Here is a 224,923-nt window from a genome sequence, read left to right as displayed (position 1 = left end):
GAAAACATGGGTGCGCAACTGGTGAAGGAAGTCGCTTCCAAGACCAATGACAACGCCGGCGACGGCACCACTACCGCTACCGTACTGGCACAAGCCATTGTACGCGAAGGCTTCAAGTACGTAGCTGCCGGCTTCAACCCGACAGATCTCAAGCGCGGTATCGACAAGGCTGTTGCCGAGATCGTGAACGAGATCAAGGCAATCTCCAAGCCAACCACCACCAGCAAGGAAATTGCCCAGGTTGGTTCCATCTCCGCCAACTCCGATGCCGACATCGGCCAGATCATTGCTGACGCGATGGACAAGGTAGGCAAGGAAGGCGTGATCACCGTTGAAGACGGTTCCGGCCTCGAAAACGAGCTGGATGTCGTGGAAGGCATGCAATTCGACCGCGGCTACCTGTCTCCATACTTCATCAACAATCCAGAACGTCAAATCGCCCTGCTGGAAAACCCGTTCGTTCTGCTCTACGACAAGAAGATCAGCAACATCCGCGATCTGCTGCCGACCCTGGAACAAGTTGCCAAGGCTGGCCGTCCCCTGCTGATCATCGCGGAAGACGTTGAAGGCGAAGCGTTGGCGACCCTGGTGGTGAACAACATCCGCGGCATCCTGAAGACCGTGGCTGTCAAGGCGCCTGGTTTCGGCGACCGTCGCAAGGCCATGCTGGAAGATATCGCCATCCTGACCGGCGGCAACGTGATTGCTGAAGAAGTCGGCCTGAGCCTGGAAAAAGTGACCCTGGAAGACCTCGGCCAAGCCAAGCGCGTCGAGATCGGCAAGGAAAACACCACCATCATCGACGGCAACGGTACCGAGAGCAACATCAAGGTGCGTATCGACCAGATCAAGAAGCAGATCGAAGAAGCCACCAGCGACTATGATCGTGAAAAACTGCAAGAACGCGTAGCCAAGCTGGCTGGCGGCGTTGCCGTGATCAAGGTCGGTGCCGCCACCGAAACCGAAATGAAGGAAAAGAAGGCTCGCGTTGAAGATGCGTTGCACGCTACACGCGCTGCCGTTGAAGAAGGCATCGTGCCTGGCGGCGGCGTTGCTCTGCTGCGCGCCCGCGCTTCCATCAAGGAACTGAAGGGCGAGAACCCAGATCAGGACGCAGGTATCAAGATCGTGCTGCGCGCGATTGAAGAGCCGTTGCGCCAGATCGTGGCTAACGCCGGCGACGAACCATCCGTCGTGGTCAACAAGGTACTGGAAGGTACCGGCAACTACGGTTACAACGCTTCCAACGGCACTTACGGCGACTTGGTTGAGCTGGGCGTTCTCGACCCAGCCAAGGTGACACGTTCCGCCCTGCAGAACGCTGCTTCCGTCGCCTCCCTGATCCTGACTACCGATGCACTGGTAGCCGAGCTGCCTAAGGAAGAAGCGCCTATCGCTCCTCATGACGCAGGCGGCATGGGCGGCATGGGCTTCTAAGCCGTCCTCATCATTGGCTGCCGCAAGGCAGCCTCAAAGCAAAAAGCCCCGGTTCGCCGGGGCTTTTTTATTTGTTCGCGCCGTCAATAGGGATAGATGGTTCCGCTTGCCGTCAATTCGTCATACTTGCCGGTCAGAATATTTATTCCCACATGCGATCAATTAAGCATATACTCGCAAATGATTAGCATTGGTAATTAAAGAATCGCGGGGTTAAATACCCTCGCAAAGCAAGCCCGGAAACGACAGGCAAAAAAAACCCCGATTAAAGGGGAGTAAAATCGGGGTTAAGCATTTAAGCCTCATTGGGATAAGGCTTCCCGCTCAGGGAGGAAAGCGGGAGACGAGTGCGTCGTCTGGAAAATAAGACCGGGCCTTAATCGGATAGTTCATCCAAAGTGCGTTTTTTACATCTGCTTACAATTGCGCACTAAAAGTGCACGCCTGCTTCATTAGCAACACCTGCCTCGGCGGTTCTCTTCAATGCGCTCACCTGCGATAATGCAGGCTATGATGAATTCCACCTTCTCCACTTCTCTGCTCGACGGCCTCAATGAAAAACAACTGGAAGCCGTTACCCTTCCGCACCAGTCCGCGCTGATCCTGGCCGGGGCCGGCAGCGGCAAGACCCGCGTACTCACGACTCGCATCGCCTGGCTAATCCAGACCGGGCAAGTCTCCCCGCACGGCATTCTTTCCGTGACCTTCACCAACAAGGCCGCCAAGGAAATGCTCACCCGCTTGGGCGCCATGCTGCCGATCAACATTCGCGGCATGTGGGCCGGCACTTTCCACGGCTTGTGCAACCGCCTGTTGAGGGCGCACCATCGCGAGGCAGAATTGCCCGCCACATTCCAGATACTGGATACGGCTGACCAGCTTTCCGCCATCAAGCGCGTCATGAAGGTGATGAACGTCGATGACGAGAAATTCCCGCCCAAGCAAGTGCTGGGCTACATCAACAGCTGCAAGGAAGAAGGCCTGCGCGCCTACGCGGTTGAAGCCTACGACAGCCACTCGCAGCGCATGCGCGAAATCTTCGAGGAATACGACAAGCAGTGCCAGCGCGAAGGCGTGGTGGATTTTGCCGAGCTGCTGCTGCGCTGCTACGAGCTATTGAGCAGGAACAACAGTATCCGCGAACATTACCAGCACCGCTTCAAATACATCCTGGTGGACGAGTTCCAGGATACCAACCGCCTGCAATACCTGTGGCTGAAGCTCCTCGCAGGCGCGGACAACTGCATCTTCGCCGTGGGCGACGACGACCAGTCCATCTATGCCTTCCGTGGCGCGCGCGTCGGCAACATGCGCGACTTCGAGCACGACTTCAACGTGCAGAACGTCGTCAAGCTGGAGCAGAACTACCGCTCCCACAGCAATATCCTCGATGCGGCCAACGCCATCATCATGCATAACCGCAACCGCCTGGGCAAGAACCTCTGGACCTCTGCCGGCAAGGGCGAGCCCATCCGCGTATATGAAGGCTACAACGACAAGGACGAGGCCACATTCATCGTCGACGAGATCAAGGCCCTGCACAAGGAAGGCACCGAGCTTAGCCAGATCGCCCTGCTCTACCGCTCCAATGCCCAGTCGCGCATCCTTGAGCACGAACTGTTTTCCGCCGGCCTGCCTTACCGCGTCTACGGCGGCTTGCGCTTCTTCGAGCGCGCCGAGGTCAAGCATGCGCTCGCCTATCTGCGCCTGATCGCCAGCGGCGACGACGACACCGCCCTACTGCGCGTGATCAACTTCCCGACGCGCGGCATCGGCGCGCGCAGCCTGGAGCAATTACAGGAACTGGCGCGCCAGCAGGAAAGCAGCCTGTGGCAGGCGGCATACGCGAAAGCCGGCGACGGCAAACCTGGCCGCGGCCTGGACGGGTTCGTCGCCCTAGTCAAGCAAATGCAGGAAGAATCCATCGGCCTCACGCTTGCCGAGCAGGTCGAGCTTGCCACCCGGCTTTCCGGCCTGCGCGACCACTATGCGGCGGACAAGGAAGGCGAAGATCGCCTCGCCAACCTGGATGAACTGGTGAATGCGGCGATTGCCTTCATGAACCAGGACATCGGCATGCAGGTGGACGAGAACGGCGAGGTTGCCATGTCCATCCTCGCGCAATTCCTCGCCCATGCCAGCCTGGAGGCCGGCGAACACCAGGCCGATGTCGGCCGCGACGCGCTGCAGTTGATGACCGTGCATGCCGCCAAGGGCCTGGAATTCAATACCGTTTTCATCAGCGGCCTGGAAGAAGGGCTATTCCCGCACGAGCAGAGCAGTTACGAATCCAACGGCCTGGAGGAAGAACGCCGCCTGATGTACGTGGCCGTGACCCGCGCACGCCAGCGGCTTTATATCAGCTTTGCGCAAAACCGCATGCTGCACGGGCAGGTACGTTACGGCATTCCGTCACGCTTCCTGGATGAAATCCCGGAAGCGCTGGTCAAACGCCTGAACACCGTCTCGAACAAATCCTATGGCGGCGCCAACCAATATATGGCCGCTGCCGCCCCGGCTCCGCGCCCTCAAGCCAGCATGCCTTGGAAAATCGGCCAGGCCGTGGCCCACAGCAAGTTCGGCCAGGGCGTGGTGGTCAATTACGAAGGCAATGCCAACGACCTGCGCGTGCAGGTCAATTTCGGGCGGGAAGGCTTGAAGTGGCTGGCGCTGGAATACGCCAAGCTGGAAACGCTATAGCAGTTCGACGCGGTCAGGCCGCGGCATCTTGAAGATGTCACGGTTGCTGACGTACTGGAACGCCAGCATGAGGGCGCTGGCGAACAGCATGCAGGCAAACACCAGCACCAGCATCAAGAACCCGCCCATGGCCTTGGAGGCTGCAGACATCATCCCCACCAGCACGCCTGCCAGCGTCATGCTCAACATGATGATCAATGTCACGGACACCCACGTCAGCAATAATGGCAGCAGGTATTGAATGAACGCGGCCAGACTGGACTTGATGGCGCGCACCACTGAATATTGCTGGAACGCGACCAATGCCGGGGCGAACCAGATCACTAGCACCAGCGGCACCAGCAGCAACATCAACTTGACCAGGATGGGGAAGGACTGTTCCAGCACCTGCTCCGGGCTTTCTTCGCTCCTGGCCAGGGCTTCCAGCTTCATGGCGTCTTCTGCCGTCAGGATATTGATGAGCAGCACGTATGCGACGCAAATGGCGCCCAGGCCCAGCAGCTTCCTGAAACTGGGCTTGATTTCATTGAGCAGGTCGCCCAAGTCGCTGTCGCGGCCGGCATCGGCATCGCGGTAGAAACCTACCGCCAGCGCCAGGAAAGCCGGCAGCAAGAGGAAGGAAACGAATTTCAGGCCTATCAAGCCAGGCAGCATAGCGAAAAAAAACACATGCGCCAGGCCGAGCAGCATCCACTTGCCCGGTTTTTGGCGGAACAAGGCGATTATGTCGCGCACCCACGCGTTCACTTGGCCGAAAATGGTTGGTTTGGCTTGCATGTCGTCCCTTAAAGTAGCCGGCAATGCCGCGCCGGCATGATCATTTTATTGCCTTGAGCCACGAACAGGTTAATTTGCATCGACCCAGGCCGCCAGTATCTGCTCGCGTGCCGCGATAGCATTGCGCAGGATGCGCTCGAAGTAATCCGGATCCTTGGCGTGGGTAAGTTCGCCGGCCTGGGGAAAATGCAGGTCATTAAGGCGCGACAGCCAGAAGCGCATGGCGGCAACGCGCAACATCCCGGGCCAGGCGGCATGCTCCTCTTCAGTGAGGGGCCGCACTGCATGATAGGCATCGAGAAACGCCCGCACCCGGCCGGAATCCAGCGTGCCATCGGCGTTGACGCACCAGTCGTTGACCGCAATCGCAATGTCGTACAACAGCACATCGTTGCAGGCATAGTAGAAATCGATGACGCCGCCTACCTTGTCCCCGTCCATCAGCACATTGTCGCGGAACAAGTCGGCATGGATCACCCCGCGCGGCAATGCGCTGGTGTCGAACGCCTGCTCGAACTCGAGCTGCGCATCCAGCATGCGGCGGTTTTCCGCCTCCAGGAAAGGCGCCACCTTGGCAGCCGTGGCAATGCGCCAACGCTGGCAGCGCAGGTTGCTCATGCTGGCCTCGAACGATGCGCCGGCCAGATGCATGCGCGCCAGCACTTCGCCAATCGCGGCGCAATGCCGCGGCGAGGGGTTGTCCAGCGACTTTCCCGCCAGGCAGCTCACCAGCGCGGCAGGCTTGCCGTTCAGTTCGCCAAGCGCCTGGCCTGCAATGTTCTTGACCGGATGCGGGCACGGAATGCCGCGTTCGGCCAAGTGCGTCATCAGGTCGAGGAAATTGGGCAGCTCTTCCGCGCTATGCTCTTCAAACAACGTCAGCACATAACGCCCGCTGCCGGTGGTGACGAAATAATTAGTATTGGTGATGCCGGACGCGATCCCCTGCAGGTCAAGCAACTCCCCCAGGTCATAGCCTTTGAGCCATTGCTGCATCTGCTCGAATGAAACGGTGGTGAATACGGACATAGAAAACTTTTGGAAAAACCGGGGAAGGTTGAAGAGAGGGTCAAGCGCCACCCTCTCCGGGCATCAATGCTTGACGGTCAGAACCGGAACAATACCCACTTGGGGATGCTGACCGTAGGCGCGATATCGCCTTCGCTACGGGCCCAGCCAGCATTTGAATCATCTTTGGTCAGATAATAAGGGGCGCCCACTTTGGGAGTTACCTTCATCATGTAGAGATTGCCGTTGATGCGGTATTCCTCGACCGTATCTTCGCCTCGCTTGGTAATGGTGACTTCAGGCTCAGGATTCTCTCCCTCCATCCCTTCCGGCGGCGGTGGCGCCTCGGGCAAAGGCTCCAGGTTGTCGGGGATGTCCGCAGCAGAGGCCATCAGCGGCAGGAGAAGCGCCAACATCAGCAAAATTTTATGGGTACGCATGACAACCTCGGCTCAGAATAATGCAGCAATTCTATCAAATAGGCCCATCCGCCAAAAGGGCGTTGTTGCTTATTAACAACAAGATATTGGAATGGTCGGCAACCGCCGCCAAACTTTGATTCGCCTACAGATAAAACTGCATGATTTGCTGCTCCGCCGGCGATGGCTCGAAGCCCCTGGTCTCATAATGCTTGAAGATAGCTTCGACGATTTCATGGGGCTTGTCGATCACCTGCAGCAAATCGAGGTCTTCCGGCGAAATCATGCCCTCGGCGCCCAGGGTCTCGCGTATCCATGACAGCATGCCGCGCCAGAACGGCTCATGTACCAATATCAATGGAATCCTTCTCGTCTTGGCCGTCTGGATGAGAGTAAGCGCTTCCATCAGCTCATCCAGCGTACCGAAACCGCCCGGCATCACTACATAGGCCGAGGCGTATTTGACGAACATCACCTTGCGCATGAAAAAGTGCTGGAAGTTCTGGCTGATGTCCTGGTAGGGGTTGCCTTTCTGCTCGTGCGGCAATTCGATATTGAGGCCGATGCTGGGCGACCTGCCCTTGTATGCGCCCTTGTTGGCCGCCTCCATGATGCCGGGGCCTCCCCCTGAAATCACGCTGAAGCCGGCATCGGACAGGAGACGCGCAATCTCTTCCGTCAGCTTGTAATAGGGATGGTCGGGCGGCGTGCGCGCGCTGCCGAAGATGGAAACCGCGGGAGTGATTTCCTTCATGCGCTCGGTCGCCTCGACGAATTCTGCCATAATCTCGAACGCGCGCCACGATTCACGTGCCGAGTACTTCTTGTTGGGGAGCTCGGGGTCGAGGATCTTGGGAAGTTTTTTAGCAGCTGACATAAGGTTACACACCAGTTCAAGATGAAAACATTGTTATTAGTAGACGGTTCGTCCTACCTCTATCGCGCCTTTCATGCGCTGCCCGACCTGCGCAACAAGGCGGGCGAGCCCACGGGCGCGATGTATGGCGTACTGAACATGCTGCGCCGCCTGCACAAGGACTATCCGGCTGATTATAGCGCCTGTGTCTTCGATGCAAAGGGAAAAACCTTCCGCGACGATATTTACCCCGAATACAAGGCGCACCGCCCGCCGATGCCGGACGACCTCTCCCGGCAGATCGAGCCCCTGCATGAGGCGATCAAGGCCATGGGCTGGCCTCTGCTGATGATAGACGGCGTGGAAGCCGACGACGTGATCGGCTGCCTGGCGCGGCAGGCCGAGGAACAGGGCATGCAGGTGGTGATCTCGACCGGCGACAAGGACATGGCTCAGCTCGTCACGCCGCACGTCAAGCTGGTCAATACCATGACCAACGAAGTGCTGGACGAAGCAGGCGTGGAAGCCAAGTTCGGCATCCCCCCCGCCTTGATCATCGACTACCTCACCCTGATCGGCGACAGCGTGGACAACGTGCCCGGCGTGGAGAAGGTCGGCCCCAAGACTGCCGTGAAGTGGCTCAGCCAGCACGGCTCGCTAGAAAACCTCATCGCCAATGCGGCAGACATCGGCGGCGTGGTGGGCGACAACCTGCGCAAGGCGCTGGACTGGCTGCCCACCGGGCGCGAACTCATCACCATCCGCTGCAAGCTGGATCTGCCGCAAATGGTGACTGATCTTGTTACCCAGCCAAGCGACAATGCCAAGCTCGCCGAGCTCTACGAGCGCTTCGAGTTCAAGACCTGGCGGCGCGAGCTGGAAGCCGGAGGCAACGAGAGCGCTGCCGCAAAGCCCTTAGCGCCGCCCTTGACACCAATCAGCGACTTGTTTTCCGCCGCTGCCGTGCCTGACCACCAGTTCGAGACCATCCTCGACCAGGCCAGCCTGGACAAATGGCTGCTGCTGCTCAAGTCGGCGCCCTTGGTCGCCTTCGACACCGAAACCACCAGCCTGGATGCCATGCAGGCCAAGCTGGTCGGCATGTCGTTCTCGGTGGAAGCAGGCAAGGCCGCCTACGTGCCGCTCGCGCACGACTACACCGGCGCCCCGCAGCAGCTAGATTTCGCCGCGGTGTTGCAGCAGGTCAAGCCTCTGCTCGAGGACGCATCGCTGCCCAAGCTGGGCCAGAACCTCAAGTACGACAAGCATGTGCTCGCCAACCACGGCATTGCGTTGAACGGCATCGCGCACGATACCCTGTTGCAGTCCTACGTACTGGAAAGCCACCGCACCCACGGCATGGACGACCTCGCCATGCGCCACCTGGGCGTGCAGACCATCACTTACGAACAAATCGCCGGCAAAGGCGCCAAGCAAGTGCCGTTCAGCCAGATCAGCATCGATACCGCATCCGAATATGCCGCCGAGGATGCCGACATCACCCTGCAACTGCACCAGACGCTGTACCCGCAGATCGAAACGGACGACAAGCTGGAGTTCGTCTACCGCCAGATCGAGATGCCACTGCTCGACATCCTCTACATCATAGAGCGCAACGGCGTGCTGATCGATCAGGCCATGCTGCAGGCGCAAAGCCACGAGCTCGGGCAGAAACTCATCGAACTGGAACAGCAGGCCTACGACATCGCGGGGCAGCCGTTCAATCTCGGCTCGCCCAAGCAATTGCAGGAAATCCTGTTCGGCAAGCTCGGCATCAAGCCGCTCAAGAAAACCCCGAGCGGCGCGCCCTCCACCGATGAAGACGTGTTGCAGGAGCTGGCGCTGGATTACCCGTTGCCGAAAGTGCTATTGGAATACCGCGGCCTCGCCAAACTGAAATCGACCTACACCGACAAGCTGCCGCGCATGATCAACCCCGCCACCGGCCGCGTGCATACCAGCTACAGCCAGGCTGTGGCAATCACCGGACGCCTGGCCAGTTCCGACCCCAATTTGCAGAACATCCCCGTGCGCACCGCGGAAGGCCGGCGCATCCGCGAAGCCTTCATCGCCCCGCAAGGGTCGCGCATCATTTCCGCCGACTATTCGCAGATCGAGCTGCGCATCATGGCGCACTTGTCGCAGGATGAAGGGCTGCTATCCGCATTCGCCAAGGGCGAGGATATCCACCGCGCCACCGCCGCCGAGATTTTCGGCGTGCAACGCGACGAAGTGAGCAGCGAGCAGCGCCGCTACGCCAAGGTGATCAACTTCGGCCTGATCTACGGCATGAGCGCCTTCGGCCTCGCGCAGAATCTCAACATCGAGCGCAGCGCGGCGCAGAACTACATCGACCGCTATTTCGCGCGCTATCCCGGCGTACGCGAATACATGCAGAACACGCGCATGGTGGCCAAGGAGCAAGGCTATGTCGAAACCTTCTTCGGCCGCAGGCTGTGGGTGCCCGAGATCAACAGCCCCAACGGCATGCGCCGCGCGGGCGCGGAGCGCGCGGCCATCAATGCGCCGATGCAAGGCACCGCGGCCGACCTGATCAAGCTCGCCATGATCGCCGTGGACAGTTGGCTGCAGGAACATAAGCTCAGCAGCAAGATCATCATGCAGGTGCATGACGAACTGGTGCTGGAAGTGCCGGATGCTGAATTGGAATTGGTGCAGCAAACCCTGCCGCAACTGATGCAGGGCGTAGCCGAGCTGGATGTGCCGTTATTGGCGGAAGTGGGCGTGGGCTCAAATTGGGAAGCCGCGCATTAAGAGCGGCTAGCCAGGAGCGCTTCGCTGAGTTTTGCCGGCCGCTCCAAGGCGGCTTCAGCATTGCGGACAGGACGCCGCCATTGGATTACTTGCCTTGCTCCTTGTCCAGCTCCTTGAGGAAATAGTCGATCTCCCATTCGCAGCCGCCGCAGCCGGTCAACGCGCCGGTCATGTCGGCAATGCCCTGCAGATCGAACCCCTGCCGGTGCAAGGCGCGAATCTTGCCGCGCTTCACTCCGCTGCAAAAGCAGAGGATTTCGTCGTCGGGGGTTTCTTTCGGGTTGCTCATGGCATATATGATCTATCAATAACACAGGCCATTTTACCCATTCAACGGCAAAAACTTGCATAACATGACCTATCTGCGGCAAATTAGCTGCCTAGCAATTCCGCGCACCAGCTCATCCTCGACATCATGACCGACACCACATCAGCGCGCTTCGGCGTCATCATCATCGGCGACGAAATCCTCTCGGGAAAGCGCCAGGACGCGCACTTGGCCAAGGCGATCTCGCTGCTGGCCGCAAGAGGCCTCGCCTTGTCGTGGGCGGAATACCTCGGGGACGACCGGGCGCAGATCGCGGCGACATTGCAACGCACCATGGCGAGCAGCGACATCGTCCTCTGCTTTGGCGGCATAGGTGCCACCCCGGACGACCAGACCCGCCAAGCCGCGGCAGAAGCCGCCGGCCGGCCGATTGCGCGCCACCCGGGCGCGGTGGCCGAAATCGAGGCGCGCTACGGCGAGGCTGCCTATCCCAAGCGCGTGTTGATGGCGGATTTTCCCCGGGACGTCGCCTTGATCCCCAACCCGGTGAACCGCGTGCCCGGATTCTCGCTGGGGCGGCACTATTTCATGCCCGGCTTCCCGGAAATGGCCTGGCCGATGACGGAATGGATACTGGACACGCATTACGCCTACCTGTTCCACCTGCAACCGGCCACCGAATCCTCCATCCTGGTGTTCGACACGGGAGAAAGCCGGTTGCTGGACCTGATGGAAGAGATCACGCGGCAATACCCCAGCCTCAAACTGTTCAGCCTACCGCGCCTGGATGAACGGCGCACCATCGAACTCGGCGTCAAGGGCGAGGCTGCCGCAGTCGCCGACGCCATGCAGCGCATCCAGGAGGCGCTCGATGCGGCGAGCCACCCCTGGCAACCTTTCGAGAGAAGCTAAGCCAATGGATTGCCGTCCATCGTGCGGGGCATGCTGCATCGCCCCTTCGATCAGCAGCCCGATTCCCGGCATGCCGGAAGGCAAGAAAGCAGGACAGCGCTGCGTGCAGCTCGACGAGCTCAACCGCTGCCTGATCTTCGGCAAACCGGAACGGCCAGCGGTCTGCAGTTCCTTGCGGCCCGACATCGAAATGTGCGGCAGCAACAACCGGCATGCCTTCGCCTGGCTGGCACAATTGGAGCAACTGACCTCGCCATAAGAGCCTGTTCACGATCTGTAACGCGGAGCGGGCACATGTTGGGATCATGCCCTTCGGGTTGTCCCGGCAGCGCAGCCGCTGCATTGCCGGAGCAACGTGCCCTATGAAATGATCGTGAACAGGCTCTCGACGGTAGATTGACAGTCTATTGCTAGCCGGCCTCTAATAGAACGACCATTCTACTGGAGCGATACGATGACCCTCCCCGCCCGGGACAGGCTGCTGGAAGCAGCTTGCAGGCTGTTCTACCAGAACGGCGTACACGCCACGTCGGTGGAGGATATCCTGGATGAGGCATTGGTCGCCCGGCAAAGCCTGTACCTGCATTTCCAGTCCAAGGACGGGCTGGTCGCGGAATTCCTCAAGCTCCGGGACCAGCGCTGGCTCGGCAGCCTGCGGGCATTTGTGGACGCACATGCAGAAAGCCCGCGGCAATCCTTGCTCGCACTGTTCGATTTTCTGCAATCCTGGTTCGAGGAGCCCGGCTTCCACGGCTGCGCCTTCATCAACATCTCGGCCGAATTCTCCGACCCTGGCCACGGCTTCCGCCTGATCGCCGCGGAACACAAGCAGCGGATGGCCGACTACATCCTCACGCTCTGCATTGCCGCCGGATTGCCGCAGCCTGCCGTTCAGGCGCGCCACTTCGCCTTGTTGATGGAAGGCGCCATCGCCACCGAACTTGTCACGCCAGGCAGCCAGGCTGCCGCCCAAGCCCGCCAGCTGGCCGCCATGTTGCTGGAAACCGTTTCCCCCACCGACAGGAGAACCTAGCATGTCCCTACCACGCCAAACCGAGACAAAAACCGCCGGCTTCCGGCTCGGCATCTATGTATTCAAGGATGCGGAGATCATCGATTACGCCGCCCCGCACGGCGTGTTTTCCGTGGCGCGCCGCCTGGACCCGGAGCTCGACGCCTTCCTGGTCGGCGACAGCCTTCGCCCGGTGCAGACCCAGGCCGGGTTCACCGTACTGCCCAACTACAGCTTCGCGGACAATCCCGCCATGGATGCCTTCCTTATCCCGGGCGGCTTCGGCACACGGCAGGAAATCCACAACAAGCGCCTGCACGACTATATCCGCTCGCTGCCTGAACAGACGCTGCTGACCAGCGTCTGCACCGGCTCGTGGATTTACGGCAACATGGCGTTGCTGGACGGCATTCCCGCCACCAGCCGCAAGGAACCTGACCGTATCGAGCAGTCCAACGCCGGCATGGTCCCCATAGAGCGCCTGGCGAAACTTGCCCCGCAATGTCGAATCAGCAGCGCCCGCGTGGTGGACAGCGGCCGCATCGTGACCGGCGGCGGCATTGCCGCGGGCATGGAAGTCGGGCTGCACTTGCTGCGCCGGGCCGGCTATGACGAGGATTTCATCCTGGAAGTCGCCCGCATCATGGAATACCACCAGGCTTATGCGGGATATAGGGAAGATATCGAGTATGCTGGCTGAATGTTGAATAAGGACACGCGCCTCTCGACGATGCCTAAGCCATGCATGAAAAAAACATGATGCCCTTGCCTGCAGCCGGCGCGCCTGCGATCCGGGTAGGCTGTGCGGGCTGGGGAACCCCGCCGCAGCATGCCGCATTGTTCCCGCCCGGCGGCAGCCATCTCGAGCGCTATGCGCGGCTGTTCGACACCGTCGAGATCAACTCGTCCTTCTACCGCCCGCACCAACACAAGACCTATATGCGCTGGGCGGATACGGTGCCGGAAGGCTTCCGCTTCTGGGTCAAGATGCCCCGGGAAATCACCCATCAGCGCCGGCTGCTCGATTGCGAAGATAGCCTGCTGCGCTTTCTGGAGGAAATCTCCGGGCTAGGCTGCAAGCTGGGCGGCATCCTGGTCCAGCTGCCGCCCAGCCTGGCGCTGGACATGCCTTCCGCACTGACGTTTTTCACATTGCTGCGCCAGCATTACCCTGGCGCGGCGGCATGCGAACCGCGCCATGCGAGCTGGTTTTCAATGCAGGGCGAGCACCTGCTACAGGATTTCAGGCTGGCACGCGTGGCAGCGGACCCAGCCAAATTTCCCACCGCCGAAGCGCCAGGAGGCGACCCGGGTTTCAGTTATTATCGGCTGCACGGCTCGCCGGAAATCTATTACTCGTCCTACCCCGAAGCATATTTGAGGCAGCTTGCGAATACGCTGCAAGCAGCCAGCGGCCCGGCCTGGTGCATTTTCGACAACACGGCGCGCGGCGCCGCCACCGCCAATGCGCTGGACATCATGAATTTGACCGGCCTCGCAGCGCACCAAGGCTGAGCATCCCTTTCGAGATAAACGCCGCGCGGCCACGCCCTGGCGCTGTCTTGGTGCATGGCATCGGCACATGCACCAACCCGGGCTGCGCCGCCCTCATCCCTTGCCGCAACGGCCCGCATTGATTGGTGCCGCAGCTCGGCCAGTGCAGGGAATGCTATTTGCTTAAGGCTTACACCGTATTTTTTTAAGCCTTGAACCATGTTTTCTCTCCACCATCTCAGCTTGCGCAGCAAGGTCTTGTTGATCGTCATCGCAATGATCCTGGCGGGCTTCAGCCTCACCATCGCAGTACTGACTTACAAAGCATCGCATTTGCAGCAAGAATCGGCGCTCGAGTATGCCCGCGCCCTGTCGAGGCAACACGCCAACGAAGCCAAGGCCGAGATAGACAGCGCTTTCGATGCCGCCCGCACCCTGGCGCAATCCCTGGAGGGGCTTCGCGGCGACGGGCTGGCAAACCGCAGGCTTGCCGACAGCATGCTGAAGCGGGTACTGGAAGGCAATCCGGGATTTGTCGGCGTCTGGACCATATGGGAGCCCAATGCATTTGACGGGCGCGACAACGAGTTCGTCAACCAGCCGGGCACCGATGCCACGGGCCGCTACCTGCCTTACTGGAACCGCGGCGGCGGCCAGGTGGCGGTCGAGGCGCTGGCCGACTACGACGTCCCTGGCGCGGGCGACTACTACCTGCTGGCCCGGGACAGCGGCGAGGAGACATTGCTCGAGCCCTACGAATACGAGATCGGCGGCAAGAAGGTATTGATCACGAGCATGGTGGTGCCGATCCGCTACAAGGGCGCGGTGGTCGGCGTTGCGGGCGTGGACATGCTGCTGTCGGAGTTCCAGCAGCGCATCGCCGAGGTCAAGCCGTTCTCCACCGGCTATGCCAGCCTGGTTTCCAACCAGGGCAGCTACGTCGGCGACCGCGATGCGGGCAATGTGGGCAAACCCATGCCCACCGGCGGCGCCTGGGACAAGATCAGGCAGGCGGTCGCTTCCGGACAGCCCTACCAGGACAGCGCCCGGGACGGGACATTGAACACCACGGTATTGAGGATCTACCAGCCGATCGCGATCGCTCAGAGCAAGACGCCATGGTCTTTCGCCGTCACCGTACCGGAAGATAAGATACTCGAAGGCGTGCACAGCCTGCGCAACACGGCCATCGTCATCGGCTTGCTGAGCGTCGTCGTGGTTTCGCTGGCGCTGGGCTACCTGGTGGACCGCATGGTGATCCGCCCGATCGGCGGAGAACCCGGAGATGCCGCCGACCTGGCCAGCCATATCGCCAGCGGCGACCTCACCTCCCAGGTCGCGCTCAAGCCGGGCGACAATTCCAGCATGCTGCAGGCGATGAAGGTAATGCAGGACAAGCTGCGCGACATGGTGAGCGACATCCGCGCCAGCAGCGAGTACGTTTCCAACGCCTCTTCCGAAATCGCGCTCGGCAACAGCGACCTGTCGCAAAGGACGGAAAACCAGGCGGCATCGCTGGAGGAAACCGCCGCCAGCATAGAAGAGCTCACCTCGACCGTGGGCCAGAACGCCGACAACGCGAGAACGGCCAACGAGCTGGCCGCCAATGCCTCCAGCACCGCCGAGCGCGCCAGCAGCACCGTCACCGGGGCCGTCAGCACCATGCGGCAGATCACGCACGAGTCGCGCAAGATGTCGGACATCACCAATGCAATCGAAGGCATTGCGTTCCAGACCAATATCCTCGCGCTCAACGCCGCGGTCGAGGCCGCGCGCGCCGGCGAGCAGGGCCGCGGCTTTGCCGTGGTGGCGCAGGAAGTGCGCAACCTGGCGCAGCGCAGCGCCAGTGCCGCCAAGGAAATCAAGCAATTGATCGACGGCTCGGTCGCCAAGATCGGGCAAGGCTCGAAACAGGTCTCGGATGCCGGCAGCGCCATGGAAGAGGTGGTCGCCGCAGTACAGCGCGTCTCCGGCATCATGCGCGAGATCGCCCATGCCTCCGATGAACAGAACAGCGGCATCCAGCAGATCAATACCGCCATCACCGCGATGGACGAAGTGACGCAACAGAACGCCGCCCTGGTGGAGCAGGCGATGGCCGCCGCCCATTCGCTGGATGAGCAGGCCCAGCAGTTGAGCAGGACGGTTTCCTTGTTCCGGCTGAGCTGACGATGCAGATATGCGCTTACACTATACAAACCTGTATATAAAATTATCCATGGGGTTACGTCGGCAACTTAAAGTAAAACATCGCCTTACCCTGCCCGCAACCACTGTTTCCGCTCCTGTGCTCCAGCAATATGTGCTTTGTTACTCCGGCGTTTGCATATAAAATGAGCAGCTTTTCCACGTCATTGATACGGTTATAGTCAGGTGCAGATCGGTCCTTACAAGTTGAAGAACAATCTGGTGGTCGCCCCGATGGCGGGCGTGACCGACCGGCCCTTCCGCGTCCTGTGCAAGAAGATGGGCGCAGGCCTGGCCGTCAGCGAGATGGTAACGTCCAACTCCCTGCTCTACGGCAGCGCCAAGACCCTGCGTCGCGCCAACCACGAAGGCGAGGTCGACCCGATCTCAGTGCAGATCGCGGGCGCCGACCCCAAGATGATGGCGGAGGCCGCCAAGCACAACGTGGACAACGGCGCGCAGATCATCGACATCAACATGGGCTGTCCCGCCAAGAAGATCTGCAACGTCATGGCAGGCTCCGCGCTGCTCAAGGACGAGCCGCTGGTATCACAGATTCTCAAGGCAGTGGTCAATGCCGTGGATGTGCCGGTCACCCTCAAGATCCGCACCGGCTGGGACAAGAACAACCGCAACGCCGTCGCCGTCGCCAAGATGGCGGAAGACATCGGCGTGCAGGCGCTCGCCATGCACGGCCGCACCCGCGCCTGCCTCTACACCGGCGACGCAGAATACGACACCATCGCCGCGGTGAAGCAGGCGATCAAGATTCCATTGATCGCCAACGGCGACATCACCACGCCGGAAAAAGCCAGGTTCGTGCTCGACTACACCAAGGCCGACGCCGTGATGATCGGCCGTGCCGCCCAGGGCCGCCCGTGGATTTTCCGCGAAACGGAACATTTCCTAGCGACTGGCGAGCACCTGCCTGCGCCGGAAGTCGAGGAAATCCACCAGGTCATGCTCGAGCATATCCACGACCTTTACAATTTCTACGGCGAGCTCACCGGCATGCGCGTCGCGCGCAAGCATATCTCCTGGTATACCAAGGGCCTGGTCGGGTCGGCCAATTTCCGCCACCACATGAACCAATTGCAGAGCATTGAAGAGCAGCTGCAATCCATCAACGATTTCTTCGGCGAACTCAAGCAGCGTGATGCGCGCCTGCAATACGAAGCAGAGTCCGTCGCCACCGACGACGAGGCCATGGCTGCATAATGGCTAGCCAGCAGGATCTCGCCAGCTGCGTGCGCGCGGCCTTGGATGAATACTTCAAGGACCTCGACGGGCAGCCTCCCCATGCAGTGTACGACATGGTGCTGCAATGCATGGAAAAGCCCTTGCTGGAATATGTCTTGAACCGCGCAGGCGGCAACCAGAGCAAGGCGGCCGAGATTCTCGGCCTCAACCGCAACACCCTGCGCAAGAAACTCCAGCAACACAACCTTCAATAACCTCTTCTGTTAGAAGCTTTTCATTATGGCTGTTATCAAACGTGCGCTTATCAGTGTTTCTGATAAAACCGGCATTCTCGAATTTGCCCAGGCCCTTTCAGGCTTTGGCGTTGAAATCCTCTCCACTGGCGGCACAGCGAAGCTGTTCCGCGACAATGGCATCGCCGTGATCGAAGTCAGCGACTACACCGGTTTCCCGGAAATGCTCGACGGCCGGGTCAAGACCCTGCATCCCAAGGTGCATGGCGGCCTGCTGGGCCGCCGCGACCTGCCGGAACATGTGGCCGCGATGCAGGCTGCCGGCATCCCGAATATCGATCTGCTGGTGGTCAACCTCTATCCGTTCGAGGCCACCGTGGCGCGTCCTGACGCCACGCTGGAAGACGCGATCGAGAACATCGACATCGGCGGCCCGGCCATGGTGCGTTCCGCCGCCAAGAACTGGCAGGACGTCGCGGTGCTGACCGACGCCTCGCAATACGAGGAAGTGCTGGCGGAAATGCGCAGCACCAACGGCGCCACCAGCAAGGCGACGCGCTTTGCCTTGTCCGTCGCCGCGTTCAACCGCATCAGCAACTACGACGGCGCGATCAGCGACTACCTGTCCTCCTTCAACGCAGACGGCACGCGCAATGAATTCCCCGACCAGGCCAATGGCCGCCTGGTCAAGGTACAGGACCTGCGCTACGGCGAGAATCCGCACCAGAAGGCCGCGTTCTACCGCGACCTCTACCCTGCGCCCGGCTCGCTCGTGACCGCGCAGCAATTGCAGGGCAAGGAACTGTCCTATAACAACATCGCCGATGCCGATGCGGCCTGGGAATGCGTCAAGAGCTTCGACAGCACCGCCTGCGTCATCGTCAAGCATGCCAACCCTTGCGGCGTGGCTGTGGGCGCCAACCCGCTCGAAGCCTACCAGAAGGCGTTCCAGACCGATCCGACCTCCGCGTTCGGCGGCATTATCGCATTCAACCACACTCTGGACGGCGCAGCGGCAGAAGCCGTTTCCAAGCAGTTCGTCGAAGTATTGATCGCGCCGGACTATACCGAGGAAGCCCTGGAGATATTCAAAGCCAAGGCCAATGTGCGCGTGCTCAAGATTGCATTGCCAAGCGGTGGCGACAGCGCATGGAGCCGTGGCCGCAACTCGCACGACACCAAGCGCGTCGGTTCCGGGCTGTTGATCCAGACCGCGGACAACCATGAAATCAGCATTGATGACATCAAGGTGGTCACCAAGAAGCAACCGACGCCGGAACAACTGGAAGACCTGCTGTTCGCCTGGCGCGTCGCCAAGTACGTGAAATCCAACGCCATCGTCTTCTGCGGCAACGGCATGACCCTGGGCGTGGGCGCAGGGCAGATGAGCCGCGTCGACAGCACCAAGATCGCCGCGATCAAGGCGCAGAATGCCGGGCTGACCTTGCAAGGCTCCGCCGTGGCGTCCGATGCGTTCTTCCCGTTCCGCGACGGCGTGGACGTCCTGGCGGAAGCCGGCGCCACCTGCGTGATCCAGCCGGGCGGCAGCATCCGCGACGACGAGGTGATTGCGGCGGCGGATGAGCATGGGCTGGTGATGGTGTTCACCAACATCCGCCACTTCCGCCATTGATCGTCACTGGCAAAGCGCCGCTGGCTGCGTTGCACCTCCTTGCCGTACTCGTTTGTACTGTCTGCGTCGGTGCGCCTTGCCAGCAACGCTTTGCCAATGACTCTGCTGGTTGAAGCCACATAAAACCAGGAAACGTTAAAATATCAGCGTGTTTGGCTAATTGATAATCAAAGGGTAAAGATGAAAGTTCTAGTGATAGGCGGCGGCGGACGTGAGCACGCACTGGCATGGAAGCTCGCGCAGAGCGAGCGGATCAGCCGCGTATTTGTGGCGCCGGGCAATGCAGGCACCGCGCTTGACCCCGATATGGTCAACGTGCCCATCACCAAAGTTTCCGAGCTGGTCGAGTTTGCGCAGAAGGAGCAGATCGGACTCACCGTCGTCGGCCCAGAGGCTCCGTTGTCGCAGGGTGTGGTCGATGCGTTCCGCGCCGCCGGCCTGAAGATTTTCGGCCCGACACAGGCCGCCGCGCAGCTCGAGAGCTCCAAGGATTTCGCCAAGGCGTTCATGATCCGCCACAACATCCCGACCGCGGCCTACGCCACGTTCACCGATGCCACCGCCGCGCATGACTACGTCGAGCGGCAAGGTGCCCCTATCGTGATCAAGGCCGACGGCCTGGCCGCAGGCAAGGGCGTGGTGGTCGCGATGAATGAAGACGAGGCGCATGCCGCGATCGACGCCATGCTTGCCGACAACAAGCTCGGCGCTGCTGGCGCGCGCGTGGTGATCGAGGAATTCCTCACCGGCGAGGAAGCCAGCTTCATCGTCATGGTCGACGGCAAACATATTCTGCCGCTCGCCACCAGCCAGGACCACAAGCGCCTGTTGGACGGCGACCAAGGCCCGAACACCGGCGGCATGGGCGCGTATTCCCCCGCTCCCGTCGTCACGCCGGATATCCACGCCAAGGTTATGCGCGAGATCATCGACCCTACCGTGGCCGGCATGGCGAAAGACGGCATTCCCTATACCGGCTTCCTCTATGCCGGCCTCATGATCGGCGAGGACGGCAGCGTCAAGACCCTGGAATTCAACTGCCGCATGGGCGACCCGGAAACCCAGCCCATCATGCTGCGCCTCAAGAGCGATCTGGTCGGCCTGGTGGAGCATGCGGTCAACGGCACGTTGAATGAGGCCAAGACTGACTGGGACCGCCGTAGCGCGCTCGGCGTCGTGCTGGCATCCGCCAACTATCCCGACACCCCGCGCCTGGGCGATGAGATCACCGGACTGCCGAAAGAACTCACGGACGCCCATGTATTCCACGCCGGCAGCGTCATCAAGGACGGCAAGGTCGTCACCAGCGGCGGGCGCGTATTGTGCGTGGCGGCGCTGGGCGAAACCGTGAAGTATGCCCAGTCCCAGGCATACAAGATTGCCGACGGCATCAAGTTCGACGGCATGCAGTTCCGCACCGACATCGGCTATCGCGCCGTCAAATCCTAAGAGATAGCACAATGCAGGCACGCGCACTACAGCATTTCCTGCGTAGCGGCGGTGTCATCGCCTACCCGACCGAGTCCTGCTTCGGACTCGGTTGCGACCCCACCAACCATCATGCACTCAAGCGCCTATTGCGCATCAAGGGCCGCCCGCAGCGCAAGGGGCTGATCGTGATTGCACACCAATTTGCGCAATTGCGCAAACTGATCGCGCCGGTCACGAAAGAACAGAAACAGCACATGTTCACCCGCTGGCCCGGACCGCATACCTGGCTGGTGCCTGCGTCGCAACGCTGCCCTGCATTGCTCAGGGGCAAGCACACATCCCTGGCGGTGCGCGTCACCGCCAACCCATTCGCGGCGAATCTCTGCCGCAACGCTGGCATGGCGCTGGTTTCCACCAGCGCCAACCACAACGGCCGGGTTCCGGCCAAAACCACTCGCGAATGCCATCGCCTGTTCGGCAGCCGTGTCAGGGTACTGCCCGGCAGGACTGGAGGCGCGAGCAAACCTTCGACCATACAGGATCTCATCACTGGCAAGATTCTACGCCCGTGAAGCATTGAGACCCGGTGACACCTGGAGAGCTTCATGAACTCAAATGCAATCTTCGACTACCTTCAAGGCCTACAAGCCCGCATCGTGGAAGCCATCGAGCTGGTGGACGGCAAGCGCTTCCTGCACGATAGCTGGCAGCGAGCGGAAGGCGGCGGCGGGACGTCCTGCATGCTGGAAGAGGGCAATGTGTTCGAGCGCGCCGGCATCGGTTTCTCCCACGTCATCGGCAGCAAGCTGCCGCCGTCCGCGAGCGTCGCCCATCCCGAGGCGGCGGGCCGCAGCTGGCAGGCCATGGGCGTCTCGCTGGTGTTTCACCCCCGCAACCCCTATGTACCAACCGTGCACATGAACGTGCGCTTCTTCGTGGCGGAAAAACCCGGCGAGGAGCCGATCTGGTGGTTCGGCGGCGGCATGGACCTCACGCCTTACTACGGTTTCGAGGAGGACGCCGTGCATTTCCACCGCACCTGCCGCGACGCGGTGGCGCCGTTCGGCGAGCAGTACTACCCCCGCTTCAAGAAAGAATGCGACGACTATTTCTACCTCAAGCACCGCAAGGAAGCGCGCGGCATCGGCGGCATCTTCTTCGACGACTTCAGCGAACTGGGCTTCGAGCAAAGCTTCGCGTTCCAGCGCAGCGTCGGCGATGCCTTCATCAACGCCTACCTGCCCATCGTGCAGCGCCGCAAGGATATTCCATACGGCGAGCGCGAGCGCGACTTCCAGGCCTACCGCCGCGGCCGCTACGTCGAGTTCAACCTGATCTACGACCGCGGCACCATTTTCGGGCTGCAATCCAACGGCCGCACCGAGTCCATCCTGCTGTCCATGCCGCCCATCGTCAAATGGCGCTACGACTGGAAGCCGGAAACGGGCTCGCCCGAAGCCAGGCTCTACAGCGACTTCATCACCGGGCGCGACTGGCTCACGGAAAACAAATAAGCCAGGCACCCCAGCATGCCCGGGCCGGGGAAATTTAAAGCCCGGGCATAATTCGTGCATACTAGAAAAACAAAAAAACGGGAGTCCATATGCTTGCACAGCTATTCCGCACCAAACCGGTTGAAATAGGCCGCCACAGCGGCCTGAAGAAATGCCTGTCGGCATTCGACCTTGCCTTGCTCGGGATAGGCTGCGCCATCGGCACCGGCATCTTCGTGCTCACGGGTATTGCCGCCGCCGTGTACTCGGGCCCTGCCGTGGTGATTTCCTTCGTCATTGCCGGGCTGGCTGCCGCCTTTGCCGGCTTTGCCTATGCCGAGCTCGCCTCCTCGGTCGGCGGCTCCGGCAGCGCCTATGGTTACAGCTACGTGGCGTTCGGCGAATTTGCTGCCTGGACGATCGCCTGGATATTGCTGCTGGAATACGGCGTGGGCGCCGCCGCGGTGGCCAACGGCTGGTCGGGCTACTTCATCAACACCCTGGCCAATTTCGGCATCGTCATCCCTGAAGCCTGGACCAAGGCGCCAAGCCAGGGCGGCATCATCAACCTGCCTGCCTTCGGCATTATCTGGCTGCTGGTGTTCGTGCTCATCAGCGGCGTCAAGCAAAGCTCCACCGTCAACAACGTCATGGTGGCGATCAAGCTCAGCACCATCGCTATTTTCCTCGCCATCGCCGTCGGTCATATCAATAGCGACAACTGGCAACCCTTCATGCCGTTCGGCTGGTTCTCCAGCCAGGCGGACGGCAGCAATATCGGCATTCTGGCGGGCGCCTCCCTGGTCTTTTTCGCCTATTTCGGCTTCGATGCCGTCTCCACCGCCGCCGACGAAGCGCGCAACCCGCAGCGCGACCTGCCGATCGGCCTGATTGCCTCCGTCACCTTCTGCACCCTCGTCTATATCCTGGTCTCGGGCGTGCTGACCGGCGTGGTGCACTATTCCGATCTCAACGTATCCTCCCCTGTCGCCTATGCGCTGAGCAAGCTGGGGTACGGCTGGTCATCCACCCTGGTCGCCACCGGCGTATTGGCAGGCTTGATCACGGTATTGCTGGTACTGCTGTACGGTCTCACCCGCATCCTCTACGCCATGAGCCGCGACGGGCTGATTCCCGCCGCCTTCTCCAAGGTCAACCCGGACCGCCAGTCCCCGACCCGCGTGATCCTGTTCTGCGGCAGCATCATCTCCGTCGTCGCCGGCTTCTTCCCGCTTGGCACCCTGGCCGAGACCGTCAACATCGGCACCCTCGCAAGCTTTGTCATGGTATGCGTCGGCGTCATCGTCTTGCGCATCCGCCAGCCTGACCTGCATCGGCCATTCAAGAATCCAGGCGGCCCCATCATTCCTATCCTCGGCATCATCTCCTGCAGCGCGCTCATGGCGTTCCTGCCTGGCGAAACCTGGCACCGTTTCCTGGTCTGGGTAGGCATCGGCATTGTCATGTACTTCGCCTACTCCATACACCACAGCAAACTCCGGCAACGCACCAACTAATAACTCGCAAGGGCGAGCGCAGCGAAGCCAAGTCGCCGTTGCTTTTGACCTTGGGTTTGGATTCCCCGTCTGGCTGCGCCGAGTAGCGCAGCTTTTAATGGATTAAGGACTGGCGTCTGTCTGAGCGTTAGCGAGTTCAGCCAGTCCCCATTAAAAGCGAGCAACGCAGGTTGCCCGGAACAACGTTCCGGGTCGCAGACAATCGGGTCGCCTTTTGGCTCCGCCGAAACTTCGTTTTCTTTCGTATCTTTCTTTTGGCGAAACAAAAGAAAGATACTCGCCCGGCGGGGCGAAACCCTTCCTCTCGTCAATCGCAGTATTGATGAAGACGGAAAATCGTTGAGCTTGATGGGATTGGATTTGGGTTGTTGAAGGAACAATGGTCTTGACCACTGTTGCAGACCATTGACCCGTTGCCTTTCGCTTGTCAGCGAGTCCCTTTATTTTGCTTCGCCAAATAAAAGTAACCAAACAAAAGGCGACCCCGGAGTCTGCGCCGGGAGCAAGCTCCCGGTTCCCTGCGTTGCTCAATCTGTCTGGGCGCTTGCTGAACTCGCTTCGCTCAGACAGACGCAAGCTCTTTTTCCAGACAGATTTCCGCTACTCGGCGCAGCCAGACGGGGAACCCAAGGTCAATCCGCACTTGGCTTCGCTGCGCTCGCCCTTGGTTTTGTGGGCAAAAAAAAGCCAGTCCACAAGGGACTGGCAAGAAGGGACTACTAAAATGGAGATGAGCCCTGCCTTTCGGCAGGGGTACTGCCTAAAGATGGTTTAGAGGCTGAATACGTTGAGTGCGCCACCGCCTGGTGCCGCATTCCACTCCTTCAACTCCTTGTAACCACCTGCTGCGCCCAGACCTTCGTTGTCGTTGGTCAGGCCCAGGTTCATTGCCACACCTGCCCAGCCACCGATGCCGGAGAGGATTGCGACGTATTGCTTGCCCTTGTGGCCATAGGTGATCGGGTTACCGACTACACCGGAGCCCACGCGGAATTTCCAAAGCTCCTTGCCGCTCTTGGCGTCGACAGCCTTGAACCAGCGATCCAGAGTGCCGTAGAAGACGACATCAGACGCAGTCGCCAAGGCGCCGCTCCAGACCGAGAACTTCTCTTTCTTGTACCAGGCTTGCTTGCCCTTGAGACCGTCCCAGGCCATGAAGCCGCCCATGACGCCGTCAGGACCGGGGTACATGCTCAGGGTTGCGCCAACCCAAGGCTGGCCAGCCACGTACTTCACTTCTACAGGCTCGTAATCCATGCAGACGTGGTTGAGCGGCACGTAGAACAGCTTGGTCTTGGGAGAGTAGGCAGCAGGCTGCTGGTCCTTCACGCCCAACGCTGCGGGGCAGATGCCCGTGACATTCACGTCTTCGTGGGTGGAGAACTTGGGGTCCTTTTGCGGGATGCCGGTCACGAGGTCAATGCCAGTCGCCCAGTTGACGAACGGGTGCATCTTTTCCGCCACCAGCAGCTTGCCGGTCTGGCGGTCCAGGGTGTAGCCGAAACCATTGCGGTCAAAGTGGGTAGCGAGCTTCTTGCCGTCCGCATCCCAGAGGATGGTTTCGTTCACTGCATCGAAGTCCCACTCATCGTGAGGCGTCAATTGATAACCCCACTTGGCGACGCCAGTGTCCAGGTCGCGTGCGAAAATGGTCATGGACCACTTGTTGTCGCCGGGACGCACGTCCGGGTTCCAGACGGATGGGTTGCCTGTGGAGTAGTAAACCAGGTTCAATGCCGAATCGTAGGAATACCAGCCCCAAGTCGCGCCGCCGCCCTGTTCCCAGCCGTTCTTGGTCGCTTGCGGCTTGAGCCAGGTCTTCACGCCCAGGTCCTTTTCAGGGAACTTCAGCTTTTCCTTGGGCAGAGCCTTGTAGGAGCCGCCTTCCTTGTTACCGCCGTTTACGTCTTCATATACGGACAGTGAGCTGTAGTGAGGATTGTCCTTGTTGAAATCCTTACCGATCAGCACTTCGCTGTCAGGACCTGTGCTGTAGGCACGCCATGCAATTGAGCCATCCTTGATGTTGTAGGCTGTCAGGTAGCAGCGGACGCCGTATTCGCCGCCCGAGCATCCGGTGATGACCTTGTCCTTGAACACGTGAGGTGCATTGGTGGTGGTAGCGCCTTGCTTAACGTCGACAACGCCTACGTCCCAGATCTTGGCGCCGGTCTTGGCGTCCAGGGCGACCAGTTGGCCGTCGTTCTGCTGCAGGAATATCTTGCCGTCGCCGTAGGCGAGGCCGCGGGTTACGTTATCGCAGCAGAGCAATGCCTGCACGGAAGGATCCTGCTTGGGGAAATAGGACCATTTGATCTTTTCCTCGTTGTTCAGGTCGAGCGCATAGACATTGTTGGGGAATGCGGTGGTAAAGTACATCGTGTCGCCGATCACCAGCGGAGCGCCTTCATGGCCGCGGTTAACGCCGGTAGCGAATGTCCAGGCAGCCTTCAGGTTCTTGACGTTGGATTGGCTGATCTGGGACAGCTTGCTGTAGCCTGTGCTGGCATAGTCCTTGCGCTGCGTTACCCATTGGTTGTCGTCCTGGATCAGCTTTTCCAGCTCATCTGCTGCAAAAGCAGGGATGGATGTCAGGCCGATCAGGCTGGCACCCAGTGCTATTTTCAAATGCTTCGCTTTCAAGGGATATTCTCCATAGTATGTTTGTTGTTTTATTGCTGGCCGATGCTCTCCACCTCAGCCAGCACCATGACCATGCCTGGTCATCAACTTGCAGGCCCTATTCAGCAATCCCCATGCCAGCCAAAACAATCACCGGGAATAATTCCTGAAAACCATGAAAAAATAATACGTTGCCATATGAATTTATTCCTAACTATCGACTCGAACCCGTCGTAATCAGTTGTCACGAAATTGCACAAGTGCTACATTTGGGAACAGTTCCTAATATCAATCATGAAGTCCGCCATGCACCACCCCATGACAAAGTCCCTGCAGGAAATCGAGCATGCAAGGCTGCAGTTTCTTGAGCAAGGCAATATGGCGGAGGGCGTGGTCAACAAGACGATCGCACGATCCTGGCAACGCAGCCTGGATAACGGTATCAATGCTTCCCAGCCATTGAGCACTGCAACGCTGGACCGGGTGGAGCTGGAGAAGAAACGCAGCAAGCACCATTTGCTGCTGACGCAGGCCAAGCCCGAGATCACCGCGCTATACGAGCAGATTGCCCACTCATACAGCATGGTGGCGCTCACCGAGGCAGAAGGCGTCATCCTGCATAGCGAAGGCCAGCACTTACTGGTCGACCTTGCGCCTAGCGAAATCATGAGCCCGGGCTATTCATGGCGCGAGCAGGAACGCGGCACCAATGCCATCGGCACGGCGATCGTGGAACAGCGGCCGGTAGCGGTACAAGGCGCGGAACACTTTGTCGAGCAACTGCACGGTTTCAGCTGCTATGCCGTCCCCATTTTTGGCCCCAACCAGCAACTGCTTGGCACGCTCAACGTCACCAATGCGTTTGCCGCCCACCAGCAACACACACTGGCGCTGGTGAAGATGGCCGCCCAGCAGATTGAAAATCGCGTGTTCAGGGCCTGCCACCAAGGGCCGGTAACACTGCACTTCCATACCTCCGCCGATTTTATCGGCTCGGCATGGGAAGGAAATGCAGCATTGTCACGCGAGGGCGAGCTACTGGCCATCAACCGCAATGGGCTGGGCTTGCTGGGCTTGAAAAGCCCGCCCGCGCATTTCCAGTCCATGTTCCTGGAGTCGTTCTCCCACGCCTGCAATGAACACCGGCAAAGCGCTCCGCTGACGCTCACGCTCGCAAACGGCGAACCCGTCTACGCAAGGCTCAGCATTGAACCGGAAATAGCAGCCAGCAACAAGATCGCCGGCATACGCCATGCATCCAGGCCAGCCGGTCCCGCGATCGCCATGACCGGCGATGATCCGCGTATCGCCGAAATATTGAACCAGGCCAGGCTGGTCATGAACCAGGATATCTCCATCCTGATCCAGGGGGAAACCGGCGTCGGCAAGGAATTGCTTGCCAGCGCCATCCACCAGGGCAGCGCCCGCGCCGACGGCCCGCTGGTCGCCATCAATTGCGCCGCATTGCCGGAAGGGCTGATCGAGGCGGAACTGTTCGGCTACGAGGAAGGCGCCTTTACCGGCGCACGCCAGAAAGGCAGCCAAGGCAAGATCGAGCAAGCGCATGGCGGCACCTTGTTCCTCGATGAAATCGGCGACATGCCATTGCTCCTGCAGGCCCGGCTGTTGCGTGTGCTGCAGGAACGCAGCATCACTCCGCTGGGCGGCAGCAAGTCCAGAAAACTGGATTTTTCCGTGATCAGCGCCACCAATCAGAAATTGCAGGAAAAAGTAGCCGACGGCACATTCCGCAAGGATCTCTACTACCGCCTGAACGGCATCAGCCTGACATTGCCGCCATTGCGCGAACGTCAGGACCTGCTGTCCATCATCCGCAACATCATGGCCACGGAAAGCGGCGGCGATGTTGAAATCCACGACGAAGTGCTCCACCTGTTCCGCCAACATCCCTGGCCAGGCAATATCCGCCAGCTGCACAACGTGCTGAAAACCATGCTGGCCCTGGCTGCTGGCAAGCCATTGCAGCGGCAGCACCTGCCTCCCGGCTTCATGGACGAGCTGGACAGCATTGCCCCGGGGCAAAAAAGCACGCCCCTGGCCGCAGGCTCCATCGATGATATCACCAATGAAGCGGTCAAGCTGGCGCTGCAGCACCATGAAGGCAATATCTCCGCCGCGGCACGCGAGCTGGGCATGAGCCGCAACCGCTTCTACCGCAAGCTCAAGGCGCTGGGTCTAGCCTAAGGACGCCCTGATTCCATCCAACAAAAAAGCCAGTCAAAACATTTGACTGGCTTTGCTTGGAGCAACTGCAGCAACCGCTACAAGGTCAATATCCACTGCACGATGACCTTAATATCCTCATCCTTCACCTGCGGGCTGTTCGGGCCCATGGGCACCGGCCCCCAGACGCCGCTGGTGCCGTTCTTGACCCGGCCTATCAGCTTGGCTTCCACCCCGGGCTGGCCACGGTACTTGGCCGCGATATCCTGCAATGCCGGGCCGATGACCTTTTGCTTGATCGTGTGGCAAGCCAGACAACCGTTTTTCTGTGCCAGCGACTCCGCCACCTTTGCATCCACCGCTGCCGCCTGCCCAGCCATGAGCAAGCAGCTCGCGGCTACCAATATGCGCATGATTGTCTTCATTCATTCTCCTTGGGAGCCTGCACTCCCGCTGAATCGCGTTACAACGGCCGGCTATTGGCAATGCACCCATTGCCAATCCAATCACCCGGCTACAAACTTTCAGTGCTGTACTGCACGCTCAAAGTATGAGAGCTGCCAGGCTCGACAGTGACGACATTGCCCCTGACGTTGGAGGTCTCGACACATACCATCTGCCGCCAGCCATGGTGGCTGCCCAGGTCGCCGATCTCGGCCGCCTTGCGTTCCCATGGCGTCCAGACCACGGTAGATTGACTGCCGGTTTTCTCGATGACGATCTTGCGGCGCAAGCCCGGGTCTTCCAGCACGCAGGTCGACTCGGTATTCAGGTAAACCCGGTCCACCTCGTCATTGAAGCTAATGTCGCCGGACTGGCGCTTGCGAGCGTAGTCCTCGACCTTGTCCTCATACTCAGTATGATCCAGCCCAAGCACCTTGACTACCTCGATATCGCTGACCTGGAAATAGGTATGCAGGGCTTCGCCGATCACGAACGGCTCATTACCCTTATTAGTGGTAGTCAGCGCCATCTTGAGCGTCGGGCCAATGTTGACGGTCAAGGTCAATTCGCAATCGTAAGGCCACTGCTTTTCCACCTGACGGCTCTCCACCAGCCTCAAGACAAGGCTGGTGGTGTTGTCCGCCTCAGGCTTGGCATCGACCACCTCCCATGGCACCACGCGGGCAAAACCATGCGGACAGAGGGTCTCGTCCGTCGCATGCGGGCCGAACCACGGCCAGCAAACCGGCACGCCGCCACGGATAGAACGTCCGGCGACGAAGCGCGCCTGGTCGGACAACCACAACACCGGCGCCTCGGCATGGCGCGGGTTCCATTGCATGACGTGCCCGCCTTGCAAGGCGACCTTGGCGGTGGCATGCGGGTTTTCGATTTCCAGCGTCACCAACCCGTTCAGGTCTGCGGAAAAATGGATTTTATGCCCGACCCCGTACCGGGCATTCAATTCGTGTACTGATTGCATACGCTCTTTTAAAACTGATTGATGAATTCTTTTTATTATTATCGATGCTGCCTACTTCTCGATCTGGCTTACGTCGCGCACCGCACCTTTGGCCGCGGACGTGCTCATTGCAGCATACGCACGTAATGCAACGGATACATGACGCTGACGGTTGACCGGCTTCCATGCGTCTTTGCCGCGCGCCTCCATCGCGGCACGCCGGTGGGCCAGCACTTCATCCTTGACCGCCAGGTGGATGGTACGGTTGGGGATATCGATCTCGATGATGTCGTTTTCCTCCACCAGGCCGATCGCGCCGCCCTCGGCAGCCTCCGGCGAGGCATGGCCGATGCTCAGGCCGGAAGTGCCGCCTGAAAAGCGCCCGTCGGTCAGCAGCGCGCAAGCCTTGCCCAGTCCCTTGGATTTCAGGTAGCTGGTCGGGTAGAGCATTTCCTGCATGCCAGGGCCGCCGCGCGGGCCTTCGTAGCGGATGATGACAATGTCGCCCGCCTCGATCTTGTCGGCCAGGATGCCTGCGACGGCATCGTCCTGGCTTTCGAAGATACGCGCACGGCCCGTAAACTTGAGGATGCTGTCGTCCACGCCCGCGGTCTTCACGATGCAGCCGTCCAGCGCAATGTTGCCGTAGAGCACCGCCAGGCCGCCATCCTGCGAATAGGCATGCGCCTTGTCGCGGATGCATCCTTCCTTGCGATCTGTATCCAGATCAGGCCAGAGCATCGACTGGCTGAAGGCAATCGTCGTGGAAATGCCGCCTGGCGCGGCGCGATAGAATTTCTTCACCTCCTCGTCCGTGGTGGTCATGATGTCCCACTTGTCCAACGCCTCACCCAGGGTAGGGCTATGCACAGTCGGGGTATCGCGGTGGATCAGTCCGGCCCGGCTCAACTCCGCCAGGATACCCATCACGCCGCCCGCGCGGTGCACGTCCTCCATGTGGTATTTAGCCGTGGCGGGCGCCACCTTGCTAACGCAAGGCACGCCGCGGGAAATGCGGTCAATGTCGGCCATGGTGAAATCCACCTTAGCTTCGTGCGCCGCTGCCAGCAGGTGCAACACGGTGTTGGTCGAGCCGCCCATGGCGACATCCAGGCTCATGGCGTTCTCGAACGCCTTGAGATTGGCGATGCTGCGCGGCAACACGCTCTCGTCATCCTGCTCGTAATAGCGCTTGGTGATTTCCACGATCAGGCGGCCCGCCTTGAGGAACAGCTCCTTGCGCGCGGCATGCGTGGCCAATGTGGAACCGTTGCCCGGCAGGCTCAGGCCCAGCGCCTCGGTCAGGCAGTTCATCGAGTTGGCGGTGAACATGCCGGAACAAGAGCCGCAGGTCGGGCAGGCGGAACGCTCGATCGCGTCGGACTCTTCATCGGATACGTTGCTGTCCGCGGCCGCCACCATGGCATCCACCAGGTCGAGCTTGTGCACGTTGCCCTGCCAGTTGACCTTGCCGGCCTCCATCGGGCCGCCCGAGACGAACACCACCGGGATATTCAGGCGCAGGGCCGCCATCAGCATGCCCGGGGTGATCTTGTCGCAATTGGAAATGCATACCAGCGCATCGGCACAGTGAGCGCTCACCATATACTCCACGGCGTCCGCAATCAAGTCGCGGCTGGGCAGGCTATAGAGCATGCCGCTATGGCCCATGGCGATGCCGTCGTCCACGGCGATCGTATTGAACTCCTTGGCAACGCCGCCCGCACGCTCGATCTCGCGCGCCACCAGCTGCCCCAGGTCCTTGAGGTGCACGTGCCCTGGCACGAACTGGGTAAAGGAATTGGCGATCGCAATGATCGGTTTCTGGAAGTCGTCCTCCTTCATCCCGGTGGCGCGCCAAAGTGCGCGGGCGCCTGCCATATTGCGGCCATGGGTGGAGGTTCTGGAGCGGTATTGCGGCATAAAAACCCTAAACTAAACGTATAATTAGGAGATTTTACTCCAATCCAAGGGCCAATCCCAATGCTTGTTCATCCACAATTTGATCCAGTCGCCATCCACCTGGGCTCGTTCGGCATTCATTGGTATGGCCTGATGTACCTCATCGGCTTCCTGGCTTTTCTCTGGCTCGGGCGCTGGCGCATCGCCCACCAGCCGTGGTGGTCGCAGGCAGGCTGGACGCCCAAGACGCTGGATGACGCCTTGTTCTACGGCGCGCTCGGCGTCATCCTCGGCGGCAGGCTGGGCTATGCATTGTTCTACCAGCACGAGTACTACCTGGCCCACCCGCACGAGATTCTCTTCCTCTGGCAAGGCGGTATGTCCTTCCACGGCGGCTTCATCGGCGTCATGGCCGCCATGCTGCTGTTCGCGAGACAGCGCGACCTGACCTTCTTCGGCATCATGGATTTCGTCGCGCCGTTGGTGCCCGTCGGCCTGGGCGCGGGACGCATGGGCAACTTCATCAACGGCGAGCTATGGGGCCGCGCCAGCGATGCGCCCTGGGCCATGGTCTTTCCGCAAGTGGACAACATCGCACGCCATCCTTCGCAGCTTTACGAATTCCTGTTTGAAGGCGTCGTGCTGTTCATCCTGCTCTGGTGGTATTCCAGCAAGCCGCGCGCAAGGGGATCGGTGTCGGCGCTGTTCCTGATCGGCTACGGCAGCTTCCGCTTCCTGGTGGAATTCACGCGCGAGCCGGACAGCTTCCTCGGCCTGCTGTCGCTAGGCTTGAGTATGGGACAGTGGTTGAGTTTGCCGATGGTGATTGCAGGGATATGGCTGTGGATCGCGAGCTTGCGTCGCGCGCCACAATCTTAATCACATACCTGCCTATGAAATCCTGAATTCCTATAGGTGACATTAGGCACACACCAATATAGAATAACTTCATGAAACCATTTCGCTGGAGTCATGATAAAAATGAGGCTCTGAAAATTGAGCGCAGCATTTCTTTCGAGGAAATTGTGCTGGCAATCGAGGCTGATGGGGTATTGGATCAATTACGCCACCCAAACCTGGAAAAATATTCCAACCAGTCCATTCTGGTCGTAGCGCTTGATGGTTACGTTTACTTGGTGCCCTATGTCGAAGAAACCGATTATTTTTTTCTGAAAACCGTGATCCCCAGCAGGAAGGCGACCCGCGATTATTTACAAAGGAACGATCCCAGTGAAAAAACTTGATACATACGAGGAAGAACTTTTGGCGGCCTATGATAAGGGTGAACTCAAGTCAAACTCACCCTCACAGGCGGATCTGTCAAAATTCAAGGCAGCGGCCACCGCCACCTTCCTCAAGGATCGCCGAATCAACATCCGCCTCTCCACTCCCGACCTAATGGATATTCAGGCCCGCGCACTGGAGGAAGGTATCCCCTATCAGACATTTATTGCCAGCGTGCTGCATAAATACGCCTCTGGCCGCTTGGTTGAGAAAGCATCAAACCTGAGCCCTCGCTCAACCAAACGGCGGCCTAGTTAAGGCTCTAAATGGATATAAACTAAAGGGCCTCGAAAAGGAAAGCACCTATAAATGTGTGGAGCCCATTGCAATTACGGAGAATATTCTAAGTGGCCGCATTGAACGAAAAACCCGTCCGCCTATTGATGCATGACATGATTTCATCCATGGGAATCCTACCGGGACAATCCTTCACGCGTGAACAGGCCGTGCAGTGGTTCGCGGAGCACTATCCAAATGTAAAGCCTGGAACTGTAGCTGCCCATTTGATTCGCCTGTCCACAAATGCGCAAACCCGCCTGCAGTACAGTGCAAGAGCAGACGGATCGGATGATAAATTCTTCAAAATCGATAGCTCACACTTTAGGTTGTACGAACCTGGCCGCGACCCTACTCCGATTTCTGTGCTCAGCCCCATCATTGAAGAGCCCTTTCCAGAAACCTCTCATGGTTCTGACGAATTCGCCTATGAACACGACCTGCGGGACTACCTTGCCAAGAATCTACATATTATTGAACCATCGCTTAAGCTCTACAACGACGAAGGTATTACAGGAGTTGAGTTTCCTGTCGGCGGCCGCTTTATCGACATACTCGCCATTGATCAGACTGGAAATTATGTCGTCATTGAATTAAAAGTCTCGAAAGGTTATGACCGTGTAGTTGGGCAGATTCTGAGATACATCAGTTGGATCAAAAGGAACCATGCCGAACCTGGGCAAAACGTGAGAGGAATCATTATTGCAAAGCAGATTAGTGAAGACTTGCGCCTCGCATGCTCAGAGACTCCTTCTATAGACCTCTATGAGTACGCATTATCCGTCTCAGTCCAACCCGTTTTACGTTTAGACCAATAACACTCACCCCACTTACCAAGCCCACCTATCTATCCAAGACTCGCAAACACTTCCCCATCAGCAACTATGCGCTCTTCGCGCAAGTTAAGTCCCAAACTGTACCCTAAAAATTCCCCCGTTTCTGTATCTGGTTTCCTTCCGTTTGCTCCCTTACGATTGTTGCAATCGTCATTGTGTATTCATAGCGTCGGCCCGCCTTCGCGGATACCGGCCTGATTTTTGAACAAACGTAGGAAGATATGTCGCACCCTAAAGCCGCCATCAAGCCTTACCACCACCCCGCCGCAGGCTGGGGGGCACTGAAGCAAGTCGCCGCGCAGCTCGCGCTGCAGAAGATCCCCGTGAAGGGCGTCATGACCCTGCTTTCGCAGAACCAGCCTGACGGCTTCGACTGCCCTGGTTGCGCCTGGCCGGACAAGGAGCACACATCCACCTTCGAATTCTGCGAGAACGGCGTCAAGGCCGTGGCGGCTGAAGCAACCGCCAAGCGCGTGCCGCCGGAGTTCTTCGCCAAGCACACAGTCACCGAGCTGATGGAGTGGAGCGATTTCGACCTGGAAAACGAGGGCCGCCTCACCCACCCGATGCGCTACAACCCAGCCACCGACAAGTATGAGGAAGTATCCTGGGACGGCGCTTTCGAGCTGATGGCCGAACACCTAAATGCGCTTGCCGACCCGAACGAGGCGATTTTCTATACCTCGGGCCGCGCCAGCAACGAGGCAGCCTTCCTCTACCAATTGTTCGTGCGCGAGTTCGGCACCAACAATTTCCCTGACTGCTCCAACCTCTGCCACGAATCCACCAGCATGGCCTTGCCTCCCACCGTGGGCATCGGCAAGGGTTCGGTGACGCTGCATGACTTCGAGCATGCCGACACCTTGCTGATTTTCGGCCAAAATCCTGCCACCAACCACCCGCGCATGCTGGGCGAGCTGCGCGAGGCCGCCAAGCGCGGCGCGCGCATCGTGGCGATCAACCCATTGAAGGAACGCGGCCTGGAGCGCTTCGCCGACCCGCAAAGCCCGTTCGACATGTTGTCGTTCAAAGGCAGCAAGATCAGCGACATGTTCATCCAGCCCAAGCTGGGCGGCGACCTGGCGCTGATCAAGGGCATGATCAAGTTCGTGATCCAGTGGGACGACGAAGCGATCAAGAACGGCTCCGAGCGTGTGGTGGACGTGGAGTTCGTCCAGCAGCACACCAACGGTTTCGAGGCCATCGCCGAGGACGCACGCCAGGAAAGCTGGGACCTGATCGTGGAGGAGTCCGGCGTGCCATTGGAACAGATCGAGGAAGTGGCCCGCATCTATGCTACCGGCGACCGCGTGATCTCGACCTGGGGCATGGGCATCACCCAGCACAAGCATGGCGTCGCCACGATCCAGACCCTGGTCAACCTGATGCTGCTGCGCGGCAATATCGGCAAGGAAGGCGCAGGCCTGTGCCCGGTGCGCGGCCACAGCAACGTACAGGGCAACCGCACCGTGGGTATCTATGAAAAGATGCCGCTGGCCTTCCTGGAAAGCCTTGAGCGCGTATTTGACATCAAGGTGCCGAAAGAACCTGGCTACGATGCCGTATCCGCCATCCAGGCGATGATAGACGGCAAGGCCAAGTTCTTCTTTGCCCTCGGCGGCAACTTCTCGATCGCCACGCCCGATACCGACCGCACATGGGAAGGCCTGCGCAATTGCGACCTGACCGCCCACGTCACCACCAAGCTCAACCGCAGCCACCTGGTGCACGGCAAGGAAGCCTTGATATTGCCGTGCCTGGGCCGCACCGAGATCGACACCCAGGAAACCGGCCCGCAAGGCGTGACCGTGGAAGACTCCATGAGCATGGTGCATATCTCCTACGGCATGAACAAGCCGGCCTCGCCGCACCTGCTGTCCGAGCCCGCCATCGTCGCGCGCCTGGCCCATGCCACGCTCAAGCACAGCAAGACGCCGTGGCTGGAATACATCAAGGACTACAGCAAGATTCGCGACGCCATCGAACAGACCCTGCCAGCCGCGTTCAAAGACTACAACGAGCGCATCAAGCACCCGGGCGGCTTCCGCCTGCCGGTGCCATCCAGCGACCGCGTCTGGATCACACCTTCCGGCAAGGCCGAGTTCACTTTGCAGGAAATCCCGCGCAACTCGCCTATCCACCAGGCGCGCGAGCAATATGGCGACCGGATGTTCGTGCTCATGACCACGCGCTCCCATGACCAGTACAACACCACCATCTACGGCATGGACGATCGCTACCGCGGCGTATTCGGCCAGCGCCGCGTCGTGTTCATGAACCCGGAAGACATCAAGCGCATGGGCCTCAAGGCCGGCGACTGGGTCAACCTGATCAGCGTCTGGCAGGACGGCATCACCCGCCGCGCCGACAACTTCCTGGTGGTGTCCTACGACATCCCGCAAGGCTGCCTGGGCGGCTACTACCCGGAAACCAACAACCTGGTGCCCCTGGAAAGCGTGGCCGACTTCTCGCATACGCCTACCTCCAAGTCGATCCCGGTGATTATCGAGAAGACGGCAGAACAGAAGGTATCCAATGCTGCTTGACCGGGACTGCGCAGAGCAGGAAACAGGCGACTCTGCCTCAGACCATGCCCAGCTCGACCAAAGCGCGGTGCTGATGCTGGGCATCCTGGAGCTCCTGCATGCCGAGCATGAGGAAGGCCGCGCCCGCGTGCCGCTGGCCGCGATCTGCAAACGCCTGGGCATCCGCATGAGCACGTTGCAGCGCCTGATGACCGCCTTGGGCGAGCAAGAGCTTGTCGTCGTCTCCACCGAGAAAGAGCGCCTGGTCGCCGCGCTGACGGCAGGCGGAGAGGAAATCTCGCAGGCTCTGCAGGCCGCTTAATCCGGCCGATCTCCAGCCCACACCCGGCAAAAACTCCGGCCGCGCCAGCGCTTGGCTGGAGTACAATGGCAGGCATCAAGGACTCGACCCCTGCCCCGCCAACATGAAGCTTTATGTCTCGTTTGCTGCCCGCATACGCGCGATGATCGATGAAGGCGTATTGCGGCCCGGCGACAAGATTTTCTCGGTGCGGCAAGCGAGCCAGAAATACGGCCTGAGCATCAGTACCGTCCTGCGCGGCTATCTGCTGCTGGAACAGGAAGGCATCATCAGCAGCCATCCCCAATCCGGCTACTACGTCACGCCGCGCAAGCGCCTGCAGCAACGCAACCCGTCGCCGCTGTCCAAGGACATCGACCTGTCCGAGGTCGATGCGAGCAAGCTGGTGCTTACCACGCTCAAGTCCATCCGCGAGTTCGGCACCGTGCCGCTGGGCTCGCCCTTCCCGGACCCGCAACTATTCCCGCTCAAGAAGATCCACCAGTACGAAAAAGCCCTGACCGACGATGAAGGCGAATGGGGCGTACTGAGCGACCTGCCGCCCGGCAACGAAATGCTGCGCCAGCAGATTGCACGCCGCTACCTGGCTAACGGCATGGACGTTTCGCCCGACGACATCGTCATCACCCACGGCGCTACCGAGGCCATTACGCTGTGCCTGCAGGCCGTCGCCAAGGCCGGCGACGTCATTGCGCTGGAATCCCCGGGCTATTACGCCTTGGCCCATACCGTGGAGCGCCTGGGCATGCAGGTGGCCGAGCTGCGTACCGACCCGGATTCCGGCATCGACCTGGATGCATTGCGCGCCACCACCGACAATGTGCGCATTGCCGCCGTGGTGCTCACCGCCAACTTCCAGAACCCGCTGGGCTTCGTCATGCCGGACCAAAAGAAGCAGGCACTGGTGGAATTCCTCGAAGACCGGCAGATTCCGCTGATCGAGGATGACGTCTACGGCGAGCTGTACTTCAGCGAAACGGCGCCCAGGCCTGCCAAGGCGTTCGACCGCTCCGGGCTGGTGCTGCATTGCTCGTCGTTCTCGAAATCCCTGGCGCCGGGCTACCGCGTCGGCTGGACCGTGGCCGGGCGCTACCGGCAGGAAGTAGAGCGCCTGATGTTCCTCAACAGCCTGTCGCTACCCTCCGCGCCGCAGATCGCGATTGCGAAATTCATGCAGCGCGACAGCTTCGAACAGCACCTCAAGCAATTGCGGCATACCCTGCGCTCGCAGTATGTGCTGATCCGCAATGTGATAGAGGAAAGCTTCCCCGCCGGCACGCAGCTTTCGGAGCCCAAAGGGGGATATGTGATCTGGGTCAGGCTGCCCGCGCAACTGGATGCGCTCATGCTCTACCGCGCCGCCATCGACAACGGCATCACCGTCGCGCCGGGAACGATCTTCTCGCGCAAGAAAGACCTGACCCACTATATCCGGCTCAATTTCAGCCACTTATGGACATTGGCGATAGAACAGGCGGTCAGGGAGGTGGGCGCATTGGCCTGCGGGATGCTAGCAACCGGCAGGCATGATTAAGAGCAACTGACCAAACGCAATGCCGTACCACGTCACTACACCTTTGGCAGGTTTTGCTGCGCCTAGCGCTAGGTTGCCAGCCGTCAGCAACAGCGTTTGACGCCATCCCATTTCTGCTGCTGCCAAGCTTTGAAGAATTCTTCCCTGGTAAGGGGCGGCCCCTGGTGGCCGTGCCGTTCCTGGTTGGCGGCGTACAGCGACAAATAGCGTTCATAAGCATCATCTCCCGACACCTGGCGCAGGAAGCGCCAGGCCCGGTCAACCGCTTGCTGGCATGCCTGCCACATCAATCGCGCACCCAGGCAGTATCCAGCTTGGTCTGGATATAAGCCGACTCGACGGAAGGACGTACCGGCTTGCCGCTCAGGCTGCGGTAACTCACGCGCAGCATGTCGACGATCACGATCCATAGCACCGCCACGAAAAACAAGGTCAGCACCGCATCAAGCTGCTGGTTGAATATCAGCTGCGGCGCCACGGCAGCCTTCTCGGGAGGCAGTACTCCCGCTGCGAGCTTTGCCGACATATCGTTGGCCGCCGCTATGAAGCCGACGCGGACGTCCGTACTGGTGATCTTTTCCCAGGCGGCCGTGGTGGTGACCACCACCAGCCAGCCCAGCGGCAAGCCGGTCACCCAAGCATACTTGAGCTTGCCGGACTTGATGAGGATGCCCGTGCCTACCGACAACGCGATCGCCGCCAGCATCTGGTTGGAAATGCCGAACAACGGCCAGAGGATATTCACCCCGCCGTTCGGGTCGATCACGCCGATGTAGAGGAAATAGCCCCAGCCTGCCACGACAATGGCACTGGTGAGCAATACCGATGGATACCAAGAAGTCTGGCCGATCCTGGGCCAGAAATTACCCAGCATGTCCTGCAGCATGAACCGGCCCACGCGGGTGCCGGCATCCAGCGTCGTGAGGATGAAGATCGCCTCGAACATGATGGCGAAGTGGTACCAGAGCGCGAGCAAGTGCTCGCCGAACGCGCTGCCGAAGATGCTGGCCATGCCTACCGCGAGCGAAGGCGCGCCGCCGGTACGGGCGAACAAGGTCGATTCCCCCATCTGGCGCGCCAGGGTTTCCATCTGCTCCACCGTGACAGGAAAACCCCAGCTGGATATGACCGCCACGGCATCTGCCGCTTCCTTGCCCACCAGGCCGGCCGGACTGTTGATCGCGAAGAAAACGCCTGGGTCGAGCACCGTTGCCGCGATCATCGCCATGATCGCGACGAACGACTCCAGCAGCATGGCGCCATAGCCTATCATGCGGATATCCGACTCGTTGGCGATCAGCTTGGGCGTGGTGCCTGAAGCGATCAAGGCATGAAAGCCGGATACCGCGCCGCAGGCGATGGTGATGAAGACGAACGGGAACAAGGCCCCGCCGAAAATCGGCCCGCTGCCGTCGATGAACTGGGTCAATGCGGGCATCTTCACCTCGGGCTGCAGTAGGATGATGGCCACCGCCAGCAGGAAAATGGTGCCCAGCTTCATGAAAGTGGAAAGGTAATCGCGCGGCGCCAGCAACAGCCAGACCGGCAGAATGGCAGCGGCAAAGCCATAGGCGATCACCCACCAGGCCAGCGTGAGCCCGTCGTGGTTGAACAGGCTGCCCAGGTAGGGATGGTGGTCGATATAGCCGCCGCCGAACACCGAGAGCAGCAGCAACACTACACCGAGCACCGAGGCCTCCAGCACGCGCCCGGGCCTGATCAGTCGCATGTAGATGCCGACGATCATCGCGATCGGTATCGTGGCCGCCACAGTCGAGGTCGCCCAGGGGCTATGCTTCATGGCATTGACCACCACCAGCCCGAGCACCGCAATCAGGATCACCATGATGGTGAAAGTCCCCACCAGCGCGGCAAAACCGCCGATCGGCCCCAGCTCCTCACGCGCCATCTGGCCCAGGCTGCGGCCGTTGCGCCGCGTCGACAGGAACAGGGTCACCATGTCCTGCACCGCGCCGCCCAGCACCGCGCCCACCAATATCCATAGAGTGCCAGGCAGGTAACCAAACTGCGCCGCCAGCGTCGGCCCGACCAGCGGACCCGGGCCTGCGATCGCGGCGAAATGATGGCCGAACACCACCCACTTGTTGGTCGGCACATAATCGCGGCCGTTATCCAGGCGTTCCGCCGGCGTCGCCCGGCTGGCATCCACCATCAGGACACGGGCGGCAATCCAGGCCGCATAGAAGCGGTAGGCGATCGCGAACACACAGACCGCCGCCGCCACGAACCACAAGGCGTTGATGCTTTCGCCGCGATGCAGGGCGATCCCTCCCACCGCAGAGGCCCCGACGACGGCGACCAGAAGCCAGATCAAGTATTGCAAGGTTTTATTCATTTAGGTTTATGATGTATCCCAATAATGCCCGCCAGTATAAAACCAAATCCGCAGGCTGAGCGCATGAACAGATTCTGAAAAACCGGCCGGAACAGATATTGCTAGCATATATTCTGCGGTCTGCATCCAAACCAACAATATTGAGAGATAAGCATGAAATTCACCTGTATCAGCTTTCTGACCTTGCTGGCCTTGAGCCTGCCTGTAATAGCGGCACCGGACGACGCGCCGCCGATCGAAACCACGACCGCGAACGGCGACAAGATATTGCTGCATCCCAACGGCAAGTGGGAATATGTGGACAAGGTGAAAAAGGCCGAAGCGGATAAGGTCGCCAAGCAATACCCGGAAAACCAGGGCTGTCCTCCCGGCACCCAGGGCGGCTTGTTGGGCCTCGGCCGCTGCATCCCCCCTGGAGACAAGGATTTCAACCGCGGCTCCATGAGTGGCAAAGGCCGCTGAATCCGAACCCGGGTAGCCCATCTGTTGGCTGCCCACTCGCCCTAACCTTGCGCAGTATTGTATGCTAGACATTCAATGCCCCAGCCCAAGCGAGGTTCATCCTGCAAGCCCCAAGCCGTCCTTTACGATTGTTCAGCGAGCTTTGGCCGTTATTGCGGCCATACCGCTGGCAAATCCTGCTCGCATTCTGTTTGCTCAGCCTGGCTTCCGCCATCCTGCTGCTGGTGCCCTGGGCGTTTCGCGACCTGATCGACCAAGGGTTCAGCACGGATTCCGCCACCACGCAGAGCGTGCAGGACATCAACCGGCATTTCGTTTTTATCTGCGGCCTGGTGATTGCCTGGGCCTTGATCGTGGCGTGCCGCTATTTCATCGTTTCCTGGATAGGCGAGCGCGTCACCGCCGACCTGCGATCTCTAGTGTATGAGCGAGTGCTCACCCAGTCGCCGCAATTCTTCGAGACCTTGCAGACGGGCGAGGTGCTGTCCCGCCTGACCGCGGACACCACCTTGATCCAGACCGTCGTCGGCAGCTCAATCTCCCTGGGCCTGCGCAGCCTATTCCAGTTCATCGGCGGCATGGTCATGCTCGCGGTCACGAGTTGGTACCTATTCAGCCTCAATCTCGGACTCATGCTGTTGCTGACGCTGCCGATCATGCTGATTGGCAGATCGGTAAAGAAACTGTCGCGGGAATCCCAGGACCGCATTGCAGACAGCTCGGCCATGGCCGGGGAGATACTCAATGCCATGCCGACAGTGCAATCCTTCGCCCAGGAACCCCGCGAAAACCAGCGTTTCCGGCACAGCGTGGAAACCAGCTTCAAGGCAGCCGTCCGCCGCATCCGGGTGCGTGCCTTCCTGGCCGCGTTCGTCATTGCCGGCATCAGTGCCGCCATCATCTTCGTCTTATGGCTAGGGGCGCACCAGGTCACGCAAGGCGAGCTCTCAGGCGGCGAACTTGCCTCTTTCATTCTCTATGCGGCGCTGGTTGCAGGCAGCGTCAGCACCATCGCCGAGGTATGGGGGGACATCATGCGCGCAGCCGGGGCGACAGAGCGCCTGCTCGAACTGCTGAACAGCGAGCCCGCGATCCGCAACCCGGCAACGCCAATGGCGCTGGGCACCACCAGCACGGCGAGCGTCAAGTTCGAGAAAGTGAGTTTTTACTATCCGGCGAAACCTGCCCAGGCAGCGCTTGCCCAAATCTCGCTTGAGGTCGATGCAGGCGAAACCGTCGCCCTGGTAGGGCCGTCGGGCGCGGGCAAGACCACCCTATTCCAGCTCCTGCTGCGCTTTTACGATATCCACGACGGCGCCATCAGCATCAATGGCCAGGACATCCGCAGCCTATCGCTCAGCACATTGAGAAGCATGATTGCCATCGTGCCGCAGGACCCGGTGATCTTTTCAGCGAATGCGCTTGAGAACATTCGCTACGGCAGGCCTGACGCCAGCGATGACGAGATAAAGCGCGCCGCCCGGGCGGCGCAGGCCCATGAATTCATCGAGCGGTTGCCGGAGGGATACTCGACCTTCCTGGGGGAGCGCGGTACGCGGCTGTCCGGCGGACAGCGCCAACGCATCGCCATCGCCCGCGCCATTCTCAAGAACGCGCCTATCCTGTTGCTCGATGAAGCGACCAGCGCCCTGGACGCGGAATCGGAAACCCTGGTGCAGCAAGGCCTGGATTCGGCCATGCGCGGCAGGACCACCCTGGTGATCGCCCACCGCCTTGCCACCATCCAGAATGCCGACCGCGTCGCGGTGCTGGAGCACGGCCGCATCGTCGAAACCGGCACGCCGAATGAATTGCGGCAGCAATCCGGGCTCTATAGCCGTCTCGCCAAGCTTCAACTGGATATCAAGCCCTGACCATGCACCGCAATAAAGCACCCATTACGCAAATGCACTACAAGCGTGCAATTTCCCGCTATTAATTTGAAGACTCATCGCAAAACCATATGCTCCGCATGCGGATAGTAAAATTAGAAGCACAAAACAATATTCAGCCTCTATCGCAGGTCCTGGAAAACTTGTCCAAGCCATCATATGCACGGCATTCGACGCAACATGTGCACCACAGGCAGGCATAGACAATAAGCTGCTATCCTCGCACCGCATCCGCCCTATCATGTCAGCCCGGCATATTTTTTGCTGGCCTTATGTCTGGATACGCTATGGGGCTGCGCCATCGAAGGCGCGGTTCATTCCAGCGTAGCGCAATATCCGCAAATTGATATGAGGACAACGGCGTCCACTTCAGGTATCCCTGGCTCAGGGGTATCGGGAGTGGGCGCTTTTTTATTTTTCAAAGAGGTGCAATGCAATGGCTTATCTCCTACCTTCAGAGTTCGTGACCAAAATGGTCGATGCCGGCGAGTCGAAGATATTCATGTCGACCCGCGATACCGTGATCCGGGCCTATATGGCCGGCGCCATACTGGCGCTGGCCGCCGTGTTTGCCGTCACGGCCTCGGTCCAGACCGGCTATCCGCTGATCGGCGCCATCCTGTTTCCGGTAGGATTCGTCATGCTCTACCTGCTGGGCTTCGACCTGCTCACCGGCGTGTTCGTGCTCACGCCACTGGCCCTGATCGACAAACGCCCGGGCGTCACAATCAAAGGCATTTTGCGCAACTGGGGGCTGGTATTCGTCGGCAATTTCCTCGGCGCGTTCACGGTGGCGGTGTTCATGGCCATCGTCTTTACCTATGGTTTCGCAGCCGAGCCGGACAAGGTGGGCACCATCATCGCCGGCATAGGCGAGAAACGCACGTTGGGCTATGCCGAGTTTGGCGCAGCCGGCATGCTGACGGTATTCATTCGCGCCGTCATGTGCAACTGGATGGTATCCACCGGAGTGGTTGGCGCCATGATCTCCACCAGCGTTTCCGGCAAGGTGATTGCGATGTGGATGCCCATCATGGTGTTCTTCGCGATGGGCTTCGAGCACTCCATTGTCAACATGTTCCTCTTTCCTTCCGCCCTCATCATGGGCGGCAATTTCTCCATCATGGATTACCTGATCTGGAACGAACTGCCAGTCGTGCTCGGCAACCTGGTCGGGGGATTGGCGTTCACCGGGCTCACCCTGTATTCCACCCACGTCAGGACAGCGCCGAAACGCAGCATTGGTTGATATAGCGACGGGCTACGGCGCTCTTCATCGAGGCCGTAGTCCCAACACATCCGCATGAACAATACGCTCACTATTTCCCTCGGCCAGCATTCCGACCGGGGACGCAAGGACATCAACCAGGATTTCCATGGCGCCTGCATCCCGCAAGGCCACCAGCTCATTACCAAGGGCATCGTGGTCGCGTTGGCCGACGGCATCAGCAGCAGCGCCGTCAGCCAGGTCGCCAGCGAATCCGTGATCCGGAACCTGCTCAGCGACTATTACTGCACCTCCGATGCGTGGAGCGTCAAGCATGCCGTGCAGTGCGTATTGAGCGCGGTCAATTCCTGGCTGCATGCCCAGACCCGGCGCAGCCAATACCGCTATGACAGTGACAAGGGCTATGTCTGCACGCTCAGCGCCCTGGTGGTCAAATCCGGCCAGGCCCACCTCTTTCATATCGGCGACACGCGCATCTACAGGCTCAGCGGCCAAGCGCTCGAACAGCTCACCGAGGATCACAGGGTCGCCGTCAATGCAGAGCAGAGCTACCTGAGCCGGGCATTGGGCATAGGCCCGCAGGTCGAGATCGACTACCTGTGCATGCCGGTGGAGGAAGGGGACATCTTCGTGCTGGCCTCGGACGGCGTGTACGAACATACGGACGCGCAATGCGTCGCCACCGCCATCGCCAGCAACGCGAATGACCTAGACGCCGTTGCGAGGCGGATCGTGGAAGAGGCCCTTGAACGCGGCAGCCGGGACAACCTGACGATACAGATTGTCAGGATAGACCGCCTTGACCAGCATCGGCCCGGCCTGCTCTTGCAGTCCCCGAGCCTGCCAGCGCCCTTGCTGGAAGCACGGATGGATTTCGACGGTTACCATATCGTCAGGGAACTGCACCACAGCCACCGCAGCCACCTCTACCTGGCGATCGACAGCGATACCGGCCAGCAGGTTGCGCTCAAGACGCTATCTACCGACCTGAGTGCAAACGCGGCGCAGCTGAACCGCTTCGCGCTCGAAGAATGGGTGGCGCGGCGCATCAACAGCGCGCACGTGCTGAAACCGTGCCAGCGCGGACGCAAACCCCGTTATCTGTATGTCGCCATGGAGTTCATCGAAGGCATTACCCTCGCGCAATGGATGAGGGACAACCCCAGGCCGGGCCTGGAAACGGTGCGCGGTATCATTGAGCAGGTTGCCAAGGGCCTGCAGGCTTTTCATCGCGCCGAGATGCTGCACCGGGATTTGCGGCCGGAAAACATCATGATAGACCGGCATGGCGTCGTCAAAATCATCGACTTCGGCGCAGTCTGGGTCGCAGGCCTTGAGGAGTGCAATGCGCCGGAAACCCTTCCATTTCCGGGCGCCGTTCAGTACATGGCGCCCGAATACTTCCTCGGCGATGCCGGTTCGCCGCTTTCAGACCAGTTCTCCCTGGGCGTCATCGCCTACCAGATGCTCACAGGCAAGCTGCCCTACGGCGCCCAGGCCGCCAGAATCAAGACCCGCGCGCAACTGCAGCGCCTGTCCTATATTTCCGCGATCGACGGGCACAGCGGCATTCCCTCATGGATAGACGACGCGCTGGCGAGAGCAGTGCACCCGGAGGCGGAAAAACGCTACCCTGTCTTGTCGGAATTCACCCATGACCTGAGACATCCCAACCGACAATTCCTCGACAGGCACAATGGCGGGCTAGTGGAGAAGAATCCTCTCCTGTTCTGGAAGACGACCAGCCTGCTATTATTGCTGCTCGTCGTCGTCCTGCTCTACATCATCAAACTCTCCTGACCCTGCATGCATCCAGAGAAATCAAGGTTCCAGGAAGAAACTTGCTGCTCTGCAGTTGCCTTAGCCGATTGATCAACCATCGTTGAACCAGCAACCGCCATGCTGTCGCGCATGATTTTTGCTACCGGATTTAGATATGAAAGACATTTCTCCCGACCAAACCATCATCCTGGCCAAGATACGGCATGTCGAAGAGCTCGAGCGGCTGTCGATATGCACCGTGTTTGTCGAGACCATCGGCCTGATCATCCACCAGATCCAGGCCGAGCGCGGCGCAAGCTGCCTGTACCTGGCTTCGGCTGGCCAGCGTTTCGGCAAGGAGCGCAGCGAGATCATCGAGCAGAACCAGGGCCTGGAGGTGAAATTCCGCGAGGCGCTGCAGCGCCACCTGGACCATAACAGCATGGCCGACGCCAAGCAGCTCACCCTGATTTCGTGGATATTGCTGGGCTTCGACCAACTGAAATCGCTACGCCACCAGGTGACGCTGCACAAGATTTCATTTCCCGATTGCATACAATCGTTCAACCGCTTTATCGGCAGCCTGATTTCGCTGATCTTCGACATTACCGACAATGCCGTCAACAGCAAGATCTCCACTTATCTGCTCGCGCTCTACAACCTGGTGCAGGGCAAGGAGTTTGCCGGGCAGGAACGCGCCGTAGGCTCCTATATGTTCGGCTCCGGCCATGTGCAGCAGGAACACCAGCACAAGCTGCTGGAGCTGGTTGCCTTGCAGGACAGGCATTTCGAGCTGTTCTGCCAATTCGGCGGCAGCCCGTTGCAAAAGTCATGGGCGGCTTCGATGGATACCAGCATCCACCATCGGCACCGGCAATACCGCAACAAGCTCACCCATGCGCAGGATGGCCAAGCCGTGAAAACGTACGACGGGGACGAATGGTTCGAGCTCTGCAGCCAACGCCTCACCGATATCTGGCATATCCAGTGCCAGCTCATCAAGGGCATGCATGGCATGCTGGAGACATTGATCCACGAGGCGAAGAGCGACTTGGACAAGACCCGCCAGTACCTGCAGAAAGTGCGCAGCCAGCCGGCCCATGCCACCACGCTGGATAGCGCCTTCTTCAACCTCTCCATTCCGGTGGAAAACGCCTATACCTTCCTAGCGCACGACAACCAGCACTCCTATCCCATGGAGTCCATCGTCTCGCTGCTGCAGCAGCAATCGCAGCAGATTGCCGAGATTGAGAACGAGCTGTCGGAAACCAAGAAAGCGCTGGCGGAGAGGAAACAGATCGAGCGCGCCAAGGGCCTGCTCATGAGCAAGCGCGGCATCAGCGAGGTAGAGGCCTACAAAATCATGCGCAGCACCGCCATGGAGCAGAATCGCAAAATCATCGATGTGGCGGACAACATTCTCGCCAAGAAAAACTCCCTATCGTGATGGCAGTGAACCTCTGGTGCAACCGCACTCAGGTGGTGCAAACCGGCATCGCTGGCCGGATTCAACAAAACTCCCTCCCCAGGTAAATATCCTTACAAAACAATCGCGTTTTGAAATAAAGCTTCCCTGGCACAGCATTTGCTAATCCCTGATTAACAACGGCAGCCAATGGCGGTTGTCATTGTTTAAGCGGCATCCGCAGCAATACCTGGCGCCGCGATGCGCTACCCAGCAGCCCGCGGGGCTTTGAAGGCCAAGGACAAAGGCGTCCTGGTTGCAGACAACATACCGTCTGCAACCAGGACGCCTTTTTTGTTTTGGCGCTTACAGGCGATGGCAGCTTGATACCAGGAAAAAAGAAGGCCCGTCGGGCAGGACGGGCCGGTACTACCGTTACCCCATCTGAGAAAAGGAGCAACCCATGCAAAGTAATTCGAGATTCATGATCCGTCAAGCCTGTTATGGTGGCTTGCTGGGGCTGGCGCTCACTGCCGCAGCCCAGGCGGAAGAGGCCGCGCCGGAATATACCTTCATGGATGCCGTCAAGGCCGGCAAGAACCTGACCAGCTTCCGCCTGCGTTACGAACATGTGGAACAGGACGGCAACGCCCCCAGCGGCCGGCCGCTCAAGGATGCCAATGGCATAACGCTGCGCAGCCTGGTCGGCTGGCAGACCGTGCCATATCACGATTTCAGTTTTGCCGGACAGATCATCGACGTCAGCAAATTCAAGGACGATTTCAACGACAGCACCAACGGCACATTGATCAACAGCGTCTCCAACCAGCCCGGCAAGCTTGGCTACGCCAAGATCGTCGATCCTGACGATACCGACATCAACCAGTTGTATGTCGACTGGACCGGCATCAAGAACAACCGCGTGCGTATCGGCCGCCAGCAGATCAACCTGGACAACGTGCGCTTCATCGGCGATATCGCCTTCCGCCAGGTCATGCAGGTGTTCGACGGCGTCACTGTGCTGAACAAGTCGTTGCCCGATACTGAAATCTATGTCGGCCATATCGAGCGCGTGAAACAGATCACCACCAAGCTGCGCTCCGACGGCGCGCTGGAAATCGTCAACCTGAAATACCGGATTTCGCCAACCGAATCCGTGACGGGTTACGGCTATTTCTCCAGCTTCGACGACCTCGGTTTTGGCCGCGCGTGGTTTGGCAACGCCGCAGGGACGGGCGGCATTGCCGCCGGCAAGAACGGCAACATCAACCAGGAAGCCGACCAGGGCAACAAGACCCTGGGCATACGGCTGGACGGCGCGCATGCGTTCACGCCCCACTGGAAAGGCCTCTACACGGCGGAATACGCCAAGCAGACCGATCACAGCGGCGGCGACTCCCGTATCGATGCCCACTACTACAAGCTGGGCGGCGGCGCGGCCTATGGCAATTTCTCGCTGCGCGCCGACCAGGAGCTGCTGTCCAGCAACAACGGACGTTACGCCTTCCAGACCCCGTTCGGCACCAACCATCTGTTCCAGGGCTGGATTGACAAGTTCCTCACCACGCCGTTGGAAGGCATCAAGGATACGTTCGTCACCGCGACCTACAAGATCGGCGACTTCCTGTTCTTTGCCGATTATCACGTCATCAAGTCGGATGACCGCTTCAATACCATAGGCGGGGGTTTCGGCGACCAATACGGAACGGAATGGAATGCCGCCGTCACCTATAACGTCAACGCGCACCTGATGACCAAGCTCGAATACGGCAAGTATTCCGAGAGGGACCAATACACCGCCTTGCCAGGCAACAATGCCGCGGGCCGGGTGCGCGATACGGAAAAACTCTGGCTCACCATGATGTACACCTTCTGATAGAGGCGAAAAAATGTCAGGAAAAGTTTATTTGATAGGCGCAGGACCCGGCGACCCGGAGCTCGTAACGTTGAAGGCGGTCAAGGCCATGCAGCAGGCCGAAGTTATCCTCGTGGACGACCTGGTCAACCGTGAAATCCTCCAACATGCGCCGCAAGCACGCGTCATCGAGGTCGGCAAGCGCGGCGGCTGCAAATCCACGCCGCAACACTTCATCAACCGCATGATGATAGCGCTGGCGGAACAAGGCCAGACCGTCGCCAGGCTGAAAGGCGGCGACCCCTTCCTGTTCGGCCGCGGCGGCGAGGAAATGCTGGAGCTGCGGGCCGCAGGCATCGAGGTGGAAGTGATTCCCGGCGTCACCAGCGGCATCGCCGTGCCAGCTGCCCTGGGCATCCCGGTCACCCATCGCGCCTACACGCACGGCGTGAGCTTCGTCACCGGCCACCTGCAGGACGGCGGGAGCGGGCAGAACTGGAAAGCCCTGGCCGAAAGCGGCACCACCCTGGTGATCTATATGGGAATGAAACAGCTCGCCAGCATCACCAGCGAGCTGCTGGCAAGCGGCATGTCCCCCGATACGCCGGCGGCGGCGATCCAGAACGGTTCGCTCCCCCAGCAGCAGCATGTCACCAGCACATTGTCATTGCTGACGGCGGCAGTACAGCAGGCAGGCCTCGCCAGCCCCGCCATTATCGTGATTGGCGACGTGGTCAGGCTGGCCCACGGCAAGGAGTCGCTGCAATCCCTTTCAATCGCGGCATGAAGAGAGACGACATCATCGCGCGGCCAGGTGCTGTTCCGGTCAGCGCGCTCCCCAATCCACTACTCAAGGAAATATCATGAAAAAAAGTTTCTGGCAGGCAGGTCACAAACCGACATTGTTCTCTGCTTTTCTCTATTTCGACCTCAGTTTCATGGTCTGGGTGCTGCTTGGCCCCTTGGCCGTGCAGATTGCCGCCGACTTGGCCCTGACCCCGGCGCAAAAAGGCATGATGGTGGCCACGCCGGTATTGACGGGCGCCCTGCTGCGCCTGGTCATGGGCGTGCTGGTCGACCAGATCCAGCCGAAGATGGCAGGCCTGATTGGCCAGCTCATCGTGATCGCCGCATTGGCCTTCGCCTGGCTGAACGGCATTCACAGTTATCAGCAGACCCTGATCCTGGGCGTATTCCTCGGGGTTGCGGGCGCATCCTTTGCCGTGGCACTGCCGCTGGCTTCACGCTGGTACCCGCCCGAGCACCAGGGCACCGCGCTTGGAATCGCGGGCGCTGGCAACTCCGGCACCGCGCTGGCTGCGCTGTTCGCCCCCGGGCTGGCGCTGGCATTCGGCTGGAACAATGTGTTCGGCCTCGCCTTGATTCCCCTCGTGATCACGCTCGTGCTCTATACGATGCTCGCCAAGGACGCGCCCAACCCGCCTGAATCAAAGTCGCTCGCCGAATACCTCAGGGTACTGCAGGACAAGGATGCCTGGTGGTTCATGTTTTTCTATAGCGTGACCTTCGGCGGCTTTGTCGGCATGGCCTCTTCGCTCACCATCTACTTCAACGACCAGTACGGCCTCGACCCGGTGCATGCGGGCTATTTCACCGCGGCCTGCGTCTTCGCCGGCTCCTTGGTGCGCCCGATTGGCGGCAACCTGGCCGACCGGATCGGCGGTATCCGCACCCTGAGCGCCATGTACATCCTCGCTGCCGCCTTCCTGTTCATCCTCAGCTTTGGCTTGAGCCAGCAACTGGCAGGCCTGGCCGTCGTGGTGCTGGCGATGATCTCCCTGGGGATGGGCAATGGCGCGGTATTCCAACTCGTGCCGCAGCGCTTCCGCAAGGAGATCGGCGTGATGACCGGCCTGATCGGCATGGCAGGCGGCATCGGCGGCTTCTACCTGGCTTCCAGCCTGGGATACTCCAAGCAGATTACCGGCAACTACCAGCTCGGCCTGGCCATGTTCGCCAGCCTGGCGGTCGTCGCCCTGTTCGGCCTGACCATGGTCAAGGAGCGCTGGCGCACCACCTGGGGCTCCGCCGCCGTCACCAGCGCCAGGGTATAGTAGAACCGCATGGCGCTGGAATTCACCACGGGCTCGAGCTCGGTCACCGGGCAGCGCGAACGCAACGAGGATTTTGCGGGCATGGTGACGCCTACCGGCACCGTCCTCGATGTCAAAGGCGCCATCTTTGCCGTGGCCGACGGCGTCAGCGGCAATGCCGGCGGACGCGAAGCCGCCGAAATGACCGTGCGCAGCCTGCTGACGGACTACTACGCCACCCCCGACACCTGGGAAATCCCGGCAGCATTGGACAAGGTGATCACAGCGGCCAACCGCTGGCTGCTTGCGCAGGCCTCGCAGCACCGTGAAATGGCAGGCATGGCGACGACCCTGTCGCTCCTGGTATTGCGCGGCCAGCGCTATTATTCAGGACATGTGGGCGACAGCCGCCTGTACCGCCTGCGCGCGGGCAAACTGGAGCTGCTTACCGCCGATCATGTCTGGGACAGGCCGGATATGCGCCACGTGCTCAAGCGCGCCGTCGGCCTGGATCAGCAGCTCAACGTGGACTATGCGGAAGGCGGCATACAGGCCGGCGATGTCTACGCATTGATGACCGATGGCGTCTGGGCCGCCTTGGAGCAGCAAGTCATCCACCATATCGTGGGCCTGTACGACCATCCGCAACGCATCTGCGACGAACTCACGCGCCTGGCCCTGGCAGCGGGAGGCTACGATAACGCCACGGCAGTGGCGGTACGCGTTATCAAGCCAGGCAAGGAAACGCTCACCGACCACCTGGCCGAAGGCCGCCAGCTTGCATTGCCTCCCAAGCTCAAGGCTGGCGATCATCTCGACGACTTCGAGATCGTGGAGCTCTTGCACCAATCCCGCGCCAGCCTGGTATACAAAGTCAGGCACCGCCAGAGCGGCCAGCTATGGGTGCTGAAAACCCTGCAGCCCTTATTGGCTGAGGACCGCCAAAGCTGCCAGGCCCTGCTCAACGAAGAGTGGCTCGCCAAGCGCATCATGTCGCAATACCTGCCCCAGGTGCTGCCGCTCGATGCCGGCCAGCGCAGCAAGCTGTATTACGTAATGAGCTGGCACGAAGGTGCTACCCTGCAATACCGCCTGCAACACGGGCACCACTTCACCACGGCCGGCATCACGCGGATCGGGATAGAGATGCTGCGCGGGATCGGCGCCCTGCACCGGCTGCATATCCTGCACCGCGACATCAAGCCCGCCAACCTGCATATTGGCAAGGACGGCCGCTTGCGCATCCTTGATCTCGGCGTCGCCTCCAGCGGCAACCACCTGCAGTATGACTCCATGTCCAACCCCGGCACCCCCAGCTTCATGGCGCCGGAATTGTTCGAGACCCAGCAAGCAGCCTCCGTGCGCAGCGACCTCTTTGCGGCGGGTGTCACGCTCTACCACCTGCTGACGCGCAAATATCCTTACGGCGAGATCGAGCCGTTCCAGCATCCGCGCTTCGGCGAGCCCGTGCCGCCCACCCGCTACCGTCCCGACATCCCCGGCTGGCTGGAAAACATCATCCTCAAGGCCGTGGCACGCAACCCGGCCTCCCGCTTTGAAACCGCGGAGGAAATGCTGCTGGCGTTGGAAGTCGGTGAAATCCGCCCTATCCTGCCGGTACAGCGCACCCCGCTGTTCGCGCGGGCGCGCCTGCAGCAATGGCAGTGGCTGGCGGTATGCTCGCTGCTCGCCAATGTGATCCTGGTCTACCTGTTGTTCATTTCCTAGCAACACACTACCTTTGAGCGAATCCGCCCCGCTATCCAGATGAAAATACTTCCTATTATTGAAAGATCAATTCTGGTGCAATCGTTTTTAATCGGCGTCATTAACGTGCGCCGTCCTGATTCATCCTGCATATGCTGACGCCTCTCCAAAATGAATGGCTGCCCATATCAGATGACAAGAAAATCCATATGGAAAAATGGGTTACACGATTTTCTCGGGTTTGTGGCTACGGCATCAACCATGTTGGCATGCCCATTGCTTATCTGGTAGCAAATCTCGTTCATTGACGATGAGTATTTTTAGCAGGAGGGTTTCCGTAGTCAGGAAATCCTTTTGTGGACAACGGCGTCCATAGCTTGCTTACGCACTGCCCCTGGCAGTCGCTGCGCAAGCCATGGACGCCGTTTTTGTTTTTGGGCTTACGCAACAGCAACGCATGACCATGGAAAGACGAGTGCCATAGGCCGGCGTGCTTGCACCTGATGGGAAACACTACGATGAATGAATATACCCGCATAGTGGTCGTCGGCAACGGCATGGTCGGCCACTACTTTGTACAGGAGCTGGTCAAGCGCCATCCTGACCTCGCCGCAGCAAACCTGCAAGTGACAGTGCTGGGCGAAGAACCGCGCCCTGCTTATGACCGCGTGCATCTTTCCAGCTTCTTCTCGGGCAGCACGGCTGAAGACCTTTCATTGGTCGAGCCCGGTTTCTATGACCGCCCCGGCCTGCAATTGCGCCTGAACGCCCGCGTCAGCCACATCGACCGCCACCAGCATAGCGTCAGCCTGACCGACGGCACCGTGCTGCCATACGACAAGCTGGTATTGGCTACCGGCTCCGTGCCTTTCGTGCCTCCCGTGCCCGGGCGCGACCGCGAGAATTGCTTCGTCTACCGCACCATCGAAGACCTGGAAGCCATGACCGCGGCAGGCGCCACCGCCAGGAGCGGCGTCGTGGTCGGCGGTGGCCTGCTAGGCCTGGAATGTGCCAAGGCCCTGCGCGACATGGGCCTGGAGACCCACGTGGTGGAATTCGCCCCGCGCCTGATGGCGGTGCAGGTGGACGAGAGCGGCGGCCGAGTGCTGCTCACCAAGATCGAGGAACTCGGCGTGCATGTGCACACCAGCCGCAACACGGTCAACATCACCGACGGCGCCACTGCCCGCCACCGCATGGTGTTCTTCGACGAAACCTGGCTCGAGACCGACATGATTGTCTTTTCTGCCGGCATCCGTCCCCGCGACGAGCTAGCCCGCGAATCCGGCCTCGCGATCGGCGCGCGCGGCGGTATCGCGATTGACGAGTTCTGCCGCTCCAGCGACCACGACATCTATGCGATTGGCGAATGCGCAAGCTGGAACGGGCAGATGTACGGCCTGGTCGCCCCTGGCTACGACATGGCGCGCATCGCCTGCGCCCATCTTGCCGGCGATGCCGCCGCGGTTTTCCAGGGTGCCGACATGAGCACCAAGCTCAAGCTCATGGGCGTAGATGTCGCCAGCGTCGGCGATGCGCATGGCGAAACCCACGGCGCGCGCAGCTACCAATACCTGGATGAAGTCCGCAATATCTACAAGAAGATCGTCGTCAGCGAGGACGGCAAGAAACTGCTCGGCGCGGTGCTGATCGGCAATGCCGATGAGTACGGCACCCTGCAGCAAATGACGGTCAATGCAATGCCCTTGCCGGAAAACCCCGAATTCCTCATCCTGCCTGCCAGCGACGGCAAGGAAAAACCCGGCCTGGGCGTGGATGCCCTGCCCGACAGTGCCGTCATGTGCTCGTGCAACAACGTCACCAAGGGCCAGATCGGCGAGACGGTGGCCAATGGCGCCTGCTCCATCGGCGAGATCAAAGCCTGCACCCAGGCAGGGACTTCCTGCGGCGGCTGCGTGCCGCTGGTCACGCAAGTGATGAAGGCGCAAATGGTCAAGCTCGGCATGACAGTGAGCAACCACTTATGCGAACACTTCCCCTACTCGCGCCAGGAGCTTTACCACCTGGTGCGCGTGGGCCAGATCAGGACCTTCGACGAACTGCTGGAAAAACACGGCAAGGGCCTGGGCTGCGACATCTGCAAGCCCACCGCCGCCAGCATCCTCGCCTCCTGCTGGAACGACTTCATCCTCAAGAAGGACTTGGCCTCGCTACAGGACTCCAACGACTATTTCCTCGGCAATATCCAGAAGGACGGCAGCTACTCGGTCGTGCCGCGCATGCCCGGCGGCGAGGTCACGCCCGACGGGCTGATCGCCATCGGCAATATCGCCAAGAAATACGGCCTCTACACCAAGGTCACCGGCGGCGCGCGCGTGGACATGTTCGGCGCGCGCGTCGAGCAATTGCCCAATATCTGGGAAGAACTCATCGCCGCAGGCTTTGAATCCGGCCACGCCTACGGCAAGTCGCTGCGCACCGTGAAGAGTTGCGTCGGCTCCACCTGGTGCCGCTACGGCGTGGACGACAGCGTGGGCCTCGCCGTGCAGCTGGAGAACCGCTACAAGGGCCTGCGCGCGCCGCACAAGATCAAGTTCGGCGTCTCGGGCTGCACGCGCGAATGCGCCGAGGCGCAAGGCAAGGACGTTGGCGTGATCGCCACCGAGAACGGCTGGAACCTTTACGTCTGCGGCAACGGCGGCATGAAGCCGCGCCATGCCGAGCTGCTCGCGAGCGACCTCGGCAAGGAAGAGCTGGTGCGCATGATAGACCGCTTCCTGATGTTCTACATCCGCACCGCCGACCGCCTGCAACGCACCAGCACCTGGCGCGACAACCTCGAGGGCGGCCTGGACTACCTCAAGGACGTCATCATCAACGATTCGCTGGGCCTGGGCGCGGAACTGGAAGCGCAGATGCAGCATGTCGTGGACAACTACCAGGACGAATGGAAGACCGCCGTCACCGACCCCGAAGTGCGCAAGCGCTTCCGCAGCTTCGTTAACAGCACAGTTGCCGACGCCAACATCGTATTCGTGAAAGAGCGCGAGCAAATGCGCCCCGCCACACCACAGGAAAAACAGCAGGCGAAGGTCATTCCCATCCTCGCACTTGCCGAGTAACCAACGGAGCAAACCCATGAGCCAATTACAACAAACCGCTTCATCCAGGAACACAATCGAGCAAATGTCCATGTCCGCCGGTATGGAAGGGGCATGGCAGCCGGTCTGCGCGCTGGAGGACATCTGGCCCGACACGGGCGTATGCGCCTTGGTGGAAGGGCATCAGGTCGCGATTTTCCGCATGAAGGGCGACGTGCTGTACGCCATCGACAACCATGATCCGCACAGCGGCGCCAACGTGCTCTCGCGCGGCATCGTCGGCGACCTGGGCGGCGAGCCGGTCGTCGCGTCGCCCATCTACAAGCACCATTACCAGTTGCGCACCGGCATCTGCGCGGAAGACGCCGGAACTCGCTTGAACACTTACCCTGTAGAGCTGCGCGACGGCGCAGTCTGGGTGCAGGCCTAGGCCGGAACGGAACCAGCACGCGATGGCAACGCAAGTCAAATCGGTTTGCCCTTATTGCGGCGTCGGCTGCGGCATTGTCATGGAAGTCGAGGACGAGCGCATCGTCAAGGTCGCGGGGGACAAGCAGCACCCGGCCAATTACGGCCGCCTATGCACCAAGGGCAGCACCTGCGCGCAGGCGATCACGGCTTCGGGACGGCTGGAGCATGCCTACCTTCGCCGGCAGCGCAATGCCGAGCCCGCACGCATCGGCATGGACCAGGCCATCAAGGAATCCGCGCGCCGCCTGCGCGCCATCATAGACGAACACGGCCCCGATGCCGTTGCGCTCTATGTCTCGGGGCAGATGTCGATCGAGTCGCAATACCTCGCCAACAAACTAGTCAAGGGCTATATCGGCAGCAACAACATTGAGTCCAACTCCAGGCTATGCATGGCTAGTGCTGGAAGTGGGTACAAACTTTCACTGGGAGCCGACGGCCCGCCCGGCTCCTATCAGGATTTCGACCAGGCTGACCTGTTCTTCGTCACCGGCGCCAATATGGCGGACTGCCATCCCATCCTGTTCCTGCGCATGATGGACAGGGTCAAGGCCGGCGCCAGGTTGATCGTGGTCGATCCCCGTCGCAACGCCACGGCGGAAAAGGCCCACCTCTTCATGCAAATCAGGCCCGGCACCGATATGGCCTTGCTCAACGGCCTGCTGCACTTGCTGCACAAGCACGGCCATACCGACTCGGACTTCATCGCCAGCTTCACCGAAGGCTGGGAAGCCATGCCGGCATTCCTCGACGACTATCCGCCTGAAAAAGTGTCCGAGATTACCGGCATCCCGGAAGCCGACATCCGCCAGGCTGCCGGGTGGATAGGCCAGGCAAAAAACTGGATGAGCTGCTGGACCATGGGGCTCAACCAGAGCACGCACGGCACCTGGCACACCAACGCCATCTGCAACCTGCACCTCGCCACCGGAGCGATCTGCCGCCCCGGCAGCGGGCCCTTCTCGCTCACCGGCCAGCCCAATGCCATGGGCGGCCGCGAAATGGGCTACATGGGGCCAGGCCTGCCCGGACAACGCTCGGTGCTGGCGGAACAGGACCGCGCCTTCATCGAGAACCTCTGGGATATTCCCGCAGGCACCCTGCATACCCGTTCGGCGGGCGGCACCGTCGCCATGTTCGAGCAGATGGCCGCAGGCAAGATCAAGGCTTGCTGGATCATCTGCACCAATCCGGTCGCGAGCGTCGCCAACCGCAAGAACGTCATTGCCGCACTGGAGCGCGCGGAACTCGTCATCGCCCAGGACGCCTACCTCGATACGGAAACCAACCGCTATGCCGACATCCTGCTGCCCGGCGCGCTCTGGGCCGAAGCGGAAGGCGTCATGATCAACTCGGAACGCAACATGACGCTGATGCGGCAGGCCGTGCCGCCGCCGGGAGAAGCCATGCCCGACTGGCAGATCATCGCCAGCATCGCCTGCGAAATGGGCTACGCCGAAGGCTTCAGCTACTCCTCTGCCGCCGAGGTGTTCGATGAAATCCGCCGTGCCTCCAACCCCAAGACCGGCTACGACATCCGCGGCGTGAGCCACCAGCGCCTGCGCGCAACCCCCGTGCAATGGCCTTGCGCGCCGGATGATGCGCAAGACCGCCACCCTATCCGCTATCTCAATGACGGCATCAGCCAGCAGATTAAAATGCAGGAGGACGGCGAGCGTCCGCGCATCGCCTTCGCCACCGAAAGCGGCAAGGGCATGTTCTTTGCCCGGCCCTGGCTGCCGCCTGCGGAAATGCCGGACCAGGACTTTCCTGTTGTCCTCAACACCGGCCGCCTGCAGCACCAATGGCATACCCTGACCAAGACCGGCAAGATCCCCACCCTGAACAAGCTCAACCCGGGGCCGTTCGTCGAGTTGCATCCCGAAGACGCAGCCAGTCTCGGCATCCGGGACCAGGACCGGGTCGCAATCCGCTCGTGCCGAGGATCAGCGGTATTGCCGGCAGTAGTCACCACGCGCGTCCGTCCCGGCAATTGCTTCGCGCCATTCCACTGGAACGACGTCTTCGGCGACGACCTGGCGATCAATGCCGTCACCAGCGATGCCATAGACCCATTGTCGCAACAACCCGAATTCAAGTTCAGCGCCGTCGCCCTCGCCAGAGTAGAAAGTCCCGCCCAGAACGCGCTGGACGCAGCTGCCGAGACAAGCGGCAACACGCGGGCAAGCATAAGCAACACGAAGGAAATCGCCATGAGAGATATTGACGCACTGGCACAACTGCTCGGCCTTGACGACATCCCTGCCGTCAAGCTGGAACCGGTGGAACAGCTCTACCTGCAAGGGTACCTGACCGGATTGCGCAGCGACGCTTCGCGCCAGGCGGGCGGCGTGCCTACGCTGCCGCCAACCGCCCCATTGCCGCCGGAGAAAAAAACCCTGGTCGACGGCATGCTGGCCGGATTGTTCTCCCGCACCTGGATTGCGCCTGGCAGCCTGCCAGCCGAGCGCGATCATGATGCCCCTTCCCAGCCTGCCGTTCATATCCTCTGGGCATCGCAAACCGGCAACGCCGAAACCTTCGCCAGCCAGTGTGCCGCCAGGCTGCAGGCGGAGGGCTGGCAAACCGTGCTCAGCAGCATGGACGAGGTCAAGCCTGCCAGCCTGGCAGAGGCCGGCCATGCCATTCTGCTGGCCAGTACTTTCGGCGATGGCGACCCGCCCGACAACGGCAGCCAGTTCTGGGCCGCATTGCAAACGGAAAACACGGCATTATCCGGCCTGCAATACGCCGTGCTGGCCTTGGGCGACTCCAACTACGGCCAGTTCTGCGGCTTCGGCCGCAAGCTCGACGCCAGGCTGGCCGCGCTGGGCGCAACGCCTTTCACCGCACGCACCGATTGCGAACCGGACTATGAAGCCGCCGCGCAGGCCTGGCTCAACCACGTCACCAGCGCGCTCGCGAGCCGGAAATCCACCCGGCAATCCACGGCACGGCAGCTAGCGCTCGCAGGCGGCATGCCCGCCGGAGAGGAGGACGACAGCCCGGCAACAGCGCCAGCCTATACCCGACAGCATCCCCTGCACGCCAGGCTGGCGGTAAACCAACGCCTGAGCAGCGACAGATCGGAAAAAGAAGTGCGCCAATTCGTCTTTGACCTCACCGGTAGCGGGCTCAGCTATGAAGCGGGCGATGCGCTGGGCGTCTGGCCGAGTAACGACCCGGCGTTGGTGGGCGACATGCTCGCGGCGCTGCAACTCTCCCCGGCCACGGTGGTGCAAGTGCAGGACCGCGGCGAAATGACGCTAGTGGAAGCCTTGTCGCATCACTACGAAATCGCGCGCATCACCCCGGAAATATTGCAATTCATCAATGCCCGCGCCGGCAATGCCGAGCTCGCCGCCTTGCTCGGGACACAGGACGAACTCAAGCAATGGCTTTGGGGCAAGCAGCCCATAGACCTGCTGCATGCCTATCCCATCCAGGCGGAAGCCGCGGAGTGGCTGGCGGTATTGAAGCGCTTGCAGCCGCGCCTCTACTCGATCTCATCCAGCCCCCGGGCATTTGCCGACCAGGTGCACCTGACGGTGTCGATCGTGCGCTACGGCCAACATGGCACCGCACGCGGCGGCGTCTGCTCCACCTTTCTCGCCGACCGGGCGGCAGGGCAGGCTGTGCCCATCTTCCTAAAGAAATCGGCGCATTTCCGCGTGCCCAGGAACCCGGATACTCCCTTGGTCATGGTCGGCCCCGGCACCGGCATCGCGCCGTTCCGCGCCTTCCTGCAGGAGCGCCAGGCTACGGGCGCCACCGGGAAAAACTGGCTGTTCTTCGGCGAGCAGCACGCCGATACGGATTTCTATTACCGCGACGAACTCGCCGCGATGCAGCAGGCGGGCGTCCTGCATCGCCTGGACACGGCGTTCTCGCGCGATCAGCAGGAGAAAATCTACGTGCAGCACCGCATGTTGGAACATGGCGCGGAGCTGTGGCAATGGCTGGAGCAAGGCGCGCATTTCTGCGTCTGCGGCGATGCCAGCCGCATGGCGCGCGACGTGGATGTGGCACTCAAGCAGGTCGTGCAGGCCCATGGCAGCATGAGCGCAGAAGCCGCCGCGCAATACATCGCCAAGATGGCGCAGGACAAGCGCTATGTGCGGGATGTGTATTAGATTGCAACATTGAATGAGATGTTTGGCTAGCGTCTGTACCCGGATCGCCAGCTCAGGCTTATTGGCCGCCTCATCCTGTCATGCTGAACATGAATCTCGCTGCCCTGAATCTCACCAGCCCCGGAACCAACCCTCCAGGTGCATGTCAGTCCTGACAATGGCACAATTGCGCATTACAAATAATTACAAATCCGGAGATCATGACATGAAACACTTTCTGCTTGCCGCAGCGCTTGGCAGCATATTGGCGGTGCCTGCCTGGGCGGAAGAGCCAACCACCCCGCAGCATGCGACCACTGCCGAGGGTGAGCGCATCATTCTCAACGAAGACGGCAGCTGGCGTTATGCCGACCAGGAGAAAACCCAGCCGAGGAAATCCGCCAAGGACTGCCCGCCCGGATCGCAAGGCGGCTGGTTCGGCACCCGCTGCATCCCGCCAGGCGACAAGGACTTCAACCGTGGCTCCCTCAGCGGCAAGGGGCGCTAGGAGAGGCTAACCCGGACCGTTGCGCCAAGTTTTGCAGGCGCTTTTAATAGCGATACTCACGGCTCCTAAAGCAACCCGCGTTCAGAAAATGACACGATCTGGTTGCCGGCCACGACAAAATGGTCAAGCACGCGGATATCGATCAGGTTGAGTGCGGCCTTCAATGCCTGGGTCAAATCACGGTCGGCCTGACTGGGCTCGGCGACGCCGGAAGGGTGGTTATGCGCGAATATCATGGCCGCGGCGTTGTGGCGCAAGGCGCACTTGACGACTTCGCGCGGGTATACGCTGGTCTGGGCCAGCGTGCCGCTGAACAGCTCCTCGATCGCCAGCACCCTGTGTTGCGAATCAAGAAAAATCCCCATGAACACCTCGCGCGGCAGAGCGCCGATCCTCAAACTCAAATACTGCCGCACCGCCTGGGGCGAAGTCAGCACATCGCGCCCCTGCATCTGCTCCAGCAGCGCCCGGCGGCTCATTTCGAAAATCGCCTGCAACTGCACGAATTTGCTCACGCCCATGCCATGCACCTGGCAAATCTCATCGACACTGGCCGCGAAAATGCCATTGAGGCTGGAAAACCGCGTAAGCAGATCGCGCGCCAAGTCTACCGCGCTCTTGCCGGCCACGCCCGTGCGCAGGAAAATCGCCAGCAGCTCGGCATCTGAAAGCGCCATCGCCCCCGCCGCCAACACCTTCTCCCGGGGCCGCTCCCCCTCGGGCCAATCAGTAATCGCCACGCTTCAGCCTTTCATATAAAATCAAGCAACTCTATATCGCAGTTTTGCTGCACCCGCACATTTCCTGATGAGCCATTATTCCATAAAAAAACTCTTGCTCGGCGTTACGGGCGGCATTGCTGCCTATAAGGCGGCAGAGTTGGTCAGGCTGCTGGTCAAGCAGGACATAGAAGTGCGGGTGGTCATGACGTCGGCAGCGACGCAATTCGTCACCCCGATGACCTTCCAGGCACTCTCTGGCAAACCGGTCTATACCGATCTATGGCAGCCGGACAATGGCAATGGCATGGCGCATATCGACCTGTCCCGCCAGATGGATGCCGTCCTGGTGGCGCCCGCCAGCGCGGATTTTCTCGCCAAGCTGGTGCATGGCGCCGCGGACGACCTGCTCTCCACGCTTTGCCTGGCCCGCGACTGCAAACTGCTCGTCGCTCCCGCGATGAACCAGCAAATGTGGAACAATCCGGCCACCCAGCGCAATATCCGCCAATTGCAGCACGACGGTATCAGCATCCTGGGGCCCGCCAGCGGCTCCCAAGCCTGTGGCGAGACCGGCCCCGGCCGCATGCTTGAGCCAGAAGAACTGGTGGAGCGCTTACTCTCCAGCTCCCAGCCCAAACTCTTTGCCGGCAGGCGCATCCTCATCACCGCCGGGCCAACGCAGGAAAGCATAGACCCGGTTCGCGTCATTACCAATCACAGCTCGGGCAAGATGGGCTACAGCATTGCCCGCGCAGCTATCGAGATGGGGGCGGAAGTGACTTTGGTGAGCGGCCCGGTCGCATTACAGGCCCCCTCTGGCGCCAACACCATTCCTGTCACCAGCGCCCAGGAAATGCTCGCTGCCGTCGAGGCCAACATGAAGAGCCAGGACATCTTCATCTCGGTCGCGGCCGTCGCGGATTACCGTCCCGTCAAGGCAAGCCAGCATAAGATCAAGAAAAGCGCAGCGCCACTCACCATCACGCTGGAAGCCAACCCGGATATCCTCGCCACCGTGGCCTCACGCCCCGATGCGCCATTCTGCGTCGGCTTTGCCGCCGAAAGCGAGAACCTGCTGCAATATGCCGACGAAAAACGCCGCAGGAAGCGTCTGCCATTGATCGCAGCCAATATCGCCAGCGAAGCATTGGGACAAGACCAGAGCAGCTTGGTATTGCTTGATGACGAGGGAGCGCATCCCCTGCCGCAGGCGCCCAAGCTCATGCTGGCGCGTAGCCTGTTGCAACATATCGCGGCTATGATGGATAAAAACCGCGTTGGATAAGCCGACCCCAGACAAACCAACCAAGAAAGCACATTCATGAGCCTCAAGATAGACGTCAAGATACTGGATAACCGCTTGCAGCACATGTTACCCAGCTATGCGACGCCAGGTTCCGCAGGCCTGGACCTGCGTGCGTGCATAGAGCATACGCAAACGCTAGCCCCGGGCGAAACCATCATGATCCCCACCGGCATGGCGATCCACCTGGCCGACCCGCACTATGCCGCCCTGATCCTGCCGCGTTCGGGCCTAGGCCACAAGCACGGCATCGTCCTCGGCAACCTGGTCGGCCTGATCGACTCCGACTACCAAGGCCAACTCCTGGTTTCCTGCTGGAACCGCGGCAAGGAAAGTTTCATCCTCAACCCGCTGGAGCGCATCGCCCAATTGGTGATTGTCCCCGTCGTGCAGGCAAGCTTTAATATTGTCGACGACTTTCAGGCCAGCGAACGCGGCGCAGGCGGCTTCGGCAGCACTGGCAGACAATAAGTCCCTGATAAAAATCTTTGAATTCACTTGAAAAGATATCGTTTTTCATGGTATAAATGCGGTCTTTTCGAATTTCGGAGTCCGCCATGGCACGCGTATGTCAGGTAACCGGCAAAAAGCCGATGGTTGGGAATAATGTTTCCCACGCAAACAACAAGACCAAGCGTCGTTTCCTTCCCAACCTGCAAAACCGCAAGTTCTGGGTCGAAAGCGAAAACCGCTGGGTAAGCCTACGTATCACCAATGCTGCTCTGCGCACTATCGACAAGAATGGTATCGATGCTGTTCTGGCTGATCTGCGCGCCAGCGGCGAAAAGATCTAAGGACTGAATCATGCGTGAAAAAATCAAACTGGAATCCAGCGCAGGTACTGGTCATTTCTACACCACTACCAAGAACAAGCGCACCATGCCAGAGAAGATGGAGATCAAGAAGTTTGATCCCGTTGCCCGTAAGCATGTCCTGTACAAGGAAACCAAGCTGAAGTAATTGAGCCATTGGTGAAATTGGAAAAGCCCGCAATTGCGGGCTTTTTATTTGTTATTTGACGTAGATAACCGTTTAGCGCCTGGCGCCCCCCCCTCAAAAACCGGTCAGCTTGCCGCGCCATTGGGCGTATTATCCACATCTGCGGGATTGGCCAAGCCGTGACCAAAAACATGCACCTCGCGTTGCGGGAATGGAATCGAAATGCCGCGCGCCTTGAATTCATCCCAAAGCTTCAAATAAACAGTGGACGGAATATCGCCCGCCCCATTCTCAGGGTCAGGCACCCACACTGTCAGGTTGAGATCTATACCGCTTTCGCCGAAACCGACCAGCTTAGCATCCGGCGCGGGGTCCTTCATCACACGCGGGTGCCGGCTTGCCACTTCCTTCATCAACTCCAGCGCCGCCCTCAGGTCGGTGTCGTAACCCACCTGGATGGGCAAGGCGATCTTGACGCGCCTGCGGGTGGCCGTATGGTTGACCACCGCGCTGGTAATCAGGGTTTCATTAGGAATGATCACATCTGTCCCATCCAGCTGCCGCAATACCATATACCGCGAGCGCAACTCTTGCACGCTGCCGTAATAGGAACCAATGGTGACAAAATCTCCCAGACTCATGGATTCGTCTAGCAGAATGATGAACCCGCTGACATAATTGCTCGCAATCTTCTGCAGGCCAAAACCCAGCCCTACCCCCAATGCCCCGCCGAACACCGAGAGCAGGGTGATATCGAGGCCAACCGCAGACAAGGCAATCAGTACGGCAATAAACACGAAGGCGATGCGGATCACCTTGTTGATCACCACCCGCATATTGATGGTGATATTGGTGGCCAGCATCAATTTGTTTTCGATCAGGCGGCTCAACCACAAGGCGATGAACACGGTGATCAATACCGTGAACACACCCTGGATCACCAGCCACAAGCTGACGGCGCTCTTGCCGATATTGAAACGTACGCCATCAAGCGCATCGATAATATCGGGCAGCAGGCCTGTCACGTGCAGTACCAGGATCAGCCAGACAACGGTCGAGAATACATTTTCGGTCGTCCTCAGCCACCCGCTGGGTGAAAACACATATCGCAGCACATACACGGCCAAACGGATGACCGCCATCGCAATCAGCAAGCGCGAGGCCAGTTCCAGCAAACTGTTGCTATACCAGTGGCTAATGGCCAATTGTCCCAGCAACACCATGAACAGAGAGGAAATCGGGAACAGGACGCGCGTCAGGCCTTCGATTGCCGCATGGTGGGCATTGCTGTTGGCAAGCCGTGCACGTTGCAAGCTATTGATGGACCAAGCGATCACCAAGCTGGCGACAATAATGCCTACTTGCCACAGCACAGCCGCCGAGGAGAAATCGGTAGCTAGGTCTTGCCAGACCGAAAAAATCGTATTGTTCATAGCAAGAAGATCGTTGCAAGTCCGAGGAAAATAAAGAACCCGCCGCTATCCGTCACTGCAGTGATCAGGACGCTGGAGCCGACCGCAGGATCACGGTTGAACTTTGTCGACATCACCAAGGGGATCATCACACCCATCACGGCAGCCAGCAGCAGGTTCAAGGTCATCGCGGCCGTCATCACGGCACCCAGGGCGATATTATTGTAAAGCAGGTAGGCGATCACCCCGAGCACGCTGCCCCAGATCAGGCCATTGAGCAGCCCCACGCCGGTTTCCTTGATCAGCAGCGACTTGGTGTTGTGGCTGGAGATCTGGCCCAGCGCCAGGCCGCGCACAATCATGGTCGTCGTCTGGTTGCCTGAGTTGCCGCCTATTCCCGCCACGATCGGCATCAGCGCGGCTAGGGCCACCACTTTCTCGATAGACCCTTCAAACAAGCCGATGACGCGGGAGGCCACAAATGCCGTCACCAAATTGATGGCGAGCCACATCCACCGATTCTGCACCGATTTCCATACCGATGCGAAGATATCCTCCTCTTCGCGCAGACCTGCCATGGACAACATGTCGCTTTCCGCTTCCTCACGGATGTAGTCCATTACCGTATCCACGGTGAGACGGCCTACCAGGCGGTTGTTTTCATCCACCACAGGAGCAGTCACCAGATCGTACCGTTCGAACGCTTTGGCCGCTTCGTCGGCCTTGTCTTCAGGGTGGAACACCACGGCGTCATCCGCCATGATCTCGGCGACGCCGGAATCCAGGTCGTTCACCACCAGGCGCTTCAGGGGCAGCACGCCGCGCAGCACATCATTGCGGTCGACCACGAATAATTTGTCCGTGTGGTCCGGCAAACTGCCGATACGCCGCAGATAACGCAAGGCCACTTCCAGGGTAATGTCTTCACGGATCGTAATGATATCGAAGTCCATCAGGCCACCGACTGCATCGTCGGAATAAGCCAATGCGGACTGCAAGCGTTCGCGGTTGCGGCTATCTAGGCTCTCGAGCAGTTCTTGCAGCACATCCTTGGGCAAGTCGGGCGCCAGGTCCGCCAGCTCGTCCGTATCGAGCTGTTCGGCGGCGGCAAGCAACTCGTCGCTGTCCATGTCCGCGATCAGCGTCTGGCGCACCGCGTCCGACACTTCCAACAGAATCTCGCCGTCGCGCTCGGCCTTGACCAGGTCCCAGACATCCAAACGCTGTTCCAACGGCAGGGCTTCGAGAATATACGCTACGTCGGCAGGATGAAGGCTATCCAGCTTCTTTTGCAGCTCGGCAAGATTTTGCCTGTGCACCAGGGTCTGCACGAGCTCCTGTTTGGGCATATCCTGCTTGTGCACCAACTCCTCAACCAGGCGGTGCTTGTTCAGCAGGGTGATAACCTGTTGCAGGCTTTCCTGCAAACTTTCCTTCGATTCCTGAATATCCGCCATATGCTCTTGAAACCTGTGCCAATATGTTGAGGGAAATGCCTGGCAGGCATTGGTCGCAGTGAGAAATTATATATTCAGCATTGATGCCGCTTCAGCAAATACTAAACTATTTCTTTAAGTATCTTGGGATAAGCCAAAGATTTTTCTATCAATCCCGCACAACGCAATTAAGGTAATCATGAGTTATAGACTTCAATAATGACTTCCCTTTGACAAATCGCGCGATTCAATCCATACCTTTGTCACATCAATATTTTGATAATAAAAAAGCCGGTTCTTGAACCGGCTTTTCTAAACTAAGGCTGTTGCGTTTATTCAGCTGCTACAACCTCACCGTCTGTAGCCAGTTCTGGACGGTCAACCAATTCGACCAGCGCCATAGGGGCATTGTCGCCTACGCGGAAACCGCACTTCAGGATACGCAGGTAACCGCCATTGCGAGTTTGGTAACGAGGACCCAACTCGTTGAAAAGCTTACCGACGATATCGCGGTCGCGAAGACGGCTGAACGCCAGGCGGCGGTTAGCCAGAGTCGCTTCCTTGCCAAGGGTGATCAAAGGCTCTGCTACACGACGCAGTTCCTTTGCCTTTGGCAGGGTCGTCTTGATGATTTCATGGCGAAGCAAAGAGTTAGCCATGTTACGCAGCATAGCTTGACGATGGCTACTGGTGCGGTTTAATTTACGATTGCTGTTGCGATGACGCATAGTGATTCCCTCACACCTTTTCCAGGCCCGCAGGTGGCCAGTTTTCTAGTTTCATGCCCAATGTCAGGCCCTTGGAGGCCAGTACATCCTTAATCTCATTCAAAGATTTACGGCCTAGATTTGGCGCTTTCAACAGCTCATTTTCAGTACGCTGAATCAGGTCACCAATGTAATAAATATTTTCCGCCTTCAAGCAGTTGGCAGAACGCACTGTCAATTCCAGATCATCCACTGGACGCAGCAGGATAGGGTCTACCTGAGGCGCTTGCTTCACTTCAATTTCAGAAGGAGCGCCTTCAAGATCAGCAAATACGGAAAGCTGACCCATCAGGATGCGTGCGGCGTCACGGATAGCTTGCTCAGGCTCAACCACGCCATTCGTTTCAACATCCATGATCAGCTTGTCCAAGTCAGTGCGCTGCTCAACGCGCGCGCTTTCGACTTGGTAGCTTACCTTGCTGATCGGGCTGAAAGAAGCATCCACCTGGATGAAGCCCAATATACGATCTTCATCTTCGCTCTTCTGACGCTGCGGCACAGGCTGATAACCACGGCCCATCTCGACCTTGACTTCAAGATTGAGCTTGCCGCCCTTGGTCAGATGCGCGATCACATGGTCAGGATTGGCGATTTCAGCGTCATGGCCAGTTTCGAAATCACCGGCAGTCACTACCCCTTCGACACTCTTGTTTAATGTCAAAGTGGTTTCGCTCTTGCTATTCAGCTTGAGTGCAACACCTTTGAGGTTCAGCAGGATATCTACCACGTCTTCCTGCACACCATCCAGTGTAGAGTATTCATGCACCACACCATCAATCTTGACTTCGGTAATGGCGAAGCCAGGAATGGAAGACAGCAATACTCGACGCAAGGCGTTACCCAGCGTATAACCAAAACCGCGCTCCATTGGCTCCAGTGTCACCCGTGCACGCACAGGCGAAATCACGTCAACGTCAACAACGCGTGGCTTTAAATATTCAGTCGGACTGTTTTGCATAGCTATCCTTACGGTCCTCGATTTCTTTAAATAAATCAACCACGACAACCCAGTTATCGTGGCTGCAACCTTATATCCAGCTTAGATACGACGCTTCTTCGGTGGACGACAACCGTTGTGTGGCACGGGGGTCACGTCGGAAATGCTGGTGATCTTGAAACCAACGGCATTCAATGCGCGCACAGCGGATTCACGACCTGGACCTGGGCCCTTGATGCGCACTTCAAGATTCTTGACACCGCACTCTTGCGCAGCCTTGCCAGCAGCCTCTGCAGCCACCTGGGCGGCAAACGGCGTACTCTTACGGGAGCCCTTGAAGCCTGCGCCACCGGAAGTTGCCCAAGACAAAGCGTTACCTTGGCGGTCAGTGATCGTGATGATGGTGTTGTTGAAAGAAGCATGCACGTGAGCAATACCCTCGGCAATATTCTTTTTGACTTTCTTGCGTACGCGTACGTTAGCTTTAGCCATTATTTGCTATTCCTTACTTGGATGCCTTGATAGGCTTGATTGGACCCTTGCGAGTGCGCGCATTGGTCTTAGTGCGTTGACCACGAACCGGCAAACCGCGACGGTGACGGATGCCGCGATAGCAGCCAAGATCCATCAGACGCTTGATGTTCATCGTCACTTCGCGGCGCAAATCGCCTTCCACCTGCAGCTTGGCGACTTCATCACGCAGCTTTTCAACTTCAGCGTCGTTCAAATCCTTGATCTTCGCTGTCGCGGATACGCCTGCAGCCAGACAAATTTGTTTTGCCGTAGTACGGCCCACACCGTAAATCGAAGTCAATGCGATTTCAGTATGTTTATGATTTGGGATGTTTACCCCTGCTATACGAGCCATGTAGCTACTCCAAAATAATGGCGCATCGTTTAATCAAATCGCCAAAAAAGCCCAAAATTTTAACAGCTTGACCGGGTTTTAACAAATAGATTAAAAACCAGCCCCATTTAAAACCACGTTACCGGATTAACCTTGGCGTTGCTTGTGACGTGGGTCAGTGCAAATAATACGCACAACACCACGGCGGCGAACCACCTTGCAATTACGGCACAATGTCTTCACTGATGCACGAACTCTCATCTCTCACCTCTTCGCAAAAATCTTACTTGGCGCGGAAAATAATCCGCGCACGCGATAAATCATAAGGAGTCATTTCCACAGTGACCTTGTCACCGGGCAGGATACGAATATAGTGCATGCGCATCTTGCCTGAAATATAGCCCAGCACGACATGGCCATTTTCCAGTTTGACCCTAAACGTTGCATTCGGGAGGTTCTCGAGAACCTCGCCTTGCATTTCAATACGATCTTCTTTTGCCATACCGCCAATTAACGCGGGAGACCCGCCCCACCCTTAAAGTTAGCTTTTTTCAGCAAGCCTTCATATTGATGCGACATCAAGTGGGATTGCACTTGTGCCATAAAATCCATGGTGACCACCACGATAATCAACAAAGAAGTACCACCGAAATAGAACGGCACATTGAACTTCAGGATCAAGAACTCAGGCAGCAAACATACCGCGGTGATATAGAGGGCACCAGCCAGGGTCAGACGACCCATGATGCGATCGATATACCGCGCAGTCTGCTCACCAGGACGGATCCCTGGAACAAATGCACCACTCTTCTTCAAGTTGTCCGCTGTTTCTTTTGGGTTGAATACCAACGCGGTATAAAAGAAACAGAAGAATATAATTGCCGTAGCAAAGAAAATAATATACAGCGGCTGGCCTGGGGAAAGGGTTGAACCAATATCCTTCAGCCAAGACATGTTTTCGTGGCTACCGAACCACCCAGCCATCGTGGCCGGGAACAAGATAATGCTTGAAGCAAAAATCGGCGGAATCACACCAGCCATGTTGAGCTTCAATGGCAAGTGGCTAGTTTGGCCACCGAACACCTTGCGACCAACCTGGCGCTTCGCGTAGTTCACTGTAATCTTGCGCTGGCCGCGTTCGACAAACACCACGAACGCGGTCACAAGTACGGCAGCGACAAACAGGAACAGTACCAACGGAATCGAGAACGCACCTGTGCGTGCCAACTCCAGAGTGCCGCCAATCGCATGTGGCAAGCCTGCGACGATACCGGCGAAAATGATGATGGAAATACCATTACCAATACCGCGTTCGGTAATCTGCTCACCCAGCCACATCAGGAACATGGTACCGCCGACCAAGGTAATCACCGTGGTGAAGCGGAACATGAAACCTGGATCCAGCACCAGGCCGGCCTGTCCTTCCAATGCGATGGCAATGCCCAATGCCTGGAATGTAGCCAAGAATACCGTGCCATAGCGCGTATACTTGGTGATAGTGCGGCGACCGCTCTCGCCTTCCTTCTTCAACTGCTCCATGCGCGGGGAAACCACGGTCAGGAGCTGCATGATGATGGAGGCCGAGATATACGGCATGATACCCAAGGCAAAAATCGTAAAACGCTCCAGGGCACCGCCCGAGAACATATTGAACATGCCGAGGATACCGCCGCTCTGCGACTCGAACAGTCGGGCCAGCACATCCGGGTCGATACCGGGAACCGGAATGTGCGCACCAAGACGGAAAACGATCAGGGCACCCAATACGAAAAGCAAGCGGTTTTTCAACTCGCTTACTTTTCCTACCGCGCCGAAAATACTATCGTTAGCCACGAATTGATTACTCTACAATCTTGCCGCCAGCTGCTTCAACCGCAGCACGGGCACCCTTGCTCAGCGCCAGGCCTTGAACTGTCACAGCACGGGTCACATCGCCAGAGAGATATACCTTCACAGCGCGAGCGCTTCCAGGGATCACATTGGCTTGCTTCAATGCCAACAGGTCAATCACGTCAGCTTCGATGCGGACCAGATCTGCGGTGCGTACATTGGCAGTATCAGCCTTGGTCAAGGAATTGAAACCACGTTTAGGCAGACGACGTTGCAAAGGCATTTGACCACCCTCGAAACCCACCTTGTGGAAACCACCGGAGCGGGACTTTTGACCCTTGTGGCCGCGGCCACCAGTCTTGCCCAGGCCGGAACCAATACCACGACCAACACGACGCTTGGCGTGCTTAGCGCCTTCAGCAGGCTTGATAGTATTCAGCTTCATTATGCTTCTACCTTTAACAGATAGCTCACCGCATTGATCATACCGCGATTGGCAGGAGTATCCTGCACTTCAACGGTCTGGTTCAGGCGACGCAGGCCCAGGCCGGCGACGCTTGCGCGATGAGACTTGATTCTACCGATGGTGCTCTTGACCAAAGTAACCTTGATCAAATCATTTGCTTTCTTTGCCTTAGCCATGATGATTAACCTCTGATTTCTTCTACGCTCTTGCCGCGCTTTGCAGCAATCTCAGCAGGAGTATTCATGGACTTCAAGCCGTTCAGGGTGGCGCGTACGACGTTGTATGGATTGGTTGAACCAATACATTTCGCCAATACGTTGGTCACGCCCATGACTTCGAAGATGGCGCGCATTGCACCGCCGGCAATAATACCGGTACCTTCGGAAGCAGGCTGGATGAACACCTTGGCAGCACCATGAACACCGGTAACAGCGTGATACAGGGTGCCATTGTTCAGGCTTACCTTGATCATGCTGCGACGAGCTTCGTCCATCGCCTTTTGCACGGCAACCGGCACTTCACGCGCCTTGCCCTTGCCCATACCTACGCCACCATCACCGTCACCTACTACGGACAGTGCGGCGAAACTCATGATCCGGCCACCCTTCACCACTTTGGTGACGCGGTTGACGCCGATCATTTTCTCGCGCAAACCATCGGTTTGCTGCTGTTCAATTTCAACTTTTGCCATCATCAACCTCAGTCTTTAGAAGGACAAGCCGTTTTCACGCGCGGCATCAGCCAGCGCCTTGATACGGCCATGGTACTTGTAGCCGGAACGGTCAAATGCAACAGTGGTGATCCCTGCAGCCTTGGCCTTTTCCGCGATACGCTTACCGACCACTGCGGCAGCGGCGACATTGCCACCGTTCTTGATGTCGTTGCGAACTTCGACCTCAAGGGTGGAAGCACTAGCAAGCACCTTGTCACCAGTTTCGGCAATAATCTGAGCATAGATGTGGCTGTTGCTACGATGCACACTCAGGCGGATAGCTTTCAACTCGGCGATCTTGGCACGGGTTTTACGTGCACGACGCTGACGTGAATTCACATTACTCATAGCTACACCTTACTTCTTCTTGGTTTCTTTGATAATCACCACTTCATCGGCATAGCGAACACCCTTGCCCTTATAAGGCTCTGGAGCGCGGTACGCACGAATCTGCGCGGCAACCTGACCAACCACCTGCTTGTCGGCACCGGTCAGCACGATCTCGGTAGGAGACGGTGTTTGCACGGTGACGCCTTCAGGCATCTTGTGGTTCACTGGATGGGAAAAACCCAGGTCCAGGTTCAGGCTAGTGCCCTGCGCCTGCGCCTTGTAACCCACACCAACAAGAGTGAGCTTGCGGGTAAAACCCTGAGAAACACCTGTTACCATATTGAACACCAAGGCACGCAAAGTACCGGACATGGCACGTGCATGTTGCGACTCACGGGCAACAGCAAATGTCAGATTGTCGCCGTCACGCTCGATCGCAACATCGCCACTCAACGGGAGGGACAACTTGCCGAGCGGGCCGCTGACTGCAATATTGCCAGCGCTCAATACCACTTCAACCTTGGCGGGGATAGCGACTGGATTTTTAGCTACACGAGACATTGCTTTTTCCTTAAGCCACTACGCACAGCACTTCGCCACCGATACCGGCGTCACGTGCTTTACGATCAGTCATTACACCCTTGGATGTGGAAACAATCGTCACACCCAACCCATTCATTACCACTGGAATCTCTTGATTGCCGCGATAGATGCGCAGGCCTGGACGGCTTACGCGCTCAATCTTCTCAATCACTGGACGGCCAGCATAGTACTTCAAGCTGATGTTGAGCTGCGGCTTGCCATCGGCATCCTGCACAGCGAAATCATCAATGTAGCCTTCATCCTTCAGCACAGCTGCAATAGCACGCTTGAGCTTGGATGACGGCATGGAAACAGAGACCTTGTTGGTGCTTTGCGCATTACGGATACGCGTCAGCATATCGGCAATCGGATCACTCATACTCATACTAAATTCCTCCGTTACCAGCTAGCCTTGGTGACGCCTGGCACTTCGCCACGCATCATCAATTCGCGCAACTTACCACGCGCAATGCCGAATTTACTGAATACACCACGTGGACGGCCAGTCAACGCGCAGCGGTTACGCTGGCGGACAGGGCTGGAATTACGCGGCAGACTTTGCAACTTGTTGCGTGCGGCACGACGGTCTTCGGCAGATGCATTGGCATCATTGATGACCGCAACCAATTCAGCACGCTTGGCTGCATATTTCTTCACTGTGTCGCGACGCTTTTGCTCGCGCTCGATCATGCAGGTTTTTGCCATGATTAGTTCCTAAATGGGAAGCTGAATGCGGAGAGGAGCGCACGCGCCTCTTCATCAGTCTTTGCAGTGGTAGTGATGGTGATATTCAACCCGCGCAATGCATCGATCTTGTCGTATTCGATTTCCGGGAAAATGATTTGCTCACGCACACCCAGATTGTAATTGCCACGACCATCGAAGGACTTAGGGGAAATACCGCGGAAGTCACGAATACGAGGAATAGCCACTGTGATCAGACGATCCAGGAATTCGTACATATGCTCACGACGCAGCGTCACCTTGCAACCAACAGGGTAGCCATCGCGGATTTTGAAGCCGGCGATGGACTTCTTGGCTTTGGTCACGACAACCTTTTGACCTGCGATCTTTTCCAGGTCAGCCACGGCGTTTTCCATGACCTTCTTGTCAGCAACAGCCTCGCCCACACCCATATTCAAGGTGATCTTTTCAATGCGAGGCACTTCCATCACAGACTTGTAGTTAAACTGCTCAACCAGCTGCTTAACCACGGTGTCCTTATAAAAATCTTTTAAACGAGCCATGATCTACCCTTATGCGTCCACAACTTCGCCACTGGACTTAAATACGCGAACCTTGCGGCCATCGTCCAACGTCTTGAAGCCAACGCGATCACCCTTCTGGGTGGCACGATTGAATAAAGCAACATTAGAGACGTCGACTGGCATCTCCTTACTGATGATACCGCCAGCCACACCACGCATTGGGTTGGGCTTGGCATGCTTCTTGACGACATTGATACCTTCGACCAGAACCTGGCCTGTCGCCAACACGCGCAGCACGGTACCGCGCTTGCCTTTATCTTTACCTGTATTCAGGATGACTTCATCACCCTTGCGAATCTTACTCATCCAGCAACTCCTTATAGAACTTCGGGTGCCAGAGAAACGATCTTCATGAAACGCTCGCCACGCAGCTCACGTGTCACCGGCCCGAAAATACGGGTGCCAATCGGTTCCAGCTTGTTGTTCAACAATACTGCAGCGTTGCTATCGAACTTGACCAGGGAACCGTCTGGACGACGAACACCCTTGGCGGTACGAACAACAACCGCGCTATAGACCTCGCCTTTTTTGACGCGACCACGTGGGGCAGCATCCTTCACACTGACTTTGATGATGTCACCAATGCCTGCATAACGACGCTTAGAACCACCCAACACCTTGATGCACATAACAGAGCGTGCACCGGTGTTATCGGCAACATCCAGCCGAGACTGCATTTGAATCATGAGAATAATCTCCAACTTAATCCGTTAAACCAACACCAGCCGCTTGTCAAAAACGGCTGACAGCACCACGGTCAGTATTGGGGCGCCAGCTTGTTGGGCGCCAAAAGGTCCGACATTATATATTGCCCTTCCAAGCGATTGCAAGTGGAAGGGCAATTTTTATTACACAATACGTGCTTTTTCTACAATCTTGCTAACGCGCCAAGTCTTGGTCTTGGAAAGCGGACGGCTTTCCTCGATCACGACCAGGTCGCCTTCCTTGCACTCATTGTTTTCATCGTGAGCATGGAACTTGTTGGAACGACGCACGACCTTGCCGATCAAAGGATGTTTCACCTTACGCTCGACTAGAACGGTCACAGTCTTGTCCATCTTGTCGCTTACTACACGGCCACTCAAAGTGCGAACTAGTTTTTCAGTTTGATTTTCGCTCATAATGACTCCGCTTAAGCTTGACTTGCATTAGCCGCTTTGGCTTTTTCAGCAAGCACAGAACGAACGCGAGCGATATCACGGCGCACTTTGCCTACTTGGTCAACTTTGTTCAACTGCTGAGTGGCAAGCTGCATGCGCAAGGAGAATTGCGCACGGCGCAATTCGATCAGCTCATTGTTCAACTCTTCAACAGTCTTGTTTCTCAATTCGGACGCTTTCATGACTAGCTCCCAATATGACGTGTAATGAAGGTAGTCTCGATTGGCAGCTTCGCAGCAGCCAGACGGAACGCTTCACGTGCCAGCTCTTCACTGACACCGTCCATTTCATACAACATCTTGCCAGGCTGGATCTGGGCAATGTAGTACTCAGTACTACCCTTACCGTTACCCATACGCACTTCAGCAGGCTTCTTGGAAATCGGCTGATCTGGGAAGACGCGGATCCATACACGACCGCCACGCTTGATATGACGGGTCATCACACGACGAGCCGCTTCAATCTGGCGTGCGGTCAGACGACCACGACCAATTGCCTTCAGACCGAACTCGCCAAAGCTTACCTTGTTACCGGTAGTTGCGATGCCCTTGTTGCGGCCTTTCTGCATCTTACGGAATTTCTGTCTAGCTGGTTGCAGCATTTTTTGCCCCCGACTTTCTTACTTTCTTTTCTGGCTCAGCAGGTTGAGCGGCTTGTTCGAGCTTGTTGCCGAACACTTCGCCCTTGAACACCCATACCTTGATACCGATGATACCGTAGGTAGTCTTTGCTTCTGCCACACCGTAATCGATATCGGCACGCAATGTATGCAAAGGCACACGGCCTTCGCGATACCATTCAGTACGCGCGATTTCGATACCATTCAAACGACCCGAACTCATGATCTTGATGCCTTGGGCACCCAGGCGCATCGCGTTCTGCATCGCACGCTTCATGGCACGGCGGAACATCACGCGCTTTTCAAGCTGCTGGGCAATGCTTTCGGCGATCAGTGTCGCATCGATCTCAGGCTTGCGGACTTCTTCAATGTTCAAGTGAACAGGAACACCCATCAAGCCTTGCAAGCCGGAACGCAAGGACTCGATGTCCTCGCCCTTCTTGCCGATCACGATGCCAGGGCGTGCGCTGTAGATGGTGATCTTGGCGTTCTTGGCAGGACGCTCGATCACGATCTTGCTTACAGCAGCATGAGCGAGCTTCTTCTTCAGAAATTCGCGCACCTTGATGTCACTGCTCAGCATCGCAGGGAAATTATTACTATTGGAATACCAACGAGAAGACCAGTTCTTCTGGACGCTCAGACGGAAACCAAACGGATGAATTTTCTGACCCATAACGATTCCTTTAGTTACCAACGGTCACAGTAATGTGACAAGTTGGCTTGATAATCCGTCCAGCGCGACCCTTGGCACGAGCGCGAATACGCTTCAATACCAGACCCTTGTCGACATAAATCGAAGTCACCCTCAACTCATCGATATCTGCGCCTTCATTGTGCTCTGCATTGGCAATGGCAGACTCAACCACCTTCTTGATGATTTCAGCACCTTTCTTAGGCGTGAAATTCAGGATATTGAGTGCATTGTCAACTTTCTTGCCGCGGACCAAGTCAGCAACCAAGCGAGCCTTTTGTGGGGACAGATGAACACCTCTTAATACTGCAGATACTTCCATCGTCTTCTCCTACCTCTTGGCCTTCTTGTCGGCAGCATGACCCTTAAACGTACGGGTCAGCGCAAATTCGCCGAGCTTGTGACCTACCATGTTTTCAGAAATCAACACCGGCACATGCTGCCTGCCGTTGTGAACCGCAATGGTCAAACCAATGAAATCAGGCAGGATGGTAGAACGACGGGACCAAGTCTTGATTGGCTTCCTGTCGCGTGTGGCTGCAGCAGCCTCTACTTTCTTAGCCAGATGGCCATCAACGAATGGCCCTTTCTTAATTGAACGTGCCATATTGATTACCTCTTATTCGCAGGACGACGGCTGACGCGCATGTTATCCGTACGCTTATTGCTACGTGTACGATAACCCTTTGTTGGCAGACCCCATGGGCTGACAGGGTTCATACCAGCAGCAGTCTTACCTTCACCACCACCGTGCGGGTGATCGACAGGGTTCATGACCACACCGCGGACGGTAGGACGAACACCACGCCAGCGCACAGCACCAGCCTTACCGATGGAGCGCAGGGAATGCTCTTCATTACCCACTTCACCAATGGTTGCCTTGCAGTCGACGTGCACGCGGCGAACTTCGCCGGAACGCAGACGCAGCTGAGCATAACTGCCTTCGCGCGCCAACAACTGCACGGAAGTACCAGCGGAACGCGCAATTTGCGCACCCTTGCCAGGCTGCAACTCGATGCAATGGATGGTGCTACCGACAGGAATGTTGCGCAAAGGCAATGTATTACCTGCACGGATAGGCGCATCGGAACCGCTCACCAATTGCGCACCAGCGGAAACACCGCGCGGTGCAATGATGTAGCGACGCTCGCCGTCTGCATACACCAGCAATGCCAGGTGCGCGCTGCGGTTTGGATCGTACTCCAGACGCTCGACCTTGGCAGGAATGCCATCCTTGTTACGACGGAAGTCAACAACACGGTAATGCTGCTTGTGACCACCACCTTGATGGCGAGTCGTGATATGACCGTTATTATTACGACCAGCTTTCTTGCTCTGCTTCTCCAGCAGCGGCGCATAAGGCTTACCCTTGTGCAGCTCAGGTGTCACCACCTTGACTACGGCGCGCCGGCCTGGGGAAGTAGGCTTGACTTTAATCAGTGCCATGATTTCTCCTATTCGCCCGCTGCGAAGTTAATTTCTTGACCTGGCTTCAGGCTCACATAAGCCTTCTTCCAGTCCTTGCGGCGGCCGAATGTACGACCAGCGCGCTTTACCTTGCCACCCACGTTGACAACCGTCACGGCATCAACTTCCACCTTGAACACCAATTCAACCGCAGCCTTGATTTCAGGCTTGGTTGCATCAGTACGCACGCGGAAAGCGATTTGCTGATGCTTGTCAGCAACACGGGTAGCCTTTTCTGTAATTTGTGGCGCAAGAATGACTTGCAACAAACGTTCCTGAGTACTCAATGCGCTCATGCCAGGATCTCCTCAAGCTTCTTAACAGCACCTGCAGTAGCCAGAACTTGCGGGAAGCGCACCAAGCTTACAGGATCAACATATTGCGCTTCGAGAACCAGAACGTGTGGCAGGTTGCGAGCGGACAAATACAAGTTTTCATCAAACTTATCCACCAACACCAGCAAGCCTTCGTTGTAGCCAAGACCCTTGATTTTCTCAACCAATTGCTTGGTCTTTGGCGTATCGACCGCAAATTCCTCAACCGCACTCAGGCGATCTTGACGCACCAGCTCGGACAAGATGGAACGCACACCGGCACGATAGGCCTTGCGGTTGATCTTGTGGCTGAAGTTTTCGTCAGGAGTGTTAGGGAATGCACGACCACCTCCGCGCCAGATGGTGCTGGAGCTCATACCGGAACGAGCACGACCGGTACCCTTCTGATTCCACGGCTTCTTGGTAGTGTGACTGACTTCCGCACGAGTCAATTGAGCGCGAGTTGCAGTGCGTGCGTTTGCCTGATAGGCGACCACAACTTGATGCACCAACGCTTCATTGAATTCACGACCGAAAGTCGTTTCAGAAACAGCCAAACCAGCCTTAGCGGGCTTGCCATTCTTATCGATTAACTTGATTTCCATTATGCCTTCACCTTCACACTAGGGCGCACGACAACATCGCCGCCTTTAGAGCCAGGAATCGCACCCTTGATCAACAACAGGTTACGCTCAGCATCCACACGCACGATCTCAAGATTCTGTACGGTGGTCTTCACAGCACCCAGGTGACCAGGCATGCGCTTACCAGGGAAAACGCGGCCAGGATCCTGCGCCATACCGATGGAGCCGGGCACATTGTGGGACCTGGAGTTACCGTGGGAAGCACGATTGGAAGCAAAATTGTGACGCTTGATAGCACCTGCAAAACCCTTACCCAGGGAAGTGCCGGTGACATCAACCAACTGGCCAGCCTGAAACAGCTCGACAGTGATCTGGCCGCCTACATTGTAGTTAGCCAATACGTCATCAGAAACAGGGAATTCCTTGATACCAGCACCAGCAGCAACGCCGGCTTTGGCATAATGACCGGTCAATGCCTTACCAATGCGGCTGGCACGACGCTCACCGTAAGCAACTTGAAGGCTGGTATAGCCGTCGCTTGCAGCAGTCTTGATCTGTGTCACACGGTTAGGTACGACCTCCAGCACTGTTACCGGAACGCTTTCGCCTTCATCGGTAAAAATGCGGGTCATGCCCACCTTGCGACCAATAAGCCCTAAGCTCATGATCGATTCCTTATAATAATTAAAAAGGCCGATTACAATTGACCGACCCGGGTACGCGAAAGGGTCGGATTATATCCGACCCACTTCAAAAACACAAGTTACAGCTTGATTTCTACATCAACGCCAGCTGGCAGGTCCAGCTTCATCAATGCATCAACCGTCTTGTCAGTAGGATCAACAATGTCCATCAAGCGCTGATGAGTACGGATTTCGAACTGATCGCGAGATGTCTTATTGACGTGGGGAGAACGCAGAATATCAAAGCGCTCAATACGAGTTGGCAAAGGTACGGGACCTTTGACCACTGCACCAGTACGCTTGGCCGTTTCAACGATCTCAAGTGCGGACTGATCAATCAGACGATAATCAAACGCCTTGAGGCGGATACGGATTTTTTGAGCTGCCATGTTATTTCCTTAAAGAGCGATATTTCTAAAGAGCGAAAAGGCCGCAGGCATCAAATGCTTGCGGCCCAACCAGAATGACTTACTCTACGATCTTAGCCACAACACCGGCACCGACGGTACGGCCGCCTTCACGAATCGCGAAGCGCAGACCTTCTTCCATCGCGATCGGCGCGATCAGGGAGACGGTGATGGAGACGTTGTCGCCCGGCATGACCATTTCGGTACCCGCTGGCAGTTCTACTGCGCCGGTCACGTCGGTGGTGCGGAAGTAGAATTGTGGACGGTAGCCGTTGAAGAATGGGGTATGGCGGCCGCCTTCGTCCTTGCCCAGCACGTAGATTTCGGCAGTGAATTTGGTGTGCGGCTTGATGGAGCCTACCTTGGAGAGCACTTGGCCGCGCTCGACTTCTTCACGCTTGGTACCACGCAGCAGTACGCCGACGTTGTCGCCCGCTTGACCTTGGTCGAGCAGTTTGCGGAACATTTCGACACCGGTACAGGTGGTCTTGAGGGTTGGCTTGAGGCCGACGATTTCGATTTCGTCGCCAACTTTGACGATGCCACGTTCTACACGGCCGGTCACGACGGTACCACGACCGGAGATGGAGAATACGTCTTCTACTGGCATGAGGAAGGTGCCGTCAACTGCACGCTCCGGTGTCGGGATGTAGCTGTCCAGGGCTTCTGCCAGACGGAAGATGGCAGGTTCGCCGATGTCGGATTGGTCGCCTTCGAGGGCGAGCTTGGCGGAGCCCTTGACGATGGGGGTGTCGTCTCCAGGGAATTCGTACTTGGAGAGGAGTTCGCGCACTTCCATTTCAACGAGTTCGAGCAGTTCTGCGTCGTCGACCATGTCGGCCTTGTTCAGGAAGACGATGATGTAGGGTACGCCAACTTGACGGGCGAGCAGGATGTGTTCGCGGGTTTGTGGCATGGGGCCGTCAGCAGCCGAGACGACAAGGATAGCGCCGTCCATTTGGGCTGCGCCGGTAATCATGTTCTTGACGTAGTCGGCGTGGCCTGGGCAGTCAACGTGAGCGTAGTGACGAGTCTCTGTTTCGTATTCTACGTGGGAGGTGTTGATGGTGATGCCGCGAGCCTTTTCTTCCGGCGCGTTGTCGATCTGGGAGTAGTCCTTGGCTTCGCCACCAAATTTCTTGGTCAATACGGTGGTGATCGCAGCTGTCAGTGTGGTCTTGCCGTGGTCAACGTGTCCAATCGTCCCTACGTTTACGTGCGGCTTCGTCCGCTCAAATTTACCTTTTGCCATTTCCGTTTCCTTTAATTATCTATTCTATTTTGCTTAGATATTATTCAATTACTTCTTGTTAATAATGGCTTCTGCCACGTTTCTCGGAGCTTCAGAGTAGTGCTTGAACTCCATGCTGTAGGTCGCACGACCTTGCGTCAAGGAACGCACTGTTGTGGCATAACCAAACATTTCAGACAAAGGCACTTCTGCACGGATAGCCTTGCCACCGCCAGCCAGATCATCCATACCCTGGATCACACCGCGACGGGAAGACAAGTCACCCATGACGTCGCCCATATAATCTTCAGGCGTTTCCACCTCAACCGCCATGATAGGCTCCAGCAGGATCGGATCGGCCTTGCGCATACCATCCTTGAACGCCATGGAAGCCGCCATCTTAAAGGCGTTTTCGTTGGAGTCAACATCGTGGTACGAGCCGTCAAACAGGGTAACCTTGACATCCACAACCGGGAAGCCGGCCAGCACGCCGCTAGGAATAGTTTCGCGCAGACCCTTATCCACCGCAGGAATGAATTCGCGCGGCACGGTACCACCCTTGATTTGGTCGACGAACTCATAGCCCTTGCCAGCTTCGTTCGGCTCCATCTTGATCCATACGTGACCGTACTGACCCTTACCACCGGACTGTTTGACGAACTTGCCTTCGACTTCGACAGATTTCTTGATCGCTTCACGATAAGCCACTTGCGGAGCGCCAACATTGGCTTCCACGTTGAACTCACGCTTCATGCGGTCAACCAGAATTTCCAAGTGCAATTCGCCCATACCGGAAATAATGGTCTGATTGGTCTCTTCATCAGTACGCACGCGGAAAGAAGGATCTTCCTGCGCGAGACGGCTAAGGGCCAAGCCCATTTTTTCCTGGTCACTCTTGGTCTTTGGTTCAACAGCCACGTGAATAACTGGCTCAGGGAACACCATACGCTCAAGAATGATAGGATGATCCAGCGAGCACAGAGTCTCACCAGTAGTGACATCTTTCAAGCCGATACAGGCAGCAATGTCGCCAGCGCGGATTTCTTCAATCTCATTCCGATCATTCGCGCTCATCTGCACGATACGGCCGATACGCTCCTTACGACCACTGGTGGAGTTGTAAACCGTCTCACCCTTGGTCAGAACGCCGGAATACACACGCACGAATGTCAACTGACCGACGAATGGATCGCTCATGAGCTTGAACGCCAACGCAGAGAAGTGCTCCTTATCATCTGCCTTACGGGTCAATGGCTCGCCAGTTTCGCTCTCGCCAGCCACATCAGGAATATCCACGGGCGAAGGCAAGAAGTCCAGAACGGCGTCCAACATACGTTGCACACCTTTGTTCTTGAACGCGGAACCGCACAGCATAGGCTGAATTTCGGTAGCGATAGTGCGTTGACGCAAGCCGGCAATGATGTCCGCCTCGGACAATTCACCACTTTCCAGATACCTATTCATCAGCTCTTCAGAAGCTTCGGCAGCGGATTCGATCATCTTCTCGCGCCACTCATTGGCAGTATCGACGAGATCGGCAGGAATATCCTTGTACTCGAACTTCATGCCCTGGGAAGCATCATCCCAGAAGATCGCCTTCATCTTGATGAGGTCAACCACGCCAGCGAAAGTATCTTCAGCACCGATAGGGATCACCACAGGCACAGGATTACCCTTGAGGCGAAGCTTCATCTGCTCGACAACCTTGAAGAAGTTGGCACCAGTACGGTCCATCTTGTTCACAAAGGCCAAACGAGGCACCTTGTGCTTGTTGGCCTGACGCCACACAGTCTCGGACTGAGGCTGCACACCACCCACCGCACAGTACACCATGCAGGCACCATCCAACACACGCATGGAACGCTCAACTTCAATCGTAAAGTCTACGTGCCCAGGGGTGTCAATAATGTTGATGCGATGCTCAGGACGGGACAAATCCATGCCTTTCCAGAAACAGGTCACAGCGGAAGAGGTGATCGTGATGCCACGCTCCTGCTCCTGCTCCATCCAGTCAGTCGTCGCAGCGCCATCATGCACTTCACCCAGCTTATGAGTAACCCCGGTATAAAACAGGATACGCTCAGAAGTCGTAGTTTTACCAGCATCAATATGCGCACTGATACCGATATTGCGATAGCGTTCAATAGGGGTTTTGCGAGCCACAGTAATTACCTAACTTAAAATTTGTCTGAGTTTAGAAACGGAAATGCGAGAATGCCTTATTGGCTTCTGCCATACGGTGAACTTCTTCACGCTTCTTGATAGCAGCACCGCGGCCTTCAGAGGCTTCGATCAACTCAGCAGCCAAACGCAGACCCATGGACTTTTCGCCACGCTTGCGGGCAGCATCACGCAACCAGCGCATGGCCAGCGCATTGCGGCGTGCGGGACGCACTTCAACAGGCACCTGGTAGTTTGCACCACCAACGCGACGGCTCTTCACTTCCACGACAGGGCGCAGATTACCGATTGCCAGGGTAAATACTTCCAGCGCTTCCTTGCCGCTCTTTTGTGTGATTTGGTCAAATGCGCCGTACAGGATACGCTCTGCAACCGACTTCTTGCCGCCGGTCATCAGCACATTAACGAACTTTGAAACCTCCTGGCTACCGAACTTAGGGTCAGGCAGGATGTTACGCTTGGGAACTTCTCTACGTCTTGGCATGGCTTTCTCGATTCCTTAAACTTTGGGCCGCTGTGATTAAGCAGCCTTAGGGCGCTTAGCACCGTACTTGGAGCGGGCCTGCTTACGGTCTTTAACACCAGCAGTATCCAGGCTACCGCGCACCATGTGGTAACGCACACCTGGCAAGTCCTTTACACGACCGCCGCGCAACAGAACAACAGAGTGCTCTTGCAGGTTGTGGCCTTCACCGCCGATATAGCTAATCACTTCATAGCCATTGGTCAGGCGCACCTTGGCAACCTTACGCAAAGCGGAGTTAGGTTTCTTAGGGGTTGTGGTGTAAACACGAGTACATACACCACGCTTTTGTGGGCAGCTCTCAAGCGCTGGCACCTTGCTCTTAGCAACTACTTTTTGGCGCGGCTTGCGCACTAATTGATTGATGGTTGGCATAACCTTTAGCCTTTATATTTTAACCGCTAAAAATTACGGGATGGCGAAACGCCATCCCGGAAAACTTAGCATTTTATTTAGCGTTCAATGTGTTGTCAAGCAACCTCAGGATTTCCAGAGGTTTCTTCCACCTGCACATCTCCAGCATCTTCAATGATGGCAGGTGCTGAATCTACACCTGCAACATTACGTTTGCGTGTTTCATGATAGGCAAGACCGGTTCCGGCAGGAATCAATCGACCCACGATGACGTTCTCCTTCAGGCCACGCAACTCGTCGCGCTTGCCCAGGATCGCGGCTTCAGTCAGGACGCGAGTGGTTTCCTGGAACGACGCTGCGGAGATGAAGGAATCCGTAGACAGCGACGCCTTGGTAATACCCAGCAATACATACTCGAAGCTGGCTGGACGTCCGTCTTCCGCCAATACACGCTCGTTCTCTGTCAGCACATCGGCACGCTCGACCTGCTCGCCCAAGATGAAGCTGGTATCGCCCGCATCGGTGATGCGTACGCGACGCAGCATCTGGCGCACGATCACTTCAATGTGCTTGTCGTTGATCTTCACGCCTTGCAGACGGTAAACGTCCTGCACTTCGTCAATGATGTAGCGCGCCAGGGCTTCGCGGCCTTGCAGTCTCAAGATGTCTTGAGGATCAGCGGGGCCGTCGACGATGCTTTCGCCCTTGGTCACCACTTGGCCGTCATGCGCCGTTACGTGCTTGTCCTTAGGAATCAGGAACTCATTGGAAACACCGTCGAGGTCGGTAATGACCAGACGCTGTTTGCCCTTGGTGTCCTTACCGAAGGAAATCGTACCAGTCACCTCGGCCAACAAACCGGCATCCTTTGGCGAACGTGCCTCGAATAGCTCAGCCACGCGCGGCAGACCGCCGGTAATGTCACGGGTCTTGGAAGATTCCTGCGGAATACGCGCCAGCACTTCACCGACACCGACTTCCTGGCCGTCCTTCACGGTAATGATGCAACCGAGCTGGAAGGTCACGCTCACAGGCGCTTCACCACCTGCCACCTTGACTTCGGCGCCATTGGCATCGAGCAGCTTCACTTGCGGGCGCAGGCCCTTGGATTGACCGGCACGCTGCTTCGGATCAATCACCACCAAGGAAGACAAGCCGGTCACTTCATCGACTTGCTTCGCAACGGTCACGCCTTCTTCGACGTTCTCGAACTTCACGCGACCAGCGTACTCGGTAATGATCGGACGGGTATGCGGATCCCAGGTCGCCAATGCCTGGCCGGCCTTGACCTGCTTGCCATCGGTGATCTGCAAGGTCGCACCGTAAGGCACCTTGTGACGCTCTCGCTCGCGGCCGTTTTCATCCTGGATGATGGCTTCGCCGTTACGCGAAATCACTACCTGCTCGTTACGGGCATTAGTCACATAACGCATGGTCGATGTGAAATGCACGATACCGTTGGACTTGCTCTCGACCTGGCTGACGGAAGCTGCACGCGATACCGCACCACCGATGTGGAAGGTACGCATGGTCAGCTGGGTGCCAGGCTCACCGATGGATTGCGCCGCGATCACGCCGACAGCCTCGCCCATGTTGATGAGCTTGCCACGGCCCAAGTCGCGGCCATAGCATTTGGCGCAAATGCCGTAGCGAGTATCACAAGTCAGCGCGGTACGCACCTTGACTTCATCAATGCCCAAGGCATCGATATGCTCGACCTCATCTTCGGTGAGCAATGTGCCTGCCGGATAAACCACTTCCTGGGTTTCAGGATTCAGCACATCCAGCGCTGCGACACGGCCGAGGATACGGTCATGCAACGGCTCGACCACTTCACCACCCTTGACTAACGCCTTGGTGTACAGGCCTTCTGTCGTACCGCAATCATGCTCGGTCACTACCAGGTCTTGGGTCACGTCGACCAGACGGCGGGTCAGGTAGCCCGAATTCGCAGTCTTCAACGCCGTATCGGCCAGACCCTTACGCGCACCGTGTGTTGAGATGAAGTATTGCAACACGTTCAGACCATCGCGGAAGTTCGCGGTAATCGGCGTTTCAATAATGGAACCGTCCGGCTTCGCCATCAGGCCGCGCATGCCGGCCAACTGACGCACCTGGGCTGCGGAGCCGCGAGCACCTGAGTCGGCCATCATGTAAATCGCGTTGAAGGACTCCTGCTTGATCGCCTTGCCGTCTGCATCCTTGGCCACTTTGCCGTCGGCGTCGTAAACAGTTTCTTCGCGCAACTGCTTCATCATGGCGTCGGCAACCTTGTCACCGGCGCGGCCCCAGATATCGACCACTTTGTTGTAACGCTCGCCCTGGGTCACCAAACCAGAAACATACTGGTCTTCGATTTCCTTGACTTCGGCTTCGGCAGAAGCAATCAGTTGCTCCTTCTCAGGCGGTACCAGCATATCGTTGATGCTGATGGAGATACCGGCGCGGGTTGCGTAGGTATAACCTGTGTACATGAGCTTGTCGGCGAAAATCACGGTCTCGCGGATGCCAACACGGCGGAAGCTCGCGTTGATCAGCCTGGAAATTTCCTTTTTCTTCAATGCCTTGTCAATCACGCTGAATGGCAGGCCTGCAGGCAGGATTTCTGACAGCAATGCACGGCCAACAGTAGTTTCATAGCGAGTAATCTTCTCGCGCTTCTGACCATCAAGCTCCACATCGTATTCACGCAACCGAACTGTGATACGGGCATGCAAATCGACGAGGCCGCTGTCGTATGCGCGCTGCACTTCTGCAATATTGGCAAAACGCATGCCCTCACCGCGCGCGGCCTTCTTCTCGCGCGTCATGTAGTACAGACCCAAGACGATATCCTGCGAAGGCACGATGATCGGCTCGCCGTTGGCGGGAGACAATACGTTGTTGGATGCCAGCATCAGGGTGCGGGCTTCCATCTGGGCTTCCAGGCTCAATGGCACGTGCACCGCCATCTGGTCGCCGTCGAAGTCGGCGTTGAACGCAGCACACACCAATGGATGCAACTGGATCGCCTTGCCTTCGACCAAGGTCGGCTCGAACGCCTGGATACCCAGACGGTGCAATGTAGGCGCACGGTTCAGCAATACCGGATGCTCGCGGATCACGTCTTCGAGGATATCCCAGACTTCTGGTCCTTCCTCTTCCACCTTCTTCTTGGCAGCCTTGATGGTCGTGGCTAGGCCAAGCACTTCCAGCTTGTGGAAAATGAACGGCTTGAACAGTTCCAGCGCCATCTTCTTCGGCAGGCCGCACTGGTGCAGCTTGAGCTGGGGACCGACCACGATCACGGAACGGCCGGAGTAGTCGACGCGCTTACCCAGCAGGTTCTGGCGGAAGCGGCCGCCCTTGCCCTTGATCATGTCAGCCAAGGACTTCAATGGACGCTTGTTGGCGCCGGTCATGACCTTGCCGCGGCGACCATTGTCCAGCAGCGAGTCTACCGCTTCCTGCAGCATACGCTTTTCGTTGCGCACGATGATTTCAGGCGCCTTCAGTTCCAGCAGTCGCTTCAGGCGGTTGTTGCGGTTGATGACGCGGCGATAGAGGTCGTTCAGGTCGGAAGTCGCGAAGCGGCCACCGTCCAACGGCACTAATGGGCGCAGTTCAGGGGGCAACACAGGCAGCACTTCCAGGATCATCCATTCCGGCTTGATGCCGGACTTCTGGAATGCTTCCAGCACCTTCAGGCGCTTGGCGATCTTCTTGATCTTGGCTTCGGAACCGGTTTCGCCGAGTTCGCGGCGCAGCTTCTCGATTTCGGTATGGATATCCATGGTGCGCAACAGCTCACGGACGGCCTCCGCGCCCATCACGGCGTTGAATTCGTCGCCGTGCTCCTCCACCTTGGCCAAGTAGTCGTCTTCAGTCAGCAACTGGCCACGGGTGAGCGGCGTCATGCCTGGATCGATGACGATGTATGCCTCGAAATAGAGCACGCGCTCGATATCGCGCAAGGCGATGTCCAGCACCATGCCCAGACGGCTGGGCAGGGACTTCAGGAACCAGATGTGGGCGACCGGACTGGCCAGCTCGATGTGCGCCATGCGTTCGCGACGCACCTTGGAAAGCGTCACTTCAACGCCGCACTTCTCGCAGATGACGCCGCGGTGCTTGAGGCGCTTGTACTTGCCGCACAAGCACTCGTAGTCCTTGATCGGGCCAAAGATCTTGGCGCAGAACAGGCCATCCCGCTCCGGTTTGAAGGTGCGGTAGTTGATGGTCTCGGGCTTCTTGACCTCGCCGTAGGACCAGGAGCGAATCTTTTCAGGAGAAGCCAGCGCGATCTTGATCGCGTCAAACTCTTCTTCCTGAGTGACCTGCTTGAATAAATCTAATAGAGCTTTCACGCGCGTTTCTCCTTAGTTGCGGTCAAGATCAATATCGATTGCGAGCGAGCGGATTTCCTTCACCAACACATTGAAGGACTCTGGCATGCCAGCGTCAATCTTGTGCTCACCCTTGACAATGTTTTCGTACACCTTGGTACGGCCGGACACATCGTCAGACTTCACAGTCAGCATTTCCTGCAAGGTATAGGATGCACCGTAGGCTTCCAACGCCCAGACTTCCATCTCACCGAAACGCTGGCCGCCGAACTGCGCCTTACCGCCCAATGGCTGCTGGGTAACCAGCGAGTAAGGACCGGTAGAACGAGCGTGCATCTTGTCATCGACCAAGTGGTGCAGCTTGAGCACGTGCATGTAGCCCACAGTGACCGGACGCTCGAAAGCATCGCCAGTACGGCCGTCGAACAAGGTCACCTGGGTCTTGCCGGAAGCGAACTGCAATTGCTGCGTACGCGGATCTTCATCGGGGAACGCCAGATCCAGCATAGCCTTGATATCAGCCTCGGTCGCGCCATCGAACACAGGGGTTGCAAACGGCACACCGTTCTTGAGGTTTCTTGCCAGATCGATGATTTCGTCATCGCTCAGGGCAGCGATATCCTCAGGCTTACCGTTGCTCTTGTTGTATATCTGCTCGAAGAAGCTGCGTAGCTCGGCAGTCTTGGCTTGCGCCTGCAACATGTTGCCGATACGGATACCAAGCCCCTTGGCGGCCCAGCCCAAATGCACTTCGAGAATCTGGCCGATGTTCATCCGCGATGGAACGCCCAACGGATTCAGCACGATGTCCATCGGCGTACCGTCGGCCATGTGCGGCATATCCTCGATCGGCACGATCTTGGAAACCACACCCTTGTTACCGTGGCGGCCCGCCATCTTGTCGCCGGGCTGGATACGGCGCTTGACGGCCAGGTAGACCTTGACCATCTTCTGCACGCCTGGAGGCAGTTCATCGCCCTGGGTCAGCTTGCGCTTCTTCTCTTCGAACTTGCTGTCGAACTCGATACGCGCCTGGGACAGGCTGTCACGCAGCTGTTCAAGCTGGCGTGCGGCATCTTCATCGCTCAGGCGGATGTCGAACCAGTCATAGCGCGCCAACCCTTCCAGGTATTCTGCAGTGACGGCTTCGCCCTTCTTGAGCTTTTGCGGACCGCCGGTCGCGACCTTGCCTTCGATCAGGCGGCGGATACGGCCGAACGCATCGTCTTCCACGATACGCATCTGGTCGGCCAGGTCCTGCTTGTAGTCGGCCAACTGATCGTCAATGATCTGCTGTGCCCGCGCATCGCGCTCGATGCCTTCGCGCGTGAACACTTGCACGTCGATCACGGTGCCGGACATGCCGGACGGCACGCGCAGCGAAGTATCCTTCACGTCGGACGCCTTCTCGCCGAAGATCGCACGCAGCAGTTTTTCTTCCGGGGTCAGCTGGGTTTCGCCCTTGGGCGTTACCTTGCCCACCAGCACGTCGCCCGCTTCGACTTCAGCGCCGATATAAATGATACCGGACTCATCCAGGCGGCCCAGCATGCGCTCGGACAGGTTGGAGATGTCGCGCGTAATTTCTTCCGCGCCCAGCTTGGTGTCGCGAGCGACAACGGACAACTCCTCGATATGGATGGAGGTATAGCGGTCATCAGCCACTACACGCTCGGAAATCAAGATTGAGTCTTCGAAGTTGTAACCGTTCCAAGGCATGAAGGCGACCAGCATGTTCTGGCCCAGTGCCAATTCGCCCATATCGGTGGAAGCGCCGTCGGCAATCACGTCACCGCGTGCCAGCACGTCGCCGACATTGACCAGCGGACGCTGGTTGATGTTGGTGTTCTGGTTGGAGCGGGTGTACTTGATCAGGTTGTAGATATCCACACCGACTTCGCCAGCGGCCGCTTCTTCGTCGTGCACGCGCACCACGATACGGCTGGAATCGACATAGTCGACCACGCCGCCACGGCGAGCCGTTACCACGGTGCCGGAGTCGACGGCCACGGTACGCTCGATACCGGTACCGACCACGGCCTTCTCGGCGCGCAGGCACGGCACGGCCTGACGCTGCATGTTGGCGCCCATCAAGGCGCGGTTCGCATCGTCATGCTCCAGGAACGGGATCAGGGATGCCGCAACGGATACGATCTGGCCCGGGGCTACGTCCATGTATTGCACGCGGTCCGGCTGCGCCATGGTGAATTCGTTATGGTAACGCGCAGAGACCAGGTCTTCCTTGAACTTGCCGGCCTTGTCCAGTTCGGAGTTGGCCTGTGCGATCATGTACTGGCTTTCCTCGATCGCGGACAAATAATCGATCTGGTCTGACACCTTGTTGTCCGCTACGCGGCGGTATGGCGTTTCCAGGAAACCGTACTGGTTGGTGCGGGAATACAGCGCCAAGGAGTTGATCAGACCAATGTTCGGACCTTCAGGCGTTTCAATCGGACAGACGCGGCCATAGTGCGTGGAATGCACGTCACGCACTTCGAAGCCCGCGCGTTCGCGAGTCAAGCCGCCTGGGCCCAAGGCGGAGACACGGCGCTTGTGCGTGATCTCGGACAACGGGTTGGTCTGGTCCATGAACTGCGACAGCTGCGAGGAGCCGAAGAATTCACGGATTGCGCTCGACACCGGCTTCGCATTGATCAAGTCGTGCGGCATCAGGTTGTCGGACTCAGCTTGCGACAAACGCTCCTTCACGGCGCGCTCGACACGCACAAGGCCTGCGCGGAACTGGTTCTCGGCCAGCTCGCCCACGGAACGGATACGACGATTGCCCAAATGGTCAATATCGTCGATTTCGCCACGGCCATTACGCAATTCAATCAATACCGCAATCACAGCCAGGATATCGTCGTTAGACAGCGTGCCAGCGCCTTCGGCGCCTTGCGGGCCAACCTTCTCATAGAAGCGGCGCAACCATGCTGCGGTACGCTCTTCAATCTTCTCAGGGAAAGCACGGCGATTGAACTTCATGCGGCCTACGGAAGACAAGTCATAACGGTCTTCGTTGAAGAACAAGCCTTCAAACAACGCCTGTACTGCTTCCTCGGTCGGCGGCTCGCCAGGACGCATCATGCGGTAGATGGCAACACGCGCGCTGTATTCATCCGGGATTTCATCAATACGCAATGTTTGCGAGATATAGTCGCCATGATCGAGATCATTTGCGTACAAAGTGCTGATCTTGCTAACTTCCGCTTCGCGCAGCTTGTCCAGCAAGGATTCCGTCACTTCGTCATTGGCATTGGCAACCACTTCGCCAGTGGACTTGTCCACGATGCCGGCAGCCAAGGAACGGCCCAGCAGGAACTCTTCAGGTACAGTGATCTTGCTGATTCCAGCCTTTTCCATGTCGCGGATGTGCTTGACGGTGATGCGCTTGTCCTTGGCAACGATGACCTTGCCATCCTTGTCCAGGATGTCGAACTTGGCTACTTCGCCGCGCAGGCGCTCCGGCACCAGCTCGAACTGCACGCCCTTCTTGGCGATATGGAAGGTGTCAAAATCGTAGAATGTTTCCAGAATTTGCTCTGGCGTGAAGCCGAGCGCTTTCAGGAGAATGGTCACCGGCATCTTGCGACGGCGGTCGACACGGAAATACAAATAATCCTTGGGGTCGAACTCGAAGTCGAGCCATGAGCCACGGTAAGGAATGATACGTGCGGAGAACAACAGCTTGCCCGAGCTGTGGGTCTTGCCGCGGTCATGCTCGAAGAACACGCCGGGGCTGCGGTGCAATTGCGAAACGATGACACGCTCGGTGCCATTGATCACAAAAGACCCGTTTTCTGTCATGAGTGGCAATTCACCCATGTAGACTTCCTGCTCCTTCACCTCCTTGACGGTAGGTTTGGAAGCCTCTTTATCCATAATGGTCAAGCGGACCTTGACGCGCAAAGGAGCGGCGTAAGTCAAACCACGCTGCTGACATTCCTTGACATCGAACGGCTCCTGGCCGAGGTTATAACTGACAAAGTCCAGTCGCGCATTGCCGGAATGGCTGACAATAGGAAAAACCGAACTGAATGCTGCTTGAAGGCCTGTGTCTGTACGCTTGTCGGCATGGACTTCAGCTTGCAAAAATGCAGCGTAAGACTCCAATTGCATGGCGAGCAGGTAAGGAACCTCCTGCACGCTTTCACGCTTGGCGAAACTTTTACGCAGACGTTTCTTTTCGGTAAAGGAATAGCTCATAGCATCTCCTGAGGATAGAGGGCAGAAGACAGCAGCCCGACGGGACTGCTGTCTTCTAACTTCTTAAAATGGTGAAGGCTGACAGTTTCCTGTCAGCCCATACACCATAATTTACAGCGGTATTACTTGATTTCAGCCTTAGCGCCAGCTTCTTCCAGTTTCTTAGCAGCAGCTTCAGCATCAGCCTTGGAAACGCCTTCCTTGATTGCCTTAGGAGCAGCGTCAACCAGGTCCTTGGCTTCCTTCAGACCCAGGGAAGTCAGTTCGCGAACAGCCTTGATCACGTTCACCTTGTTGTCGCCAGCAGAAGCCAGGATAACATCGAACTCAGTCTTTTCTGCAGCGGCCGCGCCAGCATCGCCACCAGCTGCAGGAGCAGCTACTGCAACAGCAGCTGCAGCTGCGGATACGCCAAACTTTTCTTCCAGATCCTTGATCAGCTCGGACAGTTCGAGAACTGTCAGGGAAGCGATAGCGTCAAGAATTTCTGCTTTAGATAATGCCATTTTGTTAATACTCCTGATAAATATTGATATTGATTAGGCTGCTTGCTTTTGGTCGCGCACTGCAGCAAGACCGCGTGCAAATTTCGTAGGCACTTCATTGAGCGTGCGTACGAACTGTGCAACAGGCGCCTGCATCGTGCCAAGCAACTTGGCCAGCAACTCTTCGCGGCTTGGCAGGGTAGCCAGGGCTTGCACACCCTTGGCATCCAGGACCTTGCCTGGCAAAGCGCCAGCCTTGATGACGAACTTGTCGTTGGCTTTGGCAAAATTGTTCAGAACCTTTGCCGCGGCAACTGGATCGGTGGAAATACCGAATACCAGCGGGCCTACCATGTCGTTCGCCAACCCAGAAAACTGTGTGCCGTCAACAGCGCGACGTACCAGGGTGTTCTTGAGAACACGCAGGTATACACCGGATTTTCTGGCTTCAGCACGCAACTTGGTCATGTCGCCCACTTCAATGCCACGATACTCAGCAAGAACAATTGCCTGGGCCTGCGCGACTTGCTCGCTAACCTCAGCAACTACTGCCTTTTTCTGCTCAAGATTAAGACTCAAGGTCTTCTCCTTCCGTTAATTAAGCATTTGCAGTCTCCTGCAAACACCTTCCCACGGCGACCTTTCATCAGGAATAAAAATCCTGTTCCGGGTAACGCCATCTGCGTAGGACTTGGCTAGAGTTCTGCCACCATTAAGCCCGCCTGGGCTCCTACGGTCTTTGACAACCCCATGGCTTGCGCCACGGGCCCAAAGTTCTTTGCGGCGCCGACTTACTTCAAGACGGCGCCTGATTCATTAAGCCAGGTTGGACTGGTCTACGCGCACACCGGCACCCATGGTGCTGGAAACGGAAACCTTCTTCAGGTAAACACCCTTAGACGAAGCCGGCTTGGCTTTGTTCAACGCATCCACAAGCGCAGCCAGGTTTTCCTTCAGCGCATCAACGCCAAAAGAAGCACGGCCGATGGTGCAATGTACGATGCCGCCCTTGTCGGTACGGTATTGCACTTGGCCAGCCTTGGCGTTCTTCACTGCAGTGGTCACGTCAGGAGTCACGGTGCCGACCTTGGGGTTAGGCATCAGGCCGCGAGGACCAAGCACTTGACCCAGGGTACCGACGATACGCATTGCATCCGGCGTTGCAATCGCAACGTCAAAGTCCAGCATGCCGCCCTTGACTTGCTCAGCCAGGTCTTCGAAACCAACGATGTCGGCACCAGCAGCCTTGGCTGCCTCGGCAGCAGCGCCCTGTGCGAATACGGCGATACGCTTGGTCTTGCCTGTACCATGCGGCAACACCAATGCGCCGCGCACCAACTGGTCTGACTTACGCGCGTCGATACCGAGATTGATCACGGCATCCACGGACTCATCAAACTTGGCAGTTGCAGTTTCCTTGACCAGAGCCAGGGCCTCAACAACGGGATATACCTTGTTACGATCAACCTTGGCGCGCAAGGCCTCGATACGCTTAGAAACGTTAGCCATTTACACACCCTCCACTTCGATACCCATACTGCGTGCGCTACCTGCGATAGTACGCACTGCCGCATCCAGATCGGCCGCCGTCAAATCAGGGGCCTTGGTCTTGGCGATCTCTTCCGCTTGTGCGCGGGTGATCTTGCCGACCTTGTCTGTGTGAGGACGCGGGGAACCCTTGTCGATCTTGGCCGCCTTCTTGATCAGGATGGTTGCAGGAGGCGTCTTCATCACAAAGGTGAAGCTCTTGTCTGCAAACGCAGTGATCACGACCGGAATCGGCAGGCCTGGTTCCAGGCTTTGAGTTGCTGCATTGAACGCCTTGCAGAACTCCATGATATTCAGGCCACGTTGACCCAATGCAGGACCAACAGGGGGACTTGGGTTGGCTTTACCTGCAGGAATCTGCAACTTGATATAGCCGATAACTTTCTTTGCCATCTTAAACTCCTAATTTGGGTCATAACGCTTGTTTGAACAAGCTCCCCAGTCATTAGATATGTGATGCACCAGCATCACGCTGAGCACTCCAAAACGTCGGAGTGCAAAAAGCCGCGCCTTGCCACCGGGCAAGACACAGCTCAATACCATTAAACCTCTTTTTCCACCTGGCTGAAATCCAACTCCACAGGTGTAGCACGACCGAAGATCACCACCGACACGCGCAGCTTGCTCTTTTCATAGTTGATATCTTCAACACTGCCAGAGAAGTCCTTGAACGGACCGTCAATCACGCGCACAGACTCACCCTTATCAAAAGTAAGCTTCCGCGTCGGATTGCTCTTGCTTTCATCCATGCGCTGCAGGATGATTTCAACTTCCTTGTCCTTGATCGGGGTCGGCTTCTGCGCAGTACCGCCGATAAATGCCGTCACACGGGGCGTACTCTTCACCAAATGCCAGCTCTCATCGCTCATCTGCATCTGAACCAGAACATAGCCCGGATACAATTTCCGCTCGGTAATGCTCTTGACGCCGTTCTTCATCTCGACGACTTCTTCGACCGGCACCAAGATATCGCCAAACAAATCACCGATATCAGAACGCGCAATGCGCTCTTCCAGCCCTTTCTTGACCGACTTCTCGAACCCGGAGAAGGCTTGTACGGCATACCACCGCATATTACTCATTACGCGCCCCTCCCCATCAACTGCTTCACAGCCCACATGAAGCCAATATCAACTATCCAGAGGAAAATGGCCATTACAATCACCAGCCCGAACACTGCAGCGGTGGTTTGTATCGTTTCCTTGCGGGTAGGCCAGACAACCTTGCGGGTTTCAACTACCGCTTCGCGCGCAAATGCAAACGCATTCTGCCCGGTAGGCGTCGTTTTCAGCACGAGCAGTGCAACAATAATCCCTGCCAAAAAGGCCAGAATACGCACTACCAGCGCCTGATCAGCCAGCAAATAAAAGCCGGCAACCCCAGCAGCAACCAGCAGCAGGGATATCACCAGCTTAATCTTTTCGGTCATATTTTGCACTTAATTAATGGCAGGCCAGGAGGGCCTCGAACCCCCAACCCTCGGTTTTGGAGACCGATACTCTGCCAATTGAGCTACTGGCCTGTAAAGCTTCACCAACACAATGGCCGCACATCTGTTTAAGGATGCACGGCCTAACGGGATATTACTCTACGATCTTAGCCACAACACCGGCACCGACGGTACGGCCGCCTTCACGAATCGCGAAGCGCAGACCTTCTTCCATCGCGATCGGCGCGATCAGGGAGACGGTGATGGAGACGTTGTCGCCCGGCATGACCATTTCGGTACCCGCTGGCAGTTCTACTGCGCCGGTCACGTCGGTGGTGCGGAAGTAGAATTGTGGACGGTAGCCGTTGAAGAATGGGGTATGGCGGCCGCCTTCGTCCTTGCCCAGCACGTAGATTTCGGCAGTGAATTTGGTGTGCGGCTTGATGGAGCCTACCTTGGAGAGCACTTGGCCGCGCTCGACTTCTTCACGCTTGGTACCACGCAGCAGTACGCCGACGTTGTCGCCCGCTTGACCTTGGTCGAGCAGTTTGCGGAACATTTCGACACCGGTACAGGTGGTCTTGAGGGTTGGCTTGAGGCCGACGATTTCGATTTCGTCGCCAACTTTGACGATGCCACGTTCTACACGGCCGGTCACGACGGTACCACGACCGGAGATGGAGAATACGTCTTCTACTGGCATGAGGAAGGTGCCGTCAACTGCACGCTCCGGTGTCGGGATGTAGCTGTCCAGGGCTTCTGCCAGACGGAAGATGGCAGGTTCGCCGATGTCGGATTGGTCGCCTTCGAGGGCGAGCTTGGCGGAGCCCTTGACGATGGGGGTGTCGTCTCCAGGGAATTCGTACTTGGAGAGGAGTTCGCGCACTTCCATTTCAACGAGTTCGAGCAGTTCTGCGTCGTCGACCATGTCGGCCTTGTTCAGGAAGACGATGATGTAGGGTACGCCAACTTGACGGGCGAGCAGGATGTGTTCGCGGGTTTGTGGCATGGGGCCGTCAGCAGCCGAGACGACAAGGATAGCGCCGTCCATTTGGGCTGCGCCGGTAATCATGTTCTTGACGTAGTCGGCGTGGCCTGGGCAGTCAACGTGAGCGTAGTGACGAGTCTCTGTTTCGTATTCTACGTGGGAGGTGTTGATGGTGATGCCGCGAGCCTTTTCTTCCGGCGCGTTGTCGATCTGGGAGTAGTCCTTGGCTTCGCCACCAAATTTCTTGGTCAATACGGTGGTGATCGCAGCTGTCAGTGTGGTCTTGCCGTGGTCAACGTGTCCAATCGTCCCTACGTTTACGTGCGGCTTCGTCCGCTCAAATTTACCTTTTGCCATTTCCGTTTCCTTTAACCGACTTTATCAAGTTAATGAGTGCGTTTAATATCCAAGCACCAAATGGTGCCCATGGCGGGAATCGGACCCGCGACCTCTCCCTTACCAAGGGAGTGCTCTACCACTGAGCCACATGGGCATTTTTCTTAAATTCTGAATTTTAAATGGAGCGGGCGACGAGGTTCGAACTCGCGACATCTTGCTTGGAAGGCAAGTGCTCTACCAACTGAGCTACACCCGCACATCTAACCAGAAATCTATGCCCTGGCCCCAAATTCTATGCTGGTGGAGGGGGAAGGATTCGAACCTTCGTACTCTGAGAGAACGGATTTACAGTCCGTCGCCTTTAACCACTCGGCCACCCCTCCAAACAGAACCCGGGATTATGCGTATATTTTGACTTAGTGTCAAACGCATTTTCAAAAAGAAATGGTGCCGGATGTCGGAATCGAACTGACGACCTTCGCATTACAAGTGCGCTGCTCTACCAACTGAGCTAATCCGGCACAACTGAAACTTTTATTACTACTTCACCACCCTTAATGATGGCTTTTTTACCACCGGCGCATCAGGCGAACTCCCAATACTCGCCTCACCGCCTTGAGCACCTTTTTCATCGGGATCCATATCTGGAGAATCCTCTTCGAAAAACATGCCTTGTCCATTCTCGCGAGCAAAAATTCCTCGCACCGCACTCATCGGCACATACAGCTCATTCGATGCACCATTGAAACGGGCTGAGAATGTAACAGCATCTGTTCCAATATGCAAACTTTTTGTAGCGCTGTAATTAATATTCAGCACTATCTGCCCGTCCTTCACATAGGCCATGGGCACTATCGTTTGCGCATTAACGACAACCAGCAAATGCGGCGTCAATCCGTTATCCGTGCACCACTCGTGAATAGCGCGCACCATATATGGCTTGGTCGAGGTAATTGCGCTCATTGGACCACCTATTTCCGCATCGCTTTTTCGGAGGGCGTCATCGCTTCGATGTAAGCCGGGCGAGAGAATATACGTTCCGCATACTTAAGTAAAGGGGCGGCTTGCTTCGGCAGCTCGATACCGTAATGGCCCAAGCGCCAGAGCAGCGGGGCGATGGCGACATCCAGCATGGAAAACTCGTCGCCCAGGATGTATTCCTGGCGGCTGAACAAGGGAACGATCTGGGTCAGGTTGTCGCGTATCGTCGCGCGCGCCTTGTCCGCAGCCTTGGCATTTCCAGACTCGATATCGTCTATATGGCTGAACAGCTGCTCTTCGAAGTTATGCAGGAATAAGCGGGCGCGGGCGCGCATCACGGGGTCGGCCGGCATCAATTGCGGATGCGGGAAGCGCTCATCGATATATTCGTTGATGATATTGGCCTGCTCGAGCACCAAGTCACGCTCAACCAGCACAGGCACCGTGTTATGCGGATTGATCACGGCCAAGTCTTCCGGCTTGTTTGCCATATCCACATCTATCACCTGGAAATCCATGCCCTTTTCGAACAGCACAATACGGCAACGATGGCTATAAGGACAGGTAGTACCGGAATACAAGGTCATCATAATTCATTATCTCACTTGAAGAATGCCCAGCAGGATGGATAGAACTCTGCCAGGGAATAAAGAAAGCTTTCAGCCGGATCATGCACACAACCGGTCAAAGTAAGGGCAAGATTGTACAGAAAGTGCGGACAAAATGAAAGATAATGTTTATTTTTAACTTAATAATCATCAAGTTATATTGGATTTTCAATATCGATAAACTCATGCTCCAATGCAAACTTTTCTGCCAGATGCATCCCCAGCGCCTCTATCCCATAACGTTCCGTCGCATGGTGTCCCGCGGCGATGTAGGCCACTCCCGTTTCGTGTGCCAGATGAAATATCTGCTCGGACACCTCTCCGCTGATGTAAAGGTCTACGCCAAGACTGATTGCCGTCTCGAAATAGCCTTGTGCACCGCCGCTACACCAAGCGACGCGGCGCACTTTTCTTTCTAAGTCGCCGAACACCTGCGGGGTACGGCGCAACTGGTTTGCCAGCGCACAAGAAAATGCTCCCAATGTAGCTTCAGCCGGCAGGGCGCCATACGCGATCAATCCTTGGTCGCCAGCCCACCCTTCCAGCGTTATGCCCATGATTTGGCCTAGCCGCGCGTTGTTACCAAGTTCCTTGTGGGCATCGAGCGGCAAGTGGTATGCAAGCAGGCTGATGTCATGCTGCAACAAGAACTTCAAGCGCGCATGCTTGACGCCTGTGACGACTGGAGATTCATTGCGCCAGAAATAACCATGGTGTACCAATATGGCATCGGCGCCAGCTTCCTGTGCCGCATCGAGCAAGGCCAGACTGGCTGTTACGCCCGTTACCAGCTTATTGACTTCACCACACCCCTGCACTTGCAGGCCATTCGGACAATAATCTTTGAAGCGCTCAACCTCAAGGAATTGTCCGGTATAATCAACCAGTTCTTTCAGCTTCATTTACACTCTCCAACATTTAGACTCGCACCACGTCGAAACCAACATGCGCAAACTCTGGCTTATTTTTGCACAGACAGTCACCATCAGTCTTGCTGCTCTTTTTGTGGTGCAGTTGTTTTACCCGCAATTGCTTCCCTTGAACGACAAGCCCGTTGCCGCCGTTAAGGAAGCGCCCACTTACAGCGACGCCGGCCAGGCCCAGCCAGGGTCCTACCGCCAGGCAGCCCAGGCGGCCATGCCCAGCGTCGTCAACATCTTCACCTCGAAAAAATCCAATCAGCCCATGGGCAATCCTTTTATGGATGACCCCTTGTTCCGCCACTTTTTCGGCGACCAGTTGGACGAGCAGCAAAGCCAGCGCGAGAACAGCCTGGGATCGGGCGTCATCGTCAACAGCCAGGGCCTGATCCTGACCAATCACCATGTCATTGAATCCGCTGACGAGATCGAGGTCGCGTTGCCGGACGGCAGGACCTTCCCTGCCCGTATCGTGGGCACCGATCCCGAAACCGATCTTGCCGTGCTCAAGATCAATGTCCGCAACCTGCCGGCCATCACGTTTGCACAACCCGGCAATATCAGCGTGGGCGATGTCGTACTCGCCATCGGCAATCCCTTCGGCGTCGGGCAAACCGTCACGCAAGGCATTATCAGCGCGCTTGGCCGCAGCCATCTTGGCATCAATACCTTTGAAAACTTCATCCAGACAGATGCGCCGATCAACCCCGGCAATTCCGGAGGCGCCCTGATCGATACCGAAGGCAACCTGGTAGGCATCAATAGCGCGATTTATTCCCGCAGCGGCGGATCCATGGGGATAGGCTTCGCTATTCCTGTGAGCCTGGTCAAGCAAGTCATGGAACAGATTATCCGCCAAGGCAGCGTGACCCGCGGCTGGATCGGCATAGAAGCACAGGACATTACGCCCGAACTGGCGGAATCATTCCGCCTGAAGCAAGTGCGCGGATCACTGGTAGCAGGCGTAGTGCGCGGAAGCCCCGCAGACAAGGCCGGGCTGCGCCCTGGCGATATCCTGCTGGAGATCGATGGCCGGGAGGTTATCGACAGCTCCACGATGCTGAACGTGATCTCCAACCTGAAGCCTGAAAAGAAAGTGCTGATCAAGGTTGCGCGCAACCAGAACGAACTGGTATTGCCCATCGTCATCGGCAAGCGCCCCACCCCTCAGCTTGCCAACAGCCGCGAATGAGGGATAGCCAGCTTCCCACCGGGCCGGCAGCCGCATCAATGTAGCTGTTGCTGGCTTTTTCTCTGGATCATGCTCGCCACCAGGATGCCAGCCTCATACAGCACCCATAACGGCACGGCCAGCATCACCTGGGAAATCACGTCGGGCGGCGTGAAGATCGCGCCAATGACGAACGCCCCGACAATCACATATGAGCGGGCCTCGCGCAAGGATGCGACACTGACGATACCAGCGCTCACCAGCAATACAACCGCGACCGGCACTTCAAATGCCAATCCGAAGGCAATAAAGAGGGTAATGGCAAAATCCAGGTATTTGCCGATGTCCGTCATGACCGCCACCCCTGCGGGTGCGGTGTGCGTAATGAAGCCGAATACGACGGGGAATACCAGAAAATAAGCGAACGCCATTCCAACCAGGAACAACATGGTGCTAGCAAACACAAGCGGCCCGATTAGGCGCCTTTCATGCGTATACAACCCTGGGGCGACAAATGCCCATATCTGGTAAAGGGTATGAGGCAGGGACAGCATGAATGCCGCCAGCAACACCACTTTCATGGGTACGAAGAATGGCGTCGTGACATCGGTCGCAATCATCTGCCCGCCGACAGGCAGGCTCTGCAACAAAGGCCGGGCCAGGAAGTGGTAGATGTCGTTGGCGAACGGAAACAGGACCAGCGTAATCAGCACGATGCCGATAATGATGCGCAACAAACGGTCCCGCAGCTCGATCAGGTGCGAGACGAAGGTATCTGAAGGGGTATTCAATCTGGCCTGCCGCGATCTTGTAAGCCGTCGTCCGTATTCTGGCCAGAGATCCGAGGTTCCGAATCTGGACTTTCCTGACCAGGAGAAGCTATTTTCTGCATTTCCTGCTCTATATCGGTACCAGCCTGCTTAAAAGCCGACTCGGCATCCCGGATGTCTGCCTGCAATCGCTGCAGCTCCTCGAAACGCAATTCGCGGCTGATGTCCGACTTGACGTTATTGACATAGCGCTGCGCCCTGCCCAACAACAGGCCCACCGTGCGGGCAACCTTGGGCAGCTTTTCTGGCCCGATGACCACAAGTGCCACGATCCCAATGACGACCAGCTCAGAAAAGGCAATATCAAACACAGGCAGGCCCGTTCAGTCTACTGCTTTTCCTTTTGCCTGACGTCGTTCTCTACAGTCTGCCCCTTGACATCGTCATCAAGCGCGGCCGTGCCAGACTTGCCTTCATTGACTGCTTCCTTGAAACCTTTGACGGCTCCGCCGACATCGCTGCCAAGATTACGCAAGCGCTTGGTACCGAAAATCAGCACCACGATTGCAAGTACGATCAACCAATGCCAAATGCTGAATGAACCCATCACCAGCTCTCCTAATTTTAAATCTTTGGTAAGGTGTCGCCACCACCAAATACATGGATGTGTAAATGAAATACTTCCTGCCCGCCTTCACGCCCGGTATTGATCATGGTGCGGAATCCTTTCAGGCCTAACTGGGCAGCGAGCTTGGGCGCCAATAACAATATCTTCCCCAGCAGCGCCTGGTGCGAAGCATCGCAGCCCGCCAAGCTTTCCACATGGCCCTTGGGCACTATCAGGAAGTGTACCGGGGCAATCGGACGAATGTCGTGAAACGCAATAACCTCTTCATCCTCATAGAACTTGCTTGAAGGAATATCATTCGCCACTATCTTACAGAAAATACAATCAGCACTCATCGATATTCCATTCAATTCAAAAACGCTTATTCGTTACTCTACCGGACGGGAGGCTTTTTCCTCAAGCCCCGACAAGCCCTCGCGCCTTGCGAGCTCCCGCAGCACGTCTTGAGGGCCCAGGCCGGCATGCGCCAGCATGACCAAGCTATGGAACCAGAGATCGGCGGTTTCATACACTATCTTTTCCGCATCCCCGTCCTTGGCGGCGATGATGGTTTCAGCCGCCTCTTCGCCAATTTTCTTCAAAATGGCATCCGTGCCCTTGGCATACAGCCTGGCAACGTAAGATGACTGCGGATCTGCGCCCTTGCGCTGTTCCAACAGTTCAGCAAGCCTGTCCAGCACATCACTCATGGTGATAAATATCCTCGGGATTCTTGATGACAGCCTGGTCAGTGACCCAATCATCCTGCTCCAACTTTTGGAAGAAGCAATTGTGGCGGCCAGTATGGCATGCAATACCGCCTACCTGCTCAACCAAGATAAGGATGACATCCTCGTCGCAATCCAGCCTGATTTCGTGCACCTTCTGCACATGGCCGGATTCTTCGCCCTTGTGCCAAAGGCGGCCGCGAGAACGCGACCAGTACACCGCCTGACCCGTTTCCGCCGTGAGGCGCAACGCTTCGCGGTTCATCCAAGCGAACATCAATACTTTGTTCGTACCGGCTTCCTGTGCGATCACGGGCACCAGGCCATCTGGCGTCCAGCTTACCTTATCTAGCCACGACTCGCTCATAAGCGCACCTCTATTCCTTGCTCGCGCATGTATTCCTTGGCTTGGCGCACCGTATATTCGCCATAATGGAAGATGCTGGCGGCCAGTACCGCATCAGCGCCCCCTTCCCTGACGCCTTCGACCAGGTGCACCAGATTGCCAACACCGCCGGACGCGATGATGGGCACATCCACTGCTTCGCTGATTGCACGGTTAAGCGGGAGATTGAAGCCCATCTTGGTACCATCGCGATCCATGCTGGTCACCAACAATTCCCCGGCGCCGAGCTCGACCATTTTACGCGCCCAGTCAACGGCATTCAGGCCAGTAGGGGTGCGCCCGCCATGGGTAAAGATTTCCCAGTGATCACCCACCTGCTTGGCATCAATCGCCACCACGATGCACTGCGACCCGAAACGAGCCGCGGCATCCGCCACCAGCTGCGGGTTGGTTACGGCCGCCGTATTGATGCTGACTTTGTCAGCGCCGGCATTGAGCAGGCGGCGTACATCTTCCACCTCGCGCACCCCGCCGCCCACCGTCAGCGGGATAAACACCTGCGAGGCCACTTGCTCGATGATGCCAAGGATGAGGCCACGGTTATCCGAACTGGCAGTAATATCAAGGAAGGTCAGCTCATCGGCGCCCTGCTCGTCATACCGGCGCGCAATTTCCACCGGATCGCCCGCATCACGCAACTCCAGGAAATTGACACCCTTGACCACGCGGCCGTTAGTGACATCCAGGCAGGGAATAATGCGCTTGGCTAAGCTCATATCCGGCTCAGCTCGTCCGCAAGCGTCTGGGCTTCGGTAAAATTCAACGTACCTTCGTAAATTGCACGGCCTGTAATGGCGCCAATCACGCCTTCGCTTTCGACCTCGGCAAGACGGCGCACGTCATCCAGGTTGGTCACGCCGCCACTGGCAATCACCGGAATGGTCAGCGCCTGCGCCAAGGCCACGGTCGCTTCAATATTGACGCCTGTCAGCATGCCGTCTCGGCCGATATCGGTATACACCACAGCTTCGACGCCATAATCCTCGAATTTCTTGGCAAGGTCGATCACGTCATGACCGGTCAGCTTGGACCAACCATCCACAGCGACCTTGCCATCCTTGGCATCCAGGCCCACCATGATCTGCCCCGGGAACGCATAACAAGCCTCGTGCAGGAAACCCGGGCTCTTGACCGCGGCAGTCCCCACAATCACGTAGCTGATCCCATCATCCAGGTAGCGCTCTATCGTATCCAGGTCGCGGATACCGCCACCGAGTTGGATGGGAATGTCATTGCCCACCGCCTTCACAATCGCCTTGATAGCGCCCTCATTGACTGGCTTGCCTGCGAAAGCGCCATTCAAATCCACCAGATGCAAGCGCTTGCCGCCCTGGTCAACCCAGTGCCGGGCCATGGCGCCGGGGTCTTCGGAAAATACGGTAGCATCTTCCATCAAGCCTTGTTTCAAACGAACACAATGACCGTCTTTCAGGTCGATAGCAGGAATAATCAGCATGATATTGACAAATTAAACGATTAAAACACCCCGTCCCATCGGACGAAGTTTGAAAGAAGCTTAAGGCCCGCGTCGTGGCTTTTTTCCGGGTGAAACTGGACGGCAAACAGGTTGCCGCGAGCGATAGAACTGGTGAAACGCTTGGGGTATTCACTATAGCCCGCATCCAGACCAGCATCATCTGGCGAGACATAATAACTATGTACGTAATAGAAACGTTCGCCATCGGCAACGTCATGCCATAGCGGGTGCTCCAGGCTCTGGTAGACCTGGTTCCAGCCCATGTGCGGCACCTTGAGCTTTGCTCCGTGCTCGTCGTGCATGTCTGCCGCTGCAAAACGCTTGACTCTGCCCTTCAGTATGCCCAGGCCGGCGGCATCGCCTTCTTCGCTATGCTCGAACAACAATTGCAGGCCGATGCAGATACCCAGGAACGGCTTTTCTGCAGCAGCGGCAATAACAGCCGCGCGCAAGCCGCGGGCATCGAGCTCGCGCATGCAGTCCGGCATGGCGCCCTGGCCGGGAAATACGACGCGTTTGGCCGCGGCAATCTGTGCCGGGTCGCTGGTCACAATCACGGTCTGGTTGGGGGCGACATGCTCCAGCGCCTTGGACACGGAGCGTAAATTGCCCATGCCATAATCAACAACGGCTATATCTGTCATGGTAGGTCGGTAGAAAACCGGAAAATATCTATAAACTGCCTTTAGTTGAAGGCATTATACCCACCATACGGGGGTCGAGTTCAACTGCGGCGCGCAAAGCACGGCCAAACGCCTTGAAAATGGTTTCTGCCTGGTGGTGGGCATTCTTGCCGCGCAGGTTATCTATATGCAGCGTAATGGCGGCATGGTTGACAAACCCCTGGAAGAATTCACGTACCAGATCGACATCGAACTCGCCGATGCGCGCGCGGGTAAACTCCACGTTGAACTCCAACCCAGGACGTCCTGAAATATCCAGCACGACTCGTGACAACGCCTCGTCCAGCGGCACATAGGCGTGCGCGTAACGGCGTAGGCCTTTTTTATCGCCCAACGCCTTGCTGAAAGCCTGGCCCAAGGCAATGCCCACATCCTCAACGGTGTGGTGTGCGTCGATGTGCAGGTCCCCCTGGCACTCAACGCTAATATCCATCATTCCATGCCGTGCGATCTGGTCCAGCATATGATCGAAAAAACCAACCCCGCTATTCAACTTGGATATCCCGGTACCATCCAGGTTGATGGCAACGGCAATCTTGGTTTCCAGGGTATTGCGGCTCACTTCAGCGTTACGCATGGCAGTCATTCAAAATCATGAGTCATAAAATCAAAACCGTTGCAAAACAGTCCACACAGTCTTGCAACGGTTTCCAGACAAGCTCGGCCGGCACGCCGGAAGGCATGCCGCAACAAGCTTCAATTAGCTGAACAGCTTCTTCAGCCAGCCGAACAGGCCACCACTGCTTTGTGTACCCTTGGCAGCAGCGCTGATTTCAGCAGCAGCAGCGGCAGGATCAGCAGCACCGTAGATAGCCGCACCGGCAACAACGATAGTCGCGCCCGCATCAACCACTTGCTTGGCAGTAGTCGCCTTTACGCCGCCAGCCACGGAAATATCCACGCCCAGGTTCAGGCCGGAAACCAAGCCCAGGTCGGCAAACGGAGTTTGACCGGCAGCTTGTTGGTCCAGGCCAGTATGAACGCCGATGATGTGCGCGCCCAGCTTGGCTACTTCCTTGGTACGTGCAGCCTTGTCAGCCACGTTGATCAGGTCGATCTGTGCCTTCTTGCCGTACTTGTTGGCAACGTCGATCACGCCCTTGATGGTGCCGATGTCGGCAGTACCGAGTACGGTCACGATGTCGGCGCCAGCCTTGTAGAATGGCTCAGCTTCGTAGAAGCCAGCATCCATGGTCTTCAGGTCGACCAGGATCTTGTTGTTAGGGAACTTTGCGCGCAGAGTTTCCAGCAGTTTGATACCGTTGTACTTGATGCAGGGTGTGCCGATTTCAAGAATATCAACGTGTGGTGCAACAGTCGTAGCAAGCGCTACAGTCTGATCGAAATCTAGTGAATCTAATGCCATTTGAACTAATGGTTTTGCCACGATGCTTCCTCCGCTTTAATTACAGAATTATGATGTACTGACCGCGCTATGATACATTTTTTCCAATGATTAAGGGAAGTAATGGTGCAGTATTCTCTTAATTGATCGGCAAATCAATGCCATAGCACGTCAAATGCATCAGTTTTAAGGGGTTAAAATCTCTTTCAATGCATGCACCAACACTTGCGACTGTGCGTCCGTGCCGATGGTAATCCGCAAGAAATCACTGATGCGGGCCGGCTTGCTGAAATGGCGCACGATGATGCTGCGCTCGCGCAAACCGGCGGCCAGTTCAGCGCCGCTGCGTTCGCCATGCCGGGCAAAAATGAAATTGGCTGCCGAAGGCAGGACGACAAAACCCAACGCCTGCAATTCCTTGACCAGAGCTTCCCTGGTCGCGACCACCTTGCGGCAGGTTTCCTCGAAATACGCCCGGTCCTCAATCGCAGCGGCAGCGCCGCTGATCGCAAAACGATCCAGCGGATAGGAGTTGAAGCTGTCCTTGACCCTGACCAAGGCCTCAATCAGATGCGGCTGGCCGATGGCATAACCGACGCGCAGGCCTGCGAGCGAACGCGCCTTGGACAAGGTATGCGTCACCAGCAAGTTGGGATATTGCTCGACCAGCCCTACCGCGGACTCGGCGCCGAAGTCGACATAGGCCTCGTCGATCACCACGACCGATTCGGTATTCGCCTTGAGGAGCCGTTCAATCTCGGCAAGCGGCAAGCCGCGCCCGGTCGGCGCATTCGGGTTGGGAAAGATGATGCCGCCGTTGGGGCGCTTGTAATCATCCACATTGATCTCGAATTCGCCGTCCAGAGCGACCGTCTGGTACTCGATACTATACAGCCCGCAATATACCGGGTAGAAGCTGTAGGTGATGTCGGGAAACAAGATCGGCGCATCATGCTTGAGCAGCGCGTGGAAAGTATGCGCCAGCACCTCATCGGAGCCGTTGCCGACAAACACATGCGTATCTGGCACATCGTAGAATTTCGCTACCGCCTGCACTACCCTGTCCGAGGTCGGGTCAGGGTAAAGGCGCAGGCTGTCGGCGGCCTCCGCTTCAAGCGCAGCCAGCACCTTGGGACTGGGGCCGTAGGGGTTTTCGTTGGTGTTGAGCTTGACCAGGTTGGTCAGCTTGGGCTGCTCCCCGGGAACATAGGGCGTCAGCTCATGCACGATGGCACTCCAGTACTTGCTCAAGGTCAGCCTTTCAAGCGGAATTCGGCGGAACGGGCATGCGCCTGCAAGCCTTCGCCGTAGGCCAGGGTGGCCGCCACACGGCCAAGCTTCTGCGCACCGGCGCTGGACACCATGATCAGGCTGGAACGCTTCTGGAAATCGTAGACACCGAGCGGCGACGAGAAACGTGCCGTGCGGGACGTCGGCAGGACGTGGTTCGGGCCAGCGCAGTAATCCCCCAGGGCCTCGCAGGTATCACGCCCCATGAAGATGGCGCCTGCATGGCGGATTTTCTTGCTGTATGCCAGCGGATCGTCCACCGACAGCTCCAAGTGTTCGGGCGCAATATAGTTGGCGATCTCCGCCGCCTGCTCTAGGTCATTCACCTTGATCAAGGCGCCGCGGTTCTGCAGGGAAGTACGGATGATCTCCTTGCGCGGCATTTCCTCGACCAGTTTCTCGATACTGGCTTGTACGGCATCGAGGAACGCCGCATCGGGCGACAGCAGGATGGCTTGCGCCAATTCATCATGCTCGGCCTGGGAGAACAAATCCATCGCCACCCAGTCTGGATTGGTCTTGCCGTCGCAGATCACGAGGATTTCAGACGGGCCAGCCACCATATCGATGCCGACCACGCCGAACACGCGGCGCTTGGCTGCCGCCACATAGGCATTGCCGGGGCCGACGATCTTGTCGACCTGCGGCACGGTTTCCGTACCATAGGCCAGCGCGCCAACTGCCTGGGCACCGCCAATACAGAAGACGCGGTCGACGCCGCATACTGCCGCCGCGGCAAGAACCAGCTGGTTCTTTTCACCGCCAGGCGTAGGCACGACCATGATGAGCTCCTGCACTCCCGCCACCTTGGCAGGAATCGCATTCATGAGCACGGACGACGGATAGGCCGCCTTGCCGCCGGGCACATAAAGGCCGACGCGGTCCAGCGCCGTGACCTGCTGTCCGAGCAAAGTGCCGTCTTCCTCGGTATAGGTCCAGGAGGACATCAGTTGCTTCTCGTGGTAGTCACGCACGCGCTGCGCCGCCTGCTGCAAGGCTTCGCGCTGCTCGGCAGGCAGGCCGTCCAGGGCAGCGTGCAGTTCGGCCTTGCCGATTTCGAGCTGGGACATGGATTGCGCGGACTGCGCATCCAACCGGTCGAAGCGCTGGGTATATTCCAGCACGGCCGCATCGCCGCGCGTTTTGACATTGCGCAGGATATCCGCCACTACGTTGTCTATCGTGTCATCTTGCGCGGTCTCGAATGCAAGCAAGGCCTTCAGGTCCTGATCAAAACTTGCATCGCTTGTAGAAAAACGTCTGATATTCATGATTTCAACCTGGTTATTGATTGGCCGCGACGGCCTGGGCAAACGCATCCATGATGGGCTGCAATTGGTCGCGCTTGAGCTTGAGCGACGCCTGGTTCACGACGAGGCGAGAACTGATGTCGGTAATTTCTTCCACCGCCTTGAGGTTGTTGGCACGCAGGGTGCCGCCCGTACTGACTAAGTCCACGATGGCATCGGCCAAACCAACCAGCGGCCCGAGCTCCATCGAACCATACAGCTTGATCAGGTCGACATGCATGCCCTTGGCAGCGAAGTGCTCGCGCGCGGTCTTGACGTACTTGGTCACGACCTTGAGGCGTGCGCCGCGGCGAATGGAGCCGAAATAATCGAAATCCTCTCGCACCGCGACCATCATGCGGCAACGCGCAATGTTCAGGTCCAGCGGCTGGTACAAACCCTCGCCGCCGTGCTCGTCCAGCACATCTTTGCCTGCGATCCCGAGATCGGCCGCGCCATACTGCACGTAAGTCGGCACATCGGTCGCCCGCACGATGATCAGGCGCACATCGGGGCGGTTGGTCGGCAAGATCAGCTTGCGCGAAGCTTCCGGGTCTTCCAGCGCAGCAATCCCTGCTGCTGCCAGCAGCGGCACGGTTTCTTCAAAAATACGTCCCTTGGAAAGGGCGATAGTAATCATTGCTGTCTTTCTTGTTTATTGGACTGCCGGGGCTTTATTTTATCCGCTGGATGCGTGCGCCCAGCTGTCCCAGTTTTTCTTCCAGCCGCTCGTAGCCGCGGTCCAGATGGTAAATACGCTCGATGACCGTTTCGCCACGCGCGACCAACGCTGCCAGCACCAGGCTGGCCGAAGCGCGCAAATCGGTCGCCATCACGGTCGCCCCCTCGAGAAACTCGCGGCCGCGCACGATGGCCGTATTGCCCTCCACCTCGATACTAGCGCCCAGGCGCTGCATTTCCTGTACATGCATGAAACGGTTCTCGAAAATGGTTTCCGTCACAGTGGCCACTGCGTCCGCCACGGTATTCAGCGCCATGAATTGGGCCTGCATGTCGGTGGGGAACGCCGGATGCGGCGCTGTGCGGATGCTGACCGATTTCAGCGCGCCTTTGCGCTTGAGCACGCCCTCGCTCCGTATGGTAATGCTGTTGCCGGCATATCCGACTTCGGCGCCGCTTTCACGCAATTTGTCGATCACGGCATCCAAGAGGTCGGCGCGAGCATTGTTGAGCTTGACTTCTCCCCCGGTCATGGCAGTCGCCACCATGTAAGTGCCCGCTTCAATCCGGTCGCAGACCACATCATGGCTGGCCGCATGCAGGCTGGCAACACCCGTCACCGTAATCACGTCGGTGCCTGCGCCTTCAATCCTGGCGCCCATCTTGGTCAGGCATTCCGCCAGGTCCACAACCTCGGGCTCACAGGCCGCGTTTTCCAACACCGTCACGCCATCTGCCAGGACGGCCGCCATCATGAGGTTTTCCGTGCCCGTTACCGTGACAATATCCATGAAGACGCGCGCGCCCTTGAGCTTGTCGGCCTTGGCCTCGATATAGCCATGCTCGATATGGATTTCCGCCCCCATCGCCTGCAAGCCCTTGATATGCAGGTCGACCGGACGCGAACCGATGGCACAGCCGCCAGGCAACGACACCCGCGCACGGCCGAACCGTGTAAGCAACGGCCCCAGCACGAGGATGGAAGCGCGCATGGTTTTCACCATCTCGTACGGCGCCTCGCAGGTATGGATATCACTGGCATCCAGGCTCAGGCGATGATCGCCCAGTTCAGCAATCTTCACCCCCATGTGAGCAAGCAGTTTGCGCATGGTGGCGATATCGTGCAACTGCGGCACATTGCCCAGCGTCAACGGCTCGGCAGTCAGCAAACTCGCACAGAGAATGGGCAAAGCGGCATTCTTAGCGCCGGAAACCGATATTTCACCGTTTAAAGGGACGCCGCCCTGAATGACTAGCTTATCCACGTGTTATGCCTGGGCTTCCTGCAACAGTTTCTGCAATTCACCCTGCTGGTAAAGGTCGCGCATGATGTCCGCACCGCCGATGAACTCGCCCTTGATATAAAGCTGCGGGATGGTCGGCCAATTGGCATAGACCTTGATGCCCTCGCGGATGGCAGGGTCGGCCAGCACATCGATCGCGACGAAATCCTTCAGGCCGCTGGCTTGCAGGATTTGCACCGCCAGCCCGGAAAAACCGCATTGCGGAAATTTGGGGCTGCCCTTCATGTAGAGCACCACCGGGTTGCTTGTCACCTGGTTCTTGATCAACGCTTGTGTATCCATTGTTCTGTCCTTAATTTAAGTCGGTTCGCCATCAAAGCGTGGCATTGAGTTTGGCCCAGGCTTCCGGGGTGAATGTCCGCATGGACAAGGCATGAATCTCCTCGCGCATGCGATCGCCCAAAGCCTGATATACCAATTGATGCTGTTGCACCATGTTCTTGCCTGCGAACAGCGGGCTGACGATGATGGCCTCGAAATGCTGCCCGTCGTCGCCCAGCACCTGCACGTGGTCGCAGGCCAGTCCATGGGCAATATAGTTTTTCAACGCTTCTGCACTTAACACGGTTCAGCCTCGCAATTTGTAGCCGGATTTCAGCATCTGTAAAGTAATGAATGATAGGGCAAAAAAGCATCCTGCAACAACGCCCAGACTGATATAGGGCGAAATATCCCCCGCCCCGAAGAAGCCGTAGCGGAAACCGTCTATCATGTAGAAAAACGGGTTGAGATGCGATACCTGCTGCCAGAACGGGGGCAACGAGTGTATCGAATAAAATACGCCGGACAGGAACGAAAGCGGCATGATGACGAAGTTCTGGAAAGCTGCCATTTGGTCGAACTTCTCCGCCCAAATGCCGGCAATGATGCCAAAAGTCCCCAGCAACGCGCTGCCCAGCAACGCAAACGTCAATATCCAGCCAGGATGCGCCAGCGGCAAATCGATGAAGAGAATGGCAACCAAGTAAATCCCCAAACCTACTACCAGACCGCGAATGATGGAGGCTGCAAGAAACGCCAGATAAAATCCAAAATAGGAAATCGGCGTCAACAGGATGAAGATCAGGTTGCCCATCACCTTGGATTGGATCAGGCTGGACGAGCTGTTGGCAAAAGCATTCTGCAACAGCGACATCATGATCAGGCCCGGGATCAGGAATGCAGTGTAGCCCACGCCGGGATACACCTGCACGCGGCCTTCCAGCACATGGGAGAAGATCAGCAGATAAAGCAGCGCGGTCATCACCGGCGCGGCGACCGTCTGAAAACTCACGCGCCAGAAGCGCAGCAGTTCCTTCTTGAACAAGGTCCACGGACCGCGCAGATTTTGGCTAAGCAAATTCGCCATCAACTTACGATCTCCACGAACACATCTTCGAGATCGGCTTCGATCAATTGCATATCCTCGACCGTCACGCCCGCAACCCGCAATTCGGCCAGGATGGATTCCAGTTGCGCCACATCGGCAATTGCCAGGACATAGGCATCCCCTTGCTCTTCCCGAACCAGGGGGCTCAACGGCGCGGGCAAGGCAGCGGAAAGCTTGAGGCACAGGCGCTTTCCGGGCACGCGGTTCAACAGGTTGCGCGTACTGTCCAACGCCACGATCTCGCCCTGCTTCATCATGGCAATGCGGCTACAGAGCGTTTCCGCCTCTTCCAGATAATGCGTGGTCAAAATAATAGTATGGCCTTCGCAGTTGAGCCTGCGGATGAATTCCCACATGGTCTGGCGCAATTCGACATCGACTCCCGCAGTCGGCTCGTCCAATACGATCACGGGCGGCTTGTGCGCAAGCGCCTGGCCGATAAGCGCACGCCGCTTCATGCCGCCCGACAGGCGGCGCATATTGGTATGCGCCTTGTCCGCCAAGCCCAGGGATTCGATGATCTCATCCACCCAGGCGTCATTGCTGCGCCCGCGCCCGAAATACCCGGCCTGGAACCGCAACATCTCGCGCACATTGAAGAATGGGTCGAACACCAACTCCTGCGGCACCACGCCCAAGGCGCGACGCGCCTCGGCATATTGAACATTGACGTCGAAACCCATCACCTGCAGGCTGCCGCTGCTGGGCCGCGACAACCCTGCCAGCAGGTTGATCAATGTGGACTTGCCCGCGCCGTTCGGCCCGAGCAAGGCAAAAAACTCGCCCTGCTCAATGGACAAGTCTATGCCTTTCAGCGCGTGTAAATCGCCAAAACGCTTGTGCACCTGCTGGATATTGATCGCGGGAATCATCGATGAAAACTGGGGCCTAGGCCCCAATGCTCAATGGCTGGGGCTGGATTGCGGAATCAGCTCAAGCACGCCGTACAGCGTGGCCAGGCTGGCCAGGTTAGCCGGCAAGTTCGCCAGGCTGACAGCAGACTTGCTTGCAGCGGCATGGCGCAACCACTCGAAAATCAGGCTGAGCGCCACAGTATCGACCTCCGCCACCTGGGAGAGATCGATCTCCAATGTGCCAGGCATCTGCAAGGCCTTGCTTTCAGCCAGCAGCACATCGACCTGATTGACGGTCATGTCGCCGCTGACCAGCCAGCGGTTTCCTTGTTGTTGAATCTGTGCCAAGTTCTACTCTTTGCTTACTTGTTGGATTCCTGGTTCTTGGCAGCCAGCTTCTTGATCAGGCTGTCCAAGCCGCCTTGGCGGATCTCGTTGCTGAACTGGCCGCGATAGTTGGTCACCAGGCTCACGCCTTCTATGGTGATGTCGTATACCTTCCAGTCCTCGCCATTCTTTTCCAGGCTGTAATCGACAGCGACCGGCTGGCCGCCCGGTTGCAGGATCTGCGTCTTCACCTTAACGTCGGTGTCGCCCGGCTGCGCGCGGAACGGCTTGTATTCGATGGTCTGGTTGCGGTACTTGGACAATGCGGTGGCATAGGTACGCAACAACAGGCTGCGGAACTCGTCCTGGAAAGCCTGTTTCTGTTCGGGAGAGGCCTTGGTCCAGGCCTTGCCCAGCACCAGGCGCGACACGCGGTCGAAATTGAAGTTGGGCAGGATCTTTTCTTCTGCCAACGCAAAAATCTTGCTCTGGTTGCCGGCCTGGATATCTTTGTCCTGCTTCACGACTGCCAGCACATCCTCGGCAGTCTTCTTCACCAGCGCGTCAGGCGCGACTTCCGCCATGGCCAGGTTTGCACAGCCGACAAACGCCATCGCGGCCATCCACTTCATCATTGTTTGCATGCTTATTCCGCCTCTTTACTATCGTTAGACTTATCGTCGTCAGACTCGGACGCCTTGCTGTAAAGGAACTGGCTGATCATCTTTTCCAGCACCACGGCATCCTGCGTCTTAACAAACTTGTCGCCGTCCTGCAGCATCTTGTCGTCGCCGCCGGCTTCAAGGCCAATATATTGCTCGCCCAATAGGCCGGCAGTGTAGATATTGGCAAACGTATCCTTGGGGAAAGGATACCGTTTGTCCACCTTGACTGTCACCTGCGCCTCATAGGTTTCAGGGTCGAACTTGATGCTGTCCACCCGACCCACGACCACGCCGGCGCTTTTCACGGGCGCCCGTGGCTTGAGACTGCCGATATTCTCAAAAGCTCCCGTCACGCTATAGGTTTCGCCAAGGGTGGCGCTGTTGAAATTGCCGACCTTCAAGGCCAAACCAAACAGCGCCGCAGCCCCTGCAGCGACAAAAACACCGACCCAAAGATCAATTGTTGTACGTTCCATCTTTTCTCCAGTGTGTTGCGCTTACGCAACAATCATGAACGAAGTCATTACAAAATCGAGACCCAGCACCGCCAGTGAGGAATTCACCACCGTGCGCGTCGTCGCGCGGCTCACGCCTTCGGCAGTCGGCGGCGCATCAAACCCTTCAAACAAGGCAATCATGGTGCAGGCAATGCCGAACACCACGCTCTTGATCACCCCATTCACAATATCCTCCCGGAAATCCACGCTGGCCTGCATCTGCGACCAGAACGCGCCGGCATCCACGCCGATCAAGGGCACCGCCACCAGGTAGCCGCCCAGCACCCCGACCATGGAGAACAAGGCTGCCAGCAACGGCATGGAGAACACGCCGGCCCAGAATCTTGGCGCCACCACGCGGGCGATAGGGCTTACAGCCATCATCTCCATCGCGGACAACTGCTCGGTCGCCCTCATCAGGCCGATTTCCGCCGTGATGGCGGTACCGGCGCGCCCAGCAAACAGCAGGGCGGTTACCACCGGCCCCAGCTCGCGCACCAGCGACAAGGCCACAAGCACGCCGATCGCCTCGGAAGAGCCGTAGCGCTGCAAAGTGTTGTAACCCTGCAAGGCCAGCACCATGCCGACGAAGAACGCCGACACCAGGATGATGATCAATGACAACACGCCAGTGAAATAAATCTCGCGTATGGTCAGGTGTAGCCTGCGGAAGCTCTCACCCGAGTAGATCAACACGTAAAAGAAAAAACGGACGCTGGCGCCGAACCGCCACAAGTTATCAATCACGCGATGGCCGATTCCGCGCAGCACATTCGCCACAGCACTAAACATTCGCGCTCCTCAAGATATCCTGTCTATAGTCAGGCGCTCTATAGTGGAACGGCACCGGACCATCCACCTCACCATGCACAAACTGATGGACAAATGGCAGCTCGGACTTGCGCAGGTCCTCCGGCGCGCCTTCGGCAGCGACGACGCCATCCGCCACGAAATAGACGTAGTCGGCAAAGGCGAATACTTCCTGCACGTCATGCGTCACGATGATGGAAGTCGCACCCAGCGCATCATTGAGCCTGCGGATCAGGTTGCAGATCACCGCCATCGAGATCGGGTCCAGCCCGGCAAACGGCTCGTCGTACATGATGATGGAAGGATCAAGGGCGACTGCCCGCGCCAATGCCACGCGCCGCGCCATGCCGCCAGAAAGCTCGGTCGCCTTGAGGTCGCGCGCGCCGCGCAGGCCTACCGCATTGAGTTTCATCATCACCAGGTCGCGGATCATGGATTCCGGCAGGTCGGTATGCTCGCGGATCGGGAATGCCACGTTTTCGTAAACGGAAAGATCGGTGAACAAGGCGCCCTGCTGGAACAGCATGCCCATCTTGCGTCGCAGCTTCTGCAAACCCTTGCGGTCCTGCTTGTGCACCACCTCGCCCGCCACGCGCACCTCGCCGCCCGACGGCTTCAACTGCCCGCCGATCAGGCGCAACAACGTGGTCTTGCCGCTACCGCTGCCGCCCATGATGGCCACCACCTTGCCGCGCGGGAACTTCATGTTGATGCCCTTGTGCAGCAAGCGCGTCTTGTAGCCAAAGGATAGATTGTCGATTTCGACGATGTTGTCGCTCATGATCGCTACTTTTCTGATTAGCCGGCTATTTTAATGCAAAAGCGGTTTACTTCATAACGCTGGAAAAGTAAAAGCCCGCAAATGCGGGCTTTTACTTCAAACATCCATATTAGAAAGACATACAAACAGTGAAAGTACCACCATCAGGAACATCTCCATTCTCCAGCGAGTTGCCAGCTGTACCAACAGCGGCAGGAGTAGTAGCAACACGCACAGCTCCGTTATTTGTCAACCCATCATCCAGCAACACATCAATCTGCTTTGCTAGCCGCCCAGTAATTCCCTCAGAACACACAACAAAGGTACCCACCATAGGATTGGCTTCATCCTGAATCGTATTGAACCCATTCAGGCTTTGCACTCCAATACGTCCGCCGTCTGCATTCCTTGGAATATAAGCATCAGTTCCAACTTGCGTCGAACCTGTCGCCAAACCCGCCAGCCGGACATGCTGCCAGAATAAGTAAGACTCATCTGTCTGCGTAACAGAATTCCAATGTCCATCAATTCGCCCATTACCACGACTAGCGGCCGCCGCTGGTGTCCCATTGGTTATATGCATAGCAACAGCCGCATCATCCCCAGGCAATGCTCTATACTTATCCTGATACCCATAAAGCAATATCTGTACGTTTTTTAAATCATTGGCAATATTTTTCGCTTTGGCACTATTAATCAACTCCTGGCCCTTGAGCACGCCGCCCAGCAGCAGACCGATAATCACCAGGACTATCGCCAGCTCGATCAGCGTGAAGCCGGATGTTTTTTTCATATGCTATCCTTGCGCGAGGTTGCCGGCATGGCAGCCCCAAAATAAATTAAGTTGGTATGAGATATGCAACTCTCATGCCAATTAACACCCAGCCCAAATTAAAGATAAACCCAATAAGGGCGCAGGTTTCAACCAGATTTGGCCGAATTCCATGCTTGCCAAAACATCGCCAAAGTGTTGAGATTTCGTCCATAGTGACAAAATTACGACACATGCTACTAGAGATCACATCATTCCATGGCCACCCTGAGCAGCCGCACTAATCCCTACCGGCCAAGCGCATCGACCTTGCAGCAATGGATGCTAGGGCTGATGCTGTTGAGCTTCCATGGAGTATTGCTATGGGGTTTCGAGGACCCGTTGCAAAAAGGTCTGCTGCTCTGCCATTACGGTTTGTTCCTGATCTGGCAGCCGATCTGGCAAACCAAGGAAAAACTTTCTCCCCAAGCCATCCTGCTATTCGCCGCGGGCGGCATCCTGCTTACCGTGTTCGTCAGCTGGTGGCTGTTGGCCATTTGGCTCTCGGCTTTATTTGGCCTGTTGGGCGGGCGCATTTTTTCCGCAACGGCGCGCGCCTCCCGCCAAAGCTACCTGTTTGCCGCCACCTACCTGCTTTCCGTCCTGCTGCTCTGGGTAATTCCACACCTGCTGGATGCGGACACGGCGCTGCAGGTCACAGAATTCCTCATGCTCTACCTGCTGCCCATCCTGCCGCTGGTCATCCTGTTCCTGCGCGTCAAGCAGGAAACCCACCAGCATGCGCCTATCCTCGATTTTTTCTACACTCTGCTGCTGTTCCTGCTCTCGGTCACGCTGATCCTCAGCATTTTCACGATTTCGCGCACTACCGAGGCCGATTATGCCGAGGTGGTGGTATGGGTGGTGTTCGGCCTGGCTGCGGCGTTGTTGCTGGCAAGCTGGCTATGGAACCCGCGTGCGGGCTTCAGCGGCATCGGGCAGTTGCTGTCGCGCTATCTCCTGAGCGTAGGCTTGCCGTTCGAGCGCTGGATCAAGAATATCGCCGAGCTTGCCGAGCGCGAAACCAGCGCCAAGGAATTCATGCATGCAGCGATGAGCGAGGTTGAAACCCTGCCGTGGGTGGCGGGCGGCAAGTGGGAGACCGAGGACGACCAGGGCGAGTTCGGCACCCAGGCGCCCTACTATGCCGACCTCGACTTCCATGATTTCCACCTGACCCTGTACAGCCGCTGGCCGCTCACGCCTGCCCTCACGATCCACCTCAAACTACTGACGCAGATACTGGGCGAGTTCCACGAAGCCAAGCGCCGCGAGGAAGCCTTGCTGCAGAATACTTATATGCAGGCCATCTACGAAACCGGCGCGCGACTTACCCACGACATGAAGAACATCGTGCAATCCATGAGCGCGCTTTGCAGCGCGGCCGAGCAGGCGACCGAGGCAGACAATGAACGGCTGGTCGCGCTGATCCGCAAGCAGCTGCCCCTGCTCAACCAGCGCCTGGCGCTGACGCTGGACAAGCTGGGCGCCCCGCGCGACGAGAACACGCGCATGCTGCCGCTGCTGGAATGGTGGGACAACCTGCAACAACGTTATACGGGCACCCGCATCGGCTTCAGCGAAATCATCACGACGGAAGCCGACCCCAGGATAGACAGCGAAGTATGGGATAGCGTGGTGGACAACTTATTGCAGAATGCCCTGGCAAAAGCCCGGCACGAGCCTGGCATCAATATCTCGGCCGCCCTGGTAATCGGCAGTCAAATCTTTGTCGAAGTCACCGACAGCGGCAATCCGATGCCGGAAGAGGTGGCCGCAAGCCTGTTCCGCAAACGCATCCGCTCGGAAGGCGGGCTGGGCATCGGGCTTTATCAGGCAGGACGCCAGGCGCAACAGGCTGGCTACCAGCTTGCCTTGGTGGAGAACCAGCCTGGCACGGTACGCTTCAGGCTGGAGATGAATAGCCGGCAATCCAGGCTCGCCAAATAAAAAGGCCGCGACTGCATTGCAGCGCGGCCTTTTTTAGTTACTCAGCGTTCTACAGCTCGCCGTAGGAATGCAATCCGGACAGGAACATGTTCACTCCCAGGAAGGCAAAGGTGGTCACCAGCAAGCCGACCAATGCCCACCAGGCCAGGATGGGGCCGCGCAACCCCTTGACCAGCCGCAGGTGCAGCCAGGCGGCATAGTTGAGCCAGACGATCAACGCCCAGGTCTCCTTGGGATCCCACGACCAGTAGCCGCCCCACGCCTCCGCCGCCCACATGGCGCCGAGGATGGTGGCAATGGTGAAGAAGGCGAACCCGACGGAAATGGCCTTGTACATCACGTCATCCAGCACTTCCAGGCTCGGCAGGCGGGATGCAAGAATGCCCTTGTCCACCAGCAAATAGGCCAACCCGACCATGGCCGCCAGGGCGAATGTGCCGTAGCCGATAAAGTTGGCCGGCACATGGATTTTCATCCAGTAGGATTGCAGGGCAGGCACCAAAGGCTGAATTTCATAGGCCTGGCGATCGAAGGTATACCAGAGGATGAAACCGACGGCGGCGTTGATGACGACCAGCACGAAACCGCCCAGCTGGCGGGTGGCATAGCGGCCTTCGTAGTAGAGATACGCCAGCGCGGTGATCAGGCAGAACAGGATGAAGACTTCATACAGGTTGCTGATCGGGATATGCCCGACATCCGGGGCGATCAGGTAGGATTCGTACCAGCGTACCATGAGGCCGACAAACCCCATGACCACGGCAGACCAGACCAGGCCCGAACCGACCTTGGCCGCAAAGGCAGAGCGGGCAATCAGGCCCAGCCAGTAAGCCAGCATCGCCAGGACAAACAGCACGTTCATCCACATGATGGCGGACTGGCTGGAAAACAGGTACTTGAGCAGGAACACCTGCTCCACATTCGCCTGGCTGCCATCGTAGAGCTGGATGGATGCCAGGCTGATGCCCGCCACAACCAGCAACAAAGCACGCATGGGCTTCCACTGCCATCCCAGCCAACTGAACAAGGCTATCGAACCGAACAGGATGCCCACTTCGTACGCATCCATGAATTCGGCATATTGCCGGAATGCGAACAGCCCGCCCAGCAGCAGCAGCAGGGCATATCCCCAATCCGCCAAGCTCAGGCGCTTGAACAACGGTTCCGGCACATCTTCCATATAGGCAGTCTTCATCATCAACCCCAATACATGTTGGTTACGTGACCGATGTCACACTTGCTGGTTTTCCAGCAGGCGCGCGAGCTTGTCGCGCATGTTGTCGAATTCGATATCGAAATCGCGGTTCTTGCGGTTGGCCGACATGGCAAACAACACGCGGTTGTTTTCCGGCTTCACCAGCAGCCAGATACGGCGCTCGCGGATATAAATCATGGAGAAAATCCCAAGCACCAGCAGCACCGAACCCGAATAGACCAGCACCTTGCCCGGCGAGCGCGTCAATTGCAGCCCGCTGGACTGGCGATGCTCGAACCCCGTCAACTGCAAGTATAGCGGGGCGCCGTAATGGAAACTGTCGCTGATGGCATGCAGGCTGTCCTCGATGAAGGCCTGCAACTCGTCGCTATTGCCGGTTGGCGGCAGCCCCGCACGCTCGCGGCTGATCGCATAGGCGCTGAAGGCGGCCGTCGTCACCACCTTGACGTATGCCTGCGCCGCGCCGGCGCGCTGCGCCTCCGGCACTGCCTCGTCTATCATCTCGGCCACCTTGCCGAAACCGCCCTGGCCGAACGCCTGCAACAGCTGCCTGACGCTGTCTTCAAACCTGGTACGCGTCTCCGTATTGAGGTCGCCGTGATTGGACAAGGCCAACTGCGAGACGCGACGCACGATCTCTGGATACAACGATTGGTCAAACATCGCCGCCCGGAAGTTCATATAGCCCTCGATACCGCCCTCTTCGTCTGCCGGAATCCGCAGGTAGCGATAGCTGTCCTGCTGCATGGAGCGCATGCCGGAGAGGAAATACTGCCGCCCGTCCAGCAGCAGCGGGTTCATGTAGTTCACATATTCGCGCGCCTGCCCTTCCGCATCGCGCACCTTGAAGGTGACGTTGGGGCCCACGTTGCGCGGCTTGCCCTTGCCGTCCACCGAAAGGTTCAGGATATTGAACAGGCGGAAATCGGATAGCTCCACGCTCAAGGGGCTATTGCCGCCGCTGACTTCATATTTGTTGAATACGTTGCCGCTGAATGGAATATTGTCCGCATGGCTCCCCAGCAGGTTCCATACCTTGAAGTCCAGCTTGGAGCCGCCATCGCCAAAATCGGACTGGTAGATGGCAATGCCCTTGTAGATCAGGGGATGGTTCACCTTGATCGTCGCCGTGACTGGCTCTTCGCGATCGGGATCGATGATCATGACATCGCTCTCGAAAGACTTGGGCTGCCCGGTATCGTAATGCTCGATACGGAAAGCCTTCAGCACGATGCTGAACGGCAAGTCCTGCACAAGGTATCCGTCCCGCACGCGCAGGAAGGCCGCATTGGCGCCGGCGCCTTCAGGCAGCGTCATATTGGCGCGGAAGGAAATGTTGGCCGGGGACATGCGGCTTTGCGGCGGCACCTTGCGCTCGGGAATGTCGCGCGTCTCCACCACCTTGTATCCGAGCAGCTCCTGCGCCTTGAACACCAAGTTGCCGTCCATGAGGCCGCCAATGCAGATGATGACGATCGCCGCATGCGTGAGGATATAGCCCAGCCTCTGGTAGCTGCCCGCCTTGGCGGCGAACAGGTTGCCGCCATCCTCCTGCGTCACGGTCTTATAGCGGAAGCCGTGTGCCGAAAGGAACTGCGCCAGGCGGGATGCGGTCTCCCCGGTCGAGTAAGGGGTGTGGTATTCGTGATGGTGGCTGAAGCTGCGCAAGGAAGTTTCTTTAGCGTTCTCGCGGAATGCGCGCAGCTCCCGCAGCATGAGCGGGGAATTGCGGTAAATACAGAGCGAAGTGGAAAGCACCAGGAAGACTAGGATGACCAGGAACCAGCCAGCATGGTAAACGTCGAAAAGCCCGAGGAACTCGAAGAACTCGAACCAGAACTGGCCGAACTGCACGATGTAGTTGGTATACGGCTCATTCTGCTTGAGCACGGTGCCGATAACGGAGGCGATGCCCAGCACGACCAGCACGCTGACTGCAAAACGCATGGAGCTCAGCAGCTCATATAGCCTGTGCCTGGTGGACTGTACGGAATTCAAAACAAGACCATTTAAAAAATTTGAGGTGAGACCATCATGCCTATGGTTGGTTGCAAGCCTGGCAATATAAAAAGTTAAGGGCGGCTAATGCCACCCTTAACGCTTATATGAGGCTTTCGGTTGTCAGGCGAAGCAAAAACAACTCGGTTTACTTATAATTCCCGGCCTGACTCAACGTAGCGCGCTGGCAAACTCTCAACTTTCTGGATACCAACACTGCGAATAGGGCCGCATTTTATATAAAAAACCCTACTTCGTGCTAATATTTTTCCCTTTCCGTCGACGACCCTCTCCTTTTCATGCCCTTGTTTCAAAACGCCACTTTTTATATTTCCGCCCACAAGCTGAGCGAACTGCCTCCCCCTGCCGGCGTGGAGGTCGCATTTGCAGGACGATCCAATGCCGGGAAATCCAGCGCCTTGAATACATTGGCCAACCACAACCGTCTTGCTTTTGTGAGCAAGCAGCCCGGGCGTACCCAGCTCATCAATTTTTTCAGCCTGGGCAACGACCGCTTCCTGGTGGATCTGCCCGGATACGGTTACGCCAAGGTGCCGGAAGCCATGCGCAAGCATTGGCAGCTCACGCTGGCCAGCTACCTGAGCCAACGCCCCTGCATTGGCGGCCTGGTGCTGGTCATGGACTGCCGCCATCCCCTCACCCCGCTGGACCGCCAAATGCTGGACTGGTACAGCCCGAGCGGCAAGCCCATCCATGCCCTGCTCACCAAGTCGGACAAGCTGTCGCGCCAGGCCGCCAACCAGACATTGCAGCAGGTCAGGAAAGAGCTCGAGGCCAACTGGGGCAACTGCAGCGTGCAATTGTTCTCCAGCTTGAAGAAGCAAGGTGTGGAGGAAGCCGAGGCTGTGATCGGGCGCTGGCTATTTGCGCCGGAAGATGATGTCCCACACGCCGTGGCCTAGCTTGATGCCGCGGCTCTCGAACTTGGTCAACGGACGGTAGTCCGGCTTGGGCGCATAACCCTGCGCCGTATTCTCGAGCAGCGGTTCCTGTTGCAGGATGTCCAGCACCCATTCCGCATACTCCTGCCAATCAGTCGCCACATGCAAGTAAGCGCCCGCTTTCAGCTTGCTGCATAGCAGCTTGACGAATTCGGCCTGGATCAGCCGGCGCTTGTGGTGCCGCTTCTTGTGCCAGGGGTCGGGGAAGAAGATATGCACGCCGTCCAGGCTGGCGTCTGCAATCATGTGCTTCAACACTTCCACCGCATCGTGCTGCACGATGCGCAGGTTCTTGAGCTCCAGCTCGCCGATCTGCTTGAGCAGGCTGCCGACCCCCGGGGTGTGCACCTCGACCCCGAGAAAATCCCGTTCCGGCTGGTTCTGCGCAATCTTGGCCGTGCTATCCCCCATGCCGAACCCGATTTCCAGGATTTTAAGGCTGTCACCACGACCGAATAGCGCGTCCATATCCAAGATAGCAGGCGCATAGGGCACGCCGAACACCGGCATGAGTTCGTCCAGCGCACGCTGCTGGCCATGGGTCAACCGGCCCTGGCGCAACACGAAGCTGCGGATCGGACGCTTTGCCAACTCCTCCTTGCTGATGTCTTCCTTGCCTGCCGTTTCTTGATCCATGCTTGACTCAACCACTAAAAAAACCGCGATTATAGGGTATGCGAGCGGTCGCCGCGAACAAAACCCGAGAGCGGCCCCATGCCTCGGCCCAGCGCAATCACCTTGAATAGCTCGCCCATTTCCGCAGGCGACAGCAGTTTTTGCGCCTGGCTTGCCATCGGTACGTACCGCCTGAGATCGTCCGCCGGCACACGCGACATCAGTTCGGTAATCCCGCAATTGATGAGGAACTGCGCCTGTCCGCAATAACCCAGCAACTGCAGGCCCTGCCCTAAGCCTGCCTCTGCCATGGCGGAAAAATCCACATGGGCAGTGACATCCTGCAAGCCTGGGTACAGCAAGGGGTCCTGGTGCGCATGATGGCGGTAATGGCACATCAATGTGCCCTGATGGCGCTGCGGGTGGTAATACTCCGCTCGCGAAAACCCATAATCGATGAACAGCAATACGCCTTCCCGCAGGCACTGTGCCAAGCTTGCCACCAGCGCCTGGGCGGCTGGGCTGACTTCAGTCTGGTAGTTTTCCGGCAATGCAAGCTCATCAATGCCGCTTACCAGGGAAGCATCAATCAAGGGCCGGGAATCCAGCATCAAAGCCTCTGCCTCATCCACGGCTACGCCTATTTCCTGCCAATGATCGCTCTCCCTGCGCACGAGATGCACAGGCACTGCATCCAGCACCTCGTTGGCGAGCACGACGCCTGTGAACTCAGCAGGCAAGGCATCCAGCCAAGACACGCGCTCGTACAACGCTGGCGCGAGTGTCGATTGCAGGTATTGCCGCTGCACCTCCCTCAAGTCCGCGCTGACCTCCATGATCAGGTATTGCGCTGGCAACGCATCCGCACGCTGCATTTCTTCCAGCATGGCAGCCGCCAGCCTGCCACGTCCCGCGCCAAGCTCGAGAACGCTGCCGCCAGTTTGCGCCAGCACCTCGATCACTTGCCGTGCCAGGGTCTGGCCGAACAGCGGCGTCATTTCCGGCGCCGTCACGAAATCCCCGGCCTCGCCGAACTTCTGCGCGCCCGCGCTGTAATAGCCCAGGCCGGGCGCATACAACGCCAGTTCCATATAACGGGCAAAGCTGATCCAGCCTCCCGCATCCAGCGCCTCCTTGCGGATCAGTGCAAGCAATCGGACGCTATGGGCAATGGCGTCGGCATCGGGAATAGGCAAGGCGGAGATATTCATGGTATTGGATTATAATGTCACGTTATTCCTGAATTTTGACGCGGTCTGGAACATTTGGTGGATTCCTCTCTGGAAAACAAGGTCATTTTAATCACTGGCGGTGCGAAACGTGTGGGTGCGGCCATCTGCCGCCTGCTACATGCAGAAGGCGCCAGGCTGATGATCCATTATCGCAGCTCGGATGACGAAGCGCGCACCCTGCAATCCGAACTCAACCTACAGCGCCCCAATTCCGTCGCCATCATCCAGGGGGACTTGTTGAGGCTGAGCGTACTGCCCAAGCTGGTGCAGGAAACCGTGCAGCACTTCGGACGCCTGGACGCGCTCATCAACAACGCATCTAGCTATTATCCCAGCGAGCTGGGCAGCATCAACGAGCACCAATGGGAAGACTTGATCGGGCCCAACCTCAAGGCGCCTTTGTTCCTGTCGCAAGCCGCCGCGCCCGAACTCAGGAAAACCCACGGTAGCATCATCAACATCACCGACATGCACGTGGAGCGCCCGAAAAAGGGATATATCGTTTACAGCGTCGCCAAGGCGGGCCTGGTGACGCTTACCAAATCCCTTGCGCACGAACTGGCGCCGGAAGTGAGGGTCAACGCCGTCGCGCCTGGGCCAGTATTATGGCCTGAGAACAACCCGCAGTTCGACGAAGTGTACCGCCAGCGCGTGATCTCGCAAACATTGCTCAAACGCATCGGAGAAGGCGACGACGTCGCCAAGGCCGTACGCTTCCTGCTGCAGGACGCTCCATTCATTACCGGACACGTGATCGCCGTCGATGGCGGCCGCTCGCTCAATCTTTAAAGTATTGCTTAATCATGACCAAACACTATCCCGACGACGCCTCCAACAGCTTCCTCAAGCTGCGCAACAGCCTGATCAGCGCCACCGGCAAGGCCATTGGCGACTACAACATGGTGGAGGACGGCGATACCATCCTCGTCTGCATGAGCGGCGGCAAGGATTCCTATACCATGCTCATGATGCTGCTGGCCTTGCAGGAGCGCGCGCCAGTCGACTTCAAGCTGATCGCCATGAACCTGGACCAGAAGCAGCCCGGTTTTCCCGCACATATCCTGCCCGCCTACCTGGAACAACTGGGCGTCGAGCACCGCATTGTCGAGGCCGATACCTACTCCATCGTCAAGGAAAAGATTCCAGAGGGCAAGACCACCTGCTCCCTATGCTCCCGGCTGCGCCGCGGCATCATTTACCGTACCGCCCAGGAACTGGGCGCCAATAAAATCGCATTGGGCCACCACCGCGACGATATCGTGGAAACCCTATTCCTCAATATGTTCTTCGGCGCCAAGATGAAGGCCATGCCGCCCAAGCTCGCCACCAACAAAGGCGAATTCCACGTCATCCGCCCGCTGGCCTATTGCGCGGAGAAGGACATCGCCAGCTATGCGCGCGGCATGAACTTCCCCATCATCCCTTGCGACCTCTGCGGCTCGCAGGAAAACCTGCAACGGCAGAAGGTCAAGGATATGCTGCATGCCTGGGAGCGCGAGCAGCCTGGCCGCGTCAACAATATCTTCCGCGCCATCTGCAATGTCGAACCCTCCCACCTCGGCGATACCGACCTCTACGACTTCAAGCATATGTCGCAGACCAAGGCCGAGGATGAAGATCCGCTGTTCGGCGACATCGACAAGGAAAACAACCCGGCCCTGAGCCTGGTTTCCAGCGAAGGCTCCCGCATCGAGTTCAAGCGCAATATCGCCTGACATCCGGCACGACCTCCAGGAAAAATTGCCGGCAAGCGCCTAAATTTACAGTGCTTTCTTGTGCGGCAAGCGATTTACTCTTATTATCTGCCGCTCTGCATCCCACAAATCGTGCGTCCATGTCAAAACTGCTGATCGTTGAATCACCTTCCAAGGCCAAGACCCTGAAAAAATACCTGGGCAAGGATTTTGAGGTTCTGGCCTCATATGGGCACGTGCGCGACCTGGTTCCCAAGACGGGAGCCGTCGATCCCGAACATGACTTCGCCATGAAGTACGAAGTGATCGACCGCAACTCGCGCCATGTGGATGCGATTGCCAAGGCGGTCAAGACGGCAGACGCCATCTACCTCGCCACCGACCCGGACCGCGAAGGCGAAGCCATTTCCTGGCACATCGCCGAAATCCTCAAGAGCAAGAAACTGCTCAAGGACAAGCTGCTGAAACGTGTGGTGTTCCATGAAATCACCAAGAATGCCGTGCAGAACGCGATCGACGAACCGCGCGATATCTCCATGCCGCTTGTGAATGCGCAGCAGGCGCGCCGGGCTTTGGATTACCTCGTCGGCTTCAACCTTTCTCCCTTGCTGTGGAAGAAAATCCGCCGCGGCTTGTCCGCCGGCCGCGTGCAAAGTCCCGCATTGCGCCTGATCGTCGAGCGCGAACTTGAGATCGAGGCGTTCACAAGCCAGGAATACTGGACCATCCACCTGGAATCCGCCAAGCACCAGCATGTGTTCGATGCCAAGCTGGTGCAGCTCGACGGCAAGAAGGTGGAGCAATTCACCGTCACCAGCCAGGCGCAGCAGCAGGAAATCGTCGGCAAGCTGCTTGCAGTCAGCGCCGGCAAGACCACAGTCACCCGCGTAGAGAAAAAGCAGCGCAGCCGCAGCCCCGCCGCCCCGTTCACGACCTCCACGCTGCAGCAGGAAGCCGTGCGCAAGCTCGGGTTCACCACCAGCCGCACCATGCGCGTCGCCCAACAGCTGTATGAAGGCATCGATGTCGGCAGCGGCACGGTGGGTCTGATCACCTATATGCGTACCGACAGCTTCAGCCTCGCCGCCGAGGCCGTCATGCAGATCCGCGACTATATCAAGCAGAATTTCGCCAGCGAATACCTGCCCAGGTCGCCGATCATGTACAAGACCAAGGCCAAGAACGCGCAGGAAGCCCACGAGGCGATCCGACCGACCGACATCACGCGTACGCCGTCCAGCTTGCGCGCGTTCCTCACCGACGAGCAGTTCAAGCTGTATGAAATGATCTGGAAGCGCGCTCTGGCGTGCCAGATGACTCAGGCCAAGTTCGACGCCGTCAGCATCGAGCTTGCCGTCGGCAGCGAAGCCAACCTGTTCCGCGCCACCGGCCAGACGCTGGTGTTCCCCGGCTTTATCGCCGTCTATATGGAAGGCGTGGACGACGAGGAGGAGGAAGGCGAGAGCAAGCTGCCTCACCTCGAAACCGGCGAAGTGCTCGCCGTACAGAAAATATTCGGCGACCAGCATTTCACCGAGCCGCCGCCGCGCTATTCGGAAGCCAGCTTGGTCAAGGCCTTGGAAGAGTTCGGCATCGGCCGTCCCTCCACCTACGCCAGCATCATTTCCACCCTGCAGGACCGCGAATACGTGCTGCTGGACAAGAAGCGCTTCACACCTACCGATGTCGGCCGCGTGGTGAACAAATTCCTCACCGAGCATTTCACGCGCTACGTCGACTACGGCTTTACCGCCAACCTGGAAAACGAGCTGGATGATATTGCCGAAGGCGAGCGCGAGTGGATTCCAGTGCTCAACGAATTCTGGCAGGGTTTCAACAACCAGATCCATGAAAAGAGCAACGTGGAGCGTCCCGGCGTCGAGGTGCTCGACGAAGCCTGCCCGAAATGCGGCAAGCCTCTGCAATCCCGCTTAGGACGCTTCGGCAAGTTCATCGGCTGTTCGGGCTATCCGGAGTGCGACTACATCCGCAATCCGAGCGCCAATACCAACAGCAACGAGCCGACCGTGATCGGCCAAGAACCGGAAAGCGGCAAGGATATCCTGCTGCTGAACGGCCCGTACGGCCCTTACCTGCAGATCGGCCTGCCCGAGGCGGACAGCAAGAAGAAGCCCAAGCGCGTCAGCATTCCCAAGGAAATTTCCGTTGCCAGCCTGGACATGGAGACAGCGCTCAAACTGATCGCCTTGCCGCGCGACCTGGGCCAGCACCCGGAAACCGGCAAGAAGGTGGTGGCCAACATCGGGCGCTTCGGACCTTACGTCAACCACGACGGCAAGTTCAAGTCCATCCCCAAAAGCGACAGCGTCTTCGACATCGACATGGCGCGTGCGGTCGAGCTATTGGCGCAAGCCAATTCCGGCCCGGCCCCGATCAAGGAGCTGGGTGCGCACCCCGACGGCACGGGCAATATCGCCATCTACTCCGGCCGCTTCGGGCCTTACGTGCAGCATGGCAAACTGCGCGCCACCCTGCCCAAAAGCCAGGAGCCGGAAAGCCTGACCATGGAGCAGGCCCTGGAGCTGCTGTCAGCCAAGGCAGCAAAGGATGCACCGGCCAAGAAAGCCAAGGCGCCTGCGAAAAAAGCCGTCGGCACCAAGAAAGCGGCCTCCACGACACGCAAGAAAAAAACCGCTGCCAGCGAGAGTGAATAAATCTGGAAGCCTCTGACAGCTCCAATCTAAACTAAATCGAGATAATGGATAATAAAAAAGCGGCTCCAAGCCGCTTTTTTATTTATTGAAGACTGGACTGCTTCACTTAGCTCGCATTGCGATGGCTATTGCTGCTTTCTATCCACTTGCGGATTTTCTGCGCATCGCCCACCCGGGCGTTTTTGCTGAATGAATCCAGCAAGACAATAATCAAGGGCTGCCCTCCAACCTGCGCCTGCATCACCAGGCAGCGCCCTGCTTCGTTGATGTAGCCGGTCTTGGACAGGCCAATCACCCAGTCGCTGTTGCGTACCAGCACATTGCTGTTCACATACTGCAATGGCGCACGCGTGCCGTTGACCGGCACTGAATAGGAGCTGCTGGTCGAGACATGGCGGATCTCGGGATATTGGTATGCTGCGCGCACCATTTTCACCAGATCCTCCGCAGTGGAGACATTGGCGCTGTTCAAGCCGGTAGGATCGGCAAAACGCGAATGCAGCATGCCCAATTGCAGCGCCTTGGCATTCATCGCCGCGACGAACGCATCCACGCCGCCCGGGTAGTGGCGACCCAATGCCGAAGCCGCGCGGTTTTCCGAGGCCATCAAGGCAAGCTGCAGCATTTCCGCACGCGTCAGCGAGGCGCCGATCGGCATGCGCGAACCGGTTCCCTTGAGCGTGTCGATGTCATCCCGCGTGACACGCAGCTTTTCTTCCATATCCAGTTGGGCGTCCAGTACCACCATCGCCGTCATCAGCTTGGTCAGGGAAGCGATCGGCGCGGCAATATCCGTGCCCTTGGCAAACAATATCTCGCCAGAATCCTGATTCACGATCATCGCCTTGCTGGAAGCCAATTTCAAGCCGGTGCCGTCATCCTTGAACACGCTGGGGCTGGCTGTGGCGACGGCGCTGTTGGAGCGTATCGTGCTGATAATGCGGCCGCTGGCCTCATTTTTCTTGGCTACCGTCGTCTTGGTCTTCTTCTTGGCGACTACCTTCTTGCTTGCCTTGGTCTTGCTTGAAGCAGTTTTCTGCGGCTTTTTTTCCGCTGCATAGGCCAATGCCGGCGGCATGCACAATGCCAGCATGGTCAGCAATAATGTGATTTTACGTGTCATGTCGCGCCCACCCCGTTCAATGGTCGAGAAGAATAATATCCAAAAAAGTTTGATTTGTCATTTACATAGCAACGGAAGTTTATAAACTTTCTTAATAGGGAAAGATAAAAAAAATCACCTTATACGCCGGCTTGAACGCTTTGTGCGAAAATATGACGATATTATTTCTCCTGAGCTTTTTTCATGAAAATTCCCGAGAACCTGCAATATACCGCCGAACACCTGTGGGTACGGCAGCATGAAGACGGCCATTGGCTGGCCGGCATTACCGACTATGCCCAGGACTTGCTGGGCGATATCGTCTACGTCGAAGCCCCCAAGCCCGGCAGCAGCATTTCCGCAGGCCAGCCTTGCGGACTGGTGGAATCGGTCAAGACCGGTTCGGACCTGCATGCGCCCCTCAACGGCACGGTCGTCGCCATCAATGAAGCGCTGCAAAGCACGCCGGAAGACATCAACGACAAGCCCTACGACGCCTGGATTTTTTCATTCCAGCCGGCGAACGAACCTGCAGGCCTGCTGAGCGCGGCTGAATACAAGGCCTTGCTGGGTTAGGGCCCGTTTACACTAATCCTTTTTAAGCGCCTCGATCACACGCTCCCGCAAGGTGACGGCCAATGCGCCCTCGACCTCGGCGCCGAGTTTGGGGACCAATGCCTGCATTTCCCTCGCCAAGACATCCTGAATGACTTGGGCGATCATGGGCTGCATGTCCGCAAGCACTGCCTCGGCAAGCTCCTGGCGCGCCAGGAGCAATTGCGGGTGATCGAACTCTTGCGGAGTAAATAGCTCTCCTTCTTCAGGTAGATCCACTTCTTCATCCACATCCGCTGGCAAGAACTTGATGCCCGATGCCTGGGGCGTAACTGCCTCTGGCGGCGCTGGTGATAGCGACTCAGGCGTTTCCTGAGTTGCCGGTTCGGCATGATCATCATCGGCATAATATGGGGCCAGCAGTTGCTCGATCTCGACCATGCTGAAGGCGCCTGCCCCTTCGTAGACGTCCGTCAACACAGGAGCATCATCCGCGACTGACTGGTCGGATGACTGAACAGCCGGACTGCTCAGCGAGTTGATGCGGCGCAGTACCAGCGCCAGTTCATCTTGAGGTTGGTCGCTCATGAGCCCCTCTTTTCATCATAAAGCTGCGCCGCTGGCATCGAATGTCCTGATTTCATATCCACGATCCCGGTAGAAGCGGTAACGTTCGCGCGCCGCGGCACGGTCATCCTCCTCCAGTCCCACGATCTCGATCAAGCGCCTGAACCTGCTGAAGAACGGCGGATACTGGCTATCCAGGTTGATGAGGATATCGTCATGCGGCAATGGCTCGTGGCGCCAGTCTATGATGACCGGCGTTTCGGCCGCGCGGGGATGGGTTGCATGGCAGTGCGGAAGGAAGCCGATCGGCGGGTTGCTCCATAAAAACGTGCCCAATTGCTCCGCCGCCTGCTGGGTAGAAGTCAACACCATCAGCCGCCGCCCGCGTTGCGCGGCACGGCTGCTGAGATTGGCCACATGGAAGGCCTTGTTCGGCACGTTGAAAAAGAAATCCACCCTGGTCATGCGTCTTTACTGCCCGGCACGCTGCTTGAGGAACTCGGTCAGCAACGGCACTGGGCGTCCGGTCGCGCCTTTTTCCTTGCCGGACTTCCAGGCAGTCCCCGCGATATCGAGGTGGGCCCAGTCATATTTCTTGGCAAAACGCGAGAGGAAGCATGCCGCGGTGATGCTGCCGCCTGCCCTGCCGCCGATATTTGCCATATCGGCAAAGTTGCTGTCGAGCTGCGGCTGGTAGTCATCCCAGAGCGGCAGACGCCATGCCCGGTCTTGCGCTTCATTGCCCGCTTCCAGCAGCTCTTCGGCCAGGCTGTCCTTGTTGCTGAACAAGCCGCTGGCGTGATGCCCAAGCGCGATCACGCAGGCCCCTGTCAGGGTCGCCACATCCACGACGGCCTGCGGCTCGAAACGTTCCGCATAAGTCAGCGCATCGCAGAGGATCAGGCGGCCTTCTGCATCCGTATTCAATACCTCTATGGTCTGGCCGGACATGCTGGTCAGCACGTCGCCCGGCCGGGTCGCATTGCCGTCCGGCATATTTTCGCACGTCGGGATGATGCCCACCACGTTCAGCGGCAAATCCAGCTCGGCAATGGCCTTGAATGTGCCCAGCACGCTGGCCGCGCCGCACATGTCGTACTTCATCTCGTCCATGTCGGCACCGGGCTTGAGCGAGATGCCGCCCGTATCGAAGGTGATGCCCTTGCCCACCAGCACTACCGGCTTTTGGCTCTTCTTGCCTTTCTTATGCTGCAGCACGATCAGCTTGGGCGGCTGCACGCTGCCCTGGGTCACGCCCAGGAACGACCCCATGCCCAGTTTTTCAATATCCGCCTTCTCCAGCACTTCCACTTGCAATCCATGGCTCTTGCTCAATGCCTTGGCCTGCTCGGCCAGGTAAGTCGGGGTGCAATAGTTCGGCGCCAGATTGCCGAGATCCTTGGCGAAACTCACGCCGGCAGCGAGCGCCTTGCCCTGCCTGAGGCCTGCTTCGCCCGCTGCCACATCGCTGCGCTGGGCAACATGCACTTGCAGCTTGGCTATGCCTTTCTTGCCATTGGCTGTTTTGGTCTTGAAACGGTCGAAACGGTAAGTACTGTCTGCAGCCACTTCCGCCACTTGGGCGACGCGCCAGGCGACATCACGTTTCTTCACGGGCACTTCGGCCAGGAATGTTGCCGCATCCGCGGCATCCAGACTGCCTAGTGCCTTGACGGAGGCGCGCAGGGCCTGGCGGTAGCTGCGCTCGTTGAGCTCGCGGTCCTTGCCCAGGCCAACCAGCAACACGCGTCCGGCAGCAACGCCAGGAACGGAATGCAAAAGCAGGGTGGATCCGGGCTTGCCATCGATGTCGCCCGTGCGCAGGATATTGCCGAGATAGCCGTCGGATGCGCGGTCGAGCGCCGCGGCCGCGTCGGAAAACTTACGCGCTTCAAACACGCCGACCACAACGCAATCTTTACGCTGTTTTTCCGGAGTCCCACTTTTTATGCTAAATTCCATTCCTTGATCCTTAAGATTAAAGCCTTCTGAATTATCCCGCGTTTTCGCGGTAAATCAACCTCAATTGCGGAATTTGAACTACCTGCTTTTCTAACATGCTCTTCAAACGCTCACTACTGCAAGAGCTAGTCACCACTGCCATCGGCGGCTTCCTGGTGCTGTTCGGCATTGTCATCGCCCAGCGCGTAGCATACTACATCGGCATTGCCGCCAAGGGCAGCCTTGCCAGCGACGCCATCAACACGCTGCTGGGATTCAGCATGCTGAAGTTTTTGCCCATGATGCTCTCGCTCACCTTGTTCCTCGCCGTATTGCTGACGCTTTCGCGCTGGCACCGCGACAGTGAGATGGTGGTCTGGTTCAGTGCCGGCCAAGGGCTCTCCAGCTGGATACGCCCAGTGCTGACGTTCGGCTTGCCGATCATCATCGTCATCGCCTTCCTCAGCCTGTTCGTCACGCCCTGGGCCACCAACAAGGGCACTGAATTCCGCGACCAGCTGAAAAGCCGCGACGAGCTTTCATCCATCAGCCCTGGCGTTTTCAAGGAATCCCGCCAGGCTGACCGAGTGTTCTTCGTGGAAAGCTTTGATGAGCTGGGCAATATCGTCAAGAACATCTTCGTGCAATCCATGCAGCACCAGAAGCTCGGCATCATCGTGGCCGCACGCGGCCACCGTGAAACGGCCGAGAACGACGACAACTTCCTGGTCATGCAGAATGGCCGCCGCTATGAAGGCACGCCCAATACCGCGGAATACTCGATCACCGAGTTCGAGCGCTATGCCATCCGCATAGAACCGGCAGAGGTGCAGCAGCAACCGCCCAACACGCAAGCACGGAACAGCCTGGAACTTTTCAACGAACACAGCCCGGATAGCAATGCGGAGCTGCAGTGGCGCCTTGCCATCCCGATCTCGGCATTCGTGCTGATCCTGCTGGCAATCCCGCTGAGCTTTGTCGATCCGCGCTCCGGCCGCTCCGCCAACCTGATGATGGCGCTGCTGATCTATATCGTGTACAACAACCTGCTCAGCATCATGCAGGCTTGGCTTGCGCAAGGCAAGATTTCCCCGCTGGTCGGCTTGTGGCCAGTGCATGCGGTCTTCCTGCTGCTGGCATTCTGGATGTTCTACCGTCGTTTGTTCCAGTTACCCTTCCTGCCGCGCTTGTGGCGTAAATAGCCTGCGATGAAATTACTCAACCGCTACCTGTCCCAGGAAATCATTTCCAGCATCATGCTCATCATGCTGGCGTTGCTGGCGATGTTTTCCTTCTTCGACCTGATCCAAGAATTGGAAAGCCTGGGCAAGGGCAGTTACGGCATCAGCAAGGTAATGCTATATGTATTGCTCAGCGCGCCTGGACATGTCTACGAGGTGGTGCCGGTTGCGGTGCTGGTCGGCACCATGTACGCGCTGGGCCAGTTCTCGCGCTACTCGGAGCTCATCATCCTGCGCGTGAGCGGCATTTCCATACGCAAGATCGCATTCTCGCTGCTGCGCGTGGGATTGGTGTTTGCCGTGATTACCTTCCTGGTGGGCGAACTGATTGCGCCATTGAGCGAAAAGGCCGCCCAACGCATCCGCATCCAGGCCACGGATTCCGTGGTCGCCCAGGATTTCCGCTCAGGGCTGTGGGTCAAGGATGGCAACAGTTTCGTCAATGTGCAGAACGTCATGCCGGACGCCTCATTGATGAACATCCACATTTACGAGTTCGACAACGAATTCCGCCTGCGCACCATCAGCAATGCGCAGGACGGCAGTTTTGACGGCAAGAGCTGGAACCTGCACCAGGTGACGCAAACCCATTTTGAAGAACAGAAAATCCGCACCAACGTGTTCCAGGAAGCCACCTGGCAATCCCTGATCCGCCCGGAACTGCTGAACGTGCTGCTGGTCGTACCGGAAAAAATGTCGGCCTGGAATCTGTACTTCTATATCAACCACCTGGCAAGCAACAAACAGAAGACTTCGCGCCACCAGATCGCACTCTGGTCCAAGATGATCTATCCGCTTGCCTGCCTGGTCATGGTGATCCTCGCGCTGCCTTTCGGCTTCCTGCAGCAGCGCTCGAGCTCAGCCAGCACCAAGATATTTGCCGGCATCATGCTGGGGATTGTCTACCAGGTATTGAACCGGGTGTTTGTGCACCTGGGCTTGCTCAACGACTGGTCGCCGCTGTTCAGCGCAGTGATGCCCACATTGCTTTTCATGGCGGCAGGCATTTTCATGTTGTATTGGGTGGAGCGCAGGTAGTTTAAGCTCCTGCAAGCATAGCGCGACCAGGAAAGGCCCCGAATCAGTCCAGGTCTTCCAGGCCAGTATCGATGTCGGGGTTCTCGCGCCGCAATGCCTCGCGTTTGGCCTCGGGCAAGCGCTGGTACTCTTCCCACTTCTTGCGCAATGCCGCCTTTTTCTCGGGCGACAGGTTCTGGTATGCCTGGTATTTCTTGCGCGCATTCTCACGTTCGTAGGGCGTCATGCGGCTCCAGTGCGTCAAGCGCCTTTGCACGCGCTGCTGTTGCTCGGGCGTCATCTTGGGGTAGTCGCGCGCAATATCCAGCATTCTCTCGCGCTGCCACGGCCTGAGAATATCCCACTCCTGCGCCAGGGGCGCCAGCACTTTACGCTGACTTTCGTTCAGTTGCGCCCAGCTGGGCTCCTGTGATTCCGTTTCAGCGACTGCTGTCATCGCAAGCAATAACAGGCCGGCTGCTATTGCTGTTTTAACCATGAATAAAAGCCTGGATCAAGATATGCCTCGGGGGGAAGTTCAGAAGCCAGCAGGAAGGCGTCGCCATGTTCGCCATGGCCGTGCCCAGTCAATTGCTGGGTGACAACGAATGTAAACAACACGGCCGCGATCAGGGCCGCCAGAGACAAGCTGCGTTGATGCTGGAGGAAGTAGCTGCCGAGCAGCGCCATGAGCCCGCCGCCCTGCGGCTGCTGGCTATGGGCCGCCGCCATGCGCAGGACTGCCTGTCGCCGCACCTCCACGAGGCGTTCCACCACCTCTGGCGCGAGATTTTCCGTGGTTTCGTCCAGTCGCCGGACGATTTCTTTTGCAAACTGTCGTTCGTGATTCATCGCTCGCCCCCAGCCCTGTCGAGCACTTCCTTAGCAAAACCGTATTTTTCAAGCGTGGCGGCCAACGCATGGACCGCCCGGGAACAATGTGTCTTGACGCTCCCTTCCGAGCATCCCATGGCTGCGGCCGTTTCAGCAACATCCATATCTTCCCAGTAACGCATGATAAATGCTTCTCGTTGACGCGTTGGGAGATTTTTTATCGCGGCTTCGATGATCGCGATCGTTTCCTGTTGCTCGTACTGCAGCTCGGGGTTGTCGTGATCATGATCGGAGGTCATGGTTTCCAGCGGGTCATGCTCTTCGTCGTCATGCTGGCTGACGCCAAGCGAAGAAAGCAAGGTCGTCCAGATGCCCCGCACCTTCTGCCGGCGCCAGTAATCCTTCATGGTGTTCTGCAGGATGCGCTGGAACAGCATGGGGTATTCTTCCACAGGCCTGGCAGCGTACTTTTCCGCCAGCTTGAGCATGGCGTCCTGCACAATGTCCATCGCGGCATGATCGTCACGCACGGCATATGCCGTCTGCTTGAAAGCCCGACGCTCAATTTGCGCTAGAAAATTTGAAAGTTCCTGTGTGCTCGCCATTGAAGTGCTTGGATGCTTTTTATTGCATTTAGTGCCGCGGCACGCGGGCCAGATAAGCCATCTGCATTGAGTATAACAGGTTTGATTTTGTTACCCGGGCTGCTTTTCGCTACAATCACTCCATCCTTCACCCACCTACCGGGCACCATGCTGAAACTGCTGCTTCTCGCTGTTATATTCTGGCTGATCTACGCCATCCTCAAGCACTACCGCAACAGCGTGGACCAGCCGCCGCCTTCGCGCAACAGCCCGGAAGACATGGTGCAATGCGCCCACTGCCAGGTGCACCTGCCGAGGAGTGAAAGCGTCAAGAGCGGAGAGCTGCACTACTGCTCGGATGCGCATCGCCAGCAACACCAGCCATGACCGCGCAACCTGCCAAAGCTGGCGGCATCCATGCCACGGACTTCTGGCAGCCGCTCGCCCTGTTCGGGGTTTACCGCATTCTGCTTGGCATCGTCTTCCTTGCCTCGTATTTCCTGCTGCAGGACGCACGCATCTGGCTTAACTACAATCCGACCGCCTACCTCAGTTTCTCCCTGGCATACCTGGGCTTCGGCTGCCTGGCGCTATGCCTGAACGTCCTGCGCAAACCCAATTTCAGCGTCCAGCTTTCGCTGCTAACGCTGATGGATATCGGTTTCATCATCCTGCTCATGTATGCCAGCGGCGGCATCAAAAGCGGGCTGGGACTGCTGCTCATCATTACCATTGCCGCCGCCAGCCTGATCAGCCAAGGGCGGCTCGCGCTATTCTATGCCGCGATTGCCAGCATAGGCCTGCTGCTCGAGCAGTCCTACCAGATGCTGATCTGGAACGAGGATTTCGGCGACTATTCGCATGCCGCCATGCTGAGCGTTAGCTGCTTTGCGACTGCCTGGCTCGCGCATAGCTTCAGCAAGCGGGCCAACCTGCACGCGCAGCTGGCGTCACAGCGCGGGATCGATCTGGAAAATCTGGCCCAGGTCAACCAGCTGGTCACGCAGGAAATGGATGATGGCGTCATTGTGGTGCACCAGGCCCTCACGCTGCGTCACCGCAACCGGCAAGCCGATTTCCTGGTGGGAATCCAGGCCAATGCGCGCAACAACCAGCCACTGGCAGAGTACGCCCCCGAGCTGACAACCTTATTGCAGCGCTGGCACCAGCAGGGCCATGGCAGGCAGCAAGGCCTGATCAAACTCAGCCTGAGCAAACGCGACCTGCGCCTCAAGCTCATGCCGGTGGGGGAAAGCTATGCGCAGGGCACCGTCATCTTCATACAAGACTGGAGCCAATTGCAGACCCAGGCGCAGCAACTCAAGCTTGCCGCGCTAGGCCGCCTCACCGCCAACATCGCCCACGAGATCCGCAACCCCTTGAGCGCCATCAGCCATGCGACGCAATTATTGCAGGAAGACGAATCCCACGACCCCGCCAGCCAGCGCATGCTGCAAATAATCAGCGACAATGTGCAGCGCATGGAGCAGATGATCAAGGACGTGCTGGAACTGAACCGCCGCGACCGCACCAAGCAGCAGGAAATCCGGCTGACCGATTTCCTGCGCGAATTCCACGACCAGTTCTACCAGGTGGAGAAAATTCCTTCCCAGGGCTTCGTACTGGACACGGATGTCTGGGAGCCCACGATCACGTTCGACCATCGCCACCTGCACCAGATATTGTGGAACCTGTGCCGCAACGGCTGGCGCCATAGCCGGCAACATGATGGCAGCCTGACGCTGTCATTACGCAGCGAAGCACAGCAATGGCTGATCGAGGTGCATGACGATGGCAAGGGGATCCCCGAAAGCGCCCAGGCACACCTGTTCGAGCCCTTCTTCACCACAGAGAGCACGGGCACCGGCCTCGGGCTTTATATCGCCCGCGAACTATGCGAAGCTAATGGCGCCACCATTGAACATGCCGCCGCTGAGCAAGGCTGTTCGTTTGTTATCCACATTGAGAAAACTGAACCTGCATGAGCGCGTTTCCCGCCTGCCTAGTCGTCGATGACGAAACCGATATCCGCGAACTCCTGGTATTGACCCTGGAGCGCATGGATATCCGGGCGGATAGCGCCAGCACACTTGCCGAGGCCCGGCACCTGCTGGAACAGGGGCAATACGGCCTCTGCCTCACCGATATGCGCCTGCCGGATGGCAGCGGGCTGGACCTGGTCAAACACATTGCACAGGATTATCCCGGCCTGCCGGTCGCAGTGATTACCGCCTACGGCAGCGCGGAGAATGCCGTTTCCGCGCTCAAGGCCGGGGCCTTCGACTACCTGACCAAGCCCATCTCTCTCAAGCAGCTGCGCCCCTTGGTGCAATCCGCGCTCAAGCTGTCATCCGCAGAGCAGGCGGAAGCCTCCCACGACACCCTGGCCTTGATAGGCAACAGCGCGGCCATCAAGCAGGTGCGCAGCATGATAGAAAAACTGTCGCGCAGCCAGGCGCCCGTCTATATCAGCGGCGAGTCCGGCAGCGGCAAGGAACTGGCAGCCCGGCTGATACACCAGAACGGCTCGCGCCGCGACGGCCCTTTCATTGCCGTGAACTGTGGCGCCATCCCGGAAAACCTAATGGAAAGCGAGTTTTTCGGCCATAAGAAAGGCGCTTTCACAGGCGCGACCCAGGACAAGGAAGGCATGTTCCATGCCGCCAAGGGCGGCACGCTGTTCCTGGACGAAGTCGCCGACTTGCCGCTTGCCATGCAGGTCAAGCTGTTGCGCGCCATCCAGGAAAAAAAGGTGCGCATGGTCGGGGGCACCCAGGAGGAAAGCGTCGATGTACGCATCATCAGCGCCACGCATAAAAACCTGTCCGTGCTTATGGAGCGCGGCGAGTTCCGCCAAGACCTCTACTACCGCCTGAACGTGATCGAACTCAAACTGCCCGCCCTGCGCGACATGCAGGAAGACATTCCGCTGCTCGTCGACGCCCTGCTGGCCAAGCAATGCCGTGAAGAAGGCCGGGACATGCCGGCACTATCCCCCGAGGCCAGCCAGATGCTGGCAAGGCACAGCTTCCCGGGCAATGTGCGCGAACTGGAGAACGTGCTGGAGCGCGCGCTGGCCTTGTGTGACGGCAGCGCCATCACGGCCGAGGACCTGTTGCTCGACCAGGATGCCGGTACTCCCGCATCCCCTGCCGGGGCAACCTTGGAGGATGAAGGCCTGCCGCTGCCTGACTACCTGGAGCACATAGAAAAGACGGCCATCCTCAACGCCCTGGAAAAAACCCAGCACAACAAGACCGCTGCCGCCAAACTGCTGGGCGTCAGCTTCCGCACCTTCCGCTACCGCCTCAGCAAGCTTGGCCTGAGCAAGGATAGCGATTGATCCGCGATGGAAACAAGCCTATCCATTGACCGGCACGGCCTGGTGGCAGAAGCCGAGTTCGTTGCCTCGCCGAATTTCGATGCGCGTCCCGCCGATGCCGACATCTGCCTGGTCGTCATCCACAATATCAGCCTGCCGCCTGGGGAATATGGCGGCCCAGGCATTGCGCAATTGTTCACCAACCGGCTCGACCCCGATGAGCACCCCTATTACGCCGGCATACACCAGCTGAAGGTGTCAGCCCACTTCGTGATCGGGCGCGACGGCAGGCTGCAACAGTTTGTACCTTGCGAAGCAAGGGCCTGGCACGCAGGAGCATCAAGCTGGCAGGGCCGGGAACGCTGCAATGACTTTTCCATCGGCATCGAATTGGAAGGCAGTGATGCGGAGGCTTTCACGGCGGCACAATATGCGACGCTGCACGCCTTGCTCAGGCTATTGATCTCCCACTATCCCATTCGCGATATCGTCGGCCACTCCGATATCGCCCCCGGCCGCAAGACCGACCCCGGCCCTCATTTCGACTGGGAATCCGTGGCAAACCTCTTCCCGAATCTGGCAACAACGGGCCAAACCGGTATAAACTGCTGAATTTTAAGCACAGAAAGCAACAGAGCTGCATCAGTTTGAACAGCGCCCTGGCTGGATAGAGCAACCAGCATATGCTTAGCATTCAATCAGGAAAACTAGAATAAATGTCAGTCTATCGTTCAGGGGTCTTTGCATTGCTGGCCCTGTTATCCGTATTGAACAGCGCTTGCAGCAAGCATGAAGAGGCGGCAAAACCGGCCTCTCTGCCGTTGGTCAGCGTCACCGCTGTGGAAACTGCCCGGCTGGAGATCCGCGAACAATCCATCGGCACGCTGGAAGGCATCATGGACCCTACCGTCGCGGCGGAAGTGCCTGCACGCGTCTTGAAAATACTGGCCCGCCCCGGCCAGGTGGTCAAGAAGGGCGAAGTCATCGCCCTGCTGGACCCGCAGGACTACAACCTGCAGCAGCGCGAGGCGGAAAGCGAGGTCGCGCGGCTGGAAGCATTGCTGCTCAACCAGCAGCGCAATGTGGAGCGCAACCAGAAACTGGTAGAGAAGAACTTCATTTCGCAAAACGCCCTGGACGAGCTGGAAACGCAGAAAATCGCCTTGAAGCGCCAGCTCGAGGGCGCAAAGTCCCGTCTGGACACGATCACGCACAACAGCAGCAAGACCCGGCTGCTTTCCCCCATCGATGGCAAGGTGGAGAAACAAATCGTATCGCCCGGCGATTACGTCAAGGTTGGCGACCCCCTCCTGCAGATCATCAGCAACCAGCGCCTGCGCGCCCACCTGCCGTTCCCGGAAAGCCTGGGTACCAAGCTCAAGCCCGGGCTGAAAGTCAGGCTGAAGACACCGACCGCCGATGAAGAGGCGGAAGGTGTATTGCGCGAGTTCAAACCCGTCATTGGCAGCAATAACCGCGCAATCGACGTGCTCGTGGACATTGTCGACCAACCCGGGTGGCAATCGGGCGCCAGCGTCACGGGCGACATCATTCTCGGCGAGTACCCTGCTGCGCTCGTGGTGCCGGAACAAAGCATCGTGCTGCGCCCGGCCGGCGAAGTGGTCTATGTGATCAAGGACGATGTGGCACACCAGCGCATCGTCAAGACCGGCATCTACCAGGACGGCCGCATCCAGATCGTCGAGGGTCTCGAGGCCGGTGAAACCATCGCCGTCGATGGCGCGGCCTTCCTCACGGACCAGACCCGCGTACAAATCCAAGCCCATTCGCAACAGGACCAGCCATGACCTTGCCGGAAATATCGATCAAGCGCCATGTGCTGGCGTGGATGGTGTCCGGCTTGCTGGTGCTGCTGGGCATCATCAGCTACCAGCGCATCGGGGTGGACCGCCTGCCCTACATCGAATTCCCGGTCATCTCGATCACCACCACCTTGACCGGGGCCAACCCGGACATCGTCGATGCCAGCATCACCAGCATCATCGAATCCTCGGTCAACACCACGCCTGGCATCGAACATATCCAGTCCTCCTCCTCGCCTGGCGTTTCCGTCATTACCATTACCTTCGGCCTCGAGAAAAACATCGACGTGGCCTACAACGAGGTGCAGGCCAAGGTCAACCAGGTATTGCGCCGCCTGCCGGACGATGCCGACCCGCCGCAAGTGCAGAAAGTGGAAACCAACGCCCAGCCCATCATGTGGCTGGCATTGCGCGGCGACCGTACGACCCAGCAAATCAACCTGTACGGGTTCAACATCCTCAAGAAAAAGCTAGAGACGATCAACGGCGTCGGCGAAGTGCGCCTGGGCGGGCGGCGTGACCGCACCATCCGCGTCAACGTGCTGCCCGAGCGCATGGCGGCCTACAGCATCACCGCCACCGACTTGATCGATGCGTTCAAGCGCGAACATGTGCAACTGCCCGGCGGCTTCCTGGTGGGCAGCAATGCGGAATACCTCATGAAGCTGGACATGGAATACCACAACCTGCGCGACATGGCGGAGATGATCGTGGCCTATCGCGACGGCGCCGTCATCAAGCTCAAGCAGATTGCGGAACTGGAAGACGGCATCGCCGACTACCGGCAATTGGCGCGCTATATGGGAAAACCCGCGGTGGGCCTGGGCATCGTCAAGGTCTCCAACGCCAACACCGTGGCGATCATCGATGAAGTGCTGCGCAAGCTGGACGAGGAAATCCGTCCCAGCCTGCCGCCCGGCATGACGCTGGACATCTCGACCAATGACGCGCTGTTCATCGAGGAAATCGTCGGCGCGTTGCAGGAACACTTGGTCGAGGGTACCCTGCTGGCGGCATTGATCGTCTGGCTGTTCCTGCGCTCCGTCCGCTCCACCCTGATCATCGCCACGGCGATCCCGGTGTCGCTGCTGGGCTCGGTCGCGGTCATGTATTTCTCCGGCTTCACCTTCAACACCATGACGCTGCTGGCCTTGCTGTTGCTCATCGGCGTGGTCGTGGATGACGCCATTGTCGTGCTCGAGAACATATACCGCCACCTGAGCCTGCGTGCGCAGCAGGAGCCAGCTGCCGATTCCGGTGTCATTGCCCGCGCGGCAGCCATCACGGGCAGCCGAGAGGTGGCTTTTGCCGTGATTGCCGCCACCTTCTCGCTGGTCTGTATTTTCGCCCCGGTGATTTTCATGGAAGGCATCATCGGCAAGTTTTTCAAATCGTTTGCCGTGGTGGTCACCTTCGGCGTGCTGGTCTCCCTGCTGGTCTCGCTCACGCTTACCCCCATGCTGTGCTCGCGCTACCTCAAGGCGCACGAGCCCGAAGGGCGGTTCTATGGCTGGCTGGACCGCCTTTTCCAGCGCATGGATCATATCTACGCCGGCATGCTGGCATGGACGCTGCGGCACCGCTGGAAAGTCATGCTATTGACCCTGCTGGTCGTCGTCGGCAGCGGGTTCTTCTTTGGCAAGGTGCAGAAGGAATTCATCCCGGATTCGGACGAAGGCCGCTTCCTGATCTCCTTCCGCACGCCCCTAGGCTCGAGCATTGAATACACCAACAGCCGCCTGGAGAAAATGGAAGCGGTATTGCAGCGCTACGACGCCCAGATTGCCAGCTATTTCGGCACCATAGGCGTGGGCGCGCAGGGCCAGGTCAATAAAGGCACGGTCAGCATCCGCCTCAAGGACCGGCGGGAACGCGACATGAGCCAGCAGGCATTGATACGCGCCATCCGTGCCGATTTGGACCTGATTCCGGGCGTACGCGCGTTCCCCGTGCCCGTTGCCATCGTCGGCGGGCAGCGCTCGGAGAAGCTGCAGTTCAACATCACCGGCGCAAACCTCGAGCAGGTCAGCCAGCTTGGCAAGACTATGCAGCGCAAATTGGGAGATATTCCAGGCATCGGCAAGGTAGACTTGGACTTGGACCTCGACCTGCCCCAGCTCACCCTGCAAGTGGATCGGATACGCGCTGCCAGCCTCGGGCTTTCCGCTGTCGACGTGGCCACGGCGCTCAATCTGTACACTGGCGGCATCGACATCGCCGACTTCAATGACGAGCCCGGCGACGGCCAGCGTTACGAAATCCGCTTGAAGGCCAAGGAAGGCAGCCTGCAAACCCCTGACGACCTGAAGAAGATCTACCTGCGCAGCGGCACGGGCGAGCTCGTGCGCCTGGACAGCGTGGCGAGCTTCAAGCAGACATTGGGCGCGGCCGTGATCGGGCGCTTCGATCTGCAATATGCGGCCAGCCTCTACTCCAACCCCATCATGCCGTTGGGCGACGCTGTCGAGCATGTGCGCAGGCTGGGGGCGGAAACGCTGCCGCCCGGATACCAATTCAACCTGGTGGGCCAGGCGGAAGAACTGCAGAAAACCGTGAGCAGCATGATATTCGCGTTTGGCCTGGCGCTGGTGCTGCTCTACATGGTGCTCGCGAGCCAGTTCAACTCGTTCCTGCAGCCGTTGATCATCATGCTGGCGCAGCCACTGGCGATTATCGGGGGCGTGTTTGCATTATGGGTCACTAACAACTCGCTCAATATCTTCTCGATGATCGGGCTGGTATTGCTGATCGGACTGGTGGCGAAGAACTCCATCCTGCTCATCGACCTCACCAACCAGCTGCATGAAGAAGGAAAATCGGTGGACAACGCATTGCGCGAGGCTTGCCCCATCCGTCTGCGCCCGGTGCTCATGACCTCGCTGACCATCATCCTGGCCCTGCTGCCTGCCGCCTTCGGCCTGGGAGCTGGCGCGGAAACCAACGGTCCGCTTTCCATCGCCGTGATCGGCGGCATGATCTCTTCCACGCTGCTGACGTTGGTGGTGGTGCCGGCAGCTTACTCACTGATCATGAACAAGATGTCCCATCGCCGCTAACACACCATCATCACCAGCCAAAGCGACAGCATATGTTGTCGCTTTTTTATTGTCCGCAGACAGACAGTTAGCAACGGAAAATTCTCTATGATGAATTTTTCGTTATTGTAAGTCATTGTAAAAATAACTCTTTTCTAGTCTTTTCCCCGCCTTGTGACACCGAATTGTCATATTCGGTACCAATAATGCCGCCTCATTGCTCCGCCATATCAACCACAAGCAAAGAGGAAAGCATGAAACTATTTCGTATGTTGCCCATCGCGGCAATGATGACCACCAGCCTGACTGCCATGGCAGACTCCACGATCGACCTCGTCAACGCGCTGGTCGCCAAAGGCGTGTTGACCGAAGAAGAAGGCAAGCTACTGAGCAAAGGCCGCGAAGGTGAAAAAGCCAGCGAGGACAAGGCAATGGAAAAAGCCGGCAAGCCGGGAGGAAAGATCACGATTTCCGATGCCGTCGATAATGCCGCTTTCTACGGCGATATCCGCGCCCGCTATGAATTCCGCGATGGTGAGGACACTGCCCACAATACTGAGGATCGTGAACGGGGCCGCTATAAACTGGTGCTGGGCCTTAAAACCAGCGCGGGCGATTTTTATTCCGATATCGCATTGTCCATGGGCGCCAATGGCCGCTCCGACAACTCCACTTTCGGTAACGGCTCCAACGGGTCAAATACCAAAGAAGCGGCTTACATCAAGCGCGCCCTGTTGGGGTGGAAAGTTACGGACTGGCTGAAAGTTGAAGCCGGCCGCGTTGCCAATCCGCTGTATACCACTTCCATGGTATGGGATGGCGACCTGACCTTCGAAGGATTGGTTGAAAAAATCGAATACCAATGGGGCAATGTAAGCCTGTTTGGTAATTTCGCCCAATCCCAGTATCTGGGTGACCGCCAGGACTTCAATACCAGCACGAGCGACAGGGACACGAACGACATCCTGGCCTTTCAAGGCGGCGCCAAGTTTGATATCACCGACACGGTTTCAGCCAAGGCAGCCGTCACTTTCAGCAAGTTCACGAACGATCATGCCGCGGGCGCCTCGACATTCCTGCCTGGTTTGGGGTCGAATGCCGGCAAGGGTGCCAGCTTAGGCAGCGGCCTGAACGCAACCAATGATATCCGCACCATCGAAATCCCGGCAGAATTCGTCTTCAAAATGGCTGACGGCATGAGGTTGGCCGCCTTCGGCGATTATGTGTGCAACCTGGACGGCGAGGACCGGTTCCAGGCGGCAATCGCAGCGGCTTCTGCAGTTTCCGCAAGCTACGGCTCAGCCATTCGCACGGCCGGCAACGACGACAAGGCCTGGCTGCTTGGCCTCGGACTGTCCAGACAAGTCGGCAAGCAATCGAAAGAAGGCGACTGGTCCGCCAGGCTCTGGTATCAGGACGTCGGTATCTATGCGTTGGATCCGAATACCGTGGATTCCGATTTCATGGACTCCCGCGTCAACATGAAAGGCATCGTCCTCAAGGGCGAATACCTGTTGCGCGACAATGTCGTCCTGAACCTGTCTGCCGGCCATGCCACCCGCAAGAACGACAAGCTGGCATCTGTCACCCCGGCAGGCGACATAGCGCTCAACGTGGACCATTTCAATTTGTACCAGATGGACATTACCTATAAATTCTAATTCCAGATTGCGATCACAGACCGAAGCAGTCCACCGGTTGCTTTTCACGTCCGCTGACGTCCGCCCGCTTTCAGCAACAAAAAAAGGCAGCTTTTCAGCTGCCTTTTTTATTAGCCGATAATCTGCCGATTATTGCCGGATAGAGAGTTACTTAACAGTAACAGTACCGCGCATCATGGTGGCATGGCCAGGGAAGGAGCAGAAGAATGTGTACTTTTCGCCTGCAGTCAGCTTGCTGACGTCAACCTTGACGCTGTCCTTCTCGCCGCCGCCAACCAGCTTGGTATGGGCAATCACGCGAGCATCGCCAGCCTTGACGAAGTTACCAGCTTCGCCAGCACCAACGCCATCGTTCATCACGCCCTTGAAGTCGACAGTCTTGGTGATCACCAGGTTGTGGCCCATGACGTTCTTAGGCAGGGAGCCAGTGTGCTTCAGGTTGATGGTGAAGTCTTTACAGCTCTTTTCGATATCGATGTTCTTGGTGTTGAATTGCATAGCGTCGTTAGCTTCGACATCCACCGAGCAGCCAGCTGCCAGTACGGAACCAGAGAACAGTGAAGCGAACAACAGAGCGACGATTTTGCTGGATTTCATAGTTACTTTCCTCATCTAAAATAAGCCATACGGCTTGTGTTATAGAACTTCTCTTTTGTTACTACTCAACAACCTACAGCTTTTGGCTTTTTATTATGCTCATTATGATGTTGCTGCATCAGAGCATGTTGCCTGTTTCCCATTATTTTCAATTGAGAAACATTATCAATTAAATCGGCCACTTTTTCCAGTATCAGTGACATGTTTTATATAACGTCTCAGTTCCGATTTGGATGACAGCGCGGGCAATTCTATACAAAATCATCCACCTGCAACAGGCTTATGGTCAGAAGTTGAGACAATTTCCTGCACAATCAAGCTGCCTATCATGTCGCCCTCGACATTGACGGTGGTGCGTATGGTGTCCAGCAAGCGGTCTATCGGCAGCAGGATCGCGATCGCTTCCGCCGGCAGGCCGACCGATTGCAGCACCATCACCATGGTCACCATCCCCGCGCTGGGGATGCCCGGCGCGCCAAGCGACGCCAGCATCGCCATGAAAAACACTATGAGCTGCTGGACCAGATTAAGTTCAACCCCGGCCAGGTTGGCGATGAACAAGGCGGCAGATGCCTCATACAGCGCCGTCCCGTCCATATTGATGGTGGCCCCCAACGGCACCACAAAGCCGGCGATGTCGCGCTTCACCCCCAGCTGCTGCTCGGTGCAGCGTATCGTCACCGGCATGGTGGCGGAGCTTGAGCTGGTGGCAAATGCCGTCACCAGGGCGTCCCGCGCGCCTTTCCAGAAGGTCCATGGCGTCACCCGCGTCACCAGATATAGGATGCCGGGCAGGATGATCACGCCGTGCACCAGGGTAATGCCGACGACCAGCAGCATGAACTCGCCCATGCTCGCGAACAGGCTGGCATCCTGCGTTGCCACCAACTTGGTGAGCAACGCCATGATGCCAATGGGCGCCAGGCGCATCACCCAGCCGACCACCATCATCACGAGGTCGAAGGCTTCCTGCATGATATTGAGGAAATTACGGTAGCGCTCGCCGCCGATCACGATGGCGATGCCGACGATCAAGGCAAAAATCACCACCGCGAGCACATTGCTCTGGGCCAGCGCCGCAAACGGGTTCTGGAACAGGCCGAGCAGGAATTTGCTGAAAAACTCTCCTACCGTCAGCTTTTCACTGTGGAAATTCTGCATGGTATCGGCAAACATGCCGAGGTGCATGCCAGCGCCAGGCTTGAAGATATTGGTCGCCACCAACCCCAGCAGCACGGCAATCGCCATGGATATGCTGAAGAACACGAGGGTGGAAATCCACACGCGGTGCATCTGCTGATGCGCCTGCAGGCTGGCGACGCCCACGACAATCGAGGTGAACAGCAAGGGCACCAGCACCATCTTGAGCAGCCCGATGAAAACGCCGCCGGCCATGGTGCTGACATACAACCCGGCTTCCTGTGCCGTCGAGCCCGGGTCCAGGCTGCCCAGCAATAATCCCAACCCTACGCCCAATACTGCGCCTAGCAATATCTGCGTGTTGAGGCTGGGTAACTTCATGCTGGCTCCTTAAGCAGTGAATTCGAACACCGCAGCAAAGAAACCGTCGGTCTCATGTTGGTGCGGCAGCAATTTCAGATAGGCCCCAGTATCCAGTTCAACCTGTTGCTGCGCAAGGATTTCTGCCGCATTGACCAATGTGAACTGCGGATGCGCGGCCAGGAACGCTTCCGCTACCTGCTCGTTTTCTTCCGCCAGCAGGCTGCAGGTGGCATAAATCAGCCTGCCTCCCGCCTTCACGAGCTTGGCCGCTCTGGCCAGGATCGCCGTTTGCTTCGCGGTCAGTTCCGTGACGTCGTCGGGGGTCTGCTTCCATTTGAGGTCGGGGTTGCGGCGCAAGGTGCCCAGCCCGCTGCAAGGCGCATCCACCAGCACGCGGTTGAACTTGCCGTTGAGGCGCTTGAGCTTGGGATCGCTCTCGCTGCTGATAAGCTGGCTGTGCAGGTTGGACAGGCCCGAGCGCTTGAGGCGCTGGCCAAGGTTGTGCAAGCGCTTTTCCGATACGTCGAAAGCGTACAGCCTGCCGGTATTGCGCATCAATGCGCCCAACGCCAGGGACTTGCCGCCGGCGCCGGCGCAGAAGTCCGCGATCATCTCGCCGCGGCGCGGCGCCACCAGCAAAGCCAGGAGCTGGCTGCCTTCGTCCTGCACCTCGATCTTGCCGTCGGTGAAGAACGGGTGGCGGTTGATGGACATACGCTGCGGCAGGCGGATGCCGGTCGGGGAAAATGGCGTAGGTTCCGCACCGGCCTTTTCGCTGTTGAATCGTGCCAGTACTTCATCACGATTGCTCTTGACCAGGTTGACGCGCAAATCGAGGCTGGCGGACTTGTGCATGCTGCGCGCGATCGCCAATGCCTCTTCCGCGCCATATTGCGACTCCAGCCGCTGCCACAGCCATTCGGGCAAATCGGCCTGGATCGCAGGGCTCAGGCCCTCCGTCGACTTGGCCTTGATCTCGTGCGCCCATTCCTTCTGCTGCTGGTTCAGCAGCTCGTCCAGTTCGCGCAGGCTGTTGCCCTGCACGCGCACCAGCCACGCCACCAGCAGGCGGCGCGGGTCTTCATTGCCGGCCAGATAGGCCAGAAACGACCTACGGCGCAGGACGCCGTAGACCGCCTCGGCAATCCAGGCGCGCTCCTTGTTGCCAAGCTCGCGGTGATCGCGGAAAAACTTGCCCAGCTTGGCGTCCGCCGGGCCGGGGTTGCCCAATACATCCGCCAGGGCGATGGCGGCAAGCCTCAATATGTTCTGGTTCATACACTCACTTCAATAAATCTGTCGATATCCGGGTGGCAAGCTGTTCGATCACGCTGCCATCCTCTTCCGTCTTGCGCATTTTAACCGGCAAGTAGTGATAATCCACCGCCAACCACAATTCGGTCTTTTCGCTGCCATCCTCTCCGGTCCTGGCAATATGCCAGGCACGCACCGCGCCAAACTCGGTTTCCAGGGTTTCCTCGCCCTCGAAACCGTAACTGTACTCGCTGAGCTTCTTGCCGTTGCTGATATGCAAGGTCATCTGCTCCAGCGGCGGCAGGAAAATGAACTGGTACATAAAGCTGAGTAGGTCCTGCGACCCTTCCGGCAGATCAACGGTTTTTACGCCTTTGACCGTTTCCAGGGTGACTTTGCGTTGCTCCCAATCAAACCGCGACTGCTGTTTCTTGTTGTCCCCCTTGCCGTACTGGTAAGAGAAATAGTCCGGTTGTAGGCCGTCCGCAGTGACCCGGCCCTCGCTCCGCTGCAGCAGCTTACCCGACACCACCAAGGCTGCCAGGCCCTTGGCTTCGATCGTGCTGGTCAGCTCATAGCGCCCGTCCTCGTGCATGCGGTAGCTGACCTTGGTCGCGCCGATCTTGTTGCCATTCTCGCCGCGCAACACGACGAACTCGGTATCGACATAGGTGAACGCTGGCAATTCGTGCGCCTCCGCCTCCACTGCATCGGCCATGCCGGCCTCTTCAACCGGCGGCTCCAATGCCTCAGGCCCGGCCGCATCTATCGCAGCGCCATCCTCCTGGGCGCCTTCCTCTGCCATGCCGACCGCTGGCAGCTCAGCCGGCGGCTCCTGCGACGATACCGGCTCTTCAGCGCTCGCTGCCGGTGTCACCTGCTCAGGTTGAGCCTTTTTTCTCTCACGCCTTGCCTGGGGCTTGGGTGCCGGCGGCAACTCGGCAACCGGGGCGGCTTGCAGGTGCACCTGCTGCACCCGGTCGGTTGATTCGGCGTTATCCGGCTTGGCAAAATCCAGGCTGGGAAGCTTCCAGTATTCGCTTCCCAGGATCATCAAGTGGAAAAACAGTGAAAGCAGCAATGCCAGCGCCAGCCCGGCAGGCAGGCGCTTGATGAAAGTTTTACGGAAAACGCTACTCCACATCAATGCCCGTAAGCACCTGCTCTATTTTGTTGCCTTTGTCGTCCACCATCATGAGCTTGACTGGCAGGTAATGTTGCTCGACCGCGAGCCACAACTCCTTGCCGTCTTCGTCAGATACCGCTTCGCTCAAGTGCATGACCTTGAATTTGCCCGCGCCGACCTCCAGCGATTCATCCTTGGCGTCGATATGGTAATGGTAGGTGCGCAGCTTCTTGCCTGTCGTCACGGGCAGCTTAACCTCGCTGCCGGAGGGAAGCGCGAACATGAACTGGTAGATAAAGCTGCTGATATCCTGCGCCCCTGCTTCGAGGGGCACGGTATTGAGCTTGCCCTTGACCTTCATCTTGAGCTGGTTGCCCGCCCAGTCGAAATCGGTATACAAGGAGCGCTTTTCGTTATCGCCCTGGTGCAGCTCGAAATGCTCCGGCTTCAACCCCTGCGCCGTCACTTCGCCCTCGCTGGTCAATTTGCGCTCGCCGAACAATGCATAGACGCCTATCCCCTTGGTCACGCTTTCGATACGGTAACGGCTGCCTTCCTGGCGGTAGGTTTCGCTCACCGTCGCAAATGGCTGGCCGTTGCGCGTGGCTTCATAGGTGAGCTTCACCTGCTTGGGCGCGGCCACTGCCAGGTTGCTCACGCAAAGCAGCAATAGGCTCAGGGTACGGATGCGGGATATGGACATAAGGCCTCCTGGAACATGAAGGGCGATGCATTGCACCGCCCTGGATCAGCACTTTGACCTGAAGGATCGTTCAAGTGCAGGCAAACATTCTGTTGGCAACAGAATATTGCTTTAGTTCTTTACACGACCACGGTCGGCGCTTCGCCCGGTGCCTGCGCACGAATGCGCCCGATCTCCCACACCTGCTCGCCCTCGGCGGACAACAGCGCCTGTGCGGCGGCAGCGTCCTGCGCCGATACGATCACCACCATGCCGATGCCGCAGTTGAAGGTCCGGTACATTTCCTGGTCCGTGACATTGCCTTGCTCCTGCAACCAGGAAAACAGCGGGGGAATCTCCCAGCTGCCCTGGCGCACCTCGGCGGTCAGGCCTTCAGGCAATACGCGCGGCACGTTTTCGGTAATGCCGCCGCCGGTGATATGCGCCATGCCCTTGACCTTGATTGCCTGCAGCAGCTTGAGGATAGGCTTCACATAGATGCGTGTGGGCGCCATGACCACGTCGCGGAAAGGACGGCCGTAGAAATCGCTATCCAGGTCGACGCCGGAAAGATCGAGCAGCTTGCGTACCAGCGAGTAGCCGTTGGAGTGCGCGCCGTTGGACGCTAGCCCGAGCACCACGTCCCCCTCGGCGATAGTGGAGCCGTCGATCAGAGCATCCTTGTCTGCCGCCCCGACGACGAACCCCGCAAGGTCATACTCGCCAGCCGGGTACATGCCGGGCATTTCCGCGGTTTCGCCGCCGACCAATGCACAGCCGGATTGCTCGCAACCCGCGGCAATGCCTTGCACCACTTGCGCCGCCGTATCGACATCCAGCTTGCCGCAGGCGAAATAGTCGAGGAAGAACAAGGGCTCGGCCCCCTGCACCAGGATGTCGTTGACGCTCATGGCGACCAGGTCTACCCCTACCGTATCGTGCTTGTTGAGCTGGAAAGCCAGCTTGAGCTTGGTGCCGACGCCGTCGGTGCCTGACACCAATACCGGGTTCTTGAATTTCTTCGGCACTTCGAACAGTGAGCCGAAACCGCCGATGCCGCCGAGCACCTCGGGACGCATGGTACGTTTTGCGAATGGCTTGATTCTCTCAACCAGGGCGTCCCCGGCCTCAATGTCCACACCGGCATCGCGATAGCTAATCGAGGTTTTTTCAGAATTCAAGTTGAGTTCTCGCTTTCCACAGGATAAATTTAGATAATCAACGCATAATTTTACCTGATAATAGTGCGCAAACGATAATAAAGACCTCGGCAGAAACATGATGCGGCGATGCCGCCCTGCCCACATTAGCCCGCAAGTGAACCATATTGAAACAACTACTGCTCGATATCCAGCCGCCCGCAGCGCCCAGCCTGGACAACTTCGTGACTGGCCGCAATGCCGAAGCCCTGTTCCAGCTCAGGCGCACGGTGCTTGAAAACGATGATGCACATTTCATCTACCTCTGGGGGGAGACCGGCTGCGGCAAGACCCACCTGATCCAGGCCTGCAACGCGCTCGCCAGCGCCTCCGGCCTCGACATGATCTGCGTCGACGACGTGCATTTGCTCGCCGATGACGACCAGGTGGCCTTGTTCGACCTCTACAACCAGTTGCGCGAGTCCGGCGGCAGGCTGGTGGTGAGCGGGATTGCGGCGCCGGGTCAGATGGGGTTGCGCGACGACCTCGCGACCCGGCTGGCCTGGGGGCTGAGCTACCAGCTGCACCCCCTCAGCGACGAGGAAAAAACCCAGGCATTGAAGAACCACGCCGAAGCGCGCGGCATGAAGCTGCCCGACGAAGTGCTGGACTACTGCCTGCGCCACCTGCGCCGCGATATGCCCAGCCTGATCGCGACCATAGACGCCCTGGACGAGTGGTCGCTCACCGACAAGCGGGCCGTGACCCTGCCCCTGCTGAAGCAATTGCTGCAAGTCTCCACCAACCAATAGCAAGCTCCTCATGGCCATCTTCCGCTGCAGTCGCTGCAACTTTATCGAAGAGCTCGACGCCAGCCTGGTCGGACATGATGCTACCTGCCCCAAGTGCCAGCACCGCAACAAGATATGGGATACAGCCTTTTTCGTCGGCAAGCTCCTGGACAAATATTTCGCCCTGCACCAAACCTTAAAACGCTTGCAGGACGGGCAAACCGCAGAGGCTGATGCGACAGAGGCTGGCGCACAAACGCCCCGCGGCTTCTCCAACACGGAAATGTTGTCCAGCCCCAGCCAGTCGCAACCCATCCTGGCATGGTTCGAGCGCAAGAAAATCTTGGTCGACATCAACCCCAAGGCCGTGGACACCACCGGCTTCTTTGATGAGGTCGCCAACGCCATTGCCGGGGACTACGCCACCTTGCGTCCTCTGATTGCGCAGATATGCCGTGCCTACAAGGAAAACTACAACGGCACCACCATCAAGCTGGAAAACCGCAAGCCCGACGAGATCAGCCGCATCACGCGGTTTTGCAAGCAGCTGCATGACTATTCCTTCCTCAGCCGCCTGGTACAGCAGAAAAGCGAGAAAAGCCTGCGCCTGATCCTGCAGCCGTCCCCCGTCATCCGCCAATTCTTCAACGGCATCTGGCTGGAATGGTATGCCCTGATGCAGGCGCTGGAGTTTGCCGACAAGCGCGACCTGCCGTTCTCCTGCGCGCGCAACGCCAAGATCGCCCTGCCCAATGCCGATGTGCACGAGCTGGACGTATTTTTGCTGCTGGAACAGAAAACGCCGATCTGCATCGAATGTAAGACCGGGGACTACAAGCCCTATATCGAGAAATACCGCCTGCTCAAGAAGAGCCTGGGACTGCAGAAATCGCAGTTCCTGCTCTGTATCGCCGACCTGCCGGACGAGCATGCGCAAGGCCTCACCAGCATGTACGACATCACATTCACCAACCAGAAGAACCTGCTGACCCACTTGATGCGGCTATAAGACGGGCTGGAAGTTTGCTACCATCGCAATAACCCTTATTGGAAAAGGAGTATTACCATGGCGACCATGAAAGCTGCTGTTTTCGTCTCCCCCGGCAAAATAGAATTACGCGACAAGCCCGTCCCTGAAATCGGCCCGCTGGACGCCTTGATCCGCATCACCACCACGACCATCTGCGGCACGGACGTGCACATCCTCAAGGGCGAATACCCGGTTGCGGCAGGCCTGACCGTCGGCCACGAGCCTGTCGGCATCATTGAAAAGCTGGGCTCGGAAGTACACGGCTTCAAGGCGGGCCAGCGCGTCATCGCAGGCGCGATCACGCCCAGCGGCTACTCCAATGCCTGCCTGTGCGGCATCGGCGCCCAGGATGGCCCGGACACCCCGCACGGCTTCAAGGTGGCGGGCGGATGGAAATTCGGCAACACCATAGACGGCAGCCAGGCGGAATACCTGCGCGTGCCGGACGCCATGGCCAACCTGAGCCCGATTCCCGACCATCTCAGCGACGAGCAAGTACTGATGTGCCCCGACATCATGTCGACCGGCTTCTCTGGCGCGGAGCGCGGCAATATCAAGATTGGGGATACGGTGGTCGTGTTCGCGCTGGGCCCGATAGGCCTCTCCGCCGTCGCAGGCGCCAAACTGCTGGGCGCCACCAAGATCATCGGCGTGGACTCCATTCCCGAGCGCCTCAACATCGCCCGCGCGCTGGGCGCGGACCATGTCGTCAACTTCAAGACCCACGACCCGGTTCAGGAAGTCCTCAAGCTGACTGAGGGACGCGGCGTGGACGTCGCGATCGAGGCGCTGGGCGTGCAACAGACGTTTGAATCCTGCCTGCGCGTGCTGCGTCCGGGCGGCACCTTGTCCAGCCTGGGGGTCTACTCCTCCGACCTCAAGCTGCCGCTGGACGCGTTCGGTGCCGGCCTCGGTGACTTCACGATCGTGTCCACCCTCTGCCCCGGCGGCAAGGAGCGCATGCGCAGGCTGATGGATGCGGTCGGCTCCGGCCGCGCAGACTTGAGCAAGCTGGTGACCCACCACTTCAAGCTCAGCGAGATCGAGGACGCTTATGACCTGTTTGCCAACCAGCGTGACGGCGTGATGAAGGTGGCGATCACGCCCTAGCCTCGCTAGTTCTCAGGCTCGCGCTAGGCAAGCGTAATGGCATGGCGGCCGCTGTGGCCCTTGTTGTCATGCCATTCCACGCTCACGGTATCTCCCGCCTTCGCATCCGCCACGTAAAAAACCAATTGCGGGTCGCTGGCAATGCCTGTACCCCATTGCGCTTCCAGCACCTGCCGTCCGTTGTGGCTGACCTGTACCAGTTGGATGAAATGCGCGGAAACCGCCTGGCCCGATCCATCCAGCCTATGCCCGTTCTCCATGGGATGGAGCAGCGAAAGCGTGACTTCGGCCACACCATGCCTGAGCCGTGCCCGCATGCCGGTGCTGTTAGCCGCGGACGTCACTCATCGCTCCCGCATTCGCCACGGCAATATAGCGGCTGGCCTTGTAATACCTGCCATTGGCCTTGACCACCGCCTCGACGGACTGGCTCTGCGCAAGCCGGATGCGCGTGACGACATAGGGCTGCGCCCCACGGCTGAAGGTGAAATTGGCAAGCAAGGGCACCGGGCTCTTCTCGGCAAACAGTGCGATGGCTTCCGTGCCCGGCAACCGGCTCATGATTTCCACTTGTATGCTGGTGCCGTCTTCGGCCGCAGCCGGCGCCACGATCTCGATCTCATCCTGCCGGCTGCTGACCAACTGATCCGACACTTGCGAGCCGGTCTCGGAATGCCCAGCTTCCATGGCTGAACGGCCCCAGCTGGCGGCCACTGCCTGCCACGGCATCAGCATACATGCCGCCAGCCACTGCAACAGCGGACGCCGCCCGGCTTTAGTTAATGATTTCATCAATTCGGCCTCTTGTCGTCGAGCTGCAGCCGTAGCTGGTTGAGGCGCGCCTCGACAATGGATTTTTCGTAAAAGTCACCGTCCGTCGCTTTCGCCGCCAAGTCCATCTGTTCCACGGCGCCGCGCAGGTTATAGCGCCGCGCGTAAGCCTCGCCCTGCGCCTGGTGCATGAGCAGCGATTTGCCCTGCATGCTGTAGACGCGCGCCTTCAATTCATAGAAATAAGGGTCGTCGGGAAACCGGCCCTGCTTGTCGGAAATCAACTGCAGCAGTTTTTCCGATTGCCTGGAGCCCAGCAAGTGCTCGGCATAGCCATAAATCAACGCACGGTGATCGGGGTAGCTGCCCAATGCCTCAAGATATCGCTGCTCCGTCACCACAGGTGTTTGCCCTGCCACGGCGACCTTGGTTGCCACGGTCTCTATCATGGCGTTCGGGACGGCATTCTTGCGCAGCCAGGCAACTTCCTCGCGCGCGCCGGCAAGGTCGTTCTTGCGCAGCATCGCCAGCGCGATGCCGTAATGTTCCGCAGCGTCGCTGGCATAGCGCTTTTCCTGCAGATTGATGCGGAAAATATTGATGGCGCTGTCCGCAGTGCCGATGTTCGCAAGCAGCTTGGCCTTGACGAAATAGAACTCCGGGGTTTCCTGCACCGCACGGAAACTGCCTTGCTCCACGCGGTTGCGCACATCGGCAATCCGCTCCACCGTCAGCGGGTGGGTGCGCAAAAATGCCGGGGCGCTGCCTTCCGAGAACCGCGTGCCTTTTTGCAGCGTTTCAAAGAAAGACGGCATCGCGCGGGTATCGAAGCCCGCATCCGCCATGATCTGCAAGCCGACGCGATCCGCCTCGCGCTCGTGTTCGCGCGTATAGTCGATCTGCTTCTGGATCGACCCCGCAGTTGCGGCAGTCAGCGCGCCCCCCGTCAATTGCGGGTTGCTGCGCGCAGCGAGCAGCGCCAACGCCATGGTCGCCATGCTGATGACGGAATCGTTCTTTTGCTTGGCCAGCATGCGCGCAAGGTGGCGCTGCACCACGTGCCCGATCTCGTGGCCGAGCACCCCGGCGACTTCCGATTCGTTCCTGGCGGCAAGCAGCAATCCGGTATGCACGCCGATCACGCCGCCGGGCATGGCGAACGCGTTGATGCTGTTGTCCTTGACCACGAAGAAATTGAAGCGCTGGTATTTGTCCGGGCCGCTGGCCGCGAGGCGGTGGCCGAGGGCATCGATGTAGTCGTTGACTTCCGGATCTTCCAGCACCTGGCTGCTGGCATAGACGTCGCGCATGATCTCATCGGCAATGCGCTGCTCGTCGAGCGGCGACATGACGGTGGCGGAATAGTCGCCAAGCTCGGGCAAGCCGTCTGCAAGCGCGATTGGCGCGAAGCCGGCAAGTAATATGATTGGATAAAGCGCTTTCATCATTGCTATGATAGCAACCTCAAGCACCAAGTTCACTAGCGCCGGACCATGAATCCGCCGGCCACAACGCAGGAAACCGCATGAGCAAGCTCACCCATTTTGATGCCAGCGGCCAGGCCCATATGGTCGACGTTGGAGAGAAAGCCGAAACCAGGCGTGTTGCCATTGCGCATGGCAGCATCCGCATGCAGGCCGAGACCCTTTCCGCCATTACAGCAGGCGATGCCAAGAAGGGAGACGTGCTGGGCATTGCCCGCATCGCCGCGATACAGGGCTCAAAGCGCACGGCTGAATTGATCCCGCTCTGCCACCCGATCCCGCTCACCCGTGTAGGCGTGGAGTTCAGCGTTGACAGCATCGAAAATGCCGTGCATTGCCAGGTGACGGCGGAAACCGTTGGTCGCACCGGCGTGGAAATGGAAACGCTCACCGCCACCAGCATCGCCTTGCTGACGATTTACGACATGTGCAAGGCCATGGACAGGGGCATGGTCATCAGCGAAATACGCCTGCTGGAAAAACAGGGCGGCAAGTCGGGGCACTGGCAGGCTAGCAAACCAGCTAGCCTCCTTTAATCCTTTTTGCGCGCACGCGGGTGCGCCGCATCATATACCTTGGCAAGATGCTGGAAATCCAGGTGCGTATACACCTGCGTGGTGCTGATATTGGCATGCCCCAGCATTTCCTGCACCGCGCGCAGGTCGCCGCTGGACTGCAGCACATGGCTCGCAAAACTGTGGCGCAGCATGTGTGGATGCACGTTGCTGCTGATGCCGCGCTTGATTGCCCATTGCTTGATGCGGTACTGAATGGCCCGGCCGCTGATGCGTTGCCCGTTGCGGTTGAGAAAAACCGCCTGTTCGTTACTTGATATTGCAGGCTGGCGTACCGCCAGCCAATCTTGCATGGCCTGGATGGCATGGCGACCCATGGGCACGATGCGCGACTTGCTCCCCTTGCCCAGCACCTTCACCGTTCCTTCACGCAGGTTCAGGTCCTCGATATTCAATCCGGTCACTTCGGAAAGCCGCAAACCGGAGGAATAGAATAGCTCCAGGATGGCCTTGTCCCGTACCGAGAGTATGTCCTCACCTTCCATATCCACCAATTGCACTGCCTGGTCGATCGCCAATGCCTTGGGCAGGGACTTGGGGGATTTGGGCGCACGCATGTCATGGCAGGGATTGCATGTTGCGCCATGGCGCTTGACCAGAAAATCGAAGAAGCCGCGCCAGCCCGAAAGGTGGCGCGCAATCGTTTTTCCGCTCAGGCCCCGTCCGTGCAGGGCGGCGATGAAGCGGCGGATATGCGATGGCTGCAGCGCATCCAGCGCCAGCCCGGACTTGAGGTCGAACAACAGCTCCAGGTCGCGCTGGTAATGCTTTACGGTGAGCGGGCTCAAGCCCCGCTCGAATTGCAGATACTCCAGATAACGCTGCAGCTCGTCCATGCTTTGCACGGCACCGGCTTTACACAATGATATGCCGCAACAGGGCGGCACTGACCAGTTCGCCGATGCGCTTGAGGTAGAGCGTGCCCATATCGGGATAGAAGCGTTTTTCGTCATCGCTTGCCAGGGCCAGCACGCCAAACACCTGCTCAGCCTTGAGCGCCATGACGGCAAAGGAAGCCGGCCTCGCCTCTACGCCGAACCATCCCTGCAACGGCATGCCGGGCCGGCTGCCGCAGTAAGGCGTCGCCAGTCCCTGCGCCCAGCGCTGCAGCTCCTGGTCGACGCTGGCGAAAGCAGGCAGGCTGCCGTTGCCGCCGTCGCGCGGCTGCGCCCACAGCCGCAAGCTCACGTACGGCACCTGGAAATCCTCGCGCAAGCTGTGCTCCAGCAGGCTGACCAGCACCTCCAAGCGCTCCGTCGCCAGCAGGCCCAAGCTTAGCCTGTGCACCTTTTCGCCGATCGCGTCGTTTTCCTCGCCGTATTTCACCAGTTGCGCAAGCTTGGCGTCCAGCACGCGGATGCGGTCGCGCTGCGCCAATTGCTGGCGCTCGGCGAGAGAAATCGTCCCCTGGCCGTGCGGGCTCGGCAGGTAGAGCTCGGCAAGCAAGCTGGTATGGTGCTCGAAGAACTGCGGATGGGCGCGCAGGTAGCTCGTTACCTGGTATTCCGTTGCCTGATGTTCGTTGTTCTGGTCTTGTGCTTCCATGCTGACTCCTTGAATCGCCATTACTGGCGGGTAAACGCGGCCAAACCGGTTCCGACTCACGGCATTGTCCGGCATTACTCAATTGTAATGCCTGCAACAGGACGCCTGGCCAGGATTGCTTAGGCTTTGCCAGCCGCTCTAAATATCGATGCTGCCCTCGAATACGGTTTCGGCAGGGCCGGTCATCCAGACCGGCTGACGGCCTCCGTCCCAGGCGATGTTCAACTCGCCGCCCCGAGTGACGACCCTGACCGGAGACTGCAGCAAGCCGCGCCTGATCCCGCTCACCACGGCTGCACATGCCCCGGTCCCGCACGCAAGGGTCTCGCCGCTGCCGCGCTCGAATACGCGCAGGCGGATATGATGGCTGTCCACGATCTGCATGAATCCTGCGTTGACCCGCTGCGGAAAGCGTTCATGACGCTCAACCAACGGTCCCAGGCTTTCCACCGGCGCCACATCGACATCGCCGACCACGGTCACGGCGTGCGGGTTGCCCATGGAAACCGTGGAAATTTCCAAGGTCTGGCTTGCGACTTGCAGCGGGTAAGTCACCGCTTCCCGGTCGGCGATAAACGGCACTTCTTCCGGCTCGAAACGTGGTTCGCCCATGTTCACCGTGACCAGGCCGTTGTCTTCCAGCCTGGGCAGGATGATGCCGCGTGCCGTCTGCACCCGGATTTCACGCTTGCTGGTAAGGGCCTTGTCGTGCACAAAGCGCACGAAGCAACGCGCACCGTTGCCGCATTGCTCCACCTCGCCGCCATCGGCATTGAATATGCGGTAGCGGAAATCGACCCCCTCTATAGTAGGGCGCTCCACCAGCAGCAGCTGATCGAAACCCACGCCGAAATGACGGTCGGCCAGGCGGCGGATGGCGGCGGCATCCAGGCTGACCGGCTCGCTATAGCCGTCGATGACGATGAAATCGTTGCCTATGCCCTGCATCTTGGTAAAACTAAGTTTCATATCCTGCCTTGAATAACGGCGACTCACCTATTCTAGACAATCGCCGGCGTACGTGAAATCCGGTTATCTTGTCTCTGTATACTCACGCGCCTTATGCTTCGCGCGGCTTGCCGTGCGGCTTGGGCCGCTTGAACCTGCGATAGCTCCAGAGATACTGCTCGGGGCATAGCCTGACCAACTGCTCTATGCCCTGGTTGATATTGTCTGGCGTAGGCTCCAGTTCGAGCGGACGGATATGGATGACATAGCCTTTCCCCCACGGCAAGCGCTCTCCGAACGCAAGCAGCACGCGAGCACCCGCGGTTTCTGCCAGCTTGCCCACCAAAGTCATGGTATATGCCGGCGTACCGAAGAAATCCGCCCAGACGCCCTCGCCGAACTCAGGCACCTGGTCGGGCAATATGCCGATGGCCTCGCCCTTCTTCAAGGCCCTGAGCAAGCTGCGCACCCCGCTCAGGCTGGTCGGTGCCTGCTTGATCTGGCTGCGGTTGCGTCCCTCGTCGATCAGAGGGGCCAACCACTGCTGGCGCGCCGGCCGGTATAGCACGGTGATCGGGTGGCGCGCCGCATAATAGAGCGCGGTAATTTCATAACAACCCAGGTGGGGAGTGAGGAAAATGATGCCTTGCCCTTGCTCGCGCGCGGCTTCCACGTGCTCCCAGCCGCGGCACTCCCTGACCCAGGGCAACACCTTTTCCTGCGGGCGGAACCAGATGGCAAACGTCTCGACCAGGCCCTTGCCGGTTTCCAGGACGCTGCGCCTCACCAGCCTGCGATACTCCGCTGACGATGGCGCGATGCCGGCTACGTTAAGATTTTTGCGCGTGCGGCGCAGCACCTTCTGGGAAAAGAAATAGAGCCCCCATCCAGTCAGCACGCCGACCCCATTGATGATGGGCAACGGCAGCATTGCCAGAACGCGTAATAATGCTTTAAGCATGTACTTCTTTTTGAAACACCATGATTTTGCTATTCTAACAACCTTTTGCATAATTGATTTGGCAAGAGCTCATGAGCGAATACCTATTTACATCCGAATCCGTTTCCGAAGGCCATCCCGACAAGGTCGCCGATCAGATTTCGGACAGCATTCTGGATGCGATTCTCGAGCAGGACCCTACTGCGCGCGTGGCAGCGGAAACTTTGACCAATACCGGCTTGGTCGTGCTGGCAGGCGAAATCACCACGACTGCCAACGTCGATTACATCAAGATCGCACGCGACACCATCAAGCGCATCGGTTACGACAACGCGGACTACGGCATCGACCACAAGAGCTGCGCCGTGCTGGTCGCCTATGACAAGCAGTCCCCAGACATTGCCCAGGGTGTCGATAACGCCAACGACGACCCGCTGGACCAGGGCGCCGGCGACCAGGGCCTGATGTTCGGCTATGCCTGCGACGAAACCCCGCAATTGATGCCATTGCCTATCTGGCTCTCGCACCGCCTGGTGGAACGCCAGTCCCAATTGCGCAAGGACGGCCGCCTGCCCTGGCTGCGCCCTGACGCCAAGAGCCAGGTCACCATCCAGTATGTCGACGGCAAGCCGCACAAGATCGATACCGTGCTGATTTCCACCCAGCACGCGCCCGACATCGGCCTGGATCAAGTCCGCGAGAGCGTGATCGAGGAAATCATCAAGCCTACCCTGCCGCAGGAACTGATTAAGGGCGACATCAAGTTCTTGGTCAACCCGACCGGGCGCTTTGTGATCGGCGGCCCTCAAGGCGATTGCGGACTGACCGGACGCAAGATCATTGTGGATACCTACGGCGGCGCCGCACCCCACGGCGGCGGCGCATTCTCGGGCAAGGACCCATCCAAGGTTGACCGTTCTGCCGCCTATGCCGGCCGCTACGTCGCCAAGAACATCGTCGCTGCAGGCCTGGCTTCGCGCTGCCTGGTGCAGGTTTCCTATGCCATCGGCGTCGCCAAGCCCACTAGCGTCATGGTGGAGACCTACGGCACGGGCAAGGTATCGAACGAGGTACTGACCCAGCTGGTGCTGGACCACTTCGACCTGCGCCCCAAGGGCATCGTCAAAGCGCTGGACTTGCTGCGTCCCATCTACTCCAAGACTGCAGCCTACGGCCACTTCGGACGCGACGAGCCCGAGTTCAGCTGGGAGGCAGCTGACAAGGCTGCAGAACTGCGTGCGGCAGCAGGCCTCTAATCAAGAGGCTGCTCAATAGCCAATGGAAGCTGGCCCAGGAATGCTGAAAAAAGCCCCTGTCAGCCAGCTTCGCATTGGCATGTTTATCCACAAGCTCGATATATCTGGATCAACCATCCCTGCTGGCGTGGCGCCTTTCATATCACCGAACAATCGGAGATAGGCAAACTCATCAGTAGTGGCGCCCAGCCCGAGATCACCACCCTGATCTGGACAAACGACATCTGCTATTCCTGACTCTCGGCAGTGACATAAGCCCGATAAAGCCACTATAATGGCGCCTCTACCGAGGAACGTTGCAAGGATATCCATCCCCAGGCTCGGTACCGCAGCGCAAGCTGCGCAAACGGCGTTCACCAGATTGACACGTACCGGTCATGAGATGGTGAAACGCGCGAACTCCTGCCTCGCCTCTCCCACTGGTCACACATTCCATACGGACACGACAGTGTCGCGTTGTTTAACGTTTTGAAGGATGAATACTGTGGCTAATACCCAAGATTACGTTATTGCCGATATCAAGCTGGCTGAATGGGGTCGCAAGGAAATTGCGATTGCCGAGACCGAAATGCCAGGCCTGATGGCGATCCGCGAAGAATACGCGGCGACCAAGCCCTTGCGCGGCGCGCGCATCACCGGCTCCCTGCACATGACCATCCAGACCGCCGTGCTGATCGAGACCCTGCGCGACCTCGGCGCGGAAGTGCGCTGGGCTTCTTGCAACATCTACTCCACGCAGGATCACGCCGCCGCCGCCATTGCAGCACAGGATATCCCGGTGTTTGCGGTCAAGGGTGAAACCCTGGACGAATACTGGGACTATACCCACCGTATTTTCGAATGGGCAGATGGCGGCTACAGCAACATGATTCTGGACGACGGCGGCGATGCGACGTTGCTGCTGCATCTCGGCACTCGCGCAGAAGCGGATGCGACCATCCTCAACCACCCAGCCAGTGAGGAAGAAACCAGCCTGTTCAACGCCATCAAGGCCAAACTCAAGCAGGACAAGACATGGTATTCCACACGCTTGTCCAAGATTCTCGGTGTCACAGAGGAAACCACCACCGGCGTGCACCGCCTCTACCAGATGCACAAGGAAGGCAAGCTGGCCTTCCCCGCCATCAACGTCAATGACTCCGTCACCAAGTCCAAGTTCGACAACCTGTACGGCTGCCGCGAATCCCTGGTCGACGGCATCAAACGCGCAACCGACGTGATGGTGGCCGGCAAGATTGCCGTGGTCGCGGGCTATGGCGATGTAGGCAAGGGCTCCGCCCAGGCATTACGCGCCTTGTCCGCCCAGGTATGGGTAACCGAGATCGACCCGATCTGCGCCCTGCAGGCAGCCATGGAAGGCTACCGCGTCGTCACCATGGATTATGCCGCCGAACACGGCGATATTTTCGTGACCGCCACCGGCAACTACCATGTCATCACGCATGACCACATGCTCAGGATGAAAGACCAGGCGATCGTCTGCAACATCGGCCACTTCGACAACGAAATCGACGTTGCCTCGATCGAGAAATACCAGTGGGAGGAAATCAAGCCTCAGGTCGACCACGTCATCTTCCCTGACGGCAAGCGCATCATCCTGCTGGCACAGGGCCGGCTGGTCAACCTGGGTTGCGCCACCGGCCACCCCAGCTATGTGATGAGCTCCTCGTTCGCCAACCAGACGATTGCCCAGATCGAGCTGTTCACCAATACTGCCAAGTATCCGGTAGGCGTTTATACTCTGCCCAAGCATCTGGACGAAAAGGTAGCGTTACTGCAATTGAGGAAACTGAATGCCCAATTGACCACCCTGACCGATGAGCAGGCTGCCTATATCGGCGTGGCCAAGCATGGCCCGTTCAAGCCAGACCACTACCGCTACTAAGTACGACGCCCGGCTCCATGCCGGGCACTGCACGTTTTTCGCTCAACTAGCCCAGCAGCACCGGGCATACTCAAGGAGAATAGCAATATGAAACTCTTGATCGTGTGGTTGCTCAACGCCCTGGCCCTGCTTGCAGTGGCTTACCTTATTCCGTCCATCCACGTATCAGGCCTGGGCAGCGCCTTGATCGCCGCCGCAGTGATCGGCTTGGTCAATTTGCTGATCCGGCCCATCTTGGTCGTCCTGACACTGCCTGTCACCGTGCTGACGCTGGGCTTGTTCCTGCTTGTCATCAACGGCCTGCTGTTCCTTTTCGTCGGCAACATACTGAGCGGTTTCGAAGTGCAGACGTTGCTGGGCGGCATCGTGGGAGCTGTTCTCTACAGCCTTATTTCATGGGCGCTCATCTCCCTGATACTGGGCACCAAGGATTAAGAACGGCCAACCAAACTCTCCTGGCGTTGCCCTGCCTTGCCGTACTACTTGTACTGCCTGCGGCAGGGCGCCTAGCCAGGATTGCTTCGCTGAGTTTTGTTCGCCATTCCAAGTCCCACTATTAACAACGCATTCGCATGGTTTTTAAATGAAAACTGCCCCTACCATCAGTTTCGAGTTCTTCCCGCCTAAAACGGCAGAAGGCATGGCCAAGCTGCGCGCAGCACGCGACCAGCTTGCCGCCTTCAACCCCAAGTTCTTCTCCGTCACCTTCGGCGCCGGCGGCTCCACGCGCGACCGCACCCTGGAAACCGTGATCGATATCCAGCAGGCTGGATACGAAGGCGCGCCGCACCTTTCCTGCATTTCAGCCGACAAGGCGGAAATCCGCGCCTTGCTCGAGCAATACAAGCAGCAAGGCATCAAGCGCTTGGTGGCATTGCGCGGAGATATTCCCTCGGGCGAAGTCAGCGCCGGCGATTTCCGCTACGCCAGCGAACTGGTGGCCTTCATCCGAGCCGAAACCGGCGACTGGTTCCAGATCGAGGTGGCGGCCTATCCGGAATTTCACCCGGAATCCTCATCGCCCAGCGCGGACCTCAGGCATTTCAAGCAAAAAGTGGATGCAGGCGCCGATACCGCCATCACGCAATATTTCTACAATGCGGATGCCTATTTCCGCTTCGTCGACCAGTGCGAGAAATCGGGCGTCGCCATCCCGATCGTGCCGGGCATCATGCCGATCTACAACTTCACCCAGCTCGCGCGCTTTTCCAGCGTGTGCGGCGCGGAAATCCCGCGCTGGCTGAGGTTGAGGTTGCAGGACTACGGCGACGATCTCGCCTCACTGCGCGCTTTCGGCACCGAAGTGGTCGAGGACCTATGCGAACAGCTGCTTGCCGGTGGCGCGCCTGGGCTGCATTTTTATACCCTGAACCAAGCCGGCACCATCAGTTCAATTCTTGAACAGCTGGGCGCAGGGGAGAAATAAAAAGATTTGCCGGAGGCCGGACAGCCTCCGGATTGCAAGATAGATACTGCCTTAGTGCAAGGTAGGACGGTTGTCGTTGAACATGGCGTCCTCGACAAACAGGTAATCGCTTGCCTTGTCCTGGTTCCACAACGCCATCAATACGATCCAGCGCGTCTCCTCCAGGCCGATTTCGGGCTGCGACAATGCCATCGCCCGGTCGATCACCAATTCGCGCTGGGCTGGCGTCAATACCTTGGCCTGCTCGAGAAACATCATGAAGCTCAGGCTGTCGGCGCTTAGCTTCTTGGTCTCGGCTTCGCTATAGATACGGAGTCCGGCGGTGCCAAGCTGCGCCTCATCACCTTCGGACATCGACTCCAAGGCGCTGTACCAATCAAAAGCGCCATTGATGTCTTCCTGGTCAAAACCTGCTGCGAATAATTCTTTAGAAAGTGTTTCGTGGTCGGGATGGATATCTGACTCAAAGTAGTTTTCAAACATATACACCAGGACTTCGAACATACATTCCCCAATCAAAATGACCCGGGTGACCCTGTGATATATCCACTCACTTGGCAGATCTTGGGAATCGCCATGACGTTGTGTTGATATTGTTCACAGAATTAGGCGATGCGCTGGAAACGCCCTCCCGGTAGAGAGGTTACCTTACCTTCCAACTCCAGCACCAACAGCATGGCCGAAAGGCGCTCGGTCGTCAAGCCGCTTCTTGCGGCCAGCGTATCCAGGCTGGCCGGGTCGTATCCCAGCGCCTCAAGCAACGGGTCATGACCATTCTCTACGGGCGGCTCAATGACTGAGGAGACAGGGAGTAAAGATGGAGAAATTTTCATCTCGTCGAGAATATCCTGCATGCTTTCCACCAGTTTGGCGCCCTGCTTGATGAGCTGGTGGCACCCCTTGGCCTGCGGAGAATGGATGGAGCCGGGAATCGCGAACACTTCCCTCCCCTGTTCCGCCGCAAGCCGCGCCGTGATCAGCGAGCCGCTCTGCAAGCTGGCTTCCACCACCAGGCAGCCCTGGCTCAGGCCGCTGATGATGCGGTTGCGGCGCGGGAAATTCTGCGCGCGGGAAGGCGTTCCCAATGCGAACTCGGAAATGATCAGGCCTTGCTCGGCAATCTGGTGCGCCAGCGCGCGATGCCTTGCGGGATAGACGATATCCAGGCCGGTGCCCACGACTGCGACCGTAGCGCCGCCGGCCTGCAAGGCGCCTTTGTGCGCGGCGCCATCGATGCCCAAGGCCATGCCGCTGACAATGCACAAGCCCTGCCTGCTCAAGGCAGCCGCAAATTCCTCGGCGTTCTTTTCCCCTTGCGGGCTGGCGTTGCGGCTGCCCACTACCGCGATTGACGGCATATTGAGCAGCTCCGGCCTGCCTTTTGCATAAAGCAGCGGCGGCGGATTGGGAATATCGAGCAGGGATTGCGGATAACATGCGTCCGCGAGAGTCACCAGGTGGTTTCCCGGCTGCTGCAGCCAGGCAGAGATGACAGCCTGCTGCTCTGGATCGGGGCCGCTCGCGATAGTGTTCGCCACGGCGTCTGGCACAATGTCGCGCAGGCGTTGTCTGCTGGCGCTGTAGATTTGTTCGGGGGAGCCGAAGGCCGCCAGCAATTGGCACAACGCCTGGCTGCCGAGGCCAGGCACCAGGCTCAGGCTGACCCATAGCCCGGCTTCTTCATGGCTGGTGCCGCCTATGGCTTCTCCACCACATCCAGCACATTGACTGGTTCGGTGGCCTGCATGATGAGGGCGTAGGAAATCTTGTCGAAAGTGCGGAATACCATGGCCAGCCCGATACGCTCGTTGGGCAGCTTGATGTTCTCAGGCTCTTTCGACTCCTTGTTCTTCTTGTCGTATTTCGGGTTCTTGATCACCCGGCCGTTGCGGTTGATGGCGAGCACATGCCCTTGCTCCAGCCCGTCGTCGCTCCCCTTGCTGATGGCGATGATGGTGTTCCGCCCGGCTTCGGCCACCCCGCCGTAGATGGAAAGGATGCGCCCCTTGACATCGGCTTCCGGCGCCTGCGGCACGAAATTGGTTTGCAGGCTCTCAGGCGCGGCCACCAATTTGTCGTTGGCAAAAATTTCTTCCTTGGCGCTGATGATGTCGCCGCTGGCAGGCTCGCCATACTTGGTGATCCTGGCGTCGCCCAGATAGATCGCCTCGGTGCCGAGCACGGCCTTGGTTTCGGGGTCGATGTAGGTCTTGCCTGCGCGGTAGATATTCCACAGCGTGCCTTCACCTTCCGCAATCTTGTCGACATAGACGCGCGAACCGGGGCTCAGCACCACGCGATTCTCCGGCCCCGCGACTATGCTCGGCGCATCCTTGAGCCCGTCATTCTCGATAATCAGCGGCTGGCTGAGGAAAGGCGCGATGACGCTGGGCGAAATGGCCGGAATCGCCTCGGCTTCGAGCTTTTCGCTGCGGATGCCCGGCGACAGGCTGACCTCGGGATTGGCCACCGTCTCGCGCAACAGGCGCAATTCCGGCGAACCGCTGCTCACATCCAGCACCACCACATCGCCGGGATAGATCAAATGCGGGTTCTTAATCTGCTCGCGGTTCATTTTCCATACCTGCGGCCACTGCCACGGGTCCTTGAGGAAACGCCCTGAAATGCCCCACAAGGTATCGCCTTTGACGACAACATAGCGATCAGGATGATTGGCTTGCAGCTTTACCTCGTCCGCCATGACAGGCAAAATCGGGCAACAAAGCATGAGCAGCGTTATAATGTGTTTATACATAATGTATATCTTAACGGCAGGCGTAAGGATTCATTTAATATTCTGTAACTTGCACTGGATTCTGCATTCAATCTATTAATCAAGCAAGCGTTCTATGGCAATTCTAGACATCCTGACCTACCCCGATCCGCGCCTGCACAAAGTGGCAGCGCCAGTGGAAGAAGTCAATGACGACATCAGGCGATTGGTGCGCGACATGGCCGAAACCATGTACGATGCGCCTGGCATCGGCCTGGCTGCAACCCAGGTCGACGTGCACAAGCAGGTGATCGTCATGGACCTGTCCGAGGATAAGTCCGCGCTGCAGGTGTTCATCAACCCCAAGATCCTCACCAAGTGCGGCAGCCAGGATTACGAGGAGGGCTGCCTTTCCGTGCCTGGCTTCTACGAAACCGTGACCCGCGCGGCAGAAATCACGGTGGAAGCCCTGGACGAACATGGCAAACCGTTCACGCTGCAAGCGGACGGCTTGCTGGCAGTCTGCATCCAGCACGAGATAGACCACCTGCTGGGCAAGGTGTTTGTCGAATACCTGTCCGGACTCAAGCAGAACCGCATCAAGAACAAACTCAAGAAACGCCAGCGCGAGCGCGCCTGATCGACTTTCCATGAAAATCATCTATGCCGGGACTCCGGAATTCGCAGTGCCAGCACTGGCAGCCCTGATTCAGTCATCCCATGAAGTCAGCCTGGTGCTGACCCAGCCCGACCGTCCCGCAGGCCGGGGCATGAAACTGAAGCCTAGCCCGGTCAAAAGCCTCGCGCTGGAGCACGGCATTCCGGTATTCCAACCGGAAACGCTCAAGGATGAAACCGTCCAGGCCAGGATCGCGCAAGAGAACGCCGACGCCCTCGTAGTGGCAGCCTACGGGCTCATCATCCCGACCGCCGTGCTTAATATGCCGCGCCACGGCTGCTACAACATCCACGCATCGTTATTGCCGCGCTGGCGCGGCGCAGCCCCCATCCAGCGCTCCCTGCTCGCCGGGGACAAGGAAACCGGCGTCACCATCATGGAGGTCGTGCCGGCGCTGGATGCAGGCGCGATGATCTTGCGCGGTTCGCTGCCCATCACCGAGAAAGATACTGCCCAAACCCTGCATGACGGACTCGCGCGCATAGGCGCCGAACTCATGCTGCAGGCCATGGACAGGCTCGAACAGGAAGGCAAGCTGGAAGCCAAGCCTCAGGACGAATCGCTCGTCACTTATGCGGAAAAGCTGCAGAAGACGGAGGCTGCCATCGACTGGCGCAAGAGCGCAGAGGAGTTGTCACGGCAAGTGCGCGCCTTCAACCCGTTTCCCGTCGCGCAAAGCACATTGAAGGGCGAAACCTGCCGCATCTGGATGGCGCAGGCGGTGGCCGGCGCTGCGGAGCCGGGCGCCATCGTGTCGCTGGATGACGGCATCCTCGTGGGATGCGGCCAGGGCCTGCTAAGGATCGAGGAACTGCAACTGCCCGGCGGCAAGCGCCTGAAGGCAAGGGATTTCCTCGCAGGCAACCCGCTCAATCCGGGCGACAAGTTCGGCGGCTGACGCCATCAATCCTGCGCACTGCCTCATCGGCAAAAAAGCTGTCCGTCCGCTTGAATTTTTCCTAGTGACCACTATCTAAGTGGGGGAACAAGAGCGACAGATTGCGGCCGTATGCCGCACGTAATGAATTCAGAATGGAGTGTTAAACAATGGTAGGAAACTGGCTAAAGACTTCCATCCTCATGGCGGGGATCGTCGTCCTGTTCGGCTCGGTGGGCGCAGCGCTGGGCGGCGCGAGCGGCATGATGATCGCCCTGCTGCTGGCAGGCGCCATGAATATCTATGCCTACTGGTTCTCCGACAAGGCCGTGCTCAAGATGTACAACGCGCGCGAGGTGGATGCCAATACGGCTCCCGAGTTCTACAACATGGTGCGCGAGCTGGCGCAAAATGCCGACCTGCCCATGCCCAAGGTCTACATCATCGACGAGAACCAGCCCAACGCCTTCGCGACTGGGCGTAATCCCGAAAACGCCGCGGTAGCGGCGACCACCGGCATCATGCGCATCCTCACCCAGCGCGAGCTGCGCGGCGTCATGGCGCACGAGCTTGCCCACGTCAAGCACCGCGATACGCTCATATCGACCATTTCCGCCACCATTGCCGGCGCCATTTCCTCGATTGCGCAATTCGGCATGCTGTTCGCACACGGCCGTGACCGCAATGTGCATCCGGCTGTCGCGCTGCTGATCATGATCGTGGCGCCGATCGCGGCCATGCTGATCCAGATGGCGATCTCGCGTGCGCGCGAGTTCGAGGCAGACCGTGCCGGCGCGGACATCTGCAACGACCCTACCGCGCTCGCCGCCGCATTGCAGAAGATACACAACTACGCGCACAAAATTCCGCTGGAAACTGCCGAGCAGCATCCCGAGACTGCGCAAATGATGATCATCAACCCGCTTTCGGCAGACGGCATCAAGGGCTTGTTCAGCACCCATCCGCAAACCGAGGAACGCATCAAGCGCCTCATGGCGATGGCTGCCTGACCCGTGCAGGTCTCGCAGCAGCTTGCCGCGCAAGCCGTCGGGCAAGTGCTTGATGGACGCAATCTATCCGTAGTGCTGGAAACGCTGTTCCAGCATCATCGCGACATCACCCCGCAACAACGTGCCGCCAGCCAAGACTTGGCCTACGGCACGTTGCGCTTCTACGCGCGGCTCGAGGCCTTGCTGCAGCAATTGCTGCAGCACCCGTTGAGCGAGGCCTTCATCCATCATTTGCTATTGGTCAGCCTGTACCAGCTTGCCTATGACAAGGCCGGCGCGCATACCGTGGTCAACCAGGCCGTGCTGGCCGCCGCAAAAACCAGGAAAACCTGGGCCAAGGGGCTGGTCAATGCCGTCCTGCGCAACTTCCTGCGCCAACGCGATACTCTGGAACAGCGGCTCGCCAACAACGAAGCCGCGCAATACTCCTATCCGCAATGGTGGATAAACAAGCTCCGGCAACAATACCCTGAACATTGGCAGTCCATGCTGGAAGCAGGCAACCAGCATCCGCCCATGACCTTGCGCGTGAACCGCCGCCATGGCGATGCGGCAGGCTACCTGGAAAGTTTGCAGGCAGCGGGTCTGGATGCCCGCGCGCTGGATGAACAGGCCATCATGCTGGAGCACGCCGTGCCAGTCGGCCGCCTGCCGGGTTTCGACGCAGGCCGGGCGTCGGTACAGGACTGGGGCGCCCAGTTTGCCGCGCTGGAACTGGATGTAGCCGACGGCATGCGGGTACTGGACGCCTGCTGCGCGCCTGGCGGCAAGACCGGCCATGTGCTTGAACTGGCGGATGTGCAGATGACTGCCATGGACAATGACGCCCAGCGCCTGCAGCGCGTCCGGCAGAACCTGGACCGCCTGGATCTGCCGGCCAACTTGGTGCAAGGCGATGCCGGCAATCCGGAGGCCTGGTGGGACGGCGTGCCGTACGACCGCATCCTGGCCGATGTGCCCTGTACCGCCTCGGGCATCGTGCGCAGACACGTGGATATCAAATGGCTGCGGCGGGAGCAGGACATTGCGGCATTCGCCGAACAGCAGCGCGTGATATTGCAGGGCTTGTGGCGGCTGCTGGCAAAGGGTGGTAAATTGCTTTACGCCACGTGCTCGGTATTCCACGAGGAGAACCAACAACAGATCTCGCGGTTTCTGCAAGTTCAGCCCGATGCGCGCCTGGTGCCCTGCAAGCACAGCACATTACAATTAAACCAAGGACAATTACTCCCCGGTACAGAACATGACGGCTTCTTTTACGCTTTACTGCAGAAAGTTTAGGCTGTTCCTTTTACTGCTGGCTTTTTTCAGCTATCAGGCCGTTGCCACCCAAAGCAGCCTGTCAATCGACTCCGCAGAGCTGGTCGCTTCCGAAGACGGCGCTTACCTTCTGGATGCGGATTTTGGCCTCGTCCTCAGCCCGGCGCTGGAAGAAGCCGTCAGCAAGGGCATGCCGTTGAACTTCCTTGTAGAGTTCCAGCTTGTTTCGCCCCGCCGCTACTGGTTCGACGATGAGATCGTCAGCCTGACCAGCAAGGTTTCCTTGAGTTACCATGCCTTGTCCCGCCAATATCTGGTCAACCGCGACGGCCACCAGCTCTCGTTCGCCAGCATCCAGGAAGCCAAGGAGGAAATTTCCCACCTGCGCAACTGGCAGGTGATTGACGGCGGCCTGCTGAAAAAGGGCGAGAATTACCAGGCCGGCCTGCGCATGCGCCTGGATCAATCCAAATTGCCGAAGGCGTTGCAGGTGGACACCCTTAGCTCGGAGGACTGGAACATGGCATCCGAGCGTTTCCGCTGGACGCCAGCGCTCAGCCAGTAAACCGACATGAAGTACATCGTCTTTATCAGCGCAGTCTTGGGGGCGGTACTGCTGTACCTGCTTTCCCACGCCAGTACCCGCAGCGCCTCCGCTGGCAATTACTACAACCTGCTGCTGGCCTTGAACCTGGCCCTGGCTGTCGCGTTGATTGTACTGATCGGCATCCAGCTCTGGCGGCTGTACCGCCAGATGCGCAGCAGCATCATGGGTAGCCGGCTGACCCTGCGCCTGATTGGCAGCTTTGCCCTGATGGCGATCATTCCCGGCGTCATCGTGTATGCCGTATCGGTCAATTTCCTCACGCGCTCGATCGAGTCATGGTTCAACGTCAAGGTGGAAGCGGCGCTCGAAGGCGGCCTTCGCCTGGGCCAGAGCGCGCTGGACATCATGCTCTCCGATCTCGAGGACAAGGCTGAAACCATGGCCTTGTCGCTGGCATTCCAGCCCAGCAACCTGCACCTAAGCGTGCTCAACGACCTGCGCGAGAAAAGCGGCGTCCGCGACGCCGTGCTCTTGACCGTGCAAGGCCGCATCCTGGCCTTCTCCAGCGGCGACCCGTCCAGCTTCCTGCCCGATCTGCCCAGCGTCCCGCAACTGCGGCAAGGACGGCAGCATGTCTACGGCGTCATTGAACCCATTCTCGGCAAGGGACTGTACCTGAGGGTCCTGGCTCCAGTGACCATGAACGACATGGCGGGCGAGACCCGCATACTGCAGTTGCTGCAACCGGTGCCCAAATCTCTGTCGGAAACGGCTGAGGCCGTGCAGGATGTCTATGAGGACTACCAGGAGCTTTCCTTCAGCCGCGAGTCGCTCAAGGAAGTGTTCGCGCTGACGCTGACCCTGGTATTGATGCTCGCCATGTTGTCCTCTATCGCATTTGCATTCTTGCTGAGCCGCCGGCTTTCCGCCCCGCTGGGCATCCTCGCCGAAGGCACGCGCGCCATTGCCCGCGGCGATTACGGTACGGTATTGCCCGCGCACGGCAAGGACGAACTCGGCATCCTCGTGCAATCCTTCAACAGCATGACCCGCCAGCTCAACGACGCCACCCAGGCCGCCGACCGCAACCGTGCCCGCCTGGAGGCCGCGCGCGGTTATCTCGAAACCATTCTCGCCCACCTTTCCTCCGGCGTGCTGGTGCTCGGCGAGCATGGGCAGCTACGCACGTTCAATTATGCCGCTTCCCACATTCTCGGCGTCCGGCTGACTGAGGAAACCCTCAACCAGCCGCTGGACCTGCTCGCCCACCAGCAAGAAACCCTGGCGAGTTTCGTCAACCGCATCCAGGTCTACTTCAAGGCCGACTCCGCCTCGGAATGGCAGGAGCAAATGGATATCAGCACCAGCCAGGGCAAGCAAGTATTGCTGGTCCGCGGCACACGGCTGCCCGATGGCCCGGATGGAGGCTTTGTCGTCGTATTCGACGACATCACGCAGATGGCGCAGGCCCAGCGCGACGCCGCCTGGGCGGAAGTGGCGCGCCGGCTGGCGCATGAAATCAAGAACCCGCTCACGCCGATCCAGCTTTCCGCCGAGCGTATCGAGCACAAGCTGGCGGCCAAGCTGAGCGAGACGGATGCGGAAATGCTGAGCCGGGCGACTGCCACCATCGTCAGCCAGGTCAACGCCATGAAGACCATGGTCAACGAATTCAGCGAATACGCTCGCCTGCCGGCCCTCAGCCTTGACACGGTAGACCTCAGGCAATTGATCCAAGACGTGCTGGCATTGTACGAGGCCGGCTCCATCCAGATCAAAGTGGATATCCCGCCGGAACTGCCCAAGGTGCACGGCGACGCGACCATGCTGCGCCAGGTCCTGCACAACTTGCTGCAGAACGCGCAGGACGCGTTGGAATACCATCCGCAGCCCGCAATCGTCATTTCATGCAGCCTGGCGGATGAGCGCGTCAAACTGTGCGTCAAGGACAACGGCGCAGGCTTCCCGCTGGAGATACTCTCCCATGCGTTCGAACCCTACATGACCACCAAGCGGCATGGAACCGGCCTCGGGCTCGCCATCGTCAAGAAGATCATCGAAGAACACAAAGGCAGTATCAAGGTGGAAAACCTGGAACCTGACGGTGCGATCGTCACCGTCGCCATACCAATAGCGGAGCGCAAGCAATGACGGCAAGGCAAGTGCTAGTCGTGGATGACGAAATCGGCATCCGCGAATTGTTAAGGGATATTTTGCAGGACGAAGGCTATCAGGTGCGCCTGGCCGAGAACGCGGCGGAAGCCCGCACCTGGCGCCAGCAGGCCCGGCCGGACCTGGTGCTTCTGGATATCTGGATGCCGGACTGCGACGGCATCACCCTGCTCAAGGAATGGGGCAACGGCGGCCTGCTGACCATGCCCGTCGTCATGATGTCCGGGCACGGCACCATCGACACTGCCGTCGAAGCCACCCGCATCGGCGCATTCGACTTCCTGGAAAAGCCCATCGCGCTGCAGAAGCTGCTCAAAACCGTCAATGCCGCGCTCAAGCATGGCGAGCAGCTGCCGCGCTCCGACATGAACCTGCTCAACCTCGGCAAAAGCCCGGTCATCTCGGAGTTGCGCCAGCGCCTGGAGCAAGTCGCCAACCTGCGATCCGCCTTGCTGCTGATCGGCGCCAAAGGCAGCGGCCTGGAACTCTGTGCCCGCTTCCTGCACCAGCCGGGCTCGCCGTGGCTGGAGCTCAACGAAACCGAACGCCTGGCCTCGGCGCCGCTGGAACTATTGGAACATGTCAGCGATGGCCTGATATTCATCCCGGAAGTCGCCGAGCTGAACAAGACCGAGCAGAAGGGCCTGCTGCTCCTGCTCTCCAAGGCGGAAAAATATGACGTGCGCGTGGTCTGCGGCACGGCGCGCGCCTTGCCGCAACTGGTACAGGAAGGCGCGTTCGACAGCACCCTGCTGCAAGCGCTTTCCATCGCCACGGTCAGCGTACCGGCGTTGGAGGACCATCGCGAGGACATCCCCGACCTGGCGCGCTCCATGGTCGCCCTGATGGTGGAAACCGGCGAGGCCGCCTACCGCGAGTTCGATATTGCGGCGCTCAACGCGCTGCGCAACGCGGACTGGCCGGGCAACCTCGCCCAACTGGACAGCGTGATCCGCAACCTGGTGCAAACCTCGCTGGGAGAGAAAATCACCCTGGCGGACGTCAACCGGGTGGTCGGGCAGTTTGCGCAAATGCACCAGGAGAACTCCGGCAACGCCGCTGCCACATCATTGGCCATCGACCTGGATCAACCGCTAAGGGAAGCACGCGACGCTTTCGAGCGCCTGTACTTCGAGCACCATATCGCCAAGGCAGGCGGCAACATGAGCAAGGTCGCGGAGAACGTGCAACTGGAACGCACCCACCTCTACCGCAAACTCAAGCAACTCGGGGTCAAAACCAAGTAGCTTACTGGCGTTGCGCTCGCGCATCGTAAAGACAGATGCCGAACGCCACAACCAGCATGAGTACCGGCAGCGTCAAGGCCAGGTTGTCCATGCTCAACGTGCAGATCCCGCCCAGCACGGCACCCAGCAGGAAGCAAAGGCACACCAGGCCAAATACGCGCGCCTCATGCAATGCAACCTGGTCCATCTTGTGCGTGATGCCCTTGAACAGGCTTTCTATGCTGCGCCGCAGGTTGCCCGTCGTCATTACCGAGTTATAAGGCGAACTGCCGATATGGGTAAAGCTGGAATTCTGCATGGCCGCCACCAGGGCGATCCCCGGCACCAGCCAGGCGTCAGGGAAGTCTGCAGGCAACTGGCTGCCTATTCCAAGCATCACGATCTCCAGGGCCAGGCATACCAAGGCCGGACTGACGATTATTTCCCTCACCTTGGGCAAGCGCAGGCAATTCACCAGAAACACCCCGGCGATGAATGCCAGCAACGGCGGCACATGGCGCAAAGCCTGAGCCCAGTCCTGGGCGGCCACCGCGATTCCCATGAGAACGATATTGCCGGTCATGGCATTGGCGAACACCTGGCCGTGGCCGACAAAGGTGAAGGCGTCGAGGAAACCGCCGGACAGCGTGAGCAAGGCGGCAACGCGCAGGGAATTGTCGGCAGGCAGGGATGCAGGAAGCGGCATTCCGCAAGGAAAACATAAAACCTGCGCGATCTGCAATGGCTGAGTATGCTTACCTCAGCCATTGCAGGTCAAGGAATAGCTGAAATCAGGCTTTTCCGCCTGCGACTGCGCGATACATCAAGGCGCCGATCACGCCGCCGACGATGGGCGCTACCCAGAACAGCCAGAGCTGGTCGATAGCCCAGTCGCCTGCATATACTGCCACGCCGGTGCTGCGGGCCGGATTCACGGAAGTATTGGTCACGGGGATGCTGACCAGGTGGATCAGGGTCAAGGTCAGGCCGATCGCAACCGGTGCCAGGAATGTTGGCGCACGCTGGTCGGTCGCCCCCATGATGATGAGCAGGAAGAACGCCGTCAGTACCACCTCGGCCACCAGTGCGGCCGTGAGTGCATACCCGCCCGGGGAATGCTCGCCGTAGCCGTTGGAGGCGAACCCTGCAGTGACATCGAACTCAGCCTGCCCGCTGGCAATGAGATAAAGCACGCCGCCAGCCGCAACCGCGCCAAAGACCTGCGCAATGATGTAAGGCAGCAACTGGCTGCCTTCAAAACGGCCGCCCGCCCACAGGCCAATCGATACTGCAGGGTTGAGATGGAACCCGGAAATATGGCCGATGGCAAAAGCCATAGTAAGCACGGTCAAGCCGAACGCGAGAGATACGCCATGCAGGCCGATGCCGACCTCGGGAAATGCCGCGGCCAATACGGCGCTGCCGCATCCTCCCAATACCAGCCAGAATGTTCCCAGGAATTCCGCACTATATCAATTCATTATCTGATCCTCCTTAAATAAGCTGTCATGGCCGCCCTCTCGATAAAAGAGTCCGCCAGCGCCAGTATAGGAGGTTTATTGCAGTGAAAATGGTGCCAAAACGTCAACAATTGTCAGTAATTGCGCAGTGTCAGCTCTAGGAATTGTGCTTGCACCGATCAAGGATATCGCCCGCGCTACCGTGGTCATCGGCAAACAAGGTGGCTTCATCGCCCTTGCTCCACCATTCGAGCGCGGCATTGCGGTAACGTGCCCCGCTCGCGGAGATAGCCTGCTCCAGCGTGTGGGTTTCCCCCTGGTATTGCAGCACGGCTGTATCCTGCTCATACGTCACCTGCGCCACACCGCCGCTTTCGCACTGATAAAGCCAAACTTCAGGCTTGCGGCCGGAATGGCAGGCGCCCAGCGACAAACAGCACCACAGCATCAAGGAAGCACGCATCATCTTGAACCCTCCTTTACACGTCTTATCAGATTTTGCCTTCAGTCGAAAAACAAGACAGGTCGCCGAAGACGGTGCCGATGCACGGCAAAGCGGCCCAACGCCGTTATACGTTTGTAGCCAAAGGGGCCATTACAACCGGTCGAACACCGAGCCTATATCCGGGCTGAACAGGCGGTTGTACAAGCGGGTGGCATAGACATCGGTCATACTGGCGATATAGTCGCAGATCACCCGCCGGGGTTCCGCGTCATGACGCAGCTGCGCCAAATGGGCAGCCGGCAACAGGCGCTCGGGGTTTTCCAGCAACGTGGAAAACAGGCGCACGATCATCTGCTGCCCCTTGAACTCCAGGGCCTGGATTTGCGGCCGGCGGATGACTTCATCGAAGACGAATTTCTTGAGGATATCGAGCAATGCGCGGGCCTCCGGCTGCATTTCCGCCTGCAGCCGCAGCAACAGGGAAACAAAGCCTGTTTGCTCGCTGATCGTAATGTTGCCGATAAAATAGCCAACCAGCTTGCTGACCGCATGCTTGCGGTCGCGGTCGCTGCCGGAGAACAGCTTGCTGTTGTAGAAATCGGCTTGTTCATACAAAGGGCAGCCGGGCAACGCTTGCGCCTGCGTCATCACCAGCGCCTTCCATTGCCTTTCGGTGACCAGTTCCAGCGCCAGCGCGTCTTCCAGGTCGTGCACGCCATAGGCGATGTCGTCCGCGAGCTCCATGATCGACGTGTCGAAGCCCTTGTACAGCGACTTGGCATGCTTGCCTTCCACCGGCCGGGTTTCGCGGAACCGGGCGCGGTCCGCCTCGGGCAGCGGCGTGAGTATCCAGTCCAGGATATCCGCCTCTTCATCGTGGATGCACTTGGGCGGCCTGGCATACTCGATGTTGGAAGAAGCGCCTTGCGCCGCCGAGCCATAATTCGCCGCCTCGCTGTGCAGCACCGGGTATTTCAGCAAGCCGAGCATGGTGCGTCGCGTCAGGTCCAGCCCGTGCTCGGGCGAGTACTCGCCCAGCCTGCCGATAATGCGCAGGGTCTGCCCGTTGCCCTCGAAGCCGCCGTACCCATGCATGAAGGCGTTCAAGGCCACTTCGCCGCCATGCCCGAACGGCGGATGCCCAAGATCGTGGCCCAGGCAAATGGCCTCGATCAGGCTCAGGGAAGGAATCCAGGTGCTGTATTCCGCATTGCCTTTGTATTGCTGGCGCAATTGCTCGCATATGCCTGAGCCTATTTGCGCGACCTCGAGGGAGTGCGTCAACCGCGTGCGGTAGAAATCGCTGTCGCCTATGCTGAAAATCTGCGTCTTGGATTGCAGCCGGCGAAACGAAGCCGAATGGATGATGCGCGCGCGGTCGCGCTGGTATTCCCCGTCGACCTCATCCGAGTTGAAAGGCTGCCCGGTATAGCCCGCGGCATAACGCCTCCGGTCTACCCAGTCCTCCATGGTCTTGTCTTGGTTATTCTGCATGGCGTGATATTGCCATGAAAGCGCTACGGAACGACACCCGGCCGGCAAGTTTTATACGGTTTTGCCTACAAACGTGGCGCAAGACGGGTTGCCGCAGACAGTGTTGATGCATGGCACGGGGCGCACGCAGAGATACCTTGAAGGCAAAACCGTATCAATGGCTGGCAGTTCGCACCGCGCGGAACATCGCGCATTGGCGGAAGATTTCCATACTCAGGGGCACATCGCGCTTTTTCGCCAGCCGCAGCGCGAGGCGCAGCAGCATCTTGATGTCGCGCGGCGCGATGCCGGGAAAACTGGCCACCAGTTCCGCAATCAGGGCTTCGTCCATCTCCGCCTGATACTGCGCTGCCATCACGCGCCAGATGGCAGCGCTATCCTCGGGGCCGGGCACGGCATAGTCGATGATCGCGGCGCAGCGTGAAATGATGGCATCGTCGATGTCGTCCGGCCGGTTGGTGGTCATGAATAGCAGGCCGTCGAAATACTCCAGCGTGCGCAAAAACTCGGCCACGATGGCGTTCTGCTCGATATTGGAAGCGCGCTGCATGACGAAGATGTCGGCCTCGTCCAGCAGCAGCACGCAATGCCAGCGCCTGGCCTGCATGAATATCTTCTGCAGGTTCTTGTTGATCTGCTCCGGCGCCGTGCCCAGGTTGCCGGAATGGATGGCATACAGCGGCCGCTCTATCAATTCGGCATACACTTCAGCCGTGAGGGTCTTGCCCACTCCTGCCCGCCCCTTGCACAGGATGACGTTGCCCGCACTCTTGCCCTCGATCAGGTCGTCCACCAGCACGTCGACATCCGTGGTAAGCACGTCCAGCAGTTCGCGGTGGCTTTGCGGCAGCACCAGCTTGTGCCGCAGGCTCTTGTCATAGACATAAGGCTGCAGATTGTCGCTGTGCGCCCAGAGGAACTCATGGGTCTTGAGGTCGAACACGCGCGTCAGCGGGTGCTCGGGCATGACGGCATGGCCATGCGCGCTACCCAGTACGTCGGTGATCTCGGATTCGGCATGGTGGGTGAACGCGGCGTAGTCGCCGGCTTCCAGGTCGTGGATAACCCGGTGCCCGTCGAGCAGCTGGCCGCGGCGGCGGTAATTGTTCTCCTCGTAGCAATAGGCTGCGCCGCTCAGGCGGAACTGCCGCGCGAACGCATGCTGGATGACCTCGCGGTGCCGGGCCAGGGCAGCCGTATGCGCGGCCTTCATTTCCGGCGTTTCGTGGTACAGGCCCCGCGCCGCGAGCACGTCGCCGATCCGGTGCCCGAGGACATCCTGGGGCAGGAAGGCATGCGCCATCACCTGCGGGCCGTATTTGGCCTTGTAGCTGTCCTCGTTGGAATAACCGTAGGCCTGCGTATGCAGCATCACCGAAGGGCTGGAGCGGCCGGGAATGCCCGGCGTGACGCTGATCCGGGTCAGCAGCTCGGGGTAAAGCCGGCCGTCGTCCCCGGCGGCATATAGCCAGCCGTCGACCAGGCCCTGACGGAAGAACGCAAGCAACTGGGCAGGAAAAGCCTCGAAATCCTCGACCGCTCCTGCGGCCTGTCCGTCCATCGCCGCAAGCAGGGAACCCGCAACCAGCGCGGTAGCGGTTTCGCCCAGCGCGCGGGCAGCGTCCACGATATCCTGCAAGACCTGCCGGTCGAGCATGGAGGTATTGATGCTGTAAAAGCGGGGGCTGTCAGCAGCAGCCTGGGCGCGGTATTCGCGCAGCAATTCGCTTTTCGTGGCATGTAACAGCTGGGCGCTTATGGTCAATGGCATCGCTTGATTCTTGTACCGTCGGTATACAGGGCAAACCGCATATTGCCATGAAATCGCAAGACGCCACAGACTGCACAGCTAAGAGCCGCTAACAAACCCTGTCATTGTTCCTCCGCCTTGCCGTATTGCCTGCGGCAGAGCGCCTAGTCAGCACCGTTCGCTGAGTTCCGCTAGCGGCTCTAATCCCGCGTCGGGGCGATGCGGAAAGTGCGGACGATTTCCATTTCTTGCAGCGCATGCGCCAGCACGGAAATATTGTCCTGGTCCAAAGTGCGCAGGATCATGCTGTATTCCAGCAGTTTGCCGTCATGCGAGATGGCGTAGCTCATATTGGCGATGGTGAAGCCCTTGTCCGTGATGAACTGCCTCAGTTCGCTTTCCGGCATCGGGTTATAACGGTCGAACGATATCTGGTAATGCGCATAATAGTGGGACGGCAGGCGCACCTCTATCCAGCGGAACAGGGAAAGCGTGCCCAGCGTCATCAAGGTGGCCAGGACGGCGGGGAAGTAAAAGCCGATGCCGAACATGATGCCGATCGCCGCCGTGATCCAGATCGAGGCCGCCGTGGTCAGGCCGCGCACGGTGAAGCCCTCCTTGAAGATGACCCCGGCGCCGAGGAAACCGATGCCGGTCATGATGCCTTGCGCCATGCGGGAAGGATCCGCCTTGATCGTATCCTCCGGCACGCCGGGCAGCAGTTGCCACTGATACAGCGTCAGCAGCATGAGCAGACTGGAGGACAGGCAAACCAGCGTATGCGTGCGGAAACCGGCGGGACGGCCATGGAAGCTGCGCTCCAGGCCGATGATGCCGCCGGCCGCGATGGCGCTCACAAGATGGATGGTAATCAGGAAATAATCATGCATGCGCAACCTCGCCAGATGTGCCCGCTGTCATCAGGATAAAGCGGCCATGATAAAGGAAAGACCGCACTGATGTACCGTGCGCGGCTTTTTAAGGATAACAGCCCCAACGGGCTTGCGAGCGACCAGGACTCGGAACGCTAGAACGGAGGCTGTTCCAAACGCCAACCATGGCGGGAATAGACATCCATCAATGCCTGCCCGTTATCGTTGTAATGAATCTCGGTGCCCGCCGGCACGGCGAGCGTTTCCAGCAATGTACGCAATATGGGACGCACCATGCCAATATCACGCGTCGTGATATCGACACGCTGGTGCACCACGTGCTGTGAACCGTCCTGCTCCGCATCGCTGAACGACTGCCCCCAGCCTATCACTGTGCCTGCCTCGGCTTCCAGCAGCAGCCGGGCAAGCTCGTTTTCCCGCTGGTGGAAAGGGTCCTGCCGCGCATGGGGCTTGACCGGGATCTTGACGTAGACAAACAAGCTCTGCGGACTCTGGTTGAATAAGGTTTCCCGTTTTGCCTCGCCTTGGTGGCTTGTGATGCTCATATCAGTCGCCTTTTTTGTCATGTGGGTTTTTAACGGTTATCCCATTAACCACGTTGACATCATGGCGTCACAAGGCTGTGCTCGAAACGGACTCCTACACGCGATTGCGGCTTGCACCGATACGCACTCTTGCACCGCAGCGTAGCATGAAGCGGTCTATCCGGATAGGAGCATCATCATGTCCAAACACAAGCCATTGCAAGAGCAAGTCATTGTCGTCACCGGCGCTTCCAGCGGCATCGGCCTTTGCACCGCCATCATGGCGTCCGCGCTTGGCGCGACCGTGGTTCTGGTCGCCCGTAGCGAGGATACTTTGACGCAACTCGCGCAAGAGATCAATGCCAGCGGCGGCGAGGCGCTCTGTGTTGCAGCCGACGTCTCGGAGCGGTCTGAAGTCAACAAGGTGGTAGACCAGGTGCTGGCCCGTTACGGTCGCATCGACACCTGGATCAACGATGCGGGCGTTTCCATTTACGGACGTCTGGATGAAGTTGAAGAGGAAGACAGCCGGCGCCTGTTCGACATCAACTTCTGGGGGGTGGTGAACGGCTCGCTCGCAGCGTTGCCGCACCTGCGCCATAGCGGCGGCGTGCTGATCAATGTCGGCAGCGAAGTGTCGGAGAGCATGATACCGCTGCAAGGCATGTATACCGCCTCCAAGCACGCCGTGAAAGGATTTACCGACGCCTTACGCGTAGAAACCGAGGACGTGGACGAGAGCCCGGTCTCCATCACCTTGATAGAGCCTACCGCAGTCGACACGCCTTATCCTGAACATGCAAAAAACTACATGTCGCGCGAGCCCAAACTGCCGGACCCCATGATAGACCCGCAACTGGTCGCAGAAGCCATCCTGCATGCGGCGCAGGAAGGCGGGCGCAATATCAGGGTGGGGCTGATGGCGAGCCTCAATATCTCGTTAAGCAAACTCATGCCGGCATTGGCGGAAAAGCTTTCCGCGCGCCTGGTAGATAAGCAGCAGCACGTCCGTCCGCCGCAAAATCCGCAGGGCACCTTGTATAAAGCAGGCGGAAGCGGCCATATCCACGGCACCACAAGGCATTAGACGAGGTGGCTTGAAAGCTTCAGGCACGCCAGCGCTGGGCGTACTCCTGCCATGGCGTACGGGCTGCATTGGGCTTCGTTACACTGGCAGGGGTGCCCAGGTTCAACAGGCCGATGATCCGGTCTTGCGCCCCGAACCCCATGACCTTGTGCAGCAATGCCGCCAGCGGCTCAGGGGTGCTGCTCCAGAAGCCGCTGTAGCCCAGCAGATGGGCGGCATTAAGCATACTCATGACTGCAGCCCCGGCTGCCAGCAATTGTTCAAACTCCGGCGCCTTGGGATGCGGCGTGATACGTGCGGCGAGCACGATCACAACCGGCGCCGTCGTCAGCTTCAGGGCGTATTTTCCCTGCAACGCCTGCACCTGATCGGTTTGCGCATCCGGGTGTTGCAATACCCGATGCAGCAGCGCCTGCCTGTCTTCCCCTTGCACCGCCTTGAAATGCCAGGGACGCAAGCCGGCATGGTCAGGCGCGACGGCTGCCGCCTGCAGGATGGCCTCCAGTTCTGCCGGCGCAGGCGCCGGTTCGCTCAACGGCCAGGCAGAACGGCGGGACAGGAGGGTTGCTAAAGTTTGGTCATGTATGGAATTCATGCTTTCCTCAAAATGCACAACATCTGGATCAGGCCAGTAAATTAAGCTCGCTACATACTGCAGTACGGCCTGTTTTACCGAGCCCTCAGATAATTGAATATCGAAATTCTCCTTTTTCAGCCACGCCCGGATATGCTGTCCAAATTCCGTCTGCAGCGGCTCTCCCTTTTTCTACCTTGCCTGCATGCCTTCAGCATGCGAGCTGCAGCACCACCGGCGTATGGTCGGATGGCCGCTCCAGCTTGCGCGGCCCCTTGTCTATCCAGCAACGCATGCAGTCGCTCTTGAGCGCATCGCTGATCAGGATATGGTCGATGCGCAGCCCGAGGTTGCGGCGGAAGCCTGCCATGCGGTAATCCCACCAGCTGAAGCTGGCCGGCTCCTGCTCGAACAGGCGGAAACCGTCATGCAGGCCCAATGCTGCTATGGCACGGAACGCCGCGCGCTCAGGCTCGCTCACCAGCACCTGGCCCACCCATGCCGCCGGGTCATGCACGTCGAGGTCTTCCGGGGCGATGTTGTAGTCGCCCAGCAAGGCCAGCTTGGGGTGAGCCGCGAGCTCGGCCTTGAGATAAGTCGTGAGCGCTTCCAGCCATCCCAGCTTGTATTGGTATTTGTCGGAATCGAGGCTCTGCCCGTTTGGGATGTAAGCGCATACTATTCTGATGCCGTTGATGGTGGCGGTCAACAGCCGCTTCTGCTCGTCATTCAATCCCGGGATGCCGAACGTGACGTCCTCGATCGCATGCGGGCTCAGGATCGCCACGCCGTTATAGGTTTTCTGGCCGCTATGCACGGCGTTATAGCCTGCTTCTTTCAACGCGTCATAGGGAAACTTGCTGTCCTCCTGCTTGGTTTCCTGCAGGCAGAGCACATCCGGCTTTTCAGCGGCAATCCAATCCAGCACGTGCGGCAGGCGGACGTTGAGGGAGTTGACGTTCCAGGTGGCGAGTTTCATAAAGCAATGTGTCGGGGAAATTGGTCAATCCTCGAGTGTATCACTGCTGGCGGATTATCTCGCGACGTAGGCCTGGTATTCTTAGAGCCTGTTCAATGTCTTTTAATCAGGCACGTTGCCCCGTCAGGGTAATCGAAGCAAGGCGCAAACCGCAGCCGTGCTGATTGCCCGGCGAGGATTTGCAACTCGGCAGCGGCTGCGCTGCCGGGGCAACCCGAAGGGCATGGCTCCAAAACGCGCCCGCTCTGCGTTGCAGTCCTTGGCAAGGCATCAGCATTACCTGCGGACTGCGCCTTGACCGGACACGTTTTGGAGCCATGCGTGCCCGATGAAAAGACATTGAACAGACTCTGTGAAGCGCTTTCAATATCCAGGCGCAGGATACGGCGGATTTCCAGAATGGCCTGCGGCGTCTCCTGCACGCTATGCCAGGAGGGGATCACCAGTTCCGATTGTGCGCCTGCCAAGTGGGCGCTGGCATAAGGCACCACGCCGTCGTCGGAATCATCCAATGCAAGCTTGGGCGTGTAGTTGCCGATGATGGAATGGTAAGGGACGGCCGGCGACACCGGCATGCTGGATGCCAGCCGGACAAAGGTGTCGCGGTCGCTCAGGTTATTGATGCTGTTGGGAATGCGCACGGTCTTGCCTCCGCCTGCACTGCCGCCGCTTTCATTTGCAGGGTTGACGATCAGCACGTCACTGAAGCGCCGCACCATATTGACCGGCAGCGATATCAGGTTGGAAAGCCAGCGGGAAAGGTTGTTTTCCGCAAACGGCGTTCCCCGGTGCGGGGCGGCCACGAAGATGGCGCGCTTGATCTGCGGTACCGGACCGAACCTGAGGTAAGGCCCCAGTCTCTCCTGCGCACGCTCCAGCCTCTGCCCTTGCAACGGATAGTTTGCGAGGAAGGAATCCCACAGCCCTTCGCCGGAAGACGAGATCATAAGGCGCGAAAGCACGCCGCCCATGGAATGTCCGACGGCCACAATATGGTTGGAGGCAAGCGAAGTACCGGCCGGGTCCAGCGTTTCCAGCGCCGTCTGCAACGCGGCGCGGATATGAAAGTTGTTGTAGGCCAGCGGGGCATTGGTCGGGTAATAAACCTGCCACATCTGGTAATGCTGACGCAGCTCCTCGTCGCCCAATACTTCATTGGCCACATTGATCCACGCCTCCGGGCTGCTCGCGAGGCCGTGCAGCATCAGGATGATGCGGCGATTGGGATCGAACGGCTGCATCAGGTAGATGTGCGCGTCGTCAAGGCCCGTGGCACGGCCGAACAAGGTGTTGATCGCCTGCGCCGCAAAGCCGGATCGCGCCAGCCACAATCCGTACCCGGAAGTGAAGTTGGCTGCCAGCGGCACCTGGGTATTGCCCACTTGGATGCTGGCTTGGCGGTATGGGTCGTAGCCGACGATTTCCACTTGCTGCGTATCGAGGATTTCATTGATGGATTCTCCCTTGAATAGGAGAACGACGGAAATAGCCGGATAGGCCGTTTCGCTGAATGGCGCGCTATCCTCCTTGCCCACGACGGGAGGCCTAGTCACCGCGACCAGCTCGGCCCCGAGGCCGTCGCGCCGGTACATATTGCGCAGGCCGGTAAAAGTAAGCGAGGAAGTGGGAATGATTTCTTCCGGTACCGGCTGCCCCTCCGGCAAGCGGATATTTTCCAGTCGGGTCTGCAACTGCCAGTTCCCCACGGACTGCAATGGCTGCCGGTCCTGGCCGCCATGCTTGTGCATCCTGAACAACAGAGTCAACACCTGCTGGGCGGCAAAGTTGTAGTAGTCCCGCACCTGGGTCTGCCTGTCTTCAAAAGCCCGCTCGCTAGGCTGGCGGCTGGTATGGAACAGGTAGGCATAGGCATAACGCGCGCTTTGCAGATAGGCATCCAGCGTGGCGTGCCCGTTGTGCAATGATTGATCGGCTTTTTCGCCATCCAGCGCGGTCTTCAGCCAGAGTTCCGACAATGTCGCCAGGCGCCGTTCGTCGCGCAAGCCTTGCGAGCTGGCAATCGCCTGCTTGCACTCCGTGGCGCTGGCCAAGCAGCTGGACGCATCCAGCCCGACCACGCGTAGACTCTCATCCGTCGCATGGCTCAAGTTGCCCGTGGTCAGGACATCGCCACGGCGCTGGTTGAGATAATCCTTTACTTGCACCGAAGAAACCTTGACGCCTGCGCACCCTTGCAACACAAACGACGCGACTAGCAGGGCGAACAACAGCCTCAAGGAAAGAAAAGATGGCAAACGCATATTTGGCAACTCACTCATGCATATTGTCTCGGATCAAGCGCGAAAAATCAGGGTCCTGGTCTGCCGCCTTGGCCCTATCGGTGATCCTTCCGTTCCGGCGCAATGTATCGAGAGGAAAGCGGGTGTCTAGGCCGCCGATACTGTAAAGGTATTCGGGCAGGTAGCCGGACAGCAACAGGCGGTAATCCATGGGCAGCCCCGGGATGATCTTGCGCACCATTTCATAGACCACCGTGGTGCAGTTGGCGGTCACCGTGTGGTAAAAGCGCGGCTTTGCCGCCAGTTGGTTCGCTTCGCCGGCGTACGCCAGGAATAGCTCGCGCATGGCTTCCTGCGGCATGCTGATGCGGTAGAGGTATACGTCCTCGCCGCGGATATTGGTGCGCACACGCACGATGTCGCGCTCGTCGGCCACAATTAGGCTGGTCTCGAACTGCTTGAAGAAGCCGCCGATTTCGGAAAAGGCTTCATGGCGCTCCTTGCGGATTTCCACCGAAAACACCAGGTAGCGGCCATCGCTGAATCCGAAGGATACCAAGGTGTGGGCAATGGCGGGACCAGTCCAGTAGGAAAGCAGCATATCCACGCTCCGGAGCTGGTCCAGGTCGTAGCGGCGTTGTTCCCATCGCGGCTTATAATCGGTTTCGCTGCGCCAATCGAAATTCCGCACGTGGCTGAATGTGACCACGCCTCCATCCTGAATTGCAGTCGTGGTCTCGGCAACATCGTCGGCCCATTCCCGCTCATTGGAAGGCGTGAAGCTCTGCCACCAGCCGAGCAAGCAGGCAAGAGCAGCAATATAGACAAAGCTCCCGCGCTTCGTGCCATGACGACGCACTGCGATCAGGCTGGCTCCGGCAATGCCTAGCCACCCCGCAATCGCCAGGAGTTTTAACGGCTGGATGGCCGGGAACTGGTAATAGAGCGCAAAAGCGCCCCAAACCACGCTCAATAAAAACACAAAGCCGAGCAGGAAACGGATGGCTAAATGAAAAAATTTGCCCATGAGCGCCAGTTACCGCGCGACAGTATGCGCGTCCAGCCCGGCCAGGATGAAACGCTTGATATGCCGGTGCAATGTAACCGCCTCGCACGATGCGGAGGAAACGCAGTGCTCCAAGGCCTTGGCGTCTGCCATGTACGGAAATGAACACAAGGAAAACATGCTCAGGAAGCATTGGTCCACAATCGCGGAATCGGCGGGCGAACCCACGATCTCGCTCAATATCCGCTTGATGATAGTGACTTTTGGAGAGGCATCCTGGCTAAGATACTCCACGAATTCGGCCGAGGGAGAAATCAGCTCCCTGAAAAACAGACGTATCTGCCAATCCTGCGAGGCCTGCGCCGCCAGGACCGTGTCCAGTATCCGCTCCAGCTTTTCCTTGGCCGGGCGCTGGCTTGCCGCAATTGCCTCCAGCATTTCCAGGCGCAGGATACGCTGCGTCACCTCCGTCAATATCTCACGGTACAGCCCGGCCTTGCTGCCGAAATGGTAGTTCACCGAGCCCACGGTGGCATTGGCGCGCTCGCAGATTTCCTTGCTCGTGGTGTCGCTGTAGCCGCGCTCGGCGAAAATCTCGCCAGCACGCTGCAAAAGCAGCTTGCGCGTGGCAAGTCCGTCGGAGCGGATTTCACGGCCCGCTAACGGTTGGCTTAATTGGGAAGAAGCATTCATGTTGTGCCCGATTAATGGTTGGCCGCTGCACTGAACCAAAATGCAGCCTGGCAAAAACAGTTTCAATTGTAATTGAAACTAGAGTAAAGTAACCATTGTTGAGTTTAGAAATTACTTGTATCAGGGTAGGCAAAAGCTTTCTTGCCCAGGCTAGCGAGATACGACAACAATGAAAACACCCACCCCTTTGCCGCAACCACGGAGCAGGCACCAGCACTGGCAGCTCGCAATTGCCGCCGTATGCCTCGCGCTCGCGGGCTGCAAATCCATGGCGCCCGATTATGAACGGCCTGCCGCGCCGGTGGCGGAACATTTCCTCCAGGCCGGCGCCGACATGGGCACCAATGCCGCCAGCCTGGCCTGGCAGGACTATTTCGCCGACGCCACCTTGCAAGGCCTGATCGGCGACGCGCTGGCGAACAACCGCGACCTACGCAGCGCGATTCAGCGGGTTGAAGGCGCGCGGGCACTGTATGACGTGCAACGGGCAGACTTGTTCCCAGGCCTCAACGCCCAGGGCAGCTTCGCGCGCTCACGCACGCCGGAGGACATGAGCCTGATTGGGCGATCAATGGTCTTAAGCGAATACCGTGCAGGGTTCGGCGTCAGCAACTGGGAACTAGACTTCTGGGGACGCATCCGCAGTCTCAGGGATGCCGCGCTCGAAACCTTCCTCGCCGCCGAGTCTTCGCAGCGCGCCTCCGCCATCTCCCTGGTGGCGCAGGTGGCGAACAGCTACCTCAACCTGCGCGAGCTGGACCAGCGCATCCTGATAGCCGAGAAAACCATAGAAAGCCGCCAGGAATCGGTACGGATTTTCCAGCGCAGGTTCGATGTCGGCTCCACCTCCAAGCTCGACCTGAAGCAGGTGCAGGCGCTGCTCGCCCAGGCGCAAACGCTGCTCTACCAATTACAGCAATCCCGCGCCACCGAGCTCAACGCGCTCACATTGCTAGTGGGCAAGCCCGTCGAGCTGGCCCCGGCGCGACACGCCTTCTCCGAGACGAAGATGCTGTACCAGCTCAAGCCGGGACTGGCATCCGAAGTGCTGACGCAACGCCCGGACATCATCGCCGCGGAACACCTTCTCAAATCGGCCAACGCCAATATAGGCGCGGCGCGCGCGGCGTTCTTCCCGCGCGTCACGCTGACCACCTCGCTCGGCACCGCCAGCCGCGAGTTGAATGGACTGTTCGACGCAGGCAGCCACGCCTGGAGCTTCGCTCCCAGCGTTTCACTGCCGATTTTCGATGGCTGGCGCAACCGCTCCAACCTCGAGTTCGCCGAGGTCAGGCGCGACCTGGCCGTCACCAGCTACGAGCAAACCATCCAGACCGCCTTCCGCGAGGTGGCGGACGCCCTGGCCGCCCAACACGGCATACGACAGCAGCTGGTCAGCCAGCAGGAGATGGTGGATGCCCAGGCGGAACGCGCCCGCCTTGCTAAGCTGCGCTACGACCATGGCGCCACTTCATATTTCGAAGTGCTGGACGCCGAGCGCAGCCTGCTGGACGTTGAACAGCAACTGGTGCAAATGCAGCGCGCCCTCTTCTCCAGCCAGGTCAGCCTCTATGCCGCGCTGGGCGGCGGATCGCAATCCATTGCCGCATCCTCGCTCCCAATCAAACCCATCAGCCGGCAGCCCGCCAATTGAACGGATCACGCCATATGAACCCAAAAATCAAGAAATTCGCCCCGCTCGTGATCATTGCCGCATTGGCCGCCGCCGGCTTTTATGCTTGGCAAGCCATGAACAGCAATAACAACACCGAAGGCCTCGCCAGCGGCAACGGCCGGATAGAAGCCATAGAAATCGATGTCGCCACCAAGCTGGCAGGCCGCGTCGACGAGATTCTGGTCAACGAGGGCGATTTCGTCGAGAAGGGACAACCGCTTGCCAACATGCAGGTACAAGTGCTGGATGCGCAGCGCGATGAAGCGCGCGCGCAGCACCAGCAGGCGCTCAACAGCGTAATTGTTGCCCAGACACAGGTGGTGCTAAGGGAGAGTGACAAGCGCGCCACCCAAGCAGTGGTGACACAGCGCGAAAGCGAGCTCGACGCCGCCCAGCGCCGCCTGGCGCGCTCCGAGACGCTCTCGGCTGAAGGCGCTTCCTCCATCCAGGAACTGGACGACGACCGTGCCAGGGTGCGCAGTGCACAGGCCGCCGTCGAGGCCGCCAAGGCGCAAGTCGCCGCATCACAGGCCGCCATCGATGCGGCCAAGGCACAGGTGATAGGCGCCAGCTCGACCGTGGCAGCGGCGGAAGCCACCATCGCCCGCATCGAGGCCGACATTACCGATAGCCAACTCACCTCGCCCCGGGCTGGCCGCGTGCAGTATCGCGTGGCGCAGCCGGGCGAAGTGCTCGCTGGCGGCGGCAAGGTGCTCAACCTGGTCGACCTCTCGGACGTCTACATGACCTTCTTCCTGCCCGAAGCCGCCGCAGGCAAGCTGGCGATGGGCGCGGAGGCGCGCATCATCCTCGATGCCGCGCCGCAGTACGTCATCCCCGCCACGATTTCCTTCGTCGCCAGCACCGCGCAATTCACGCCCAAGACGGTGGAAACCGAGAGCGAGCGGCAAAAGCTGATGTTCCGCGTCAAGGCGCAGATAGACCGCGAGCTGCTGCAAAAGCACCTGAAACTGGTCAAGACCGGCCTGCCCGGCGTGGCCTGGGTCAAGGTGGACAACCAGGCGGAATGGCCGGCTGAACTGGCGGTGAAAGTACCGGAGTGAGCGACACCCGGCAGCAGACGGCGCCTGTGGTCCGCTTGCAGGATGTCAGCCTGCATTACGGCAAGATCGCGGCACTGGACGGCATCAGCCTGGATATCCCGGCAGGATGCATGGTGGGCATGATAGGCCCGGACGGCGTCGGCAAGTCCAGCCTGCTGTCACTGGTGGCGGGCGCAAGGGCGGTGCAGGCGGGCAAGGTAGAGGCGCTGGGCGGCGATATGTCCAGCAAGCAGCACCGCGACGACGTCTGCCCGCGCATCGCCTACATGCCGCAAGGCCTGGGCAAGAACCTCTACCCGACATTGTCGGTGGAGGAAAACCTGCAGTTCTTCGGCCGCCTGTTCGGCCATAATGCGCAGGAACGCAGGCGGCGCATCGACGACCTCACGCGCAGCACCGGCCTGCAGAAATTCCTCGACCGACCGGCGGGCAAGCTTTCCGGCGGCATGAAGCAGAAGCTGGGCCTGTGCTGCGCGCTGATTCACGACCCGGACCTGCTGATCCTTGACGAGCCCACCACCGGCGTCGACCCGCTCGCCCGCGCCCAGTTCTGGGACCTGATCGAGCGCATCCGCCAGGAAAGAAACAGCATGAGCGTCATCGTCGCCACGGCCTACATGGATGAGGCGCAGCGCTTCGACTGGCTGGTGGCGATGGACGACGGCCAGGTGTTGGCGACCGGCACGCCGCAGGAACTGCTTGAACGCACGGGCTCCGCTTCCCTCGAAACCGCGTTCATCGCGCTGCTGCCCGAGGAAAAGAAGCAAGGCCACCAGGAAGTCACGATTCCGCCGTTGCCCGAGGGCGACGGCAGCGACGCGGACATCGCCATCGAGGCCAAGGACCTCACCATGCGCTTCGGCGATTTCGTCGCCGTCGACCACGTCAGCTTCCGCATCCGCCGCGGCGAGATTTTCGGCTTTCTCGGCTCCAACGGCTGCGGCAAGTCCACCACCATGAAGATGCTCACCGGCCTGCTGCCTGCCAGCGAAGGGCAGGCCTGGCTGTTCGGACACGAGATCGACTCCAGGGATATCGACACCCGCCGCCGCGTCGGCTACATGTCGCAGGCGTTTTCGCTCTACACCGAGCTGACCGTGCGGCAGAACCTGGTACTGCATGCCCGCCTGTTCCACGTGCCGGAAGCGGACATTCCCGCCCGCGTGGATGAAATGGTGCAGCGCTTCGACCTGGAAGAAGCGCTCGACAGCCTGCCGGACGGCTTGCCGCTCGGCATCCGCCAGCGTCTGTCGCTGGCCGTCGCCATGGTGCACAAGCCCGAGCTGCTGATCCTCGACGAGCCGACCTCCGGCGTCGACCCAGTCGCCCGCGACAACTTCTGGCGCCTGCTGATTGAGCTATCACGCCGCGACCGGGTCACGATCTTCATCTCCACCCACTTCATGAACGAGGCCGAGCGCTGTGACCGCATGTCCTTGATGCATGCGGGCAAGGTGCTGGTCAGCGACACACCTGCCAACATCGTCGCGCAACGCAACGCCGATACGCTGGAGCAGGCCTTTATCGACTACCTGGTGGAAGCAGGCGGCGGCACCGATCCCTCCACTCAGCAAGCCAGCAATACAACGCCAGATATTACGCAAGGCAGCCACCAGGCTCCGCATCGGTTTTTCAGCATCAACCGCATGTTCAGCTACCTCTGGCGCGAAATGCTGGAGCTGCAGCGTGACCCGGTACGCGGCGGCCTCGCCCTGGCGGGCTCGATGCTGCTCATGTTCGTCATGGGCTTCGGCATCAGCATGGATGTCGAGGACCTGACCTATGCGGTGCTGGACCGCGACCAGACCACGCTGAGCCAGAACTATGCGCTCAACCTTTCCGGCTCGCGCTACTTCATCGAGCAGCCGCCGATCCGCGACTACCAGGAACTGGACCAGCGCATGCGCAGCGGCGAACTGTCCCTCGCCATCGAGATACCGCCCGGGTTCGCCCGCGACGTGCAGCGCGGCAGCCGGGCCGAAATCGGCGCCTGGGTGAACGGCGCCATGCCGCAGCGCGCCGAGACGGTGCAGGGCTATGTGCAAGGCATGCACCAGCAATGGCTGCAGCAACAGGCGCAGGAGCGGCTGGGCGTTACGGTCGCGAGCGCGGCGACCATAGAGACGCGCTACCGCTACAACCCCGACGTGCGCAGCCTGCCCGCGATGGTGCCTGCGGTGATCCCGCTGCTGCTGCTCATGCTGCCCGCCATGCTGTCCGCCCTGTCCGTGGTGCGCGAGAAGGAGTTGGGCTCCATCATCAACCTCTACGTGACGCCGGTGACGCGCACCGAGTTTCTGCTCGGCAAGCAATTGCCCTATGTCGCGCTCGCCATGCTGAATTTCCTGCTGATGGTATTGCTCGCCGTGACCGTGTTCGACGTGCCGGTCAAGGGCAGCTTCGCCACGCTGGCGCTGGCGGCCTTCCTCTATTGCATCGTGGCCACCGGCATCGGCCTGCTCGCCTCCACCTTCACCCGCAGCCAGATTGCCGCGCTGTTTTTCACCATGATCGCCTCCATCGTCCCGGCAGTGCAGTTCGCCGGCATGCTCAACCCGGTATCGTCGCTGGAAGGCGCCGGCCGCATCGTCGGCGAGATCTACCCGACGACCTATATGCTGATCATCACGCGCGGCGTGTTCAGCAAGGCGCTGGATTTCTCCGACCTGCACGCATCGTTCTGGCCGCTGTTGGTCGCCATTCCCGTGGTCCTGGTGACGACCATCCTCCTGCTGAAGAAACAGGATAAATGACATGAGATGCCGCCCGACTCCATTCGAGAACATTGCCCCATGCGCCATCTAGCCAACATCTACCGGCTGGGTGTCAAAGAGCTCTGGAGCCTGATCCGCGACCCGATCATGCTGGTGCTGATCGGCTACACCTTCACGCTCATGATCTACAGCTCGGCCACCGCGGTGCCGGAAACCCTGCACAAAGCCCCGATCGCTATCGTCGACGAGGACGCCTCGCCCTTGTCCGCGCGCATCATCTCCGCGTTCTACCCGCCGCACTTTTCCACGCCGCCGCTGATCACGCAAAGCCAGATCGACCCGGGCATGGATGCCGGCGACTACACGTTCGCCCTGCATATCCCGCCCGATTTCCAGCGCGACGTGCTGGCCGGCAAATCGCCCGCGCTGCAGCTCAACGTCGACGCCACCCGCATGTCGCAGGCCTTTTCCGGCAACCGCTATATCCAGGAAATCGTGCTCACCGAGGTCAACGAATTCGTGCAACGCTACCGCAGCGCAACCGAACTCCCGGTCGAGCTGGCGCTGCGCATGCGCTTCAACCCCAGCCTGATCCAGGCATGGTTCGGCGCCATGAACGAAATCATCAACAACATCACCATGCTCTCCATCATCCTCACCGGCGCGGCGCTGATCCGCGAGCGCGAGCATGGCACCATCGAACACTTATTGGTCATGCCGGTCACGCCGACCGAGATCATGCTGGCCAAGGTCTGGTCCATGGCGCTGGTGGTGCTGGTGGCCTCGACTTGCTCCTTGGTGTTCGTCGTCGAAGGCTTGCTGCAGGTGCCCATCCAGGGCTCGATCGGCCTGTTCCTGCTCGGGGCCACCCTGCACCTGTTCGCCACTACCTCGATGGGCATCTTCATGGCGACGCTGGCGCGCAACATGCCGCAGTTCGGCATGCTGATGATCCTGACCCTGCTGCCGTTGCAAATGCTTTCCGGTGGCCTCACGCCGCGCGAAAGCATGCCGGAATTCGTGCAGAACATCATGCTGCTGGCGCCGACCACCCACTTCGTGGAACTGGGCCAAGCGATACTATTCCGCGGCTCCGGGCTGGATGTGGTGTGGGGCTCCTTCCTGGCGCTGCTGCTGATCGGCACCGTGCTGTTCATCGTCTCGCTGACGCGTTTCCGCAATACGATCAGCCGCATGGCTTAGAACGGCTAACAAAACTCAGCGAAGCGTTCCTGGCTAGGCGCTCTGCCGCAGGCAGTACAATGAGTACGACAAGGCAGGGCAACAACGCCAGGAGAGTTTTATTAGCCGTTCTAGTAAATTATGGTGACACCGTCTACCAATGCTCGCGGTTCCATGCGCGCTGGCTGGCTTTGTCGTGAAACGTCCAGGCAACGAAACGGCTTTTCTTCTGCCCTTGCGCCATCTCGATTGTCTTCACCTTGCAAGCACCCGCCGCCCTCAGGCTGCGGTATACCGCCGGCAACGTCGCGACCTTGGATACCAGCGTGGTAAACCACAGGCATTGCGCGCCAATCGCTGCGCTCTCCTTGACCATGCGGCTGATGAACGCCTCTTCGCCGCCTTCGCAATACAGCTCGGCGGCCTGTCCGCCAAAATTGAGCTTATTGCCTGCCCTGGCTGGTTTCATGCCTTTGTCCGCGGGCTTGCCGCGGCTGCGCTCCAGGTTATGCCACTTGCGCTGCGTCCCCGCCATGGCTGCCGCCTGGGATGCATGGAACGGCGGATTGCACATGGTCAGGTCGAAACGCTCATTTCCTTGCACCACCCCGGAGAAAACCGCCCCTGCATTGGGCTGCAAGCGCAATTCGACCGCCCCGGCAAGGCTGGGATTGGCGGCCACGATCCCTTGCGCATTTTCCAGCGCCTCGGCATTGATGTCGGTGCCGACGAAATGCCAGCCGTACTCCCTTTGCCCGACGATGGGATACACCAGGTTGGCGCCTGTGCCGATATCCATCACCCTGACGTTACCGCCATACGGAATGTTCCCATCATTGCCTGCGGCCAGCAGGTCCGCCAGGCAATGCACGTAATCCGCCCGGCCGGGAACCGGCGGACAAAGGAATTGCGGCGGGATGTCCCATTCCGCAATGCCGTAATAATGCTTGAGCAAGGCCTGGTTCAGGGTCTTGACCGCCTGCGCGTCGGCAAAGTCGATGCTGGCATCCTGATATTGATTAAGCCTGACAAATGCTGCCAGGGCAGGATGGGCTTCGACCAGCAACGCAAAATTGTAGCGCTGGCGGTGCCGGTTACGCGGATGCAGGCCGGATTTCTCGTCCGGGACGGAACGCTGGCTCATAGGCTGGTTATGGACGCGCTATCTTGCGAACGCATCCATGAGCAGGAATATCCCTTCCTGCCGCCGGTATTGGTTGATGGCCGGCACCAGCCGTCGGAAATGCTCGGTCTGGCAATGAATGTCCAACGCCGCCTGGTCAGGCCACTCCTCTACAAAAATGAAATGCCCAGGGTCTTTCTGGTCGGTGAACAGGTCGTACGCAATGCATAACGGTTCCTGCCGGGTCTTCTCGACCAGCTCCGCATACAGCGGCGCTACCACGTCAATGTATTCCAGCTTGATAAAATCCTCGGCGATCACCTTCAACATGGCAACTTGTTCTTTCATCTATATGGTTGGCTTGACTGCTATCGCCTGCACCACCGAGGCCAGTCCGGTATGGTAAGCGCCCTCCACCACCTCGCGTTCCACTTCTTGCAGCCAATCGAAGCTGAATCCATGCAATGCGTGGCTCAGTATAGCTTGCGTCATCATGGCGTCCGCGTCCTTGCCGCCGCCGGTGCCGTACTCCAACTGCTCCGGCGTATAGGCCTCCAGCAGGAATACCCCGCCGGGCTTCAGCCCCTTGACGATCTTGGGGAAGACGACGGCCTTCAAGCCCGACGGCATGGGACAGAAAATCGAGACGATGCCGTCCCATTGCTGCTCGCCGAAGTCGAAACTGGCGAGGTCGGCATGGATGCATTCAATCGCGACGCCATTCTCCCTGGCGAGCTTCCTCGCCTTTTCCAGCCCGACGGCGGAACCGTCCATCGCCGTCACGGCATATCCCTGCCTGGCAAGGAATACCGCATTGCGCCCCTCCCCCTCGGCAATGCTCAGTACCTTGCCCTGGGGAATGGCGCGGAAATGCGCCGCGAGGAAAGTATTCGCGGTCTTGCCGTAGGCATAAGCCTCGGTATCGTATCGTTCGTCCCACATAGTGGTGTGCTCCAGCGTTATTGCTAATCCAGCTTGCCGCCCTGGCGGATGAACTTAGCCAGTATCGCAATCAACTCCGGCATGACAGGCAGCTCTGGCTGGGTGTAGGTATTCCAGTTCTGCGCCCTGTCCGGCACGGACTTCTTGAAAATGTGGTTCATGCCATCAATCGAAACCACTGTCGCCCTTTGGTTAGCAGCTCCCAATAACCATGCATCCTCTTCCTCCACCTGGATATCCGCCGTCCCCTGCACCACCAGCACCGGCATCTTCAACTTGGCGATCTCCTTGGCGGGATCGTACTTGAACCACGAAATCAGGTACGGCTGCACGCTGGGCCGGAACAATGCCTGCAGGGCGGGATTCACCAGGTCTGCCGTCTTGCCCTGCTTCAGCCTCTCGATCACAGGCAACGCCATGGACTGTATCTCGGCAGGCTGGGTAGCCAATTGCATCTGCAGCAATTGGTCAGCGGGCCGGCCCGGGCCGGCAATGGAAACGAAGTTCGCCACCTTGGCCTGCCGCGCAGCCAGCATGCCGAGCAGCGACCCCTCGCTGTGGCCGATCACGGTCACATTGCCGAAGCGCTTGTCCCGCGCAAGCCATTTCACCCAGTCCCGCGCATCGGCGGCATATTGCTCAAAACGCAAATCCTCTTCCCTGGGCGCGGCACTCATGCTCCGGCCCACGCCGCGCTTGTCGTAGCGCAAACTCGCAATCCCGTATTGCGCCAACGCGCCGGATAGCTGCAATAAGGCATTGTGATGCAGGCCGGGCTGGTTGCCGTTCCTGTCTGTCGGGCCAGACCCTGCCACCAGGAGAACCACCGGCATGCCGCGTTTCGCCTCGGGCACCAGCAATGTTCCCTCGAGAACGCCGTTGGCGGTTTGCAATTGCACGACGGCCTCTTCCACGGCTGCATGTGCAACGCCCTGCATGAAAACCATCAGCCACGCCGCCATCAACAAGCACCAATTCATTCCTGATGCTCCAGCCAATATTGGCGCAATTGCCTTTCTTCGCGCATGACGTGCAAAATCAAGACCGTACCACGCTCTTGGCGGTAAAAAACCCGGCAAGGCGGGCATACGACTTCACGATAGACCGAATCGGGCAATTCAGGCGGCACCCGGCCAGACTGGGGAAACTGCGCCAGCTTCTCTGCGCTGTCGAATACATTCCCTACCAGCTTGCGTGCCGCGTCAGGTTTATCCAGCGCAATATATTCGGCAATTTCATCCAGTTGATCCAATGCCGGAGACGTCCAGATTATTTCAGCCATTTTTGCATACGGTCCCTGGCTTGCTCGTGCGTCAAAGTGCGTTGCTCAAGCACGGCCCGCTCACCCTTGGCCAGCGCCTCCAGCAATGCCAGCCTGCGTTGCATGAACTCGTAATCCTGCACATCCACCAGATACGCAGACGGCTGCCCATGCTCCGTGATCAGCACCGCTTCCTTCGACGCATGCAAATCTGCGAGAATCTTGGTAGCCTGGCGTTTCAGGTTGGTCACCAATTCGACTTTCATTCCAAGATCTCCAACATTAAAAGTATCACTATAGTATCACTTGTTAAGCAGCAAGAAGCGATTCAATTCACGTGGCATCAACAGTATGATCTAAGCTGGATATTCATTTTATTGCCAAGGCACCCAATGACTACAACATTTACCTCTCCCGTCACCAACCTCCTGAACGCCCAGTCCGTCCCGTTCACTGTCATTGAAATCCCGCTAAGTGAAGACAAGAAACCGGTGCGCAACCTGGAAGAACTATTGGAAGGCCAGGGGCTGGACCCTAAATCGGTGGTGCGCAGCGTGCTGTTCCGCACCGGCTCGGACCAGTTCATCCTGCTCGCCGTTGCTGGCGGCGGCCGTGCCGACTGGGCGATCCTCCGCAACCACCTCAACGAGCGCAAACTGCGCATGGCGGAATATGACGAAGTGCCCGAGGCGACCGGCTATGTCGTCGGCGCCGTGCCGCCGGTCGCCCTGCCAGAGGGGCTCAAGGTGTTGGTGGACAACAGCGTGAAGGATTATGAAACCGTGGTGATAGGCAGCGGCGTGCTGGGTTACGCCCTGGCGCTGAAAGGGGCGGATTTGCTGAAAGTGTTGGACGATGCGGAACAGGGCAGCTTTGCCAAGGCATGACTGATTAAGGACGCAATTGCAGACGGATGAAAAGTGGAGATGGCTACTTCCACTTGTCGCACTGCAATTCCACACTGCGCTCGCCGTCGCTCAGCCAGACCTGGCCGTCCTGGATCGTGCACTGCAATTGCATGGTGCGCTGCGCCAACTCTGCCAGTGCTTGTGTCTGTTCCTGCGGCAAGTTGAACACGCTCAGATTCCTGAGCCGCGCAAACGCATTGCTGTTCTGCTCGAACCACATCTCCGCCGTGCGTCCGCCATAGGCATAGACCAGCACTTCATCCGCGCGCCCGCAGGCTTTTCGGATCAACCTTTCATCCGGCAATCCCACATCAATCCACTGCTCGATCTTGCCTGTGAGATCCTTGCGCCAGATATCCGCTTCATCATCGTCCGTCATGCCCTGGCCAAACGCCAGCAGCTCGTGCGCTTGCAATGCAAACGCGAGCAAGCGCACCATCATGCGTTCATCCGTCTCGGAAGGATGACGCGCCAACGTCAACGCATGGTCATGGTAATAATGCCGCTCCATGTCCGCGATCTGCAGAGTGGCTTTAAATATTGTAGATTTGAGCGCCATGCACAACCCTGCCAAAAATAAGGAACAGAGCTTAACGCAAATCCACTCACTATTGCTATATCGATGTACCAATCAGGTTAAACGTCGAACGGCCAGACCGCTGGCTTGCTTTTTGTATCACCCGGTAAGATTGCATCCAGATTTTCTGTGATTCAGAGAAAGACGTGCTTCTGATCAAAGTGGCCATTTCTGCCTTATTATTGACATTCAACTTGTCATAAATCACACGCAGATAATACCGGACTGAATCGGCCAGTCTTTTATAGACAGTTTGTTGCCTCAGAAAAGTATTGCCGTTCGTAGTTTACTGGGGAAAGGTTCGCGGCGTGACTATGCCGACGAATCGGGTTGTAGAACATTTCGATGTAGTCAAAGATATCCTGGCGTGCCAGCTCCCTGGTGGGATAAATTCTGCGCCTGATGCGTTCGCGCTTGAGCAACTGAAAAAAGCTTTCTGCGACAGCGTTGTCATGGCAGTTTCCGCGTCGGCTCATGCTGGGTTGTAAATTATGGGAAGCCAGAAAGGCGGCCCATTCGTAGCTGGTAAATTGGCTCCCCTGGTCAGAATGCACCATCACGCTTTGTTTGGGTTTGCGCCGCCAGACCGCTGCCAATAATGCTTGTAGAACCACGTCTTTACTCATGCGGGCATCCATCGACCATCCGACTACCTGGCGCGAGAACAGGTCGACAACCACAGCCAGATAGAGCCAGCCTTCATGCGTGCGGATGTAGGTAATATCAGTTACCCATGCGATATTGGGCGCGGCCACATTAAATTGACGGTCCAGGATGTTGGCCGCCACGTTATGCACGGCACCACTATGGAATCCGGGACGGCGACGATAGCCAACCTGGGCACGCCAGCCACGGCTACGCATCAACCGCGCGACACGATGCCGGCTACAGGATTCTCCCAGGGCCAGCAAGTCGTGGTGCACTTTACGATACCCGTACACTCGGCCACTCTCAAGCCAGGAGGGCTTCATCAGCTCCAGCAAGCGCAGGTCTTCATGATGGCGCTGGCTATAGGGATTGCGCCTCCAGGCGTAATAGCCGCTGGGGTGAACCTCGAGCACTTTACAGAGCCTGCGCACGGGATATTGAGTCGCATATTGCTCAATGAACGCGTACTTTATCCGGACTCCTTGGCAAAGTACGCGGCGGCTTTTTTTAATATGTCGCGCTCTTCGGTCAGACGTTTTACCTCAGCACGCAGGCGTCGAAGCTCAGCGGCCTCACTGCAATCTTGCTCACGCTGCGGTGCCGACTTGCTGTACCGCTTGACCCATGCATACAGGCTGTGGGTCGATACACCAAGCCGCTTGGCCACATCGGCCACCGGACGCTGGTGCTCGGTGATTTGTTTCACCGCTTCGAGTTTGAATTCTTCTGTAAATCGGACCGTGCTCATAATGCTCTCCTCTGTGAGTATTATGAGGCTAAAAAGTGTCTATTAAACTCTGGCCGATTCATACTACTAGGTCCACGGTAAATTAGCATTTTTTTCGCTCCAGCTTGTAAGGCGCAATACCCATTAGGCATTGCGCCATAAACATATTAAACCGTCATCCCGTTGTGCCGCAGCAAAGCATCAATGCTCGGCTCCCTGCCCCTGAACGCGATGAACGATTCCAGCGCAGGGCGTGAGCCGCCTTGCGCCAGTATCTCGTTCCAGAAGCGCTTGCCGGTTTCCGCGGAAAGCACGCCGTTTTCCTCGAACATGCTGTAGGCATCGGCAGAAAGCACTTCCGCCCATTTGTAGCTGTAATAGCCGGCCGCATAGCCGCCCGCGAAGATGTGCGAGAAGTTGTTGGGGAAGCGATTCCACTTGGGCGGACGCACCACGGCGACTTCGTCGCGAATGGCCTCAATGAGCGTGAGCGCGGTGGTGGTGTCGTATTCGCTGAAATCGGAATGCAGGCGCATGTCGAACAGGGAGAACTCGATTTGGCGCACGGTCTGCATGCCGGCCTGGAAGTTCTTGGCGGCGACCATCTTATCGAAGAGTGCTTTTGGCAAGTGTTCGCCGGTATCGACGTGCTTGGTCATGTGGCGCAGCACGTCCCACTCCCAGCAGAAGTTTTCCATGAACTGGCTGGGCAGTTCCACGGCATCCCATTCCACGCCCTTGATGCCTGACACGCCGTAATCCTCGACGCGGGTCAGCATATGGTGCAGGCCGTGGCCAAACTCGTGGAACATGGTGATAACTTCGTCATGCGTGAATAGGGCGGGTTTGCCGCCGACCGGCGCGGAGAAGTTGCAGGTGAGGTAGGCCACGGGAATTTCGACGCCGTGGTTCTTCCTGCGGCGGGTGATGGCTTCGTCCATCCAGGCGCCGCCGCGCTTGTTGTTGCGCGCGTAGAGGTCGAGGTAGAACTGACCGACCGGCTCGCCTGCCGGGGTAGTGATTTCGTAGAAACTGACGTCCTTGTGCCAGACCGGCGCTTGCTTCTTGCGCACCTGCAGGCCGAAGATGGTCTCGGTGACCTTGAACAGGCCTTGCAGCACTTGCTGTTCGGGGAAGTATTGCTTCACTTCCTGGTCGGAGAACGCGTACTTTTCCTCGCGCAGTTTCTCGGAGGCGTAGGCGATATCCCAGGCTTGCAGCTCGGGCAAGCCCAGTTTCTCGGCGGCATATTGATTGAGTTCCTGCATGTCGCGCTCGGCGAAGGGCTTGGCGCGCTTGGCGAGGTTGTTGAGGAACTCTTCCACCTGGGCCGGGGTTTCCGCCATCTTGGTGGCGAGCGAGGTTTCGGCATAGTTGCTGTAGCCCAGCAACACGGCGGCCTCATGGCGCAGCGTGAGGAGTTTGCTGATGATCCCGGTGTTGTCCCACTCCGGCTTGCCGAACTCTGAGGCGCGGGTCGCGTAGGCACGGTAGAGCGTCTCGCGCAGCTCGCGGTTGTCGCCGTATTGCAGCACCGGCATGTAGGAAGGGAAGTGCAGGGTGAATTTCCAGCCGGTTTTTTCATCGGCCTTGGCGGCTTCGGCCGCAGCCTGCAAGACGTCTTGCGGGATGCCTTTCAATTGGGCTTCGTCCTCGATGAACAAGGCGTAGTCGTTGGTGGTGTCGAGCAGGTTTTCCTCGAACTTGGCGGCCAGGGTGGAAAGCTCTTCCTGAATCGCCTTGAAGCGCGCCTTTTTGTCTTCAGGCAATTCAGCGCCGCCGAGGCGGAAATCGCGCAGTTCGTTATCGACAATCTTGCGCTGGGCGGTGTTGAGCTTGCCGTAATCGGCGCTGGCACGCAAGGCGCGGAATTTGGCGTACAGGCGCTCATCCTGCGAGAGGTCGGCATAGAACGCGGTCAGCTTGGGCAGGTTCTCGTTGTAGGCTTCGCGCAGTTCGGGGCTGTTGACGACGGCATTGAGGTGGCCGACTTGCGACCAGGCGCGCGAGATCTGCTCTTCGAAATCTTCCAGCGGCCGCACGAAGCTTTCCCAGGTAGGCGGCGCGGCTTCCGCCACCAGCGTTTCGACCAGTGCCTTGCCCTTTTCCAGCAAGTGGTCTACGGCGGGGGTGACGTGCTCGGCCTTGACTTGGTCGAATTGGGGCAGGCTGGAAAAATCCAGCAATGGGTTGTTGGCAATGCTCACTTGGAATCCTTAACTAATCAATCGCAATGTAAACGGGTAGCGGTATTCCTGCCCCTGGCTCGCGGCAATGGCGGCCAGCACGCACAGGATGAGGTTGGCGATCCAGAGGATGCCAGCCAGTACGAAACCGACGAGTATCACCATCAATATGGAGCTGATGGCATACCCTATCAAGAGGGTGATCTGGAAATTCAGCGCTTCGCGCGCTTGCTCGCCGATAAAGGGGCTGCTGTCCTTTTTCAGCAGCCAGACGAAAAGTGCAGGAAACAGGCTGAACACCGTGCCCGCCAGATGGGTGACCACGGCGATGTTCTTTTCGTCCGCGCTGGGAACTGGAATCAGGTTGCTCATGGTGGAATTCCCCTCAGAAATGAATGGCCGAAACAGCAGTATATGGACTACTGATTGAGTTTTTCCAGCAAAGGTTCGATCTTGTCCATATCGTAGGCGTTCATGATCTTGCGTGCCAGCGCGGCAATGGCCTGCAGCTCGGTCTGCAGCACCTGGCGCTTGATGGTCAGCACGTGCGACGGGTGCATGGAGAACTGGCGCAAGCCCATGCTGAGCAATAGCCGCGTGAAATGGATGTCGCCCGCCATTTCGCCGCACACCGATACCGGCTTGCCCAGCTTGTTGCCGGCCTTGATCGTCATCTCGATCAGCTTGAGCACGGCGGGATGCGAAGGCTTGTAGAGATGCGATACCGAGTCGTCGGTACGGTCGATTGCCAATGAATACTGGATCAGGTCATTGGTGCCTATGGAGAGGAAATCCAGTTCGCGCGCAAAAGCCTCGGCATTGATAGCCGCTGCGGGAATCTCGATCATGCCGCCCAGCTTGATCCCTTCGTCGAACGGGACGTTTTCCGCGCGCAGGCTTTCCTTGGCGCGTTCCAGCAAGATGGTCGTCTGCCTCAATTCCAGCAGCGACGACAGCATGGGAATCAGGATCTTGATCTTGCCGTAATGCGATGCGCGCAGGATGGCGCGCAACTGGGTATGGAAAATCTGCGGTTCGGACAGGCAGAGGCGGATGGCGCGCAAACCCAGCGCGGGATTGGTGCAGCTGCGCGCGGCATCCGGGTTCATCTGCTTGTCGGCGCCCAGGTCGAGGGTGCGGATCGTCACCGGCATGCCCTTCATCATTTCCGCCACCGTGCGATAGGCCGCGAACTGTTCTTCCTCGTCCGGCATCTCGCGCTGGTTCATGAATAGGAACTCGGTTCTGTAAAGACCAATGCCGGTAGCGCCCACTGCCTTGGCCTTGGCGACGTCGGAAGGCACTTCGATGTTGGCGTGCAGCTCGACTTCAACCCCGTCCAGGGTCACCGCCTTGGTCAGCTTGAGGCGCTTGAGCTTTTGCTGCTCCAGCTCCCATTCCTCCTGGCGCAGGCGGTATTCGGCCAGGGTATCCTTATCCGGGTTGACGATGACGATGCCATGGTTGCCGTCGACGATGATGAGCTCGCCGTCGCGGATCAAGTCGCGAGCGCGGTGCAGCGCCACAATCGACGGGATGCTCAGGCTACGCGCGAGAATGGCGGTATGCGAGGTCGCGCCGCCCACGTCGGTAATGAACGCGGCAAACTGGTGGTGCTTGAACTGGATGGCGTCGGCAGGCGACACGTCGTATGCCACGAGTATCTGCGCGCTTTCGTCCGGGCGCACCGACTCGCTGGGATGCCCAAGCAAGACCTTAATGATGCGCTCCACCACCTGCACCACGTCCTGCTTGCGCTCGCGCAGGTATTCGTCCTCGATCAGCTCGAATTGCGCCACCAGCTCGTGCATCTGCTGCTTCAATGCCCATTCGGCATTGCACAGCTCCTGCTCGATGATGGCCTTGGGCTCTTCCGACAAGTGCTTGTCGGCCAGGATCATCAAGTGCGTGTTGATGAAGGCCGCCAGCTCGGCCGGCGCGTTGGCCGGCAACTGCTCGCGCACCGCTTCCAGGTCGTGCCTGACACGCTCCAGCGCTTGTTCGAAGCGGATGATTTCAGCGACCAGCGCCTTTTTCGGGATCTGGTAATGCACCACCTCGACCAGGGCGTTGGTGACGAGGTGGGCGTTGCCGATGGCGATGCCGCCCGACACGCCGACGCCGTGCATGGAGAAACTGACCTTGCTGCTCTGGGCCATGGAAGGTTATTCCTGAGGGGGGAGGAAAAACATGGTCGGGACGGTTATTCCGGCTCGCCGAAACGGTCGTTGATGAGTTTCACGAGGGCATCCATGGCGGCCTGCTCGTCGCTGCCGTTGGTTTCGAGCGTCACTTTGCTCCCCTTGCTTGCCGCCAGCATCATCACGCCCATGATGCTCTTGGCGTTGACCCGCCTACCGTTGCGCTCGATCCAGATTTCGCAGGCATGCTGGCTGGCAGTCTGCGTGAGCTTGGTCGATGCGCGGGCGTGCAAGCCCAGTTTGTTGATGATTTCTATTTCTTGTTTAATCATGATGCTTACATGCGTCCTTGGAAAAATGTACCACCCCGTCACGCCCGCCGCTGATGGATTTCTCCACCAGGGTCATGATGCCGTTGCCCTGCCGGTAGGTGAGCGCCCGCACCAGCATGGGCAGGTTGACCCCGGCTACGCCCTCGACATGGCCCGGGATCAGCAACTTCGTCACTAGGTTGCAGGGCGTGGCCCCGTAGATATCGGAAAGTATCAGCACCCCCTGCCCCTCGTCCAGCTCCCTGATCATTTGTTGGGCCTGCGGCAGCAGCCCGCCCGGGTCGTCATGCGTGCCGACGCCGAGCTGCCTCAATAACGGCGGGCGCGAGCCCATGACGTGGCTTGCACAGTGAATCAGGCTTTCGCCCAGCGTTCCGTGGGCAATGATGAGTATACCTATCATGCTTTGTATCCCGTATCCTCAGGAGCTCTCCGGCTGGCGACGCCAGCCTAGTTTTTCTCCAGTGACCTATGCCGTACCAGCACGCGGTATTGCTGGTGACGGAAATGCGCGGCCAGGCGCTCTGCGAAATAGACCGAACGGTGCTGGCCGCCCGTGCAGCCGATCGCCACGGTCAGGTAGCTGCGGTTGTCGGCAATGAAGCTGGGTAGCCAGCGCTCGATAAAACCACGGATATCGTCGTACATGCCGTGCACGCTGTCGTGACATTCGAGAAAGTCACATACAGGCTTGTCTTGCCCCGTCTGCGGCCTGAGCTCCAGATCATAATAGGGGTTGGGCAGGCAACGCACGTCAAACACGTAATCCGCGTCCAGCGGAATGCCATGCTTGAAGCCGAATGAAGAGAACAGCAGGATCAGTTCGCCGTTCTTCTGCGTCACGAATTCCTTGACCCAGTTGCGCAAGGCGTTGGCGCTGAGGCTGCTGGTATCGATGCGCAACCCCAGGTCCACCAACGGCTCCAGCAAATGGCGCTCGTGGCTGATGCTTTCCGCCAGGGTGCTGGTATCGCTGCTCAATGGATGGCGGCGGCGCGTTTCGCTGTAGCGCTTGACCAGGGTCTCGACATTGGCCTCCAAGAAAAGCACCTGTACTTCGATACCCTCGCCCTTGAGCTTGCGGATGTTGCCGGGCAGCGCCTCGAGCGAGGCGCTGCGGGTATCGATGCTGATCGCCACCCGTTCGTGGTTGCCCTGGCTCAGGTGCTCCGAAGCCTGGGGCAGCAAGGTGGCAGGCAGGTTGTCGATGCAATAGTAGCCGCTGTCCTCCAGCATCTTGAGTACGATGCTCTTGCCTGAACCCGAAAGACCGGTCACGATCACAAGCTGCATGGCCTATTCCGCCTCTGGCTTGAGTTTCCGGGAAGTACGCGCCATTTCTCGGTGCTGGCGCTGCATGAACTGCTTAGTGCCGTTGATGCCGCGCAGCAGCAGCATGTGGTTGCGCACGGCCACCTCCACCAGCACGGCGATATTGCGCCCGGCGGCCACCGGGATCACGACCTTGGGAATTTTGACCTCAAGGATTTTTTCATGCTGGGATTTGATCTTGAGCCGGTCCAGCGGCACCATGGTATCGGCCATTTCCAGTTGCACGATCAAGTCGAGCGGCTTGGTCGGCTTGACGGCGTTGTCGCCGAACAAGGCGCGGATATTGAGTACGCCCAATCCACGCACCTCGAGGAAATCCTGCAGCAACGGCGGGCAACGCCCTTCGAGCCGGTCAGGGGCGATACGGTAGAAATCGACGATATCATCCGCCACCAGGCGGTGCCCACGCGAGATCAGCTCCAGCGCCAGCTCGCTCTTGCCGATCGCCGGGGTGCCCTTGATCATGAGGCCGAAGCCCTGCACTTCCATGAACACGCCGTGCAGGCTTTCCGATACCGCCACGGCCTGGGCAAGATAGTGGCTCAATACATCCATGAGGCCGGGGCTGCGCAACGGGGAGGTAAACAATGGGGTGCTGAACTCGTCGGAGGCGGCCACCAGTTCGTCCGGCGCTTCTTCGCCATTGGCCACGATGATGGCCGCCAAGTCGGCTGAGAACAGGTTTTTGATGGCCTGGAACAATTCTCGCGCCTTGAGGCTGCGCAAATAATCCATCTCTGCGCACCCCAGCACCTGCACGCGGTTGGGATGCACGAAATTCAGATGACCAACCAGCGCCAGGGACGGCTTGGTCACGGTTTCACTGGTCAGGGGGTTATCGCCGCCGGCTAACCCTGCTACCCATTTCAGCTTGAGCTTGCGGCGCGTATCCTTGTAAAGCTGGGTAACACTGATTTCAGCCATGTGTGCTTAATACCTTGGGAATGAACAAGCGGAAGGATATGCTGCAAGAGCGCCAAATCCATGCATGAAAAACAGACTTGGCACTCTTTTGCAGCATTTCACGAGGAGGTTACTCGACCGCCTGGTGCTTCAGACCTCCGGATGCCTGGTTGTGGTTGCTGACTTTTTCCTTATGCTTCACTACCTGGCGGTCCAGCTTGTCCGCCAGCGAGTCAATCGCGCTGTACATGCTTTCCGCCCCGCATTCCGCGTGCAGGTCGTTGCCCGGCACATGCAAGGTGGCTTCCGCCTTTTGCACCAGTTTCTCCACGCTCAGCGTGACCTTGAGGTCAATCACATGGTCAAAGTGATTGCTGAGTCGGGCCAGCTTGGACTGCACATATTCGCGCAGGGCTGGGGTAACGTCGAGGTGATGTCCTGTCAGGTGCAAATTCATAACGCTCTCCTTACTTGAAAACGCGCAAATCAAAGCGACTTGCGCTGGTTGGCCGCGGGTATCTGTAGAGACTCGCGGTATTTCGCTATGGTTCTTCTTGCAACAACTATGCCTTGTTTGCCAAGGATGTCGGTAATCTGGTTGTCAGACAGCGGCTTCTTCGGGTTTTCCTCGCTCACCATCTGCTTGATCAACGCGCGGATCGCCGTGGCGGAGCAAGCACCGCCAGACTCCGTCGCAACATGGCTGCCGAAGAAATACTTCAACTCGTACACGCCGCGCGGTGTGAGCATGTACTTCCTCGTCGTCACGCGCGACACGGTGGATTCATGCAGGCCCAACTCGTCGGCGATCTCGCGCAGCACCAGCGGACGCATGGCGACTTCGCCATGCTCGAAGAAGTTGCGCTGCCTGTCCACAATCGCCTGCGACACGCGCAGGATGGTGGAAAAACGCTGCTGGATGTTCTTGATCATCCATTTCGCTTCCTGCATCTGGCTCATGAGGTATTGACTGGAGCTATCGCGATTACGTTTCAGGATGCCGGCATAAAGCTGGTTGATGCGCAGCTTGGGCACCACTTCGTCATTGAGGCTGGCGATCCAAATACCCTTGACCTTCTTCACCACGATTTCGTGCTGGATGTAATGATCCGAGGTGATATGGCTGAACTCGCCGCCCGGGCGCGGGTTGAGCTGGGTCACCAGCTGCTGCACCGTTTTCAGGACGTCGTCGTCGCAATGTAGCAGCTTGCGCAGGCGCGTGTAATCGCGGCTCGCCAGCAAAGGCAAGTGTTGCTCTGCAACCTTGATCGCCAGATCAACAAAAGGCGTTTCTGCGGGCAGGGCGCGCAGTTGCAATGCCAAGCACTCCGCAAGGTTGCGGGCGCCAATACCAGGGGGATCCAGGTTCTGGATATGCTTGAGCGCGGTTTCGAGTTCGAGCAGGTCGATTTCGAGCTCTTCCGGCAGCAGCTCGGCCAGTTCTTCCAGCGACTGCTCGAGGTAGCCGTCGTCGTTGATGGCGTCCACCAGCACCATCGCCAGGGTCTGGTCGCGCTCGGACAGCGGCAACAGCTTGATCTGACTCAACAGGTGCTCGCGCAGGGTGAGGTTGACCGCTTCCTGGAAGCTGAAGTCGTTGTCGTCGTCATTGTTGGCGCCGCCTTCCTCCCAGCGGTTGCTGCCCTGGAAAGATTCGAAGTAGTCGTCCCCGCCGCCGAATTCGTCAACGCGCGGCAACTCCTCGCTGGCTGGCGCAGGCGCCTCGCTGGCGGGGGCGGCGACTGCGGCATCCGGAGCAGGGCTGTAGCTTTCGGACATTTCGGCAGCGCCGTCCGGGCCGTCTACGCGCTCCAGCAAGGGGTTGGCCTGCAGCAGCGACTCCAGCTCCTGGTTGAGTTCCTGTGAAGACAGCTGCAACAGCTTGATCGACTGCTGCAACTGCGGCGTCAATGCCAGGTTTTGGGAAAATTTTAGCTGTAGGCTTTGTTTCATCTCTCTAATTCTGCGTTGACTACAGGCGGAAATCCTTGCCCAAGTAAACTTCTCTTACACTTTCGTTATGTATGATCTCGCTGGGCTTCCCCGATGCGAATACGCGGCCTTCATTCACGATGTAGGCGCGATCGCATATGCCCAATGTTTCACGGACATTATGGTCCGTGATCAGCACCCCGATATTGCGCTCGGTCAGGAAACGTACGATCTTCTGGATGTCCAGCACGGCAATCGGGTCGATCCCGGCAAACGGCTCGTCCAGCAGGATGAAGCTGGGGTTGGTCGCCAGACATCGGGCGATTTCCACCCGGCGGCGCTCGCCGCCGGACAGGCTCACCGCCATGCTGTTGCGTATATGGGTGATATGGAGCTCCTGCAGCAGGGATTCAAGCTGTTCCTTCTGCTGCTCGGCCGTCATGTTCTGCAATTCAAGGATAGCCTGGATGTTTTCCGTGACGGTCATCTTGCGGAAGATCGACGGCTCCTGCGGCAGATAGGCCAGGCCCATGCGCGCGCGCTGGTGGATGGGCATCCGGCTCAGGTCCTTGCCGTCCAGCAATATGCGTCCGCCATCGAGTGGCACCAGGCCCACCATCATGTAGAAACTAGTGGTCTTGCCCGCGCCGTTCGGCCCGAGCAGCCCGACCACCTCGCCGCTGTTGAGCTGCAGGGAAATATCCTGCACCACGGTGCGCGACTTGTATTTCTTGCGTAAGCTTTCTACGATCAATTCACTCATTTATGCAATATCTATCGATGCCGTCTCTATAAAGCGCAGTTGCTTCGGCCTGCATCAAGCACAGGCCCTCCAATAGCCATCGAGCTCAGGGAGTTTCTGCCGCGGGTTTCTTCTTGGGCTGGATAATGGCACGCACTCGGCCAGTGGGTGTTGCAGGTGTCGCCGCTTGCGAGCCGCCGCTGATGACTTCCGCATATTCGGCATTGGCGTCATACATGATGTAGTCCCCATGCACGATATCCTCGCCGCGCTTGACCCATGCCTTGGTAAACAGCTGCACCTTGTCCATGCGTCCATCATACTCTATCCGCTGGGCGCTGCCCTCCATGTATTCGTTCTTGCCGTCGCGCTTCTGCCTAAAGGTGGTGGGATTGCCGTAGGACGTGCTGTGCTGGAATCCCTCCTTGTCCTCGCGCACGATCAGCCTGTCGCCGCGGATCACCAGCGTGCCCTGGGTCAGGATGACGTTGCCGGTATAGGTGCTGGTCTTCTTGGCATCATTGACCTGCACGGAGTCGGCCTCCAGCTCGATCGGCTTTTCCCGGTCGGCCTTTTCGGCATGTGCCGTTGCAGACAGCATGCCGGCCAACATGGCAAGCAATAATGAATAACGCAGGTTGCGCATAGGGTCTCCGCTGAAGAATGTCGTTCTACTTGGTTTTAGTGGGCTGCTTGGCATTGTTGCTGTTACCGGATGTCGTCTTGCTGTTCTTGGAAGCCGCAGGCTTGGCTGCCGCCTGCTTGGTCTTGCTTGCCGCTTTTGGCTTGCTGCTCGTGCGCTTGCCGGCGGCCGGACGCTCATAATGGCTGCGCACCCGCTTGTTGAGCTGGATGGTCTGGTTTTTCTTGTCATAGACCATCCCGACCGCGCGCACCACGCTTTTCGGCCCCTGGGTAATCACCACAGGCTGGTCGGTCGATGCAATCTCGCTATCCGGTTCCACGCGCAGATATTCCGTCGTCAGCGTCATTTCTTGCCGGTCGCCGAACGCCGGCCGCACCACGCGCACATCATCGCGGAACTCCACGACATCGCCCTTGCTGGACACATGTCCGCGCTTGCCCTCTATCGTCGTGGTGGGCTTGCCCACCCCAAACTGGGTGAAATGCGGGTTTTCCAGCTCGGTAGTATCGTCGTCCGGGTAATGCCGCATTTCAGAAGCCTTGAGGATGTGGCTGATCGACCCTGTCGCATCCGTCTTGGTCGTGACGAAATTGTTCAGGATGTAATCGGGGTCGTGACGCGTCGTCCCATCCACGCGCAGCTCCGGCGGCTGCACCGTGCGGTCGATCCACAGCGTAATCAGGGCCAGCAGCCCGAGTACGGCAAGCGGAAACAGGATGGTATTGCTACGTCCTTGCATATCTCGTATTTACTTTAAATAACGCGCCATTTGCGCATCGAAGGTGCCTTGCGCCTTCATGAGCAGTTCGCAGACTTCGCGCACGGCGCCGAATCCGGCCTGGCGCTCTGTGGTGTAATGGGCATACTCCTTCACCAGCGGCATCGCGTGCGGCACGGTAATCGCCAGCCCGGCGCGGCGCATGGGCGGAATGTCGATCACGTCGTCCCCCATGAACAGACACTCCTCGGCGGACACTCCCTGCTTCTCGAGCAAGTCGTTGAACGCCTCGAGCTTGTCGTCTATGCCCTGGTAGATGATCTGCACGCCGGTATTCTCGGCGCGCTTCACCACCACGTTGGACTTGCGGCCGGTGATATAGGCCATGCGGACGCCGGTATGCTTGAGCATCTTCATTCCCAGGCCGTCCTGGGAATGGAACACCTTGTATTCCAGCCCGTCATCCCCCAGCATCAAGCCGCCATTGGTCAGGACACCGTCAACGTCAAACACTGCAATCTTGATGCGCTTTGCGCGTTCTTCTAAGGAAATCAACTTCTAAACCACCTTTGCCATGAGTAAGTCGTGCATATTGAGTGCGCCGACCAGGTTGCCCTGCCGGTCGACGACCAGCAGGCTGCTTATTGAATATTGCTCCATCAAAGCCACGGCATCGACCGCCAGCTGTTCCGGGGCAATGACCTGCGGATGTTCATGCATGACGTCGCCCATGCTGGTGCCGTGGATGTCGATCCCGGCCTCGAAAGCCCGGCGCAAGTCGCCGTCCGTGAATATGCCGACCGGCTTGCCTGCCGCATCCAGCACCGCGGTCATGCCCAGCCCCTTGCGCGACATTTCCAGCAGGCCGTCCTTGAGGCTGCTGCTGCTTGGTATGCCGGGGATATCCTTTCCGCTGCGCATGATGTCCTGCACATGCAGCAGCAAGCGCCGCCCGATCGAGCCGCCAGGATGGGCCAATGCGAAATCCTCGCGCGAGAACCCGCGCTGATCCAGCAAGGTCACGGCCAGGGCATCGCCCAGCGCTAGCGCTGCCGTCGTGCTCGCCGTGGGGGCGAGCCCCAGCGGACAGGCCTCCTGCGACACGTGGGCGTCGAGGAAAATCGCCGCCGCCTTGGACAGGGTCGAGTGACGGTTGCCCGAGATGCTGATGATGGGGGCGCCGATGCGCTTCAATGGCGGCAACAGCGCCAGCAGTTCATCCGCCTCGCCGGAATTGGACAGGGCGATCACCACGTCATCCCGGGTGATCATGCCCAGGTCGCCATGGCTCGCCTCGGCGGGATGCATGAAAAAAGCCGGCGTGCCGGTACTGGCCAGCGTGGCGGCGATCTTGTTGCCGATATGCCCGGACTTGCCGATGCCGGTCACGACAACTCGGCCCCGGCATTGTAAAATAAGCTCGACTGCGTTGACGAAGTTCTCATCCAGGCGCTCGGCCAATGCCTGCACTTCCCGCGCCTCGATGGACAAGACCTCGCGCGCAAGTTGCAGTGGTGCGGTTGCGCTATTGCTCGTCTTTAACTTGGAAATTCCCATATGTGCCAAGTATAAAAGGGAATCTTCCCTGAATAAAGGATATGCCGGCAAAGTCGGCATAATTTTTGCGTGATTAATTTATTCCAGCCTAGCCGCCTCCATACCACCATCTCCCGGAAACACACATCATGAGCCAGCACGTACTGATCGCCGGCGGCGGCATCGTCGGCTGCCTCACCGCCATGGAACTGGTTTCCCGCGGCTGCAAGGTCACCATCGTCGAGCGCAATAAGATCGCAAGCCAGACATCGGGAGAGTCCTCCTGGGCAGGCACGGGCATCATGTTCCCGCTGTTGCCATGGATGTATTCGGACCACGTCAACACCCTCACCCACTATGGCGCATCGCGGTATACGGAGATCTGCGCACGCCTGTTCAGCGAGACCGGCATAGACCCGCAAATGCTCAATTCCGGCTTCCTGCTGCTGCCGCCATTCGACCGCGAGGCGGCGCTGGCTTGGTGTAACCGTTACCAGCTCAAGGCAGAGGCGGCCAGGGCCGGAGACTTTTGCGTGCAATCTCCCAGCGGGCAAGATGCGCTGTGGCTGCCCGAAGTCAACCAGGTCCGCCCCCCTTGCCTCATGCATGCCCTGCGCACATGGCTGGAGAATAACGATGTGCGGCTGCTGGAGTACACCGAGCTGATGCCGCTTTCCTCCGATGTGACCAGGCTCGCCGCGTGGCGTACCACGGCAGGTGAGTTGCTGGAGGCAGACCGCTTCGTCGTCACCTCGGGAGCGTGGAGCTTCGACCTCCTCAAGGAAGTCGCCAGCAAGCTGCAGATCAAGCCCATGCGCGGGCAGATATTGCTCTACAAACCGGAACGCACCCCCAGCGCCGTGGTTTTCCGCGAGGATTTCTACCTGGTGCCGCGCCGCGATGGCTACCTGCTGGCCGGCAGCACCCTCGAAGACGTCGGGTTCGATCCATCCGTGACGGATGCCGTCCGCGACGAAATCCGCGCCAAGGCGAAAGCCCTGATGCCGGAACTCGAGACACTTCCCATCATCAAGCACTGGAGCGGCCTGCGTCCCGGCACGCCCGAGAACCTACCCGTGATCGGCCCGCACCCCGATGTGGAAAACCTCTACCTCAATACCGGGCATTTCCGCTACGGACTGACCATGGGCCCGGCGAGCGCCAGCCTGGTGGCCGCACTAATCTGCGGCGAAACGCCCTGGACCGACCCGGCTCCCTTCTCCCTGCCCCAATAGCCCACAGCGCAGATATAGATCAAGCGCCGACCTAGCCGCCACCTGATTGATTTCGAGAATGATTCGCGCTACCTCAGCTATTTTCTTCTTATGGCAAAATGCCGGCCAAATCCTATCAACCTAACAAAAAAAGGAATAAGCATGGCGCATCAGCTCCCTCCATTACCGTACGCCAAGGATGCCTTGGAACCCGTCATTTCGGCCGAAACCATCGACTTTCACTACGGCAAGCACCACCAGGCCTATGTGACCAATCTCAACAACCTGATTCAGGGAACCGAGTTCGAGAACGCCAGCCTGGAAGAGATCGTGAAGAAATCCTCCGGCGGCATCTTCAACAATGCGGCCCAGGTGTGGAACCACACCTTCTACTGGAATTGCTTCAAGCCTAACGGCGGCGGCGAGCCCACCGGCGAGCTGGCAGCGGCGATCGACAAGGCGTTCGGCTCTTTCGAGGAGTTCAAGAAGCAATTCACGCAAAAAGCCATCACCACATTCGGCGCCGGCTGGGCATGGCTGGTCAAGAACGCCGATGGCAGCCTGAGCCTGGAAAGCACCAGCAACGCCGAAACTCCCTTGACCAAGGGCCAGACCCCGTTGCTGACCATCGACGTCTGGGAGCATGCCTATTACGTCGATTACCGCAACGCGCGCCCGAAGTATGCGGAAGAGTTCTGGAACATCGTGAATTGGGACTTTGTGGCCGCCAACTTCAAGGCATAAACTCTCGCAGACAGCACTCGCAAACCGCTCTAAAGACAAAGCGGCTAGGCCATTCTTGGTCCTAGCCGTTTCTTTTTTTCACGATAGCCTGCTAGAATCGCAACCATGTTGCGCAAAATCCTGCTTGGTTATGTACTTTCGCTCTTGCTGCTATTTAGCCAGCAAAGCATTGCAGCGCACGAAATCTGGCACATCCACGACCAGCTTACCCATGCCAAGGACCAGGCGCCGCAGCACAATGCCTGCGAACAATGCCTGGGGCTAGGCAGCCTGGAAAGCTTTATTCCCGCAACGCAGCCAGCGCTCCATTTCAGCGCCAGCCACACCGGCTTTGTTGCGCCCGTCAGCATTGAACCGCGCAACGAACGCACTGTTGCCTATATCTCGCGCGCGCCGCCAGCAATCTCCATCTAGCCAGCCCCGGCATATCCTCGCCTGAGTCAAAGGATATGCCTGCCATTGCGCTTCCCCGGCTTGGGGAAGCCGCGGTCGTGCTTACGCACGGCCTGTTGAATAAATTGAAATGCGAGATTCGAGATGCAGAACCCTGAGACAAAAGCCATCAATACAGCAGTTGCGCCCGCACCAATTGCGCCAAAGAAAATCCTAACCGCCATCACCATGGCCTTCAGCAGCACCCTGATTTCCATGCCTGCACACGCGGCAGGGGAAATCGAGCTGCCTACCGTCGCCGTCACCGCGAACCCGCTGGGCGTCGCCTCCGACGACATGGTCGTCCCGGTCTCCACCCTGAGCGGCCGCGAGCTCTCGCTGCAGCGCGAAAGTACATTGGGCGAAACCCTGAAATCCATTCCCGGCGTTTCCTCCACCTATTTCGGCCCCAACGCCTCGCGTCCCATCATCCGCGGCCTGGATGGGGAGCGCGTGCGCATGATGCAGAACGGCGTCGGCATTCTGGACGCCTCCAGCCTGAGCTTTGACCATGCCGTAGCGCTGGACCCGCTGGTGATCGAGCAGATCGACGTGGTGCGCGGCCCTGCAGCCCTGCTTTACGGCGGCAGCGCAGTGGGCGGCGTGGTGAACGCGATTGACCACCGCATTCCAAAGGAGGCCATCGACGGCGTCACCGGACGCAGCGAAGTAAGGTTCGGCGGCGCGGAAAACCAGAAAAATGGCGCGGTCGTCGTCGATGCCGGCAATGGCGTGCTCACCGTGCACGCGGACGCCTACAAGCGCAAAACCGACGATCTCGATATCCCTGGCTACGCCATGTCGCGCCGCAAGAGCGAGCAAACCGGGGAGGCGCGGGAACACAAGGGCCGCCTGGTTAACAGCGGCTCGGATGCCGACGGCGGCGCGATCGGCGCTTCGATAGCGCTGGAAAACGGCTATGTCGGCATGTCCTACTCCACCTTCAACAGCAAATACGGCACAGTGGCGGAACCGGATGTCCTCATCGACATGAAGAGCGATCGCTGGGACTTTGCCTCCGAACTGCGCGACCTGGGCAGCATCATCAGCAAGGTCAAGGTACGCATGGCCTATACCGACTACGAGCACCAGGAGTTGGAAGACGGCGAAGTGGGCACCACCTTCAAGAACCGCGGCGTGGAAGGCTCGATCGAAGCCACCCACGGCAATATCGGCCCGCTCAACGGCGTGGTCGGCATGCAGTTCCACAACTCCCGCTTCCAGGCGCTGGGCGAGGAAGCCTTCGTGCCGTCCAACCGCACCAATACGCGTGCGGTCTACTTGTATGAAGAGCTGCCGCTGGACGCGCTCAAGCTGACTTTCGGCGGCCGTGTAGAGCATGCCAAGATCGAATCCAAGGGCGGAGACGAGTTCGGGCCCAGCCAGTCGAAATCCTTCACGCCATACAGCTTTGCCGCCGGCGCGCTGTTCAAGCTGGACGAACAGTGGTCCGTCACCGCCAACCTGTCGCACAACGAACGTGCACCCAGCTACTTCGAACTGTATGCCGACGGCGAGCATGTGGCGACCGACCAGTATGAAGTCGGCTCCAGCGACCTCAAGAAAGAGCGCTCGAACGGCATAGACGCCCAGTTGCGCTGGAAGCAGAACCACGACTCCTTCCACATTGGCGCCTATTACACCCGGTTCAGCAATTTCATCGGGCTATTCAACAGCGGAGAGCTGGTAAACGAGGACGGTATCCCGGGACAGGCCGATTCCGAAATAACCGAAGCGAGGTTCACGGGCGCCAAGGCGACATTCAAGGGCCTGGAAGCCGAAGGCAAGTTCCGAGTCTATGAGCAGGTCGGCTCGCTGGACCTGAACCTGCGCGGCGACTACGTGCGCGCCACCAACCGCGACACCGGCGACTCGCTGCCGCGCATCTCGCCGTTGAAGCTGGGCTTCGGGCTGGATTACCGCTTCAACCGTTTCGGCTCACGCCTGGATGTATTGCGCGCCTTCAAGCAGGACCGCACCGATGCGAACGAGCTCGCCACGGATGGGTACACCCTGGTCAACGCCACGCTGACCTACAAGCTGCCCACCTCGCAGTATTTCCAGCTAGAGGCTTTCGCCAAGGCATACAACCTGCTGGACCAGACCATACGCGACCATACCTCCATCCTCAAGGATATCGCGCCCATGGGCGGCCGCTCGCTGCTGGTCGGCCTGCGCGGGGAGTTCTAGCTACAGCGCCTCAGGCTGCCGCGGTATCGCCGCCGCGGGCAGCTTGCGCTATGATGTCGGTCTTGATTCACTTCAACAAAGATCGACATCATGGCACGTACCGTTTTCTGCGTTAAGCTGGGCCGCAATGCTGACGGCCTGGACTTTCCCCCTTATCCCGGCGAGCTCGGCAAGCGTATTTTCGAACATGTCTCCAAGGAAGCCTGGGCCGGCTGGCTCAAGCAGCAAACCATGCTGGTGAACGAAAACCGCCTGAGCCTGGCCGACCCGCAAGCACGCAAATACCTCGCGCAACAGACCGAGGCCTATTTCTTCGGCGATGGCGCGGATACCGCTTCAGGCTACGTCCCGCCCAATAGTTGAACCATTTTTCATTAAAATGTCATATTGCGGGCATACAGTGAGGTTTTCATCATGTTGCCCGTCAAATTGAGTCCCGAATATTTCATCAATCGCGAACTAGGCATCCTGGCCTTCAACCGTCGCGTATTGGCCCAGGCTGAAGACGAAAACGTTCCCCTGCTTGAGCGCCTCAAATTTCTCTGCATTTTCAGCAGCAATATGGACGAGTTCTTCGAGGTGCGCGTGGCGGGCCTCAAGAACCAGATCAAGTACAACTCCCCGCACGTAGGCGCCGACGGCATGCTGCCCAAGCAGGCGCTCGCCAAGGTCAGCAACCTGGCCCACGAAATGGTGGACCACCAATACAAGATCCTCAACGAGGTGGTGCTGCCCCAGCTTGCCGCCCAGGAAATCCGTTTTATCCGCCGCGGGGACTGGAGCGATGTGCAGCGCGAGTGGATCGCGGCTTACTTCTTCCGTGAGCTGATGCCCATCCTCACGCCCATCGGGCTGGATCCGGCGCACCCTTTCCCGCGCGTGCTCAACAAGAGCCTGAACTTTGCCGTCGAGCTGGAAGGCAAGGACGCGTTTGGCCGCAATTCCGGCGTCGCCATCGTACAGGCGCCTCGCGCGCTGCCGCGCGTCATCCGCCTGCCGCGCGACATCGCGGGTTGCGACCACGGCTTCGTGTTCCTGTCCTCCATCCTACATGCCCACGTCAACGAACTGTTTTCCGGCATGACGGTGAAAGGTTGCTACCAGTTCCGCGTCACGCGCGACAGCGACCTGATCCTGGACGATGAGGAAACCAAGGATTTGCGCCTTGCGCTGCAGGGCGAATTGACCCACCGGCAATATGGCGATGCGGTACGACTGGAAGTAGCCGACAGCTGCCCGACGGAAATGTCCGCCTTTCTGTTGGGGCAATTCGGCCTGAGCCAGGACGACCTTTACCAAGTCAACGGCCTCGTCAACCTCGTCCGCCTCATGCAGATTCCGGACAGCGTGGACCGCCCAGACCTGAAATACCCGCTCTATACGCCCAGCCTGCCGAAGGAAATGGCCAAGGACCCGGACATCTTCAAGGCCATCCGCAAGCAGGATATCCTGCTGCACCACCCGTTCCAGTCGTTCAACCCGGTCGTGGAGTTCATCACGCAGGCCGCCGAAGACCCGCAAGTGCTGGCGATCAAGCAGACGTTCTACCGCACCAGCGCCGACTCGACGCTGATGCAGTCCCTGATCGACGCGGCGCAGCGCGGCAAGGAAGTCACCGTGGTCGTGGAGCTGCTGGCGCGCTTTGATGAAGAAGCCAACATCAACTGGGCGGCCAAGCTGGAAAATGCCGGCGCCCACGTCGTCTATGGCGTGGTCGGACACAAGACCCACGCCAAGATGGCCATGGTCGTGCGGCGCGACGAAGACAAGCTGCGGCGCTATGTGCATATTGCCACCGGCAATTACCACCAGCGCACCGCGCGCCTATATACCGACTTCGGGCTGCTCACCTGCCAGGAAGAAATCAGCGAGGACGTGAACGACGTATTCGCCCAGTTGACCGGCCTGGGACGGGCCAGCAAGCTACGCCATCTCTGGCAGTCGCCGTTCACCCTGCACCAGCGCACGATCAAAGCGATCCAGAATGAAGCCGAGATTGCCAAGTCCGGCAAGAAAGCGCGCATCATTGCCAAGATGAACGCACTGCTCGATCCCGACGTGATCCGCGCCCTGTACGATGCTTCCAGCGCCGGCGTGCAGATCGAGCTCATCGTGCGAGGCGTTTGCGCCTTGCGTCCCGGCATCCCCGGCGTATCGGAAAACATCAAGGTGCGCTCCATCGTCGGCCGCTTCCTCGAGCACACCCGCATCTTCTACTTCTACGACAACGGCGCCGAGCACATCTACCTGTCGAGCGCGGACTGGATGTACCGCAACTTCTTCCGCCGTATCGAAGTATGCTTCCCATTGCTGGATGCCAAGGTGAAGAAGCGCGTTTTCAAGGAAGGCCTGGAGCCCTACCTCAAGGACAACTCCAACGCCTGGGAAATGCAGCCCGACGGCAATTACGAGCTCAAGCCGAGCCGCCGCGCCAGCTTTTCAGCACAGCAGTTCCTCATGGCGGAGTATGGCCAGGAAATATTGCCTGACGCCTGAGCGAGTGCGCACTCCAGTAACAGAAAGGCCGGAACATCCGGCCTTTTTCTCGTTATTACGCATGTGCAGCAAGATGCTATCTCAGGAAACCAGCTCCAGGCTCAGGCCGATCTCTTTCCAGTAGGCCACTTCATTGAATAGCTCCGCTTCCGTCAGAGGGTTCTCCTTGAGCCATGCAGAGTCAATATTGAGCTGGTAGCCGGACTTCAGGATCGACAATGCTGGCTCCGGGTAATGGTCGGGCTGTCGATTGCGGTGGAACAGCACGGCCAGTCGCAAAATCAGGA

230 protein-coding genes, 5 tRNA genes and 1 riboswitch (2 of these 236 cut by a window edge) are annotated in these 224,923 nt (G+C 58.5%); of the genes, 84 read left to right on the top strand and 151 right to left on the bottom strand.

Annotated elements, in window-relative coordinates:
• Window positions 1-1,437: the 3' portion of a chaperonin GroEL gene (groL, locus tag ACWXTG_RS12825; RefSeq protein ID WP_309564259.1), read on the top strand. 198 nt of this gene lie to the left of the window's left edge; 1,437 of the gene's 1,635 nt are visible here — the last part of the coding sequence; its start codon lies off the left edge, out of view; it ends in the stop codon at window positions 1,435-1,437.
• Between the two features lie 501 nt (window positions 1,438-1,938).
• Complete coding sequence (locus ACWXTG_RS12820; RefSeq protein ID WP_480220101.1) at window positions 1,939-4,137, top strand: UvrD-helicase domain-containing protein; 2,199 nt, start codon at window positions 1,939-1,941, stop codon at window positions 4,135-4,137.
• On the opposite strand, the gene ACWXTG_RS12815 is transcribed toward ACWXTG_RS12820, so the two are convergent.
• From ACWXTG_RS12815 to ACWXTG_RS12800, 4 genes are all read right to left on the bottom strand, one after another.
• Window positions 4,132-4,914, bottom strand: a complete 783-nt coding sequence (locus ACWXTG_RS12815) for a BPSS1780 family membrane protein (protein ID WP_407994621.1) — start codon at window positions 4,912-4,914, stop codon at window positions 4,132-4,134. The genes ACWXTG_RS12820 and ACWXTG_RS12815 overlap by 6 nt on opposite strands.
• Window positions 4,915-4,983: 69 nt before the next feature.
• On the bottom strand, window positions 4,984-5,943 hold the full coding sequence (thrB, locus tag ACWXTG_RS12810; protein WP_480220100.1) for a homoserine kinase: 960 nt from the start codon (window positions 5,941-5,943) through the stop codon (window positions 4,984-4,986).
• Between the two features lie 77 nt (window positions 5,944-6,020).
• Complete coding sequence (locus ACWXTG_RS12805) at window positions 6,021-6,362, bottom strand: DUF2782 domain-containing protein (RefSeq protein ID WP_309564256.1); 342 nt, start codon at window positions 6,360-6,362, stop codon at window positions 6,021-6,023.
• Between the two features lie 124 nt (window positions 6,363-6,486).
• Window positions 6,487-7,218, bottom strand: a complete 732-nt coding sequence (locus ACWXTG_RS12800) for an LOG family protein (RefSeq protein WP_309564255.1) — start codon at window positions 7,216-7,218, stop codon at window positions 6,487-6,489.
• Between the two features lie 21 nt (window positions 7,219-7,239).
• On the opposite strand from ACWXTG_RS12800, the gene polA reads away from it, so the two are divergent.
• Window positions 7,240-9,972, top strand: coding sequence for a DNA polymerase I (polA, locus tag ACWXTG_RS12795; RefSeq protein ID WP_480220099.1), 2,733 nt, complete (start codon window positions 7,240-7,242; stop codon window positions 9,970-9,972).
• 85 nt (window positions 9,973-10,057) lie between these two features.
• On the opposite strand, the gene ACWXTG_RS12790 is transcribed toward polA, so the two are convergent.
• Window positions 10,058-10,261 (bottom strand): (2Fe-2S)-binding protein, encoded by a 204-nt coding sequence (locus tag ACWXTG_RS12790; RefSeq protein ID WP_309564253.1) that lies wholly within the window; start codon window positions 10,259-10,261, stop codon window positions 10,058-10,060.
• A gap of 126 nt (window positions 10,262-10,387) precedes the next feature.
• On the opposite strand from ACWXTG_RS12790, the gene ACWXTG_RS12785 reads away from it, so the two are divergent.
• The 13 genes from ACWXTG_RS12785 (at window position 10,388) to ACWXTG_RS12725 (ending at window position 23,352) form a co-directional block, all read left to right on the top strand.
• Window positions 10,388-11,152: a competence/damage-inducible protein A gene (locus ACWXTG_RS12785; RefSeq protein ID WP_480220098.1), complete on the top strand. Its 765-nt coding sequence runs from the start codon at window positions 10,388-10,390 to the stop codon at window positions 11,150-11,152.
• A 4-nt stretch (window positions 11,153-11,156) separates the two neighbouring features.
• Entirely contained in the window at window positions 11,157-11,411 is a 255-nt protein-coding gene (locus tag ACWXTG_RS12780) for a YkgJ family cysteine cluster protein (RefSeq protein WP_480220097.1), read from the top strand.
• A 195-nt stretch (window positions 11,412-11,606) separates the two neighbouring features.
• Complete coding sequence (locus tag ACWXTG_RS12775) at window positions 11,607-12,185, top strand: TetR/AcrR family transcriptional regulator (protein WP_480220096.1); 579 nt, start codon at window positions 11,607-11,609, stop codon at window positions 12,183-12,185.
• 1 nt (window position 12,186) lies between these two features.
• Window positions 12,187-12,864: a DJ-1/PfpI family protein gene (locus ACWXTG_RS12770; RefSeq protein WP_480220095.1), complete on the top strand. Its 678-nt coding sequence runs from the start codon at window positions 12,187-12,189 to the stop codon at window positions 12,862-12,864.
• 56 nt (window positions 12,865-12,920) lie between these two features.
• Window positions 12,921-13,679: a DUF72 domain-containing protein gene (locus ACWXTG_RS12765; RefSeq protein ID WP_480220094.1), complete on the top strand. Its 759-nt coding sequence runs from the start codon at window positions 12,921-12,923 to the stop codon at window positions 13,677-13,679.
• 198 nt (window positions 13,680-13,877) lie between these two features.
• Window positions 13,878-15,827: a methyl-accepting chemotaxis protein gene (locus ACWXTG_RS12760; protein ID WP_480220093.1), complete on the top strand. Its 1,950-nt coding sequence runs from the start codon at window positions 13,878-13,880 to the stop codon at window positions 15,825-15,827.
• A gap of 204 nt (window positions 15,828-16,031) precedes the next feature.
• The gene (dusB, locus tag ACWXTG_RS12755) at window positions 16,032-17,063 is read left to right on the top strand and encodes a tRNA dihydrouridine synthase DusB (protein WP_480220092.1); all 1,032 of its coding nucleotides are present in this window, start codon (window positions 16,032-16,034) and stop codon (window positions 17,061-17,063) included.
• The gene (locus ACWXTG_RS12750) at window positions 17,063-17,299 is read left to right on the top strand and encodes a Fis family transcriptional regulator (protein ID WP_309564245.1); all 237 of its coding nucleotides are present in this window, start codon (window positions 17,063-17,065) and stop codon (window positions 17,297-17,299) included. Before dusB ends, ACWXTG_RS12750 begins: the two co-directional genes overlap by 1 nt.
• Before the next feature lie 25 nt (window positions 17,300-17,324).
• On the top strand, window positions 17,325-18,911 hold the full coding sequence (gene purH / locus ACWXTG_RS12745; protein ID WP_480220091.1) for a bifunctional phosphoribosylaminoimidazolecarboxamide formyltransferase/IMP cyclohydrolase: 1,587 nt from the start codon (window positions 17,325-17,327) through the stop codon (window positions 18,909-18,911).
• Window positions 18,912-19,091: 180 nt separating this feature from the next.
• A complete protein-coding gene (gene purD / locus ACWXTG_RS12740; protein WP_480220090.1) occupies window positions 19,092-20,360 on the top strand; it encodes a phosphoribosylamine--glycine ligase in 1,269 nt (422 codons plus the stop codon).
• Between the two features lie 11 nt (window positions 20,361-20,371).
• Window positions 20,372-20,914 (top strand): L-threonylcarbamoyladenylate synthase type 1 TsaC, encoded by a 543-nt coding sequence (gene tsaC, locus ACWXTG_RS12735; RefSeq protein ID WP_407994610.1) that lies wholly within the window; start codon window positions 20,372-20,374, stop codon window positions 20,912-20,914.
• A 33-nt stretch (window positions 20,915-20,947) separates the two neighbouring features.
• A complete protein-coding gene (gene hemF, locus ACWXTG_RS12730) occupies window positions 20,948-21,856 on the top strand; it encodes an oxygen-dependent coproporphyrinogen oxidase (RefSeq protein WP_480220089.1) in 909 nt (302 codons plus the stop codon).
• Window positions 21,857-21,945: 89 nt separating this feature from the next.
• Complete coding sequence (locus ACWXTG_RS12725) at window positions 21,946-23,352, top strand: APC family permease (RefSeq protein WP_480220088.1); 1,407 nt, start codon at window positions 21,946-21,948, stop codon at window positions 23,350-23,352.
• Window positions 23,353-24,123: 771 nt separating this feature from the next.
• Here ACWXTG_RS12725 and ACWXTG_RS12720 read toward each other — a convergent pair.
• A complete protein-coding gene (locus tag ACWXTG_RS12720; protein WP_480220087.1) occupies window positions 24,124-25,995 on the bottom strand; it encodes a methanol/ethanol family PQQ-dependent dehydrogenase in 1,872 nt (623 codons plus the stop codon).
• 297 nt (window positions 25,996-26,292) lie between these two features.
• Here ACWXTG_RS12720 and ACWXTG_RS12715 point away from each other — a divergent pair, with 297 nt between their 5' ends.
• On the top strand, window positions 26,293-28,179 hold the full coding sequence (locus ACWXTG_RS12715; protein ID WP_480220086.1) for a sigma-54-dependent Fis family transcriptional regulator: 1,887 nt from the start codon (window positions 26,293-26,295) through the stop codon (window positions 28,177-28,179).
• 77 nt (window positions 28,180-28,256) lie between these two features.
• Here the strand turns inward: ACWXTG_RS12715 and ACWXTG_RS12710 are convergent, their stop codons facing one another.
• From ACWXTG_RS12710 to ilvD, 3 genes are all read right to left on the bottom strand, one after another.
• Complete coding sequence (locus ACWXTG_RS12710) at window positions 28,257-28,583, bottom strand: c-type cytochrome (protein ID WP_309564237.1); 327 nt, start codon at window positions 28,581-28,583, stop codon at window positions 28,257-28,259.
• Between the two features lie 89 nt (window positions 28,584-28,672).
• On the bottom strand, window positions 28,673-29,584 hold the full coding sequence (locus ACWXTG_RS12705; protein ID WP_309564236.1) for a D-hexose-6-phosphate mutarotase: 912 nt from the start codon (window positions 29,582-29,584) through the stop codon (window positions 28,673-28,675).
• Window positions 29,585-29,635: 51 nt separating this feature from the next.
• Window positions 29,636-31,486, bottom strand: a complete 1,851-nt coding sequence (gene ilvD, locus ACWXTG_RS12700) for a dihydroxy-acid dehydratase (RefSeq protein WP_309564235.1) — start codon at window positions 31,484-31,486, stop codon at window positions 29,636-29,638.
• A gap of 60 nt (window positions 31,487-31,546) precedes the next feature.
• On the opposite strand from ilvD, the gene lgt reads away from it, so the two are divergent.
• The 7 genes from lgt (at window position 31,547) to ACWXTG_RS12665 (ending at window position 38,242) form a co-directional block, all read left to right on the top strand.
• The gene (gene lgt / locus ACWXTG_RS12695; RefSeq protein ID WP_480220085.1) at window positions 31,547-32,344 is read left to right on the top strand and encodes a prolipoprotein diacylglyceryl transferase; all 798 of its coding nucleotides are present in this window, start codon (window positions 31,547-31,549) and stop codon (window positions 32,342-32,344) included.
• Between the two features lie 71 nt (window positions 32,345-32,415).
• Complete coding sequence (locus tag ACWXTG_RS12690) at window positions 32,416-32,709, top strand: toxin (RefSeq protein WP_480220084.1); 294 nt, start codon at window positions 32,416-32,418, stop codon at window positions 32,707-32,709.
• Window positions 32,696-33,007, top strand: coding sequence for a CopG family antitoxin (locus ACWXTG_RS12685; RefSeq protein WP_480220083.1), 312 nt, complete (start codon window positions 32,696-32,698; stop codon window positions 33,005-33,007). The genes ACWXTG_RS12690 and ACWXTG_RS12685 overlap by 14 nt, the downstream gene beginning before the upstream one ends.
• 89 nt (window positions 33,008-33,096) lie before the next feature.
• Window positions 33,097-33,843: an endonuclease NucS domain-containing protein gene (locus tag ACWXTG_RS12680; protein WP_309564231.1), complete on the top strand. Its 747-nt coding sequence runs from the start codon at window positions 33,097-33,099 to the stop codon at window positions 33,841-33,843.
• A gap of 239 nt (window positions 33,844-34,082) precedes the next feature.
• Entirely contained in the window at window positions 34,083-36,407 is a 2,325-nt protein-coding gene (locus ACWXTG_RS12675; protein WP_480220082.1) for an FdhF/YdeP family oxidoreductase, read from the top strand.
• Entirely contained in the window at window positions 36,397-36,708 is a 312-nt protein-coding gene (locus tag ACWXTG_RS12670) for a hypothetical protein (protein ID WP_480220081.1), read from the top strand. The genes ACWXTG_RS12675 and ACWXTG_RS12670 overlap by 11 nt, the downstream gene beginning before the upstream one ends.
• Before the next feature lie 103 nt (window positions 36,709-36,811).
• Window positions 36,812-38,242 (top strand): aminotransferase-like domain-containing protein, encoded by a 1,431-nt coding sequence (locus tag ACWXTG_RS12665; protein WP_480220080.1) that lies wholly within the window; start codon window positions 36,812-36,814, stop codon window positions 38,240-38,242.
• Between the two features lie 83 nt (window positions 38,243-38,325).
• On the opposite strand, the gene ACWXTG_RS12660 is transcribed toward ACWXTG_RS12665, so the two are convergent.
• Together ACWXTG_RS12660 and ACWXTG_RS12655 are read right to left on the bottom strand one after the other, a co-directional pair.
• Window positions 38,326-38,529 carry a CstA-like transporter-associated (seleno)protein gene (locus ACWXTG_RS12660; RefSeq protein WP_407994601.1) on the bottom strand — a complete coding sequence of 68 codons (204 nt, stop codon included), beginning with the start codon at window positions 38,527-38,529 and terminating at the stop codon, window positions 38,326-38,328.
• Window positions 38,529-40,598, bottom strand: a complete 2,070-nt coding sequence (locus ACWXTG_RS12655; RefSeq protein WP_480220079.1) for a carbon starvation CstA family protein — start codon at window positions 40,596-40,598, stop codon at window positions 38,529-38,531. The genes ACWXTG_RS12660 and ACWXTG_RS12655 overlap by 1 nt, the downstream gene beginning before the upstream one ends.
• A 153-nt stretch (window positions 40,599-40,751) precedes the next feature.
• On the opposite strand from ACWXTG_RS12655, the gene ACWXTG_RS12650 reads away from it, so the two are divergent.
• The 13 genes from ACWXTG_RS12650 to ACWXTG_RS12590 all read left to right on the top strand — a co-directional run bounded on the left by ACWXTG_RS12650 (window position 40,752) and on the right by ACWXTG_RS12590 (window position 61,115).
• On the top strand, window positions 40,752-41,060 hold the full coding sequence (locus ACWXTG_RS12650; protein ID WP_309564225.1) for a hypothetical protein: 309 nt from the start codon (window positions 40,752-40,754) through the stop codon (window positions 41,058-41,060).
• 128 nt (window positions 41,061-41,188) lie between these two features.
• A complete protein-coding gene (locus ACWXTG_RS12645; RefSeq protein WP_480220078.1) occupies window positions 41,189-42,934 on the top strand; it encodes an ABC transporter transmembrane domain-containing protein in 1,746 nt (581 codons plus the stop codon).
• Window positions 42,935-43,388: 454 nt separating this feature from the next.
• On the top strand, window positions 43,389-44,201 hold the full coding sequence (locus tag ACWXTG_RS12640) for a formate/nitrite transporter family protein (protein ID WP_309564223.1): 813 nt from the start codon (window positions 43,389-43,391) through the stop codon (window positions 44,199-44,201).
• Between the two features lie 54 nt (window positions 44,202-44,255).
• Window positions 44,256-45,980, top strand: coding sequence for a bifunctional protein-serine/threonine kinase/phosphatase (locus ACWXTG_RS12635; protein WP_480220077.1), 1,725 nt, complete (start codon window positions 44,256-44,258; stop codon window positions 45,978-45,980).
• Between the two features lie 136 nt (window positions 45,981-46,116).
• On the top strand, window positions 46,117-47,388 hold the full coding sequence (locus tag ACWXTG_RS12630) for a nitrate- and nitrite sensing domain-containing protein (protein ID WP_480220076.1): 1,272 nt from the start codon (window positions 46,117-46,119) through the stop codon (window positions 47,386-47,388).
• A 421-nt stretch (window positions 47,389-47,809) separates the two neighbouring features.
• A complete protein-coding gene (locus ACWXTG_RS12625) occupies window positions 47,810-49,222 on the top strand; it encodes an alginate export family protein (RefSeq protein WP_480220075.1) in 1,413 nt (470 codons plus the stop codon).
• 13 nt (window positions 49,223-49,235) lie between these two features.
• Window positions 49,236-49,988: a uroporphyrinogen-III C-methyltransferase gene (gene cobA, locus ACWXTG_RS12620; protein ID WP_407994593.1), complete on the top strand. Its 753-nt coding sequence runs from the start codon at window positions 49,236-49,238 to the stop codon at window positions 49,986-49,988.
• A 76-nt stretch (window positions 49,989-50,064) separates the two neighbouring features.
• The gene (locus ACWXTG_RS12615) at window positions 50,065-51,276 is read left to right on the top strand and encodes a nitrate/nitrite transporter (protein WP_480220074.1); all 1,212 of its coding nucleotides are present in this window, start codon (window positions 50,065-50,067) and stop codon (window positions 51,274-51,276) included.
• A 9-nt stretch (window positions 51,277-51,285) separates the two neighbouring features.
• The gene (locus tag ACWXTG_RS12610; protein WP_480220073.1) at window positions 51,286-52,983 is read left to right on the top strand and encodes a bifunctional protein-serine/threonine kinase/phosphatase; all 1,698 of its coding nucleotides are present in this window, start codon (window positions 51,286-51,288) and stop codon (window positions 52,981-52,983) included.
• A 497-nt stretch (window positions 52,984-53,480) separates the two neighbouring features.
• Window positions 53,481-56,045, top strand: a complete 2,565-nt coding sequence (gene nirB / locus ACWXTG_RS12605) for a nitrite reductase large subunit NirB (RefSeq protein ID WP_480220072.1) — start codon at window positions 53,481-53,483, stop codon at window positions 56,043-56,045.
• 16 nt (window positions 56,046-56,061) lie between these two features.
• On the top strand, window positions 56,062-56,454 hold the full coding sequence (gene nirD, locus ACWXTG_RS12600) for a nitrite reductase small subunit NirD (protein ID WP_480220071.1): 393 nt from the start codon (window positions 56,062-56,064) through the stop codon (window positions 56,452-56,454).
• 22 nt (window positions 56,455-56,476) lie between these two features.
• Window positions 56,477-60,628, top strand: a complete 4,152-nt coding sequence (locus ACWXTG_RS12595) for a sulfite reductase subunit alpha (protein ID WP_480220070.1) — start codon at window positions 56,477-56,479, stop codon at window positions 60,626-60,628.
• A 205-nt stretch (window positions 60,629-60,833) separates the two neighbouring features.
• A complete protein-coding gene (locus tag ACWXTG_RS12590) occupies window positions 60,834-61,115 on the top strand; it encodes a hypothetical protein (RefSeq protein WP_309564213.1) in 282 nt (93 codons plus the stop codon).
• A gap of 65 nt (window positions 61,116-61,180) precedes the next feature.
• On the opposite strand, the gene radC is transcribed toward ACWXTG_RS12590, so the two are convergent.
• Window positions 61,181-61,855 carry a RadC family protein gene (gene radC / locus ACWXTG_RS12585; protein WP_407994586.1) on the bottom strand — a complete coding sequence of 225 codons (675 nt, stop codon included), beginning with the start codon at window positions 61,853-61,855 and terminating at the stop codon, window positions 61,181-61,183.
• A gap of 67 nt (window positions 61,856-61,922) precedes the next feature.
• Here radC and coaBC point away from each other — a divergent pair, with 67 nt between their 5' ends.
• The 4 genes from coaBC to rpmG all read left to right on the top strand — a co-directional run bounded on the left by coaBC (window position 61,923) and on the right by rpmG (window position 64,100).
• Window positions 61,923-63,122, top strand: a complete 1,200-nt coding sequence (gene coaBC, locus ACWXTG_RS12580; RefSeq protein WP_480220069.1) for a bifunctional phosphopantothenoylcysteine decarboxylase/phosphopantothenate--cysteine ligase CoaBC — start codon at window positions 61,923-61,925, stop codon at window positions 63,120-63,122.
• A 36-nt stretch (window positions 63,123-63,158) separates the two neighbouring features.
• Window positions 63,159-63,611, top strand: a complete 453-nt coding sequence (gene dut, locus ACWXTG_RS12575; RefSeq protein WP_309564210.1) for a dUTP diphosphatase — start codon at window positions 63,159-63,161, stop codon at window positions 63,609-63,611.
• A gap of 86 nt (window positions 63,612-63,697) precedes the next feature.
• Window positions 63,698-63,934 carry a 50S ribosomal protein L28 gene (gene rpmB / locus ACWXTG_RS12570; protein ID WP_011478680.1) on the top strand — a complete coding sequence of 79 codons (237 nt, stop codon included), beginning with the start codon at window positions 63,698-63,700 and terminating at the stop codon, window positions 63,932-63,934.
• Window positions 63,935-63,944: 10 nt separating this feature from the next.
• Window positions 63,945-64,100, top strand: coding sequence for a 50S ribosomal protein L33 (gene rpmG / locus ACWXTG_RS12565; RefSeq protein ID WP_011478679.1), 156 nt, complete (start codon window positions 63,945-63,947; stop codon window positions 64,098-64,100).
• 104 nt (window positions 64,101-64,204) lie between these two features.
• Here the strand turns inward: rpmG and ACWXTG_RS12560 are convergent, their stop codons facing one another.
• The 51 genes from ACWXTG_RS12560 to ACWXTG_RS12310 form a co-directional block, all read right to left on the bottom strand.
• Window positions 64,205-65,512 (bottom strand): mechanosensitive ion channel family protein, encoded by a 1,308-nt coding sequence (locus ACWXTG_RS12560; protein WP_480220068.1) that lies wholly within the window; start codon window positions 65,510-65,512, stop codon window positions 64,205-64,207.
• Window positions 65,509-66,948: a magnesium transporter gene (gene mgtE, locus ACWXTG_RS12555; protein ID WP_480220067.1), complete on the bottom strand. Its 1,440-nt coding sequence runs from the start codon at window positions 66,946-66,948 to the stop codon at window positions 65,509-65,511. The genes ACWXTG_RS12560 and mgtE overlap by 4 nt, the downstream gene beginning before the upstream one ends.
• Window positions 66,949-67,259: 311 nt before the next feature.
• On the bottom strand, window positions 67,260-67,655 hold the full coding sequence (gene rplQ, locus ACWXTG_RS12550) for a 50S ribosomal protein L17 (protein WP_230346588.1): 396 nt from the start codon (window positions 67,653-67,655) through the stop codon (window positions 67,260-67,262).
• 10 nt (window positions 67,656-67,665) lie between these two features.
• The gene (locus tag ACWXTG_RS12545; RefSeq protein WP_480220066.1) at window positions 67,666-68,652 is read right to left on the bottom strand and encodes a DNA-directed RNA polymerase subunit alpha; all 987 of its coding nucleotides are present in this window, start codon (window positions 68,650-68,652) and stop codon (window positions 67,666-67,668) included.
• Window positions 68,653-68,733: 81 nt separating this feature from the next.
• Window positions 68,734-69,123 (bottom strand): 30S ribosomal protein S11, encoded by a 390-nt coding sequence (gene rpsK, locus ACWXTG_RS12540; protein WP_011478671.1) that lies wholly within the window; start codon window positions 69,121-69,123, stop codon window positions 68,734-68,736.
• A 13-nt stretch (window positions 69,124-69,136) separates the two neighbouring features.
• The gene (rpsM, locus tag ACWXTG_RS12535; protein ID WP_011478670.1) at window positions 69,137-69,499 is read right to left on the bottom strand and encodes a 30S ribosomal protein S13; all 363 of its coding nucleotides are present in this window, start codon (window positions 69,497-69,499) and stop codon (window positions 69,137-69,139) included.
• Window positions 69,500-69,625: 126 nt separating this feature from the next.
• Window positions 69,626-69,739, bottom strand: a complete 114-nt coding sequence (gene rpmJ, locus ACWXTG_RS12530) for a 50S ribosomal protein L36 (RefSeq protein WP_081620790.1) — start codon at window positions 69,737-69,739, stop codon at window positions 69,626-69,628.
• A gap of 22 nt (window positions 69,740-69,761) precedes the next feature.
• Window positions 69,762-69,980, bottom strand: coding sequence for a translation initiation factor IF-1 (gene infA, locus ACWXTG_RS12525; RefSeq protein WP_011478668.1), 219 nt, complete (start codon window positions 69,978-69,980; stop codon window positions 69,762-69,764).
• An 8-nt stretch (window positions 69,981-69,988) separates the two neighbouring features.
• Window positions 69,989-71,311: a preprotein translocase subunit SecY gene (gene secY, locus ACWXTG_RS12520; protein ID WP_480220065.1), complete on the bottom strand. Its 1,323-nt coding sequence runs from the start codon at window positions 71,309-71,311 to the stop codon at window positions 69,989-69,991.
• A 7-nt stretch (window positions 71,312-71,318) separates the two neighbouring features.
• Complete coding sequence (rplO, locus tag ACWXTG_RS12515; protein WP_480220064.1) at window positions 71,319-71,753, bottom strand: 50S ribosomal protein L15; 435 nt, start codon at window positions 71,751-71,753, stop codon at window positions 71,319-71,321.
• Entirely contained in the window at window positions 71,753-71,950 is a 198-nt protein-coding gene (rpmD, locus tag ACWXTG_RS12510) for a 50S ribosomal protein L30 (protein ID WP_309564204.1), read from the bottom strand. Before rpmD ends, rplO begins: the two co-directional genes overlap by 1 nt.
• Before the next feature lie 5 nt (window positions 71,951-71,955).
• The gene (rpsE, locus tag ACWXTG_RS12505; protein WP_011478664.1) at window positions 71,956-72,465 is read right to left on the bottom strand and encodes a 30S ribosomal protein S5; all 510 of its coding nucleotides are present in this window, start codon (window positions 72,463-72,465) and stop codon (window positions 71,956-71,958) included.
• A gap of 15 nt (window positions 72,466-72,480) precedes the next feature.
• On the bottom strand, window positions 72,481-72,834 hold the full coding sequence (gene rplR, locus ACWXTG_RS12500; protein WP_407995534.1) for a 50S ribosomal protein L18: 354 nt from the start codon (window positions 72,832-72,834) through the stop codon (window positions 72,481-72,483).
• 9 nt (window positions 72,835-72,843) lie between these two features.
• Window positions 72,844-73,377, bottom strand: coding sequence for a 50S ribosomal protein L6 (rplF, locus tag ACWXTG_RS12495; RefSeq protein ID WP_309564202.1), 534 nt, complete (start codon window positions 73,375-73,377; stop codon window positions 72,844-72,846).
• 10 nt (window positions 73,378-73,387) lie between these two features.
• Window positions 73,388-73,783 carry a 30S ribosomal protein S8 gene (rpsH, locus tag ACWXTG_RS12490; protein ID WP_309564201.1) on the bottom strand — a complete coding sequence of 132 codons (396 nt, stop codon included), beginning with the start codon at window positions 73,781-73,783 and terminating at the stop codon, window positions 73,388-73,390.
• 14 nt (window positions 73,784-73,797) lie between these two features.
• Window positions 73,798-74,103 carry a 30S ribosomal protein S14 gene (gene rpsN / locus ACWXTG_RS12485; protein WP_457137211.1) on the bottom strand — a complete coding sequence of 102 codons (306 nt, stop codon included), beginning with the start codon at window positions 74,101-74,103 and terminating at the stop codon, window positions 73,798-73,800.
• A gap of 2 nt (window positions 74,104-74,105) precedes the next feature.
• Complete coding sequence (rplE, locus tag ACWXTG_RS12480) at window positions 74,106-74,645, bottom strand: 50S ribosomal protein L5 (protein ID WP_309564199.1); 540 nt, start codon at window positions 74,643-74,645, stop codon at window positions 74,106-74,108.
• A 9-nt stretch (window positions 74,646-74,654) separates the two neighbouring features.
• Complete coding sequence (gene rplX, locus ACWXTG_RS12475; RefSeq protein ID WP_309564198.1) at window positions 74,655-74,972, bottom strand: 50S ribosomal protein L24; 318 nt, start codon at window positions 74,970-74,972, stop codon at window positions 74,655-74,657.
• An 11-nt stretch (window positions 74,973-74,983) separates the two neighbouring features.
• Complete coding sequence (gene rplN, locus ACWXTG_RS12470; protein ID WP_011478657.1) at window positions 74,984-75,352, bottom strand: 50S ribosomal protein L14; 369 nt, start codon at window positions 75,350-75,352, stop codon at window positions 74,984-74,986.
• A 162-nt stretch (window positions 75,353-75,514) separates the two neighbouring features.
• Window positions 75,515-75,787 carry a 30S ribosomal protein S17 gene (rpsQ, locus tag ACWXTG_RS12465; protein WP_025872351.1) on the bottom strand — a complete coding sequence of 91 codons (273 nt, stop codon included), beginning with the start codon at window positions 75,785-75,787 and terminating at the stop codon, window positions 75,515-75,517.
• An 11-nt stretch (window positions 75,788-75,798) separates the two neighbouring features.
• Window positions 75,799-76,008: a 50S ribosomal protein L29 gene (gene rpmC, locus ACWXTG_RS12460; RefSeq protein ID WP_011478655.1), complete on the bottom strand. Its 210-nt coding sequence runs from the start codon at window positions 76,006-76,008 to the stop codon at window positions 75,799-75,801.
• Window positions 76,009-76,010: 2 nt separating this feature from the next.
• Window positions 76,011-76,427, bottom strand: a complete 417-nt coding sequence (gene rplP / locus ACWXTG_RS12455; protein ID WP_011478654.1) for a 50S ribosomal protein L16 — start codon at window positions 76,425-76,427, stop codon at window positions 76,011-76,013.
• The gene (gene rpsC, locus ACWXTG_RS12450; RefSeq protein WP_407995532.1) at window positions 76,411-77,121 is read right to left on the bottom strand and encodes a 30S ribosomal protein S3; all 711 of its coding nucleotides are present in this window, start codon (window positions 77,119-77,121) and stop codon (window positions 76,411-76,413) included. Before rpsC ends, rplP begins: the two co-directional genes overlap by 17 nt.
• 10 nt (window positions 77,122-77,131) lie before the next feature.
• Window positions 77,132-77,461, bottom strand: a complete 330-nt coding sequence (gene rplV / locus ACWXTG_RS12445) for a 50S ribosomal protein L22 (protein ID WP_230343045.1) — start codon at window positions 77,459-77,461, stop codon at window positions 77,132-77,134.
• Between the two features lie 9 nt (window positions 77,462-77,470).
• Window positions 77,471-77,746, bottom strand: coding sequence for a 30S ribosomal protein S19 (rpsS, locus tag ACWXTG_RS12440; protein ID WP_407994576.1), 276 nt, complete (start codon window positions 77,744-77,746; stop codon window positions 77,471-77,473).
• Between the two features lie 5 nt (window positions 77,747-77,751).
• Complete coding sequence (gene rplB, locus ACWXTG_RS12435) at window positions 77,752-78,585, bottom strand: 50S ribosomal protein L2 (protein WP_480220063.1); 834 nt, start codon at window positions 78,583-78,585, stop codon at window positions 77,752-77,754.
• An 8-nt stretch (window positions 78,586-78,593) separates the two neighbouring features.
• The gene (rplW, locus tag ACWXTG_RS12430) at window positions 78,594-78,902 is read right to left on the bottom strand and encodes a 50S ribosomal protein L23 (protein ID WP_309564193.1); all 309 of its coding nucleotides are present in this window, start codon (window positions 78,900-78,902) and stop codon (window positions 78,594-78,596) included.
• The gene (rplD, locus tag ACWXTG_RS12425) at window positions 78,899-79,525 is read right to left on the bottom strand and encodes a 50S ribosomal protein L4 (protein ID WP_407995530.1); all 627 of its coding nucleotides are present in this window, start codon (window positions 79,523-79,525) and stop codon (window positions 78,899-78,901) included. Before rplD ends, rplW begins: the two co-directional genes overlap by 4 nt.
• Window positions 79,525-80,169 (bottom strand): 50S ribosomal protein L3, encoded by a 645-nt coding sequence (gene rplC, locus ACWXTG_RS12420; RefSeq protein WP_309564191.1) that lies wholly within the window; start codon window positions 80,167-80,169, stop codon window positions 79,525-79,527. The genes rplD and rplC overlap by 1 nt, the downstream gene beginning before the upstream one ends.
• A 98-nt stretch (window positions 80,170-80,267) precedes the next feature.
• Window positions 80,268-80,576 (bottom strand): 30S ribosomal protein S10, encoded by a 309-nt coding sequence (gene rpsJ, locus ACWXTG_RS12415; protein WP_011478646.1) that lies wholly within the window; start codon window positions 80,574-80,576, stop codon window positions 80,268-80,270.
• Window positions 80,577-80,655: 79 nt separating this feature from the next.
• Window positions 80,656-81,846, bottom strand: a complete 1,191-nt coding sequence (gene tuf, locus ACWXTG_RS12410) for an elongation factor Tu (protein ID WP_407994567.1) — start codon at window positions 81,844-81,846, stop codon at window positions 80,656-80,658.
• A 48-nt stretch (window positions 81,847-81,894) separates the two neighbouring features.
• On the bottom strand, window positions 81,895-83,988 hold the full coding sequence (gene fusA, locus ACWXTG_RS12405; protein ID WP_407997745.1) for an elongation factor G: 2,094 nt from the start codon (window positions 83,986-83,988) through the stop codon (window positions 81,895-81,897).
• A gap of 31 nt (window positions 83,989-84,019) precedes the next feature.
• On the bottom strand, window positions 84,020-84,490 hold the full coding sequence (gene rpsG, locus ACWXTG_RS12400; protein WP_309564189.1) for a 30S ribosomal protein S7: 471 nt from the start codon (window positions 84,488-84,490) through the stop codon (window positions 84,020-84,022).
• Window positions 84,491-84,526: 36 nt separating this feature from the next.
• Window positions 84,527-84,904, bottom strand: coding sequence for a 30S ribosomal protein S12 (gene rpsL / locus ACWXTG_RS12395; RefSeq protein ID WP_011478642.1), 378 nt, complete (start codon window positions 84,902-84,904; stop codon window positions 84,527-84,529).
• A gap of 95 nt (window positions 84,905-84,999) precedes the next feature.
• The gene (rpoC, locus tag ACWXTG_RS12390; protein WP_407997744.1) at window positions 85,000-89,229 is read right to left on the bottom strand and encodes a DNA-directed RNA polymerase subunit beta'; all 4,230 of its coding nucleotides are present in this window, start codon (window positions 89,227-89,229) and stop codon (window positions 85,000-85,002) included.
• 12 nt (window positions 89,230-89,241) lie between these two features.
• Complete coding sequence (rpoB, locus tag ACWXTG_RS12385; RefSeq protein ID WP_407997743.1) at window positions 89,242-93,414, bottom strand: DNA-directed RNA polymerase subunit beta; 4,173 nt, start codon at window positions 93,412-93,414, stop codon at window positions 89,242-89,244.
• 122 nt (window positions 93,415-93,536) lie between these two features.
• A complete protein-coding gene (rplL, locus tag ACWXTG_RS12380) occupies window positions 93,537-93,920 on the bottom strand; it encodes a 50S ribosomal protein L7/L12 (protein ID WP_309564186.1) in 384 nt (127 codons plus the stop codon).
• Between the two features lie 33 nt (window positions 93,921-93,953).
• Window positions 93,954-94,478 carry a 50S ribosomal protein L10 gene (gene rplJ, locus ACWXTG_RS12375; protein ID WP_025873090.1) on the bottom strand — a complete coding sequence of 175 codons (525 nt, stop codon included), beginning with the start codon at window positions 94,476-94,478 and terminating at the stop codon, window positions 93,954-93,956.
• A 237-nt stretch (window positions 94,479-94,715) separates the two neighbouring features.
• Window positions 94,716-95,408, bottom strand: coding sequence for a 50S ribosomal protein L1 (gene rplA / locus ACWXTG_RS12370; RefSeq protein WP_407994570.1), 693 nt, complete (start codon window positions 95,406-95,408; stop codon window positions 94,716-94,718).
• Window positions 95,409-95,840 (bottom strand): 50S ribosomal protein L11, encoded by a 432-nt coding sequence (gene rplK / locus ACWXTG_RS12365; RefSeq protein WP_067267457.1) that lies wholly within the window; start codon window positions 95,838-95,840, stop codon window positions 95,409-95,411.
• 149 nt (window positions 95,841-95,989) lie between these two features.
• Entirely contained in the window at window positions 95,990-96,529 is a 540-nt protein-coding gene (nusG, locus tag ACWXTG_RS12360) for a transcription termination/antitermination protein NusG (RefSeq protein ID WP_407997742.1), read from the bottom strand.
• Window positions 96,529-96,876, bottom strand: a complete 348-nt coding sequence (gene secE / locus ACWXTG_RS12355) for a preprotein translocase subunit SecE (protein WP_407994568.1) — start codon at window positions 96,874-96,876, stop codon at window positions 96,529-96,531. The genes nusG and secE overlap by 1 nt, the downstream gene beginning before the upstream one ends.
• 17 nt (window positions 96,877-96,893) lie before the next feature.
• A tRNA-Trp gene (locus ACWXTG_RS12350) sits at window positions 96,894-96,969 on the bottom strand.
• Window positions 96,970-97,030: 61 nt separating this feature from the next.
• Window positions 97,031-98,221: an elongation factor Tu gene (gene tuf / locus ACWXTG_RS12345; RefSeq protein ID WP_407994567.1), complete on the bottom strand. Its 1,191-nt coding sequence runs from the start codon at window positions 98,219-98,221 to the stop codon at window positions 97,031-97,033.
• A gap of 61 nt (window positions 98,222-98,282) precedes the next feature.
• A tRNA-Thr gene (locus tag ACWXTG_RS12340) sits at window positions 98,283-98,357 on the bottom strand.
• A 26-nt stretch (window positions 98,358-98,383) separates the two neighbouring features.
• Window positions 98,384-98,459: transfer RNA gene (locus tag ACWXTG_RS12335), tRNA-Gly, on the bottom strand.
• Window positions 98,460-98,501: 42 nt separating this feature from the next.
• Window positions 98,502-98,586, bottom strand: a tRNA-Tyr gene (locus tag ACWXTG_RS12330).
• 62 nt (window positions 98,587-98,648) lie between these two features.
• Window positions 98,649-98,724: transfer RNA gene (locus ACWXTG_RS12325), tRNA-Thr, on the bottom strand.
• Window positions 98,725-98,743: 19 nt separating this feature from the next.
• Window positions 98,744-99,166 (bottom strand): ClpXP protease specificity-enhancing factor, encoded by a 423-nt coding sequence (locus ACWXTG_RS12320; protein WP_309564182.1) that lies wholly within the window; start codon window positions 99,164-99,166, stop codon window positions 98,744-98,746.
• A gap of 8 nt (window positions 99,167-99,174) precedes the next feature.
• Window positions 99,175-99,774, bottom strand: coding sequence for a glutathione S-transferase N-terminal domain-containing protein (locus ACWXTG_RS12315; protein ID WP_309564181.1), 600 nt, complete (start codon window positions 99,772-99,774; stop codon window positions 99,175-99,177).
• A 173-nt stretch (window positions 99,775-99,947) separates the two neighbouring features.
• The gene (locus ACWXTG_RS12310; protein WP_480220062.1) at window positions 99,948-100,694 is read right to left on the bottom strand and encodes a Nif3-like dinuclear metal center hexameric protein; all 747 of its coding nucleotides are present in this window, start codon (window positions 100,692-100,694) and stop codon (window positions 99,948-99,950) included.
• 43 nt (window positions 100,695-100,737) lie between these two features.
• On the opposite strand from ACWXTG_RS12310, the gene ACWXTG_RS12305 reads away from it, so the two are divergent.
• Window positions 100,738-101,904 (top strand): Do family serine endopeptidase, encoded by a 1,167-nt coding sequence (locus ACWXTG_RS12305; protein WP_407997578.1) that lies wholly within the window; start codon window positions 100,738-100,740, stop codon window positions 101,902-101,904.
• Between the two features lie 35 nt (window positions 101,905-101,939).
• On the opposite strand, the gene tatC is transcribed toward ACWXTG_RS12305, so the two are convergent.
• The 25 genes from tatC to ACWXTG_RS12180 form a co-directional block, all read right to left on the bottom strand.
• Window positions 101,940-102,674, bottom strand: a complete 735-nt coding sequence (gene tatC / locus ACWXTG_RS12300; protein WP_407997579.1) for a twin-arginine translocase subunit TatC — start codon at window positions 102,672-102,674, stop codon at window positions 101,940-101,942.
• Window positions 102,671-103,024, bottom strand: a complete 354-nt coding sequence (gene tatB / locus ACWXTG_RS12295) for a Sec-independent protein translocase protein TatB (RefSeq protein ID WP_407994563.1) — start codon at window positions 103,022-103,024, stop codon at window positions 102,671-102,673. Before tatB ends, tatC begins: the two co-directional genes overlap by 4 nt.
• Window positions 103,025-103,041: 17 nt before the next feature.
• A complete protein-coding gene (gene tatA, locus ACWXTG_RS12290) occupies window positions 103,042-103,260 on the bottom strand; it encodes a Sec-independent protein translocase subunit TatA (RefSeq protein ID WP_309565104.1) in 219 nt (72 codons plus the stop codon).
• Between the two features lie 17 nt (window positions 103,261-103,277).
• A complete protein-coding gene (locus tag ACWXTG_RS12285) occupies window positions 103,278-103,616 on the bottom strand; it encodes a histidine triad nucleotide-binding protein (RefSeq protein WP_407994561.1) in 339 nt (112 codons plus the stop codon).
• Between the two features lie 33 nt (window positions 103,617-103,649).
• Window positions 103,650-103,970: a phosphoribosyl-ATP diphosphatase gene (locus ACWXTG_RS12280; protein ID WP_309564175.1), complete on the bottom strand. Its 321-nt coding sequence runs from the start codon at window positions 103,968-103,970 to the stop codon at window positions 103,650-103,652.
• Entirely contained in the window at window positions 103,963-104,355 is a 393-nt protein-coding gene (gene hisI / locus ACWXTG_RS12275) for a phosphoribosyl-AMP cyclohydrolase (RefSeq protein WP_309564174.1), read from the bottom strand. The genes ACWXTG_RS12280 and hisI overlap by 8 nt, the downstream gene beginning before the upstream one ends.
• Entirely contained in the window at window positions 104,352-105,110 is a 759-nt protein-coding gene (hisF, locus tag ACWXTG_RS12270; protein WP_309564173.1) for an imidazole glycerol phosphate synthase subunit HisF, read from the bottom strand. The genes hisI and hisF overlap by 4 nt, the downstream gene beginning before the upstream one ends.
• Window positions 105,107-105,850 (bottom strand): 1-(5-phosphoribosyl)-5-[(5-phosphoribosylamino)methylideneamino]imidazole-4-carboxamide isomerase, encoded by a 744-nt coding sequence (hisA, locus tag ACWXTG_RS12265; protein ID WP_407997581.1) that lies wholly within the window; start codon window positions 105,848-105,850, stop codon window positions 105,107-105,109. Before hisA ends, hisF begins: the two co-directional genes overlap by 4 nt.
• A gap of 20 nt (window positions 105,851-105,870) precedes the next feature.
• Window positions 105,871-106,515, bottom strand: a complete 645-nt coding sequence (hisH, locus tag ACWXTG_RS12260) for an imidazole glycerol phosphate synthase subunit HisH (RefSeq protein ID WP_407997582.1) — start codon at window positions 106,513-106,515, stop codon at window positions 105,871-105,873.
• A 28-nt stretch (window positions 106,516-106,543) separates the two neighbouring features.
• Window positions 106,544-107,131, bottom strand: a complete 588-nt coding sequence (gene hisB, locus ACWXTG_RS12255) for an imidazoleglycerol-phosphate dehydratase HisB (RefSeq protein ID WP_480221241.1) — start codon at window positions 107,129-107,131, stop codon at window positions 106,544-106,546.
• Window positions 107,132-107,254: 123 nt separating this feature from the next.
• Complete coding sequence (gene hxlA / locus ACWXTG_RS12250; protein WP_309564169.1) at window positions 107,255-107,920, bottom strand: 3-hexulose-6-phosphate synthase; 666 nt, start codon at window positions 107,918-107,920, stop codon at window positions 107,255-107,257.
• A 165-nt stretch (window positions 107,921-108,085) separates the two neighbouring features.
• The gene (hisC, locus tag ACWXTG_RS12245) at window positions 108,086-109,150 is read right to left on the bottom strand and encodes a histidinol-phosphate transaminase (protein ID WP_480220061.1); all 1,065 of its coding nucleotides are present in this window, start codon (window positions 109,148-109,150) and stop codon (window positions 108,086-108,088) included.
• Window positions 109,151-109,152: 2 nt separating this feature from the next.
• Window positions 109,153-110,460, bottom strand: coding sequence for a histidinol dehydrogenase (gene hisD / locus ACWXTG_RS12240; protein ID WP_407994555.1), 1,308 nt, complete (start codon window positions 110,458-110,460; stop codon window positions 109,153-109,155).
• 13 nt (window positions 110,461-110,473) lie between these two features.
• Window positions 110,474-111,118, bottom strand: coding sequence for an ATP phosphoribosyltransferase (gene hisG / locus ACWXTG_RS12235; RefSeq protein ID WP_480220060.1), 645 nt, complete (start codon window positions 111,116-111,118; stop codon window positions 110,474-110,476).
• Between the two features lie 34 nt (window positions 111,119-111,152).
• A complete protein-coding gene (gene murA / locus ACWXTG_RS12230) occupies window positions 111,153-112,424 on the bottom strand; it encodes a UDP-N-acetylglucosamine 1-carboxyvinyltransferase (protein ID WP_480220059.1) in 1,272 nt (423 codons plus the stop codon).
• Between the two features lie 3 nt (window positions 112,425-112,427).
• Entirely contained in the window at window positions 112,428-112,745 is a 318-nt protein-coding gene (gene grxD / locus ACWXTG_RS12225; protein ID WP_407994554.1) for a Grx4 family monothiol glutaredoxin, read from the bottom strand.
• A 31-nt stretch (window positions 112,746-112,776) separates the two neighbouring features.
• Entirely contained in the window at window positions 112,777-113,028 is a 252-nt protein-coding gene (locus tag ACWXTG_RS12220; RefSeq protein ID WP_309564164.1) for a BolA family protein, read from the bottom strand.
• Window positions 113,029-113,031: 3 nt separating this feature from the next.
• A complete protein-coding gene (locus ACWXTG_RS12215; protein WP_480220058.1) occupies window positions 113,032-113,811 on the bottom strand; it encodes an ABC transporter permease in 780 nt (259 codons plus the stop codon).
• Window positions 113,811-114,704, bottom strand: a complete 894-nt coding sequence (locus ACWXTG_RS12210) for an ABC transporter ATP-binding protein (RefSeq protein ID WP_480220057.1) — start codon at window positions 114,702-114,704, stop codon at window positions 113,811-113,813. Before ACWXTG_RS12210 ends, ACWXTG_RS12215 begins: the two co-directional genes overlap by 1 nt.
• Before the next feature lie 30 nt (window positions 114,705-114,734).
• Window positions 114,735-115,034 (bottom strand): STAS domain-containing protein, encoded by a 300-nt coding sequence (locus tag ACWXTG_RS12205; RefSeq protein WP_309564161.1) that lies wholly within the window; start codon window positions 115,032-115,034, stop codon window positions 114,735-114,737.
• A gap of 14 nt (window positions 115,035-115,048) precedes the next feature.
• On the bottom strand, window positions 115,049-115,648 hold the full coding sequence (locus ACWXTG_RS12200) for an MlaC/ttg2D family ABC transporter substrate-binding protein (RefSeq protein ID WP_480221240.1): 600 nt from the start codon (window positions 115,646-115,648) through the stop codon (window positions 115,049-115,051).
• Window positions 115,649-115,659: 11 nt separating this feature from the next.
• Window positions 115,660-116,154, bottom strand: coding sequence for an outer membrane lipid asymmetry maintenance protein MlaD (gene mlaD, locus ACWXTG_RS12195; RefSeq protein WP_309564159.1), 495 nt, complete (start codon window positions 116,152-116,154; stop codon window positions 115,660-115,662).
• A gap of 21 nt (window positions 116,155-116,175) precedes the next feature.
• Window positions 116,176-116,967 carry a lipid asymmetry maintenance ABC transporter permease subunit MlaE gene (mlaE, locus tag ACWXTG_RS12190; RefSeq protein ID WP_309564158.1) on the bottom strand — a complete coding sequence of 264 codons (792 nt, stop codon included), beginning with the start codon at window positions 116,965-116,967 and terminating at the stop codon, window positions 116,176-116,178.
• Entirely contained in the window at window positions 116,960-117,766 is an 807-nt protein-coding gene (locus ACWXTG_RS12185) for an ABC transporter ATP-binding protein (protein ID WP_407997586.1), read from the bottom strand. Before ACWXTG_RS12185 ends, mlaE begins: the two co-directional genes overlap by 8 nt.
• A 109-nt stretch (window positions 117,767-117,875) precedes the next feature.
• On the bottom strand, window positions 117,876-118,538 hold the full coding sequence (locus ACWXTG_RS12180) for a prepilin-type N-terminal cleavage/methylation domain-containing protein (protein WP_407997587.1): 663 nt from the start codon (window positions 118,536-118,538) through the stop codon (window positions 117,876-117,878).
• A 237-nt stretch (window positions 118,539-118,775) separates the two neighbouring features.
• Here ACWXTG_RS12180 and ACWXTG_RS12175 point away from each other — a divergent pair, with 237 nt between their 5' ends.
• The gene (locus ACWXTG_RS12175) at window positions 118,776-120,506 is read left to right on the top strand and encodes a sensor histidine kinase (protein ID WP_480220056.1); all 1,731 of its coding nucleotides are present in this window, start codon (window positions 118,776-118,778) and stop codon (window positions 120,504-120,506) included.
• A 49-nt stretch (window positions 120,507-120,555) separates the two neighbouring features.
• On the opposite strand, the gene ccsB is transcribed toward ACWXTG_RS12175, so the two are convergent.
• On the bottom strand, window positions 120,556-121,701 hold the full coding sequence (gene ccsB / locus ACWXTG_RS12170) for a c-type cytochrome biogenesis protein CcsB (RefSeq protein ID WP_407994750.1): 1,146 nt from the start codon (window positions 121,699-121,701) through the stop codon (window positions 120,556-120,558).
• Window positions 121,702-121,737: 36 nt separating this feature from the next.
• Window positions 121,738-123,669, bottom strand: a complete 1,932-nt coding sequence (locus ACWXTG_RS12165; protein WP_480220055.1) for a cytochrome c biogenesis protein ResB — start codon at window positions 123,667-123,669, stop codon at window positions 121,738-121,740.
• Between the two features lie 350 nt (window positions 123,670-124,019).
• Between ACWXTG_RS12165 and yihA the strand changes: the two genes are divergently transcribed.
• Window positions 124,020-124,643, top strand: coding sequence for a ribosome biogenesis GTP-binding protein YihA/YsxC (yihA, locus tag ACWXTG_RS12160; protein ID WP_480220054.1), 624 nt, complete (start codon window positions 124,020-124,022; stop codon window positions 124,641-124,643).
• On the opposite strand, the gene trmB is transcribed toward yihA, so the two are convergent.
• Both trmB and ACWXTG_RS12150 read right to left on the bottom strand, forming a co-directional pair.
• Window positions 124,602-125,318, bottom strand: a complete 717-nt coding sequence (trmB, locus tag ACWXTG_RS12155) for a tRNA (guanosine(46)-N7)-methyltransferase TrmB (protein WP_480220053.1) — start codon at window positions 125,316-125,318, stop codon at window positions 124,602-124,604. The genes yihA and trmB overlap by 42 nt on opposite strands.
• A 29-nt stretch (window positions 125,319-125,347) precedes the next feature.
• The gene (locus ACWXTG_RS12150; protein ID WP_480220052.1) at window positions 125,348-126,508 is read right to left on the bottom strand and encodes a class I SAM-dependent methyltransferase; all 1,161 of its coding nucleotides are present in this window, start codon (window positions 126,506-126,508) and stop codon (window positions 125,348-125,350) included.
• A gap of 57 nt (window positions 126,509-126,565) precedes the next feature.
• Here ACWXTG_RS12150 and ACWXTG_RS12145 point away from each other — a divergent pair, with 57 nt between their 5' ends.
• The 3 genes from ACWXTG_RS12145 (at window position 126,566) to topA (ending at window position 130,898) form a co-directional block, all read left to right on the top strand.
• Window positions 126,566-127,318 (top strand): pteridine reductase, encoded by a 753-nt coding sequence (locus ACWXTG_RS12145; RefSeq protein ID WP_407997593.1) that lies wholly within the window; start codon window positions 126,566-126,568, stop codon window positions 127,316-127,318.
• A 14-nt stretch (window positions 127,319-127,332) separates the two neighbouring features.
• A complete protein-coding gene (ttcA, locus tag ACWXTG_RS12140; protein WP_407997594.1) occupies window positions 127,333-128,244 on the top strand; it encodes a tRNA 2-thiocytidine(32) synthetase TtcA in 912 nt (303 codons plus the stop codon).
• Between the two features lie 119 nt (window positions 128,245-128,363).
• The gene (topA, locus tag ACWXTG_RS12135) at window positions 128,364-130,898 is read left to right on the top strand and encodes a type I DNA topoisomerase (RefSeq protein ID WP_480220051.1); all 2,535 of its coding nucleotides are present in this window, start codon (window positions 128,364-128,366) and stop codon (window positions 130,896-130,898) included.
• A gap of 106 nt (window positions 130,899-131,004) precedes the next feature.
• On the opposite strand, the gene pbpG is transcribed toward topA, so the two are convergent.
• Window positions 131,005-132,021, bottom strand: coding sequence for a D-alanyl-D-alanine endopeptidase (gene pbpG, locus ACWXTG_RS12130; RefSeq protein ID WP_480220050.1), 1,017 nt, complete (start codon window positions 132,019-132,021; stop codon window positions 131,005-131,007).
• A gap of 183 nt (window positions 132,022-132,204) precedes the next feature.
• On the opposite strand from pbpG, the gene gcvH reads away from it, so the two are divergent.
• Window positions 132,205-132,576: a glycine cleavage system protein GcvH gene (gene gcvH / locus ACWXTG_RS12125; RefSeq protein WP_309564146.1), complete on the top strand. Its 372-nt coding sequence runs from the start codon at window positions 132,205-132,207 to the stop codon at window positions 132,574-132,576.
• A gap of 12 nt (window positions 132,577-132,588) precedes the next feature.
• Here the strand turns inward: gcvH and ACWXTG_RS12120 are convergent, their stop codons facing one another.
• The 3 genes from ACWXTG_RS12120 to ACWXTG_RS12110 are packed head-to-tail and all read right to left on the bottom strand — an operon-like array spanning window position 132,589 to window position 135,084.
• Entirely contained in the window at window positions 132,589-133,143 is a 555-nt protein-coding gene (locus ACWXTG_RS12120) for a hypothetical protein (protein ID WP_309564145.1), read from the bottom strand.
• A gap of 15 nt (window positions 133,144-133,158) precedes the next feature.
• Window positions 133,159-133,587, bottom strand: coding sequence for a DNA polymerase III subunit chi (locus tag ACWXTG_RS12115; protein ID WP_309564144.1), 429 nt, complete (start codon window positions 133,585-133,587; stop codon window positions 133,159-133,161).
• Between the two features lie 6 nt (window positions 133,588-133,593).
• Window positions 133,594-135,084, bottom strand: a complete 1,491-nt coding sequence (locus ACWXTG_RS12110; protein ID WP_480220049.1) for a leucyl aminopeptidase — start codon at window positions 135,082-135,084, stop codon at window positions 133,594-133,596.
• Window positions 135,085-135,179: 95 nt separating this feature from the next.
• Here ACWXTG_RS12110 and lptF point away from each other — a divergent pair, with 95 nt between their 5' ends.
• Window positions 135,180-136,265, top strand: a complete 1,086-nt coding sequence (gene lptF, locus ACWXTG_RS12105; RefSeq protein WP_309564142.1) for an LPS export ABC transporter permease LptF — start codon at window positions 135,180-135,182, stop codon at window positions 136,263-136,265.
• 6 nt (window positions 136,266-136,271) lie between these two features.
• Entirely contained in the window at window positions 136,272-137,342 is a 1,071-nt protein-coding gene (gene lptG / locus ACWXTG_RS12100; RefSeq protein WP_309564141.1) for an LPS export ABC transporter permease LptG, read from the top strand.
• 43 nt (window positions 137,343-137,385) lie between these two features.
• Here lptG and ACWXTG_RS12095 read toward each other — a convergent pair whose 3' ends face one another.
• From ACWXTG_RS12095 to ACWXTG_RS12085, 3 genes are read right to left on the bottom strand one after another with little or no spacing between them, the layout of a single operon-like run.
• Window positions 137,386-137,820 (bottom strand): DUF3106 domain-containing protein, encoded by a 435-nt coding sequence (locus ACWXTG_RS12095; protein WP_309564140.1) that lies wholly within the window; start codon window positions 137,818-137,820, stop codon window positions 137,386-137,388.
• On the bottom strand, window positions 137,802-138,173 hold the full coding sequence (locus ACWXTG_RS12090) for a DUF3619 family protein (protein ID WP_480220048.1): 372 nt from the start codon (window positions 138,171-138,173) through the stop codon (window positions 137,802-137,804). The genes ACWXTG_RS12095 and ACWXTG_RS12090 overlap by 19 nt, the downstream gene beginning before the upstream one ends.
• Window positions 138,170-138,760, bottom strand: coding sequence for an RNA polymerase sigma factor (locus ACWXTG_RS12085; protein WP_480220047.1), 591 nt, complete (start codon window positions 138,758-138,760; stop codon window positions 138,170-138,172). Before ACWXTG_RS12085 ends, ACWXTG_RS12090 begins: the two co-directional genes overlap by 4 nt.
• 147 nt (window positions 138,761-138,907) lie before the next feature.
• Here ACWXTG_RS12085 and ACWXTG_RS12080 point away from each other — a divergent pair, with 147 nt between their 5' ends.
• The 7 genes from ACWXTG_RS12080 (at window position 138,908) to ACWXTG_RS12050 (ending at window position 148,580) form a co-directional block, all read left to right on the top strand.
• Entirely contained in the window at window positions 138,908-139,126 is a 219-nt protein-coding gene (locus ACWXTG_RS12080; protein WP_407994535.1) for a PP0621 family protein, read from the top strand.
• Window positions 139,123-140,724 (top strand): sensor histidine kinase, encoded by a 1,602-nt coding sequence (locus ACWXTG_RS12075; protein ID WP_480220046.1) that lies wholly within the window; start codon window positions 139,123-139,125, stop codon window positions 140,722-140,724. Before ACWXTG_RS12080 ends, ACWXTG_RS12075 begins: the two co-directional genes overlap by 4 nt.
• Complete coding sequence (locus ACWXTG_RS12070; RefSeq protein ID WP_480220045.1) at window positions 140,721-142,082, top strand: sigma-54-dependent transcriptional regulator; 1,362 nt, start codon at window positions 140,721-140,723, stop codon at window positions 142,080-142,082. The genes ACWXTG_RS12075 and ACWXTG_RS12070 overlap by 4 nt, the downstream gene beginning before the upstream one ends.
• Window positions 142,083-142,088: 6 nt before the next feature.
• Complete coding sequence (ampD, locus tag ACWXTG_RS12065; RefSeq protein WP_480220044.1) at window positions 142,089-142,673, top strand: 1,6-anhydro-N-acetylmuramyl-L-alanine amidase AmpD; 585 nt, start codon at window positions 142,089-142,091, stop codon at window positions 142,671-142,673.
• Between the two features lie 104 nt (window positions 142,674-142,777).
• Window positions 142,778-143,869: an efflux RND transporter periplasmic adaptor subunit gene (locus ACWXTG_RS12060; protein ID WP_480220043.1), complete on the top strand. Its 1,092-nt coding sequence runs from the start codon at window positions 142,778-142,780 to the stop codon at window positions 143,867-143,869.
• The gene (locus ACWXTG_RS12055) at window positions 143,866-146,940 is read left to right on the top strand and encodes an efflux RND transporter permease subunit (protein WP_480220042.1); all 3,075 of its coding nucleotides are present in this window, start codon (window positions 143,866-143,868) and stop codon (window positions 146,938-146,940) included. Before ACWXTG_RS12060 ends, ACWXTG_RS12055 begins: the two co-directional genes overlap by 4 nt.
• Before the next feature lie 233 nt (window positions 146,941-147,173).
• The gene (locus tag ACWXTG_RS12050) at window positions 147,174-148,580 is read left to right on the top strand and encodes a putative porin (protein ID WP_480220041.1); all 1,407 of its coding nucleotides are present in this window, start codon (window positions 147,174-147,176) and stop codon (window positions 148,578-148,580) included.
• Window positions 148,581-148,727: 147 nt separating this feature from the next.
• On the opposite strand, the gene azu is transcribed toward ACWXTG_RS12050, so the two are convergent.
• The 6 genes from azu to purM form a co-directional block, all read right to left on the bottom strand.
• On the bottom strand, window positions 148,728-149,177 hold the full coding sequence (gene azu, locus ACWXTG_RS12045; RefSeq protein WP_480220040.1) for an azurin: 450 nt from the start codon (window positions 149,175-149,177) through the stop codon (window positions 148,728-148,730).
• 261 nt (window positions 149,178-149,438) lie between these two features.
• A complete protein-coding gene (locus ACWXTG_RS12040; RefSeq protein WP_480220039.1) occupies window positions 149,439-150,698 on the bottom strand; it encodes a dicarboxylate/amino acid:cation symporter in 1,260 nt (419 codons plus the stop codon).
• 9 nt (window positions 150,699-150,707) lie between these two features.
• Window positions 150,708-151,958 carry an RsmB/NOP family class I SAM-dependent RNA methyltransferase gene (locus tag ACWXTG_RS12035; RefSeq protein WP_309564128.1) on the bottom strand — a complete coding sequence of 417 codons (1,251 nt, stop codon included), beginning with the start codon at window positions 151,956-151,958 and terminating at the stop codon, window positions 150,708-150,710.
• A gap of 4 nt (window positions 151,959-151,962) precedes the next feature.
• A complete protein-coding gene (locus ACWXTG_RS12030; RefSeq protein WP_480220038.1) occupies window positions 151,963-153,078 on the bottom strand; it encodes a DUF3108 domain-containing protein in 1,116 nt (371 codons plus the stop codon).
• Window positions 153,068-153,763: a DUF3108 domain-containing protein gene (locus ACWXTG_RS12025; protein WP_480220037.1), complete on the bottom strand. Its 696-nt coding sequence runs from the start codon at window positions 153,761-153,763 to the stop codon at window positions 153,068-153,070. Before ACWXTG_RS12025 ends, ACWXTG_RS12030 begins: the two co-directional genes overlap by 11 nt.
• Window positions 153,764-153,882: 119 nt before the next feature.
• Window positions 153,883-154,923: a phosphoribosylformylglycinamidine cyclo-ligase gene (purM, locus tag ACWXTG_RS12020; RefSeq protein WP_480220036.1), complete on the bottom strand. Its 1,041-nt coding sequence runs from the start codon at window positions 154,921-154,923 to the stop codon at window positions 153,883-153,885.
• A gap of 146 nt (window positions 154,924-155,069) precedes the next feature.
• On the opposite strand from purM, the gene ACWXTG_RS12015 reads away from it, so the two are divergent.
• Genes ACWXTG_RS12015 through ACWXTG_RS12005 form a run of 3 tightly spaced genes read left to right on the top strand, consistent with a single transcriptional unit; the run spans window position 155,070 to window position 157,812 of the window.
• Window positions 155,070-155,693, top strand: a complete 624-nt coding sequence (locus ACWXTG_RS12015; RefSeq protein WP_480220035.1) for an HdaA/DnaA family protein — start codon at window positions 155,070-155,072, stop codon at window positions 155,691-155,693.
• A 10-nt stretch (window positions 155,694-155,703) separates the two neighbouring features.
• The gene (locus ACWXTG_RS12010; protein WP_480220034.1) at window positions 155,704-156,681 is read left to right on the top strand and encodes a zinc ribbon domain-containing protein; all 978 of its coding nucleotides are present in this window, start codon (window positions 155,704-155,706) and stop codon (window positions 156,679-156,681) included.
• Window positions 156,682-156,738: 57 nt separating this feature from the next.
• Window positions 156,739-157,812 (top strand): NAD(P)-dependent alcohol dehydrogenase, encoded by a 1,074-nt coding sequence (locus tag ACWXTG_RS12005; protein WP_480220033.1) that lies wholly within the window; start codon window positions 156,739-156,741, stop codon window positions 157,810-157,812.
• 23 nt (window positions 157,813-157,835) lie between these two features.
• Here ACWXTG_RS12005 and soxZ read toward each other — a convergent pair whose 3' ends face one another.
• Genes soxZ through ACWXTG_RS11990 form a run of 3 tightly spaced genes read right to left on the bottom strand, consistent with a single transcriptional unit; the run spans window position 157,836 to window position 160,031 of the window.
• Window positions 157,836-158,156 carry a thiosulfate oxidation carrier complex protein SoxZ gene (gene soxZ, locus ACWXTG_RS12000; RefSeq protein ID WP_480220032.1) on the bottom strand — a complete coding sequence of 107 codons (321 nt, stop codon included), beginning with the start codon at window positions 158,154-158,156 and terminating at the stop codon, window positions 157,836-157,838.
• Window positions 158,140-158,604, bottom strand: a complete 465-nt coding sequence (locus ACWXTG_RS11995; RefSeq protein WP_480220031.1) for a thiosulfate oxidation carrier protein SoxY — start codon at window positions 158,602-158,604, stop codon at window positions 158,140-158,142. Before ACWXTG_RS11995 ends, soxZ begins: the two co-directional genes overlap by 17 nt.
• The gene (locus tag ACWXTG_RS11990) at window positions 158,604-160,031 is read right to left on the bottom strand and encodes a M48 family metallopeptidase (RefSeq protein ID WP_480220030.1); all 1,428 of its coding nucleotides are present in this window, start codon (window positions 160,029-160,031) and stop codon (window positions 158,604-158,606) included. Before ACWXTG_RS11990 ends, ACWXTG_RS11995 begins: the two co-directional genes overlap by 1 nt.
• A 77-nt stretch (window positions 160,032-160,108) precedes the next feature.
• On the opposite strand from ACWXTG_RS11990, the gene moaC reads away from it, so the two are divergent.
• On the top strand, window positions 160,109-160,603 hold the full coding sequence (moaC, locus tag ACWXTG_RS11985; protein WP_480220029.1) for a cyclic pyranopterin monophosphate synthase MoaC: 495 nt from the start codon (window positions 160,109-160,111) through the stop codon (window positions 160,601-160,603).
• On the opposite strand, the gene xerC is transcribed toward moaC, so the two are convergent.
• The 4 genes from xerC to ACWXTG_RS11965 form a co-directional block, all read right to left on the bottom strand.
• The gene (gene xerC, locus ACWXTG_RS11980; RefSeq protein ID WP_480221239.1) at window positions 160,600-161,478 is read right to left on the bottom strand and encodes a tyrosine recombinase XerC; all 879 of its coding nucleotides are present in this window, start codon (window positions 161,476-161,478) and stop codon (window positions 160,600-160,602) included. The two genes, moaC and xerC, sit on opposite strands and share 4 nt — an antisense overlap.
• 19 nt (window positions 161,479-161,497) lie before the next feature.
• Window positions 161,498-162,187, bottom strand: a complete 690-nt coding sequence (locus tag ACWXTG_RS11975) for a DUF484 family protein (RefSeq protein ID WP_480220028.1) — start codon at window positions 162,185-162,187, stop codon at window positions 161,498-161,500.
• 138 nt (window positions 162,188-162,325) lie between these two features.
• Window positions 162,326-163,156 carry a diaminopimelate epimerase gene (dapF, locus tag ACWXTG_RS11970; RefSeq protein WP_480220027.1) on the bottom strand — a complete coding sequence of 277 codons (831 nt, stop codon included), beginning with the start codon at window positions 163,154-163,156 and terminating at the stop codon, window positions 162,326-162,328.
• 91 nt (window positions 163,157-163,247) lie between these two features.
• Entirely contained in the window at window positions 163,248-164,096 is an 849-nt protein-coding gene (locus tag ACWXTG_RS11965; RefSeq protein WP_480220026.1) for a lysophospholipid acyltransferase family protein, read from the bottom strand.
• 71 nt (window positions 164,097-164,167) lie between these two features.
• Between ACWXTG_RS11965 and metK the strand changes: the two genes are divergently transcribed.
• The 4 genes from metK to metF all read left to right on the top strand — a co-directional run bounded on the left by metK (window position 164,168) and on the right by metF (window position 168,642).
• A complete protein-coding gene (gene metK / locus ACWXTG_RS11960; RefSeq protein WP_407997622.1) occupies window positions 164,168-165,331 on the top strand; it encodes a methionine adenosyltransferase in 1,164 nt (387 codons plus the stop codon).
• Between the two features lie 282 nt (window positions 165,332-165,613).
• Window positions 165,614-165,693, top strand: a riboswitch (S-adenosyl-L-homocysteine riboswitch).
• A gap of 113 nt (window positions 165,694-165,806) precedes the next feature.
• The gene (gene ahcY / locus ACWXTG_RS11955; protein WP_480220025.1) at window positions 165,807-167,216 is read left to right on the top strand and encodes an adenosylhomocysteinase; all 1,410 of its coding nucleotides are present in this window, start codon (window positions 165,807-165,809) and stop codon (window positions 167,214-167,216) included.
• 87 nt (window positions 167,217-167,303) lie between these two features.
• A complete protein-coding gene (locus ACWXTG_RS11950; protein WP_480220024.1) occupies window positions 167,304-167,651 on the top strand; it encodes a phage holin family protein in 348 nt (115 codons plus the stop codon).
• Between the two features lie 148 nt (window positions 167,652-167,799).
• Complete coding sequence (gene metF / locus ACWXTG_RS11945) at window positions 167,800-168,642, top strand: methylenetetrahydrofolate reductase [NAD(P)H] (RefSeq protein ID WP_480220023.1); 843 nt, start codon at window positions 167,800-167,802, stop codon at window positions 168,640-168,642.
• A gap of 51 nt (window positions 168,643-168,693) precedes the next feature.
• On the opposite strand, the gene ACWXTG_RS11940 is transcribed toward metF, so the two are convergent.
• The 3 genes from ACWXTG_RS11940 to ACWXTG_RS11930 all read right to left on the bottom strand — a co-directional run bounded on the left by ACWXTG_RS11940 (window position 168,694) and on the right by ACWXTG_RS11930 (window position 171,397).
• The gene (locus ACWXTG_RS11940) at window positions 168,694-169,146 is read right to left on the bottom strand and encodes a Smg family protein (RefSeq protein WP_309564110.1); all 453 of its coding nucleotides are present in this window, start codon (window positions 169,144-169,146) and stop codon (window positions 168,694-168,696) included.
• A 101-nt stretch (window positions 169,147-169,247) separates the two neighbouring features.
• Complete coding sequence (dprA, locus tag ACWXTG_RS11935) at window positions 169,248-170,291, bottom strand: DNA-processing protein DprA (RefSeq protein WP_480220022.1); 1,044 nt, start codon at window positions 170,289-170,291, stop codon at window positions 169,248-169,250.
• Between the two features lie 47 nt (window positions 170,292-170,338).
• A complete protein-coding gene (locus ACWXTG_RS11930) occupies window positions 170,339-171,397 on the bottom strand; it encodes a LysM peptidoglycan-binding domain-containing protein (RefSeq protein WP_480220021.1) in 1,059 nt (352 codons plus the stop codon).
• 94 nt (window positions 171,398-171,491) lie between these two features.
• On the opposite strand from ACWXTG_RS11930, the gene def reads away from it, so the two are divergent.
• The 7 genes from def to ACWXTG_RS11895 all read left to right on the top strand — a co-directional run bounded on the left by def (window position 171,492) and on the right by ACWXTG_RS11895 (window position 179,147).
• Window positions 171,492-171,995 carry a peptide deformylase gene (gene def / locus ACWXTG_RS11925; protein WP_480220020.1) on the top strand — a complete coding sequence of 168 codons (504 nt, stop codon included), beginning with the start codon at window positions 171,492-171,494 and terminating at the stop codon, window positions 171,993-171,995.
• Between the two features lie 10 nt (window positions 171,996-172,005).
• On the top strand, window positions 172,006-172,932 hold the full coding sequence (fmt, locus tag ACWXTG_RS11920; RefSeq protein ID WP_480220019.1) for a methionyl-tRNA formyltransferase: 927 nt from the start codon (window positions 172,006-172,008) through the stop codon (window positions 172,930-172,932).
• A 149-nt stretch (window positions 172,933-173,081) separates the two neighbouring features.
• Window positions 173,082-173,921 carry a zinc metalloprotease HtpX gene (htpX, locus tag ACWXTG_RS11915; protein ID WP_480220018.1) on the top strand — a complete coding sequence of 280 codons (840 nt, stop codon included), beginning with the start codon at window positions 173,082-173,084 and terminating at the stop codon, window positions 173,919-173,921.
• Window positions 173,922-173,924: 3 nt separating this feature from the next.
• Window positions 173,925-175,202 carry a 16S rRNA (cytosine(967)-C(5))-methyltransferase RsmB gene (gene rsmB / locus ACWXTG_RS11910; protein ID WP_480220017.1) on the top strand — a complete coding sequence of 426 codons (1,278 nt, stop codon included), beginning with the start codon at window positions 173,925-173,927 and terminating at the stop codon, window positions 175,200-175,202.
• Window positions 175,165-175,746: a DUF4390 domain-containing protein gene (locus ACWXTG_RS11905; protein ID WP_309564103.1), complete on the top strand. Its 582-nt coding sequence runs from the start codon at window positions 175,165-175,167 to the stop codon at window positions 175,744-175,746. Before rsmB ends, ACWXTG_RS11905 begins: the two co-directional genes overlap by 38 nt.
• Before the next feature lie 6 nt (window positions 175,747-175,752).
• Complete coding sequence (locus ACWXTG_RS11900) at window positions 175,753-177,879, top strand: sensor histidine kinase (RefSeq protein ID WP_480220016.1); 2,127 nt, start codon at window positions 175,753-175,755, stop codon at window positions 177,877-177,879.
• Window positions 177,876-179,147 carry a sigma-54-dependent transcriptional regulator gene (locus ACWXTG_RS11895; protein WP_407994504.1) on the top strand — a complete coding sequence of 424 codons (1,272 nt, stop codon included), beginning with the start codon at window positions 177,876-177,878 and terminating at the stop codon, window positions 179,145-179,147. The genes ACWXTG_RS11900 and ACWXTG_RS11895 overlap by 4 nt, the downstream gene beginning before the upstream one ends.
• 1 nt (window position 179,148) lies before the next feature.
• On the opposite strand, the gene ACWXTG_RS11890 is transcribed toward ACWXTG_RS11895, so the two are convergent.
• From ACWXTG_RS11890 to ACWXTG_RS11860, 7 genes are all read right to left on the bottom strand, one after another.
• Entirely contained in the window at window positions 179,149-179,832 is a 684-nt protein-coding gene (locus ACWXTG_RS11890; RefSeq protein ID WP_480220015.1) for a YoaK family protein, read from the bottom strand.
• Window positions 179,833-179,917: 85 nt separating this feature from the next.
• Window positions 179,918-180,583 (bottom strand): aquaporin Z, encoded by a 666-nt coding sequence (gene aqpZ, locus ACWXTG_RS11885; RefSeq protein ID WP_480221238.1) that lies wholly within the window; start codon window positions 180,581-180,583, stop codon window positions 179,918-179,920.
• A 160-nt stretch (window positions 180,584-180,743) separates the two neighbouring features.
• Window positions 180,744-181,052 carry an MliC family protein gene (locus ACWXTG_RS11880; RefSeq protein ID WP_480220014.1) on the bottom strand — a complete coding sequence of 103 codons (309 nt, stop codon included), beginning with the start codon at window positions 181,050-181,052 and terminating at the stop codon, window positions 180,744-180,746.
• Window positions 181,053-181,181: 129 nt separating this feature from the next.
• On the bottom strand, window positions 181,182-182,525 hold the full coding sequence (locus ACWXTG_RS11875; protein WP_480220013.1) for an anti-phage deoxyguanosine triphosphatase: 1,344 nt from the start codon (window positions 182,523-182,525) through the stop codon (window positions 181,182-181,184).
• A 154-nt stretch (window positions 182,526-182,679) separates the two neighbouring features.
• Window positions 182,680-184,296, bottom strand: a complete 1,617-nt coding sequence (locus tag ACWXTG_RS11870) for an AAA family ATPase (RefSeq protein WP_480220012.1) — start codon at window positions 184,294-184,296, stop codon at window positions 182,680-182,682.
• Window positions 184,297-184,475: 179 nt separating this feature from the next.
• Window positions 184,476-185,165, bottom strand: a complete 690-nt coding sequence (locus tag ACWXTG_RS11865) for an MgtC/SapB family protein (protein WP_309566940.1) — start codon at window positions 185,163-185,165, stop codon at window positions 184,476-184,478.
• 137 nt (window positions 185,166-185,302) lie between these two features.
• On the bottom strand, window positions 185,303-185,713 hold the full coding sequence (locus tag ACWXTG_RS11860) for a hypothetical protein (protein WP_480220011.1): 411 nt from the start codon (window positions 185,711-185,713) through the stop codon (window positions 185,303-185,305).
• A 178-nt stretch (window positions 185,714-185,891) separates the two neighbouring features.
• On the opposite strand from ACWXTG_RS11860, the gene ACWXTG_RS11855 reads away from it, so the two are divergent.
• A complete protein-coding gene (locus ACWXTG_RS11855) occupies window positions 185,892-186,779 on the top strand; it encodes an SDR family oxidoreductase (protein WP_480220010.1) in 888 nt (295 codons plus the stop codon).
• A 19-nt stretch (window positions 186,780-186,798) separates the two neighbouring features.
• On the opposite strand, the gene ACWXTG_RS11850 is transcribed toward ACWXTG_RS11855, so the two are convergent.
• From ACWXTG_RS11850 to ACWXTG_RS11830, 5 genes are all read right to left on the bottom strand, one after another.
• Window positions 186,799-187,374 carry a nitroreductase family protein gene (locus tag ACWXTG_RS11850; RefSeq protein WP_480220009.1) on the bottom strand — a complete coding sequence of 192 codons (576 nt, stop codon included), beginning with the start codon at window positions 187,372-187,374 and terminating at the stop codon, window positions 186,799-186,801.
• A 190-nt stretch (window positions 187,375-187,564) separates the two neighbouring features.
• Entirely contained in the window at window positions 187,565-188,332 is a 768-nt protein-coding gene (xth, locus tag ACWXTG_RS11845; protein ID WP_407997643.1) for an exodeoxyribonuclease III, read from the bottom strand.
• Between the two features lie 92 nt (window positions 188,333-188,424).
• Window positions 188,425-190,593 (bottom strand): esterase/lipase family protein, encoded by a 2,169-nt coding sequence (locus ACWXTG_RS11840; protein WP_480220008.1) that lies wholly within the window; start codon window positions 190,591-190,593, stop codon window positions 188,425-188,427.
• Between the two features lie 10 nt (window positions 190,594-190,603).
• A complete protein-coding gene (locus ACWXTG_RS11835; RefSeq protein WP_480220007.1) occupies window positions 190,604-191,599 on the bottom strand; it encodes an Lnb N-terminal periplasmic domain-containing protein in 996 nt (331 codons plus the stop codon).
• A 9-nt stretch (window positions 191,600-191,608) separates the two neighbouring features.
• A complete protein-coding gene (locus tag ACWXTG_RS11830; protein WP_480220006.1) occupies window positions 191,609-192,271 on the bottom strand; it encodes a TetR/AcrR family transcriptional regulator in 663 nt (220 codons plus the stop codon).
• Between the two features lie 169 nt (window positions 192,272-192,440).
• Between ACWXTG_RS11830 and ACWXTG_RS11825 the strand changes: the two genes are divergently transcribed.
• From ACWXTG_RS11825 to ACWXTG_RS11810, 4 genes are read left to right on the top strand one after another with little or no spacing between them, the layout of a single operon-like run.
• Complete coding sequence (locus ACWXTG_RS11825; protein ID WP_480220005.1) at window positions 192,441-193,925, top strand: efflux transporter outer membrane subunit; 1,485 nt, start codon at window positions 192,441-192,443, stop codon at window positions 193,923-193,925.
• 14 nt (window positions 193,926-193,939) lie between these two features.
• Window positions 193,940-195,010: an HlyD family secretion protein gene (locus ACWXTG_RS11820; RefSeq protein ID WP_480220004.1), complete on the top strand. Its 1,071-nt coding sequence runs from the start codon at window positions 193,940-193,942 to the stop codon at window positions 195,008-195,010.
• A complete protein-coding gene (gene rbbA / locus ACWXTG_RS11815) occupies window positions 195,007-197,763 on the top strand; it encodes a ribosome-associated ATPase/putative transporter RbbA (protein WP_480220003.1) in 2,757 nt (918 codons plus the stop codon). Before ACWXTG_RS11820 ends, rbbA begins: the two co-directional genes overlap by 4 nt.
• Window positions 197,764-197,802: 39 nt before the next feature.
• Window positions 197,803-198,927 (top strand): ABC transporter permease, encoded by a 1,125-nt coding sequence (locus tag ACWXTG_RS11810; RefSeq protein ID WP_480220002.1) that lies wholly within the window; start codon window positions 197,803-197,805, stop codon window positions 198,925-198,927.
• A 133-nt stretch (window positions 198,928-199,060) separates the two neighbouring features.
• Here ACWXTG_RS11810 and rlmF read toward each other — a convergent pair whose 3' ends face one another.
• From rlmF to ACWXTG_RS11780, 6 genes are read right to left on the bottom strand one after another with little or no spacing between them, the layout of a single operon-like run.
• Window positions 199,061-200,050 (bottom strand): 23S rRNA (adenine(1618)-N(6))-methyltransferase RlmF, encoded by a 990-nt coding sequence (rlmF, locus tag ACWXTG_RS11805; protein WP_480220001.1) that lies wholly within the window; start codon window positions 200,048-200,050, stop codon window positions 199,061-199,063.
• Between the two features lie 18 nt (window positions 200,051-200,068).
• Window positions 200,069-200,377, bottom strand: a complete 309-nt coding sequence (locus tag ACWXTG_RS11800) for a putative quinol monooxygenase (RefSeq protein ID WP_480220000.1) — start codon at window positions 200,375-200,377, stop codon at window positions 200,069-200,071.
• Complete coding sequence (locus ACWXTG_RS11795) at window positions 200,378-200,971, bottom strand: class I SAM-dependent methyltransferase (RefSeq protein ID WP_480219999.1); 594 nt, start codon at window positions 200,969-200,971, stop codon at window positions 200,378-200,380. It abuts the gene before it with no gap.
• 23 nt (window positions 200,972-200,994) lie between these two features.
• Window positions 200,995-201,918 (bottom strand): alpha/beta hydrolase, encoded by a 924-nt coding sequence (locus tag ACWXTG_RS11790; protein ID WP_480219998.1) that lies wholly within the window; start codon window positions 201,916-201,918, stop codon window positions 200,995-200,997.
• Window positions 201,919-201,947: 29 nt separating this feature from the next.
• The gene (locus ACWXTG_RS11785; RefSeq protein ID WP_480219997.1) at window positions 201,948-202,253 is read right to left on the bottom strand and encodes a type II toxin-antitoxin system RelE/ParE family toxin; all 306 of its coding nucleotides are present in this window, start codon (window positions 202,251-202,253) and stop codon (window positions 201,948-201,950) included.
• Window positions 202,241-202,498, bottom strand: a complete 258-nt coding sequence (locus ACWXTG_RS11780; RefSeq protein ID WP_309566918.1) for a type II toxin-antitoxin system Phd/YefM family antitoxin — start codon at window positions 202,496-202,498, stop codon at window positions 202,241-202,243. The genes ACWXTG_RS11785 and ACWXTG_RS11780 overlap by 13 nt, the downstream gene beginning before the upstream one ends.
• A gap of 126 nt (window positions 202,499-202,624) precedes the next feature.
• Between ACWXTG_RS11780 and ACWXTG_RS11775 the strand changes: the two genes are divergently transcribed.
• Window positions 202,625-203,119, top strand: coding sequence for an aminoacyl-tRNA deacylase (locus ACWXTG_RS11775; protein WP_480219996.1), 495 nt, complete (start codon window positions 202,625-202,627; stop codon window positions 203,117-203,119).
• Window positions 203,120-203,162: 43 nt separating this feature from the next.
• Here the strand turns inward: ACWXTG_RS11775 and ACWXTG_RS11770 are convergent, their stop codons facing one another.
• From ACWXTG_RS11770 to ACWXTG_RS11695, 16 genes are all read right to left on the bottom strand, one after another.
• A complete protein-coding gene (locus tag ACWXTG_RS11770; protein ID WP_480219995.1) occupies window positions 203,163-203,699 on the bottom strand; it encodes a YaeQ family protein in 537 nt (178 codons plus the stop codon).
• A 260-nt stretch (window positions 203,700-203,959) separates the two neighbouring features.
• Window positions 203,960-205,113 (bottom strand): IS3 family transposase gene (locus ACWXTG_RS11765; RefSeq protein ID WP_480219770.1). Its coding sequence is split into 2 segments (ribosomal slippage): window positions 203,960-204,879 and window positions 204,879-205,113, totalling 1,155 coding nucleotides; the frame shifts between segments, so codons are not numbered across the junction.
• A 146-nt stretch (window positions 205,114-205,259) separates the two neighbouring features.
• Window positions 205,260-207,299, bottom strand: coding sequence for a M3 family metallopeptidase (locus tag ACWXTG_RS11760; RefSeq protein WP_480219994.1), 2,040 nt, complete (start codon window positions 207,297-207,299; stop codon window positions 205,260-205,262).
• A 9-nt stretch (window positions 207,300-207,308) separates the two neighbouring features.
• Entirely contained in the window at window positions 207,309-207,650 is a 342-nt protein-coding gene (locus ACWXTG_RS11755; RefSeq protein ID WP_309566895.1) for a DUF4870 domain-containing protein, read from the bottom strand.
• 47 nt (window positions 207,651-207,697) lie between these two features.
• Entirely contained in the window at window positions 207,698-209,437 is a 1,740-nt protein-coding gene (ptsP, locus tag ACWXTG_RS11750; protein ID WP_407997660.1) for a phosphoenolpyruvate--protein phosphotransferase, read from the bottom strand.
• Between the two features lie 44 nt (window positions 209,438-209,481).
• Window positions 209,482-209,751, bottom strand: coding sequence for an HPr family phosphocarrier protein (locus ACWXTG_RS11745; protein ID WP_309566893.1), 270 nt, complete (start codon window positions 209,749-209,751; stop codon window positions 209,482-209,484).
• Window positions 209,744-210,154 carry a PTS sugar transporter subunit IIA gene (locus tag ACWXTG_RS11740; protein WP_309566892.1) on the bottom strand — a complete coding sequence of 137 codons (411 nt, stop codon included), beginning with the start codon at window positions 210,152-210,154 and terminating at the stop codon, window positions 209,744-209,746. Before ACWXTG_RS11740 ends, ACWXTG_RS11745 begins: the two co-directional genes overlap by 8 nt.
• Before the next feature lie 47 nt (window positions 210,155-210,201).
• Window positions 210,202-211,044, bottom strand: coding sequence for an RNase adapter RapZ (gene rapZ / locus ACWXTG_RS11735; protein WP_309566891.1), 843 nt, complete (start codon window positions 211,042-211,044; stop codon window positions 210,202-210,204).
• 3 nt (window positions 211,045-211,047) lie between these two features.
• Complete coding sequence (gene hprK / locus ACWXTG_RS11730) at window positions 211,048-212,007, bottom strand: HPr(Ser) kinase/phosphatase (RefSeq protein ID WP_309566890.1); 960 nt, start codon at window positions 212,005-212,007, stop codon at window positions 211,048-211,050.
• Window positions 212,008-212,116: 109 nt separating this feature from the next.
• Window positions 212,117-212,443, bottom strand: a complete 327-nt coding sequence (hpf, locus tag ACWXTG_RS11725) for a ribosome hibernation-promoting factor, HPF/YfiA family (RefSeq protein ID WP_309566889.1) — start codon at window positions 212,441-212,443, stop codon at window positions 212,117-212,119.
• Window positions 212,444-212,472: 29 nt separating this feature from the next.
• The gene (locus tag ACWXTG_RS11720) at window positions 212,473-213,939 is read right to left on the bottom strand and encodes an RNA polymerase factor sigma-54 (RefSeq protein ID WP_309566888.1); all 1,467 of its coding nucleotides are present in this window, start codon (window positions 213,937-213,939) and stop codon (window positions 212,473-212,475) included.
• A 19-nt stretch (window positions 213,940-213,958) separates the two neighbouring features.
• Window positions 213,959-214,681: an LPS export ABC transporter ATP-binding protein gene (gene lptB / locus ACWXTG_RS11715; RefSeq protein ID WP_407997662.1), complete on the bottom strand. Its 723-nt coding sequence runs from the start codon at window positions 214,679-214,681 to the stop codon at window positions 213,959-213,961.
• An 85-nt stretch (window positions 214,682-214,766) separates the two neighbouring features.
• Complete coding sequence (lptA, locus tag ACWXTG_RS11710) at window positions 214,767-215,273, bottom strand: lipopolysaccharide transport periplasmic protein LptA (protein WP_309566944.1); 507 nt, start codon at window positions 215,271-215,273, stop codon at window positions 214,767-214,769.
• A 58-nt stretch (window positions 215,274-215,331) separates the two neighbouring features.
• Window positions 215,332-216,045 carry an LPS export ABC transporter periplasmic protein LptC gene (gene lptC, locus ACWXTG_RS11705; RefSeq protein ID WP_407994470.1) on the bottom strand — a complete coding sequence of 238 codons (714 nt, stop codon included), beginning with the start codon at window positions 216,043-216,045 and terminating at the stop codon, window positions 215,332-215,334.
• 9 nt (window positions 216,046-216,054) lie between these two features.
• On the bottom strand, window positions 216,055-216,579 hold the full coding sequence (locus ACWXTG_RS11700; protein WP_480219993.1) for a KdsC family phosphatase: 525 nt from the start codon (window positions 216,577-216,579) through the stop codon (window positions 216,055-216,057).
• Between the two features lie 3 nt (window positions 216,580-216,582).
• The gene (locus ACWXTG_RS11695; RefSeq protein ID WP_407997663.1) at window positions 216,583-217,581 is read right to left on the bottom strand and encodes a KpsF/GutQ family sugar-phosphate isomerase; all 999 of its coding nucleotides are present in this window, start codon (window positions 217,579-217,581) and stop codon (window positions 216,583-216,585) included.
• Window positions 217,582-217,709: 128 nt separating this feature from the next.
• Here ACWXTG_RS11695 and ACWXTG_RS11690 point away from each other — a divergent pair, with 128 nt between their 5' ends.
• The 3 genes from ACWXTG_RS11690 (at window position 217,710) to ACWXTG_RS11680 (ending at window position 219,932) form a co-directional block, all read left to right on the top strand.
• Complete coding sequence (locus ACWXTG_RS11690) at window positions 217,710-218,795, top strand: NAD(P)/FAD-dependent oxidoreductase (protein ID WP_480219992.1); 1,086 nt, start codon at window positions 217,710-217,712, stop codon at window positions 218,793-218,795.
• Between the two features lie 141 nt (window positions 218,796-218,936).
• Entirely contained in the window at window positions 218,937-219,518 is a 582-nt protein-coding gene (locus ACWXTG_RS11685) for a superoxide dismutase (protein ID WP_407997665.1), read from the top strand.
• A 105-nt stretch (window positions 219,519-219,623) separates the two neighbouring features.
• Entirely contained in the window at window positions 219,624-219,932 is a 309-nt protein-coding gene (locus ACWXTG_RS11680; RefSeq protein WP_407997666.1) for a hypothetical protein, read from the top strand.
• A 26-nt stretch (window positions 219,933-219,958) separates the two neighbouring features.
• Here ACWXTG_RS11680 and ACWXTG_RS11675 read toward each other — a convergent pair whose 3' ends face one another.
• Entirely contained in the window at window positions 219,959-220,168 is a 210-nt protein-coding gene (locus ACWXTG_RS11675) for a hypothetical protein (RefSeq protein WP_407997741.1), read from the bottom strand.
• On the opposite strand from ACWXTG_RS11675, the gene ACWXTG_RS11670 reads away from it, so the two are divergent.
• The 3 genes from ACWXTG_RS11670 (at window position 220,140) to ppk1 (ending at window position 224,636) form a co-directional block, all read left to right on the top strand.
• Window positions 220,140-222,140: a TonB-dependent receptor gene (locus ACWXTG_RS11670; protein WP_407997667.1), complete on the top strand. Its 2,001-nt coding sequence runs from the start codon at window positions 220,140-220,142 to the stop codon at window positions 222,138-222,140. The two genes, ACWXTG_RS11675 and ACWXTG_RS11670, sit on opposite strands and share 29 nt — an antisense overlap.
• Window positions 222,141-222,230: 90 nt before the next feature.
• Window positions 222,231-222,503, top strand: a complete 273-nt coding sequence (locus ACWXTG_RS11665; protein ID WP_309566872.1) for an oxidative damage protection protein — start codon at window positions 222,231-222,233, stop codon at window positions 222,501-222,503.
• Between the two features lie 51 nt (window positions 222,504-222,554).
• On the top strand, window positions 222,555-224,636 hold the full coding sequence (gene ppk1 / locus ACWXTG_RS11660; RefSeq protein WP_407997668.1) for a polyphosphate kinase 1: 2,082 nt from the start codon (window positions 222,555-222,557) through the stop codon (window positions 224,634-224,636).
• Window positions 224,637-224,717: 81 nt separating this feature from the next.
• Here ppk1 and ppx read toward each other — a convergent pair whose 3' ends face one another.
• Window positions 224,718-224,923, bottom strand: partial view of an exopolyphosphatase gene (ppx, locus tag ACWXTG_RS11655; RefSeq protein WP_407997669.1) — the 3' end only. The gene runs 1,294 nt beyond the window's last position; only the last 206 of its 1,500 coding nucleotides appear in the window; its start codon lies off the right edge, out of view — the gene reads right to left on this strand; it ends in the stop codon at window positions 224,718-224,720.

The sequence above is a fragment of the Methylobacillus sp. DLP286 genome, from assembly GCF_056636515.1.
Note: the sequence above shows the minus strand (reverse complement) of the source record. Positions and strands in the feature narration are given on the sequence as shown.

Coding starts and splice junctions, on each gene's coding strand:
- ACWXTG_RS12110 (WP_480220049.1), bottom strand. CDS start 135,084: ATGGAATTTAGCATAAAAAGTGGGACTCCGGAAAAACAGCGTAAAGAT.
- lptC (WP_407994470.1), bottom strand. CDS start 216,045: ATGCAAGGACGTAGCAATACCATCCTGTTTCCGCTTGCCGTACTCGGG.
- lptG (WP_309564141.1), top strand. CDS start 136,272: ATGAAATTACTCAACCGCTACCTGTCCCAGGAAATCATTTCCAGCATC.
- rplA (WP_407994570.1), bottom strand. CDS start 95,408: ATGGCTAACGTTTCTAAGCGTATCGAGGCCTTGCGCGCCAAGGTTGAT.
- yihA (WP_480220054.1), top strand. CDS start 124,020: ATGCCCTTGTTTCAAAACGCCACTTTTTATATTTCCGCCCACAAGCTG.
- ACWXTG_RS12705 (WP_309564236.1), bottom strand. CDS start 29,584: ATGCAATCAGTACACGAATTGAATGCCCGGTACGGGGTCGGGCATAAA.
- ACWXTG_RS12305 (WP_407997578.1), top strand. CDS start 100,738: ATGCGCAAACTCTGGCTTATTTTTGCACAGACAGTCACCATCAGTCTT.
- ACWXTG_RS12590 (WP_309564213.1), top strand. CDS start 60,834: ATGAAACACTTTCTGCTTGCCGCAGCGCTTGGCAGCATATTGGCGGTG.
- ACWXTG_RS12010 (WP_480220034.1), top strand. CDS start 155,704: ATGGCCATCTTCCGCTGCAGTCGCTGCAACTTTATCGAAGAGCTCGAC.
- ACWXTG_RS11975 (WP_480220028.1), bottom strand. CDS start 162,187: ATGGAAGCACAAGACCAGAACAACGAACATCAGGCAACGGAATACCAG.
- hemF (WP_480220089.1), top strand. CDS start 20,948: ATGAACTCAAATGCAATCTTCGACTACCTTCAAGGCCTACAAGCCCGC.
- xerC (WP_480221239.1), bottom strand. CDS start 161,478: ATGGACGAGCTGCAGCGTTATCTGGAGTATCTGCAATTCGAGCGGGGC.
- hxlA (WP_309564169.1), bottom strand. CDS start 107,920: ATGGCATTAGATTCACTAGATTTCGATCAGACTGTAGCGCTTGCTACG.
- ACWXTG_RS11830 (WP_480220006.1), bottom strand. CDS start 192,271: ATGAATGCTTCTTCCCAATTAAGCCAACCGTTAGCGGGCCGTGAAATC.
- rplD (WP_407995530.1), bottom strand. CDS start 79,525: ATGGAAATCAAGTTAATCGATAAGAATGGCAAGCCCGCTAAGGCTGGT.
- metK (WP_407997622.1), top strand. CDS start 164,168: ATGAGCGAATACCTATTTACATCCGAATCCGTTTCCGAAGGCCATCCC.
- rplF (WP_309564202.1), bottom strand. CDS start 73,377: ATGTCTCGTGTAGCTAAAAATCCAGTCGCTATCCCCGCCAAGGTTGAA.
- ACWXTG_RS11905 (WP_309564103.1), top strand. CDS start 175,165: ATGACGGCTTCTTTTACGCTTTACTGCAGAAAGTTTAGGCTGTTCCTT.
- rplV (WP_230343045.1), bottom strand. CDS start 77,461: ATGGAAGTATCTGCAGTATTAAGAGGTGTTCATCTGTCCCCACAAAAG.
- dapF (WP_480220027.1), bottom strand. CDS start 163,156: ATGAAACTTAGTTTTACCAAGATGCAGGGCATAGGCAACGATTTCATC.
- rpsK (WP_011478671.1), bottom strand. CDS start 69,123: ATGGCTAAAGCTAACGTACGCGTACGCAAGAAAGTCAAAAAGAATATT.
- ACWXTG_RS12320 (WP_309564182.1), bottom strand. CDS start 99,166: ATGAGCGCAATTACCTCGACCAAGCCATATATGGTGCGCGCTATTCAC.
- ACWXTG_RS12175 (WP_480220056.1), top strand. CDS start 118,776: ATGGCCACCCTGAGCAGCCGCACTAATCCCTACCGGCCAAGCGCATCG.
- hisH (WP_407997582.1), bottom strand. CDS start 106,515: ATGACAGATATAGCCGTTGTTGATTATGGCATGGGCAATTTACGCTCC.
- ccsB (WP_407994750.1), bottom strand. CDS start 121,701: ATGAAGACTGCCTATATGGAAGATGTGCCGGAACCGTTGTTCAAGCGC.
- ACWXTG_RS12760 (WP_480220093.1), top strand. CDS start 13,878: ATGTTTTCTCTCCACCATCTCAGCTTGCGCAGCAAGGTCTTGTTGATC.
- ACWXTG_RS12180 (WP_407997587.1), bottom strand. CDS start 118,538: ATGAAAAAAACATCCGGCTTCACGCTGATCGAGCTGGCGATAGTCCTG.
- hprK (WP_309566890.1), bottom strand. CDS start 212,007: ATGGCTGAAATCAGTGTTACCCAGCTTTACAAGGATACGCGCCGCAAG.
- rpsS (WP_407994576.1), bottom strand. CDS start 77,746: ATGGCACGTTCAATTAAGAAAGGGCCATTCGTTGATGGCCATCTGGCT.
- rlmF (WP_480220001.1), bottom strand. CDS start 200,050: ATGAGCCAGCGTTCCGTCCCGGACGAGAAATCCGGCCTGCATCCGCGT.
- ACWXTG_RS11740 (WP_309566892.1), bottom strand. CDS start 210,154: ATGATAGGTATACTCATCATTGCCCACGGAACGCTGGGCGAAAGCCTG.
- ACWXTG_RS12085 (WP_480220047.1), bottom strand. CDS start 138,760: ATGGCGAGCACACAGGAACTTTCAAATTTTCTAGCGCAAATTGAGCGT.
- ACWXTG_RS12200 (WP_480221240.1), bottom strand. CDS start 115,648: ATGATGAAGTGGATGGCCGCGATGGCGTTTGTCGGCTGTGCAAACCTG.
- ACWXTG_RS12790 (WP_309564253.1), bottom strand. CDS start 10,261: ATGAGCAACCCGAAAGAAACCCCCGACGACGAAATCCTCTGCTTTTGC.
- ACWXTG_RS11770 (WP_480219995.1), bottom strand. CDS start 203,699: ATGGCGCTCAAATCTACAATATTTAAAGCCACTCTGCAGATCGCGGAC.
- ACWXTG_RS12025 (WP_480220037.1), bottom strand. CDS start 153,763: ATGTCCATATCCCGCATCCGTACCCTGAGCCTATTGCTGCTTTGCGTG.
- hisF (WP_309564173.1), bottom strand. CDS start 105,110: ATGAGCTTAGCCAAGCGCATTATTCCCTGCCTGGATGTCACTAACGGC.
- ACWXTG_RS11680 (WP_407997666.1), top strand. CDS start 219,624: ATGTTGCGCAAAATCCTGCTTGGTTATGTACTTTCGCTCTTGCTGCTA.
- ACWXTG_RS11950 (WP_480220024.1), top strand. CDS start 167,304: ATGAAACTCTTGATCGTGTGGTTGCTCAACGCCCTGGCCCTGCTTGCA.
- ACWXTG_RS12060 (WP_480220043.1), top strand. CDS start 142,778: ATGTCAGTCTATCGTTCAGGGGTCTTTGCATTGCTGGCCCTGTTATCC.
- ACWXTG_RS11820 (WP_480220004.1), top strand. CDS start 193,940: ATGAACCCAAAAATCAAGAAATTCGCCCCGCTCGTGATCATTGCCGCA.
- fmt (WP_480220019.1), top strand. CDS start 172,006: ATGAAAATCATCTATGCCGGGACTCCGGAATTCGCAGTGCCAGCACTG.
- ACWXTG_RS11995 (WP_480220031.1), bottom strand. CDS start 158,604: ATGAAATCATTAACTAAAGCCGGGCGGCGTCCGCTGTTGCAGTGGCTG.
- rpsE (WP_011478664.1), bottom strand. CDS start 72,465: ATGGCAAAAGTTGAAATTGAACAGCAGCAAACCGATGGTTTGCGCGAG.
- nirD (WP_480220071.1), top strand. CDS start 56,062: ATGAGCCAATTACAACAAACCGCTTCATCCAGGAACACAATCGAGCAA.
- coaBC (WP_480220069.1), top strand. CDS start 61,923: ATGAGCCATTATTCCATAAAAAAACTCTTGCTCGGCGTTACGGGCGGC.
- ACWXTG_RS12120 (WP_309564145.1), bottom strand. CDS start 133,143: ATGAGCGACCAACCTCAAGATGAACTGGCGCTGGTACTGCGCCGCATC.
- ampD (WP_480220044.1), top strand. CDS start 142,089: ATGGAAACAAGCCTATCCATTGACCGGCACGGCCTGGTGGCAGAAGCC.
- ACWXTG_RS12005 (WP_480220033.1), top strand. CDS start 156,739: ATGGCGACCATGAAAGCTGCTGTTTTCGTCTCCCCCGGCAAAATAGAA.
- ACWXTG_RS12775 (WP_480220096.1), top strand. CDS start 11,607: ATGACCCTCCCCGCCCGGGACAGGCTGCTGGAAGCAGCTTGCAGGCTG.
- ACWXTG_RS12780 (WP_480220097.1), top strand. CDS start 11,157: ATGGATTGCCGTCCATCGTGCGGGGCATGCTGCATCGCCCCTTCGATC.
- rapZ (WP_309566891.1), bottom strand. CDS start 211,044: ATGCAGCTTGTGATCGTGACCGGTCTTTCGGGTTCAGGCAAGAGCATC.
- ACWXTG_RS11800 (WP_480220000.1), bottom strand. CDS start 200,377: ATGAAAGAACAAGTTGCCATGTTGAAGGTGATCGCCGAGGATTTTATC.
- ACWXTG_RS12665 (WP_480220080.1), top strand. CDS start 36,812: ATGAAGCTTTATGTCTCGTTTGCTGCCCGCATACGCGCGATGATCGAT.
- polA (WP_480220099.1), top strand. CDS start 7,240: ATGAAAACATTGTTATTAGTAGACGGTTCGTCCTACCTCTATCGCGCC.
- ACWXTG_RS12040 (WP_480220039.1), bottom strand. CDS start 150,698: ATGAAGTTACCCAGCCTCAACACGCAGATATTGCTAGGCGCAGTATTG.
- ACWXTG_RS12690 (WP_480220084.1), top strand. CDS start 32,416: ATGAAACCATTTCGCTGGAGTCATGATAAAAATGAGGCTCTGAAAATT.
- rpsQ (WP_025872351.1), bottom strand. CDS start 75,787: ATGAGCGAAAATCAAACTGAAAAACTAGTTCGCACTTTGAGTGGCCGT.
- rplB (WP_480220063.1), bottom strand. CDS start 78,585: ATGGCACTGATTAAAGTCAAGCCTACTTCCCCAGGCCGGCGCGCCGTA.
- ACWXTG_RS12710 (WP_309564237.1), bottom strand. CDS start 28,583: ATGAAGACAATCATGCGCATATTGGTAGCCGCGAGCTGCTTGCTCATG.
- hisB (WP_480221241.1), bottom strand. CDS start 107,131: ATGCGTAACGCTGAAGTGAGCCGCAATACCCTGGAAACCAAGATTGCC.
- ACWXTG_RS12070 (WP_480220045.1), top strand. CDS start 140,721: ATGAGCGCGTTTCCCGCCTGCCTAGTCGTCGATGACGAAACCGATATC.
- rplN (WP_011478657.1), bottom strand. CDS start 75,352: ATGATTCAAATGCAGTCTCGGCTGGATGTTGCCGATAACACCGGTGCA.
- ppk1 (WP_407997668.1), top strand. CDS start 222,555: ATGTTGCCCGTCAAATTGAGTCCCGAATATTTCATCAATCGCGAACTA.
- mlaD (WP_309564159.1), bottom strand. CDS start 116,154: ATGGAACGTACAACAATTGATCTTTGGGTCGGTGTTTTTGTCGCTGCA.
- trmB (WP_480220053.1), bottom strand. CDS start 125,318: ATGGATCAAGAAACGGCAGGCAAGGAAGACATCAGCAAGGAGGAGTTG.
- ACWXTG_RS11795 (WP_480219999.1), bottom strand. CDS start 200,971: ATGTGGGACGAACGATACGATACCGAGGCTTATGCCTACGGCAAGACC.
- ACWXTG_RS12595 (WP_480220070.1), top strand. CDS start 56,477: ATGGCAACGCAAGTCAAATCGGTTTGCCCTTATTGCGGCGTCGGCTGC.
- hisD (WP_407994555.1), bottom strand. CDS start 110,460: ATGAATATCAGACGTTTTTCTACAAGCGATGCAAGTTTTGATCAGGAC.
- ACWXTG_RS11755 (WP_309566895.1), bottom strand. CDS start 207,650: ATGAGCAACCTGATTCCAGTTCCCAGCGCGGACGAAAAGAACATCGCC.
- ACWXTG_RS12545 (WP_480220066.1), bottom strand. CDS start 68,652: ATGCAAAACAGTCCGACTGAATATTTAAAGCCACGCGTTGTTGACGTT.
- ACWXTG_RS11880 (WP_480220014.1), bottom strand. CDS start 181,052: ATGATGCGTGCTTCCTTGATGCTGTGGTGCTGTTTGTCGCTGGGCGCC.
- ACWXTG_RS12815 (WP_407994621.1), bottom strand. CDS start 4,914: ATGCAAGCCAAACCAACCATTTTCGGCCAAGTGAACGCGTGGGTGCGC.
- purH (WP_480220091.1), top strand. CDS start 17,325: ATGGCTGTTATCAAACGTGCGCTTATCAGTGTTTCTGATAAAACCGGC.
- ilvD (WP_309564235.1), bottom strand. CDS start 31,486: ATGCCGCAATACCGCTCCAGAACCTCCACCCATGGCCGCAATATGGCA.
- topA (WP_480220051.1), top strand. CDS start 128,364: ATGTCAAAACTGCTGATCGTTGAATCACCTTCCAAGGCCAAGACCCTG.
- ACWXTG_RS12655 (WP_480220079.1), bottom strand. CDS start 40,598: ATGAATAAAACCTTGCAATACTTGATCTGGCTTCTGGTCGCCGTCGTC.
- ptsP (WP_407997660.1), bottom strand. CDS start 209,437: ATGGCCCAGAGCAGCAAGGTCAGTTTCTCCATGCACGGCGTCGGCGTG.
- rpmJ (WP_081620790.1), bottom strand. CDS start 69,739: ATGAGAGTTCGTGCATCAGTGAAGACATTGTGCCGTAATTGCAAGGTG.
- rpsN (WP_457137211.1), bottom strand. CDS start 74,103: ATGGCAAAAACCTGCATGATCGAGCGCGAGCAAAAGCGTCGCGACACA.
- ACWXTG_RS12030 (WP_480220038.1), bottom strand. CDS start 153,078: ATGTGGAGTAGCGTTTTCCGTAAAACTTTCATCAAGCGCCTGCCTGCC.
- ACWXTG_RS11895 (WP_407994504.1), top strand. CDS start 177,876: ATGACGGCAAGGCAAGTGCTAGTCGTGGATGACGAAATCGGCATCCGC.
- ACWXTG_RS12725 (WP_480220088.1), top strand. CDS start 21,946: ATGCTTGCACAGCTATTCCGCACCAAACCGGTTGAAATAGGCCGCCAC.
- ACWXTG_RS12150 (WP_480220052.1), bottom strand. CDS start 126,508: ATGAATATCTCCGCCTTGCCTATTCCCGATGCCGACGCCATTGCCCAT.
- lptA (WP_309566944.1), bottom strand. CDS start 215,273: ATGTTGGCCGGCATGCTGTCTGCAACGGCACATGCCGAAAAGGCCGAC.
- pbpG (WP_480220050.1), bottom strand. CDS start 132,021: ATGACACGTAAAATCACATTATTGCTGACCATGCTGGCATTGTGCATG.
- metF (WP_480220023.1), top strand. CDS start 167,800: ATGAAAACTGCCCCTACCATCAGTTTCGAGTTCTTCCCGCCTAAAACG.
- ACWXTG_RS11990 (WP_480220030.1), bottom strand. CDS start 160,031: ATGATGAAAGCGCTTTATCCAATCATATTACTTGCCGGCTTCGCGCCA.
- ACWXTG_RS11875 (WP_480220013.1), bottom strand. CDS start 182,525: ATGCAGAATAACCAAGACAAGACCATGGAGGACTGGGTAGACCGGAGG.
- ACWXTG_RS11670 (WP_407997667.1), top strand. CDS start 220,140: ATGGCCTTCAGCAGCACCCTGATTTCCATGCCTGCACACGCGGCAGGG.
- rpmB (WP_011478680.1), top strand. CDS start 63,698: ATGGCACGCGTATGTCAGGTAACCGGCAAAAAGCCGATGGTTGGGAAT.
- grxD (WP_407994554.1), bottom strand. CDS start 112,745: ATGGATACACAAGCGTTGATCAAGAACCAGGTGACAAGCAACCCGGTG.
- dut (WP_309564210.1), top strand. CDS start 63,159: ATGAGCCTCAAGATAGACGTCAAGATACTGGATAACCGCTTGCAGCAC.
- rplO (WP_480220064.1), bottom strand. CDS start 71,753: ATGAAGCTGAATACTATCAAGCCTGCTGAAGGCGCTAAGCACGCCAAG.
- ACWXTG_RS11685 (WP_407997665.1), top strand. CDS start 218,937: ATGGCGCATCAGCTCCCTCCATTACCGTACGCCAAGGATGCCTTGGAA.
- ACWXTG_RS11810 (WP_480220002.1), top strand. CDS start 197,803: ATGCGCCATCTAGCCAACATCTACCGGCTGGGTGTCAAAGAGCTCTGG.
- ACWXTG_RS11695 (WP_407997663.1), bottom strand. CDS start 217,581: ATGGGAATTTCCAAGTTAAAGACGAGCAATAGCGCAACCGCACCACTG.
- ACWXTG_RS11965 (WP_480220026.1), bottom strand. CDS start 164,096: ATGCTTAAAGCATTATTACGCGTTCTGGCAATGCTGCCGTTGCCCATC.
- hisG (WP_480220060.1), bottom strand. CDS start 111,118: ATGATTACTATCGCCCTTTCCAAGGGACGTATTTTTGAAGAAACCGTG.
- ACWXTG_RS11850 (WP_480220009.1), bottom strand. CDS start 187,374: ATGAATTCCATACATGACCAAACTTTAGCAACCCTCCTGTCCCGCCGT.
- ACWXTG_RS12215 (WP_480220058.1), bottom strand. CDS start 113,811: ATGGCGAATTTGCTTAGCCAAAATCTGCGCGGTCCGTGGACCTTGTTC.
- ACWXTG_RS11840 (WP_480220008.1), bottom strand. CDS start 190,593: ATGCGTTTGCCATCTTTTCTTTCCTTGAGGCTGTTGTTCGCCCTGCTA.
- ACWXTG_RS12805 (WP_309564256.1), bottom strand. CDS start 6,362: ATGCGTACCCATAAAATTTTGCTGATGTTGGCGCTTCTCCTGCCGCTG.
- ACWXTG_RS11940 (WP_309564110.1), bottom strand. CDS start 169,146: ATGTTCGAAGTCCTGGTGTATATGTTTGAAAACTACTTTGAGTCAGAT.
- ACWXTG_RS12310 (WP_480220062.1), bottom strand. CDS start 100,694: ATGAAGCTGAAAGAACTGGTTGATTATACCGGACAATTCCTTGAGGTT.
- ACWXTG_RS12165 (WP_480220055.1), bottom strand. CDS start 123,669: ATGCGTTTTGCAGTCAGCGTGCTGGTCGTGCTGGGCATCGCCTCCGTT.
- tatA (WP_309565104.1), bottom strand. CDS start 103,260: ATGGGTTCATTCAGCATTTGGCATTGGTTGATCGTACTTGCAATCGTG.
- rplW (WP_309564193.1), bottom strand. CDS start 78,902: ATGAGCGCATTGAGTACTCAGGAACGTTTGTTGCAAGTCATTCTTGCG.
- ahcY (WP_480220025.1), top strand. CDS start 165,807: ATGAATACTGTGGCTAATACCCAAGATTACGTTATTGCCGATATCAAG.
- rplC (WP_309564191.1), bottom strand. CDS start 80,169: ATGAGCTTAGGGCTTATTGGTCGCAAGGTGGGCATGACCCGCATTTTT.
- ACWXTG_RS12280 (WP_309564175.1), bottom strand. CDS start 103,970: ATGAGTGATGTGCTGGACAGGCTTGCTGAACTGTTGGAACAGCGCAAG.
- hpf (WP_309566889.1), bottom strand. CDS start 212,443: ATGAATTTGCACCTGACAGGACATCACCTCGACGTTACCCCAGCCCTG.
- ACWXTG_RS12185 (WP_407997586.1), bottom strand. CDS start 117,766: ATGAGCGACAACATCGTCGAAATCGACAATCTATCCTTTGGCTACAAG.
- mgtE (WP_480220067.1), bottom strand. CDS start 66,948: ATGGCGGATATTCAGGAATCGAAGGAAAGTTTGCAGGAAAGCCTGCAA.
- ttcA (WP_407997594.1), top strand. CDS start 127,333: ATGACCAAACACTATCCCGACGACGCCTCCAACAGCTTCCTCAAGCTG.
- ACWXTG_RS12050 (WP_480220041.1), top strand. CDS start 147,174: ATGAAACTATTTCGTATGTTGCCCATCGCGGCAATGATGACCACCAGC.
- rplX (WP_309564198.1), bottom strand. CDS start 74,972: ATGAGTAAGATTCGCAAGGGTGATGAAGTCATCCTGAATACAGGTAAA.
- ACWXTG_RS11930 (WP_480220021.1), bottom strand. CDS start 171,397: ATGTATAAACACATTATAACGCTGCTCATGCTTTGTTGCCCGATTTTG.
- ACWXTG_RS11665 (WP_309566872.1), top strand. CDS start 222,231: ATGGCACGTACCGTTTTCTGCGTTAAGCTGGGCCGCAATGCTGACGGC.
- ACWXTG_RS12750 (WP_309564245.1), top strand. CDS start 17,063: ATGGCTAGCCAGCAGGATCTCGCCAGCTGCGTGCGCGCGGCCTTGGAT.
- ACWXTG_RS12635 (WP_480220077.1), top strand. CDS start 44,256: ATGAACAATACGCTCACTATTTCCCTCGGCCAGCATTCCGACCGGGGA.
- rpsH (WP_309564201.1), bottom strand. CDS start 73,783: ATGAGTATGAGTGATCCGATTGCCGATATGCTGACGCGTATCCGTAAT.
- ACWXTG_RS11790 (WP_480219998.1), bottom strand. CDS start 201,918: ATGGTTTTCATGCAGGGCGTTGCACATGCAGCCGTGGAAGAGGCCGTC.
- ACWXTG_RS12785 (WP_480220098.1), top strand. CDS start 10,388: ATGACCGACACCACATCAGCGCGCTTCGGCGTCATCATCATCGGCGAC.
- ACWXTG_RS12770 (WP_480220095.1), top strand. CDS start 12,187: ATGTCCCTACCACGCCAAACCGAGACAAAAACCGCCGGCTTCCGGCTC.
- ACWXTG_RS12650 (WP_309564225.1), top strand. CDS start 40,752: ATGAAATTCACCTGTATCAGCTTTCTGACCTTGCTGGCCTTGAGCCTG.
- thrB (WP_480220100.1), bottom strand. CDS start 5,943: ATGTCCGTATTCACCACCGTTTCATTCGAGCAGATGCAGCAATGGCTC.
- rpmD (WP_309564204.1), bottom strand. CDS start 71,950: ATGGCTAAGGCAAAGAAAGCAAATGATTTGATCAAGGTTACTTTGGTC.
- tuf (WP_407994567.1), bottom strand. CDS start 81,846: ATGGCAAAAGGTAAATTTGAGCGGACGAAGCCGCACGTAAACGTAGGG.
- htpX (WP_480220018.1), top strand. CDS start 173,082: ATGGTAGGAAACTGGCTAAAGACTTCCATCCTCATGGCGGGGATCGTC.
- ACWXTG_RS12115 (WP_309564144.1), bottom strand. CDS start 133,587: ATGACCAGGGTGGATTTCTTTTTCAACGTGCCGAACAAGGCCTTCCAT.
- ACWXTG_RS11720 (WP_309566888.1), bottom strand. CDS start 213,939: ATGAAACAAAGCCTACAGCTAAAATTTTCCCAAAACCTGGCATTGACG.
- ACWXTG_RS12765 (WP_480220094.1), top strand. CDS start 12,921: ATGATGCCCTTGCCTGCAGCCGGCGCGCCTGCGATCCGGGTAGGCTGT.
- xth (WP_407997643.1), bottom strand. CDS start 188,332: ATGAAACTCGCCACCTGGAACGTCAACTCCCTCAACGTCCGCCTGCCG.
- ACWXTG_RS12630 (WP_480220076.1), top strand. CDS start 46,117: ATGAAAGACATTTCTCCCGACCAAACCATCATCCTGGCCAAGATACGG.
- ACWXTG_RS12055 (WP_480220042.1), top strand. CDS start 143,866: ATGACCTTGCCGGAAATATCGATCAAGCGCCATGTGCTGGCGTGGATG.
- purD (WP_480220090.1), top strand. CDS start 19,092: ATGAAAGTTCTAGTGATAGGCGGCGGCGGACGTGAGCACGCACTGGCA.
- ACWXTG_RS11825 (WP_480220005.1), top strand. CDS start 192,441: ATGAAAACACCCACCCCTTTGCCGCAACCACGGAGCAGGCACCAGCAC.
- tsaC (WP_407994610.1), top strand. CDS start 20,372: ATGCAGGCACGCGCACTACAGCATTTCCTGCGTAGCGGCGGTGTCATC.
- rpmG (WP_011478679.1), top strand. CDS start 63,945: ATGCGTGAAAAAATCAAACTGGAATCCAGCGCAGGTACTGGTCATTTC.
- ACWXTG_RS11860 (WP_480220011.1), bottom strand. CDS start 185,713: ATGAGCATCACAAGCCACCAAGGCGAGGCAAAACGGGAAACCTTATTC.
- ACWXTG_RS12315 (WP_309564181.1), bottom strand. CDS start 99,774: ATGATGACCTTGTATTCCGGTACTACCTGTCCTTATAGCCATCGTTGC.
- ACWXTG_RS12075 (WP_480220046.1), top strand. CDS start 139,123: ATGACCGCGCAACCTGCCAAAGCTGGCGGCATCCATGCCACGGACTTC.
- ACWXTG_RS12035 (WP_309564128.1), bottom strand. CDS start 151,958: ATGAACCAGAACATATTGAGGCTTGCCGCCATCGCCCTGGCGGATGTA.
- cobA (WP_407994593.1), top strand. CDS start 49,236: ATGTCAGGAAAAGTTTATTTGATAGGCGCAGGACCCGGCGACCCGGAG.
- ACWXTG_RS11690 (WP_480219992.1), top strand. CDS start 217,710: ATGAGCCAGCACGTACTGATCGCCGGCGGCGGCATCGTCGGCTGCCTC.
- lgt (WP_480220085.1), top strand. CDS start 31,547: ATGCTTGTTCATCCACAATTTGATCCAGTCGCCATCCACCTGGGCTCG.
- rpsG (WP_309564189.1), bottom strand. CDS start 84,490: ATGCCAAGACGTAGAGAAGTTCCCAAGCGTAACATCCTGCCTGACCCT.
- gcvH (WP_309564146.1), top strand. CDS start 132,205: ATGAAAATTCCCGAGAACCTGCAATATACCGCCGAACACCTGTGGGTA.
- ACWXTG_RS11900 (WP_480220016.1), top strand. CDS start 175,753: ATGAAGTACATCGTCTTTATCAGCGCAGTCTTGGGGGCGGTACTGCTG.
- ACWXTG_RS12285 (WP_407994561.1), bottom strand. CDS start 103,616: ATGAGTGCTGATTGTATTTTCTGTAAGATAGTGGCGAATGATATTCCT.
- ACWXTG_RS11785 (WP_480219997.1), bottom strand. CDS start 202,253: ATGGCTGAAATAATCTGGACGTCTCCGGCATTGGATCAACTGGATGAA.
- rpsL (WP_011478642.1), bottom strand. CDS start 84,904: ATGCCAACCATCAATCAATTAGTGCGCAAGCCGCGCCAAAAAGTAGTT.
- nirB (WP_480220072.1), top strand. CDS start 53,481: ATGAATGAATATACCCGCATAGTGGTCGTCGGCAACGGCATGGTCGGC.
- rpsJ (WP_011478646.1), bottom strand. CDS start 80,576: ATGGCAGCTCAAAAAATCCGTATCCGCCTCAAGGCGTTTGATTATCGT.
- ACWXTG_RS12820 (WP_480220101.1), top strand. CDS start 1,939: ATGCAGGCTATGATGAATTCCACCTTCTCCACTTCTCTGCTCGACGGC.
- ACWXTG_RS12640 (WP_309564223.1), top strand. CDS start 43,389: ATGGCTTATCTCCTACCTTCAGAGTTCGTGACCAAAATGGTCGATGCC.
- rplL (WP_309564186.1), bottom strand. CDS start 93,920: ATGGCATTATCTAAAGCAGAAATTCTTGACGCTATCGCTTCCCTGACA.
- ACWXTG_RS11835 (WP_480220007.1), bottom strand. CDS start 191,599: ATGGGCAAATTTTTTCATTTAGCCATCCGTTTCCTGCTCGGCTTTGTG.
- ACWXTG_RS12095 (WP_309564140.1), bottom strand. CDS start 137,820: ATGGTTAAAACAGCAATAGCAGCCGGCCTGTTATTGCTTGCGATGACA.
- ACWXTG_RS11870 (WP_480220012.1), bottom strand. CDS start 184,296: ATGCCATTGACCATAAGCGCCCAGCTGTTACATGCCACGAAAAGCGAA.
- ACWXTG_RS12080 (WP_407994535.1), top strand. CDS start 138,908: ATGCTGAAACTGCTGCTTCTCGCTGTTATATTCTGGCTGATCTACGCC.
- ACWXTG_RS12800 (WP_309564255.1), bottom strand. CDS start 7,218: ATGTCAGCTGCTAAAAAACTTCCCAAGATCCTCGACCCCGAGCTCCCC.
- def (WP_480220020.1), top strand. CDS start 171,492: ATGGCAATTCTAGACATCCTGACCTACCCCGATCCGCGCCTGCACAAA.
- ACWXTG_RS11865 (WP_309566940.1), bottom strand. CDS start 185,165: ATGCATGATTATTTCCTGATTACCATCCATCTTGTGAGCGCCATCGCG.
- ACWXTG_RS12615 (WP_480220074.1), top strand. CDS start 50,065: ATGAAAAAAAGTTTCTGGCAGGCAGGTCACAAACCGACATTGTTCTCT.
- rpmC (WP_011478655.1), bottom strand. CDS start 76,008: ATGAAAGCGTCCGAATTGAGAAACAAGACTGTTGAAGAGTTGAACAAT.
- ACWXTG_RS12560 (WP_480220068.1), bottom strand. CDS start 65,512: ATGAACAATACGATTTTTTCGGTCTGGCAAGACCTAGCTACCGATTTC.
- rplQ (WP_230346588.1), bottom strand. CDS start 67,655: ATGCGTCATCGCAACAGCAATCGTAAATTAAACCGCACCAGTAGCCAT.
- rplK (WP_067267457.1), bottom strand. CDS start 95,840: ATGGCAAAGAAAGTTATCGGCTATATCAAGTTGCAGATTCCTGCAGGT.
- rplE (WP_309564199.1), bottom strand. CDS start 74,645: ATGGCTCGTTTAAAAGATTTTTATAAGGACACCGTGGTTAAGCAGCTG.
- ACWXTG_RS12660 (WP_407994601.1), bottom strand. CDS start 38,529: ATGTGGCAGGCATGCCAGCAAGCGGTTGACCGGGCCTGGCGCTTCCTG.
- azu (WP_480220040.1), bottom strand. CDS start 149,177: ATGAAATCCAGCAAAATCGTCGCTCTGTTGTTCGCTTCACTGTTCTCT.
- tuf (WP_407994567.1), bottom strand. CDS start 98,221: ATGGCAAAAGGTAAATTTGAGCGGACGAAGCCGCACGTAAACGTAGGG.
- lptF (WP_309564142.1), top strand. CDS start 135,180: ATGCTCTTCAAACGCTCACTACTGCAAGAGCTAGTCACCACTGCCATC.
- hisI (WP_309564174.1), bottom strand. CDS start 104,355: ATGAGCGAGTCGTGGCTAGATAAGGTAAGCTGGACGCCAGATGGCCTG.
- ACWXTG_RS12670 (WP_480220081.1), top strand. CDS start 36,397: ATGCTGCTTGACCGGGACTGCGCAGAGCAGGAAACAGGCGACTCTGCC.
- rpoB (WP_407997743.1), bottom strand. CDS start 93,414: ATGAGCTATTCCTTTACCGAAAAGAAACGTCTGCGTAAAAGTTTCGCC.
- rplP (WP_011478654.1), bottom strand. CDS start 76,427: ATGCTGCAACCAGCTAGACAGAAATTCCGTAAGATGCAGAAAGGCCGC.
- moaC (WP_480220029.1), top strand. CDS start 160,109: ATGAGCAAGCTCACCCATTTTGATGCCAGCGGCCAGGCCCATATGGTC.
- ACWXTG_RS11780 (WP_309566918.1), bottom strand. CDS start 202,498: ATGAAAGTCGAATTGGTGACCAACCTGAAACGCCAGGCTACCAAGATT.
- ACWXTG_RS12715 (WP_480220086.1), top strand. CDS start 26,293: ATGACAAAGTCCCTGCAGGAAATCGAGCATGCAAGGCTGCAGTTTCTT.
- hisA (WP_407997581.1), bottom strand. CDS start 105,850: ATGCTGATTATTCCTGCTATCGACCTGAAAGACGGTCATTGTGTTCGT.
- ACWXTG_RS11890 (WP_480220015.1), bottom strand. CDS start 179,832: ATGCCGCTTCCTGCATCCCTGCCTGCCGACAATTCCCTGCGCGTTGCC.
- infA (WP_011478668.1), bottom strand. CDS start 69,980: ATGGCAAAAGAAGATCGTATTGAAATGCAAGGCGAGGTTCTCGAGAAC.
- rplR (WP_407995534.1), bottom strand. CDS start 72,834: ATGAGTAATGTGAATTCACGTCAGCGTCGTGCACGTAAAACCCGTGCC.
- ACWXTG_RS12675 (WP_480220082.1), top strand. CDS start 34,083: ATGTCGCACCCTAAAGCCGCCATCAAGCCTTACCACCACCCCGCCGCA.
- lptB (WP_407997662.1), bottom strand. CDS start 214,681: ATGAGTGAATTGATCGTAGAAAGCTTACGCAAGAAATACAAGTCGCGC.
- secE (WP_407994568.1), bottom strand. CDS start 96,876: ATGACCGAAAAGATTAAGCTGGTGATATCCCTGCTGCTGGTTGCTGCT.
- ACWXTG_RS11745 (WP_309566893.1), bottom strand. CDS start 209,751: ATGATTAAACAAGAAATAGAAATCATCAACAAACTGGGCTTGCACGCC.
- rpsC (WP_407995532.1), bottom strand. CDS start 77,121: ATGGGTCAGAAAATTCATCCGTTTGGTTTCCGTCTGAGCGTCCAGAAG.
- ACWXTG_RS11675 (WP_407997741.1), bottom strand. CDS start 220,168: ATGGAAATCAGGGTGCTGCTGAAGGCCATGGTGATGGCGGTTAGGATT.
- ACWXTG_RS11775 (WP_480219996.1), top strand. CDS start 202,625: ATGACTACAACATTTACCTCTCCCGTCACCAACCTCCTGAACGCCCAG.
- ACWXTG_RS12625 (WP_480220075.1), top strand. CDS start 47,810: ATGCAAAGTAATTCGAGATTCATGATCCGTCAAGCCTGTTATGGTGGC.
- nusG (WP_407997742.1), bottom strand. CDS start 96,529: ATGAGTAATATGCGGTGGTATGCCGTACAAGCCTTCTCCGGGTTCGAG.
- ACWXTG_RS12210 (WP_480220057.1), bottom strand. CDS start 114,704: ATGATTCCCGCGATCAATATCCAGCAGGTGCACAAGCGTTTTGGCGAT.
- rpsM (WP_011478670.1), bottom strand. CDS start 69,499: ATGGCTCGTATAGCAGGGGTAAACATCCCAAATCATAAACATACTGAA.
- mlaE (WP_309564158.1), bottom strand. CDS start 116,967: ATGTTTAGTGCTGTGGCGAATGTGCTGCGCGGAATCGGCCATCGCGTG.
- ACWXTG_RS12610 (WP_480220073.1), top strand. CDS start 51,286: ATGGCGCTGGAATTCACCACGGGCTCGAGCTCGGTCACCGGGCAGCGC.
- ACWXTG_RS12090 (WP_480220048.1), bottom strand. CDS start 138,173: ATGAATCACGAACGACAGTTTGCAAAAGAAATCGTCCGGCGACTGGAC.
- ACWXTG_RS11855 (WP_480220010.1), top strand. CDS start 185,892: ATGTCCAAACACAAGCCATTGCAAGAGCAAGTCATTGTCGTCACCGGC.